The sequence below is a fragment of the Mycobacterium deserti genome, assembly GCF_025345615.1.
Taxonomy (GTDB): Bacteria; Actinomycetota; Actinomycetes; order Mycobacteriales; family Mycobacteriaceae; genus Mycobacterium; species Mycobacterium deserti.
The window spans coordinates 1-226,277 of the sequence record NZ_JAODWD010000001.1; the positions used below are offsets into that span (position 1 = coordinate 1).

The window sequence follows — 226,277 nt, forward strand, 5'->3', positions numbered from 1 at the left end:
GGCAAAAAACAACAACAAACAAAAACCACCAAACACACTATTGAGTTCTCAAACAACACACCCGGTTTTTCGGGCAACCCTGCCAATGTACTCCATGCTGGCAGAGACGTCAAACCCCGTCCTCCAGTCCGATTGGCCTGGGGCCGTGGGCTTCTGGATTTATCGTACGCCCTCCGGTCCCCAATTCCCAAGTCGGCCCGGGCGGCTACACCAGCCGCTCGATCTCGGCGCCCAGACTCACCAGGTTCTCGACGAACAGGGGGTAGCCCCGGTCGATATGGAAGACGTCGTGCACCTCGGTGTCACCGTCGGCGACCAGCCCGGCCAGCACCAGTCCGGCGCCGGCGCGGATGTCCGACGACCACACCGGAGCACTGGACAGCTGCGGGATCCCGCGGATGACCGCGTGGTGACCATCCGTCCGCGCGTCGGCACCCAGACGGATCATCTCCTCGACGAAACGGAACCGGGCTTCGAACACGTTCTCGGTGATCATCGAGGTGCCGTCCGCAATAGACGCAAGGCCGATGGCCATCGGCTGCAGGTCGGTCGGAAAGCCGGGAAACGGCAGTGTCGCGACGTTGACCGCCTTCGGTCGCTCGTACTGGACGATGCGGAACCCGTCATCGGACTGCGTGACCGTGGCGCCGGCGTCGTGCAGCTTGTGCAGCACGAGCTGCAGGTGCGCCGGGTCGACTCCGGTGACCGAGATGTCTCCGCGGGTCATCGCCGCGGCGATGCCCCACGTGGCAGCGACGATGCGATCGCCGATCACCCGGTGTTCGGTGGGGTACAACCGGTCGACCCCGTTGATCACCATGGTCGACGTCCCAGCTCCCGAGATCTGGGCCCCCATCTGGTTGAGCATGGTGCACAGATCGACGACGTCGGGCTCGCGCGCTGCGTTGCGGATTGTCGTCACGCCTTCGGCGAGGACCGCCGCCATCAGGATGTTCTCGCTGGCCCCTACCGACGGGAATTCCAGCTGAATCTCGGCTCCGCGCAGATGATCTGCTTCGGCCACCACGCAACCGTGCTCGATGTTGCATCGCGCTCCGAGCTGGCGCAGACCGGCTTGATGCATGTCGAGTGGCCGCGACCCGATCGCATCTCCGCCGGGCAAAGCGACTTTGGCGCGCTTGCAGCGGCCGACCAGCGGACCGAGGACGCACACCGATGCGCGGAACTGCCGTACCGCAGCGAAATCAGCGTCGTACTTCGGCTCGTCGGGCGAGGTGACCCGCACGACATCGCCGTCGAGTTCCACCGTCGCGCCAAGACCGCGCAGCACCTCGGCCATCAGCGGTACATCGAGAATGTCGGGGCAATTCGTGATCGTGCTGGTGCCCTCCGCCAGGAGCGCAGCCGCCATCAGCTTCAACACGCTGTTTTTGGCTCCCCCGACGGCAACTTCGCCCGATAACCGGTTTCCGCCGGTCACCACGAATCGCTCGCTCACGCGGCTCAGTGTAAACAGCGCCCGACACCTGTGTCAGTTTCATGCACCACTCCGTCCGGTAGCGTTTCGGCCATGGCAGTGCATCTGACCCGCATATATACGCGCACGGGCGATGACGGAACCACGGGTCTCAGCGACTTCAGCCGGGTGTCGAAAAACGACGTCCGGCTAGCCGCCTACGCCGATTGCGACGAGGCCAACGCCGCCATCGGCGTCGCCGTCGCGCTTGGGAACCCAGACGAGCAGATCCTCAACGTGCTCAGGCAGATTCAGAACGACTTGTTCGACGCCGGTGCTGATCTGTCCACTCCCGTGGTCGACAATCCTGAGCATCCTCCGCTGCGCATCACCCAGGGCTACATCGATCGACTGGAATCGTGGTGCGACGAGTTCAACGAATCGCTTCCGGCGTTGAATTCGTTTGTGCTGCCCGGTGGTACGCCGCTTTCGGCGCTGTTGCACGTGGCTCGGACGGTGGCACGGCGTGCGGAGCGTTCCGCGTGGCATGCGGTCGACACGCACGGCGACACCGTCAGCGTGCTCCCGGCGAAGTACCTCAACCGCCTATCGGATCTGCTGTTCATACTGTCCCGGGCCGCCAACCCGGGCGGTGACGTGTTGTGGCAACCCGGGGGTCCCGCGAAGGGTTAGAAGGATCGGCGTCGTGCGCGTGGTGACGGCCGCGATTCGACCCAGGACAAGAAAGCGGTCAACGCGCCACGGTCAAGCGCTATTTCGTAGCCGCGTCGGCGTTCCGGGCTGCTGTCGCGAAGCTCCAGTACGACGATCTCCTCTGTCATGATGTCGAACTCGTCGCCACGAGGCGTCCGCCGCGACACGATCTCCAGCCCGCGACGGCTCAGAGTCCGGTCGGGCCACCACCGAAAGCTCGACAGCCGGTAGAAGCCCGCTTCGCCACCGCGATAACGCATTACGCCGTGCCGCCACCCGTGGCCGCCGATGGCGGGAACGTCGCGAAGGATGGCGGCCGTGCCACCGACCTGCCGCAGTTTCCACAGCCGGTAGCTCAGCGCGACGACAACCGTCAGCAGCACGCCGATCACCGCGACCATGAGGAACATGGACGCGCTCACCGGCGGGCCCGTCAGTCGATCTGGCCCAGGGCGCGGAGCCTCGCTCGGCCCTTCGCGGCGGTTACGTCGTCGTCGGACTCGGAGTCGCGCTTGGCCGCCTCTGCGTCGATCTCCGACTCGAGCTCGGCCGACTCGGCGAGGATGATCACGCTCTCGTCGGTGACCGACATGAAGCCGCCGTCCACGGCGATGCGCAGGTCCTCCTCACCTTCACGCTCGACCCGGACCATGGCGTCATCGACGAGCTGAGCGACCAGCGGAATGTGCCGAGGCAGAATGCCGATCTCACCCGACGTCGTGCGGGTGAAAACGAAGGTGGCCTTGCCAGACCAGATCTCGCGTTCGACGGCGACGATGTCGACGTCCAGTTCGGCCATCGCTATTCGTCCTTGTCGGCGTCGTCGCCCTTGTTGTCGCTCTTCTTGTTGTCGCTCTTCTTGTTGTCGCTCTTCTTGGCGTCGCCCTTGTCGTTGTCGTCGTCGCCGTCTTCGGCATCGTCGCCGTCTTCGGCATCGTCGGCGTCGTCGGACTCATCGCTCTGGGCGGGCGCGCCGTCGCCGGACGTGTCATCCATCTTGGCGCCCATGCTCTCGGCCTTCTTCTGGAGATCCTCGAGGCCGCCGATCAGGAAGAACGCCTGCTCGGGCAGGTGGTCGAAATCGCCCTTCGACAACTTGTCGAACGCCTCGATGGTCTCCTTGAGCGGCACCGTGGAGCCCGGCTGGCCGGTGAACTGCTCGGCGGCCATCATGTTCTGCGACAGGAACCTCTCGATGCGGCGGGCACGCTGCACCAACTGCTTGTCCTCTTCGGCCAGCTCGTCGATACCGAGAATCGCGATGATGTCCTGAAGGTCCTTGTAGCGCTGCAGGATTCGGATGACCTCTTGCGCGACACGGTAGTGCTCGTCGCCGACGACGCTGGGGTCGAGGATCGTCGAGCTCGACGCCAGCGGGTCCACCGCCGGGAAGATGCCCTTGGAGAACACCGACCGAGAAAGCTCGGTCGTGGCATCCAAGTGCGCGAAAGTGGTGGCCGGCGCCGGGTCGGTGTAGTCGTCGGCGGGCACGTACACGGCCTGCATCGAGGTGATGGACCGGCCGCGGGTCGAGGTGATGCGCTCCTGAAGCTCACCCATCTCGTCGGCCAGGGTCGGCTGGTAGCCCACCGCGGACGGCATACGTCCCAGCAGAGTGGACACCTCGGAGCCGGCCTGCGTGAACCGGAAGATGTTGTCGATGAACAGCAGCACGTCCTGCTCCTGCTCATCGCGGAAGTACTCCGCCATGGTCAGCGCCGACAGCGCGACCCGCATACGGGTGCCTGGCGGCTCGTCCATCTGACCGAACACCAGCGCGGTGTCCTTGAGCACGTCGGCGTCGGCCAGCTCGACCCAGAGGTCGTTGCCCTCACGGGTGCGCTCCCCCACGCCGGCGAACACCGACGTGCCACCGAAGTTTCGAGCGATGCGGTTGATCATCTCCTGGATCAACACCGTCTTGCCCACGCCCGCGCCGCCGAACAGGGCGACCTTGCCACCGCGCACGTACGGCGTCAGCAGGTCGACAACCTTGAGGCCCGTCTCGAGCATCTCGGTACGGGGCTCGAGCTCGTCGAACGACGGTGGCTTGCGGTGGATGGACCACTTGTCGAAGTCCTTGCCGTAGCCCGGATCGTCGAGGCAGTCGCCGAGCGCGTTGAACACGTGGCCCTTGACGCCCTCGCCGACCGGCACGGAGATCGAGGCGCCGGTGTCACTCACCTCGACGCCGCGCACCAGACCGTCGGTGGGCTGCATCGAGATGCAGCGCACCAGGTTGTCGCCCAGATGCTGAGCCACTTCAAGCGTCAGCGTCTTCGCGAGGTCCTTGTAGTCGATCTGAGCGTGCAGCGCGTTGAACAACTCCGGCACGGAGCCGCGCGGGAATTCGACGTCGACGACGGGGCCGGTGACGCGGACGACGCGGCCCGCGGTGTCGGAGCCGGTCTTTTGTTCGGTCTTTTCGATAGCAGCAGTCATTCGTCTCTTCTTCGCTTCCTAGGGCTACTTCTTGGCGGCGTCCGCAAGCGCGTTCGCGCCACCGACGATTTCGCTGATTTCCTGGGTGATCTGGGATTGCCGTTCCCGGTTGGCCATCAGGGTCAGATCCTTGATGAGGTCGTCGGCGTTGTCGGTCGCCGACTTCATCGCGCGCCGACGCGACGCCGACTCCGATGCCGCCGCCTCGAGCAGCGCGGCGAAGATACGGGTGGAGACGTAGCGCGGCAGTAGTGCCCCGAACAACGTCTCCGCATCCGGCTCGAATGAGAACAGCGTCTGTGGTCCGGTGTCCTCGTCGCTGTACTCGACCACCATCGGCGCCACCCGGCGGGCGATCGCCGTCTGCGACAGCATTGTCTTGAATTCGGTGAACACGATGTGCAGTTCGTCGACGCCGAGGACGTTGTCCGCTCCCGGGTCGTCACCCTCGTCGTCCATTCCCGCGGTGAACGCGTCGACCAATGTCGACGCGATCTCCTGCGCGTTCTCGTAGTCGGGCCGCTCGGAGAAGCCTGTCCACGATTCCTGGATGTCCCAGTTGCGGAAGCTGTAGTAGCCCAGCGCTTTCCGGCCCACCACGTACAGGACAGGTTCCTTGCCCTCCGACCGCAGGAGTGCGAACAGCTCCTCGGAGCGCCGGAAGATGTTCGCGTTGTATGCGCCCGCGAGCCCGCGGTCCGACGACACCACCAGGACGCCGGCCCTTTTGGGGTTCTCGCGTGCGACCAGCAGCGGGTGGTCCAGCGCGCTGGCGCTGGCCAGTTCGGTGAGCATATTGGTGATCTCGCGGTCGTAGGGCCGAGCCGCCTCGACTCGGGCCTGCGCCTTGGCGATCCGCGAGGTCGCGATCAGCTCCTGGGCCTTGGTGATCTTCTTGATCGACCCCGCGGAGCGGATGCGTCCGCGCAATTCGCGCAGTGTGGCAGCCATTTGGTCTCCAGGCCTTACTTCTTCTTCGGCTTGGGCTTGCGGACCTTCACCGATTCTTTCTCGACGTCACCTTCATCCATGGCGTCGACGTGCTCGTCGGCGACGACCGAGCTGCCGTCGGTGGTGTCGAAGCCCTTCTTGAAGTCGTTGATCACCTTCTCGAGCGTGTCCTCGAGTTCCTCCGAGAGCTTCTTGCTGTCGCGGATCTCCGTCAGGATCTTCTCGTGGGAGCCCTTCACGTGCTCGAGGAACTCCTGCTCGAACTTGTGGACGTCCTCGATGGGCACCGAATCCAGATGGCCCCTGGTGCCGAGGAAGATGGCCACCACCTGTTCCTCGACCGGCATCGGGCTGTTCTGCGGTTGCTTGAGCAACTCGACAAGGCGGGCGCCACGATCCAACTGCTTTTTGGACTGTTCGTCGAGGTCAGAGGCGAACGCCGAGAACGACTCGAGTTCGCGGTACTGCGACAGGTCCAAGCGGAGACTTCCCGCCACCTCTTTCATGGCCTTGATCTGAGCGGCGCCGCCGACGCGGGACACCGAGACGCCGACGTTGATGGCCGGCCGCACGCCCTGGTTGAACAGGTCGGTCTCCAGGAAGCACTGGCCGTCGGTGATCGAGATGACGTTGGTGGGGATGTAGGCCGAGATGTCGTTGGCCTTGGTCTCGATGAGAGGCAGGCCCGTCATCGATCCGCCGCCCAGCTCGTCGGAGAGCTTCGCGCAGCGTTCCAGCAGCCGCGAGTGCAGGTAGAACACATCGCCCGGGAATGCCTCGCGGCCCGGCGGACGCCGTAGCAGCAGCGAGATGGCGCGGTAGGCCTCCGCGTGCTTGGTGAGGTCGTCGAACACGATCAGCACGTGCTTGCCGTCATACATCCAATGCTGGGCGATCGCCGAACCGGTGTAGGGCGCAAGCCATTTGAAGCCGGCAGAGTCCGAGGCCGGGGCCGCGACAATGGTGGTGTAATCCATCGCGCCACCCTCTTCGAGGGTCTGGCGCACGCTGGCGATCGTGGTGCCTTTCTGGCCGATCGCGACGTACACGCAGCGGACCTGCTGGTCCGGATCGCCGGTCTCCCAGTTCTGCCGCTGGTTGAGGATGGTGTCGACGCACAACGCGGTCTTGCCCGTCTTGCGGTCGCCGATGATCAGCTGACGCTGACCGCGACCGATGGGCGTCTGCGAATCGATGGCCTTGATGCCGGTCTGCAGCGGCTCACTCACACCTTGGCGCTGCACCACCGACGGCGCCTGCAGCTCCAGGGCGCGCCGCTCACCGGTCTCGACCTCGCCACGACCGTCGATCGGCTGGCCGAGGGGGTTGACCACGCGTCCGAGGTAACCGTCGCCGACCGGCACCGAGAGCACCTCGCCGGTCCGCTTGACCTGCTGGCCCTCTTCGATCTTTGCGAAGTCACCCAGGATCACCGCGCCAATGCTGTGCTCGTCGAGGTTCAACGCCACGCCGAGCACACCGCCCGGAAACTCCAGCAGCTCCTGCGTCATCACCGACGGCAGGCCCTCGACGTGGGCGATACCGTCACCGGCGTCGATGACAGTTCCGATCTCTTCGCGCTCGGTCTCGGCCTCGAAGCCGGCGACATACTCCTCGATGGCGCCCTGAATGTCGGTTGCCGAGATCGTTAACTCTGCCATGGCGTTTCGTCTTCCTACTTCGTGAATTGGGTCTTGGTGGTATCGGGGTCAGTCGGGCAGCTGGGTCTCGGCCGCCGCCAGCTTGGACGCCAGCGAGCCGTCGATCACCTCGTCGCCGACAGCGATGGTCAAGCCGCCGAGCAGCTCTGAGTCGATCTCCAGCTGGAGCGACACCGGATGGCCGTAGATGCGGCTGAGCAATTCGGTGAGCCGGTTGTTCTGCTCCTCGGTGAGCTCAGCGGCGGCGCGGACGTGCGCGACGACCTCACCGCGCCGTGACACCGCAAGATTCGCGAGGTCGCGCACAGCGTCGTCGGCACGCTCGCCGTGCAGTAGTTCGATCGTCTGACGCAGCAGGTCCGCGGTGTTCTTGCTGGCCCGTCGGGCAAGCACCTTGTTGAGCAAGCCGATTCGCCCGTCGAGCGGTGCGGCGTACTCGCTGAGCAAGGTGATCAGCTGAGGTTGCGAATCGAGGATGCGGCTGAACCTGAACAGCTGGTCCTCGACGTCCTCGATCTGACCTTCCTGCTCTGCGCGGACCAGAATTGCGAGCCTGGCGGTGTGCTGGATGCCGTGGATCAGATCCTGTGTGCTCGACCAGCGATGCGAGGCAGCGGTTTTGAGTACGTCGAGCGCGCTGTCGGACACCTTGCCCGACAGCAGCCGTTCGACCAGCTGCACCCGCAACTCCGAAGTGCTGGAGGGGTCGGCCAGGTGTCGTGCGAGCAACGGCTCCTTGCGCAGCAGCTTGGTCGTCGACGCCAGATCGTTGGCCAAGCTGGTCAACGCGTTGGCATCGAGCCCGCCGACGCTTTCGTCGAATCGCTTGACGACCTCGATGACCGAGTCGCGGCTGGCGGCGCGGAGCTTGGCCGTGACGGCGTCACCGAACACGGTGGTCGAGGGCGCCATCTCGTCGAGTTCGGTGAGGAAGCGGTCGACCGTGGCCGATTGCTCGGCCGGATCGGAGACGAAGTCGCGAACCAGATCGCCTGCCCGGTGCACGGACTCGGCCCCGAGACTCTGCCGCAACTCGCGGATCAGCTGCTGGCGCAACAATTGAACCTGTTGCGCGCCCTGCACTTTGATGCGCTCGAGCTCCACATCGGCTTGCGCGCGCAGCTGCTCAGCGATCTTCTCGGCGTCGTGGCGCGCCTCTTCGATCACCTTCGCGGCTTCGGCCTTCGCCTCTTCCAGTGCTTTGGCGTGGTCGCTGTCGGCCTCGGCGACCTGCTTCTCCGCCGTGGCATGCTCTTCGAGCTGGTTGCGGACGGCTTCCTGCTGGTTCTTCATCATGTTGCGTACCGGCGGCAAGACGAACTTGACCACCAGGAAAACGATGACGATGAAGCCGACGAGCTGTCCTATGAAGGTCGACATCCGACTACCGCCCCTGTCCCGTCGATACCGGCACCGTGCGGGTCGTGACGTCCACGCCGAGCACGCGGCTCGCCAGATTCGCCGCGAGATTCTCGACCGACGTCTGAAGTTCGACGGTCAGCGCGCGGGACTGCTGGCCCAACTCCTCGTTGGCGTGTTGCAGCACCGTGGATACCTCCGCGTTGGCCCGGGCCCGTGCCTCCTCGACGATCTTGCGTCCCTCGGCACGGGCCTCCTCCCGCACGTTGGTCGCCTCGCGACGCGCCTCACCCATCACCCTGCGGTAATCAGCGTCCGCCGCGGCGCGCAGCTTGGCTGCCCGACGGTTGTCTTCGGCGGTCTTGTACACCATGGCTTCGCGCTCGTGCAGCACCTTGCTGATCGGCGGCACAACCCATTTGGCGATGACGCCGAGAACGATCAGGAAGATGAGCAACACGAAGAAGAAGGTGCCGTTGGGCACGAGGAAGTTGCTCTGCCCGCCTTCTGCCGCGAGAACCGTTGTGGTGCTGAGGTCAACCATGAACTCTGCTTTCCGGCTGTTTAGGAGGCACCCGGGGTGGCGAAGACGAACAGCGCCATGAACGCCAGGTTGATGAAGTACGCCGCCTCGACCAGACCGACCGTGATGAAGAACGGCGTGAAGAGTCGGCCCTGAGCCTCGGGCTGGCGAGCGATGCCGGCGATCAACGCGTTACCCGCGATGCCGTCACCGATACCGGCGCCGATGGCGCCGCCTGCCATGATCAGTCCACCGCCGATAAGGGCGCCGGCGACGATAGTGGGATCCATTTCCTATCCTCCTTGATAACTGGTAGCGGTGCTACCAGGTTGTGGGTCCTGCTTGTGCGAATCGCTAGTGATGGTCGTCCTCGAGTTCCATCGACTGGCTGAAGTACAAGATCGTCAGTAGCGCGAAGATGAACGCCTGGATGGCGCCGACGAACAGGTCGAAGCTCTTCCAGATGGCGTTCGGCAGCCACATGATGTACGGCGGGAACAGCGCGATCAGCGCCACCAGGATGCCACCGGCGAAAATGTTGCCGAAGAGTCGCAGCGACAACGAGATCGGCTTGGCCAGCTCCTCGACGATATTGATCGGCGCGAGGATCGCGACATGGCCCTTCAGCACCCGGAACGGGTGGCCGAGCGGGCCGCGGCGCCAGAAGCCCGCAGCGTGGTAGCAGATGAAGACGAACAGCGCGAGCGCCAGCACGAAGTTGATGTCGGACGCCGGCGGCTTGAGCAGTTCGTGGATCGCACCCTTGTCATCGGTGTACTGCCACGGGAACACCGACAACCAGTTGGCGACCAAGATGAACACGAACAACGTCACGGCCAGCGGCAGAACGAACGGGGCGATCTTCATGCCGATCGCGTTCTCGATCTGGGTGCGCGACTGGACGGTGATCGCCTCCCAGAACAGCTGCACCCCACCCGGCACACCGGACGAGGTCACCTTGGCGCGCAGGTAAAAGGCCAACCCGAGAACGATCGCCGCGGCGATCGCAGTCGCCAGCACCGTGTCGGTGTTCACCGTGAGTCCGAACCAGTGCGCCTCGGTGTGGTGTCCGACCTGGATGCCGGATTCTGCGGCGAGGATGTTCTGGGTCATTACTGCGTAGCCTCTCCTTCGAGTCCGCCTGTGCCTTCCGGGCTACCCGCCTTGAGCTTTTTCATCACCGGCAGTGCGGTCGAGACGACCAGGACCACCTGGAACAAGGCCATGCCGAATACGACGCCGAGGCCCTGTGGTCGGAAGATGAACGCGATGGTCAGACCAATCACCGTCATGACGAGGAGTCGGGTGGCCGAGTTGAGCGCCATCTTGCGCTTGAGCGGATGCTCCTCGGCGGTAATCGATTCCACAGAACGCTGGATCAGGATCGCGTTGAGCAAACCGAGTCCGAGCCCCACTCCGAAGAACACGCCGACCATCGGATGGTCGAGCAGCGCGGCCACGGCAGTCACCAGGCCGGCGAAGACCACACAGATTGCGGACAGCCGCACGGGCCGGAATGCAACGGAGGGAAACACCAACGGCGCGTCTTGCGCTGGCGTCGTCACTGCTTCACCTCAATCCCGCGGTCGAAGGACGATGTCCCGATGATCCTGTGAGTGGCGCCACGAGCGTATCGGAGGGCGTCGGGCTCGCTGGAATCACCCAAGGGGCAGCTCCCTTTGTCGGTCGTTGTTCCGGTCCGATCGGCGGCGAACCGAGGGGCCCGGAGGCCGGCAACCCGCGAGGTTTTTCGGGTTCTGACAGCACCCTAACACATGGTGAGAGCCATAAAAGGGGGTCTACTACTTTTTGTCGTACATTTCCTCGGACTCGTCGTCACCGCGCCTCAAAAGGGGGATGACGGTGACGACGATGGCGACCAGAATGGCCGCCAGCATCACCGCACCCGTATAGCGGGGGTCGAAGAAGATGGTGCTTGCTGCACCCAGCGCGATGATGCCGACCCACATGTAGACCAGCAGCACCACCCGTCGGTGGGAATGCCCGATCTGCAGCAGACGGTGATGCAGATGCATCTTGTCCGGGGTGGTGAAGTGCACGCCCGCGCGAGTGCGCCGGATGATGGCCAGCAGGGCGTCGAGCGCGGGCACGAACATCACCGCGACCACCAACAGGAATGGCGACAACAGAGCAAAAACGTCGCGCACCCCGTAAGCGGTTTGCGAGATGGGTCCCGCCGCCGTCGTCGAAGCGGCGGCCAACATCAGCCCGATGAGCATCGACCCGGAGTCACCCATGAAGATCTTGGCGGGGTGGAAGTTGTGCGGGAGGAAGCCGAGGCAAACACCGGCCAGCACAACGGAAATCACGGCGGGCGGGTAGAACAGGACGTCGCCGCCGTGGTCGCGCAGCAAACCGACCGAGAAGATGCAGATGGCCGACGCGGTGATCAGCCCGAGGCCCGCGGCCAGACCGTCGAGCCCGTCGATGAAGTTCATCGCGTTGACGATCGACACCGTCAGCGCCAGCGTGAGCAGGATCGACGCCACCTGGTCGAGCACAATGGTTCCGACGCCGCCGAAGGGGATGTAGAGCACGCTCCAGGCGACGCCCATCGTGACAAGCACACTGGCCGCGGTGATCTGGCCCGCGAACTTGGTCAGCGAGTCCAGTCCCCACCGGTCGTCGATCAGACCGATCGCCATGATGAGCCCACCCGCCACGACGACCGCGGGCATGCCCGAGGAGTAGACGAAGCCGCGGGTCAGGGCCGGCAGTTGCGAGGCCAGCAAGACGGCCGCAACGACGCCGACGTACATCGCCAAGCCGCCCATGCGAGGAATCGGCTCGAGGTGCACGTCGCGTTCCCGCGGATAGGCCACGGCGCCGAGCTTGCGTGCCAGCACCCGGACCCAGCCGGTGGCGAAGTAGGTGATGATGGCCGCGGTCAGTCCGACCAGCGCGAGCTCACGAAGGGGGACGCCCGCGCCGCGTTCATTGAGCGCCAGCAGGTTCTCTGCCGCGTGGAACACCGGTGAACCGTACTGCACGTGACCCCGGATCAATCCGTGAGCGCCGAAGGCTCAACACCGAGGACGTCGGCGATCGCCTCGACGGTCACCGGACCCTGGCGCAGCACGCGCGGGTGCGCGCCGGTGAGGTCGACGATCGTTGACGCGGCCTGCTGCGCCGACGGGCCCGCGTCCAGGTACACCTCCACGAGGTCGCCGAGTTGTTGGCGCGCCTGTTCGGCGGTGACGGCGGCGGGGCGACCGGTGATGTTGGCGCTCGACACCGCCATGGGCCCGACTTCACGCAGGAGTTCGATCGCGACCGGGTGCAGCGGCATCCGCAACATGACCGTGCCGTGGGCGTCGCCGAGATCCCACTGCAGCGACGGTGCCTGGCGCACCACCAGACTCAACGCTCCCGGCCAGAAGGCCGCGATGAGTTCGCGCGCGGTGTGCGGAACGGTGTAGACCAAGCCGTCGATGCTGTGCCACGAGCCGACCAGTACCGGAACGGGCATGTCGCGGCCGCGCCCCTTCGCCGAAAGCAGGGCCGCGACGGCGTCACCGTCGAAGGCGTCGGCGCCGATGCCGTACACGGTGTCTGTGGGCAACACGACCAGCCGGCCGCCCTTGAGCGCGCTGATCGCTGAGGCGATCCCGTTCTCTCGTTGCGCGTCGTCGGAGCAGTCGAAGACCTGCGTCATGACGCCCTCCGCGCGGTCACGAAACGGGGTCGCCCGGCGAGGTCGCGCCGAGCGGCCACGTGATCGAAACAACTTGTCCGATCGAAACTTTGGACGGTCCGCCGCGACGTGGTGTCGTCGTGCTCGACGGCGCAGTATCCGCCGACGCGCAACCAGCGGGCGGCAAGTTCGACGATGGCGTCGATCACGCGCATGCCGTCGGGCCCGCCGAACAGCGCATGGTCCGGATCATGTTCGGCCACTTCGGGCTCCAACTGCGCACCGTCGGGAATGTATGGCGGATTGGCGACGAGGAGGTCAACCTGGCCGTCGAGTTCGGGCAATAGGTCCGGCGCCGTGACGTCGGCGTCGATCAGGTCGACGTTCGTGCCGGACAGATTGCGCTGCGCATAGGTCAACGCGTCGTCGGAGTCGTCCACGGCGATGACGCGAGCGTCCGGCCAGTTCTTCGCCAGCGCCAGCGCCAAGGCACCCGAGCCCGTACACAGATCGACGATCACCGGAGAACCCGGCAGTGGTTGCGCGACAGCCCATTCCAATAGCGACTCGGTTTCCGGCCTGGGTACGAAGACGCCGGGTCCGACAGCCACCTCGACGGGGCCGAACGGCGCGGTGCCCAGGAGGTGCTGCAGGGGCACTCGCTCAACGCGCTGGGCGATCAGCCCGTCGTAGCGGCTGACGAATTCCGGGGTCGTGTCGACGAGCGCGAGGCGTCCGCGGACGGTGCCCGCGGCGTGTGCGGCCAGAAGTTCGGCGTCGACGCGAGGAGATCCGACTCCCGCCTCGGCGAGTGCTTCCGTGGCGGCGTCGATCACCTGGCGCACTGTCATGCCCCAGCCAACCTGGCTTGTTTGTCCGCGGCGGCCAGCGCGTCGAACAATGCGTCGAGGTCGCCGTCGAGCACCTGGTCGAGGTTGTGCGCCTTGAAATTGATCCGGTGATCGGCGATGCGGTTCTCCGGGAAGTTGTAGGTGCGAATCCGCTCGCTACGGTCGACAGTGCGGATCTGGCTGGCTCGGTCCGCCGATGCGTCGGCCTGCGCCTGCTCCTCCGCCAGCGACTGCAACCGGGCCGCAAGCACCTGCATGGCGCGGGCCTTGTTCTGCAACTGCGATCGCTCGTTCTGACAGGTGACCACGATGCCGGTGGGCAGGTGGGTGATGCGCACCGCGGAGTCCGTGGTGTTCACGCCCTGACCGCCCTTGCCCGACGACCGGTAGACGTCGATGCGCAAGTCGGACTCGTCGATCTGGACTTCTTCGATCTCCTCGGGTTCTGGATACACCAGGACGCCTGCGGCCGAGGTATGTACGCGCCCTTGTGATTCCGTGATGGGAACCCGCTGGACGCGGTGCACACCGCCTTCGAACTTCAGCCGCGACCAGACCCCGTCGGCGGTGTCGCCCTTGCTCCTGATCGACAGGGTCGCGTCCTTGTAGCCGCCGAGATCCGACGTCGTCTCGTCGAGCATGGTCACGTTCCAGCCGTGCCGCTCGGCGTACCGGACGTACATGCGCGCGAGGTCCGCAGCGAACAGCGCCGACTCCTCGCCGCCCTCCCCCGACTTGACCTCGAGCACGATGTCGTCGGCGTCGTGCGGATCCCGCGGCGCGAGCAGATCGGTCAGCTGGGTTTCGAGATGTTCGACGGTGCCCTGCAACTCGATGACCTCGGCGGCGAACGACTCGTCGTCGGCGACGAGCTCGCGCGCGGCTTCGAGGTCGCCACAGGCGGCCTCGAGCTTGCGATAGGTCGAAACGATTGGCGACAGCTGAGCGAAGCGTCTGCCCACCTTACGCGCCTGGGCTGCGTCGGCGTGCAGACTCGGGTCCGACAGCTGACGCTCGAGGTCGGCATGCTCGGCCACCAACGCCTCGATGGCTCCCCCCGGCTGAGCCGGGGATCCAGCGCGGGCGGTGTCCGTCACGTCAAACTCCTTGGCCGAAACGCAGACCGACGCCCGGCCTGGCCGCTGAGGCGGCAGATCGGGCGTCGGAAAGGCAGCTACTTGTCGGTGGTGTTCTTCTCAGCAGCCCCGGCTTTCCCCGTCGCCCCGGCGCGCTTGCCGTAGCGCTTCTCGAAGCGTGCGACGCGGCCGCCGCTGTCGAGGATCTTCTGCTTGCCGGTGTAGAACGGGTGGCACTGGGAACAGACCTCGACGGCGATCTGGCCGTTTCCCTTGGTGCTACGCGTGGTGAAGGTGTTGCCGCAACCGCAGTGCACCGTGGTCTCGACATACTCAGGGTGAATACCCGATTTCATGGTTTCCTCTTCCATTGTGGCCCCGGGTCGCCCCTCCGTGAAGTGGAGGTGTGTTGGCGTGAACCGGAACCGAGGGTCAGCGGTCCATTATGCCAGTTCAACCGCCAGCAGCCTAAACGCGTACCCAGGGCTCGCTATTCCTGCGCGGTCGGGCTAGAGCAGCCCGCCACCGCCCAGCAGTCCACCGCCGTCGCCGTCGCCGCCGTCTGGCCGGTCCTCGTTGGGCAACGGCGGGCGCGGTTCGGGTTCGACGCTGAAGGGCGCCCGCGTGATCGGCGACGGTGGCTGTGTCGCCTCGGGCTCCGGGGCAGGCGAGGTCACCTGCGGCGGCGGTGGCGGAGCCTGCGGTTCGACCGTGGCCTGCGAAGGCTGTGTGGCCGACGCGGGCGTCGATGGCGGCGCCGGTACGGGGGCGGGCACCTGTGCCGGCAGGACGGGTGGTGCAGGCGCCGTCGCGCTCGGAGCGGTCGTGGTGTTCGACGGAGCCGCGGGTACGAGCGGCGAGTCGACTGGTTCGGTGCGGTCGGGACGCAGAAACAACATGCCGAGCACCACCGCGGCCGCTACCACCGCCGCCACCAGGATGCCGAGGATCCAGTTGGTTTGCGCGCCGGGCGGCTCTTTGCGGTGCGCGCCACCCTTCGCGGCGGTTGACTCGCCTGCCACGTCGTCGTCGGCCTGCGCGCTGTCCTGCGATTCAAAGAGATAATCGAACCCAGGGCTAGGCCCCTCACCCGCCATGGGTCGATGGTACAGACCGCTAATTGGCGGCGAGGTGAAATTTGCTGCCGTCGCGTCGCCACAGCACCCGCCCGTCGGCTTTCGCGCCACGGGCAACGAGTTCCCTTTTCACGATCTTGTTGGTCGCGGTGCTGGGCAGATCGTCGGCGACCCAGACGTACCGCGGCCAGGCTTTCGGCGACAGATCGCGTTGCGCTGCCAGGAATCGCTCGAATTCCGCCGGGGTCAGCTCCGCGTCGTCCTGCAGCACGACCGCGGCCATCACCTGATCGCCGACGAGCTCGTCAGGCACCGGGTAGACCGCAACGCGGTTGATCGCAGGCAGCCGCAGCAGGATGCGTTCGATCGGCGCAGTGGTCAAGTTCTCGCCGTCGACGCGCATCCAGTCGGCGGTGCGCCCCGCGAGATAGATGAATCCGTCCGCATCGCGGTAGGCCAGATCGCCGGACCAGTACATGCCGTGGCGCATGCGCTCGTCGGTGGCGTCGCGGTCGTTGTAGTAGCCGGAGAAGAAGCCGGTCCCGGCGGTGTTCACCAACTCACCGATTGCCTCGTCGGCATTGACCAGTGCGCCGTCGGCGTCGAACTCCGCGGTCGGGCACTCGGTCACTGTCTCGCTGTTGTAAATGGCCACACCCGGAAACCCCTGGCCGATTGAGCCTTTCGGCGTGTCGGGCGTGCGGGTGATGATCACGGCGTTCTCCGTCGAGCCGAATCCGTCGTCGACCGTCACCTCGAAGCGGCGCCCGAACTCCTCGATGTCCCGGTCGGTCGCCTCGTTGCCGAAGGCCACCCGCAGGGGGTTGTCCCGGTCGTCGGGCTGCTCGGGGGTCGCCAGCACGTACGCGAGCGGCTTGCCGACGTAGTTCATGTACGTCGCGCCATAGCGGCGGATGTCGGCCAGAAAGCCCGACGCGGAGAACTTCGCCGGCGCCATCGTCGCCCCGGACACCAGTGCGGGGGCCCAGCCGCCGACCACGGCATTGGAATGGAACAACGGCATCGACAGATAGCAGACGTCGTCGGAGGTCAGCGAGAACTTGTCGGCCAACGCCGTGCCCGCGAACAGCACCATGGAGTTGGCCACCTGCACGGCCTTGGGGTTACCGCTCGTGCCCGAGGTGAAGATCATCATGAAGGTGTCGTCGGCCCCGACTTCGCGGTGCGGCGTCAGCGCGGGCGCCGACGCCAGCAGCTCTGCCCACTGCGGCGTGGACGTGTCGAACACCGTGATGCCGGGCAGGTTCAGCCCCTCGAGCAGGACGCGGTGTTCGGCGTCGGTGATCAGGAATTGGCAGTCGACCTTCACGATGTCGCGCTCCAGCGCCTCCCCCCTGCGGGTGGTGTTCACACCGCACAGGACGTAGCCGCCGAGACCCGCTGCCGCCAGCGCCGTCAGCATGTCCGGGGTGTTGCCGAGCAGCACGCCCACGTGCAGCGGGCGGCCCGGCTCGGCAGCCGCGATCAGCGCCGCGGCCTGCGCGGACGCCTCGGCGAGGTGCTCGCGCCAGGTCCAAGTGCGGTCGAGGTACTTCACCGCGACGGCGTCCTGCTCGGCGCGCTCGCGAAGCAACTGCTGAAGCGTGTCCGCCATGGCTCACCTCTCGACAGTGAACAGATCTAGGAATGTGTCTACCATGGCACAATGCCCCGACCACGCCCGACGGGGCATGCAGACGACGAGGAGTCCAACGGGTGACGAGCAGCACGGCCACCAACCCGGTCCGCGATCGGCTGATCGACGCTGCGGAAATTTGTCTGCGCGCCAAGGGAATACGATCGACGACCGTATCGGAGGTTGCCGAGGTAGCGGGAGTGTCGCGGGGCTGGCTGTACCGGCATTTTCCGGACAAGGTAGCACTGCTGGGCGCCGCGATAGTGCGACTCAACGACGCATTCTGGTCGGAGGCGCACGCGTTGCTCGAACGCGTCGAGGGACTTGAACACCAGATCGTGGCGGGCATCCTGCACGGCCGAACCGCCTACGACGATCCCGGCGCGCTGCTGATGAAGTTGCGGGTGGAAGAACCAGAGGAGTTCGCGGCGTGTGCAGGCGCCGGAGTTCAAGGACTGGTACCCGACCTCGCCGCCTTCTGGTCACGGTACCTGATCGAGGCGCGCGAGAACGGTGAGATCCACCCCGACACCGATATCGCTGAGGCTTCGGAATGGCTTGCGCGCGTGCTGATCTCGTTGGCCACCGTGCCCGGCGAGCAGCTTGACCCAGGCGACCCTGATGCCGTGCTGACACACCTGCGCCGCTATGTCATGCCGGGCCTTCGGGCTGATCCGGCGGTGTGAACTCGAACTCGCCGCCGTTGATACGGGCGAGCATCTGGGTGGTCCACGCCGCGTTCGAGGCGAATGTCCCGCGCCACAACTCGAGAAGGTGTTGAGCATGCGGCGGCGCGTCGGGATCCGGCCAGTCGGCCTTCATCTGGCGTAACTGGGTCGCGATCGATTCGGTGGTCTCCAGCTGGGCGTGAAGGAGCGCGGCCACGCGTGTGCGAGGCAAGCTGCGCATGAAGGCGATTCCAGCGCCGAACTCCTCGATGTCGGGACTCTGCAACGCGGCTTCGAGCAGTTCGAAGAACGCCCGCTGGCCGGCCGCGGTGATGCGGTACGCCACCCGGGCCGGCCCGCTGGGGCTGTTCTGCGGCTCCGACGCGCTGAGCAGGCCTTCTCGGTGCAACTGCTTGATCGCGTGGTAGATCGACGGCGGCTTGACCCTGGTCCAGGTGTCGACGCGCCAGGACGTCAACTCCCGATGCACCGCATAACCGTGGGCCTCGCCGCTGTTGCGGACGACGCCGAGAACCAGCAGCCGAACCGTCGACATCAGTCGGACAACCAGCGTTGCAGGTCGACGGCTGCACTCAAGTCATCGGCCAACTCGGCGCGGTCCTGCTCCGTCAGCGGAAAATTCCGCAACTCTTCGGCGATCTGTATTGCGCGGTCGCGGTCCCCCAACGCCACCGCGAGTTCAGCCCTGTTCGCCAGCGCTCGGGCGACGTCGCGCGGCGACGCGGTCGCCCGGTGCCGCTTCAGCGCGCTGTCGAGTGCACGCGCGGCGGCCCTGTGGTCGGTCTTGAAGTCGCGCAGAATCCGCGCATTGTCAATGGCTTTGGCCAACCCAGTGAGCTTCTTCGATCCGCCGTACTCCAGCTCGATCGGTTCATCCCGACTGATGAACACGATGTTGTTGCCGGATGGGTCGACGGTGGTGAAACGGGTCTGGCCGGGTCGGTACCGGGTGATTCGCGGCCGTCCCTTCGCCAGCACCTTGCCGTAGCGGGCCCGTAGCGCTTCGGAGAAAGCCCGGTGATAGCCGGCCACATCGTCGGTCATCACCAGGCAGCCGCCGGAGCACTCCTCCGCGGGATCGAGCCCCGCGGGCGGTTTGCCGTAGTGCAGTTCGACGTCGCCGCGGCGCAAGGACAGGTAGAGGTAGGGACGGGTCTGGTTGTAGGTCACCTCGAATCCGAGCGCGGTGAAGAAGTCGAGGGTGTCGCCGGGCGCTACGCAGGGCAGGAGCGGGATCGTGGTGTCCGTCATGCGGACCACGGTACTCAAAGTTGAGTAGCGATCCTACCGAAGCGCGCTGATGCCAGCGGGCCGACCGGCCAGCGTCATCACGATGTCGCGGATCGGCGCCTCGACGCGCCGGCCGTCGCCGACGCGGAAGTCGGCGTCGGTCGCCGCGAGTTCGATCCCGCGCAGGCGGCGGCGCGGGTTGAGCGGGAAGCGCATCCCCCACAATCGGCGAGCCGCCACGACAGCCGCATCGGGCGGCATCGACAATTCGAGGCCGAGGGGTACCGCGATGTCCTGGCCGTGCACAAGAACATCCATCAGCGGGTCGCATTCCGCGGTGCCGGGCGGACGCCGCCGAGATCCCCTCATACCTCGCAGCGCCTCGGTGATCTGGTGTGGAGTTCGGTTGTCCTGCACGGCGACTCGATACACCATTGCGTTGAACCGGAAACCGGACCGCACGGCCTCGAGCGCCATCCTGGGCTTGGCCATGTGAGAGTGTGTCAGGTGCGCCGCCACGTCGCGCACCGTCCACCCCTCGCACAACGACGGCGTGTCCCAGCGGTGCGCCTCGACGGTGTCGAACAGGTCGGCCAGTCGCGCGCGCTGGTCATCGACGTGTCGCCAGATGGTGTCGGAGTCCATGTCGCCCTACCTTCGTTTTAGTCAGGCTTCCTGACGAATATTGTCAGGTATCCGTACTAAAGTCAACGGGTGGCTGACTCGCCGAACACCGCGACACTCATGTTCATCGCCCATCGCGCGATGGAATCGCGCGTCATGGAGGCCTTGGCGGCGGCGGGCGTCGGCGACATCACTGTGGCGCAGTCGCGGTTGATGCAGCGTCTTGATCCGCGCGGCATGCGGCTGACCGACCTCGCGGAGCAGGCGCGCGTCACAAAGCAGACGGCCGGCGAGCTGATCGGCCAACTCGAGCGTGCCGGCTACGTGGTGCGCGCACCCGACCCTTCAGATGCGCGAGCCAGGCTCGTCACCTTGAGCGACAAAGGAGTTGCGCTCTGTCAGATCGCGGGCGCCGAGGTCGCCAGGGTCGAGCGGGAATGGCGAACGTTCCTCGGCGACGACGCGTTCACGCAGCTGCACGAGGCGCTGACCGCGCTGCGCGCGATCACCGACCCCTATCGGTGAGGTCTCAGTCGGAGTCCATCGAGCCTGGCGCGGTCTTGGAAACCTGGACCAGGAACTCGTAGTTGTTCTTGGTCTTGCGCAGCTGGCTCATCAACAGGTCGATCGCCTGGTGCGGGTCGAGACCCGACAGCACCCGGCGCAGCTTGTGTACGACCGAGAACTCATCCGGTGACAACAGCAACTCGTCCTTGCGGGTGCCGGACGGGTTGACGTCGACGGCCGGGAAGACCCGCCGCTCGGCGATCTTGCGGTCCAGCTTGAGCTCGGCGTTACCGGTGCCCTTGAACTCCTCGAAGATCACCGTGTCGCCGGTCGAACCGGTCTCGACCATCGCCGTGGCGATGATCGTCAGCGAGCCACCGTCTTCGATGTTGCGGGCAGCGCCCAGGAACCGCTTCGGGGGGTACAGCGCGGTGGAGTCCACGCCACCGGACAGGATGCGGCCCGACGCGGGCGACGCGTTGTTGTACGCGCGACCGAGGCGGGTGATCGAGTCGAGCAACACGACGACGTCCTTGCCCTGCTCGACCAGGCGCTTGGCCCGCTCGATGGCGAGTTCGGCGGCCTGCGTGTGGTCCGACGGCGGGCGGTCGAAGGTCGAGGCGATGACCTCACCCTTGACCGACCGCTGCATGTCGGTGACCTCTTCAGGCCGCTCGTCGACCAGCACCACCATCAAATGGCACTCGGGGTTGTTCCTCGTGATCGCGTTGGCGATGTCCTGCAGGATCGTGGTCTTACCGGCCTTCGGCGGCGACACGATCAGCGCGCGCTGCCCCTTGCCGATCGGCATGATCAGATCGATCACGCGAGTCGTCAGCTTCTCGCCTGAGGTCTCCAGACGCAGGCGCTGATTCGGGTACAGCGGGGTCAGCTTCGTGAAGTCGGGGCGCTTCTTGGCGTCGTCGACCGCCCCGCCGTTGACGGAGTCCAGCCGCACCAGCGGGTTGAACTTCTGCCGTTGGTTGGTCTGCTCGCCGTCTTTGGCCACCCGCACGGCGCCGGTCACAGCGTCGCCGCGGCGCAGGCCGTTCTTGCGCACCATGTTCATGGACACGTAGACGTCGTTGGGCCCGGCCAGGTAGCCGGAGGTGCGGACGAACGCGTAGTTGTCCAGGACGTCGAGAATGCCCGCGACGGGCTGCACGACGTCGTCCTCGCGCAGTTCGGTATCACCGCGCTCGTTGCCGCCGCCGCCTTCGCCGCCGCGCTCACGGCGTCTGCGGTCGCGGAACCGGCGGCCACGGCGACCCTGGCGACCATCGCCGTCGTCGTCGCCGGCGTTGTCGGCGTTGCCTGCGTTGCCGCCACCGCGGTTCTGACCGCCCTGCCGGTCGTTCTGCTGCTGGTCGCCCTGGCGCTGGTCGCTCTGCCGCTGGTCACTCTGCCGCTGGTCGCTCGGCTGCTGGTCGCCGTCGGACTTCGTGTCGGTCTTGGCGTCGTCGGTCTTGGTGTTCTGACCGGCGTCGGCGTCCTGCTTGGGCTGGTCGTTCTGCTCGGAACCGCTCGGCGAGCCGGTGCCGCGTGAGGCGCCGCGACGCTCGCGGCGGGGCCGGGTCGGCTGGTCGGTCTGCTGCTGGCCGTCGGCGGAGGCCTTATCGTCGGTTGGCTCGGCGGCAGCGGGGGGCGCCGGCGCGTCGTTCGCGGCGGCGTCGGGCGCCTTCGCCTGACGGGCGCGGCCGTTGGAGTCGCCACGGCGCTCCTTGATCGCGGCTACCAGTTCGCTCTTGCGCATGCCGGAGGCGCCTTCGACGCCGATCTCCTTGGCAAGCGCGCGCAGCTCGGGCAGCACCATCGTGGACAGTGAAGCGGGCCGATCGCCCGACGCGACGTCAGCCGTCGGCGCCGTTTCCGCGGTGGACGTCGGCGCCGACGCGTCAGCTTCCGCGGGAGAGTTCGTAGCCACGGTGTTCGGCAGATCGACGCTGTCGTCGCTGCCACCAGCCGTGATGAGGTCCGTATCAGTCACGGATTTCCTTTCTGTCCCCTGCGTTCGAGTCATGCGGGGGGTTTTGGTTGCGTTCAGCAACGGGTTCCGCCGGCAAGCGGCAAACCTTCAGTCCACGAGATGAACACTTAAAAGAAGAGTGTCGTCCTAGTGTCGGCGCAGGCAGAGACGCTGCGATTGCTGGACGAGAGCGAGAATAACCCGCTTCGGGGCCGGAAGCAAGAAACACGCTGGTTCTCGTGTGACTTCTGATGCTCGGACCCGTCAGCCGTGGACTCAACCTCTGACCGCAACACCCGACGTCCACCGCACACCGTCACCGATGGTCATCTCGCGGACGCAGAACCCGTTGGCTGCGCCGTACTCCAGAGCTTCCGCGGGTAATTCTGCTTGCGCGCTGAGTGCGATCACCGCAGGTCCAGCCCCGGACAACGCAGCTGCAACACCACAACGCCGCAGGAGCCGCAGGTATTCCGCAGATGCCGGCATGGCAGCCGCCCGCTGCGGCTGATGCAGGACGTCCTCGGTCGCCTCCATGAGCAGATCGGGTCGTTCGGTCAAAGCCAGCACGAGCAGCGCCGATCGGCTCAAGTTGAACCGTGCGTCGATATGGCTGACCTGCTCGGGAAGCAGCACGCGCGTCTCGGCCGTCGACGAACGGTCTTCGGGCACGGCGGAGAACAGCCGGATGTCGGGATGTAGACGCAGCGGCGCTGCCGAATAGCGCGGCAGCGCGCCATCGTGTTCGGTCCACGACACCACGGCTCCGCCCAGGACGGCGGCCGACGCGTTATCCGGATGCCCCTCGAACTCACTGGCCAGCTGAATGAGTTCGGTCTCGGCGAGCGGCGATGAACCGTCCTGGTTCACAAGGCCGTTGACCACCGCCAGGCCGCCCACAACCGCCGCCGCAGACGAACCAAGTCCCCGCGAATGCGGAATATCGTTGCGGCAGCGGACGTTCAGCCCGGACACTCGTGCGTTCACCGCCTGCAGTCCGTGCTCGATGGCACGTACCACCAGATGCGAAGAGTCCAGCGGAACCTGACCGGCGCCTTCGCCTTCGACGTCAACCTTCAGGCCGGATTCGGTTGTCTCCACCACGATCTCGTCGTACAGACTCAATGCAAGCCCCATACAGTCGAAGCCGGGGCCCAGGTTGGCGCTGGACGCCGCCACGACGGCGGTGGCCGTCAACCCGGCGGGCAGGGTTTGCATCACTAGTTCAAGCCCAGGATCTCGGCCACCGCGACGGGGTCGACCTGCAGGGGCGTGACGGACGGCATGCCCTTCAACGCGGTATCGGGGTCCTTGAGCCCGTTACCCGTCACGGTGCACACGACGGTCGACCCCTTAGCCACCCAGCCGTCCTCGATGGACTTGAGCAGTCCGGCGATGCTCGCGGCGGATGCCGGCTCGACGAATACGGCTTCGGTCCGCGCCACAAGGTGATACGCGGCAAGGATCTCCTCGTCGGTGGCGGCCAGGAAGCGGCCGTTCGACTGCTCCTGGGCTTCGACCGCGGTGGCCCACGACGCCGGTGAGCCGATGCGGATCGCGGTGGCGATGGTCTCGGGATGGCTGACCGGCGCGCCATGCACCAGTGGCGCCGCGCCCGCGGCCTGAGTGCCCAGCATGCGCGGCAGTTGACCGGACACGCCGTCGCGGTGGTACTCGGTGTAACCCTTCCAGTACGCCGTGATGTTGCCCGCGTTGCCGACGGGCAGCGAGTGCACGTCCGGCGCCTCGCCGAGCGCGTCGACGATTTCGAACGCGGCCGTCTTCTGTCCTTCGATGCGGAAAGGGTTGACGGAGTTGACCAACGACACGGTCGGGAAATCGGCGGTGAGCTTGCGGGCCAGTTCGAGGCAGTCATCGAAATTGCCGTCGATCTGAATGATCTTGGCGCCGTGCATGACCGCCTGCGCGAGCTTGCCCATCGCGATCTTTCCCTGCGGCACCAGCACCGCGCAGGTGATTCCGGCGCGGGCCGCGTAGGCGGCGGCCGACGCCGAGGTGTTGCCCGTCGACGCGCACAACACGGCCTGCTGACCGTGGGCGACGGCTTCGGTGACCGCCATCGTCATACCGCGGTCCTTGAACGAGCCTGTCGGGTTGAGCCCCTCGACCTTCAAATGCACTGTGCAGCCGGTGAGTTCCGACAGCCGCGGCGCGGGTAGCAGCGGGGTGCCGCCCTCGCGCAGGGTGATCGGCGTCCAGTCGTCCTTCACCGGGAGGCGGTCGCGGTACGCGGCGATCAACCCCGGCCAGGGCTGGTGAACACCGTTGCGCGGGGCGCTCATTCGCTTATGCCCTCCATCCGCAGCACACTGTTGATGGTCTGCACGACATCGAGGTCGGCCAGCGCCGCGACCGTCTCCGACAGTGCGGCGTCGGTGGCCTCGTGGGTCACGACGACGATGCGAGCACCGCACCGCTGCCCGCCTTGGTCCACCATGCCTTCCTGGCGCACTTCGGCGATGCTGACCTCCCGCTTGGCGAATTCTGCTGCGACAGACGACAACACGCCGGGCCGGTCGGCGACGTTCATGTTTACGTAGTACCGAGTGGGAATGAAACCGATCGGCGAGATCGGCAGTTTGGCGTACTTCGACTCGCGCGGTCCGCGACCACCCTGCACGCGGTTGCGCGCGGCCATGACCAGATCGCCCATCACCGCAGACGCGGTCGGCGCACCCCCGGCGCCCTGCCCGTAGAACATCAAGCGACCCGCAGCCTCGGCTTCCACCACGACGGCGTTGAACGCACCGTTCACCGAGGCCAGCGGATGGTCGAGCGGCACAAGCGCCGGGTACACCCGCGCCGAGACCCGCTGCTGTTCCTCGTCGCTCGTGAGCCGCTCGCAGATGGCCAGCAGCTTGATCGTGCAGCCGAGTGCGCGCGCGGATTCGAAGTCGGCCGGGGTCACCTTGGTGATGCCCTCGCGGTAGACGTCGTCGGCCGTCACCCGGGTGTGGAACGCGATCGACGCGAGGATCGCCGCCTTGGCAGCGGCGTCGAAGCCCTCGACGTCGGCGGTGGGATCGGCCTCGGCGTAGCCAAGCGCTCCGGCGTCGGCGAGGGCAGAGGCGTAGTCGGCACCGGTGCTGTCCATCTCGGACAGGATGTAGTTGGTGGTGCCGTTGACGATTCCGGCGACCCGCAGCACGGAATCGCCCGCCAGCGACTGGGTCAGCGGACGGATGACCGGAATCGCGCCGGCGACGGCGGCTTCGAAGTACAGGTCGACGTGGGCGGCTTCGGCCGCCTGCGCCAGCTCGCCGGTCGACTGGGCCATCAGTGCCTTGTTCGCGGTGACGACCGACTTGCCCTGCTCGAGTGCGGCGAGGATGGCCTTGCGCGCAGGCTCGACTGGCCCCATCAGCTCGACGACCATGTCGACGTCGTCGCGCGAGACCAGCTCCTCGATGTTGTCGGTGAGCAGTTCGACAGGCACTCCGCGATCGGCGGCCACCCGTCGCACGCCGATGCCGCGCAGTTCCAGCGGGGCGCCGATGCGGGCGGTCAGGTCGCCCGCGCTCTGCTCGATGATGCGGACGACCTGGCTGCCGACGTTGCCCAGTCCGAGCACCGCTACGCCGATGGGCTTTTCGCTCATTGGTTACCTCACTTCCAAACTCAGTAGATCGTCGACCGTCTCCCGGCGCAGGATCAGGCGGGCCCGCCCGTCGCGCACGGCCACCACCGCGGGGCGGCCGATCAGGTTGTAGCGACTCGACATCGAATAGCAGTATGCGCCGGTGGCCGCGACGCCCAGCAGGTCCCCAGGCTGGATGTCGTCGGGCACCCACGTGTCGCGGACGACGATATCGCCACTCTCGCAGTGCTTTCCGACGACACGGCCCAGCTTGGGGGTGGTGTCGCTGCTCCGCGAGATCAGCCGGACGTCGTATTCGGCACCGTAGAGCGACGTGCGGATGTTGTCGCTCATGCCGCCGTCGACGCTGACGTAGCGACGGTGGGCGGTGGGGCTGACGGCCACGTCCTTGACGGTGCCCACTTTGTACAGCGTGATCGTCCCCGGTCCGGCGATGGCGCGGCCCGGTTCGACGACGAGGCGGGGCGCGGGCAGGCCGACCGCGGCCGACTCGTCGCGCACGATCGCGCTCAGTTTGGCCGCCAGGTCGGCGACCGGCGGCGGGTCGTCTTGCGGCAGATACGAAATGCCCAGTCCACCACCAAGGTCGACGATCGACATCTGCGAGGTCTTCTCGACACCGAATTCGGCGACCACATCGCGAAGCAGACCGATGACGCGGTGTGCGGCGATCTCGAAGCCTGCGACGTCGAAGATCTGCGAGCCGATGTGGCTGTGCAGGCCGACGAGGCGCAGGTGGTCGGCGGCGAACACCCGGCGCACGGCGTCCATCGCGGCTCCGCTGGCCAGCGACAGTCCGAACTTCTGGTCTTCGTGCGCAGTGGAGATGAACTCGTGGGTGTGCGCCTCCACCCCGACGGTGACCCGCACGAGCACATCTTGGACCACCCCCGCGGCGGACGCGATCTCATCGAGTCGCTCGATCTCGATCGTCGAGTCGACCACGACATGCTCGATACCTGCCTTGACCGCAGCGGTCAGTTCGTCGATCGATTTGTTGTTGCCGTGCAACGCGATCCGCTCCGCAGGGAAGCCCGCGTGCAGCGCGACGGCCATCTCGCCACCGCTCGCCACGTCCAGTGAGAGACCCTCCTCGGCGATCCAACGCGCGACTTCGGTGCACATGAACGCCTTCGCGGCATAGCGCACGTTCTCGCCCCCGCCGAACGCCGCGCTGATTTCACGGCATCGGGCGCGGAAATCGTCCTCGTCGATCACGAAGACCGGTGTGCCGAACTCCGCCGCGATGTCGGTGACGGGCACTCCCCCGATCGACACGACGCCGTCGCTGTCTCGAACGGTGCTGCGCGGCCACACGTTCGGAGCCAGAGTGAGTACTTCTTGGACGGAGCTGGGGCGCGGCGGGGCGCCGCCGTGGTGGACTTCCTCGGCGTGCCGCGGGCCGGCGGGGTGGGCGATCACATCCGCTCCGGAGCGCCGACGCCGAGGATCCCGAGACCATTGGCGATGACCTGTCGGGTGGCCTGACACAGCGCCAAACGTGCGGAGTGCAGGTCGTTGGGCGCTTCGTCGCCCTGCGGCAGCACCCGGCACGAGTCGTAGAACCGGTGGTAGTCGCCGGCAAGGTCCTCGAGGTAGCGCGAGACTCGGTGCGGTTCACGCAGGGCCGCAGCGGTTTTGAGCACCCGCGGGAACTCGCCGATGTTGCGGATCAACGTGCCCTCCTTCTCGTGCGTCAGGAGGCCGAGGTGCGCGGTACCGGCCGTGACGCCGAGGTCCGCCGCGTTGCGAGCCAGCGCCGAGAGGCGGGCATGCGCGTACTGCACGTAGTAGACCGGGTTCTCGGCCGACGCCGACGACCACAGTTGCAGGTCGATGTCGATGGGCGAGTCGACGGAGGACCGGATCAGCGAATAGCGGGCGGCGTCGACACCGATGGCTTCGACCAGATCGTCGAGGGTGATCACGGTGCCTGCCCGCTTACTCATCCGGACGGGCTGGCCGTCGCGGACCAGGTTGACCATCTGTCCGATGAGGACCTCGACCGTCGCGGGATCTTCGCCGAGTGCCGAGGCGATGGCCTTGAGTCGGGCGATGTAGCCGTGATGATCGGCGCCGAGCATGTAGATGCACAGATCGGCGCCGCGTTCCCGCTTGTCCAGGTAGTAGGCGATGTCGGCGGCGACGTACGCGGGTGCACCGTCGCTCTTGATGACCACGCGGTCCTTGTCGTCACCGAAGTCGGTGGTGCGCAACCAGACCGCGCCGTCCTTCTCATAAATCTTGCCGACGTCGCGGAGCCGGGCAATGGCCCGCTCCACCCGACCGGAGGTGTGCATCGAATCTTCGTGGGTGTAGACGTCGAAGTCCGTGCCGAAGTCGTGCAGTGACTGCCTGATGTGGGTGAACATCAGGTCGACGCCGATGGCGCGGAACGTCTCATGCATCTCGTCGTCGGGCAGACCCAACGCGTCGGGCTCCTTCGCGAGCACCTGGGCGGCGATGTCTTTGATGTAGTCGCCCGCGTAGCCGTCCTCCGGTGCGGGCTCGCCTTTCGCGGAGGCAATCAGCGAGTTGGTGAACCGGTCGATCTGGGCACCGTGATCGTTGAAGTAGTACTCGCGCACGACCGCGGCGCCCTGGGTGGCCAGCAGCCGGCCCAGCGCGTCGCCGACGGCGGCCCAGCGGGTGCCGCCGATGTGGATGGGCCCGGTGGGATTGGCGGAGACGAACTCGAGGTTGATGTGGTGGCCCTGCAGCGCGGCGCAGTGGCCGTAATCCGTACCGGCGTCGATGACGTTGCTGACGATGACGGCCTGAGCCGAGGCGTCGATTCGCAGATTGACGAAACCGGGGCCCGCGACATCGGCACCGGCGATGCCGTCCTTCTCGGCGAGCGCGGTGGCCAGCCAGCCGGCCAGGTCACGGGGGTTGGCGCCGACCTTCTTGCCGAGTTGCAGCGCCAGGTTAGAGGCATAGTCGCCGTGCTCCGGATTGCGGGGACGCTCGACGGTGACCGACGTAGGTAGCGCAGCGGTGTCGAGGCCATGCTCGGTTAGCACCGCGGCGGCTGTCGCTTTGAGCAGCTCGGCGAGGTCAGCGGGGGTCACGAGGGTCCATCCTATGGTCTGGGCTGCCCCGGCCCCGAATCGATAAACCCCGACGGTAGTGCGCTAGTCTGGGCACGCCCAACGGCGCAGCATTCTGATGCGCCCCCGTAGCTCAGGGGATAGAGCGTCTGCCTCCGGAGCAGAAGGCCGCAGGTTCGAATCCTGCCGGGGGCACTAGGCCGAAAACCGGCTCTTACCAGCCAGTATAGGCCCAGACAAACCGCCCTGGCGGCAGGTCAACAATCTTCCAACCATCTTCGTTTTCGCTGGCACGCCGGATTCGTTAGCTGTCTTTGTCGCAGCCTCTCCCTAGACTTGCTGCCGTGTGGGGCATACCCAAGCCGCAGCGCCTAGTGAACGGCGTAAGCGAATGGTGGCGCTACCTGGAACCAAAACAGGCGGCGGGATACGTCTGTGCGCTCGCGGGAATTGGTCTGACGGTCGCCACGGCTCTCGTGAACGGGCCTAGTCTAGGCGTGATTGCGGTACTAGCGGTTGTCGCGCAGGGCATCGCCGCCTTTCTCTTCGCCGGTCACGGTAGGGCGCATCCGACTCATGCAAAAAGCGCATTTGCAAGGCTGCTCGTTTTAGCAAAAAGAGTGAGCGCAGCCGAGAAAACTGCGCAAGGGAACTTCGAAGCTAAAGGCATCAGCTCAGGAGAGCGACAAACGCAAATGGGCATTTTGAGCGCCCAGTTAAGTTGGATAGGCGAAGGCATTTACCTTGCAGCGGCAGACTGGATAGCGTTCAACGAGCCTTTGAACGAAATGATTACAGAAGAACAAAGGCAAGCGATCATGATCGCGGCGCAAGAAGCGAAAAAAGCCGCGCAGATTCAATCCGATTCGACAATAGAAAGCGACGAGGAATTTTCCGTGCCGCTCGAAGCAGGAGACAATTCCAATGACCGAACCTAGCCAACCGGACGTAGACGGCACCGGCGAAGATGTTGAGGAAATCAGAGGCGAAGTAGTGGATTTCCTGAGCACCCGGGAAGTCATTATGAGTGTCGGCAAGAAAGACGGAGTCAAGATAGGCATGCGTTTCGTCATTCTGGGACATGTTCCCGTAGAGGTCGGCGAGGGCGACGAGAAAATCACCGAAAACGTAGAAATTCCAAAGTCTGTGGTGAAAGTAGTGCGCCTAAGTGGTGATCGCTTATCAATTGGCCGTACGTTCAGAACGATTAAGGGCAGACCCGCGTATGAAGTTGAGAATCCTATGTACATGTTCCGTCATAGCTCCATGATCACAGGCCCGTACGGTGTGACGGAACCTACCATAAAGTATCCTGCGATTCCTGATCGGATCGAATCCTTCGACGTTGAAAGTAAAGAAACCGTACGCGGGAAAGCTGACATGACGGTGCGAAAAGGCGACGAAGTTCGGTTGACCACCGGAGAGGAATTCCTTTAAGAAAGCGGCACCCTCCCTACCCGCGCTCGACGTACTTCTTCGCGATGTCGTGAACGCCGTAGTGCTTTGGCCGTATCGATCCTTTCAGCATGTCAAAGTCGAGGAACCCTAACGTTACGTGCATCTTTTTCTGACTATCCCAATACTGCACTTTCACGTTGTGTTTTGCCTTGGGCATTCGTTCTGACACCAGGGGCGCGAAGTCTGTACCTGTGGGTGGTCCACCTTGCCAACTCCCGATTATCTCAGCTTGAATATCGCGTTCCTTTTCCCTGCGCTCGACAGCACTATCCCAAAAAGTTCGCCATTCTTGACCTGGTGCGAGAATAGGAATAGACACCGGTATAGGGATTTCATAATTCTTCCCATCGCTAATCATATTCGGCAACGATTGAAGGGGTGGATCGACTATCGGAACAATGTCATAGGCGGGCGTGGTACCGAAATTCTTGATAACGACTTCAAGCAGTTGCCAATCGACTGCGTTCGGCTCCGCGTACATTACGACGTTCGGCTGAGCCTGTTCTTCACGTGTGCGGCGCGCTTCGTCGATTTGCTCTTGGGCCTTCGCCACTTGCTGTTTGGCATAGCGGCCCGCGACCAGCACGGTCACGATTCCGACCGCGACGGCGACCCAGGCCGCAATAGCGGACCAGACTTCGGGCGGCATATAGCGCACCATCCACCGATAGACCGGCCCGAGTGAGCCCGTTATGTCCAACACGGCAAGAGCGGCGAGGATCATCAAGATGCCCACCGGCCACCATTGCGCGACCCGGCGCACCTTTCCCATGGGCCGGATCGTAGGCATCCGCGCCGACCTTTGGAACGAGGACACACCCACCGCCCTGGCGGGTTAGCGCTTCCGGCCCGCCCGCCAACGAAAATCAGTAGACGACGGCTGGGAAGATTGCTTCATGGATGAGGACAGGTCGTTCATCGACTCCGACATGGGCAAGGCGTTTGACGCATGGCTGAGTCTGTCGAATGACTCGCTTGAGCTCACCGCAGTCATCCCCTGGGCGTTCGCCTACGTTGTCGAGTCGACGACCCAACCCGACTGGGAGCACATCAACAGGGTCATGGGGCAGTTCAACGCGTGCAAGGCGTACGACGCCTGTAAGCGGAGCGTCGATTCGCACTACGAGACGTTGTACGTGCTCACACTGCTCGCGTCGTGGGGTGCTTTCGAGGCGTACGTCGAAGATGCTGCGAAGGCCGGGCTGCGCGCACGGCCCGAGTTGTTGTCCAACACTGCCTTCGATAGAGCGAAGCGCAAAGCCGAAGAACTGACCGATGCTGACGAGGCCCAGCGCTTTGAGTACATCATCGACCGGGTCATCGGTTCGATTCGCGACAGACTCGACGCAGACGGAAATGGCAAGTACGAGCAGCAACTCCAGCTTGCCGGCCTCGGCGGAACGGTCCCGTCCGACATCGCGCTGGCGCTGATGGAAGGCCAACAGGTGCGCAATGTTTGGGCACACAACGGTGGCAGGGCTGATGCAAAGCTTCTCGAACAGGCGCCCGCCATCGGTTACGCGATTGGCGACAAGGTAACGATCACCAAGGTGATGCTGGGCAAGTACCTTCTCGCGCTCAACACGTACGCAACCATCGTCGTCAACCGCTACCGAGTGCAGAACGGCTACGCCCCACTCGTCTGCTACGGCGGAGAGCAGAACACATTCAAGGCATCGTTCGACGAACTATTCCCCGGTGCGATCTTGCCGGTGAACCTGGAAGATATTTCGCGGCGACTGTCAGGTGCAAATTGAGCTGACACGACGCTTAGCCGTCAATACGGCGTGGGAATCTTCCGGCCCACCGCGACGCCGACGTAATACTCAGCGCGGCGCTTGCGTGTGCGCAGCTTCGCACCCGCCGAGAATCCGTAATACTCGCGGCCTGGACCAACGCGACCGAGCTTCACTGTGGTCCCCACCGACCCGCGCACGTAGCGGGGACGACGGCGGTTGATCTTCTTCCCGACGCGCTTGGCGCGCGAGCTGCCGGTGGGAGCGAACCGCCCTTTTCGGTCACGCTTGTAAGTGCGTCGTTTCGCCATGCGCTCAATGCTTCCGCTTGCGCCGCGTGCGGCTCGCTGCGGCCTTACCGACCTTGCTCGATCCTTTCGCCCTCGCCTGACGGGCGAATTTCGCTCTTGCGGCCTTTTGGTTTTTCGTAGCCATAGTTGCCTCTCAGTCGGCCAACTTGATCGACGGCCCGTCTGGCTTGCCCACGGTCCCCCGGTTGACTTTGACGCGAGCCTCGCCGGTCGTGAGGGGGTTGTAGTGGCGCGGCTGGCCTGCGTCACCGCTCAACTCGCCGGGACCAACCCGCCGAGGCTCGCCGCGCACCGCCGCGTCAAGGCCGACCGCCAGCGCATCAGGCACGACGGGTCTGGGATCGCGCTCGGCGTCAGCCATCGCTGATTCAACCCAAGGCGGTAGCGCGGTCATCGGTGCGTCACGAACGTGGGGGCGGTGTAGTTGGCGTTCGTGGTGACCTGACACACCGCAGCAGCGCCACGACGACGCACGCCGGTTCCGAATCCGCGCGTGGCGAAGCTTTCAACCAGAGGCACGCCCTGCCAGTTACCCGGCATAAGCCGCAAACCCTGTTGCGAAGCGTCGGGCCACTCACGGAATCCCACGACATTGCGGTCAGAATTCGGCCCGTACGTCGCTACGACGGCGATGTAACCGCTTGGCACATAATCGGATTGAATCACCAGAGCTTCGCCGTAAGAACCGAGTACGGGGATGTCGTAGATCGATCCGGCGACCGGCTCACCGATCAACTCGCCGCCGTCACCACTCAGGTAAGGCGGCTGCGACTCGCTCGGAATGAAATCCCACTTGGCCTTTGGAACATCATCGAGAGTTTCCGCGCCTTCGGGCGGGCGGCTGGGCTGATTGGCCCGCCAGCTCATCACGTGCTCGGCCTCGTCTGGGTTGCACAGCAGAAGCAACGTCGCGCCGGTCTCCTTACTGAAACCTTTGCGCGTCACCAATCGAATCAGGTGCTCGGCGTCGCCTGCATCGACCTGCTCGGTTCCCGAAGTGACGTAGTGGGTTTCTTCTGTGGGGAACTGACGACCCAAATACGGCGGGGGACCCGGCGCAACACCGTCGTAGAGGTCATAGACGGTGAACCCTTCGGGATTCTTTCGGCGAGTCTTGCCGAAGACCGATTTGAGGATTTCGCCGGTGCAAAGCGTGGTGTCGCCGGTCAAAATGTTATCCATGATCGCGCGTACCTGACGCACGTCGGCACTGCGAAGGAACAAACGCGTCAACCGCGTTGAAATATCGTAATCGGTGAACTGGTACCCGAGCATCAACGAATCACCAGGCGCACCAGCAGCTTGCGGGACGCCGATCTCTGTCGCTTGCTCGAATAGCGCAGGGGTGATGTTCTGCGGCACCGCTTCGCCAGCGTTAGTGGTGCGGAACGCCAACAGGTCCGTGAGCTTTTTGCGGTCCCGATTCCAGAAGTCGAGCACTTCGGAGAACTCGGTCCAGACCGCCATGAGGTCGGTGCCGTCGCGCAGCGTGGAAAGAACAGGCGCGATCTCGCCAGTTGTGACAATGCCATATTGGCCGTTCGGTGCCGTCATCGTTCTACCTCAATTCGGTGCAGCCTTGCGCTCGATTCTACGCTCCGTTACGCACGAATCCCGTTGGTGTAGACGGACTGTCGGGCCAATGTCGGCCATGTCGCGCGCATGGCATAGGGCCGCTATTGTGCTATTCTGGAAACCAGCAGCGGAGGTTTCTAAGCACCTCGGGGTCCGGTCGGACTTCATCAGCAGTGTCAATCAACTGATGAAAGGTGCTCCGCATGTCTCGCACATCGCCCACGTTGCCGCGCAGCGATTCGCAACGAGGTCAGGCGGGGTCAACTACCCGGCCTGAGCGTGTTGATCCTGCCGCTGAATTAATCTCCACGAAGCAGGCCGCGAATCGTTTGAAAATCTCTCCGAACACTTTGCGCAAGTATGTTGCGCTCGGATTGATCCCCGCGCACCAGGTCGGGTTGCGATTGCTCAAGTTCAATCCGGCTGACGTTGACAAGCTTGTGCGAAAAATCGACAACCGCACGGCCAGCGCATGACAACGATCCGTGGAGTAAGTGATAGCCAAGCCCGAGCGAGACAGTCGCGCGCTCGTCGTGAGCTTGCGGCGATAGCACGCGAAGACGCCGAACGAATCGAGAGGATTTGCGGTGCGATTCGCGACTTACCCGGCATGAGTGACGAATTCAAAGCTCGGATTGCACACACGATCGTCGACCATCCGGTTCACCTGTTTGGAAGTGAAGCGCCGTGACCGCACGCAGAATGACTTGGGAGCAGTACGTTGCCGAGACGGCGGCAGACCGCGAACGCAACGCGGCAATGCGCAACCGCAAGCGCCCCACGCTCGAGGAAATCGCGGAGCGCCTGACTAACGCGCCGCGTGCAGCTGACTCCGAGGGCAATTCGCTGCCCATTGGCGGCAAACCGAGAACCACTCGGCAGGTGTGGGAGACAGCAGAATCGCTTGAGCGCCTGCTGAATTCACCAGTTGATACGAAACTGCCGCCCGAAACCGAGCGAGCGGTCTCACAAATTCTGGCATCCTGGTCGGCTGCCGAATCCTTGGACGCACCCGAAGGCGAACCATGGGAGCCAATCGTAGCGAAAGCCGTTGCGAGCCACGATTGGTATTTCGGTAGCGCGCCTGATCGCGAGCGTATCGACGTTGGTGAGTTGCTACCGCAAAACGTTGAGGAATACGAACGCCGCTTCGCTGCGCCTGATCGGTGTCGTGGATTCGAGACCGACAATCTGCCGCAGACCCACGACGCTCACAGCCGTTACGGCGAGCTACTTGTCCCTGGCATCGAACTCGATGCGGCTGTGGTGATTTCAACGTCACGCCCAGGACACCGATGGCCGCTGCGCGGTGCGCAAACGCTGCAAGACGTGATCGACGTCGTTGAGGCCGACAAGCACTGCGATTTCGCCTACGGATGCTGCACGCGCACAAACAAGCCAACGATCTTCAACGTCTTTACCTTTCACCACGGCGACCTCATCGTCATCTGTCACGTGTGCCGTGAATGCTGGCAGCAGTGGGTTGACGAGAACATTCCAGAGCCGCCGGCGGAAGTGATTTACGAGACCGACATCGAAAACGAAACCGAAACCTAAATCCTATCGAATGACGAAACCCCGACTCGCGAACGAAGGAAAACGAGTCGGGGCGTAGCCCGCCACAGACGAAAGCAAGCTAGGCATGAGTGTACAGGCCGGTAATGACAAGAATGGCGGCGAAAGCGCGTGGCAGTTCGAGTTCGACGCATTGCCTAACGAGCGCGGTTATCAGGTGCGGTTGGTCTCGTCTGGCCCTGCCGACGCCGCGCTGTCCATTCCCGACGTGACCGGTCTGTCGCCATTGGACGCCGCGCTGGCGTATGCGGCTGGTGGCGGGTACGTGCTGCCGGTGAAGGCCGGTAAGCATCCCGGCTCCATCGTGGGCAAGGGCTGGCCGCACAAGTCGAGCCGCGAACCTGCACAGATTCGGCAATGGTGGACCGAGCATCCCGACGCCGGTATCGCGCTGCACACTGGTCGATCCGGTCTCACCGCGTCCGATCTGGACGTTGACGTGATCCCCGACGAACTGACTTGGCTCAAGGGTGGGCGATTCCAGTCGACACGCGGCGGGCGTGGCGCACGGGGTCATTACGTCTTCGCCAGCGCCGAGACGTTCACCAGCGGCGCACTGCGCACCGCAGACGGCACCCAAGTCGGCGAAATCCGCTCCGGTAACACAGTGATCATGGTGGCTCCGTCACCACACCCGAAAGCCGATGACGGCGGCGAATACCGCTGGATCACAACCGGAACCGTGCCTGAACTGCCCGACGAGGGCCGCGCGGCCTTGACCGCCAAGGCTGGTGGGGTTGGTGAGCCGGTCACTGCCGACGTGGAGGCCGCATGGCGTGCCTCTCACACGACCGAGCGCGAGCCTTGGCGGCGAAAGGTCTTCGGAGAGTCCTACGCCGCGAAGCTGGCGAACGGAGAGCACCACCACCCGGCGATGATGGCGACGGTTGGGTGGGCTGCGCGTGAGGTCGCGCCCGGTTTGGTGTCGTCAACGATCTTCGATGACTTGCAAGACGATTGGCTGACTTCATTCAAGGGCAACGACCGCAGGCCAGTGCCGGGGGAGTTCTGGAAGATGGTTCGCCAAGCCATCGCAGCGGTAGCGCCCGCCGACGCCGATGCGCAAGCGATGGCCGATCTGCTCAACCGAGCACAGCGCGAATTCGGCAACCGCCACGACGACGAGATCAATTCGGCTCCGTCGCTGGACGAAGTGAACGCGCTACTTGTTCGTGACGATAAAACGGTCGACGCCGGTCAGGACACATCGGACGATTCGAGCGGAAACGCCGTGGGATCCGACGGACCAAAGCAACGCCGAAACGCGCCGCTTGATCTGCGGCGGCTGCGCACCGAACCGCCCATGCCGGTGGCGTGGCTGCTGCCCGACGTACTCGCACGAGACAGCTATGTGTCTCTGTCATCGGCAGCGGGCACCGGCAAGTCAATCTTTGCACGCGGCATTTCGGTCGACGCCTCACTAGGCCGTGCGCACACCGAACCGTCCGAGACTTTCGACCCGGCCAAAGTGATCTATCTGGACGCCGAAAACGGCGAAGATTGGTGGCGCGGCGGTCTCGATGCGATGGGCGCACCGCTGGACCTACCGAACTTGTCGGTGGTGTGCTTTCCCGATCTGGCCGGGTTAGACACCCCAAAAGGGTCGCACGAATTCCTTACGCTCATAAACGATTTGGTGCAACGACTCGATGGTGAGCTAGATCTAGTAGTGCTCGACACAGTAAGCCGATTCATCGACGGCGGGGAGAACGACGCCGACACGTGGAGCCAGTTCTATCGGCGGGCGATCCAACCGCTACGTGAGCGCAAGGTGGCGGTGCTGCGGCTCGATCACTTGGGTAAGGACGCCGACAAAGGCCCGCGCGGCAGCTCGCACAAGCTCTCCGACGTAGACGCCGACTATCGCCTCACCGCCGATTCACCCGGCGGCGATAATCTGACGCTGACGCTGGGCAAGCGCCGACGCCAGCACATGGCCGAAACGGTGAGTCTGCGACGACTGGACGGACCGCTGCGGCACGAACCGGCCACCAATGCGCTGTCGCTTGGAGTGACGCTTGCCAGCGGCCAGGTGGTGCCCGCTGATCGCAAGGTGGCCGCGCTCGTAGCCGAGCTGGACCGGTTAGGTATCGACGCCGCGCTGGGTCGACCGAAGTCCCAAGCTGCCGTCACCGCCGCTGGCGGATCGATTCAAGCGTCGAATGCCGTGTGGACGGCAGCACTGAAATTCCGCCGCGACCGTGCCGCCCCCGCCGCACAGAACCGGAGTCAGCAAACATGATCGGCCCCGAAAACTTGTCCAGAAACCCGTCCCGAGAGGAGCGAAAATCAAGGGCCTGTCCCGGACAGCTTGTTTGCGTCCTGACCTGCGGTGATGGGTCGTGGGCCGAGTTTGCTGGGACAGCTCCGGGGACAGCTTTTTCTGTCCCGGACAGCTCAGGACAGACCCGGTGTCGGTGCTGGTCAAGCTGTCCCGGCCCGCCCTGGTGGCTGCCAACGCTGACGAGCCGGTCGACGTCGAGATCGTCTCAGAGAGCGATCAACAAAACGGCGCCCACCCGATGACACCAGAGGATGACGATTGGCAGCCAGACGAAGCCACCGGGCCGGGAATCGACGGCTACGACGATCAACCGAACCCGTTCGGCGAGAGCGACCCACCGCCTGGCGGCTTGCTTCCGCTCGATGAGGCGGTGATCCGTGCCGCTCGCATAAGAAACATGGGCACCGCTGGGCACGCGAGACTGCACCGACCGCAGCGGGCGTTGCCACGTGGTCTCTCCGGTCGGTAACCCGGCAGGGTCAAAACCTGCCGGTAAACTCCAATTTGTGCTGGCCAGGGGGCTATCGGCCAACGATCCAACGATTATCGACGCATCCCGCTGGATCACTCAGTTTGAGATCCATTGTTGCCCAGCTGTTTTCGTAACCGGGCCGCACGCGCACGGTCGATTGGTTTGTGGGACTCTGTGTACCTGACGCGACGGTATTTGGTGCGATGCTCTACCAGACCGCCGCTAGCGTCGCGCGACCAGTTACGGCCGTTGCCATCTGTGAAGGACAGCTCCACAGCAATGTCTCGCTCTTGCAACTGCAGACCGGAATGAAATGGTGCGTGGTAGGAAGCAGTTCGCTTCGGGCCCACGGTGATCGACTCATTTTCGGAGAACACTTCGACGATCACAATGACGGAGGGATCTTGGACCTGTGCCGCATTCGACAAGCTGAGCTTGTCAGAGCGAACCGTTATGCGCGCGTAGGTAATTGGAAGGTCAGAGCCGTTGTACACATCTCCCCGTACCCCGTTCGCATAATCAGTATCGGGATCCAATGTCTTTGTGTAAGTGAAGGTTACAAGCGAGGCTTGCGATCTGCGTTTATCTCGCTGGTCCAATCGCAGAATGTTCGTCGCCAACACTAGCGAGAGTCCGCTCAATAAGGAACCGGCCCACTGGCCGACAGTCCCCCAAATCTCCACTGGAAACACGTTCCCTCCTCGTGACAGGGCATAGGTTCGGCGCTTAACCTTTCACACCGGGTAGAGGTCGGCCCAATCCTCAATAGTCGGTTGTAAGGAATCCGGATACAGGATAGGCCGGTCGGTCTCGGTCTCCCAGCTCTGCGCCTGGGCTTCGAACAACGCCACCGCACACTCAGCCATCGACACAGCGTTGTTGACGCCCTCGACGATCATGCGAGATAGGTCAACCTCACCACTCGGCATGTAGTCAAGCGGCCACTTCAGGCCATGAACAATCGCGGAGCTGACGTTGTAGAACGATTTCGCGACATCTTCGAACCCGAACGGGCGACCATACGGCCCAGCGTCGCCGTCGTGGAGCGGCGGATGGCCGTCGAGCCACTTCGCCGCCGCGATCACCACATCGCCGCTACCTTTCACCTTTGCATTCGGCGTTTCCTGCATGCCCCGCTCCAACATCACGACACGCTCGTCGAATAGCCGCACATGTTCGAGGAACTGTTGATATTCGACCGACCGCTTTCCGAGCGAGCCATGTTCGAAGTACTTACGCGTTGAACTCTGGTATCCCCTCTGCGCGTTGAGTTCTGATGCGGTGAATCGCACGCTGAGTCCGCGTCTCATGTCGCGATCGGTATTCGACAGCAGCCATATTGTCGTGGCGGCGGATTCAGTCGCCATACGGCAGAGCGTCAACAGTGATGATGCGTGACTGTCGCCGGACTTTGTTCGCCCGTCGATCAATTCAGCTATTGCGGTGATGCTGTCGATTGCGTTCATGATCGGGTAAACGGCTGTAGCGCTCACCATGTCGCCCGTGTAATCAGCCATAAACTCGGCGTCGTCGCGGCCAAGACTGCTATTTGCGTCGACCAGGTTGCGGCCCACGCCCATCGCCCATGGCCGCAGATGAGCGCCGCGTTTAGCCTTCGCTTGAGTGCGTCCGATGATCTCCAAGGTCTGTGCTCGATTCATCAGCACGGCAAGAAATTCCATGGGGTCTGGTTGGTTCATCAGGCCGACTCCACACTGGCTGTAGCGAGTGTCTCGGCCCGCAACGCCGAAAGCGCGTCAGCAACGGCGATGTCACGACCACTCACCTGTTGCTGATAAATCAGGCTGGCCTTGTGCGTGGAATGCCTCAGCCGCGCCATCGTTTCGACCAAGTTGCCGACTTGAGCTGTCATCGTGCCTGCGAAGTGCCGCAGATCGTGTACGCGCATATCCACGCGACCAATCGCGGCCAGCGCTGGTTTGAACACATCTTTGGCGAAGACGCGATCATTGACGTGACAGCCGCCGCGCGCCGGTACGAACAGGAGCGAATCCCTCGCTTTGTCAACGTGATTGGCCAAGTGTGCTTTGATGTCGTCGCGAATGTGGGGCGGGATGACAACTTTAGCGGGCTTGTCGTCTTTGGGTGTGTCGATGATGCATTCTCCGCTCCGGTGCGTAACACCGCGTGCGACTGAGACCACGGTGCAGTCGGCGTCGAAGTCTTTTCGGCGCAGCTCGCTCACTTCGCCGTACCGCAGGCCGCACCACGCGCTAATGAGCACCAGGGCGCGGAATCGGGCGTTTCTGGTGTCGCTGCCGAGCTGGTCGGCGATGGCTTCAAGTTCGGGAATGGTCGGCACAACGGCCTGGCGTTTCGTTTTGGGATTCATCGCACGTTCGATCATGCACGGATTGCGTTCGATCAATCCGTCACGCACGGCGGTATTGCAAACAGTGTTGAGCAACCCGTACGCGTGAGCGTTGCGCGTCGGGTGGGCGCTGCCCAGGCCCGAATACCACGACCGAATCAATGGCGGGGTCAGGTCGCGCACGGCGTAGGTTCCGAGCTTGGGCGCGATGTAATTGGCCAGCGATGCCTCTTAGCCGATTCGGGTTCGGGCTTTGAGATTGCGTTCGGCAATGACTGTCTTGGCGTAATCGGCCAGGGTGACGGCTTCGGCCTTGGTCTCAGCGCTGATGACTTCGGGCGGTTTCCACGACGAGAGCCCCTCATCGCTAGCGGCAGCCTTTTCGATGCGCTCGCGTTCCTTCCCTAGCCAGCGTTCGGCGATCATTTTCGATTCGAACGTGACCGGCGCGAAGTGCCGCCGCAGATCGGGACCGACGTAAGACGCTTGGAAGCGCGCCGATTTGGTGGGTTGCTTGCGAATTGATCCCCACTCGCGAGGGTTCTTCTTGCCGGCCATTTCGTACGCAACCCTTCGTGAAATCCCACCGGGTTTGCGGTAGGAATCCTGCGGCCCTCATTGTTAACCAGCGGGTTTGCCAGCTCACAACGATGATCCAACGATGCAGACAATTCTACCCTGTGTAGGCTGCGCGAAGTGAGCGAGCTTTTGGAGATTTAAACTGGTTGTGCTGCAGCGTGATTGCAGGTCACGACACATATCGGCGCGGGGACGGGCGGCACTTTCGAATCCTGCCGGGGGCACCATCTGACCAGGTTCTTTCGTCCGACCACTCTCCCGCTGCAGGCCCTGAAGTGGGCTCAGTGTCACAGGATGTCGCAACTCCGCCCAAAACCTTTCCCGCGCGGTGCGGCAGGTTCATCGGCTGGACGCTGGCCGAGCTGCCTGTGCTGACCCGGTACCGAAAGCTGCGATATAGGCGGGGCGGGGGGATTCTGTGGTTGCAGGATGCGGCCACGCGAGCAACCAGCGTTGGCGTCAATTTACTCAAAACGGCTACCGGCCTTCGACGTTGCTTGGTACGGTCCAATTACCATTTTGAACGGGGGAAATGATGAATCTAAAGATTGCTGGAGTGACTGCTGTGGCAGCTGTGACCGTTATAGGTATGGCGCCATCGGCAAACGCCGATGTGCGACCTGGCTGCGAATCGGTGCCCTGGGGTTTCCTCGGCAGCCAAGTACGCATCATCTGCGACGGGCCAATGATGGCCGACGGCAGTTGGATGCGCTTCCGCGTGGTCGGGGTGCCCGCTCATCAGGTGCCGATACGGACGAGCTGCGGCAGCTACAGCTGCACCACCTCCGGCGGCTACTGGCAGAACGAGCAGATCTTCGAAAAGGTGAAATACCCCGTGCGGCCGGAAACAGTGGTGCAGGGTGAGCCCGGCTGGTTGCCGCCGACCTACACCGATCCAGGCGGCTTTACGCCGCTGAACTTCAACTAGCTACACAAACAACTGCGCCTCATCCCCGGCCTGGTGCTTCCGGGCCAGACGCAGGGATGTCCATGTGGCGATCTCCCGGGCCTCCTCAATGCGCCGGCGTGGCCGACTCCGCTCAGTGAGCGCCTTGCCCCACCGACAGGAAAGTCTCGCCTTCGTTGGCGGGAGTCTGGCTTGCGGGCGATTACCGAGACGCTCGGTGCTCGCGAGCATTGCAGCCATGACAAATCACACCACCAACAACACATTCAAGGTCCGCATCCTCCTCGCCGCCATCGCAGCGGTCGCTATGCCCGTCATCGGGATATTCAGCGCTCAGTCCGCCATGGCCGAACCGAATCAGAGCACGCCCAAGGCGTCCTGCACCTGGAACGGTGCCACGACGAGCGACGGCGGCTTCCACACGGTGACCAGTGGCACTAGCTGGGCGAAGTACAAGTGCGTCAACGGCACGTGGGTGAAGGACTCGTCGTGTGACGGCAACTGCAACCCGCCGCCGCCGAGGACCAACCCGGTCGGCCCGAAAGGTGGGTTGCCCACCCGCGTCCTCGACTCAGCTCAAATCAGCGCCCGGTGAGAGGTCGGGTCTCGACGTAATCCAGCCAACCCCAGGAGCGCTGCAACTCGGTTGCAGCGCTCCTGCCATGTCACCACGATGCCCCACCCCGGATGGCCGCATCGCGCGGTCGACATTTGCTCAAATCGACTAAGCTGGCACTTTGTGGCGCAAGAGCTCACAGATGACCGGCGATCGACCGTTGCCGTGTCTGCCGCATCGCGCGCGATCGACCGTTGGCGGATCGGCAGGGGCTACACCCAGACCAGTGAGTCGCTGGCGATCTACCGCATCCTGTTCGCGCTGACAACCCTGTTCATTCTCGGCCCGGGCCGCCTCGGCGTCGGCGTCACATCGGGCGAGGTCGGCGGTGCACCGGCGGGCATGTTCCACCCACCCCTCGGCCCCGCGATATTGCTCACCACCTGGCCATCGGCGGGCGTGATCCTCGCAGTCGAACTGCTGCTCGTCGCCTCCCTCGGCGCGATCCTCGTCGGGGCCTTCACCCGCACCGCGTCGCTGAGCGCCGCCACCTGCGGGCTGGTCCTGACGTCGCTGCTCTACAGCGAGGGCAAGATCGACCACACGATCCTCTGGACCGTCCTTGTTCCGGCGCTGATGGCGTGGACATCCTGGGGCGACACGTGGTCCGTCGACGCCGGCCGCGAACGCGTTCGACAGCGCGAGGGCTTCCAGTCAGATGCATGCCTGCCCATCGCAGGCATGGCGGTTGCGCTCGGCATCGTGTTCGCCGGCGCCGCCACCGTGAAGGTGCTGACGGGCTGGCTCGATCCCGGCACGTCCGCCTCGCTGGGCTGGGCGTTCGCGCACGGCGTGCAGATCGGTTTCGGAGCAGAACCTCCGCTGCCGCTACCCGCCACCCCCACGGTCGTATGGCTCGTCATCGATTACGCCACTGTGATATTCGAGTTCGGCATGCTGATCGCCGCGATGCGCCGCGATTGGATGGCGCCGTACCTGTTCGGTGCCGCCGCGCTCTTCCATTCGGGCGCCGCGCTCGTCGGATTTCCAGCCTTCTTCGAGATCATCGTGGTGTATCTGCTGTTCGTCCGCTACGACGCGGTGGCGCGCCGGTTCAGTCGACCGCTCGGTGCGTTCGGCCGTCTTGCGGCCCGGCGCCCCGTGCTCGTATGCGCTGTCGCCGCCTCGGTGCTGGCGCTGTATTCCCTTGCCGCACTGAGAGTCGGCGCGCCGTTGACCGTGGTCCTGGTGTTGGCCTTCGTGGGCGTTCCGGCGGTAGCGCTCTGGCCGATGGTCGTCGCAATCAGCGCGGGGGTGTACGCGAAGCGCCTCCTCGAACCGGTCGACCGTTCGGGAAACACTCTGCCCGCGTGGGCATTTCCTACCGCGGCCGCAGTTGTTGCGGCGCATATCTCCGTCATCCTGGCCGTGTCCGAGCCCTACCCGTCGCTGATGGGGCCGTCGTTCATGGGCACCTTTGACGACGGACGGGCCATCAACGTCGCCGAACAGCGCTTCTGGGTCGTGGACAACGGCCGCCGTAGCGAGGTGGCCCCGTCGAGCGTCTTGATTCCTTCGCGCGGCGGCGCCGTGCAGCTCGGCTCCGTTCGCTTTCCCGGTCCGAACCTCGACAGCAGCGGCCGCGTCATCGCCAACCCCAGCCTGCCGGATCGCCTGTCGAACTTTTACCACCACTTCAGCTCAAAGCACCTGCGCGATTACGGTGGTCCGCTGTCGGATGCCGAAAAAGCTTGGATACGGATGAATCTCGCCGCTCACCACGTTCCATGTGATCGCAACTGTTCGCTCGACGTCGAGTGGCGCAGGCTGTCGTTCGATCGCACGACCGGAGAGCGGTTACTCGAAGAGACCGTCGACCGGCGGAGCTACACGCTGCACTGACTAAGGCTTGCGAGACCGCCCGATGTCCGCACGCGCACCTGCGTTCTACGTACATTCTTTCCGTACGCGTTACATAGTCACAAAGTTTGCTGAGAACGCGGCATTCATCGACATAACCTGAGTTATGCCCTCATTTGCCAGCAAAGTCATTTGCTTTACTGAGTGACAGATGAGGCACCTGTGACTCTTGACCACTCATCGAGGTTGATCGGTTAAGAAGTGGTTTGGAGATTAGCTTGATCAGGGGTTATGTTCTTAACGCGAGAGTCAATTACATCGACTTCCTGCGCTCTGCGGGACCGATTGGACAACCAGGGGCTCGTACAGAAGATTACTGAGCAATGGGGGTTTCCAGTGACGCGACACGGTAGCTACATCGGACGCGTGGGCGTGTTGGCGGTTGCGCTGGGCGTGGGGTTCGCGGTCGCGTCCCCGACGGGGGTCGCTTGGGCGGAGACGACCGACGCGACCAGTCCGTCGACGGACGGCACCGCGGACGCCACCAAACCGAACGAGGCGGTAAGCACCGCTCCTGACGGAGATCAGAACTTGGCGGGCCGTACACCAACCGCGTCTACTGAGACCGGCGCCACCGCACCGTCTACCGAGCCTCAACCGAAGTCATCGCCGACGGCACAGACTGTCGAGGTCGCACCCGGAGTGGTCGTGTCGAACTCGGGCGGCGCCACGTCACCTGACGAGGAAAAAGACGAGAAGGAAGACGAGGAAGACGAGGAAGACACCTCCGACGCCGAGGATGACGACGTCGACCCCGACGAGAAGGTGACGATCTCGGACTCCGACCGCGCCGAGACTACGACAACACCGAAGACGCCGACGACGCAGACGAGCGCCCAGACCGTACGGGTCGCCGCGGACACCAACGCTTCCAAGGCCCCCGATGATCTGAACATTGCGGCTCCGAAGGCCCCTGCCATCGTCGGGAGCAGGGGCGCGGTGAGCGTCGCACTCAGCGCACCCTCGCCCCAACGCGTGAGCACGCATCCAATCGCCAGCCCGGTCACCGCTATCGACACAATGCTGCAGACTGTCGTCGCGCCGATCCTGACCAGCATTTTCGGCGTAGTACCGGGCGCTCCTACGAACTCGCCGCTGAGCTGGGTGCTGCTGGCCGCGGCACGACGCGAAGTGGGCGCACCTGCGACCGCGAGGATCACGGCTGAGTCGGCGCCCATGCTGATGAGCCTCAGCACAGCCGACGTCAACCTCCCCCCGACGACCGCCGTTGTCTTGGGTACTCCTGCTTCGGCGACGGGCACTGTCACCGGCCAGGTTGTCGCCACCGACCCCGAGGGCCGCACACTGACCTACTCGGTGGCCACTGCGCCGAGTGGCGGGACACTCGTGTTCGACAACGCCGCAGCGAAATTCACCTACACACCCACGACGGCGCAACGCATAGCGGCCGCCGTCACGGCGACCACGAACGACACCGTCGCGATGACGGTCACCGTGTCCGACGGAATCAACAGTGTGGCGACCGTCGTGAACATCCCGGTCAGCGAAGCACCGCTGACCAAGGTGGGCGAGCTCGGAGGCCTCGGTGATGCGCACGCGGTCGCCGTCGCAGGCACCCGTGCGTACGTCACCAACAAGGCCGCCGGGACCGTCACAGTGATCGACACGGTCACCAATACCGTCATCAAAACCCTTGCGGTGGGCGCGAAGCCGGACGGCATCGTCGTCAAGCCCGACGGGACGCAGATCTATGTGATCAGCTCGGAGAGCAACACCGTCACGGCAGTGAACACTGCCACCGGTGCGGTCGTGAAGACCTTGACGGTCACGAAGCCGAGCGCGGTCGCCATCAGCCCCAGCGGCCAGACTCTCTACGTCACCAGCCTTGACGCGGGCACGCTGGTCAAGATTCCCACGGCGTTCTGGAACATGGTCTCGGTCAAGCTGCCGGCGGGTTCGCGCCCGACCGACATCCTCATGAGCCCCGATGCGGCCAACATTTACGTCGTTAGCGCCAACGCGACCAGCGGCGGCAACATATCGATGATCGGCGCCGCCTCGTACTCCTCCACATTGATCGCGAATTTCCCAGGAGCGCCAACAGCTTTGGCGGTCAGCCCCGACAGCAGTCGACTGTTCGTCACGTCGGCCGACGGCAAGGTCAACGCCATCAATATCGCCACCAAGGCCGTGGTGGGCACGTACAGCGTCGCCGGTGTCCCCGCCGCCGTGACAATCAGCAGGGACGGCAGCACGCTGTTCGTCGCCAGCACCACCGGCGTGGTGTCGGCCCTCAACGCGACGACCGGTGCGCCGCTCGGCTCGGTTGCGACGCGCACAGCCACGACCCCGATGTCGATTCCGCCGTCGATCACCGCAAGCGCCGACGGCAGCCTGCTGTACGTCACTGACGGCGACGCAGGGAAGATGCACATCGTCTCGCTGATCCCGGCTAACAGAACTCCTCAGGCCGGCACGCCGGTTTTCAACCCGCCCAACACGACGACCGGTGCGCTCACCGGAAAAGTCGGGGCCATCGACCCCGACGGGGACGTCCTCAAATACACGTTGGCTGCCGCGCCGAAGAAGGGCACCGTGACCGTGGCCACGGACGGCACGTTCACCTACACACCCACAGCGTCGGCGCGACATGCTGCGGCCAAGATCGGTGCGACGGCTACCGTCACCACCGACATATTCACCGTCACCGCGACCGATCCCCGGGGCGCGGCTGTCGTCGCGTCGGTGACGGTCAACATCCTGCCCGCGAACAAAGTTCCCGTGGCGAGCGTGACGGTGAACGCGCCGAACACCAGCGGCGTCGTCACCGGGTCCGTGACCGCCACCGACGCAGACAACGACGTCCGCGCCTACACGACGGCGACATCGCCCACGAAGGGCTCGGTCGCCGTCAATCCGACCACGGGGGCGTTCACCTACACGCCGACCGCGGTAGCCCGCCACGCCGCTGCCAAACTCGACGCGCCGGCCGCTACGAAGTCGGACACGTTCACCGTCAAAGTCGACGACGGCTACGGCGGCGTCGTGACCGCCACGGTCACCGTCACCATCAGTCCGACCAACGCCGCACCGACCACTCCTACAGTGACCTCGTCGACCAACACGTCCACGGGAGCGGTGACCGGCACCGTCAGATTCGTGGACAGCGACAACGACGCGCTCACCTACGCCGCTACACCCGCCACCAAGGGCGCATTCACGATGGCGCCCAACGGCAACTTCACGTATCAGCCGACGGCCGCTTCGCGCGAGGCCGCCTCGGCGGCGGGCGCCACGGCGGCCACCAAGACGGACACCGTGACGGTGACCGTGGCCGACGGTTACGGCGGCACCGCCACCCTGACGCTGACCATGAACATCGCTCCAGCGCTCGGCGGCTTCCAGGCCGGCAACCCGACGCTGGCCATCGGTACCGTGACCGGCAAAGTGACCGGCGCCGCGACCCAAACCGGCGCGCTGAACTACACCGTCACCACCGGGCCGACCAAGGGTCTGGTGAAGGTCGATGCGACCACGGGAACGTTCGTCTACGTGCCCAACGTCGACGCCCGCTACACCGCGGCGAACACCACCGGCGTGGACATGGACACCTTCACCGTCGCAGTCACCGACAGCGCCGGTGTCCAGGCGTCGGTGACGGTTTCGGTCGAGGTCGCACCCCCGCAGGCCAACATGATGGACCAGCGCTCGACGACGATCGCGGTGACCGCGCAGGAGATGTACTTCTTCACGCAGGCCGAGACCGAGACGACGCTCGATCTGCTGAAGCAGGCCGGTGTCACCGATATCCGGATCCTTGTGCCCTGGATGGGCGTCGAGTACACCGACGACTCGTGGTCATGGGCCAACGTCGACCGCATGGTCAACGCTGCCGCGGCCCGCGACATCGAGGTGCTCGCGGTGCTGAACTCGCCGCCGGTCTGGGCGTCGGTGCCCAACGTTCCGGTGCTCGCCGGCCGGCCGGCCGATCCGCAGGAATTCGCCGAGTACGCCGGCATGGTTGCCACTCGCTACGCCGGCAAGATCTCGGCATACGAGATCTGGAACGAGCCGAATTACTGGGGGTTCTGGGCGCCCGGACCGAACGCGGCGCAATACACCGAGCTTCTGAAGGCCGCGTATCCGGTGATCAAGGCCGCTGACCCGAACGCCGTCGTCGTCGCCGGGTCCGTCGCCTCGGTATTGGACTTCTTCAACATCACGACCAACCCGGTGCGGTTCGTCGAGGAGATGTACGCCGCAGGGGCGGCCGGCTACTTCGACGCGCTGTCAGTCCACCCCTACCTGTACAGCCTGCAGTTCTCCGATGGCACGAATGTGCAGAACTCGCCGATGGATCAGGTGCAGGACATCTACGCATTGATGGTCGCCAACGGCGACGGGAACAAGAAGATCTGGGCCACCGAGTACGGCCAGCCGTCGCACCTGGTCTCTGAGGCGAGTCAGACCGAGTTCATCGGTGACTTCCTGCGGACCTGGCGCACCCTCCCGTACGCCGGACCGGCTTTCATCCAGACCGTCAAGGACAACACCGAAGCGGACGCGAACGCCGCCAACATGGGATTGCTCCGGACGGACTGGACACCGAAGCCGGCGCTGGGCGAGGTCAGCGCGGTCATCGTCGAGAACCAGAATCTGCGCCTCGGCTTGTGAGGCGTTCGGCCGGGCCGGATGACTTCCGAGCCCGGCCGAACACTCAGCAGCGAGCCGCCTTCAGCCGCGTCGCCGTCGCTACTTCAGCCACTTCCAAGGCTTGTCCCAGTGCCCCGGCGGCGGAACGCCCGGCAATTGGGCGATGTGCCCCGGCGGCGGAACGAACGGTAGCTGTCCGATGTGTCCGGGTGACGGGATGAAGTGGCCCGGACCCGGCGGCTCCCACCACCAGTCGTCGGCCTGCGCCTGGCCGGCACCGAGTCCGACCGCCGCGAAACCGAGCGCGCCGGCAATCGCCGCACTGGCTGTCATCTTTTTGATGTTCATCGTGAACTCCTCTATCGACTGGCTGCCTCGCCGCTACCCGGAGGAGGGCTGGCCACCCCTAGGCGCCAACGGCAAGGCACTCACGATCAATTCCCACTTTGTTTATCGTTGACGGCCGCGCGACCGTTAACCGCCCGCGTTGACAAAGCGATTCGCTTCGCGTGCGCGGGCGAGCCCTTGGTTGCGTTGTCACACAAACGTCCTTACTGCGAGGGTCCAGCTTCCTTCTCGCGCAACAAGAAGATCCGCGCCACCGCACAGCTATATTTCCTGACGTTACTTGGGTCCCCATGTAAGCCGACAAACAGCGGCTACGCATAGCGTGTGGTTGCTGGCTATGATGCCAGCAATCACTGTTTGATCCCGAGGGAGCGCCCGATGTCTGCAGGCACAGCGGTCAAGCAACGGCTCGCGCCCGTCGCCAAAGCAGTGGCGCCCGGATGGTTCTGGCGCCGCAAATTCGACATCCTGTCGCGACTGGTCGCCGACCGCGACGACATGCGACTAATCTGCACGCTCTGCGATCCGGCCCGGGTCTCCGTCGACATCGGCGCCGACGTCGGCGAGTTCTCGATCGCCATGGCTTCGGCGTCGAAGTCGGTGATCGCGTTCGAGCCGCGGCGCGCGCAGGCCCGCGATCTCGAGGCCATGTTCAGGGCGGCACAGGCTCCGGTCGACGTGCGTTCCGTAGCGCTGTCCGCGCAGGCCGGCACGATCGCCATGCGGGTGGTTGCCTCCGACCCGGGCCGCAGCACCATCGAAGGCGGCAACCCACTGGCCGACGAATACGACAGCACGGTCGAGACGATCGACGTTCCCGTTCAGCGGCTCGACGATCTGGGCCTGGAGAACGTCGGCTGCATCAAGGTGGACGTCGAGGGACACGAACTCGCGGTGTTGCAAGGCGCCGTCAACACCATTCGCCGCAGCCGTCCGGCGTTGTTGATCGAAGCCGAGGAGCGCCACCATCCCAACGCCGTCGCCGAGATCACGGCGCTGCTCACCGATCTCGGCTACCGCGGCTACTTCATCGACGGCGATGCCCGGCGGCCGATCGCGGAATTCGACGTCCAGCGTCATCAGAATCCGGCGAACATCGGCGGATGGCGCGACGGCTGGTCGACGCAGGGCACCTACGTCAACAACTTCGTTTTCCTGCCCTCGGACTGATGCGTCAGTACGAGTCGGCCAGCCGCATCCACTCGTACGGCGGCTGTTGCGGCCAACCCTGAGGCGAGTCCTCCCACGTCTCCTGACGCCCGTATGGGGTGAGGTCGAGCAGATCGAACACGACCATGAACGGCTCCTCGCCGCGGTCGAACGTCTGCCATGTGTGAAAGACCCGGTCGCCGTCGCGCAGGAACACACTGATCGATTGGCGCTCTTGGCCGTCAGCCGTCGCGTGGAAATCGTCGTTGAACGTCGTGCCCGCCGACGACGCCCACGGCAATTGCCATCCCATCCGCTCACGGAACGCCAGCAACTTGGGCAGTTCGGCGCGCGACACCAACACCAACGACGTGTCCTTGGCGTGCAGATGCGACAGCGGCCCGATGTGGTCGGCCATCAGCGAGCAGCCGTCGCAGCCCTGCTCCCAGTCGGTGCCGAACATGAAGTGCTGCACGATCAGCTGCCGCCGGCCCTCGAACAGATCGAGCAGCGAGGCACGGCCGTTCTCGGTTTCGAACGTGTACGACTCGGTGATCTCGACCATCGGCAGACGCCGGCGCGCGGCGCTGACGGTGTCTTTGAGCCGCATCAATTCCTTTTCCTTGACCAGCAATTCGGCTCGGGCCCCGTCCCATTCGGCGCGTGTCACGATCTGCGGCAACGCTCTGGCGGTCGTCGTCATGAATGCAGCTTGCCACGCGACGGCTGATACGTTCGGGCACGTGCGCACCACGTTCGAGTTCGACTTCGAGACGACGGCGACACCCGAGCAGGTTGTCGAGCTGATGACCGACTTCTCCCCCGACCGACCGCACCGCTGGCCCGCGTCGTCGGTTGAGGCGTTCGAGGTGTATCACCTCGGCGAGACCGAGGCCGACATCCGCGAGGGCCAGGACATGCCGAAGCTGTGGGCCAGATGGCACTACGACTGGTCGACGCCGGGCACCGTCACGCTGACGATCACCGAAAGCACGGCGCTGCGAGCGGGCGGATTCATGCGGCTGACCGCCACGCCGACGCCGCAGGGCGGCAGTTCGGTGCACGCGATCTGGGACCAGACGTCGAAGAACCTCACCGGGTTGATCGCGGTCACCGTGATGCGGTTCATCGGTCCGCGGACGCTGGGGTCCTATTACAAGAAGGTCTACGACGGTTTGGACGCCTAGAAGTCCCTGACGGCGTCCGCGATCCGACGGACCTGGTCGACGTTGGAGCTGGTCGGGATGAGGTGAACCTCGTCGGCGCCGATCGCCTCGAATCGTCGCAACACATCGAGCAATTCGCGCTCCGTGCCCGCCCACCCGGTGCTCGGCGCCATCGCGTCCACGATCTCGGCGGGCACCCAGTTCATATAGCGGCGCAGATGCCGATGCAGCTGGCGGCGCGTCGCGTCGCCGTCGCCGAGGGCGAACCAGAACGACGTCGCAAGGTGCGGCGCGGACCTGCCCACCTGCTCCCAAGCGTCGCGGGCGACGTCGAACAGCCGGGTCTCCTTCTCGACGTCGAGGTCGAGCGTCATTCCGGCCACGCCGTCGGCCCACGCGGCGGCGCTGCGAATGGTCTTGGGCCCCATCGTGCCGACCAGCAGCCGCGGCCCGCCGGTCTGCAGCGGTGGCGGCCCGACCGGGACAACGGACTCGGTGACCTTCTCGCCGGCCCAGATTCGCTTCATCACCGCCACCCGCTCGGCCATCCCGCGCATCGTCTGCGTCGCCGGATCGGCGCCGACGGCGCGGTAGTCCTCATGGCGCCCACCCACGCCGAGGCCGACCGTCAACCGGCCGCCGCTGAGCATGTCGGCCGTGGCCAGGGCCTTGGCCAACATGACCGGGTCGTGCAACTGCGGCACCACCACCGTGGTCACCAGGCGCACTCGATCCGTCCAGGCCGCCAAGGCGCCCAGCAGCGTCAGGCACTCGGGGTTGTCGAACGCGATCCGCTCGCCCCAGCACAGCGACGAGAACGGTCCCTCGTCGATCAGTCGCGCCCACGCCCGCAGCGTGTCGGCGTCTAGGTGGGGCTCCATCACCGGCATCGTCATCCCGATCCGCACGCGGCGATTCTGGCACGCGTCCGGTCGGCCCGAACGGCGACGACTGGTTTCGCGCGCGCCCCATCGAGGGCAGCATGAAGGTATGGCAGCCCGCGTACCGGAGCTCCGTCTGCGTGCGCCGACGGCGGAACTGCTCGCGCTGCCGTGGGAACTGCCGTTGTCCGAGTGGACGGTGCCCGACGTTCCGCTGCGCGACATCGCGGTGGGGCCCAGCAGGCATCTGGTGAAATTCGTCGAAGCGGACAACGCGCTGTGGGCGGTCAAGGACATGCCGCCGCGTATCGCCGACAAGGAATTCACCGTGCTGCGCCGGCTCGAGGACATGGGCCTTCCCGCGGTGCGTCCGGCCGGCCTGGTGCGCCAACCCGAGTACGACACCGCCCTGCTGCTGACCCGCTATCTCGACGGTTCCTGGCAATACCGGCGCCTGTTCAAGCGTCTGCCTGCCGATCAACCCAAGCACCGGGCCAGGCTGTTCGACGCGATGGCCAACCTGATGGTCGAGCTGCACCGCCACGGTGTGTTCTGGGGCGATTGCTCGCTGGCCAACACGCTGTTCACCCGGGACGGCCAGGTGCTGCAGGCGTCGCTGGTCGACGCGGAGACCAGCGAGGTGCATCCGGTGTTGTCCGACGGCCAACGCGAGCACGACATGAGCATTCTCGTAGAGAACGTTGCCGCGGGCATGGTCGACCTCGTCGCGCAGCTGGACCGCTTGGAGCTCGAAGAGATCGTGATCGAGGAAGCGTTCGATATCCGCAACCGCTACGAGCAGCTGTGGGAGATCCTGCACGCCGAACCGGTCTTCGGCATGTCCGACCGCTACCGCGTCGAGAGCACCATCCGGCGGCTCAACGACCTGGGTTTCGCTGTCGACGAGATCGCCCTGCGGCCCGTGGGCGCCGAACCCGACCGGCTGCGGCTGCACGTCGCGGTCGGTGACCGCCGCTACCACGCCCAGCATCTGCGGGAGCTGACCGGCCTCGATGTCGGTGAGGGCCAGGCGCAGATCCTGCTCGGTGATCTGCACACCTACCAGGGACTGCTGTGCCGCGAAGCGGGTTATTACGTCGACGAGTCGACTGCGGCGCGGCTGTGGGTGATGGAGGTCGCGACACCCGAGATGCACCGCGCGCACAATGCGGTCCGCGGAACCGGCACCCCGATCCAAGCGTACTGCGATCTGCTCGAGGTCCGCTGGCTGCTCAGCGAACGCGCAGGTCGCGACGTCGGAACCGAGGCCGCGCTGGCCGCGCTCGCCCGCGACGTCATCCCCACCGACTCAGCGGCGAAGATGGCGGTGGCGGAGATACCGACCGCACCGATGCCGGTGATCGACGCTGACGAGCCGTGAACGCTGGCAGCATGGAACCCATGGCCATCACCACCACATCCATCGGGCACATCCGGCTCACGGTGACCGACATCGACCGGTCACGGCAGTTCTACGAGAGCGTGTTCGATTGGCAGGTGTTGATCGAACTGCCAGAGAAGGCGGACAGCGCCACCCGCGAGGCACTGAGCTTTCTGTTCGGCGGGGTGATCTATGACCTCGGCGGCACGCTGGTAGGCCTTCGCCCGGTGGCCTCAGACCGCTTCGACGAAGACCGCGCAGGACTGGACCACCTCGCGTTCCGGCTCGGCGGCAAATCCGAAATCGACGATGCGGCAGCACATCTCGACAGCCTGGGAATCCCCCACGAGCCTGTCAAGGACATCGGCCCGTCCTACATTCTCGAATTCCGCGATCCGGACAACATCGCGCTGGAGTTGACCGCCCCGAAGTGAGCGATTTCGGTGCGCAAACGTTCGCGCAGCGACTGTTTGCGCACCGAAATCACGAGGAGCGGGGGTTTTCCCCCACCAAGTTCTGGGGAAAACGCTGTGTCGCCCGCGGACCGATGTCCATAGGTTGAAGACATGGTCGCAGTCACCGACACGAGTCCAGACGTCACCCCGACGCCTGCCGACACCGACGAACAGCCCACCCCCACGTCGTCAGTCCGCACTCTAGGGATCGTGCCGACCGCATCGATGGTGACCGGCGCCGCGATCGCCACGGTGTGGATCTGGATCCCGTTGACGATCCTCATCATTGGGATCTCCTCGATCCCGAGCGGCATCGGGTTCGCGGTCGCGGCCGTGCTGTTCGTCTACCTGATGCGCGGCGTCGAGTGGGTAGAGCGGATGCGCAGCGAGGCGGTGTTCGCCATGGGCATCGCCGTCCCGCCGCGGCGGATCTCGCCCAACAGCGGCGTCCAGCGCTGGCTGCACCAGCTGTGGCTCGACATCAGCAGCGCCAAGTTCTGGAAAGCCACGGCGCATCACTACCTACGGATGCTCTATGACCTCCTGGCCGCGGGCATTGCATTCGGTCTGTTGGTGTTCGCCATTCTCGGTCCCGCCGCGGCGATCGCGATCAACCAGAGCGACGACGACGCCGGGCTGGATTTCGTGCCGCCGTGGGTGGCGTTCCTCCTCGCCGCGGTCGCGGTGGTCGCTGCCGTCGCGATCCTGTTCTTCGCCCCTGCGGTCGACGCCGCGATCGACCGGTGGCTTCTGTCGCCGTCGTCGACGGCCGCGCTCGAGCATCAGGTCAGCGCGTTGGCCGACGCTCGTCAGGGCGCGGTGTCGTCGGCGCAAACCGAGCGCCACCGCATCGAGCGCGATCTGCACGACAGCGTGCAGCCGCGGCTGGTGTCACTGGCCATGACCATCGGGTTGGCCCAGACGAAACTCGACACCGATCTGCCCGCGGCCAAGACGCTGATCGCCGAGGCGCACGACGACGCCAAGAGCGCGCTCGTCGAACTGCGCAACGTCGTGCGCGGAATCGCGCCGACGATTCTGTCCGACCGCGGCCTCGATGCTGCGCTGTCGTCGGTGGTGCAGCGGTCTGAAAAGAACGGCGTGCCGACGACACTGAACGTTCACCTTCCGCGCCGGCTGCCCGACGAGGCCGAGTCGGTGGCCTATTTCGTCGTCGCCGAGGCGTTGACCAACGTCGCCAAACACGCCCAGGCGGCACAGGCGGTCGTCACCGTGCGCCTCGACGAGGCGACCGACGAGTTGTACGTGACGGTGTTCGACGACGGCCGCGGCGGCGCGGAGATCACCGACGACGAGAACGCCACCGGACTGCGGGGTCTCGAGGAACGGGTGCGCGCGGCCCGCGGCACCTTCGCCGTGTCCAGCCCCGCGACGGGCCCGACTATCGTCACCGCGGTGTTGCCATGCGGATCGTGATCGCCGAGGATTCCGCCCTGCTGCGCGCGGGAATCGAGCGGATCCTCACCGACGCCGGTCACGAGGTGGTCGCCGGCGTGCCCGATGCGACCAACCTGCTGCGGCTGGTCAACGAGCAGCGACCCGACCTGGCGATCCTCGACGTGCGGATGCCGCCGACATTCACCGACGAGGGCATCCGGGCAGCGGCGCTGCTGCGCAAACAGAACCCGGAGTCGCCGGTGCTGGTGCTCTCGCATTACGTCGAGGAGCGCTATGCGGCCGACCTGATCGCCTCGGACACAAAGGGATTCGGCTACCTGCTCAAGGACCGGGTGGCCGATGTCCCGGCTTTCCTCGACGCGGTCGGGGTCGTCGGCGGTGGCGGCACCGTTCTCGACCCCGAAGTGGTGTCGCAGATACTGGTGCGCTCACACCGCCGCAGCGCGCTTGAAGCCCTCACCCCGCGCGAGAGCGAGGTGCTGCAACTCATGGCCGAGGGCAGGACGAACTCGGCGATCGCGTCGGCGCTGCACGTCTCCGTGGGCTCCGCCGAGAAGCACATCGCCTCGATCTTCACCAAGTTGGACCTTGCTCCCGACGAGAGCGAGAACCGCCGCGTGCTGGCGGTCCTGCGCTACCTCGAGTCCTGAACCTGCGGAAGGAAATTCATCGTGACCACTCTGGCTCCCCCACCACCAGCACCGGCTACCCCGCCTCCTCCCCTCTCCCCTGGCGGGCGCACCGCGGTACGCGTGACGCTCATCGTCGCCGCGGTCGTGCTGGTGGTGGGGTCTCTCGTGTCGCTGGGCGTCATCGCGTTCGGCATCAGCGGTTTTCGGGTGATCACGGATTCCAAGGCGCTGCCTTCGCAGATGCGCGCGCTGGTGGTCGACACCGGCTCCGTTCCGGTGGCGGTGCGGATCACCACCGACCGCAACGCCAGCGAACCCCGCGCCGACCTGCGCATGGTGAATTCGATGCGGGCAGGCGCAAACCCGTTGGGAGTCAGCGTCGATCGTGGCGAGACTCGCATCACCATCAACGGTGAATCGTCGCCGTTCCTGCAGTGGAGCCGGGGCGGGGAGATCTCCGTCGTACTGCCACCGGATCTGGCCCGCAGGTTGACGGTCACCACACGCCAGGACAACGGCGTCGTGCTCGCCCAGGCCGATGTCGATCAGCTCAACGCGAATACCGACAATGGTGCGGTCATTCTCAGCGGATCCGCCCGCAGGATCGAGATCCACACCGATAACGGCGACGTGGTCACCCCCGACCGGATCTCGGTGTCCGAGGCATTCATCGCTACCACCGACAACGGTGCGGTCAAGGTGGACTTCTCCGAAGCCGCGCCGAAGACGATCGACGCCACGAGCGATAACGGTGACGTCGTCATCGCGCTGCCGGCGCGTGGCCCATACGTGGTCAACGCCAGCACCGACAACGGCGACGCCGTCGTGCGGGTGCCGCAGACGCAAGACCGGGAAGCGGCGGCGGCCGTCGTGACCGTCCGCTCGCAGAACGGTGACGTGGTCATCGAGGACCTGCGGTAGTCGCCAGCCGTCAGGTGAGGCGGGAGAAGATCTCGGCGACAGTGCCGGCTCTGGCGTGCCGGAACCCGATACCGGCCCAGACGTTGACGGCGTCGGGCGAGCCTGCGCGCACCGACGCCGCCCGCAGCGGACTGGTCAGGTAGTGCACCTCCGGATAGCCGAACGGCGCGTGGGCCTCGTGCTCGTCGATGAATCGGTTGCGGAGGCCGCGTGCGTAGCGACCGGAAAACGCTTTCGTGACCGCGGTTTCGGTGAACCCGCCATCCTGCAGCGCGGCACGATGCACCGGGCTGCTGCCCGCCTCGTCGGCGAGCAGAAACGCCGTTCCCAGTTGCGCAGCCACCGCGCCCGCGTCGCGGACTCGCGCGATGTCGTCGGCGGTCATCAGTCCCCCCGCGGCCACTACCGGCAGACCCAGCGTCGTCACCGCGGCCAGCAGGTCGTCGAGCGGCTGGGCAGACGGCTCGGCGGTCGTATCGAAGGTGCCTCGGTGCCCGCCCGCAGCCGGGCCCTGTGCGGCCAGTGCGTCGACACCGCATTCGATCGCCGCCTCGGCCTCCGCCAGCGTCGTCACGGTTCCGACTGTGGTGACGCCCGCCTCGCGCAACCGGCGGCACTCGTCGGCGCTGGGCAGCCCGAACGTGAACGACGCCACCTCCGGTCGGACGTCGAGAAGGACGTCGAGCTTGGCGGCCCACGCGTCGTCGTCGAAGCGCGGCTCCCCCAGTTGGGCGCCATAGCGCTCCGCGTCGGCTGCAAGTGCGGCGGTGTATCGCTCGATGGCCTCGGGTCTTGCCGCACTGGGTTGCGGCACAAACAGATTCGCGCCGATCGGGCCCTGCGCCTGTTGGCGGGCCGCGGCGAGCCGTTCCCCGAACGTGTCGGCGCTCAGGTAGCCGCCGGGTACGAAGCCCAGCCCGCCGGCGTTGGTTCCGGCCGCGGCCAGTTCGGGCGTCGACGGCCCTCCCGCCATGGGCGCGACGATCACGGGAACCGACAGCTCCCTCAGGTCGAATCTACTCATCTACCTCACCGCCTTCGCGAACAGCAGGCAGTCCTGCGGTTCATCGCCGATGTTGGGAAGCACTGCATAGCGGACGAGGCGACCCTCGCATGTCAGCCCGCATCGTTCCAGCACCCGAGCCGACGCCGTGTTCTCGACGGAGCAGTACGCCGAGACGCGGAACACCGTGTCGTCGCGATGGGCTTTGTCGAGTATCAGCTGCACCGCCTCCGACATGTAGCCGCGCCCCCACCACGGACGGCCCAGGTAGTAGCCGAAGTCGATGATGTGGCGCTGCGGGCGTCGCCATCCGATCGCGCCGATGAGGTCGCCACTGTCGCGCAGGTCGATCAGCCAGGTCGTCTCGCCACCGACGTTGAACAGTCCGGTGATGACCCGTCGGGTCTCCTCGACGTCGCGGTGCACAGGCCACGACATGTATCGCGAAACCTCCGGGTCGGAAGCGATCCTTTCGAACAGCGGCTCCGCATCATCGAGAGTCGGGATCCGCAACGTGACCCTCGAACCGTTGAGCACCTCGACTTCCGTCACTTCTCCATCGTGCATCGTTGCCGCAACCGAGTTTGTGATGGTTGACTAAAATCACATGGCTATCACCTTCAACCACACCATCGTTGCCGCGCACGACCGCGAAGAGTCCGCGACGTTCTTCACCGAACTGTTCGGGCTGCCGAGCGCCAGGGAGTTCGGGCCGTTCCTCGCCGTGGAGCTCAATCACGGCGTCAGCCTCGACTACGCACAAGTCGCGGTCGGCGAAGAGATCCGCCCGCAGCACTACGCGTTCCTGGTCTCGGAGGACGAGTTCACCGACATCTACGGGCGCATCCGGGAGCGCGGCCTTCAACACTGGGCGGACCCGATGGGCAGTAGGCCCGGCGAGATCAACCGCAACGACGGCGGTCGGGGCGTGTACTTTCAGGACCCGTCCGGGCACTACCTGGAGATCCTCACCCGGCCCTACGGGTCTGGCGCGGACTGATCCTCGACGCGAGCAGCGCGACGCCGTCGCCGTTCAAGTGAGCCAGCCGCAGCGGCCGGCTGCCCAGAACAGACACCAGGTCGACGGCGCGACCCTCGACGACCGGCCCGCGTTCGCCGTGCGCCCAGTCGACGTCGGTCGCCCGCAGCCGCAGGCCCCGGCTGTTGCGGAAGGCGGGCACGAACGGATTCGGCACGGCCACTTGGGTGTCGAGCACCGCAATCACCGCGTCGGGCGGAATCGCCGGTCGGCGGTCGAGGGCGAACAGGATGTCGAGCTCGTGGGTGATGTGATCTCCGAGCAGCAGCCGCGGCGGAAAGACTCGTCCCAGTCCGCGCGGCCGGGTCACCAGAACCGCGAAGTCGTCGAGCAGCTCGCCCGCACCGCGCGACCGTGCAAGTGCGCGCGCCAACGCGGTGTTCGCGCGGTCGAATGACCCGCCGTGGCGCACCATCTCGGTCGTGAGCACGCCCACGCCGGTGCGGTAGCCGATCACGAGATGGGCGAGCACCTCATGGTTGGACCAGGCGTCACACAGGCTGGGACTGGCCCACTCGTCGCGACTCAACGTGGCGGCCATCGCGTTGAATCTGAGGTCGCTGACGCGCAACAGGTCACGGGCGGACACGGAGATGCTCCTGCAGGAACGCGGTCTGGTCGGCGAGCACGCGGCTGACCAACGGTGGATGGTAGATCGCGAAGTGGTCGCAGGCGTAATGCCTTGCGTGGCCGCGGGGGGCGCGTTCGGCGACCAGCGCCGCATAGCGCGGGTCCATCAAGGTTTCGCGGTCACACACGCAGACCAGCAGGGGCGCCTTGACGTCGCGTGCGTGCCGCAGCGCTGACGTCGTCACCATGGCCAGCGCGTCGGCAGCAACAATCCGGTTGTCGAACGTTGCTCCCGGCGGCACGGTGGAGTTCCAGCCTTCTTCGGCGCCCGCGACGGAGACCATCGCACGGCTTCCCGGCGGCCCGACGATCGGCACATAGCGGCGGCCGCGTCGCATGACACGTCGCACGATGTCGCCGGTGACGGCGGGCGCCAGGCGTATCGGGGCCGAAAGGCCGAGCCTTCGGGCTGCTCCCGGACCGTGCACGATCGGGCACTGCACCACGGCGGCGGCGATGTCGTTGCGACCGGCCGCCACCCGAACGACGTTCATGGCGCCAAGGCTGGTCCCCCACAAGCCGATGCGGTCGGGGTCGATGTCCGCGTGCGACGCAAGGTGCTCCAGCGCTGCGACGACGTCGTTGCCCTGCTGTCGCGCGGCAATGTGTTGTCGCGGTTGGCCATCCGATGCGCCCGTATTGCGGTAGTCGAAGGCCAGGGTGGCGATGCCGGCCGCGGCGAAGTGCCGTTCGTACTGCGGCAGCATCATGTCGTGGGTGGCGCCCAGACCGTGTACCAGCACCACCGCCGGATGCGGACCCGTGCTCGAGGGCATCGTCAGCCAGCCTGCGCATCGGACGCCCTGCGAGCGGAAGTCGAAGCGTTCGGTCGGAACCACTGCGGGCATGTGCCCTCCTTCATAAGTACGTTGTACGTGTCGTGACTGTCTCTCACGTACGATGTACTTGTCAAGGCGCGGCCAGCGCCCGCATGAAGGGAACGGAGCCGCATGCGCGCACGGTTCACCGCCGAGGAGATCGCCGCCGCGGCGCTGGCGATCGTTGACGAGAACGGCGTCGGCGCGCTCAGCATGCGCGCGTTGGCGGCCGCACTCGGAACCGGTCCGATGACGGTGTACAACTACGTGTCCGACAAAGAGGGACTGGAGGAACTCGTCGTCGCGGCGGTGGTCGCCGGCGTCAGAGTTCCTGCGCCGACCGAGAATTGGCTCGACGACGTGTACGCGGTCGCCGCGGCGATGTGGCAGGGCATCCGCGCGCATCCGGCTGCGATCCCGCTCGTGCTGACCCGTCGCACCTCGTCGGCAACGGGATTCGCCGCGGCCGACGCGATGATCGCAGCACTCGACCGCGGCGGATTGGCCGACGCCGACCGCTTGGCGGCGTTTCACGCGGTGCTCGCCTTCGTGGTGGGCGCCGCGCAGGCAGAACTCGCGGGTCCGTTGACGCGCGGACGCGACGCGGGCGACGCGGCGAGACGCATCGGCTCGGTGGCCGGCACCGGCTATCCCCACGTCGAGGCACTATCACGGGTCGCAACCCGGACTTCGGTCGACGACGATTTCGACCGTGGCCTGCGAATGCTGCTCGACGGGATCGCCGCCCGAGGCAAACGCCCTCGCTAGCCGAGCGAGTGGCCCCGCTTCTCCTCCTGGCCGCGGTAGTCGTCGGCCAGCTTGCCGACGTGCCGGGGCAGCGACCCCGCGGCCACATCGGCCAGGCTCGTCTCTTCAAGCACCGATCGCATACTCGCGCGCAGCGCACGCCAGACGTCGGTCAGCGCCGTCGTCGGCCCCGAGTACGGCAGGTCGCCGAGGCCGATGTCACGCACACTGGCGAGCGGGCCGTCGATGCAGCGCAACACGTCGGCGATGCTGATGTCGCCCGCAGGCCGGGCCAGTTCATATCCACCTTCGCGGCCCCGCTGACTGCGCACCAACCGATCGGTTCGCAGGGCGGAGAGGATGTCGACCAGAAACTGCGGCGGAATGCCCTGCGCCTTGGCCAGATCGTCGGTCTTGACCAGCACACCGTCATCCGCAGTGGCCAACTGCACCATCGCGCGCACGGCGTACTCAGCTTTGGCCGACATCCGCATGAGGCAAGGTTAGTCAGGGTCAGCCCGCGGTGACCGCGAGCACCGCGTCGGCGAACTCCGGACGGCACACCACGAGATCCGGCAGCAGCGGGTCGGGCCGGTTGTAGACCAGCGGCGAACCGTCGATGCGCGACGTGTGCAGACCGGCCGCCCGGGCCACCGCGACGGGTGCCGCGGAGTCCCACTCGTACTGGCCGCCCGCGTGCACGTAGATATCCGAGATGCCCTGGACAACCGAGGCGACTTTGGCTCCCGCCGAGCCCATTTCGACCAGCGTGCCATCGAGCGCGTCGCGCACGGCCAAAGCGATCGCCGGTGGCCGGGTCCGTGACACCACGATGCGCGGCCGATCGGCCGTCGCGGGTGGCGGGGTGACGGCAGGCGTGGCGAAGGTGCTGCCCTGGGCGGGCAGCGCAACGGCGCCGGCCACGAGTTCACCGGAGTGCCACAGCGCGACATGCACGGCCCAGTCGTCGCGCCCCAGTTCGGAGAACTCCCGGGTGCCGTCCAGTGGGTCGACAATCCACACCCGTTCGGCCGACAGTCGCGCGGGGTTGTCGGCGCCCTCTTCCGACAGCACCACGTCGTCCGGCCGCTCGGTGGCCAGCGATTCCGCCAGGAAGTCGTGGGACCGCTTGTCGCCCGCTGCTTTTCGCTCGCCCTCGCTGGCGTTCGCGAGTTCCCTGCGGACACCGAGCAGCAGCTCGCCTGCGGCTGTCGCCAGCCCTGCGGCGAGGTCGTGGTCGGTCACCGCCGGCTTTCCAACATCTCGATGACCATCTGTGCCAGCTCGTCGGGCGTGCGCTCCGGCGTCAGCTGCAGATCCGGATTCTTCGGCCGTTGATACGGGCTGTCGATCCCGGTGAAGTGCGTGATCTCACCGGCACGCGCCTTGGCGTACAGGCCCTTCGGGTCGCGGCGCTCGCAGTCCTCCAGGGGGGTGTCGCAGAACACCTCGAAGAAGTCCAGACCTGCGTCAGTGGTGACCTTGCGCGCCAACGCCCGATGCTCCTCGAGCGGACTGATGGCAGGCACCAGGACCACCTGGCCGGAGTCGGCGAGGATCGCCGCCACGTGTGCCAGCCTGCGCTGGTTCTCGGCCCGGTCGGCCATCGAGAAGCCGAGGTCGGCGTTGAGGCCGTGGCGCAAGTTGTCGCCGTCGAGAACGTAGGCCGGCACGCCCTTTTCGAGCAGCTTCTGCTCGACCAGCATCGCCACCGACGACTTGCCCGACCCGGACAGCCCCGTGAACCAGACCGTGCGGCCCTTCGACAGCCGGTCCTCGGCGTTGCACAGCGATTCGTGGCGCACGGTGTTGGGGCTCGAGGTGCGCGCCGCGACGTGCGGCAGGATCATGCCCGCCGCGACAGTGCCGTTGGTGTTCGGGTCAATCAGGATGAACGATCCGGTCGCCGAATTGCGGCTGTACTCGTCGAGCAGCAGCGGCACCTGGGTGCGCAGCGAGATACGGCCCAGCTCATTGAGTTTGAGTGCCGTCGCGGACTTGTCCCGATGCAACGTGTTGACGTCGAGCCGGTAGTCCAGGCCGGTGACCTTTGCGCGAGTGGTGCGGGTGGTGTGCTTGATCAGGTAGTCGCGGCCGGGCTCGAGCGCCGAACCGTCGGCCATCCAGCACACCGTAGCGTCGAAATCCTGCGCCACCCGTGGCTGATTGTTGGGCCGCGCGATGAGATCGCCGCGGGAGATGTCGATGTCGTCGGTGAGGCTGATCGACACAGCCATCGGCGGGAACACTTCGTCGATCGGACCGCTCGGGCCCTCGATCGCGGCGATCCGCGACGCCTGGCCGCTGGGCAGTACGACGACGTCATCACCCACCCGCATCACGCCACCGGCCACCGTGCCCGCATAGCTGCGGTGGTCGTGGTGCTCGAGGCTCTGGGGGCGAATCACGTACTGGACGGGGAATCGCACATCGGTGAGGTTGCGGTCGCCCGCGACATAGACCTCTTCGAGATGGGCCAACAGCGGCGGCCCCTCGTACCACGGCGTGTTGTCGGATTTCGTGACGACGTTGTCGCCGTTGAGCGCCGACAACGGAATGGTCGTGACGTCCTGGATGTCCAGCCGCGCGGCGAACTCGTAGAAGTCGTCGCGAATCTTCTCGAACTGCTCTCTGTCCCAGTCGATCAGGTCCATCTTGTTGACCGCGAGAACGACGTGGCGGATGCCGAGCAGCGAGGCGAGGAAGGCGTGCCTGCGCGACTGCTCGAGCAGGCCGTGGCGCGCATCGACCAAGACGATCGCGAGCTGCGCCGTCGACGTGCCGGTCACCATGTTGCGGGTGTACTGGATGTGTCCCGGTGTGTCGGCGATGATGAATTTGCGCTTGGGCGTGGCGAAATAGCGGTACGCGACGTCGATGGTGATGCCCTGCTCGCGCTCGGCGCGCAGGCCGTCGGTCACCAGCGCAAGGTCGGTGTAGTCGTGGCCGCGTTCCTTGGAGGTGCGCTCGACGGCGGCGAGTTGGTCCTCCATCACCGCCTTCGAATCGAAAAGCAGCCGGCCGATCAGCGTCGACTTGCCGTCGTCGACAGAGCCCGCGGTCGCGATGCGAAGCAACGTTGCCATCAGAGTTCCCTTTTCTTCGCGCAAGCGCTCATCAGAAATACCCCTCGCGCTTGCGGTCTTCCATGCCTGCCTCGGAGATCCGGTCGTCGGCGCGGGTGGCGCCGCGTTCGGTCAGCCGTGAGATGGCGGTCTCGGCGATCACCTCGGAGACCGTGGCGGCCGTTGACTCGACACAGCCGGTGCAGGTGACGTCGCCGACGGTGCGGAACCGCACCGACTTCTCGACCACCTCTTCGTCCTTGCGGGGCTGCAGGTATTTGTGCACCGCCAGCAGCATTCCGTCGCGTTCGAACACCTTGCGCTGGTGCGCGTAGTAGATCGACGGCAGCTTGATCTTCTCGGCACCGATGTAGCTCCAGATGTCGAACTCGGTCCAGTTCGACAGCGGGAACACCCGAATGTGCTCGCCTTTGTGGTGGCGGCCGTTGTAGAGGTTCCACAGTTCGGGCCGTTGCCTTTTGGGGTCCCACTGACCGAACTCGTCACGAAAGGAGAACACCCGCTCCTTGGCGCGCGCCTTCTCCTCGTCGCGGCGGGCACCGCCGAATGCGGCATCGAACTTGTTCTCGCGGATGGCACGCAGCAGCGTGACTGTCTGCAGCGGGTTTCGCGACGGGATGGTCTCGACCACTCGCCCCGCGTCGATGTCGTCCTGCACCTTGGCGACGATCAGGCGGACGCCGGCCTCCTCGACGAGTTCGTCGCGTGCCTGCAACACTTCGTCGAAGTTGTGGCCCGTATCGACGTGCATCACCGGGAACGGCAGCCGGCCCGGCCGGAACGCCTTCAGCGCCAGGTGCAGCATGACGATGGAGTCCTTACCGCCGGAGAACAACAGCACCGGCCGCTCGAACTCGGCGGCAACCTCGCGGATGATGTGGATCGCCTCGGCCTCCAGCGAGCGCAGATGGCTGAGCTCGTAGCGGCCCGCCGCGGCCTGCTCGGTGGTGGTCATCATTTCCCCGTAAAGTTGGTAGAAATGGCCAGATTTATCTGCATAACCAGATATGAAACCAGCCGCGACCGGCGATTGTCAACGTTCTGTGGGCCGCCGCTCCGATTCGCGCTGAGTTAGCGGGTGACCTCGTTCAAACGGCCGGTCGCGACGTCGAAGACGAAGCCGCGCAGCGACTCGTGCTTGGTGACGAACGGGCTGGCCTCGATCCGGCGCACTGACTGACGCACGTCCTCTTCGAGGTCATTGAACGCCTCCGCGGCCCACCCGGGCTTGATGCCGGTGTCGTCCTGGATTGCACGCTTGAAGTCGTCATCGGTGAAGGTCAGCATTCCGCAGTCGGTGTGGTGGATCAGGATGATCTCTTTGGTGCCGAGCAGCCGCTGGCTGATGGCCAGCGACCGGATCTCGTCGTCGGTGATCACACCTCCGGCGTTGCGGATCACGTGCGCCTCACCGTCGCCGAGGCCGAGGATCCGGTAGACGTCGAGCCGGGCGTCCATGCACGCCACCACCGCCACCTGCCTGCTCGGAGGCAGCGGCAATGGTCCGGAGAAGGAACCCGCGTACGCCTCGTTGTTCTTCAGGTACTCGTCGGTGACGGACATGAGTCGACGATAGACCCGCGGTTCCGCGGACAGCAGGCGGCGAAGTCGTCGCCCGAACAGGTCGAGGAGGGCTAGTTTGAGCGAGACATGGCCATTTCTGCGCGCAGCCTCGTGGCGCGCAGGGCAATCGCAACGGAGAACGGGCCGAAGAATTTCGCCAATTCCTGGTTCTGGCTCGCCGTCGGGGCGGCGCTGCTTCCGTTCGGTGTATTCCAGACAATCCTGCCGCTTGCGGCGTGGTGCGCACCCGTCTTCCTTCTGAGGTTCTCCCGCACGCAGCGGGCCCGTGTAGCAGTGCCAGTGCTGGCGCTGGTCCACTACCTCGCGAGCATGATCTCGCTGCGCGGCGGACTCATTCCGGAAGACCTGCTGGCTTTCTACGCGTTGGGTGGCGTCCTGGGCGTCCTTCCATTCGTCACCGACACCGTGCTGCGCACGCGGCTACCCGGGTGGGCCCGCACCCTGGTTTTCCCGTCGACTGCTGTCGCGCTGGACTGGGCGTTCGGGTTGAGTTCACTCGGCACTCTGGGCTCGGTCACCTACAGTCAGTTCGGCTTCGCGTCGCTGACGCAACTGGCTTCCGTCACCGGGATCTGGGGCATCACGTTCCTGATCGTGTGGCTCGCACCGGTGACGAATGAGCTCTGGGAGCATGGGTTCGATTGGCGTGCAACATATCCGGCCGTCATACCCTTTGCAGCCGTTCTGCTGCTCACGATATTGCTCGGCGAGCTACGGCTGGCGTTCTTCGAATCTACCGTTCCGACGGTGCGGGTGACCGCGCTCACGCCCGATCGCGAGCTCAGCCTCGGCGTGCGTTCTGCTACCGGGGCCGCGCTGGCGAGCGGCGACGAGGAGGTGCGGGCCGCCGCGCGCGCACAGTATGAGCCGATCACCGCGGACCTCCTGATGCGCACCCGCAGCGAAGCGCGGGCCGGCGCCAAAGTGGTCAGTTGGTCCGAGGCAGCTGCGCTCGTGCTAAAGGAGGACGAAGCGGCGTTAATCGGCCGCGCGCGGACCCTCGCACGCGAGGAGGGTATCTATCTTTCGCTCGGCCTCGTCGTCCAGTCACGCACGGACCGACACCCGTTCGCCGAGAACCGAGCGGTCATGATCGACCCGTCGGGACAGGTCGTTCAGGACTACTTCAAAACCGTTCACCCACTCGGCGAGGCTGAGTACTTCGCACCCGGGCCGGGCGTGATAGCGACAACCGACACGCCATACGGTCGGATCGCCACTGTGATCTGCTTCGACGCGGACTTTCCAGCGCTGGTTCGCCAGGCCGGTCAGGCCCGGGCAGACATACTGCTGGTGCCATCGAACGACTGGCAACCGGTCGACACGATCCACGCTCGCGCCGCGACATATCGAGCCGTCGAAAACGGACTCGCGCTCGTTCGCCCGACCGGCAACGGTATCTCGATCGCGGTGAACCACCTGGGGCAAACCCTGGCGACGGCTGATTACTTCACGACTCCGGCCCTGACAATGGTGGCCGACGTGCCCACGCGTGGCGTTGCGACCGTGTACGCGCGACTCGGCGACACGTTCGCGTATGTCTGTATCGCTCTGCTGGCACTTCTCGGAGCAGCGGCGCTGGCGGCAGGGCGAATCGGCAGACGATAAGGGGACAGCGCCCTGCCGGGCGACGCACGGTTACTTGCTGATTGGTGCGCTCAGGTCGTAGACCGTGGTCCCCCCGACGTCGATCGGCGAGAAGGTCTGCTGCACCCACGCCGTGATGTCACTCGCGTTCTGCGAGCCGTGGCCGGGCGGGCCGCCGCGATGACCGGGAATGAAGTACCGAACCTGACCGTCGGCGACGTAGGCCTGGAACTGCGCCAGCGTCGGCGAGTTGTCCGACCCCGTGAAACCACCGATCGCCATGACCGACGCGCCGGTCTTGAGCTCCAGGTCGCCTGCGAGCATCGAGCCGACCGTGGCCGCCGCCCACCGGGTGTCTGCGCCGCCGACGAGGTGCTCGAGCGCGGGATTTTCCTGTGCGAATCCGCCGGGCCCGCGAGCACCGTCCGGCGATGTCTGATCGCCGCGGCTGGGCCCGGCCATGACCATCGGGCCGCTGTGCGTGTTGGTGACGGTCGCCAGGGTGTAGGCCGCAGGCGCGCCAACTCCGAAAAGCATTGCCCCGACGGCTACGACGGCCGTGACGCGGCCGAGCCGGTGAACGCCGACCACAAGTACCGACGCGGCCATCACCGACCCTGCCAGCACGATCCAGCGCAACGCGGGCCACCAGTCGGGCGTGCGGTCGAGCAGGATGAACGCCCACACGCCAGTGGTCGCCGACATGGCTGCCAGCACCAACCGCGGTCCGAAGAAGGCCCTGCCCCGCCACAGCTCACGCACCGAGATGCCGATCAGCGCCGCGATCGCGGGCGCCAGCGCCACCGTGTAGTACGGGTGGATGGTGCCGTCCATGAAGCTGAACACCGCGCCGGTCACCAGTAACCATCCGCTCCACAGCAGCAGTGCGGCGCGCAGCCGTCCGGTACGGACGGTGTGGCGGGTGAACCACAGACCGGCAACCAGACCGATCAGCGCGGCGGGCAGCAGCCAGGACGCCTCCGTTCCCATCGAGAGGCCGAAAAGTCGCCCGATGCCGGCCTCACCGCCGAAGAAGAGGTTGGCTCCACCTCCGGGCGGACCGCCGGGCCCGCCTTCGCCACCGGCGATGCGTTGAATGCCGTTGTAGCCGAACGCCAGTTGCAGCAGGCTGTTGTCCGTCGATCCGCCGATGAACGGTCGCGAGCCGGCGGGCCACAGGCTCACCAGTGCGATGAACCAGCCGGCCGAGACGATCATGGACGCCGCACCGACGGCCAAGGCGCCGACACGCTTCCACAGGCCAACCGGTGCCGCGACGAGGAACGCGAGCGCGAAGCCGGGCACCACCAGGAAGGCCTGCAGCATCTTCGTCAAGAATGCGAAACCCAGGGCGCAGCCCGCCAGCGCGACCCAGCGCGTGCTCGCCGTCTCGGTAGCCCGCATCATGAAGTAGGCGGCGACGACGAGCAGCAACACCAGCAGTGCGTCGGGATTGTTGAACCGGAACATCAATGCGGCTACCGGCGTCAACGCAAGGGCGGTCCCGGCCATGAGGCCTGCAGCCGGGCCGCTGCAGCGCCGGACCGTGGCGTACAGCACGGCGACAGCGCCCACACCCATCAGCGCCTGCGGCAGCAGCATCGTGAATGCGTTGAAGCCGAGGATCCTGCCGGACAGGGCCATCACCCACAGCGCGGCGGGTGGCTTGTCGACGGTGATCGCGTTGCCGGCGTCCAGTGAGCCGAAAAGCCACGCCTTCCAGTCCTGCGTCCCGGCTTGGACGGCGGCCGCGTAATAGCTGTTGGCCCAGCCCGACGAGCCGAGCGCCCACAGGTACAGCATCGCCGTGCCCGTCAGTAGTGCCAGCAGCGCGGGCCGTACCCAACGGGGCGCCGCGCCGGAGGCGCGATCTGTCTGGGTCGCGACGGGTGGTCGAACGTCTGCCGTGATGGCCATGAGTTGTGGTCCTCTGTGTCGTAGTGGTCAGCGGGCACGCCGGGGGTGAAACACCCAGCCCCGCAACAGAACAAACCGCGCCGCGGTGGATGTCAGATTGGCCGCCACGAGGACGGCCAGTTCGACGAGATGATGGGGTTGGGCCACCAGAAGGTGCAGCACTGCCAGCGTGCCGCTGGTGATGGCCAGTGCGATCGCGAACACGAGTAGGCCCTCGACGTGGTGCCGGGCGACCATGGCGCGACCGCCGACACCGAACGTGAACCGCCGATTGGCGGCGGTGTTGCCGATCGCGGTGAGCAGGAGTGCGACGAGGTTGGCGGCCTGGGCGCCGAGCCAGCCCTGCATGAGCATGAACAGCACCACATATGCGGCGGTCGACACGACGCCGACGGCGCCGAACCGCACCACCTGCCGGATCAACGATCCCGGTGCGGCCGAGTCGCGTGGCGATGCCAGTTGGGCGGCAATGGTGTTCACCGGTATCGAGCCGTTGGCGAAGCCTCGCAACATTCGTCCGATGCCTTTCAGGTCGGCGGTGGCGGTCGCGACGATGTCGACCCGGCTGTCCGGATCGTCGACCCAGTCCACCGGTACTTCGTGAATGCGGAGTCCGCTGCGCTCGGCCAGCACCAGCAGTTCGGTGTCGAAGAACCATCCGGCGTCAGCGACGTGCGGCAGCAGGCGGTGCGCGACGTCGGCGCGAATGGCCTTGAAGCCGCACTGCGCATCGGAGAACCCGGTCGCCAGTGTGGATTTGAGGATGATGTTGTAGCAGCGGGAGATCACTTCGCGCTTCGTGCCGCGCACCACCCGCGAGCCGCGGCCCAGCCGGGTCCCGATCGCGAGGTCCGAGTGGCCGGAGATCAGCGGCGCCACCAGCGGGGCGAGTGCGGCGAGGTCGGTGGACAGGTCCACATCCATGTACGCCAGCACCGGCGCGTCGGACTGCGTCCAGACGGCGTGCAGCGCGCGGCCGCGCCCCTTCTGCTGGAGCCGCATCACCCGTACGTCGCCGAGCTCGGCCGCGAGTTCGGCGGCGACGCACGGTGTTTCGTCGGTGCTCGCATTGTCGGCAATGGTGATGCGTGCCGGGAAGGGGAACTGTTCGCGAAGGTGGCGATGCAACCGGTGTACCGAATCGGACAGGACGGCCTGCTCGTTGTACACCGGGATCACCACATCGAGTACCGGCACGCCCGCGGCGCGGGCCGCTGCGGCGGCGTTCGGTCGCGGTTCGAAGCGGGTGCGCCCGGTGCTGCGGGCCAGGACGATGTCGGTCATGACAGCCATGGTCGGGTAGCGGCTTGTGCTGGCCGTGGGCCGTGGCTGTGCGCCCGCTATGAGTTCCGCGGCGTCTGGGTGAGGTCGTAGAGCACCACGCCCTCGACGGTGACGGGGGTGAATTGCTCCTGCACCCATTCGGCGATCGCTGCGGCCTCCCGGCTGCCGCTCGTGTGCGTTCCCGGACCGGGCATCATCCGTCCGCTGATGAAGTAGTGGATCTGCTTGGCGGCGACGAACGCCTGGAACTGCTGCAACGTCGGGGCCGGATCGGTGCCGTTGAAACCCCCGACCGCCATGACAGGTACGCCACCGGCCAGTTGGTAGCCCGCCGCATTGTTCGACCCGACAGTGGCGGCGGCCCAGGTGTACCGATCGGCGTCGGCCGCCACCGCGTTCGTCACTGCGGCCGCCGGCGTGGGCGCGTTGAGCAGCCCCGCCGGGCCCGCGAACCCGCCGTGCCGGGACGGACCGACCGACGGTACCGCCCCGCTGTGCGGGGTCACGGCAGTGGCGATCGAGTACGCGGCGGGTGCGGCCAGGCATGCCGCCATTGCGAGCGCGGCCACGGCCTGGGCCGCTGTGCGCGTCATCCTGCCCGCGACGAGGAGCAGCGCGGCGGCGCCCACTCCCGCCACCGCGACGATCGCCCGCAACCACGGAATCCACTCGGCGTTGCGGGCGAGCAACACGGCCGCCAGTACCGTCGTGACGAGTACCGCTCCCGACAGCGCCGTCGCAGCGCGGATATCGGAACGGTTGCGCCACAACAGCGTTACTCCGATGCCGACACAGGCGCCGATCGCGGGCGCCAGCGCCACCGTGTAGTACGCGTGGACGATGCCGTTGGCGAAGCTGAACACCACCGCGGTGACGAACAGCCACCCGCCCCACAGCATCAGCGCTGTCCGCGCCGGGTCTGTGCGCGGCGCACGCCGGCTGATGAGCAAACCTGCCGCGGCGCAGATTGCGCCGGCGGGCAGCAGCCAGGCGATGTCCAGCCCCATCCCCGCTCCGAACAGCCGACCCCAGCCGACATCGTGGTTGAGGTTTCCCAGGCCGCCGGGCTCGTCACCGGTCAACCGGCCAAAGCCGTTGTAGCCCAGCGTCAGCTCAACGATGCTGTTGTGCTGAGAGCCGCCGATGTAGGGCCGCGACGACGCCGGCCACAGTTCCACGAGCGCGAGGTACCACCCCGCCGACACCGCGAGGGCCAACGCCGCCAGCAGCAGGTCGCCCAGTCGTCGTCGCAGCCCGCGCTGTCCTGTGGCCAGATAGGCGACGGCGAAGCCGGGGAGCACGAGGAAGGCCTGCAGCATCTTGGCCAGGAAACCGAACCCGACGGCGACGCCTGCGCCGATCAACCACCACCGGCCTGCGTCTTTCTCGCACGCACGCTGCACCCAGTACGCCGCGCCGACCAGGAGCAGCACCAGCAGTGCGTCGGGATTGTTGTAGCGAAAGATCAGCGCCGCAGCGGGCGTCAACGCCATGACCGTTCCGGCCAGTAGCCCCGCACCCGGTCCCGCAACGCGCCCCACCGCCAGGTACAAGAGCCCGACCGCTGCCACGCCCATCAGCGCCTGCGGCGCCAATACGCTCCACGGGTTGAGACCGAAGATCCGCACCGACACGTCGATCACCCACAGCGCGGCAGGGGTCTTGTCCACCGTGATCGCGTTGGCTCCATCGCTTGAGCCGAACAGCATTGCGGTCCAGTCGGTTCCGCCGGCCTGCCCCGCCGCCGAGTAGAAGGCGTTTGCCCACCCACTCGCCGACAGTTTCCACAGGTATAACGCCGCCGTAGCCGCGAGCAGGACGCTCACCCCCACCCGGGGCAAGACAGATGCCCCGCCGTCGCGGTATGTCCGGGCGATATCTGGTTGGTTCGCGCAGAGAACGACGGTCACTGAGGTGAGTCTGACCGGGCGGGCTAGGCGCTGTATTTGGCGCCGCTGTGGGCTTGCTGTGGATCGCCCGGCAATGTCACGACGAACTCGGTGCTGCCCGGCTTGCTGCGCACGTCGATGGTGCCCTGATGTGCTTTGACGACGGCCGCGACGATCGCCAGGCCGAGTCCGGTGCTGCCACCGCGTCGTGAGCGCGACGAGTCGCCGCGGGCGAACCGCTCGAAGATCTCCGGCCGCAGCCATTCCGGAATGCCTGGGCCGTTGTCGGCGACGGTCAGCACCGCGGTGCCGCGGGTATCGACGGTCAGCGACGTGGTGACCGACGTTCCCGGCGGCGTGTGTGTCCGCGCGTTGGCGAGCAGGTTGGCGAGTACCTGGTGGATGCGGGCTTCGTCGCCGATGACGACAACGGGCTCGTCGGGCAGGTCAAGCGACCACTCGTGTTCGGGACCGGCGATGTGGGCGTCGCTGACGGCGTCGACGACAAGCCTCGAGAGGTCCACCGATTCGCGCTGCAGAGGTCGCCCGGTGTCGAGCCGCGCGAGCAACAGCATGTCCTCGACGAGTTGCGTCATCCGTCCGGTTTCGGACTCGACCCGATTCATCGCATGCGCGACGTCGTCGGGTACGTCGGCGCTCTTGCGTTGCGCCAGTTCGGTATAGCCGCGGATCGCGGCGAGCGGCGTGCGAAGTTCATGGCTCGCGTCGGCAACGAACTGGCGCACTCGGGTCTCACTGGCGTGGCGAGCGGACAGGGCCGACGCGATGCGGTCGAGCATTCGGTTCAGCGCGAGTCCCAGCTGGCCGACCTCGGTGTGCGCCGCGGCCGGGTCCACTTTGACGATCGGCGTGGGCAGCCGCACCTCGCCGCGGTCGAGCTCGAGATCGGCGACCTGCCTGGCCGCCGCGGAAACCCTTGCCAGCGGGTCGAGTTGGCGGCGGATGATGATGATGCCCGCCGTCGTCCCCACGATCAGAGCAATGGCTCCCACGACGGCGAAGATCACCACTACGGTCAGCAACGTGTCGTCGACTTCGGAGGTCGGCAGCCCGGTCACGATCGACTGCGCGGGCCCGTGTGCGCGCAGGGCGATGACCCGGTAGTCGCCCAGGCCATCGAGGTCCACCGTGATAGGCCTGTCGAGCGGGACATCGGCCAACTGTCGGGCTGCCTCGTCACTGATTGCGGCCTGGGTTCCGTCGGCGGTGATGACGCCGGCGTCGAGGGCGGTTCCGCGCGACACCACCGCGCCGACGGTGCGCGCGGCCTGTCCCGGTGCGTTCAGGAAGGCCGGACCCGGCCCCAATTGATCGCGGATGATGAGGCGCCGCGGGAATCCGGGCGGCGGCCGGAATACGGGCGACGGGGGTGGACCGAACTCGAAGATGCCTGTGGAGCGCCGACCGGTTTCGGCCAGCCGGTCATCGAGCTGATCGGTCAGAAAGTGCTGCAGCGCCAGCACTGTGCCCACGCCGATGACGGCGCACACCACCGCGAGGAGCACAATCTGGGTGGCGAGCAACCGGGCCCGCAGCGACCATGCGCGCGGCGAGCGGATGCGCCGGTCAGCGCGCAGGCTTGAGGACATACCCGGCACCGCGCAGGGTGTGGATCATCGGCTCGCGGCCGCTGTCGATCTTCTTGCGCAGATACGAGACATACAGTTCGACGATGTTGGACCGCCCGCCGAAGTCGTAGCTCCACACCCGGTCGAGGATCTGCGCTTTACTCAGCACGCGTTTGGAGTTGCGCATCATGAACCGGAGCAGCTCGAATTCCGTGGCGGTCAGCGTGATCAACTCGCCGGCGCGGGTGACCTCGTGACTGTCCTCGTCGAGCACGAGATCGCCGACCACGATCTTGGCGCCGCCGGCTTCACTGGTGACGCCGGTGCGGCGCAACAACGCGCGCAAGCGCAGCACCACCTCTTCGATGCTGAACGGCTTGGTGACGTAGTCGTCGCCACCCGCGGTCAGCCCGGCGATGCGGTCCTCGACCGAATCCTTGGCGGTGAGCAGCAGCAGGGGCAGCCCGGGAATCTGCTCACGCAGCTTGTGCAGCACCTCGAGGCCGCTCATATCCGGCAGCATCACGTCGAGGACGACGACATCGGGCGGCGTCTGGCGCGCTTGCGTGAGCGCGGTCGTCCCGTCCCCCGCGGTCGTGATCTCCCAGCCCTCGTAGCGCAGCGCCATCGACACCAGTTCGGCCAGCACCGGTTCGTCGTCGACGACCAACACATGGATAGGCTTGCCGTCGGCCCGTCGCATGACGACGCGCCCCTGCTCGTTGACGGCATTGGTGGCCACGCTCTCATTATCGGCGGTGCCTATGGGGTAGTGCTGTGCGCTTCCTATGCGCGGGCTGTGAATCCCAGGCACACATCGAGCGTTGAGTTCGCGCACAGCCGCTGCACATGTCCACACCGCACGCTGGTCGCATGGAGACTGACCACTCAACGACCAGCGACCCGGCCTGGGGCACACCTGAACCGACCGCACGACGCTGGGGCCTGAGGGAGAACCTCACCGCAGTCGACGTGGCTGCTGTCATCGCACGTCTGGTTATCAGGTCGCGACCGGCGCTCCGGTCTCGGTGAAGGAGAACGACGAGGTCGTGGTCCGCGCCAAGCGCACTGGCCCGACGTTGACGATCACGCAGCTCGCGACCCAGACACGGCTCAGCCCCGGCGGCCCGGGTGGGCCACCGGGATCCGGCACGCGCAACTGACTGGCTCTACGCCTCGGGGGCGGGCTCCGCGGTGACCTCGGGAACTGCCTTCGTGGTCTCGAGCTCGGTCTGACCGGTCGTCGAGGTCTCGGTCTCGCCGAGGGTCATCTCGGGGGTCTCGCTGACCGCGCCCGCAGCAGCGGGCTCAGGGCTGAACGCCACGCCAAGCCCCGCCATCGAAATCACGGCGCCGGCGCCGATACCCGCCGACACCAGCTTGAACTTCTTGGACATCATCATCGGTTCTCCCATCCGTGCGGGGCTTCGCGTCGGTACGAGACCACCCACGACTTAGCGGGCCACCTCGTCGGAACAGTGCTCAAGGGATCCCCGTCGACCCCTCCGGGGTCTTGGGTAACCCAACTGGGCGGAGGTAAAACGGCTCAGCGGCTCACTTGGCGGCCACCTCGCGGCCAACGCGGCGGTCATCTCATAACCTGTGCGCATGCCGCCCCCGACAGCTTCGCCCGCATGATCCGGTATCTGGCGGGCCGGCTGCTCAATTACCTGGTCCTGCTGGCCTTGGCATCGCTCGCGGTGTTCTTGCTCGCGCGGTACCAGTTCAATCCGCTCGACAGCCTCGAGAGCCGCAACCCGCGCCCGCCCCAGGAAGTGATTGAGGCCAAGCGGGTCGAACTCGGCCTGGACAGGCCCCCGCTCGAGGCATACGCGCATTGGGCGGCGGGCGCCGTTCGCGGTGACTTCGGCACCACCGTGGGCGGGCAGCCGGTGTCGGACGAGTTGTGGCGGCGCGTCGGAGTGAGCTTGCGGCTCCTGATCCTCGGATCGGTACTCGGCACCGTCATCGGCGTGGTCGTCGGCGCGTGGGGGGCGGTCAGGCAGTACCGGCTGAGCGACCGCACCATCACGGTCGTGTCGCTGCTGGTGATCAGCACCCCCACCTTCGTCATGGCCAACCTGCTGATCCTCGCGGCGCTCGGCGTGAACAACTTTCTGGGAGTGCAGCTGTTCGAATACACCGGCGAGACGTCACCCGACGCGGTCGGCGGCGCGTGGAACCAGTTCGTCGACCGACTGCAGCATCTGGTGCTACCCACATGCACGCTCGCGTTGGCGGCCATCGCGATCTACAGCCGCTACCAGCGCAACGCGATGCTCGACGTGCTCGGACAGGACTTCATCCGCACCGCCCGCGCCAAGGGGCTGACCAGGCGGCGCGCCCTGTTCAAGCACGGGCTGCGCACGGCACTGATCCCGATGGCGACGCTGTTCGCCTACAGCGTCGCCGGTCTGGTCACCGGCGCGGTGTTCACCGAGAAGATCTTCGGCTGGCACGGCGTCGGCGAATGGGTGGTGACGGGCATTCTCAGTCAGGACATCAACATCGTCGCGGCGATCACGATGCTCTCCGCGGTGATGATCCTGTTGGCGGGTCTGCTGTCCGACGTGGTGTACGCCGCACTGGACCCGAGAGTGCGTGTGTCATGAGCGAACCGGTGACTCGCTCCGAGTCCTCGACAGCCCAGTCGGGCGTCGATGTCGCCGCCTTCTCGTCGCGGCGCGCGCTGATCCTGCGCCGCTTCCTGCGCAACAAGTCGGCGGTGGTAGCGCTCGTCGTGCTGGCGCTGCTGTTCATCGGCTGCTACGCGCTACCCCCGCTGCTGCCCTACAGCTACCACGATCTCGACTACCTGGCGCTGCAACAGCCGCCGACGGTGGACCACTGGTTCGGCACCAACGCGCTGGGTCAGGACGTACTGGCCCAGACGTTGCGGGGCATGCAGAAGTCCATGCTGATCGGCGTCTGCGTGGCGTTCATCTCCACCGTGATCGCAGCCACCGTCGGGACGATCGCCGGATACTTCGGCGGCACGCGCGACCGGGCTCTGATGTGGATCGTCGACCTGATGCTGGTTGTGCCCAGCTTCCTGCTGATCTCGATTGTCGTGCAGCGCACCAAGGGCGACATCTTCTGGCTCATCGTGCTGCTGTCGGTGTTCAGCTGGATGATCAGTTCGCGCATCGTGCGCGGGATGACGATGAGCCTGCACGATCGCGAATTCGTCGCTGCCGCACGCTATATGGGAGTCAGCAACACCCGCATCATCATCCGTCACATCGTGCCGAACGTCGCGTCGATCATCATCATCGACACCGCCCTCAACGTCGGTGTGGCCATCCTGGCCGAAACCGGGCTCAGCTTCCTCGGTTTCGGGATTCAGCCGCCCGACGTGTCACTGGGCACCCTGATCGCCGACGGCACCAAGTCGGCGACCACGTTTCCGTGGCTGTTCTTGTTCCCTGCCGGTGTACTGGTGCTGATCGTCTTCTGCGCCAATTTCGTCGGCGACGCTCTGCGCGATGCGCTCGACCCCAGCGCCAGGACGCTACGGAGGCGCAAGCGGTGAGCCTTCTCGAAGTTCGCGATCTCACCGTCGGGTTCCCGACGGATGGCGCGTCGGTCAACGCGGTGCGCGGCATGAACTTTTACGTCGACGCGGGCGAAGTCGTTGCGCTGGTCGGCGAATCGGGTGCGGGCAAGTCCGCCAGCGCCATGGCCGTCGTCGGCCTGTTGCCCGAGTACGCCGACGTGACCGGCTCCATCCGGCTGCACGACACCGAGCTGGTCGGCCTTTCGGATCAGCGGATGTCAGCGATTCGCGGCAAGACCATCGGCACGGTGTTCCAGGACCCGATGTCGGCGCTGACGCCGGTGTATTCGATCGGCGATCAGATCGCCGAGGCCATTGGGATCCATAATCGCGCGCTCACCCGGCAGAAAGCCCGCGCGCGGGCAGTGGAGCTGCTCGAGTTGGTCGGCATCGCCCAGCCGGAACGGCGCGCCCGGTCCTTCCCGCATGAGCTTTCCGGCGGCGAACGCCAGCGGGTGGTGATCGCGATTGCGATCGCCAACGACCCGGACCTGCTGATCTGCGACGAGCCGACGACAGCGCTCGACGTGACCGTGCAGGCACAGATCCTCGATGTCCTCAAGACCGCCCGCGACGTCACCGGCGCGGGCGTGCTGATCATCACCCACGACCTCGGGGTGGTGGCCGAGTTCGCCGACCGCGCGCTTGTCATGTACGCAGGTAGGGCGGTCGAGGTGGCGACAGTCGATGATTTGTACCGCGATCGCCGCATGCCCTATACCGCCGGGCTGCTCGGCTCGGTACCTCGACTCGACGCGCCGCAGGGCGCGCGCCTGGTGCCGATACCCGGCGCGCCGCCGGTCATGGCCGCGCTGCCGCCGGGCTGTCCGTTCGCGCCGCGATGCCCGCTGGCCATCGATGACTGCCGCGTCGCCGAACCGGAGCTGCTCGAGGTCGGCGCCGGGCACCGCGCGGCGTGCATCCGCACCGAGCACGTGGCCGGACGCACCGCCGCCGAGATCTACGGCGTCTCCACCGAGCCGCCCGCTGCACCCGAGGACGCCGAAGGTCCGACCGTCATCCGCGTGCGGGGCTTGGTCAAGACCTACAAGCTGACCAAGGGCGTCGTGTTCCGGCGCCAGGTCGGCGAAGTGCGGGCGGTCGACGGCATCAGCTTTGACCTGCCGCAGGGACGCACGCTGGCCATCGTCGGCGAGTCAGGGTCGGGCAAGTCGACGACCCTGCACCAGATCCTGGAGTTGACCGCGCCGCAGTCGGGGTCGATCGAGGTGTTGGGCACCGACGTCGCGACTCTGGACCGGCGGAGTCGGCGGGCGTTGCGCGGGGAGGTGCAGGTCGTGTTCCAGGACCCCGTCGCCTCGCTGGATCCACGGCTGCCGGTATTCGATGTACTCGCAGAACCGTTGCAGGCCAATGGCTTTTCGAAGACCGACATCGACGGGCGGGTGGCGGAGTTGCTCGGCATCGTCGGCCTGCAGCGCGACGACGCCACTCGTTACCCGGCTGAGTTCTCCGGCGGGCAGAAACAACGCATCGGCATCGCGCGAGCATTGGCGTTGCAGCCGAAAATCCTCGCGCTCGACGAACCGGTGTCGGCCCTCGATGTGTCGATCCAGGCGGGCATCATCAACCTGTTGCTGGACCTCCAGCACCGCTTCGGCCTGTCGTACCTTTTCGTCTCCCACGACCTGTCGGTCGTCAAACACCTGGCCCACCGGGTGGCGGTGATGCACAAGGGCAAGATCGTCGAACAGGGTGACGGCGATCAGGTGTTCACCGCACCCGCGCACGAGTACACCCGGCGTTTGCTCGCGGCAGTCCCGCAGCCCGAGCCGAACCGCAGCTAGAGTCGAGCGGCATGACGTTGCGACGCTTCGCTGCAGGTGCCCTGATTGTCGGTTTGGCCTTGGCCGGCTGCTCCAGCAGCAATCGGGAAACCCCGTCAGCCGGCGGGGCCGCAGAGGTCGGCACCACCAACGACATCAACCCACAGGACGTCGCGAACCTGCAGCAGGGCGGCAACCTGCGGCTGGCGATGAACGACTTTCCGCCGAACTTCAACTCGCTGCACATCGACGGCAACACCGCCGACGTCGGGGCGCTGATGCGCTTGACCATGCCGCGGGCGTTCCGGATCGCGGCCGACGGCACCGCGGACGTCAACACCGACTTCTTCACCAACGTCGAGCTGACCAGCACCAGCCCGCAGGTCGTCACCTACACCATCAACCCGAAGGCGGTCTGGAGTGACGGCGCGCCGATCACCTGGGAGGACATCCAGTCGCAGATCAACGCCACCAGCGGCAAGGACAAGGGATTCGCGATCGCGGCCACCAACGGCAGCGATCGGGTCGAGAAGGTCGAACGCGGGGTCGACGACCGCCAGGCGGTGGTCACCTTTGCCAAGCCGTGGGCCGACTGGCGGGGCATGTTCGCGGCCAGCACCGTGCTGCTGCCGAAGAGTTCGACGGCCACGCCGGAAGCCTTCAACAAGGCGCAGCTGGACGGTCCCGGTCCGTCGGCGGGGCCGTTCATCATCTCCAATCTCGACCGCGGCGCCAAGCGAATCACCGTGACGCGCAACCCGAAATGGTGGGGTACGCCGCCGCTGCTCGACAGCGTCACCTACCTGATCCTCGACGACGCCGCCCGGATTCCGGCGTTGCAGAACAACACGATCGACGCGACCGGACTGGCGACCCTCGACGAGATGGAGATCGCCCGCCGCACGCAGGGCGTCACCCTTCGGCGGGCGCCTGGACTGGCCTGGTACCACTTCACGTTCAACGGCGCGCCGGGGTCGATCCTGGAGGATCCCGCGCTGCGGCGCGCGATCGCGAAGGGCATCGACCGGAACACGATCGCTGAAGTCACCCAGCGTGGCCTCGCCGACAACCCGGCCCCGCTGAACAACCACATCTATGTCGCCGGGCAGGAGGGGTATCAGGACAACAGCGGCGGCGTCGCGTTCGACCCCGAGAAGGCCAAGCAGGAACTCGACGCGCTCGGGTGGCGGATGAACGGCCAGTTCCGCGAGAAGAACGGCCGCGAGTTGGTGATCCGCGACGTACTTTTCGACTCGATCGCCACCCGGCAGTTCGGTCAGATCGCGCAGAACAACCTGGCCCAGATCGGCGTGAAGCTCGAACTCGACATCCGCCCTGCCGCGGGCTTCTTCACCGACTTCGTCACGGTCGGAAACTTCGACATCGCTCAGTTCGCGTGGATGGGCGACGCATTCCCGCTGGCGAGCCTGACGCAGATTTACCGGACGAACGCCGAAAGCAACTTCGGCAAGATCAGCAGCCCGGAAATTGATGCCAAGATCGAACAGACCGTGGGTGAGCTGGATCCCGCGAAGGCCCGCACGCTGGCCAATGAGCTCGACAAGATGCTGTTCGACGAGGTGTTCAGCCTTCCATTGACGCAGTCAACCGGAAACGTCGCCGTGCGAAGCAACCTCGCGAATTTCGGCGCCTTCGGTATGGCCGACCCGGACTACACCAAGATCGGCTTCATGAAGCCCTAGCCTTGTGCGGGATGGACGATTCCAGCACCGCCACTGCCGCTATCGCCCAGACCAGTGCGCGGACGCCGAATCCGGCCGGTTTCGCGTCCAGGGTTGCAGCGCGCGCCGGCAGGCTCGCGACGGTGCCCTCGTAGATGGCCTTGACGATGTCCAGTGCCGCCCGCTCACGCAGATCGAGGATGCTGTGGCCGGCGCTCGCCATTCCTACCAGCACCGCGTGGGGGATCAGCGAGGCGACCCTGCGCGAGACCGTGAGCGGAGTGATGAGGTCACGGCCGCCCGAGATCACCACGGTCAGCCAGTCGAACGTGGGCATGTCGGCGACCAGATCGAATGGCTCTTGCTCGAATTGTGTTGTCGCAGCGCCGACGTCGTGATAGGCAACAGCGGGATCGAACGGCTTGCCGTCGGGCACGGCGCCGTAGTTCAGCTCGCGATAGCCGATCCGGCCTACCAGATCCGGCTCGTGTCGGTAGGGCGCCTTGCGCTCGAGCGCGAAGCGAGTTACTCCCGCCATGCCCGACCACAGCCACCGCCGACCGACCAGCAGCAGATCCAGCTGTCGGTGCAGGAGTTCGGGTCCGGCGAAGCCGTAGACCGCCATGGCCAGCTGTGTGGCCGCGGGCGAGAGCACGTCGGCGTCGACGAGTCTTCGCACCTTGGGCGCCAGGGCGGCGGTTTCGGGGTGGTCGCCGTCCCAGAGCAGACTGCGGGTGGCCTCACGAACGGCGTCGATGTCTCTGGCGGACAGCAGCGGCGAGTCGAGCACCATCGCGTGCACCCGATCACGGTGGCGCACACCGAGTCCGGCGGCTATGTACGTGCCGTAGGACGTGCCGTACACGACCGCCTTCTCGACGGCCGCGTCGTCGAGCACCGCCGCCACATCGTCGACCACCTGGTCGACGGTCAACGCCTCGGGCGGGAGGTCGGCACCGTGGTCGTCGTGGCGGGACAAGCCGACACCGCGGTGCTCGACCATGATCACGTCGAGGCCCTCCGCCGCAGCGCGCCGACGTAGGCCCCGATACAACGCGATCGAGGCCGCGCCGGGGCCGCCGGGGATGATCACCAGTGGGTGTGCGGACTTGCGGCCGGTCCGCACGTAGTACAGGTCGAACTGCTCGTCGGAGCCCGGACGTACCGGTCTGCGGACGGGACGCACTCCCGGCAGCGCCGCGAGTCGGTGGTGCGCCCGCCGACGTCTGGCGTTCATGGTCATCACGCTCATTGTGCCCGGGTGAGGGCGCCAGGGCGCGTCCCGTCAGCCGGCGCAGATCAGTTCGGCGGCCTTCTCGCCGATCAGCACACTGGGTGCGTGGGTGTGCCCGCGGATGATCGTCGGCATCACCGACGCGTCTGCGACGCGCAGGTTCTCCACGCCGCGGACCCGCAGTTGCGGATCGACGACGCTGTCGTTGTCGCTGCCCATCCGGCAGGTGCCGACCGGGTGGTAGAGCGTGTGGGAGACATAGGTCAGTGCTCGCTCGAGCGTCTCGTCGTCGAGAGTGGTGGCGTCGAACGGTCGCGCGATCCTGCCGATGATCCCGTCGAGCGCGGGTGACTTCGAGATGGTGGCGCACATCCGCAAGCCGGACATCATCGCGGCGCGGTCGGCGCCGTCGGGATCGCTGAGATAGCGCGGATCGATGATCGGCTTGTCCCGCGGATCCGCCGAACCCAGTTCGATGGTGCCGCTGCTTTTCGGCTTGAGCAGGATGGTGCCGAGCACGACCGCGTGTGTGTCGTACGGGTCGCCGATGCCTTCCTCGAAGAACGGGGCGGGGGCGAAGATCAGTTCGAGATCGGGCAGCCCGAGATCGGGGCGACTGCGGACGAACCCGTATGCCTCACCCACATTCGACGTCAACATGCCTCGGCGCCGCAGGAAATAGTTCAGCAGCTGCAACGGTTTCTCAGCGCCGAAGAGGCTGTCGTTAGGAATGTCGAAGCCCAGCGCGGCGATGAAGTGGTCGAGCAGGTTCTTCCCCACGTCGGGTGCATGGGCGCGAACCTCGATGCCGTGTCCGGCCAGTCGTTCACGGTCGCCGATGCCCGAGAGCATCAGCACCTGCGGGCTGTTGATCGCGCCGCCACACAGGATGACCTCGCGGCGGGCGTTGATGATGTGCCGGGAGCCGTGCTGGTCGATCTCCACCCCGACGGCGCGGCGGCCTTCGAAGACGACCCGGGTCACCAGCGCTTCGGTCGCCAGGGTCAGGTTCGGGCGCTTGAGCGCGGGCTTGAGGTAGGCGTCGGCGGCGCTCCAGCGGGCGCCTCTGCGCTGAGTGACCAGTGTCTCGCAGAATCCTTCCGGTGCAGCTTGATTCGGCTTCTCGATGCGATAGCCGCACTCTTCGGCCGCGGCCAGCCAGGCTGTTGTGGAGCTGCGCGGGCTGCGCTGCGGGCTAATGGACAGCGGTCCGTTCTCGATGCGCCGAAGGTACGGCTCGATGTGTTCGTAATCCCACTGCTCGCCTGCCGCCTGGCCCCACTCGTCATAGTCGGCCGCGAAGCCGCGCACCCACATCATCGCGTTCATCGAGGACGAACCCCCGACGACTTTGCCTCGCGGCCAGTAGATTTCGCGTCCGTCGAGTTCCTTCTGCGGTTTAGTCAGGTAGTTCCAGTCCAGCGGCCCGCGAAACAGCTTCTGGAACCCCGCCGGGATGCGGATGAATTTGTCCTTGTCGGTAGGTCCCGCTTCGACCGCGACAACCTGCACTGAGGAATCCTCGTTGAGGCGGCCAGCCACCACGGATCCGGCCGACCCGGTTCCCACAACGATGTAGTCGGCGTCCATTCGCCGCAGTCTAGGAGTCCCGGCGGAAAGCCGAGACAGGTTCGACGGGATTGCGACTCAGTCGTTCGACCAGTCGAATTCGTAGTAGATCCAGTTGGTGTCGGTGTAGTCGAGATGGATTCCGGCGGCCTCGACCTCGAAGCTTCCCACCCCGCATTCGCCCTTCGTCCAGATGAAGCCGTCGGGCAGCACGATCTGCGCCTGGTGCGGTTCGCCGGTGACGGGGTTCTTCAGGGTGTCGCCGGACGCATTGCCGACGCCCTCGGCCGTCATCGTGGCTTTCACCCCGGTCCCGTCGAACGTGATCGGCGCCTTGACCAAGCCTGCCACGTCGAAGGTGGTGCCCAGGATGGCCCAGGGATCGCCCCCGAGTTGGCCGGTGTAGATCTGCGACAAGCACTCGATCTGCTCGTCGGTGGTTTCGGGCGCGACGATGAAAACCGCCTTACCGTCACCGTCGTGAATGGCGTGCGGCCAGTCGATCACAGCGATGGCCTTGACCCCGGCGAGATCGACTTCGCCGCAAGTGCCTTCGGTGATGTCGTTGCCCACCATCGCCTTGCAGCTGCCGTCCGCGGAGCTCGGAAAGCCCGAGAAGTTGCATGTGCAACCAGGATTGCAGTTGCAGAACTCATAGCCCCTGCCCTTGATGTGCCACCGGGTCCGTTGTTCGGTCGTGGTCATGGCCAGCCTTTCGATCAGATGAGATGGGTTACGAACGCCGGGTGCACCAACAGTGCGACACCCAGCGCCAGCAGCACCGCACCGGCGCCGCGTGCGATTTGTTCACCGAACGGTGCGGCTTTTTCGAGCAGGATCAGCACCGCGAGGATCACCATCGGTGCCAACTGCATCGCACCGAAGGCAACGAGCAGCGCCATCAGCATCCAGCAGCAGCCCACACAGAACAGACCGTGACGCCCGCCGGCGAGCAGCGCGCCCGCCGGACGGTCGAGGTGCTTGCCGTGGCGCAGGAAGAACGACATCGGCGACCGGCAGTGACGCAGGCACACCGACTTGAGGGGCGTGAGCTGGTATACGCCCGCAGCCACCGCCACCACTCCGGCGACGCGGCCGGCCCACGGGGTTCCCTGTGCGAGCGGCTCGTTGAGTCGGCTCCATGCGAAGAACGCGGGAATGCCGAGCGCGCTCCACAACACGATGTACCCACCGACGAAGAAGCTCACAGGTGCGGCGCGCCCCTTGGCGGCGGCCCTGTTGTAGAGGCGCACGACCGGCAGGACCGCCGGAAACATCATCGCCACCATCATCGCCACCCACGCCACGAGAAAGGCGACGAAGGACATGGCCATGTGAGGCTGCACCGCGACTCCGGCATGAGGCTCCATCGCCATGCCGGGAGGGTGCCCGACCGGCATTTCGCCGGCGCCACCCATGTCCGCGCTGACAGCCGACCACCACCACCCCAGGCCCGCCAGCACCAGCAGCCCAGCGGGGACCCAGATCTCACTTCTGCCCGCCGCACGGGTCTCGCGCACGGTCATCTCAGCCACCCCTGAAGCCAACTATGACACCGGCGCGAGACCGGCGCGGCGGATTGACCGGGCTTACGCCGTCAATTCGATGTGGTGCGCGCCGGCCACCGCTGCGTACCGCTGCGGGCTGCAGGTCAACACGATCACTTGGCCGTCGCCACCCACCGCGTTGAACACCGCGCCCATCTTGGTGAGCCGATCGGCGTCGGTGAAGCCCAATGCGTCGTCGATGACGACCGGGACCGTGTCCTCCTTGGCCACCAGCGCCGCGCCGGCTAGCCGCGCGACGATGCCGAGCTGTTCCTTGGCGCCGCCGGAGAGCGAATCGTAGGGCACGGTGCGCCCGGACACGGTGCGGCTGCAGATCCGCAGATCTGTGTCGATCTCGACCTCGAAACTCTCGCCGAACACGATGCGCCCCAACCGTTCCACTTCGTTGCGGAACGGATCGACGTACCGCAGCCGGGTCGCGTCGCGATGGCGTGCGACCACCGAGCGCAGCAGGTGCGCAGCCCTGGCCCGGCGCTGCACTCGCGAATACTCGGCCTCGGCGTGCTCACGTTCGGTTTCGGCCGCGTCGAGTTGACTCTTACGCCCCTCGGTGCCGTACACCTTCAGAGCGCTCGCGACGTCGCGCAACGCCTCTGTGACCTGATCGTGCCGCCGCCCGAGGGCCTCGGCATCATGTGTAGCCTCACTCAGCGCAGCCGCCACGGCTTCTGGCGCAGTGCTGGCGAGTTCAGCGCCCAGTTCGGCGACGAGCGCGGCGGCGCGGTCGGCCTCTTCTACCTGGGCTTGAGCCGTGACGGCCAACTCGTCGTCGGTGGTGACGGCCCGCTGCGCGGCCAGCCGCTCGCGTGCCAGCGTCAGCTCGCCCTGCACGGTGGCCAGCTTCTCGGTCGACACGCTCGCCTGAGTTGTCTTCTGACCCAGCCGCCGTGCCGCTTGCTCGGCGACCAGGCGATGCGTCTCACAGTCGGCGATCGTCTTCTGGTGCGCCGCGACGGCGGCGTCGAGGTCGGCGCGCGCGGTCGCTGCGTCGACTCCGATGTCGAACAGGCTCATGTCGGCCGGCTCGCGGTCCTGCAATTCGGACAGCCGCGCCCGCAGGGCGTCGATGTCCTCCTCGGCGCTCAGCGCCTCCAGCCTGGCGCGGAACCGCTCGCGGGCACCGACCAACTCGCGACGCTGCCCGTCCACGACGCGCGCATGGGCGACATCTCGGACCTGGGCCTTTGCCAGAGCGGTATCCAGAACCCCTTGGGCCGCATCGAGTTTGGCCTGCGTCTGCGATGCCGGAACACCCGGGACCACACGGGCGGTCAGCACGCCCGGAAGTTCGATCTCGGTCGCGGCCGTCGCGCTCGACGTCATGGACGAGCCGGCCGCCAGACGGACCGCTTCACCGCCGACCACGAGATCGACATCGGCCGCCGCAGTCAGTTCGATCCGCGCCGACATCAGCTCGACCTGACCTGCGGCCAGCTCGACCGCAGTGGATGCGTCCTCGATGGTCCGCATCAACGCCTCGGTCAGCGCGATGCCCGCCAGCCCCTTCTCGGTGCGCTCGAGCTCGCGCCGGCACACATCGATCTTGGCCAGCCGGGCCGCGAGCCGCTCAGCTTCGTCGCGGTCGGCGAGCTGGTCGATGGCACGCCGGGCCGCGTCGGCGCGACCCTGGCTGGCCTCCACCGCCGCCCGCGCCTGCGCGGCCACAAACTCGGCGGCCTCCTGCACTTCGACGGCGGTCGCCTGCTCATCGACGGCCGTGGCCACGGCTGCTTCGAGATCGGCGATCACGCTCGCCCGCTCATCGATGTCGGCCCGCAGCCGTCGGCGTTCGGTGACCGCGGCGACGGCGGCAACACGGCCCGCTTCGGCTGCGGCAGCGACGAGTTCGGCCTCCTTGAGCTGACGCGTCACCGCCGCGACGGCATCCGCTGCGGCCTGGGCCGTCGCCAGCCGGGTGGCCACCGCCGCACGTTCACCGGCCAGGCGAGCGAGGTCGTCGGTGAGCGCCGCGTGCCTGCGCACCGCCTCATCGACCTCGGCGACCGCGGCAGCGCAGCGGGCCAACTCCTGGTCGGCGGCTTTCAGCCGGTTGGTCGCCGCCCCCCACTCCCCCGTCGGCCTGCCGGTGCGGGTGAAGTAGCGCAGATACTCGGACTCGATGCGGTCAACCAGCAGCGGCTCGTCACCGCACAGTTGCGCGGACTCGCCCGCGGCGACGTCCAGCGCACGCGACAACGCGTCGCAACCCGACAAGTCGACGGCCGCGGTCGACGAGGACTGCAACACCCGCTGCGCCTGCCAGAGCCCGGTGTCGACGGTCTCGTCGAGCATGGCCCGGGCGCGGTCGTGCGCCTCGTCGCCGGTGAGCTGTTCGCGCTGCGGCGCCAACACCGTCAGGTGTGTCTCCGCGCGCTTGTGGAAGCGCTTCCGATAGACGAATCGATAAGGGCCGGTGGTTATCTCGGCGGTGATCTCGGCGCCGACGTCGGCATGGGTCGGCTTGACCAGCTTGACTTCCTTCTTCGACGACCGGTCCTTGGCCTCCAGTAGCAGGTCGAGCGCCTCGATCATCGAGGTCTTGCCGATCTCGTTGGCGCCGCAGACCACCACCACACCTCGATCGGGGAACTCGATCTCACGATGCGTGATACCGCGGTAGTTGGTCAGGACCATACGGTGCAGTTTCATGCCACACCTCGGTCGGCCAGGCGCAGCAGCAGGGCCAGCGCCGCACGCGCGTCGTCGGCGTCTTCGCCGCCGGAACGCGCGGTGCCGACAAGCTCGTCGACCGCCGAGGCCGCGAAGCCGCCGATGCCGAGGTCGTCGAACTCGCCGTCGGCGGGCATCACTGCGATGTCGGACTGCTTCTCCCACAGAGTCAGCGCCGCGAACAGCCGCGAGTACTTGTCCAGGCACGCGTCGAGCTTCGCCTTGTCCGTCACGGTCAACGACCCGCGCAACCCGATCCGCACAACAGTGCGGTCCTTGTCCGGCATCTGGTCCAGGTTGATGTCGAGGTCGGCCACATCGCGGCTGTCATCCACTGTGCGGCGCAGCGTGACGAACCGCCACCTACCGACCCGCCGCGGCTCCACGCGCACGGGCCTGCGGTCCTCGGTTTCGTCGATGTCGACCAGCAGCACCTGGCCGGGGTCGGGCTCGATGTCGTCGTAATTGGTGACCTCCGGCGAGCCCGAGTACCAGACCCGGCCGGTCGACCCAACCTGCATACGAGAGTGCTTGTCGCCCAACGCCACATAATGCACCGCACCACGGCTGATCGCCGCTTCCAGCGAGGCAAGACGGATCAGCGACGCCCTGTCCTTGTCTGGGACGAGGATGTCAACCGCACCGTGTCCGACGACCACGCGGGTGACGCCGTCCGCCTCAAGGCCGTCGAGCACATCACCGAGCAGATCGGTGGTCGGGGCCTTGGAACGCCATGGCGCGGCGACGATTTCCAGCCCTGGCCGCACCTCGTGGACACCCGCCCGGTCGAGAACCGTGACATTGTCGGGGCACTCGGTGACGAACAGCGCGCTGGTGTACACCGACGCCGCGTCCATCGGATCGTGGTTGCCCGGAAGCAGGTACACCGGAACGCCGATGGCCCGCATCGCTTCCAGCGCCTGGCTCACGTCGCGTGGAGCGAGCTGGTTGTGTTCGAAGACATCGCCGGCCACGACAACGAACTCGGCCCCGGCCTCGGCGGCCAGCGAGCCGAGCCCCGCGACGACGTCACGGCGCGCGGCCGAATACCGCGGCTGCGCCTCACCGTTGAGGAAGTAGCGGGTCATGCCGAGTTGCCAGTCGGCGGTGTGCACGAAACGCATCTGCAGGGCCCCCTTACCTTGTCCGTCGTACTCGGTCCTTTGCCAGGCATCGCGAGTGTAGGACCGGGCGCCGACAAGTCCTGGGAGGTGTGTCGGCATGCCCTACCGTTAGTCGGATGACCGTGACCCGCACGCTCATCCTGTTAAGACACGCCAAGTCGGATTACCCGGCCGGCGTCGCCGACCACGACCGTCCGCTGGCGGCACGCGGCGTGCGCGAAGCCGGACTCGCCGGCGACTGGCTCCGTGCGAAGGCACCGGCGGTGGATGCAGTGCTGTGCTCGACAGCCACCCGCACCCGCGAGACGCTGAAACAGACCCGCATCGACGCACCCGTCGAGTTCGTCGACCGTATCTACGACGCGACACCCGCCACCGTCATCGACGAGATCAACGCCGTGCAGACCCGGTTCGGCTTCGATGTGCACACGCTGCTCGTCATCGGGCACGAGCCGGTGATGTCCTCGCTGGTGCTAGCCCTGGCCGCCCAGAACGGCGGCAACACCGATGCCGCCGAACAGATCTCGGCGAAGTATCCGACCTCGGCCATCGCGGTGCTGCGCACCGGCGATCCGTGGGATCAGCTGACGCTGGGTAGCGCGACGTTGGTCACCTTCCACGTGCCCCGCTAAAAGCTCTCCCCCTGCCCTTCGGGCGGGAGGTGCCCCCACGCGCAAGCGCTCGTCGGCGCTAGGCGCGGGTGGCCAGCGTCAACTCCATCAGCTTCAACGCCATCGCGCACGCGTCGATGCCGGGGGCCTGGGGGTTGACCCACCAGCCGACCACGCCGGCCGCCTCGCTGGCCACCCCGCATGCGCCGTTGGGATCCTCGGGACGCATCACGAACGAATCGATGCCCGCGACGCGCTTGTCCTCGATGCGGTAATTCAGCTTCTCGGCGGTCTGGCGTTCGTTGTCGAGGTCGCCCTGCTCGAACCAGAACCGGGTGATGTCGACAAGCCCGGACGGGTTGGCGGCCTGCCACCGGCACACCGCTCCGACGAACGTGCTCTGGATGTCCAGCGGATCGGCGCCGACGGTCTCGGCCAGGATGTCCTCGGTCAGCACGTCGCACTCCTTGAGCAGGTTCGGGTACTGACGCTCGGAGTCGTTGTTGCGCGGCACGTCGCCGCCGCCCGACTTCGCGGCGGTGCCCTCGACGGTCTGCGTGCAACCCGTCAGCGTCATCAGCACGGCCAGCACGGCACCCGCGCCGGCGGTGAACCGGCGCCCGGAAGCGCTTCTCATTCGGAGTTCACAATCGATTGACGGGTCAGTTCCTTGGCGACGTCACACGGGTCGGGGAAGGGCTCCTGGGCGTAGCTGATCGACCATTCGATGAAGTCGTCGCCGAACTGGATGCCGATCTCGCACAGGTTGTTGCCCAGTGTGGGGTCCTCACCCAGGGCGATGAACCCGTCGTGGCCCTCGATGTTGATGTCCTCGACGCTCGCGCGCGAGAGTTCCTCGGTCTTGCGTTCGCGCCCGATCGGGCTGCCGCGGAACCAGGTGAACGAGAAGTGCGGCCCCAGGATGCTGCCACCGGTCAGCCACTGACAGCCGACTGACGTCTTGGCGGTGTTCACCAGGCCCGGCACCCGGGTCTGCTTGATGATCTCCTCGTCGCTGATGCCGCCGCACTGCGGGAAGAACGGCCCGTGCGAGACGTTCTGCGCGGGTGCCGATGTCTCGGGCACTTGGGGGTTCGTCGGCTCAGGGTCCGAGCACGCGGCAAACACCGGAATGATGGTCGCCGCCGCCACGGCCAGCGCTCTCGCCTTTCGACTGGCCCTGCGACTCGTCCGAGCCGCGCGCGGGGTTGGGGTCACGCCATGCACTGTAGCGGCAGGTCAGAACGTCAACCACTGACATGCCGGTTGACCTGCTTTTTTATCCATTTCTCAGGCGCCGCACCCCGCGAGGCGCCCGGACCGGTGTGCGACAGTAACGAGATGCTGTGGGCGCTGCTGCGACGTTACGCACAGCCCTACCGGTGGTTGCTCGCGATTGTCGCGCTCCTGCAGCTGATCAGCACGCTCGCGTCGTTGTACCTGCCGACGGTCAACGCCGCAATCATCGACGAGGGTGTCGCCAAGGGCGACCTGCGCACCATCGTCGAGTTGGGTGGGGTGATGCTCGGGGTCACCGGGCTGCAGGTGGTGTGTGCGGTCGGCGCGGTGTTCTTCGGATCGCGGGCGGGTATGGGTTTCGGCCGTGACCTGCGCTCGGCGATCTTCCACCACGTGACCGGGTTTTCGGCCGAGGAGACCGCCCGCTTCGGCGCACCGTCGCTGCTGACCCGCACCACCAACGACGTGCAGCAGATCCAGCTGCTGGTGCAGCTGACCTGCACGATGATGATCACCGCTCCGATCATGTCGGTCGGCGGCATCTTCATGGCGATCCACCAGGACGCGGGCCTGTCGTGGCTGCTACTGGTGAGCGTGCCGATCCTGGCGGCGGCCAACTGGTGGATCATGTCGCATCTGCTGCCGATCTTCCGCAAGGTGCAGCGGCTGATCGATGGGATCAACCGCGTGATGCGCGAGCAACTGTCTGGCATCAGGGTCATCCGCGCGTTCGCTCGGGAACCGTTCGAACGCAACCGATTCGCCGAAGCGAACCAGTCGATCTCGGATGTGGTGCTCGATGCCGGGCGCTGGCAGGCGCTGATGCTGCCGGTCACTACGCTGGTCATCAACATCTCCAGCGTCGCGCTGATCTGGTTCGGTGGCCAGCGCATCGACGCGGGCCAGATGCAGGTCGGATCGCTGATCGCGTTCCTGTCGTACTTCATGCAGATCCTGATGGCCGTGCTGATGGCCACTTTTATTCTGGTGCTGATTCCGCGCGCATCGGTATGCGCCGAACGGATCACCGACGTGCTGTCGACCAGCGCCCAGATCGGCAGCCCGTCGAACCCGGTGCGGCCCCCGGCCGTCGAGGGATCCATCCGCCTGCACGGAGCGACCTTCAGCTATCCCGGCGCCGAACAGCCAGTGCTGCACGATGTTTCGTTCGCCGCCGAGCCGGGGACGACGACGGCGATCGTCGGGTCGACGGGCTCAGGGAAGTCGACGCTGGTGGCACTGATCGCTCGCTTGTACGACGTCACCGACGGATCGGTGCACATCGACGGGGTCGATGTGCGCGACTACGACACTGAGCAGCTGTGGTCGGCGCTGGGGTTGGTGCCGCAGCGCGGGTACCTGTTCTCCGGGACGGTGGCCGACAACCTGCGCTATGGCAAGGCGGACGCGACCCCCGACGAGATGTGGGACGCGCTGCGCGTAGCCGCGGCCGACGACTTCGTCCGCGCGCACCCCAACGGCTTGGACATGCGGGTCGCTCAGGGCGGCAACAACTTCTCCGGTGGACAGCGGCAACGGTTGGCGATCGCCAGGGCCGTCATCCGCAAACCGGCCGTCTATCTGTTCGACGATGCGTTCTCGGCGCTCGACGTGCACACCGATGCGCGGGTGCGCTCGGCGCTGCGCGAGACATCGGCCGACGCGACCGTGGTCATCGTCTCGCAGCGGATCTCGACGGTCGCGCAGGCGGGTCAGATCGTCGTCATCGACGACGGCCGTGTCGTCGGGGTCGGCACTCACGAGGCGCTGCTCGCGTCGTGCCCCACGTATGCCGAATTCGCGGATTCGCAGTCGATCACAGTGGGCCGATGATGGTGGCGCGCCCGATTCGCGGGGTCATGCAGGCGCCGACCCAGCGATCCCGCGATTTCACCGGCTCGGCCGTCCGGCTGGTCAAACGGTTGACGCCGCAACGGCGCCTCACGGCCGCAGTGATCCTGCTGGGTGTCGGCGGTATCGCTATCGGCGTGATCGGACCGCGGATTCTCGGTCACGCCACCGACCTGCTGTTCAACGGCGTGATCGGACGTCAACTGCCTGCCGGGCTGACGAAGGAGCAAGCCATCGAGGCCGCTCGGACCCGCGGCGATACCACGTTCGCCGATCTGCTGTCCGGTATGAACGTGGTACCCGGGCGCGGGGTCGACTTCGGGGCGGTCGCACGCACGCTGCTGCTCGCATTGTGCCTGTATCTGGTTGCCGCGCTGCTGATCTGGTTGCAGGCCCGCCTGCTCAACGTCGCGGTGCAGCGCACCATGGTGGCCCTGCGGTCCGATGTCCAGGACAAGGTGCACCGGATGCCGTTGTCCTACTTCGACTCCCGTCAGCGCGGCGAGGTGCTCAGCCGGGTCACCAATGACGTCGACAACATCCAGACCTCGCTGTCGATGACGATCAGCCAGTTGATGACGTCGGTGCTGACCGTTCTGGCGGTGCTGGTGATGATGCTGACCATCTCGCCGCTCCTCACATTGCTGACCGTCGTGACGGTGCCGTTGTCACTGTGGGCGACGCGGGCCATCGCCCGCCGGTCGCAGCGCCTGTTCGTCGCGCAATGGCGAAACACCGGGCGGCTCAACGCACATATCGAAGAGACGTACAGCGGGTTCACCATCGTCAAGACATTCGGGCATCGCGCCCACGCGCAGGACCGCTTCCGTGAGCTCAACGACGAGGTGTACGAGGCCAGCTTCGGCGCGCAGTTTCTCTCGGGGCTCGTCGGGCCCGCCACCACGTTCATCGGCAACCTCAGCTACGTCGCGGTCGCGGTCGTGGGCGGTGTCCAGGTGGCCACCGGCCAGATCACCCTGGGCAGCATTCAGGCGTTCATCCAGTATGTGCGTCAGTTCAATCAGCCGCTGACGCAGGTCGCCGGCATGTACAACACGCTGCAGTCGGGGGTGGCCAGCGCCGAGCGGGTGTTCGACCTGCTCGACGCCGAGGAGGAGCCGCCCGACGCGGCGCGAACGTTCGTTACCGCTCGAGAAAGCGCCGGAGTTTCGAGCGGTACGGAACGTTCGCGCAGGGTGACGGGCCGCGTCGAGTTCCAGCATGTCCACTTCGGCTACGACCCCGAGACGCCGGTCATCGAAGACCTCTCCCTGGTCGCCGAACCCGGCAGCACGGTCGCGATCGTCGGACCGACAGGTGCGGGCAAGACCACGCTGGTCAATCTGCTGATGCGGTTCTACGACGTCGACTCTGGCCGCATCCTCGTCGACGACGTGGACATCTCCACGGTCAGCCGGAAGTCGCTGCGCTCGCGAATCGGGATGGTGCTGCAGGACACCTGGCTGCTGGGCGGCACTATCTACGACAACATCGCCTATGGCCGACCCGACGCCGATGAAGACGACGTGCTCGAAGCGGCCCGGGCCGCCTACGTCGATCGGTTCGTGCACTCGCTGCCCGACGGATACCAGACCCGGGTCAGCGACGACGGCGGCAACATCAGCGCGGGCGAGAAGCAGCTCATCACGATCGCGCGCGCGGTACTGGCCCGCCCGCAACTGCTGATCCTCGATGAGGCCACCAGCTCCGTCGACACCCGCACCGAGCTGCTGATTCAGCAGGCGATGGCCGAATTGCGCCGCGACCGAACGAGTTTCATCATCGCGCACCGACTGTCGACGATTCGCGACGCCGACCTGATCGTGGTCATGGACGCGGGCCGGATCCTCGAGCGCGGTACCCACGCCGAACTGGTGGCTAAGCGTGGCGCTTATTGGGCGATGATTCAGGTCTGACCGACGTACTCTCGAGGTCGATGACTACTTCGACCGCTCGGCAAGTACACACGTTCTGCCGATACTGCCTGGCCTCGTGCGGCATCGAGGTGACGGTGGAGGGCAACCGCGTCGTCAAGATCTCCGCCGACAAGCAGAACCCGCACACCTGGCAGGACTTCTGCGCCAAGGGTCGCACCGCGAACCAACTCGTCGAGCACCCGAAGCGGATTCTCAATCCGATGCGTCGGGTTGGCGACTCGTACGTCGAGGCCACCTGGGACGAGGCGATCTCGGACATCGCCGCGCGGATGAACGCGCTGATCGACGCCGACGGCCCCGATGCGATCGGCGTGTACTACGGCAATCCGTCCGGGTTCTCGTCGACGAACATCATCTTCATGAACGGGTGGCTGGACGCCGTCGGCACCCACAGCCGGTACTTCGTGGGATCGGTCGACCAGAACGCGATGCATGTCGTGGCCACGGCGATGTACGGGTCACTGCTGATGGCGCCGGTGTCCGATATCGACAACTGCGACTACTTCCTGCTCGTCGGCACCAATCCGGCAGTGAGCGCGTGGAATTGGCTGGAGACGGTGCCCGGCGGCTGGCGCCGCGCGCTGGCCCGGCAGAAGCAGGGCGCCACGATCGTCGTCGTGGACCCGCTGCGGACCGAGACGGTCCAGAAGGCCGACGTGCATCTGGCGGTACGGCCGGGACAGGACTGGGCGCTGCTGCTGGCGATGGTGAAGGTCATCCTCGACGAGGGCCTCGAGCATCGCCAGGACTGCGACGAACTCGCCACGGGCGTAGACGATCTGCGCGCGCTCGCCGCCGAGGCCGAACTCGACGACCTCGCCGCGCGGTGCGATGTGCCGCGTGCACAGATCGAGCGGGTCGCCCGGGATTTCGCTGCCGCCCGCGCCGCCATGGCGGTCACCAGGACCGGGGTGTCGATGCACCTTTCGGGCACCATCGCGGAATGGCTGGGCCATGTGCTCAACGTGATCACCGGCCGGATGGACCGACCCGGTGGCCGCCGCTACGAGCCGGGCTACGTCGACGCAATCCGGCTGTCCGGCATGATCAAGACCAAGCCGCACAAGAATCGGCTGTCCGGGCGCGAGATGGTGGCGGGCGCGCATGCGCTGTCCGAACTTCCCGACGAGATAACCACGCCCGGACGCGGTCAGATCAAGGCGATGCTGATCAACTGCGGCAATCCCGTGGTCTCCGGGCCCGACGGCGCCCGGCTCGACGAGGCATTCGCTCAACTCGATCTGCTGGTCGCCATCGACTTCGTGCAGCGCGAGAGTCACCGCCACGCACACTGGCTGCTGCCCGCCGTGCACTGGCTCGAACGCGACGACCTGCTGGCCTTCACCAGCAATATGCACGACGAGCCGTACCTGCACTACGGCGCCAAGGCCGTCGACCCGCCGGCCGGCGCGCGCCAAGAGTGGCGCATCTTCACCGACCTCGCGATCGCGATGGACAAGCCGCTGTTCCGCGCCAAGGGGCTTAACGGATTCGTCAAGGCCACCCGGCGTCTGGCGCGACTCACCGGCAGGCCGGGCCTGGAATTCAATCCGCACTGGATCCACCGGTTGACCGTGGCGACCAGTCGGAAGGTCAACGGCCGCAAGGTCACATGGCGCGACGTCATGGCCCATCCGCACGGTGTGGTGCTGGGGCCGCGGGAATTCGGCCATTTCCGGGAGGCGTTGCGCACGCCGGACAAGAAGGTGCATGCGGCCCCACCGGAGTTCGTCGAGCACACAAGGGAACTGCTCGCTGGGCCGCATCCGCACGCACCGGCCGGATATCCATTTCAGATGGCGAACCGACGCCATCGCCATTCGATGAATTCATGGCTCAACGAGCTTCCGGGACTGCACCCGGCCGGCAAGCACAACGAGGTCGTCATCCACCCCGACGACGCGGCGGCCCTCGGCGTCGGCGAGGGTGACCGGGTCAAGGTGTTCTCGCCCGTCGGGTCGATCGAACTGGCGGCGTCGGTCAGCGACCAGCCGCGACCCGGCGTGGTGATCGTCGACCACGGCTGGGGCTCGAGGATCTTCGATCCGCGTGGCAAATCGGAGCCGGAGTCCTACGGCGTCAACCGCAACCTGCTCGTCGACGGCGGACCGGTCGACCCGCTTTCGCAGACCTCAGCGCTCAATTCGTCGTACGTCGGCGTCGAACGGGTCTAGCCCGCCGGTTCTAGAGCTGCGGGCCCTCGGCGCGCAGATCGTCGACGTTGCGCATCGCCTCGCGCAGCTTGCCCAGCCACTCGTCGGCATGCTCGCCGACCAATCGCACCGACCACGCCAGCGCATCGGAGCGAGAGCGGGCGACGCCCGCGTCGACCAGAGTGTCGAGCACCTGGCGCTCGGGCTGACGCAACCGCGTCATTACGGGTACGGCCAAGTGCGTGAACAGGATCCGCTCCGAACTTTCGTCGCCACTTGCCCCGACCTCGACGCCCCACGCCACCTTGCGGCCGTAATGCGCCTCGGCCTCGTCGGCGATGCGCATGCGCTCGGACCTGGTCTCTTCGCGGAACCGCGCGACTCTGCCCGAGGCGCGTGCCTCGCTTTCACCGCCCTCGGGTTCGGGCAGGCGCCCGATGACCGTGATCTCCTCCCGGTCGACGACGACTGTCGGGTCACCGGCGAACCAGCCGTCGGGCAGTCGACCGGCGAACCAGTCGGCCGCGTCGCTCGCGTCGGGTTTTGCTGCCTGCTGCCAGCCGCCTTGGCGGCGCCTGCCATGGATGTTGTGTCGCATGATTACATGCTTACACCGTTACAGACCAGTGTGAATGCTTTCATCCCAGGGCGAACGACTTGACCTCGACAACCGTTGAGGTCCTACGGTCGGGTCCATGGACCGACCGACTTTGTGTGCCGACGACCGGCCCCTGCAGGACGCCCACGCCGCCGTCGACGCTTTCGTTGCTGAACTGCAGGCAGGCGTCGATACCGGCGACGCCATCGTTTACAACGCGCACGTCGCCGACGACGTGATGTGGGGCAGTCCGTACGGTGCGACCGTCGGCGGCTACGACACCCTGCACGCGATCCACCGGCGGCTGTTCGCCGCAGCGGTCGCAGGCCCGCGTTCCCGTTATGAGAAGGTCGCGGTGAATGCACCCGCGCCCGACGTCGCCGTCGCGCAGGTCCGGCGGACAGCGTTGACCTCTGATGGCACACCGATTCCCATCGAGCAGGACAGCCCGTTCTCCGAGATGGCGCTTTACGTGCTGGTGCGCCGGGATGGGCAGTGGTGGCTCGCGGCCGGGCAGAACACGATCATTCGGCCGACGCCCGCGAACAGGCTGCGCTAGCGCTTGAGCAGCAGGGCGGCGCCGCCTGCGAGCACCAGGGCGACAAGCAGCAGGACGGCCAGCCCCGGGCTGACAAGCCACCAGACCAATCCGACCGCGACGAGCGCCGGCGACACGGCGAACAGCACCAACAGTGGGTGCTGCCTGATGACCGCGAGGGCGCCCTGTGCTCGGACCCGATCGATTTCCTTTGCCATACCCCAAGAATGCCAGCGATTGCCCTAGTTTGGTGGCCATGACAGGAACAGGACCAGGCAGCTGGCAACCCGATCCGGAAGGCCGCTACGAGTACCGGTGGTGGGACGGCCAGCGCTGGACGGATCAGGTGTCCCACCAAGGTCAGGTCGTTCGCGCGCCGATGGGCGGGGCGCCGCAGGCGACCGCGCCGCAGGCACAGACCCAGGCACCACAGGCCGCGGTGATCGGTCAGGCCGGCGGCGACGGGTTCTCAGGTATCAGCGGCGATCTGGTCGATGGGCGGTTCAGCGAAAAGGAGAACAAGCCGATCGCCAACCAGAACGCGAAGCTGCTGCGCGTGCGCCTCGGCGAACCGTTCATGGCCCGGCAAGGCGCGATGGTCGCCTATCAGGGCAACGTCGACTTCGCCTTCGAGGGTGGTGGCGCGTCGAAGTTCATCAAGAAAGCGCTCACCGGCGAGGGCCTGCCGTTGATGCGCTGCCAGGGGCAGGGCGACGTGTTCCTCGCCGAACGGGCTTACGACGTGCATCTGCTGAACCTCAACAACTCCGGCCTGTCGATCAGCGGCAAGAACGTGCTGGCCTTCTCGTCGAGCCTGGACTGGAACATCGAGCGGGTGAAGGGCGGCAGCATGGCGACAGGCGGGCTGTTCAACACGACGCTGCGCGGAACCGGTTGGGTCGCGCTGACCACCGACGGCCCTCCTGTCGTCCTCAACGCCGCGGAGGCTCCGACCTTCGCCGACACCAATGCAGTGGTCGCGTGGTCGGCCAACCTGCAGACACAGCTGAAGACGAGCTTCAAGGCGGGCGCCCTGATCGGACGCGGGTCCGGCGAGGCGGTCCAGGTGTCGTTCTACGGTCAGGGCTTCGTCATCGTGCAGCCGTCGGAAGGCGTGCCTGCGGTCGCGACGCAGTAGGTCACGACTCGAGCAGCACGGTCACCGGACCGTCGTTGATGAGTTCCACCTGCATGTGCGCACCGAACACCCCGGTCGCGACCGTGGCCCCGAGTTCTCTGAGTGCCTGGGCGAAGGACGTGACGACCGGTTCGGCGACGGCCGCGGGCGCGGCGGCGTTCCACGCAGGTCGCCTCCCCTTCGCGGTGTTGGCGTAGAGGGTGAACTGGCTGATGACGAGGATGGGCGCATTCACGTCACTCGCGGACTTCTCCCCGTCGAGAATCCTTAGTTGCCAAGTCTTTTCGGCCAGCCGCTGCGCCTTCGCGGCGTCGTCGTCGTGCGTGACGCCGACGAGTGCCAGCAGCCCTTGACTCTGCGGCCGGATGGCGCCGACGACTTCACCGCCGACCGTCACCGAGGCGGACGTGACCCGTTGCACCAGAACGCGCATGGTCGCCGATCCTGCCACGGGCCCGTGGGACGAAGCGCCCACAGCCATACCCTGCGGGGGTACCGTACGGAGGATGAAGCTCAACACGGTCGAACGCGCGATCATGAACAATCCGGTGCGAGCGGCGCATCAACATCGCCGCGAGGCGGCCTGGTTCCGCCGGATGGCCGGCGGCGACCTCTCGGGCCAGCATGTGCTGGAGGTCGGGTGTGGCCGCGGCGTGGGCGCAGAGGTCATCCTCGATCGCCTCGGCGCTGCCCGTGTCACGGCCTTCGATCTCGACGAATCCATGGTCGAGTTGGCGCGGCGCCGACTTCACGGGCGGCCGGTGTCGCTGTCGGTCGGCGACGTGTGCACAATCGAGCAACAGTCGGCGACGGTCGACACCGTGGTCGACTTCGGGATCATTCACCATGTCCCGGCGTGGCAGGAATCGATCGCCGAGGTCGCGCGCGTGCTCCGGCCGGGCGGCCTACTCCTGTTCGAGGAGGTTCCACGGCGCATGATCCACTCGTGGGCGTTCAAGACGTTCACCGTCCATCCGCTCGAGAACCGTTTCGAGGCCGAGGAGTTCGCCGCCGAACTGGCTCGCCACGGACTGCACGGAACGGCTCGGATCGAGCATCATCTCGCCGGCATGCTGTTCGTCGGCGCCGCCCGCAAGAACTGACGACTTGAATACCCTAGGGGGGTATGGTACCAAGGTGCGTATGACAACCAGCATCACTGTCGCAGGGATGACCTGCGGGCACTGCGCCTCCTCCGTGCGCGAGGAACTCGGCGAGGTGCCCGGCGTCACCGAGGTCGACGTAGACCTCGCCACCGGAACCGTCACCATCCTCAGCGAAGCGCCCGTCGCGGATGCACTCATCCGCACCGCGGTCGAGGACGCCGGTTACCAGCTCGCCGGACAATGACGACTGCGCGGAAGGTCGCGGCGTTCGTCGTCAGCCTGCTGGCGGTGTTCGCGGTCGCCGTCTGGGTCGGCAAGGCGTCGGGCCCGCGCGTCGAGGTCGAGGTCGCGCATGCCGACGGCCACGCGCAGGGTCACGACGCGGCGCCCGTGGCCCCGGAATTGCCCGGCGGTTTGCAGTCCACCCAGGGCGGCTACACCCTGGACTTGACGAAGCCGGTAACCGTGGCCGCGGCGAAGGCGCCGTTGCACTTCCGCATTGTGGACGCGCAGGGCGCGCCGGTGACGCGCTACACCGAGAACCACGAGAAGCTGTTGCATCTCGTCGTGGTTCGCAACGACCTCTCGCGCTTCCAGCACGTGCACCCGATTCTCCATACCGACGGAACATGGAGCGTCTCAACTGATTTGAGCCGTGCCGGCGACTACCGCGTATTCGCCGACTTCATCCCCGCGGGTGGGCCCGCGCTGACGCTGGGCACCAACCTGCACGTCGCAGGCCAGTACAACCCGCAGCCGCTGCCCGCGCAAGCGCCGTCTGCAGAGGTCGACGGATACACCGTCGCACTGCGCGGCACACCGAAGACGGGCGAGTCGTCGCTGCTGACGCTTTCGGTCAGCCGCGACGGCAGGCCGGTCACCGATCTGCAACCGTATCTGGGCGCCTACGGCCATCTGGTGGCGCTGCGCGCGGCCGATCTGGCGTATCTCCATGTGCACCCCGCGGGTGAGCCGGGCGACGGAAAGACGCCGTCGGGTCCCGACATCGGCTTTCACACCACATTTCCCAGCGCGGGTGACTACCGGTTGTATCTGGACTTCCAGCATGGCGACGTCGTGCGCACCGCCGAGTTCACCGTGACGGTCGGCGAGCCGGGGCACGGTCACTGACATGTCGGTCATCGAACTCGCCGTCGACGGCATGACGTGTGCGTCGTGCGCGAACCGAATCGAGCGCAAACTCAACAAGATCGACGGGGTCACGGCGACCGTCAACTACGCGACGGAGAAAGCCCGCGTCGAGTACACCGACGGGGTAACGCCGGACCAACTCCTGGCGACGGTCGAAGACGCGGGCTACACAGCGCATCTACCTGCCTCGCCCGATCAGCCCGGCGCGCCGATCGAGGCGGACCCGACCGCGTCGCTGCGCCAGCGTCTGCTCATCTCGGTGGCCCTGACGGTGCCGGTGATCGCGATGGCGATGATCCCGGCACTGCAGTTCACCAACTGGCAGTGGTTGTCGTTGACGCTCGCGGCGCCGGTCGTCTTCTGGGGGGCATGGCCTTTCCACCGCGCTGCGTGGTCCAACATGCGCCACGGCACCGCGACGATGGACACGTTGGTGTCGATGGGCACCCTTGCCGCGCTGGGTTGGTCGGTCTACGCCCTGTTCTGGGGGACGGCCGGGACACCGGGAATGACACATCCCTTCGAGTTCACGATCGGCCGCACCGACGGCAGCGGCAACATCTACCTGGAGGCCGCCGCCGGAGTCACCGCCTTCATCCTGGCGGGACGGTATTTCGAGGCCCGCTCCAAGCGCCGCGCGGGCCTGGCGCTGCGCGCGCTGGCCGAGCTCGGCGCCAAAGACGTCGCGGTACGCAGGGACGGTGTGGAACAACGCATCCCGGTGGGCCAGTTGTCGCTCGGCGACGAGTTCGTCGTACGACCGGGCGAGAAGATCGCCGCCGACGGCGTGGTGACCGAGGGAACGTCGGCGGTCGACGCCTCGATGCTGACCGGTGAATCGGTGCCGGTGGACGTCGGTCCGGGCGATCGGGTGGCCGGCGCAACCGTCAACGTTGACGGTCGAATCGTGGTGCGCGCGAATCGAATCGGGTCCGACACCCAGCTCGCGCAGATGGCCAGATTGGTGGAGGAGGCGCAGAACGGCAAGGCCGAGGCGCAGCGGCTGGCGGACCGGATCTCGGGTGTGTTCGTGCCGATCGTCATCGCGTTGGCGGTGGCGACGCTGGGTTTCTGGATCGGCACCGGCGGATCGGTCGCGGCGGCCTTCACCGCCGCGGTGGCGGTGCTGATCATCGCCTGCCCATGCGCGTTGGGCCTTGCGACGCCGACGGCACTGATGGTCGGTACTGGCCGGGGAGCGCAGCTGGGCATCCTCATCAGGGGCCCGGAGGTGCTGGAGTCGACGCGTCGCATCGACACCATCGTTGTGGACAAGACGGGCACGGTCACCACCGGAACGATGACGTTGCTCGACGTCATCACCGCCGACGATGCCCAACCGGACGACGTGTTGCGGCTCGCGGGGGCGCTCGAGGATTCGTCGGAGCACCCGATCGCGAAGGCCATCGCGACCGGTGCGCGCGACAAGGTCGGCGACCTGCCTGCGGTCGAGAAGTTCACGAACCGGCAGGGTCTCGGCGTGCAGGGCGTTGTGGAAGGCCGCGCGGTGGTGGTCGGTCGGCCGCGACTCGTCGGCGAACTACCGCGCGACCTCGCCGACGCCATGCACGGGGCCGAGGCGCAGGGCCAGACCGTGGTGGCGGTCGGCTGGGACGGTCAACCGCGCGGCCTGCTCGTGGTCGCGGATTCGGTCAAACCGTCATCGGCCGAGGCCGTCGCCCATCTCCGCCGTCTCGGGTTGACCCCGATCATGGTCACCGGTGACAACGAACCCGCCGCGCGCACCGTCGCGCAGCAGGTCGGTATCGACGAGGTGATCGCCGAAGTGCTGCCCGCGGAGAAGGTCGGCGTCGTCAAGCGTCTGCAGGCCGAGGGCAAGGCGGTCGCGATGGTCGGCGACGGCGTCAACGACGCTGCCGCGCTGGCTCAAGCCGACCTCGGCCTTGCCATGGGCAGCGGCACCGACGTCGCGATCGAAGCCAGCGATCTGACGCTGGTCCGTGACGACCTGCGTGCCGTGCCGGATGCGATTCGGTTGTCCCGCAAGACGTTGGCGACGATCAAGGGCAATCTGTTCTGGGCCTTCGCCTACAACGTCGCCGCGTTGCCGTTGGCCGCCGCCGGTCTGCTCAACCCGATGATCGCCGGAGCCGCGATGGCATTGAGCTCCGTTTTCGTCGTGAGCAACAGCCTGCGGCTGCGGCGGTTCGCACCGTCGCACTGACGCCGGCCGACCTAGTCGTCAGCCCGACGCGCTCGAAAGAGTTTCACTTCGCCCTTCACGCCCTTCAGGTGTCGCGCGCCTGCGAAGGACCAGGAGTACCCGCCCGCGTCGCCGATCAGATCACGCGCCGATTCGGCGACCAGAACCGAAGCCGGGCGAGCCAAACCCGTCACCCGGCTCGCGACGTTGACCGGGCTGCCGAACCAGTCCCCCGCCCGGCTGACCGCCGATCCCGCGGCGAGTCCCACGCGCAGCTGCGGGAACGACTCGTCCTTCTCTGCCGCGACGAGCAGGTCCAGTGCCGCTTCCAACAATGCGACCGGGTCGGTGCTCACGAACATGACCGCGTCGCCGATCGATGCCGGTTTCCTCGCAGATCTGGCGCGCCGAGACGTGCACCCCGTCGTTTCCGACGATCCGACCGGCGGGCAACAGCATCGGCGAAACCTCAGCGCGGATCTGCTCGGGGGTGAAGTTGCGGTTCAGCAGCCACTCGACGAGTTCGGCCCGCTCGGCCCGCGCGCTCCCGTCGAGGCCGTCGAGCAGCCCCGACAGGTCAGCATCGGCGTCGGCCACGCGCTCAACGTATACCGGCCGTGGGGTATATAGCTGTGGTGCGGCGATGGACTATTGCGGTCGCGGTGACTTTGGTGATCCTGCTGGTTGCCGCCGGGGGCTACCAGCTGATGAACGCGCGGTCGTTCCAGCTCGGCGGCCGGCTGATCGACCGGGTGGACACGACCGAGAGGCTGGTGGCGCTGACGCTCGACGACGGTCCGACCGCCGCGACGCCCGAGGTGCTCGAAATCCTGTCCGCAGCCCGGGTGCCCGCGACGTTCTACCTCAACGGCCGCGACCTGGCCGAGCGTCCGGCAGCGGGCGCCGCGATCGCGCGATCGGGCCACGAGATCGGCAACCACACCTACTCGCACCGCAGGATGGTGCTGGTGTCGCCGGCCACGGTGGCCGCCGAGGTGGAGCGGACCGACGAGCAAATCCGCAGGACCGGTTACCGTGGACCGATCACGTTCCGTCCGCCGTACGGCAAGAAGCTGTGGACGTTGCCGAACTATCTGTCCACCCACGATCGGACGACGGTCATGTGGGACGTCGAACCTGATTCGGCGAACGAGCCGACCGCCGAGCAGATCGTCTCCGCGACAATCGATTCCGTTCGTCCCGGCTCGATCATCCTCATGCATGTCATGTTCGACGGGCGAGTCGCCTCACGTGCGGCCATTCGCGCCCTCGTCGATCGCCTGCGCTCCGACGGCTACCGCTTCGTCACCGTCTCGGAACTGATAGCAGCACAGCGATGAGCGCCGTCGAAGGGTTCGCACCGATCATCGACGATGGCGTCCAGACGCTGATCCTCGGTAACGCACCCAGCGTGATGGCACTTGCCGCGCAGCAGTACTACGCGAATCCGCGCAATGCATTCTGGCGAATTACCGGTGAGCTCTTCGGTTTCGAGGCCGACGCACCGTACGAGATGCGCACTGCGGCACTGCTGAGCCACAAGATCGCCGTGTGGGATGTGCTGAAATTCTGCCGACGCGTTGGCAGCCTCGACTCGGCCGTCGAACCGCGCAGCATGGTGCCCAACGATTTTGCGGCCCTGTTCGACGAACACCGGCAGATCACCCGAGTGTTGTTCAACGGCGCTGCCGCGGAGAAGAACTTCGACCGACTCGTCCGAGTCGCGCCGGACCTCAGCTATCGTCGGCTTCCGTCGACCAGTCCCGCGCAAACCATGGGCTACGCCGACAAGCTCGCCGCATGGCGGGACGCCCTGACCGACCGTAGCGACTAGGACACCGGTGGCCGACGGTCCCGCCAGGGACGGGTCCGTTCGAGCTGAGCACTCAACGACAACAACGTCGCCTCGTCGAAGGGTCTGCCCACCAACTGAATCGACGTGGGCACACCGCTGTTGTCCCGGTCCCACGGCACCACGGCAGCAGGCTGACCCGTCACGTTGAACATAGCCTGGAACGGGACCCGACCGGCAACCAATGCCAACGTCGGCACTGCGCCTCTCCTCTGGTAGGCGCCGATGCGCGACGGCCCAGTGGCGGTGCCCGGGGTGAGCACCACGTCGACGTCGTCGAAGATGACATTGACCCGCTCGGCCACAACGCTTTCCGCGGCCCTGATCCGTCTCATCTGCTGCTCGGAGATCAACCCCCCGAGGCGCGCGAAGCTGCGCGAGCGCGCTTCGAGACGCTGCGGGTGCGGCAGTGTCTGCACATCGTCGTAGACGCCGCGAAAGTATCGGGCCAGTGCGTGCGGAATCGCGCTCTGCGGATAGTCCGGATCGCGAATTACGACCTCATGCCCGAGGCCTCGCAGCACGGTGGCGGCCTCATCGACCGCGGCCCGCTGTGCGCGGCCGACTCGTGTCACCACACCGGCGGGGACTCTGGTGCTCAGCGCAATCCGCAGTCGACCCGGTTCGCGCCCGGCAGCCTCGACGAACCCGGACTCGTCGCTCGTCACGTCCAGGAACAACGCCGCGTCCTCCACGGTGCGCGCGATCGGTCCGTTCACCGACAGTCCGTTCCATGCGTCGTCATGCGGGGCCAGCGGAACGCGGTCGCGTTGCGGCTTGAGGCCGAAGACTCCGCACCACGTCGACGGAATCCGGATCGACCCCATGCCGTCGGAACCCAGCGCCATCGGGACCAGCCCAGCGGCCACCGCGGCGCCACTTCCGCCGCTGCTGCCGCCGGGCGTGTAGTCGGTGTTCCACGGATTGCGCGTCGCACCGAATGTCACCGTCTCGGTGAAGGACCACAGCATCATCTCGGGCACCGTCGTCTTGCCGATGATGACCGCGCCCGCGTCGCGCAGCCGCCGCACCACCTCGGCGTCGGTGGCCCGCGCCGGTCCGTGCGCTGCGGTGCCATAGGTCGTCACCTCACCTGCGACGTCGACGTCGTCCTTGATGGCGATCGGCACGCCGAGCAACGGCAGTCGCTCCCCCGCATTCAGCCGGTCCTGCGCGATGCCCGCCTCCTGTCGCGCGGCGTCAACGAGGACCACACGGTAGGACCGCAACGTGGGATCCAACCGACCGATCCGGTCCAGATACAGCTCGAGCAGGTCGGGCGCGGTGATGTCGCCGGCGGCCAGCATGCGCGCGTGCGCGGCGGCTCCGGTGAAGGCGAGGTCGCGGGAGTCCACGGCCGGAGCGTACGACTCAGCCGCCGTGCCTGAGCGCGTATTCTCCCGGAGTCGAACCCAGTAGGGCCCGGAAATCATTGATGAAATGCGCCTGGTCGTACCAGCCGAGTCGAACCGCGAGATCGGCGAAGTCCACCCCGCGGGCGGTCTCGATCTCCAGCGCGGCCTGCTGCAGGCGATATCGGCAGAGCACCCACTTGACCGGTACACCGACGTAGCGACGGAACAGCCGCTGCGTAGTGCGCGCGCTCCACGGCGAATGTGCCATCACCTGCTCCACCCGGGGCAGCCGATCGTCGTCGCGGATCCTGTCGAGCAGCGCGGTCAGCGACACGTAGGTGGGGTCGACGTCTGGCCTGCCGGCGATGAGCTCGTCGAGACGAGTCGACGCCGCGCCGATGTCGTCTTGAGGTAAAGCGCTGCCGAACAAGCCGTCATCGACAGGTTGGACCCGACCGGTGAACGCCGACGCGTCACGATCGAACCGCGCCGCGAAGCCGCCGGGCCGGAACCGGGCGCCCACCACCGCGCCGCGCCGGCTGATCGCGGTGCGGAACACCCTCTCGACGACGCCGTGCACGAGCGTGTTCGGCAACGGGAACCCGTGGCGCGGACCGTCGTCGCCCCACTCGTGGGTGAGGTGCATCGAAGGAAACGTGATGACTGTGCTGTCGAACGACTCCTGCTCGCCCAGGTCCCACTGAACCGACCAGAAGTGTTCGACGAACCGAGCCGCGTCGTCCGAGGGTGCCCAACGGTCGAGGTCGAACTTCGAGGCGCTCGACGCACGCCCGACAACACCGCGCACCGGCGCCGCCGTGGTCGAACTGGTCGCGCGCATTTTCGTCAGTCGATGTGGATGACGTAGGTGCCGTCCTGCGCGCGCTCGACCCAGCGGTCGGCCGCGTTGACCCAGACGGTCGGTTCACTGGGCGTGCCGACGTATGCATCCTGCATCGCACCGCCCGGCTGCAGATACACGCTCCACTCCTCGGCCGGCGAGAAGATGGTCAGCAGTTCTTCGCCGTTGCCGCGGCGAACAGACAGCGTGTGAGCATTCTCGTCCTCGACCGCGGCGTCCTCCTCCTCGATTTCGTCGTCGAGCACATCATCGAGATCCACATCGTCGCGCATGCGGATCAGCGTAGTCAGGCTGGCGACATGGCGTGTTTTTCCAAGCGTGCGGCCGGGCCCCGCGGCGAGAGTGGCTCGCATGAACGTCCCCATTCCGCAGGGCTACACCAGCCTGACCCCCTTTTTGTGCGTCGACGGCGCCGCCGCCGCGATCGACTTCTACACGTCAGTCTTCGGTGCGACCGTCGTCGACCGGATGGACGGACCCGACGGCACCGTCGCACACGCCGAGCTCGACTTCGGCAACGGGCGACTGCAACTCGGCGATCCGGCAGAGGCCTATGAGCTCGCCGCTGTCGAGCCCGGCGCGCCCGCCACACATTCGATCGCGTTCTACTGCGAGGACGTCGACACCGTGGTGGCCAACGCCGAATCGGCCGGCGCGACCGTCCGTGAACCCGCGCAGACCTTCGTCACCGGCGACCGGTTCGCCTCGATCCTCGACCCCTTCGGCCAACGCTGGACCGTGATGACGCGGGTCGAGGACGTCGCGCCGGAGGAGCGCGACCGCCGGATGGCGCAGTGGGCCAAGGAGAACATCGGCTGAGCCGCTAGCGTGGCGGGATGTCCTGCGTGTTCTGCGCCATCGTCGCCGACGAGGCTCCCGCCATCCGGATCTACGAGGACGACGACTACCTGGGCATCCTCGACATCCGGCCGTTCACCCGCGGGCACACCCTGGTCATCCCAAAACGCCACAGCGTCGACCTGACCGACACTCCGCCGGAGACGGTGGCCGCCATGGCGACCATCGGTCAGCGCATCGCGCGGGCCGCCCGCAACTCCGGGTTGCACGCCGACGGCAACAACGTCGTGATCAACGACGGCAAGGCCGCGTTCCAGACCGTCTTCCACATTCATCTGCACGTGTTGCCGAGGAGAAGCGGCGACAAGCTCGCGTTCGCGAAGAACATGCTGCTGCGCCGGGACCCGGACCGCGAGGAGTCCGGCCGGTTACTGCGGGAGGCGCTGGCGCAACTCGACTCCGCTCCGTAAGACTGAAGCCATGAGCATGCCCTGGTGGGAAAAGCACATCGGATACCGCTTGCTGCTGCTGCACGACAAGCTCTACAAAGCGACAAACGGCCGGATCGGGCACACCATCCCCGGCGGCCCGTCCGCGCTCATCCTGCACACCGTCGGTGCGAAAACCGGCCAGCCACGAGCTAATTCGCTGACCTATGCGCGTGACGGCGACGACTATCTGGTCGTCGCGTCGATGGGCGGGGAACCGCGGGCGCCGGGCTGGTATCACAATCTGAAGGCCAATCCCAGCGTCGAGATCAACGTTGGACCGAAGCGGCTCGCAGTGACCGCAAGAGCCGTGATGCCCGACGACCCTGAGTATCCGCGGTTGTGGGAGCTCGTCAACAACATGCGGGGCAACAAAGGCCAGTACATCAAATATCAGAAGCGGACCTCGCGCCCGATACCCGTCGTCGTGCTCACTCCCATCAGCCGGCAGGCCGCCACCCCCTAGAACAACTCTTTCGCCAGCAGTTCCAGCGTCTTGTCGCGGGCCGGCGCCGTCGCCGGATCGGTGCCGCGGTGCGCCGAGGCCACGGGATTGACCATCACCTCGTCGACGCCGAACTCGTCGGCAAGAGCGCGGATCTGGTCGGCGGCTTCCGTCGGCGAACCGACCACGGCTCGGCCGAAGGCGGCTTCGGCGATCCGCTGGGCGTGCGGGCTGAGTTCCTGCTCGGCGGCATCCTCGACGAGGTCCAGCGCGGTGAGCGGCTGCCCCGTCCGCAGGCGCGCCATCATCTGCAGGTTCGGCAACGCCAATGCCGTTGCCTCTTCGCGAGTCTCGGCCACCACGGCGTTGACCGTCAGGAATGTCACGGGTTCGGACGCCACGTCGCTCGGCCGGAACTCGGACCGGTACGTCTCGAGCGCTTCCGCCGTGCCCTGGCCGGAGAAGTGGTGCGCGAAGACGTAGGGCAGGCCCTTGGCCGCCGCGAGGTGGGCCGAGTACATCGACGAGCCGAGCAGCCACAGCTGCGGTTCCGTCGCGGCGGCGGGCGTGGCCTTGAGGATATAGCGCTGATTGGGGATCGGCACCCGAACACCGCGGGCGCTCATCAGCGCGACGACATCGTCGAGGTACTCGGGAAACGCCTCGATGTCGCGATCGTCACGGCCTGCAGCGCCACGCAACGCCATCGAGGTCACCGGGTCGGACCCCGGTGCCCGGCCGATGCCGAGGTCGATGCGCCCAGGATGCGCGGCCTCGAGCAACGCGAACTGCTCGGCGACCGCCAACGGCGCGTGGTTGGGCAGCATGACCCCGCCCGACCCGAACCGCACCTGCTCGGTCAGCGCCGCGAGATGGGCGATCACGACCGGCGGGCTGGTCGCCGCCACCGCGGGCATGTTGTGGTGCTCAGCGATCCAGTAGCGGGTGTAGCCCAGGCGGTCGGCGGTCTGCGCGAGGTGTGTCGTCGCCGCCAGCGCATCCGCGGTGGACTGGTCGGTGCGTACCGGGATGAGATCGAGAACCGAAAGCCGCATGGCAGAGTCAACGCCCCGAGCGCCGCGCTCGTTCCCCGATGCGCGGTTGCTCGGAGAGCAGGCGTTGAATCGGCCGCAGTGCCCGGTCGACGCTCACGCACCGCATGGCCAGCTCACGGGCTGTCGCCAGGACCCTGCTGCGGTGAAACATCAGCCGTGCCAGCTGACGCGAATTGTCGTGGGCGGCCTCCACCCGAGGACGCTGAAGGCGTTCGTACGCGCGCACGGTGTCGGAGAGGCGCGAGGGGCCGGACTCCGACACCATCGCGCTGAGCAGCCACGCCGACTCCATCGCCATGCCCGCGCCGACGCCTGCGGTTGGCAGGAACCCCGCGGCGGCGTCGCCGAGCAGGACGGTTCGGTCCGTCGTCCACGTCCTCGCGCGGCAATCGGTCAGCGACCAGTAGTACGGGGCGGGCTCAGTGGCGATGGCATCCAACACCCGGTCGAGCCGCGGGTGGACCGTCCCGAGCCTGCGCCGCATGCCGCCGACGAACCGCCGCGGGCCGTCTCGGGTGTCGGCATGCGGTCCGCCGACGAACACGCCAAGCCGGTCCTTGACCGGGTAGCTTCCGGCAAAGAAGCCGGCGCCCCACAGTTCCTCGATCAGATCCGTGTCCGGGTCGGCGGAGGTCCACACCACCCAGCCGCCCCATCCGGAGTCGACGACATCGACGTGGTCACCGATCAGGTGTCGTGTCGGCGAACGCATTCCGTCAGCGACGATGACGAGATCGAAATCCAGCCGCCGCCGAGTGCGCGCGGCCGACACCTCGACCTCGGCGGCATCGGGCCCTAGCGCCATCTCGGTGACCGTCGCGCCGAACGTGACCGGGCACCCGTCGCCGGAGAGCACGTCGAGCAGGTCGCCACGGGCGATGCCGCGGTAGTCGCCGAAACGGGAGACGATCGCCGAGGTCGAATCCTCCCTGAGTTTTCGCCCCGTGTGCCCGTAGACCGCGTAGCGCTCGAGCGACACGCTGGCGGAGCGGTATCGGTCGCGCACCCCGAGGTCGTCGATCGCCGCATCGACCATCGGCATCAACGCCAGCATGTAACCGGCGGCGGGCGCGTCCTCAGAACGTTCGATCAGGACCGGGTGACGGCCCGCGCGACGCAGTAGTTGCGCTGTGGTGGTGCCGGCGATTCCACCGCCCACCACGAGAACCTTCAGATCGTCCGCCGCGGCCTGCTCGTACTGCTCTTCCACGCTTGCTGGACTGAACATAATGCCAAACTACCATTGTCTGTACCACCCAGTCCACAGATGTTAGAGTTGGGCGTGCCCGAGGCCCGGTTGAAGCGTATGCCGCCCTATAGAATGCGCCGCCTGGTCGACGTCGCGGCGGCCGAATTCGCCGCATTCGGCTACGAGAATGCCTCGCTGAACCGCATCATCGAGCACTGCGAAATGAGCAAGAGTTCCTTCTATTATGTGCTTTCCTCGAAAGCGGAACTGTTCGATTTCGTGGTTCAACAGTTGACCGAGGAAGTCGCGCGGCATATCAGCATTCCTCCGGCCGAATTTTTCACCGGCCCCCTTTTCTGGCCGAAATTGCACGATTTCTTCGACGAGTTGATCGCGGCGTCTGATCATCAGCCCGCGCTGACCCTGGGTCGCGTCTTCTACAGCGGTCCCGCGCCCGAGACGACGGCTGTGAACGCGACCCTCGCCGCGGCCCACGCCTGGGTGGCCGAGGTGGTTCAGGTGGGCCGCGACGCACGAGCGGTGCGCGACGACCTGCCTGCTGCTCTCCAAGTCACCCTGGTCTTCCGGATGCTGCAGGTTTTCGACGAATGGACGGTGCAGCGCATCGACGAGTTTCGCGCCGAGGATCTCAAGGCCCTCGCCGGCGCTCAGTTCGCCGCTATCCGGCGCCTGCTAGCGCCATAGCAGTATTGAAGACGTCGTCGAGCATCTGCGGGGTGAGCTTGCCCGTGAACGTGTTCTGCTGGCTCGGATGAAAGCAACCCAGCAGTGTGACCCCGCCGAGCGGGACGGTCGCGCCATGACCGAACTTCGGCGCGGGCGTGGGCACCGTGCCACCGCCTGAGCGGATCATCTGCAACGCTGCCCGCCACGCGAACCCGCCCAACGCGATGATTACCCGCACATGCGGCGCCGTCAGCCGCCACTCGGCGTCCAACCACGGGGCGCACGTCGCCCTCTCCGCTGGTGTCGGCGCGTTGCCCGGCGGTGCGCAGCGCACGGCAGCGGCCATGCGAGTGTCGTTGAGCGACAGACCATCTGCTGCGTCGACACACAGCGACTGATTCGCCAGACCCGCGCGATGCAGCGCCGCGAACAGGAAATCGCCGGAGCGGTCGCCCGTGAACACCCGGCCGGTGCGGTTGCCGCCGTGCGCGGCCGGAGCGAGCCCGACGATCAGTATCCGCGGTTGCGGCGACCCCCATCCGGTGATCGGCCGCCCCCAGTACGGCTGGTCGGCAAACGACTTGCGCTTGACGACGGCCACCTCTTCGCGCCACTCGACAAGACGCGGACAGGCCCGGCACACCGAGACCTCGGCGTCGAGTTCGTCGAGGCTCTTGATGGCTTCGGCCATCGACTGGACCTGAGCGCCCGTGGCCGCGACCGCGGTCCTCGCCGTGGCCGGATCACCCGGCCAACCGGTCCCCGGGGGCACCGGCGAGTCGAACCGCGCACCGGTGCGCGGATGGGCCAGTTCCACCGCACCACTGTCGCACCGACCGCAAAATCGAGTGCCCGGTGGGTCGGCCGCTGTTAGATTCTGGCGCGATACCCATGGACACCAGCCGGCGCGGGCCTCTCCTGCTGCTCCTGTTCGCCGCGCTGATGGCTGGTGCCGGCAACGGCATATCACTGGTCGCGTTCCCGTGGTTGGTGTTGCAGCGCAACGGATCTGCGCTCGACGCATCCATCGTGGCGATGGCGGGTACCTTGCCGCTGCTGGCCGCCACCCTGATCGCCGGCGCCGCTGTCGACTATCTCGGCCGCCGGCGGGTGTCGATGATCTCCGATGCCCTCTCGGGGCTTTCGGTCGCCGCCGTCCCGGTGCTGGCGATGACGTTCGGCCTGGACATCATCAACGTCGGGGTGCTGGCGGCGCTGGCCGGCCTCGGCGCATTCTTCGACCCGGCCGGGATGACGGCGCGCGAGACGATGCTGCCGGAGGCCGCAACGCGAGCCGGGTGGACGCTGGACCACGCGAACAGCGTCTACGAGGCGACCTTCAACCTGGCCTACATCGTCGGACCTGGAATCGGCGGCCTGCTGATCGCGACACTGGGCGGCGTCGACACGATGTGGGTGACGGCGGTGGCATTCGGAACCTCGATCGTGGCCGTCGCGGTGCTGCGACTGGAAGGCTCGGGCAAGCCGGACCGCGCGTCGCTGCCGGAGGGTGTGTGGGATGGCATCGTCGAGGGGCTGCGGTTCGTCTGGCACAACAAGGTGCTGCGGACGCTCGCGTTCGTCGATCTGGCCGCCACCGGGCTGTACGTGCCGATGGAGTCGGTCCTGTTTCCCAAGTACTTCACCGACCGGGACGAGCCCGCGCAGCTTGGCTGGGTGTTGATGGCGCTCAGTATCGGCGGGCTGGTCGGGGCGCTCGGCTACGCGGTGCTGTCGAAGCGCATGAGTCGACGTGCCACCATGGTGACCGCGTTGCTGACACTCGGTGTGGCAATGACCGTCATCGCGTTCCTGCCGCCGCTGCCGCTGATCCTGGCACTCAGTGCGGTGGTCGGGTTGGTGTACGGACCGATGGCGCCGATCTACAACTACGTCATGCAAACGCGCGCGCCGCAGCACCTACGCGGTCGCGTAGTCGGGGTGATGGGTTCACTGGCCTACGCCGCCGGCCCGCTCGGGTTGATCGTGGCGGGGCCGCTCGCCGACGCGGCCGGCCTCCACGTGACGTTCCTGGCGCTGTCCGTGCCGATGCTCGTGCTCGGCATCGGCGCGATATTTCTGCCCGCGCTGCGTCAACTCGACGAGCGCTGACCCCGGAGTCCGGCCACCGCTAGCGCGGCGCGTCGGGACCGCGCCGGGCGATCGAGGCCAACTCCTCGCGCGAACTTGCCCCCACCCGCTGGCACGCGCGGTAGATGTGGCCCTCTACGCTGCGCACCGACATCACCAGACGCTTGGCGATCTCCCGGTTGGACAGCCCCACCACGATCAGTTCGACGATCTCGCGCTGACGTCCGGTCAACGGCTGACTCGCCGGCACCCGCAGGGCCGGGGTGCACAGCCCGCCGCAGGCGTCGCTGAGTTCCTTGGCGATCGCGGCGGCCTTGAGCCCGTGTTTGCGTTCCTGCTTACGCGTGTACGCCACTGCGGCTTGGGCGGCGACGTCGGCGGCCGTCGCGCGGTCGCCGATCGCCAGGTACGCATCCGACGCCTCGAGCAGACCGTCGCCATCATGCACAGCCAGCGACTCAGTATGCCGGGCAACGGCTTTGGCGAGCGGCAGATCAATTTGTTGGGCGAGCTCGCGGACTCGCGCCGTTCCGGAGGCATCGCCCCACTGCGCCGCGACTTGATAGCAGAGCAATTCGTGGGTCGGCTGATTACGCCGCCTGGCCAGCACCGCCGCCTCGTCGACGGTGGTGACCGCCTCGCGAAGGCATCCGTTGGCGGCCAGCGCCCAACCGGCGGCGACGCTCTGCGCAGTCTGCATATACAAATAGTCTTCGGGCACGCAGGATTGCGCCGCGGCGCTCGCTTCCTCCGCAGCCTCACCTTCACCGAGTTTGGCGTGCGCCTCGGCCAGCGCGAAACAGGTGGCCGGTCGCAAACCCGTTGTCACGCCGTGTCTTTCAACACCGGCCAACGCCTCGTGCAACAGCTTGACCGATGTCCTGACGTCGCCACGGATCAGCTCGACGAGGCCCATCAGGAAGGCAAGGTTGGCGTAGGCCAGGCTCGGAATCTCACGGGCCGAGCCGGCGAGCCGCGCAACCATGGCCGCGCACTCCTCGATCCGACCCGTCAGACGGCAGGCGCGCGCGTACACGCTGCCGAACCAGAACCGCATGTGCGACGCCTGGAACGACGTGGTGGCCCGGTCGAGCGCGGCCCCGGCCACCGCGGTCAGATCGTCGGTTCGGCCCAGCGCGCCCATCGACATCGTCAGCGCCACCGCGGCCATCATCGCGTGGTAATCGGTCAGTTGTCCGGAATCCAGTGCGGCCCTTGACTTCTGCTCAGCCACCGCGCAGCGGGCGGATGCCGCCTCGAGGCACGCTTCCACAGCGATGCGGGCATACTTCTCGGCAGGCGTCTCCGGACAGGTCTTCAGCTCAGCGAGGACGGCCGAGGCCTCGCTGCAACGGCCGAGCATCCATGTGAGGTTGGCCGCCCGCATGGTCGCCCACTGGTGCGCGCCCTCGGAGCATCCTGCGGCAATCGAGCGCAGCACCGCCTCGGCCTCGCCGCCGCGCCCCAGCAGAAGCAGATTCACCGCGCGGACGGCCAACGCTTCCGGGTCGCCCGCCGCGTGTGCCGCGGTGGCGAACCGGTCGGCCAGCTCGAGGTCGAGCAGCGTCATCGCGTGTTGTGCCGCTTGCAGATACAGCCGCGGATCCGGAGGCAGGTCGGACTCGAGCGTGAGCAGCGCGCGGCGCACGGTGGCCTGTATGTCGTCGTCGGGCTTCTTGGCGAGCCGCTGCGCCAATCGGCCGCGAATCCTCGACAGGTACATCTCCCCCACGCCTGCGCGTCGCAGTTCCCCGAACAGCGGATGCGCCAGTCGGGCCATCAGCTCGCCGCCGCTGCGCTCGACGGTGACCAGTCTCAGTTGCTCAGCCGTCTCGAGATCGGACGGACCGACCAGGTCGCACAGCGCATCGACCGCGAGCGGCTCACACTGCGACAGCGTGTCGACGACGAGGGCCACATCCGCTGTGAGCTCCCGGAGTTGTCGGCCCACCATGTCGCTGATGCTCTGCGACACCGCGACATCGCCGTCCCACATCCAGACCCCGGCCGTCAATCGCATCCGGCCCGCGGCCACCTGGTCCTTGACGAGCTGCTGGGCGAACAGCGCGTTGCCGCCAGTCAGTTCCCAGAACCGCCGGGCGCTTCTGGCGTCGACGGTTCCGCCGAGCATCGTCTCGATCATGTCGCGTGCGGCGTCGGCCGACAGCGGCTCGAGATCGAGGCGGGCGAGCAGTCCGTCCTTCCACAGCGCAGTGATGGCGTCAGGTTCTTCGGCGCCCGATCGCAGGGTGACGACGAGCCGGGCCGTGCGGCTTTGTGCGAGCTGATGAACGACATGCGCGGACAGCCCGTCGAGCAGGTGGGCGTCATCGACGCCGATCAGGATGCGGCCCTTCCGCTGTTGTGCGACAAGCGAATTGATGAGGTACCGCACGTTGGGCAGGGGGTCGGCGAGGGTGTCGCTGATCATCGCTGTGAAGGCGCCGAGCGGAAGTGCACGCGCCGATTCGGTGCCCACGATCCAGTTGGTGCGCTCCCCGACCGACTCTGCGCGCGAGAGTACTTCGCGTGCGAGCCTTGTCTTGCCCACTCCCGCCGATCCAACGATCACCACGCCGGATGTGTTGTTTCCCCCGCCGAGTGCGCGGCGAATTGTCGCCAGTTCGCCGTCGCGACCAGCCAGCGGATCCCCGCCGATCACCGCGCGACTATAACTCGGGTCAATTGTGTTCGCGCGCCTTTCGATCGCCAAAGCTCGAAGCGGGACACCGATCGCGCGTCATAAAATCTCCGCGAAGCGGGTACACCGACACACCAACCACCAGACGACATCGAGGTCGCTCGTGTATCAACAAGTTCTCGATCCGGTTGCTGATTCTCTCGCCTGGAGTTCGCTCGTCGCGGCGATCCCCCTGTTACTCCTGTTCATTCTCCTCGGCGTCATGCGGGTGACCGCATGGGTGGCGTCGCTGATATCCCTGGCTGTTTCGCTCGTCCTCGCCGTTCTGGTGTACGGGATGCCCGTCGGTCAGGCGCTGCTGGCGGGCACCGAAGGTGCGGCCTTCGGGTTCTTCCCGATTTTGTGGATCGTGATCAACGCGATCTGGGTGTACCAGTTGACGGTCGAGACCGGGCACTTCGACGTGCTGCGGCGCTCGTTCGCCAGCGTCAGCGACGACCAACGCATCCAGGCGGTCCTGATCGCGTTCTCGTTCGGCGCGCTGCTGGAGGCGCTAGCCGGTTTCGGCACGCCGGTGGCGGTGACCTCGGTGATGCTGATGGCGCTGGGCTTCAAGCCGATGAAGGCCGCGGTCCTCGCACTGACTGCCAACACCGCGCCGGTGGCATTCGGGGCGATGGCGACGCCCATCATCACGCTCGGCAAGGTGACCGAACTGCCGGTCGACACGCTCGGTGCGATGGTCGGCCGGCAGACACCGATCCTGGCGATCTTCGTCCCGCTCGTGCTCGTCGGGATCGTCGACGGCTGGCGCGGCGTGCGCGAGACGTGGCCCGCAGCCGTCGTGTGCGGGGTCGTGTTCGGGCTCGGCCAGTACGCCACGTCGAACTTCATCTCGGTACCGCTGGCCGACGTCGTCGCCGCGCTGCTGTCAGCGGCCGCGGTGGTCCTGCTGGTCCGCACGTGGCGTCCCAGCCATGCGTACAGCGAACCCGCGGTCGTCGCAGGCGGGGCGGAAGACACCCCGAGTCCCGAATCCGCCGAGCGCGTCGAGCATCACGACTCCCGCGCCGACATCGTCAAGGCGTACGCGCCCTACGCGATCATCATCGCCGTCTTCGTCGTCTGTCAGATCACGGCGGTCAAGGAGCTACTCGACAAGGCGACGGTCAAATCCGCCTGGCCGGGGCTCGACATCGTGAGCCCGAGCGGAAAACCGGTGTCGCTCACCGAGTTCACGCTCAACCTGCTCACCACGCCGGGCACCCAGATGCTGCTGGCGGGCATCATCACGATGATCGCGCTGAAGGTGTCGGTGCCGCGCGCGGTGAAGGCGTACGGCACGACACTGCACCAGCTGCGGTGGGCGATCCTCACGGTGATGACGGTGCTGGCGCTGGCGTTCGTGATGAACCTGTCGGGACAGACGATCACGTTGGGCACCTGGATGGCCGCGGCGGGCGGCGCGTTCGCGTTGCTGTCCCCGATCCTCGGCTGGCTCGGCGTGGCGGTCACCGGCTCGGATACCTCGGCGAACTCTTTGTTCGGCGCGCTTCAGGTCACCGCGGCGAACCAGGCCGGGCTGTCGGACGTGCTGATGGCGGCCAGCAACAGCTCGGGCGGCGTGCTGGGCAAGATGATCTCGCCGCAGAATTTGGCGATCGCGGCCGCGGCCGTCGGCATGGACGGCAAGGAGGGTGACATCTTCCGCCGCGTGATCGTCTGGAGCCTGATCTTCCTGGTCTTCCTGTGCGCACTGTCGGGTCTGCAGGCCTCACCGGTGCTGTCCTGGATGGTGCCGTCGTGAGTGCTCGTAGCATCGACACCGTGAGCGCTCTCGAACGTCTGATCGCCGACCTCCCCGAGGGCGCCGTCGTCACCGACCCCGACATCGTGGCGTCCTACCGCCAGGACCGCGCCTTCGATCCGGGCGCGGGCACGCCGCTGGCCGTCGTGCGCCCGCAGACCACCGAGGACGTGCAGGCCACACTGCGCTGGGCCACCGCGAACAGGATCGCGGTGGTGCCACGTGGCATGGGAACCGGATTATCCGGCGGTGCCACGGCTTTGGACGGTGCGATCGTGCTGACCACCGAGAAGATGCGCCAGATCACCGTCGACCCGGTCACCCGCACCGCGGTGACTCAGCCCGGGCTGCTCAACGCCGAGGTGAAGAAGGCCGTCGCCGAGCACGGGCTCTGGTATCCGCCGGACCCGTCGTCGTACGAGATCTGCAGCATCGGCGGCAACATCGCCACCAACGCAGGTGGTCTGTGCTGCGTGAAGTACGGCGTCACCACCGACTACGTGCTGGGCATGCAGGTGGTGCTGGCCGATGGCACTGCGGTGCGCCTCGGCGGTCCGCGACTCAAGGACGTCGCGGGGCTGTCTCTGACCAAGCTGTTCGTCGGTAGCGAGGGCACGCTCGGCGTGATCACCGAAGTGACGCTGCGCCTTTTGCCGCCGCAGAAGGTCGCGAGCACGGTCGTGGCCACCTTCGACTCGGTGGAGGCGGCCGCGCAGTCCGTCGTCGCGATCACCGGCAGGATGCGGCCGTCGATGCTGGAGTTCATGGACTCGGCGTCGATCAACGCCGTCGAGGACAAACTGCGGATGGGTCTGGACCGCGACGCGGCCGCGATGATGGTCGCGGCCACCGACGACCGCGGACAGAATGGCGTCGAGGACGCCGAGTTCATGGCCGAGGTGTTCACCGAACACGGCGCCAAGGAAGTCTTCTCGACAGCTGACCCGGACGAGGGCGAGGCATTCGTCGCGGCACGGCGATTCTGCATACCCGCCGTGGAGATGAAGGGCTCGCTGCTGCTCGAGGACGTCGGAGTACCGCTGCCCGCGTTGGCCGACCTGGTCGGCGGCGTCGGAAAGATCGCCGCGAACCACGACCTGATGATCTCGGTGATCGCCCACGCCGGCGACGGCAACACCCACCCGCTGATCGTCTTCGATCCCGCCGACCCGGACATGACGCAGCGGGCGCATCTGGCGTTCGGCGAGATCATGGACCTGGCGGTGAGCCTCGGCGGGACCATTACCGGCGAACACGGCGTCGGCCGCATGAAACGGCCCTGGCTGGAAGGCCAGATCGGTCCGGAAGCGATGGAACTCAACCGCCGGATCAAGCACGCGCTGGACCCCGACGGCATCCTCAACCCGGGCGCGGCAATTTAGCGCGAGCAAGATTGGCTATTGACACGTTCCCGGGTTGTGTCGTACCAATGAGACATGACAGCCACTCTGTCTCACAGCTCGCCGGCCCGTTTCCAGCTCGCCGACGCCGACTCGTGGGCCAACCCGTTCGACATGTACCGGGCCCTGCGGGACCACGACCCGGTGCACCATGTGGTGCCCGACGACAAGCCGGACCACGACTACTACGTGATGAGCCGTCACGCCGACATCTGGGCCGCCGCGCGCGACCACGAGACGTTCTCGTCGGCGCAGGGGCTGACGGTCAACTACGGCGAACTGGAATTGATCGGCCTGGCCGACAACCCGCCGATGGTCATGCAGGACCCGCCCGTCCACACCGAATTCCGCAAGCTGGTCTCGCGCGGATTCACACCGCGCCAGGTCGAGGCCGTCGAGCCCAAGGTCCGCGAGTACGTCGTCGAGCGGATCGAGCGGATTCGCAACAACGGGGGCGGCGACATCGTCGCCGAGTTGTTCAAGCCGCTGCCGTCCATGGTCGTCGCGCACTACCTCGGCGTGCCCGAGGCCGACCGTGGCAAGTTCGACAGCTGGACCGACGCGATCGTGGCTGCCAACACCACCGAGGGCGGTATCGGCGGAGCGCTGGACACGTTGGGCGACAAGCTCGGCGAGATGATGGCGTATTTCACGGCACTGATCGAACGCCGCCGCGTCGAGCCGGAGGACGACACGGTCTCGCACCTGGTCGCCGCGGGCGTCGGCGCCGACGGCGACATCGCGGGGGTGCTGTCGATCCTCGCGTTCACGTTCACCATGGTCACCGGCGGCAACGACACCACCACCGGAATGCTCGGCGGCTCGGTGCAGTTGCTGCACCAACGGCCCGACCAGCGCCGGCTGCTGGCCGAAAACCTGGACTTGATACCGGGTTCCGTCGACGAGTTCCTGAGGCTCACCTCCCCGGTTCAGGGACTGGGACGCACCGTCACCCGCGACGTGAAGGTTGCCGACACCACCATTCCGCAGGGCAGGCGGGTGCTGTTCCTCTACGGGTCGGCCAACCGCGACGAGCGCCACTTCGGCGACGACGCCGCCGAACTCGACGTGACACGCAAGCCGCGCAACATATTGACGTTCAGCCACGGTGCGCACCACTGCCTCGGAGCAGCGGCCGCGCGGATGCAGTCCCGGGTCGCGCTCACCGAGTTGCTGACGCGAATCCCGGACTTCGACGTCGACGAGGACGAAATCATCTGGGCCGGCGGCAGTTACGTCCGACGTCCGCTGTCGGTGCCGTTCACGGTGAAAGCCTGATGGCCGGCGACTGGCTGGCCCAGCGACGCACCGAGGTGGCGGCGGACCGCATCCTGGACGCAGCGGGTGAGCTGTTTGCCAAGCAGGAGGCCGCTACCGTCGGCATGCATGAAATCGCCTCGGCGGCAGGCTGTTCGCGTGCGACGCTGTACCGGTATTTCGAAAATCGCGATGCGCTGTACACCGCGTACGTGCATCGCGAGAGTTACCGGTTGTACCGCGAGATGACCGACCACGTCGCATCGCTGACCGATCCGCGCGAACGGCTCATCGAGGGCATGCTCGCTTCGCTGCGCAACGTCCGCGAAAGTCCGGCGCTGGCCTCATGGTTCGCGACCACGCAGCGTCCGATCGGTGCGGAGATGGCCGAGGAGTCCGAGGTGATCAAGGCGCTCACCGAAGCGTTCGTCATCTCGCTGGGACCCGACGAAGCCGAACTGGTGGCGCACCGCGCGCGGTGGCTGGTGCGGGTGATGACCTCGCTGATGCTGTTCCCCGGACACAACGAGGCCGACGAGCGCTCGATGCTCGAGGAGTTCGTCGTGCCGATCGTGCTACCCAGCCGTCAGGCCACCCAGTAGGCCTGAGCCTTGATCGCCTTCTTCGAGATCCTGTAGTCCTCGCGGAACACCTTGGACACCGCTCGCGTGGTGCGGTTGTCGCACGCCACCCAGCCGAAGTGGTCGGAGGCGTCGAATGCCGACGCGCGGACCGTCTCCACCAGCGCCTCGCCGCCGTTCTTGCGGTCGACCCACACCACGTCGGTGCTGCGCGCCACCGGCAGTTGTTTGTCGTCGTCGTGCCCGGCCTCGAGGAACACCCGGGCGGGCGCGCCGCCGATCGCGGACAGCAGCGAGTTGATGGCAGGCAGCGACGCGGTGTCGCCGACGATGACGTATCCGCCCGGTGGCGGTTCGGGCAGCGAAAAGTTGCTGCCGAGAACCGTCACCTCGATGGTGTCGCCGGGCTTGGCGTTGCGCGCCCAGTTGGAGGCGACCCCCTGGTGCAGTGCGAATTCGATGTCGACGGTTCCGGCCTGCGGGTCCGGGTCGACCAGGGTGTAGCCGCGCTGGTGCAGCTTGTCGCCGTCGGCGAACCACATCCGGATCCACATCGTCGGATGCAGCGGCCGGTCGTTGAGCAGGCCGCCCGCCTCGAAGCTCAGGCGCAGATAGTGCGGACTGATCTGCCGGCTGCCGGTCACGGTCAACTGGTAGTCGCCCGCTCGCAGCAGCTTGAGCACCGCCCCCTGGAATCCGCGCGACGGCTTGTGGTCCGGCATACCTCGCCCTTCGTGTCGACTTACTTAGGGGAGCGTAACCTAAGCCCCTCGGAGGCTGCGGGGTTCGTCATTCGGAGCGGACGCGCGTGAACCGGTGCAAAAGCCACGCCAGGGGCACCGTCACGACGAACGTGACGGCGAACAGGTTCACCATCGAACCGGTGTAGATCGGGTACCGGAGGATCTCGACCATCACCAGTTCCATCGTCACCAGATGGATCAGGAAGATCTCGTAGGAGATCTCGCCAAGGAACACCATCGGCCGGCTCGCCAGGAACCTGGAGTACATCCCGCGATCCCCCAGCGCGAGCGGCGCGACCACCAGGGTGGCGATCACCGCGTAGAAGAGCGCCTTCGTCAACGCCTCCCACATCTCGTTGGGTGAGGTGGTGGGCGCGCCTGCGATCGGCGTCGAGACGATGAAGTACGACACCACTGCCAACGGAACACACACCAGCGCGTAGGCCCGCGCCCGCATCGGCTGCAGCACGGCCAGCAGCATGCCGCCGACGAACCATGCCAGATAGGTCGGCAGCCACAGCCGCGCCGCATCGGGCAGGAAATCGGTGGTGTGCACCAACACCAACCACGCGGGCGTGACCAGCGCCAGCAGGCCGAGGCCGGTCAACAACAGCCCCGGCCGCCACTGCCGACGGCACAGCAGCACCAGCAGCAGGTAGGCCAGCAGTGGCAGCGCTACGTAGTACGCCGCTTCGACCGCCAGGCTCCACATCTGCGTGAGGCCTTGGTGCAGAAACGAATACAGGTAGTTGTCGGTATAGATCTGGGTGAGGGTCAGGTTGCGGAACAACCCTTCCCAGGTGTGGCCGGGGTTCGGTCCCGCAGTGCGAAAGTGGTACAGCAGGTACGCCGCGACGACGGTCACCGCGTAGGCGGGCATGATGCGCCGCAGGCGATGCCAGGCGTAACGACGCACCGACGGCGGCGGTCGACTCGTCGCGGCGGCTCTGACCCACGGGCCGAAGAGCAGAAATCCCGAGAGCACGAAGAAGATCGGGACACCGATCTCCGCGCGCGAATACACCAGCCCGACATAGCCGTGGGTGTATTTGCCGGTGGTGTAAGCGGCGTGCGTGAGCATCACCAGAAGCGCTGCGACAGCGCGAATTCCGGTGAGTGACGCGACGCGCTCGGCCTTGCTGACCGACTCGAGCCCGCCCTGCGCGTCCAGATCCTTCACGCCTTTCGGCGTGGTCATTCGTGCTTCCGCTTTGGCTTACCTTGTGACCGCTTCGGCCCGTGATCCGGCTGGAGATTGATCAGGTTGCCCTGGATCCGGGTCTTCTCGAGGGCTTTCAATGTCTGCTTGGACAGCGTCGCGGGCAGTTCGACCAGCGAGTGGTCGGGCCGGATAGTGATGTGGCCGAAGTCGCTGCGGTGCAACCCGCCCTCGTTGGCGATGGCGCCGACGATCGCGCCGGGCATCACCTTGTGCCGCTTGCCGACCGCGATGCGGTAGGTGGCGAAATCGCCCCGCCGTTCGCGCGGCTTGCGCGGGCCGTCATCGCGCGTCGGGCGGTCGGGTCGTTCGCGGCGCTTCTCCGGCGGCGGCTCGGTCATGAGGAACTCTTCGCCGTCGCGGCTCTGCAGTGCCAGCGCGGCGGCGATGTCGGCCATCGGCACGTCGTTATCGCGCTCGTAACCCTCGATCAGCTTGCGGAACACGTCGATTCCCGGCGCGCCGAGTGCCTCGGTGATGGAGTCGAGGAACTTCGCGACGCGTTTTTCGTTGACGTCGTCCACCGAGGGCAATTGAGATTCGACGAGCTTCTGTCTGGTCACCCGCTCGATCGAATTAAGCAGGTGACGCTCGCGCGGCGTCACGAAAAGCAGCGCGGTACCCGATCGGCCCGCCCGCCCCGTGCGCCCGATGCGATGCACGTAGGACTCCGGGTCGTGCGGAATGTCGTAGTTCAGGACGTGCGAAATGCGCTCGACGTCAAGGCCGCGCGCTGCGACATCGGTCGCGACCAGGATGTCGAGGCTGCCGTCCTTGAGCGAGTTGATCGTGCGCTCGCGGACCGCCTGCGGGATGTCGCCGTTGATGGCCGCCGCGGAAAACCCTCGCGCACGCAGCTTTTCGGCCACTTCTTCGGTGGCCTGCTTGGTGCGGACGAACACGATCATCGCGTCGCCCTGCTCGACCTCGAGCAGCCGGGTCAGCGCGTCCATCTTCCGCTGGTGCGAAACCTGGATGTAGCGCTGCGTGATGTTCTCGGCCGTTTGCGTCTTGGATTTGACGGTCACTTCGACCGGGTCGTGCAGGTATTTCTTGGTGATCTTCCGGATGGCCGGCGGCATGGTCGCCGAGAACAACGCGACCTGCTTGTATTCGGGGGTGTCGGAGAGGATGCGCTCGACGTCCTCGGCGAAGCCCATCTGCAGCATCTCGTCGGCTTCGTCGAGCACGATGTAGTCCAGGTGCGAGACGTCCAGGGTGCCCTTCTCCAGGTGGTCGATCACCCGTCCGGGGGTACCGACCACCACGTGCGCCCCGCGCTTGAGCCCCGCGAGCTGCGGCCCATAGGGGGACCCGCCATAGATGGGCAGGACGTTGACGCGCAAGTGGGCGCCGTAGCGGCTGAACGCCTCGGCAACCTGCAGCGCGAGTTCGCGCGTTGGAGCCAGCACCAGCGCCTGGGTGGTGCGGCTGGTGGTGTCGATCTTCGACAGAATCGGAATGGCGAAGGCTGCGGTCTTGCCGGTGCCGGTCTGCGCCAGCCCGACGACATCGGAGCCGGCGAGCATCGCCGGGATCGTCGCGGCCTGGATGGCCGACGGCGATTCGTAGCCGACCTCGTTGACGGCCTGCAGCACCGACGGGTGGATCTGCAGGTCAGCAAAGGTCAGCTCGGCGGTTGTCGAGTCGGACTCGGAGGTTGTCATCGCTGGTTGAGTCTAGTGCGTGTCATCGGCCGACCCGCCGTACGGCTTGACCGGCCACCGGTCGCACTTTCGGTACGGTGCGCAGTTGTGAAGCGGGCGGTGGTGATTGGCAGCTGTGTCGGCAGCATCGCGATCTTGGCCGCCGGCTGCGGATCGAGCGATTCGACCGTCTCGAAGACACCCGGGCCGCCCGTTGCCACCTCAGTCCCGGCCGCCGCCTCGCCGTCTCCGGTGATTCCGTCGGGCCCGGCGGCCACCGCCAGCGCCGAGGCCGATCCATGCGAGGTCGATCTGGCCGCGCCTGCGATCGCCGAGGCCGTCGCCGGGTTGCCCCGCGACCCGCGTAGCAACCAGGGATGGAACCCCGAACCGCTGGCGGGCAATTACAACGAGTGCGCTCAACTGTCGGTGGTGATCGTCAAGGCCAACACCAACGCGCAGAATCCGAACACCCGCGCAGTGATGTTCCACCTCGGCAAATTCATTCCCAGCGGCGTGCCCGACACCTTCGGCTTCAACGGCATCGACGACTCCTCGAGCACCGGAGACACCGTCGCGTTGCGCTACTCCAACGGAGTGCCAGGGCTCGACAGCGTCGTGAAGTTCCGCTGGAACGGCAACGGTGTCGAACTGATCGGCAACACACCCAACTGACCCGTTTCCGGCGCACGAAGAGGCAAAGCAACTAGTACGGCTTCGTTTACCCCGGCCCTCCCCGGGTATGTCGCTCGCGTCAATAAAAGTCGTGACCGGTTACTGGAGGAGGGCAATCGTGGAAGACGCCTTGCGGGACATGTGGCGAACAGTCGCCGTATTGGCCCCGAAAGTGCTTGTGTTCGTTCTGATCTTGATCATCGGCTGGATCTTGGCCAAACTCATCGCCAAGGCCATCGACAAGGTGCTCGAGCGGGTCGGTTTCGACCGGGCGGTCGAGCGCGGCGGCATCCGCAAGGCGCTGCAGAACAGTCGGTATGACGCCTCGGACATCGTCAGCAAGATCGTGTACTACGCATTGCTGTTGTTCGTCCTGCAACTGGCGTTCGGCGTGTTCGGGCCCAATCCGGTCAGCACGTTGCTCTCGGGTGTCATCGCGTTCTTGCCGAAGCTCTTCGTGGCGATCATCATCGTCGTGGTCGCGGCGGCCATCGCGGCCGCGGTGCGCGACATCGTCTCCAACGCGCTCAGCGGTCTGTCGTACGGACGGGTGCTGGCCAACATCGCGAGCATCGCCATTCTCGGTCTCGGTGTCATTGCCGCGCTCAACCAGGTGGGTATCGCGTTGACGGTCACGCTGCCGGTGCTGATCGCGATTCTCGGCACGGTCGGCGGCATCCTCATCGTCGGGGTCGGCGGCGGCTTGATCAAGCCGATGCAGCAGCGCTGGGAGGACTACCTGTCCCGCGCTGAGCGCGAAGGCCGCAACATGCGCGAGCAGATGTCGGCCAACACCGGCGACGTGCCGACCGCGTACCAGCCCACCGCCGATGGACCGCCCGCCGGACAGGTGCCCACCGCTGGATACGGGCCGGGCTCCGGACCCTACCCGCCGGTGCAGCAGACCCCGTCCGCGACGGCGCCCTATCCGCCGCAGTCGCCTCCGCAGGGTGGCCCGCTGACCTGAGTCCGCGTGTCGCGAAATGGAATTCCCGGCTGTCAAGGAAGCGTTTTGACCGCCGGGAATTCCATTTCGGCGCGCGTGGGGTGTCGGCGACGTCACATACAGTGGCATCGTGTTCGTCGCCTCCGTTGGAGCGCAGGCCCGAGTCGTCTACAGCGCCTCCGACCTCGCAGCCGCCGCCCGCTGCGAGTACGCGCTGCTGCGCTCATTCGACGCGAAGCTGGGCCGCGGCCCTAGGGTCACGGTCGAAGACGAACTGCTCGCGAGGACGGCCGACCTCGGCCATGCGCACGAGCAGCGTCACCTCGACGAGCTACGCGAGCGCGCCGACGTCGCGATCATCGGCAGACCGCCGTACACGGTTGACGGGCTGACCGCCGCGGCGGAGCAGACCCGCAGGGCCGTCGAGCGCCGCGTGTCGGTCATCTACCAGGCCGCGATGTTCGACGGCCGGTTCGCCGGGTTCGCCGACTTCCTCGTGCTGGAGGGCGACCGGTACCGCTTGCGGGACACGAAACTCGCCCGTTCGGTGAAGGTCGAGGCGCTGCTGCAACTCGCCGCATACGCCGAGACACTCGCGGAGGCGGGCGTGCCGGTGGCCGACGAAGTCGAGCTGGTGCTCGGCGACGGAGCAACCGCCGCGTACCGCGTCGACGAACTGCTACCCGTATACCGGCCGCGACGCGACGCGCTGCAGCAGCTGCTCGACAACCACTTCGCGGCCGACGCCCCGGTCGACTGGGCCGACGAGGACGTGCGCGCGTGTTTCCGGTGTCCCGAATGCGAGATACAGGTCCGCGCCCACGACGACTTGCTGCTGGTGGCGGGCATGCGGGTCAGCCAGCGTGCCCGCCTGATCAATGCGGGGATCACCACCGTCGCCGAGCTGGCCCGGCACTCGGGACCGGTGCCTGAGTTGGCGGCGCGGACGGTGACGACGCTGACGTCGCAGGCCCGGCTGCAGGTCACACCGAGTACCGACGGCAAGCCGCCTTACGAGGTGGTCGACGCGCAGCCGTTGATGGTGCTGCCCGACGCGAACAAGGGTGATCTGTTCTTCGACTTCGAGGGCGATCCCTTGTGGACCGTCGACGGCCGCGAATGGGGACTCGAATACCTGTGGGGCGTGCTGACCGTCGACGGGGATTTCCACCCCTTCTGGGCGCACGACCGCACCAGCGAGCGCCAAGCCCTGGTCGACTTCCTGGCGATGGTGCGCAAGCGCCTGCGGCGGTACCCCGGCATGCACATCTACCACTACGCCGCCTACGAGAAGAGCACGCTCCTGCGGCTGGCCGGACGTTACGGAGTCGGCGAGAACGATATCGACGACCTGCTGCGCAACGGCGTGCTCGTTGACCTGTATCCGTTGCTGCGCAAGAGCATTCGTGTCGGCGCCGAAAGCTACAGCATCAAGTCGCTCGAACCGCTGTACATGGGCAACGAGTTGCGCAGCGGCGAGGTGACGACCGCCGCAGACTCCATCACGCAGTACGCACGCTACTGCAGCCTCCGCGACGAGGGGCGGACCGACGAGGCAGCGGCCGTGCTGAAGGAGATCGAGGAGTACAACGTCTACGACTGCCGCTCGACCCGTCGGCTGCGCGACTGGCTGATGGCCCGCGCCATCGAATCCGGTGTGCCGCCGCGCGGCCCGCTGCGGGTCCGCGACGACGAGGTCATCGAGCTCGGCGACGACCTCGAACGGGCGCTGCTGAAATTCGCCGGTGACGGCGTGGAACCGCGCACCGCCGAACAGACCGCCGTCGCGATGGTCGCTGCGGCGCGCGGCTTTCACCGGCGCGAGGACAAGCCGTTCTGGTGGAGCCATTTCGACCGCGTGAACAATCCGGTCGACGAGTGGGCCGACAGCAGCGACGTGTTCATCGCCGAGAAGGCCGTGATCGTCAACGACTGGCACCAACCGCCGAAAGCCCGTAAGCCGCAGCGGCATGTGCGCCTGTTCGGCGAACTCGCCAACGGCGAACTGTGCAAGGACATGTTCGCGCTGTACGACCCGCCCGCGCCGGCAGGTCTGGCCGACGACCCCGACCGCCGCGGCTTCGGCACCGTCACCGTGACCGACTGCAACGACCCGGAGGTGCCCACCGAAGTCGTCATCGTAGAAAAGCAACCCAAGGACGGCGACGTGTTCGAGCAGACGCCGTTCGCGCTGACACCGGGCGCACCGATCAACACCAAACCTCTGCAGGAGTCGATCGCGGCGACCGCGGCCAACGTCGCCGCCGGCCTGCCGTCCTTGCCGCGCGACGCCGTGACCGACATTCTCCTGCGCCGCCCGCCGCGGACGGTCAGCGGCGGGCCCCTCCCCCGCAGCGGCGTGATCGCTGACGACATCGCTGCGACGCTGCTCGATCTGGACTCGTCGTACCTCGCGGTGCACGGACCGCCGGGCACCGGTAAGACGTTCACTTCCGCGAGAGTCATTGCGCGACTTGTGAAAGAGCAAGCATGGCGCATCGGCGTGGTGGCGCAGTCGCACGCGGTGGTGGAGAACCTGTTCTGCGATGTGCTCAAGGCAGGAGTCGACGGCACCCACGTGGCCAAGAAGCTGAACACCGTCAACCACGGTTGGACCGAGCTGACCAATCCCGAATTCGCCGGCTACCTCGCCGACCACGCCTCCGACGGAGTCGGCTGCGTCGTCGGCGGCACCGGATGGGACTTCGCCAACGCCAACAAGATTCCGCGGCTCACCCTCGATCTGCTCGTCGTCGAGGAGGCGGGCCAGTACAGCCTGGCCAACACCATCGCGGTGGCGCCGTCGGCCCGCAACGTGATGCTGCTCGGCGATCCGCAGCAGCTGCCGCAGGTCAGCCAGGGCACCCACCCTGAGCCCGTGGATTGTTCGGCGCTGGGCTGGATCGTGGACGGAAGGCACACGCTGCCGAGCGAATTCGGCTATTTCCTCGACCGGTCGTACCGCATGCATCCCGCGGTGTGCGCCGCGGTCTCCCGCTTGTCGTATGACGACCGGCTGCAGTCGGAGCTCGAGGTCACGACCGCGCGATGCCTCGCCGGGTACGAACCGGGCGTGCGGACGATGACCGTCGACCACGACGGCAACTCGACCGACAGCCCCGAGGAAGCCGATGCGATCGTCGCCGAGATCACCGGCCTGCTCGGCACACCGTGGACCGACGATGGGGTCACGGCTCCGCTGGCTCAGCAGGATGTCCTGGTGGTGACGCCGTACAACGCGCAGGTGGTGACGCTGCGACGACGACTGGATGCCGCCGGGTACGGCGGCGTCGAGGTGGGCACCGTCGACAAGTTCCAGGGCCGACAGGCGCCGGTGGTGTTCGTGTCGATGACCGCGTCGTCGGCCGACGACGTGCCGCGCGGAATCTCGTTTCTACTCAACAGAAATCGCCTCAACGTGGCAGTAAGTCGTGCCAAGTACCTCAGCGTGATCGTGCGATCGCCACTGCTGACCGAGTACCTGCCGGGCACGCCGGACCGCCTCATCGAGTTGGGCGCGTTCCTGTGCCTGTCCTCGTGTGATACACCCACGAAATGAGTTTGACCGCCCGACTGGCCGAGATCGTCGGAGACGGCTACGTCAGCACCGACCCCGATGTGCTGCACGGGCGCAGCGTCGACCACACCGGCCGCTACCGCGGACACGCCAGTGTGCTTGTGCGGCCGGGCTCGGCCGACGAAGTGGCCGCCGTGTTGCGCGCATGCCGCGTCGCGGGTGCATACGTCACGGTGCAGGGCGGACGCACGTCGTTGGTCGCCGGGACGGTACCAGAGCACGACGACGTGCTGCTGTCCACCGAGCGCCTGCGCGCGGTAGGTGAGGTGGATGCCGTCGAGCGGAAGGTGTCGGTCGGCGCGGGAGCCACCCTGGCCGAGGTCCAACGGGCCGCCGCCGCGGCCGGCCTTCTGTTCGGCGTCGACCTGGCCGCGCGCGACTCCGCCACCGTCGGCGGTATGGCCTCGACGAACGCGGGCGGACTGCGCACCGTGCGCTACGGGAACATGGGCGAACAGGTCATCGGCTTGGACGTGGCGTTGCCCGACGGCACGGTCCTCCGCAGGCACAGCGACGTGCGGATGGACAACACCGGATATGACCTGGCGTCGCTGTTCGTCGGCGCCGAAGGCACGCTCGGCGTGATCACCGAACTGGATCTGCGGCTGTACCCGCTGCCCTCCCACCGCGTGACGGCGATCTGCGGGTTCGCCGACCTCGACGCACTCATCGATGCGGGCCGGATTTTCCGTGACATGGACGGCATCGCGGCGCTGGAGTTGATCGACGCTCGGGCCAGCGCGCTGACAGCCGAGCATGTCGGGGTGGGGGCGCCCGTCGCCGGAGCCTGGCAGCTGCTGATCGAACTGGCCGGAGACTCCGACCAGACCGAGCGGCTGGCCGACGCGCTCGAGGACGCCGGCTTGACCGGCGAGCCGGCCGTCGGCGTCGACGCCGTCGCCCAGCAGCGTCTCTGGCAGGTGCGCGAAGCCCTCGCCGAGGTGCTCGGGGTCTACGGGCCACCGCTCAAGTTCGATGTGTCCCTGCCACTTTCGGCCATCAGCAGATTTGCCACCGGAGCGACGAACCTCGCCGCCGAGCATTCGCCTGATACCATCCCCGTGTTGTTCGGCCACATCGGCGAGGGCAACCTGCACCTGAACCTGGTGCGGTGCGCGCTCGACGGTGATGCCGAACACGCGCTGTACACCGCGATGATGGAGTTGATCGCACAGTCCGGCGGCAACGTCAGCTCTGAACACGGGGTCGGCACCCGCAAGCGTGACTACGTCGCGATGTCGCGCAGCGAAGCCGACATCGCGGCCATGCGCGCGGTCAAGTCCGCCTTCGATCCCACCGGGTTTCTCAACCCCGCAGTGCTTTTCGGCTAATCCCGCCAGGGCAGGGAATGCCTGCCGGAGCGCGAGGCGTCAGGATCGTCGCGCGAATGCCTGCCGTTGGACTGGAACCAGAACGGCCGCGGCTCCTGCGCCTCGTGCCCCCCGCGACCTCGATGGCGGGAGGGGCCGTCTGGTTCGTCGGCGCCGAACGGGATGTCTGCGCTGTAAGTCTCGGCCTCCGACGATCTCGGCTCGGCCAGCCGGTCGGGATGTCTCACCGGCTGGATCCGGTGCTCGTCGTCGACGTGAAAGCCGTTGTGCGCGAATCCGACCGGCTCGGCCGTCGGCTTGGCCGGTGGCACATCGGCGAGCAACTGGTCGAGGATGCTGCGCCACGACTCGTGGTCGTGTTCTGCGTTCGGCGCTGGCGTGGGCCTTCGCGCGGGCGCGGGTTCGGATTCCGTTGGCGCGTGCGTCGCGGGGCGCGGTTCCCAGCGCCGCGCGTTGCCCGGGGCGTGCGCGAGTTGTTCGTGGCGGGCGCGTAGGGGCTCGGTGTCAGCGTCGTCCTCGACGGCGACCACGGGACGACGCGTGCGGGGTTCTGGCTCGTCCCAGTGCACCGTGTACTCGACGTACGCGTCGTCGTCGATGTCGTCGACCTCCTCGAGGAACGTGTCGTTGTCGTAGGACGCGTTCGGACGCCGCGCATCGAAATCGCCCTCGTCGAGCTCGTCGTCGATGGCCTCGGATCTGCCCCTGTCCGAGGAGCCCACCAGGAACAGCGCGGCGATCACCCCGAACAGCGCGAAGAACGCGGGCAGCAGCAGGGTCTGCGACATCGCTGCGGAGAACGAATCGTGAAGGTAGGCGGGCAGTCTGCCGACGGCGCCTTCGCCGGCGGGCGTATCGGCCAGCACGGGTGGCATCTCAGCGCTGATCCGCCATGTCATGAACGCCGCGAGCGCCGCACTGCCCAGAACCGAGCCGACCTGGCGCGTGCTGTTGTACACGCCCGACCCCGCACCGGCCAGTCGACCGGGCAGGCGACGGGTGGCCGTGGCGGCCAGCGGCGACCAGATGAACGCCATGCCGACACCCGTGGCGGTCAACGGCAGCACGATCCGCCACATCGGCGTCGTCGGCGTCAACTCCACCGACAACCACGTCAACGCGACCGCGAGCACCGCGAACCCGAACCCCACCACCGGACGCGGATGAGAGCGGTCGACGATCCTGCCGACAAACGGCGCCAGCGCACCGGTCGCAATGGCCATCGGCGCGGTCAGCAGCGCCGAACGTGTCGGCGAGAGCCCGCAGACCGCCTGGGCGTAGAACATGACCGGCACGATCATGGCCGTGACCACGAACCCGATGGTCGCGACGCCCAGCGCCGACAGCGAGAAGTCGCGGTCGCGAAAGATGACCAGCGGTACCAGCGGTTCGTTCGTGTTGACCGACTGCCAGATGACGAAGGCTGCCAGGAAGCCGATGCCGCCGGCGGTTGTGCCCCACACCCACGGCGCCCAGTCGTGTGACTGGCCTTCCTGCAGGGCGAACACGACCATGAACATGCCGACGCCGGACAGCACCACGCCCGGCAGATCGAAACCCTTTTTGCTGGTCGGCAACGCGGGAACCAACCGAACGGCGAGCGCGACACCGAGCACACCGATCGGCACGTTGACGAAGAAGATCCACTGCCAGCCGAGTCCGTCGACCAGGAACCCGCCCGCCAGCGGGCCGACCAGTGTCGCGACGCCGGCCGTCGCTCCCCACACACTCATCGCCACGCCCCGGCGCTCGGCCGGGAAGGTGCGGGTGATGGTGGACAGTGTCTGCGGGGTGAGCAGCGCCGCGCCGACGCCCTGTACGACACGGGCGCCGATCAGCATGCCGATGCTGTCAGCCAGCCCACACCACAGTGACGCCGCGGTGAAGACCGTCAACCCGAGCAGATAGAGATTTTTGGGGCCGAATCGGTCCCCGAGACGTCCCGCCACCAGCAGCGGCACGGCGTACGCCAGCAAATAGGCGCTGGTGACCCAGATGACGGTGTCGTATCCGGCGCCCAGCCCCGCCATGAGCGCGGGATTGGCGACGGCCACTATGGTCGCGTCGACCAGGATCATGAAGAAGCCGACCATCATCGCCCACAGCGCATGCCACGGGTTCGCCGCGGGAGCGGCGGCGCGGCGATCGGGGCGGGAAGTCAGGCTCTCGAACATCTCGGGTCGACATCATTTCGGAAGGATTGAGCCGACGCTACGGACGTTGCACTACCGCGACAAGTCGCGGTTGACGATGGCAACGTCCGATCACGCCGGCTCGGGTACGGCCTCCAGCGAGACGTCGTCGGCTTCTGTCGACCGCACACCAGCACCAAGTAGCGCGACCAGGGCGATGACCATGCCGGCGGTCATCACCAGCGCGAGGGCGAGCTCGTTGTTGCCGAGCACACCGACAAGCGGCGCGACAGCGGCACCGAGCCCGAACTGGGCGGCGCCCAACAGCGCGGCCGAGGTGCCCGCCGCCTCGGGATGGCGCGTCAACGCCACGGCCGGCGCATTGGGCAGGACGAGGCCCATGGCGCCCAGGATCGCGAAAACCGAGAGCACGAAGCCGAGGAGGCCGCCGACCTGGGCGACCGACAGGCCGACGAAGATGCCGCCGGCCAGCGTCGCGGCCGCCAACGCCCACATCAGGATGGTCTGCGGCGCGAACCGGCGCAGCAGTACGACGTTCAACTGGGTGGCGGCGATCAGTGCAACGGCGCCGGCGCCGAAGACCAGCGCGAACGCCTGCTGACCCAGGCCGTAGCGGCCCTGCAGCACGAACGACGCGCCCGCGATGTAGGCGAACAGGCCGGACATGCCCAACGAGGCGACGAGCACCAGGACCACGAAGCGGACGTCGCGCAGCAGTTCGAGGTAGGTGGCGGCGATGCCGCGGACCTTGAGCGGACGACGGTGCGCCTTCGGCAGCGTCTCCGGCAGCGCGAGCGCGGCGAGGAGCAGCAGCATGCCTGCGACCACGACCAGTGCGGCGAACACCCAGTGCCAGGACGCGTGCAGCAGGACCGCCGCGCCCAGCGAGGGCGCGAGCACGGGCGCCACACCGAGCACCAGCATCAGCCGGGACATGACGGTGGCTGCGGCCGAGTCGGCGAACAGGTCACCGACCACGGCGATCGCCACCACCATTGCCGCGGCCGCGCCCATGCCCTGCAGGCCGCGGGCCACCCCGAGCACGACGATGTTCGGCGCGACAAGGCACAGCAGCGACGCCAGCATGTGCAGGACGATGCCCGCCATCAGCGGCCGACGGCGGCCCAGGGAGTCCGACAGCGGGCCGACGATCAACTGGCCCAGCGCCAACCCGGCCAGCGTGCCGGTGAGCGTGAGTTGCACGACCGACGAGGAGACCCCGAGTTCGTCGGCGATCTTCGGCAGCGCGGGCAGATACATGTCGATGGTCAGGGGGCCCAGCGCCACCATGAGGCCCAGAACGACGATCATCCGAGTGCGGCTGGGCGCCCGCGATTCCCGTTGCACTGTTAGGGATTCGGCAGTCGTCAGGTCCACGGCCGGTGATGTTGCCATGACGATGGTTAGCGCGCCTTTTCATTTTTTTCTTCCCCGATGTCGCCCAATTCGCCCGGATAGTGACAGCCGTCACGGCGACTGTTCGTCGCTGTGCGTGCGGATCGGGCACTGCCGCACGCCGCCGTTCGTTGCACAGGGGCTAGCCTGAAAGGCCAGCCGTTCTGACAGGGAGGCCGCAGATGAGTGCCCGGTCGAAGGCCAAGAAGCAGCTGCCCGCTACCACGAGCGAGGATCCCAGCGCGGCCGCGAAGGCGCTGACCCGGATCATCGAGCGTGGCTCACGCGTGCAGGCGCCCGCGATCAAGGCGTACGTCGACCGTTTGCGCAGGCAGAGCCCCAACGCGACGCCGGCCGACATTGCGACAAAGCTGGAGAAGCACTATGTCGCGGCCGTGATGGCCAGTGGCGCGGCGGTCGGGTCGGCGGCGGCGTTCCCGGGAATCGGCACGCTCGCGGCGATGTCGGCCGTGGCCGGCGAGACCGTGGTGTTCCTGGAGGCGACGGCGGTGTACGTGCTGGCGCTGGCCGAGGTGCACGGGATTCCCGCCGATCATCGCGAGCGTCGCCGTGCTCTGGTGCTCGCGGTGTTGGTCGGCGAGGACAGCAAGCGTGCGATCGCCGACCTGGTCGGGCCGGGTCGCACCAGCGGCGCCTGGGTTGCCGACGGCGCGGCGACGCTGCCCCTGCCCGCGGTGTCTCAACTGAACTCCCGCCTGCTGAAGTACTTCGTGAAGCGCTACACGCTCAAGCGCGGCGCGATCGCCTTCGGCAAGCTGCTGCCGGTCGGCATCGGCGCCGTCGTCGGTGGTGTGGGTAACCGCCTGATGGGCAAGCGCATCGTCGCCAACGCCCACGCGGCGTTCGGCACGCCGCCGCCGCGTTGGCCGGCGGCACTGCACGTACTACCGCCGCCTCCGCGCGACTAGCGGGCACGTCAGGCGGCTCGGTCAACGACGACCACAACGATCACAAAAGCCATAAGGGCCATAAGGACGTTGTCGTGGTCTGGCCGATGCCGGAGCGATAGCCTTTAGGCGGCGCAATTGCGGGTACCCGCAGATAACCTGGCGAGCGATGTCCCGGGCTCGCATGAGGCGAAGGAATCGAGGCGAGTTTCTGCCGTGAGTTCACCGTCACCATTCGGTCAGAACGAGTGGTTGGTCGAAGAGATGTACCGCAAGTTCCGCGAGGACCCGTCGTCGGTCGATCCCAGTTGGCACGAGTTCCTCGTCGACTACTCCCCCGAGCCGACCGGCGATCAGAGCGCAGGCGGCGGCAACGGACAATCGTCAGCCGCGCCCAAGACGCCACCGGAACCCGCCCCCGCCCCACCGCCCAAGAGTTCCGCGAGCAACGGCGCCGCTGCGCCCGCCAAGGTCTCGACGAAGTCCGAATCGAAGTCCTCGGCCAAGCCCGACAAGTCCGCAGACAAGTCCGCAGACAAGTCCGAGAAGCCCAAGGACAAGCCCGACGAGAAGTCGGCGGACAAGCCCGCTGAGAAGCCGAAGGACAAGCCGAAATCGGCCGCTCCCGCCGAGGACTCCGAGGTACAGGTGCTGCGCGGTGGCGCCGCGGCGGTGGTCAAGAACATGTCGGCGTCGCTGGAGGTGCCGACGGCCACCAGCGTGCGCGCCATTCCGGCCAAGCTGATGATCGACAACCGGATCGTCATCAACAACCACCTCAAGCGCACCCGCGGCGGCAAGATCTCCTTCACCCATCTGCTCGGCTACGCGATCGTGCAGGCGGTCAAGAAGTTCCCGAATATGAACCGGCACTTCTCCGAAGTGGACGGCAAGCCGGCCGCGGTGACCCCGCCGCACACCAACTTGGGCCTCGCCATCGACCTGCAGGGCAAGGACGGGAACCGCCAGTTGGTGGTTGCGGCCATCAAGAAGGCCGACACCATGCCGTTCGGCCAGTTCATCGCGGCCTACGAGGACATCGTGCGACGCGCCCGCGACGGCAAGCTCACCGCCGAAGACTTTAGCGGCGTGACGATTTCGCTGACCAACCCCGGAACCATCGGCACAGTGCACTCGGTGCCGCGGCTGATGCGCGGTCAGGGCGCCATCATCGGCGCCGGCGCGATGGAGTACCCGGCGGAGTTCCAAGGCGCCAGCGAGGAGCGCATCGCCGAGTTCGGCGTCGGCAAATTGATGACGCTGACGTCGACGTACGACCACCGCATCATCCAGGGTGCGGAGTCCGGTGACTTCCTGCGCACCATCCACCAGCTCCTGTTGTCCGACGATTTCTTCGACGAGATCTTCCGCGAGCTGGGCATTCCGTACGAGCCGGTCCGGTGGCGCGTCGACAACCCCGACAAGATCGAGGACAAGAACGCCCGCGTCATCGAACTGATTGCGGCATACCGGAACCGGGGCCACCTGATGGCCGACATCGACCCGCTGCGGCTGGACAAGACCCGGTTCCGCAGCCACCCCGATCTCGACATCGTCAGCCACGGCCTGACCCTGTGGGACCTCGACCGCGAGTTCAACGTCGACGGGTTCGCAGGCGCGGAGAAGAAGAAGCTGCGCGACATCCTCGGGCTGCTGCGCGACTCGTACTGCCGCCACGTGGGCGTCGAGTACACCCACATCCTCGAGCCCGAACAGCAGCAGTGGATTCAGGATCGGGTTGAGGTCAAGCACGAGAAGCCGACCGTCGCCGAACAGAAGTACATTCTGTCCAAGCTCAATGCCGCCGAGGCGTTCGAGACCTTCCTGCAGACCAAATACGTTGGCCAGAAGCGTTTCTCGCTGGAGGGCGCGGAGAATCTGATCCCGGCGATGGACGCGGTGATCGACCAGGCCGCCGAGCACGCGCTCGACGAGGTCGTCATCGGCATGCCACACCGCGGCAGGCTCAACGTGCTGGCCAACATCGTCGGCAAGCCCTATTCGCAGATCTTCAGCGAGTTCGAGGGGAATCTGAACCCCTCGCAGGCCCACGGCTCCGGTGATGTGAAGTATCACCTCGGCGCGGGCGGCACCTACATCCAGATGTTCGGCGACAACGACATCGAGGTGTCGCTGGTGGCCAACCCATCGCACCTGGAAGCCGTCGACCCGGTGCTGGAAGGCATCGTGCGTGCCAAGCAGGACGTCCTCGACAAGGGCAACGGCGACGACGGGTTCACCGTTATGCCGCTGATGCTGCACGGCGACGCAGCATTCGCGGGCCAGGGCGTGGTGGCCGAGACGCTGAACCTGGCGCTGCTGCGCGGCTACCGCACCGGCGGGACGATCCACATCATCGTCAACAACCAGATCGGTTTCACCACTTCGCCTTCCGATGCCAAGTCCTCGGAGTACTGCACCGATGTCGCCAAGATGATCGGCGCGCCGATCTTCCACGTGAACGGCGACGATCCCGAGGCGGCGGCCTGGGTGGCCCGACTGGCGGTGGACTTCCGGCAGAAGTTCAAGAAGGACGTCGTCATCGACATGCTGTGCTACCGCCGGCGCGGGCACAACGAGGGCGACGACCCGTCGATGACCCAGCCGGCCATGTACGACGCGATCGACGTCAAACGCGGTGTGCGCAAGACGTATACCGAGGCGTTGATCGGGCGCGGGGATATCTCGATGAAAGAGGCCGAGGACGCGCTGCGCGACTACCAGGGCCAGCTGGAGCAGGTGTTCAACGAGGTACGCGAACTCGAGAAGCACGAGATCGAACCGAGTTCGTCGGTGGAGGCCGACCAGATGGTGCCGGCCGGGATGGACACCGCCGTAGAGAAGTCGCTGCTGGCGCGCATCGGCGACGCGCACCTGGCGTTCCCAGACGGGTTCAATGTGCATCCGCGCGTGAAGCCGGTGCTGGAGAAGCGCCGCGAGATGGCTTACGAAGGCAAGGTCGACTGGGCGTTCGCCGAGCTGCTGGCGCTGGGATCGCTGCTCAACGAGGGCAAGACGGTGCGGTTGAGCGGACAAGACACCCGCCGCGGCACGTTCACCCAGCGGCACTCGGTGGTCATCGACCGCAAGACCGGCAGAGAGTTCACCCCGCTGGAGCTGCTGACGGCAGACAGCGACGGCAACCCCACCGGCGGCAAGTTCATGGTGTACGACTCCGCGCTGTCGGAGTTCGCGGCGGTGGGCTTCGAGTACGGCTACTCGGTCGGCAACCCGGACGCACTCGTGTTGTGGGAGGCGCAGTTCGGCGACTTCGTCAACGGCGCACAGTCGATCATCGACGAGTTCATCAGCTCGGGTGAGGCCAAGTGGGGTCAGCTCTCCGATGTGGTGCTGCTGCTCCCGCACGGCCACGAGGGCCAGGGCCCCGATCACACGTCCGGCCGGATCGAACGGTTTCTGCTGTTGTGGGCCGAGGGCTCGATGACCATCGCGATGCCATCGACACCGGCCAACTACTTCCACCTGCTGCGGCGCCACGCGCTGGACGGGATCCACCGTCCGCTGATCGTCTTCACGCCGAAGTCGATGCTGCGCAACAAGGCCGCCGTGAGCGATCTGCGCGAGTTCACCGAGATGAAGTTCCGCTCGGTGATCGAGGAGCCGACCTACACCGACGGCACCGGCGACAGGAGCAAGGTCAAGCGCGTGCTGTTGACCAGCGGCAAGATCTACTACGAGCTGGCGGCGCGCAAGAACAAGGAGAAGCGCGACGACGTCGCGATCGTGCGCATCGAGCAGTTGGCGCCACTGCCGCGCCGCCGGCTCGAAGAGACCTTGGAGCAGTACCCCAATGCCGAGGAATACCGCTGGGTGCAGGAGGAGCCGGCCAACCAGGGAGCGTGGCCGATCTTCGGCCTGACCCTGCCCGAGGTGCTGCCGGAGAAGCTGACCGGCATTCGGCGCATCTCGCGGCGGGCGATGTCGGCGCCGTCGTCCGGCTCCTCGAAGGTGCACGCGGTCGAGCAGCAGGAGATCATCGACGAGGCCTTCACCAGGTAGGGGTTCCCCCTCGCAAGCGGGGGGCCTAGTAGGCGGGACCTGCGGTACCGGCTAGCCTCGACGCGAAACCACGGCGCAAGAGAAGAGGTAGTCATGCAGGGCTTCGCCGGAAAGGTCGCCGTAATCACCGGCGCCGGGTCGGGCATCGGACAGGCGTTGGCCATCGAGCTGGGTCGCTCCGGCGCCAGCGTGGCGATCAGCGACGTCAACACCGAGGGCCTCGCCGAGACGGAGGAGCGGCTCAAAGCGATCGGCGCACCGGTCAAGGCCGACCGCCTCGACGTCACCGAACGTGAGGCGTTCGAGCTGTACGCCGACGCGGTCGTCGCGCACTTCGGCAAGGTCAACCAGGTCTACAACAACGCGGGCATCGCCTACGTCGGTGACGTCGAGGTCACCCCGTTCAAAGACTTCGAACGCGTGATGGACGTCGACTACTGGGGTGTCGTCAACGGCACCAAGGTGTTCCTGCCGCATCTGATCGCCTCGGGCGACGGCCACGTCATCAACGTCTCGAGTCTGTTCGGCATCTTCTCGGTGCCCGGCCAGGCGGCGTACAACTCCGCCAAGTTCGCGGTGCGCGGATTCACCGAGGCGCTGCGGCAGGAGATGCTGGCCGCCGGTCATCCGGTCAAGGTCACCACGATTCACCCCGGCGGGATAAAGACCGCGATCATGCGGAACGCCACGGCCGTCGAGGGATTCGATAAGGAAGCACTGACCCGCACCTTCGACAAGAAGCTGACGCGGACCACGCCAGAGCAGGCCGCGAAGATCATCCTCGACGGCGTCCGCAAGAACCGCGCCCGCGTGCTCGTCGGCGCCGACGCGAAGGCCCTCGACTTGATTGTCCGCGTCACCGGCTCGGGCTATCAGCGGTTGTTCCTGACCGTGGTCAAGCGTTTGGTGCCCAACGCTCACTGACGCCCCCGCTAGTCACCAAGGGGGCGCTCGGCGAGGAACGCGTCGGCGACCTGACCGGGGTCGGCGCCGTCGGCCACATCGGCTCGCATCTGCGCCAGCGCCGCGGTGTCCAGCACGCCGGCCACCTCGTTGAGGGCCAGCACCTGACGCTCGTCGAGTTCGTTGCGTCGGTACAGCGGCACCACGTTCTCGGCGCGGATCATCGAGGTGCGGTCGGACAGCATCAGCAGTTGAGTCGGGATGTACGGCGCGGCGGTCGTCGTCCATGCTGCATTGATCTGGCCCGCGCGCAGCGCAGCGAACATCGCTGCGGCGTCCGGGAATTCGAAAACCTTTGACACCTTGCAGGTGCCCAGCGCGCCCGCCCGCGGCGCGTCGGACACGGCGCCGGTCCTGAGCTGATCGCAACGCCGGACGGCAGCCGTGACGTCGCGCGAACCCCACGCGTCGGCGGTCCGTTCGGTGACGGCGAGCGCCGGCTTGTCCTCGGCTGACTCGGTGTAATCGCCCGCGGCGACGCCTTCCGGCAGTGCGGCCACCATCTCGCGGTAGACCTGGGCGGCGGAGCGCGCGGTCGCGCCGGGCACGAGTTGTGCAAGCACCCGGCCGGTGAACTCGGGTACGACGCGGACGTCACCGGAGTCGAGGCCCATCAGCGACTGCTCGGGTTCGACATGTGCGGGGCTGCCGTAGTGCCGCAGCGCCGCGGCGTACAGATGGGCGATCAGTGTCGAGCCGGAGCCGGAGCCCACCGCGACCGACTCTGGGCCGGCGTCGCCGCCGCAGCCGGCGGTGCCCAGCACGACGAGCGCGACGAGCGCCAGCGCCAGCCGGCCCACGGGCCTAGGTGCCTGCCGCGGCGGCAACCGCCTGCGCCACCGCGGGGGCCACCCGAGGGTCCAGCACGCTGGGCACGATGCAGTCGACCGACAGTTCGTCGCCGACGACGGAGAAGATCGCCTCGGCGGCGGCCACCTTCATCTGTTCGGTGATGCGACGCGCGTCGGCGTCCAGCGCACCGCGGAAGACCCCTGGGAAGGCGAGCACGTTGTTGATCTGGTTCGGGAAATCGCTGCGGCCCGTCGCCACCACGGCCGCGTACTTCTTCGCGTCGTCGGGGTGGATCTCGGGGTCGGGGTTGGACAGCGCGAACACGATGGCCTGCGGCGCCATGGTGGCCACGAGGTCGACGGGCACCACACCGGCCGACAGCCCGAGGAACACGTCGGCGCCGTCGAGCGCCTCGGCCAGGCCACCGGTCAGCCCGCGCGGGTTCGTCTGCTCGGCCATCTCGCGCTTGTACACGTTGAGGTCGTCGCGCCCGGCGTGAACGATGCCCTGCGAATCGAGCAGCGTGATGTCACCGACGCCCGCGGCCAGCAGGATCTTGCCGCACGCCACACCTGCGGCGCCCGCGCCGGAGATGACCACGCGCAGTGCGCCCATATCGCGGTCGAGCACCTTCGCCGCGCCGAGCAACGCGGCCAGCACGACGATCGCGGTGCCGTGTTGGTCGTCGTGCATGACCGGGCAGTCCAACGCCTCGATGAGCCGGCGCTCGATCTCGAAACACCGTGGCGCCGAGATGTCTTCGAGGTTGACCGCGCCGAACGTCGGGCGCAGCCGCACCAGGGTCTCGACGATCTCGTCGGGATCCTTGGTGTCGAGCACCAGCGGGATCGAGTCCAGGTCGGCGAACGCCTTGAACAGCGCGCTCTTGCCCTCCATCACCGGCAGCGACGCGGCAGGGCCGATGTCGCCGAGTCCGAGCACTGCGCTGCCGTCGCTGACGACAGCGACCATGCGGTTGGCCCACGTGTATCGCTGCGCGAGCGTGTGATCGGCGGCGATCGCCCTGCTGACCTGAGCCACGCCCGGCGTATAGGCGATCGACAGCGCGCGCTCGGTGTCCAGCGGCGTTCTGAGTTCTACGCCGAGCTTTCCGCCTACGTGCGCAGCGAAGATCTCTTCGTCATTCACGACGATCGGGCCACGCTTGTCGGCTAGGTTCCACACGGCTTGGGACACGGCGTCGAGGGTAACGACGAACTGGTAGGTAACCTAATCGCCTTCGCCGGCCCTCGAACGCCGCCTCAGATGAGGCCGAGATCCGTCACGGCCTTGCGCTCATCGGCCAATTCGGCGGTCGACTTGTCGATACGGCCGCGAGAGAAGTCGTCGATTTCCAGGCCCTGCACGATCGACCAGTTGCCGTCCTTGGTGGTCACCGGGAACGACGAGATGAGCCCCTCCGGCACGCCATAGCTGCCGTCGGAGACGACGGCCATGGAGACCCAGTCACCCTCGGGCGAACCGAGCAGCCAGTCGCGCGCGGCATCGGTGGTGGCCGACGCGGCCGACGCGGCCGAGGAAGCGCCGCGGGCGTCGATGATCGCCGCGCCGCGCTTGGCGACCGTCGGGATGAAGTCGTTTTCGATCCAGTTCTGGTCGCTGACCACCTCGGCCGCATTCTTGCCGCCGACCTCGGCGTGGAAGATGTCGGGGTACTGCGTGGCCGAGTGGTTGCCCCAGATGGTGATCTTCTTGATGTCGGTGACCGCCGCGCCGGTCTTCTTGGCCAGCTGCGAGATCGCGCGGTTGTGGTCCAGGCGGGTCAGCGCCGAGAACCGCTCCTGCGGGATGTCGGGCGCGTTGGTCATCGCGATCAACGCATTGGTGTTCGCCGGGTTACCGGTCACGCCGATCCGGACGTCGTCTGCGGCCACCTCATTGAGCGCCTTGCCCTGTGCGGTGAAGATCGCGCCGTTGGCTTCGAGCAGATCGCCGCGCTCCATGCCCGGGCCGCGGGGACGCGCGCCGACGAGCAGCGCCAGGTTCACGCCGTCGAAGATCTTGTTCGGGTCCGAGCCGATCTCCACACCGGACAGCAGAGGGAACGCGCAGTCGTCGAGCTCCATCACGACACCCTCGAGGGCCTTGAGCGCCGGCTCGATCTCGAGCAGTCGCAGCTCTACCGGACGGTCGGGGCCCAGCAGCGAGCCGCTGGCGAGGCGGAACAGGAGGCTGTAGCCGATCTGGCCGGCGGCACCGGTGACGGCGACCTTGAGGGGAGTTGTGCTCACGTCGAATGCTCCTTGGACTCCGTTAGGTTTCGGGACGAAACTAGCAGGGTGCCGACATGGCCAGCCGCGTAGCATCGACCACGGCCCAGATCTGCGCCCTTTAGTCGTGGGGGGAGTGACCCGATGCCGTCGTTTCGCGCGATATCGCCGTCCCCGCGGCACTCGGTGAAACCGACCGCCGTGGACGCCGCCGCTATTCACGTGCCGGTGGCACGCGCGCTGGTGGACTGCGGCATCTACTGCGATGGCACGCGACTGCCCGGCAAGTACACCCATGCAGCGGCGCTGGACAAGGTGCGTCAACTCGAGAGCGAGGGCAAGGACGCGTTTGTCTGGGTCGGACTGCACGAACCCGACGACCGCCAGATGCAGGCGGTCGCCGAGGTGTTCGACCTTCACGAACTCGCCGTCGAAGATGCCGTCCACGCCCACCAACGGCCCAAGCTCGAGCGCTACGACAACACGCTGTTCCTCGTGCTCAAGACCGTCAACTACATCGAGCACGACTCCATCGCGAAGGCGCGTGAGATCGTCGAGACCGGCGAAATCATGATCTTCGTCGGCAAGGACTTCGTGGTGACCGTCCGCCACGGCGACCACAGCGGGCTGGCCGGGGTGCGTAAGCAGCTGGACGTCTCCCCCGCGCTGCTGCGGCTCGGCCCGTACGCGGTGATGCACGCGATCGCCGACCACATCGTCGACGGCTACCTCGACGTCACCGATCTGATCGAGACGGACATCGACGCGATGGAGGAGAACATCTTCTCTACCGACCGCCAGACCGACATCGAGAACATCTACATGGTCAAGCGTGAGGTCGTCGAGTTACGCCGCGCGGTCAGCCCGCTGGCGCTTGCCATGGAGCGGATCTTCACCGACCACGACGACCTGATCTCGGTCGAGCTGCGCCGGTACATGCAGGACGTCCTTGACCACAACACCCAAGCCGCGGACCGCATCGCCAGTTACGACGACGTTCTCAGTTCTCTGGTGCAGGCCGCGCTCGGCAAGGTGGCCATGCAGCAGAACACCGACATGCGCAAGATCTCGGCGTGGGTGGCGATCGCCGCCGTGCCCACGGCGCTGGCAGGCATCTACGGCATGAATTTCGATCACATGCCCGAATTGCATTGGACGTGGGGCTATCCCGCGGTGCTGCTGTTGATGACGACAGTGTGCACGTTGCTTTACCGCACCTTCCGCCGGAACAACTGGCTCTAGCGCTCAGCTGGGTTTGGCGGCCCTTCGGGACGGGTCCAGCACGTCGACGCTGTCCTGCTGCCATGCTTCGCGCATGGCGTCGGCCCCTTTGAGTCGCACCCACGCGGCCTCGGTCGCGGTGATCGGCGTGGCCTTCAACAACTTCACCGGTGGCAGCGGATCGGTCAAGGTGACGTCGCCGATGGCGCTGTCGCTCAACAGGAACGCGGTGAACGAAGCGCCGTCCCACAGCGGCGTCTCGAGGTCGATCAACGCGTCTGGCTCCAGAATCAGCCCTTCGACCGACGGTGCGGCGGCCAGCACCGCCAGCGACCGGGCGAGCCCCTTGGGCGTCGGTCCGCGCAAGGCGACGACGACCTCCGCCCGCGGGCCGTGCAGCGCATCGGTCACCATTTCAGTCGGTTCGAACATCGGATGACGCGAACAACCAAGCGACACATAGTGGACGACACCGTCACCGTCGGGGCCGAACCGGAGCACCTCAATGGTCTCGGTGCCCAGGAACGTGACGCTGGCCGCGCCGGGGTTCGCGGTGACACCCGCCCGGACGAAATGCTCGCGCAGGTGCTCGCGAACCTTCGCCAGGACGTCGATCACTCGCTCGGCGGCGTCGACTCAGTCGCGCTCTGCGCCGCGGGCTCCGCGTTCTTTCCCTCCGGCGCGAGGCTGAGGTTCCGGCCCGACTCGGCGTCGAAGATCGTCAGCTTCGAGGTGTCGAACGCCAACTCGATGGTGTCGCCCGTTCTGGCCTTCGACTCGGTGGAAACTCTTGCGACGAATTCGTCTCCGCCCGCGCCGGATTCGGCGGCCAGCTCGGCAAGCTGAGCCGACTCCGCACCCGCGCCCTCGGACTTGAAGTGCACGTACTTGTCGGCGCCCAGCGACTCGACCATGTCGACCGTCACTTGGAACGTCAGTGCCCGGATCCGGGCATACCCGTCGAGCAGCGCGGCGTCCTCGAGGTGCTCGGGCCGGATGCCGACGATGACCTTCTCCGGCTTGCCGTGCTGCTCGAGCCGGTCGTGCACTTCCTGAGTGAACGTCACGTCACCGAACGGCAGGCGCACACCGACGTCGGTGAGCGTGCCGGGAAAGAAGTTCATCGCAGGCGATCCGATGAAACCTGCGACGAACAGGTTGGCCGGCTCGTTGTACAACTCTTCCGGCGTGCCTATCTGCTGCGCGACACCGCCCAGCAGGACCACCACCCGGTCGCCCAGCGTCATCGCTTCGGTCTGGTCGTGGGTGACGTAAACGGTCGTGGTGCCCAGCCGGTTCTGCAAACGCGAGATCTCCGAACGCATTTGCACGCGCAGCTTCGCATCGAGGTTCGACAGCGGCTCGTCCATCAGGAACGCCTTGGGATCGCGCACGATCGCCCGTCCCATGGCCACCCGCTGTCGCTGACCGCCGGACAACTGTGCAGGTTTGCGATCCAAGAAGTCAGTCAGGTCAAGGATTTTCGCCGCCTCGTCGACCTTGCGGGTGATCTCGTCCTTCTTGATCTTGGCCAGCGTCAGCGGGAACGCGATGTTCTGCCGGACCGTCATGTGCGGGTAGAGCGCATAGGACTGGAACACCATCGCGATGTCACGGTCCTTGGGCGCCTTCTCGTTGACCCGCTCGCCACCGATACGCAGTTCACCCGACGAGATGTCCTCGAGGCCCGCGATCATGTTGAGCGTGGTCGACTTGCCGCAGCCCGACGGGCCCACCAGGATGATGAACTCGCCATCGGCGATGGTCATCGACAGGTCCTTCACGGCCGTCGCGCCGTTCGGGTAGCTTTTGGTCACCCGGTCCAACACAATATCGGCCATCGCGCTATCCCTTCACCGCACCGGACGTCAAACCCGCGACGATTCGTCGTTGGAAGATGAGTACAAAGATAATGATCGGGATCGTGATGACCATCGCGCCCGCCGCGATCGACCCGGTCGGTTCCTCGAATTGCGAGCTGCCGGTGAAATTCGCGATCGCCACCGGCGCCGTGATCGCCCGCTCGGTGGCCGTCAGCGACAGCGCCAGCAACAGGTCGTTCCACGCGAAGATGAAGACCAGGATAGCGGCGGTGACGATGCCGGGTGCCGCCAGCGGCGCGATGACCCTGCGGAACGCCTGCGCGGGCGTGGCCCCGTCCATCTTGGCCGCCTTCTCCAGATCCCAGGGGATCTCGCGGAAGAACGCCGACAGCGTGTAGATGGCCAGCGGAAGCGCGAAGGTGATGTAGGGGATGATCAGACCCGGCCACGTATCGAACAGCCCGACGGCCCGCTCGAGTTCGAAAATCGGTGTGACGAGCGAGATGTGGGGAAACATCGCGATCAGCAGGGCGACGCCGATCAGCACCTGCTTGCCGGGGAAGTCGAGCCGGGCGACCGCGTAGGCGGCCATGCCTCCGATCACCACCGCGATGACCGTGGTGATCAGGCCGATGCCGATCGAGTTGATCAACGCCGAGGTGAAGACGTTGCCCTGGAAGATGGCCTTGTAGTTCTCGAATGTGATCTGCGCCGGGATCAGCTTGCCGTCCTTGACACTTGACGTCGGCTTCAGCGACAGCGACAGGATCCACAGTACCGGGAACAGCGCGTAGATGATCACCAGCACGTTGATGACGGTCCATCCCGTCGCGCGACCGGCGCCAACCCGATCAGACATTCTCAGCGCCTCTCTTCGTCGGATCCCGGCGCAGCAGCCCCGAAGATCTTGATGTAGATGAACGCGATGAGCGCCACGCACAGGAAGATCAACACGCTGATGGCCGAACCGAGGCCCACGTTGAAGGCCTTGAACAGGTTGTCGTAACCGAGGATCGACACCGATCCGGTGTTGTTGGCGCCGGCGGTGAGGACGTAGATGTTGTCGAAGATGCGAAAGGCATCGAGGGTGCGGAAGAGCAATGCGACCAGGATCGCCGGTTTGATCAGCGGGAGAATCACTTTGACCAGCCGCCGCCATGCCCCGGCACCGTCGACCTGGGCGGCATTGAGCAGATCCTGGGGCACCAGCGCGAGTCCGGCAAGCAGCAGCAGCGCCATGAACGGCGTGGTCTTCCATACCTCTGCGAGCACCACGATCGCCAATGACGGAAGCTGCTGGGTCAGCGGCGCACTGCCTTCCGGAAGCAGGTTCGCCAGATAGCCGGTGCTCGGCGTCCACGCGTAGTACCACGAGTAGGACGCGGCGACGGTGACGATGCCGTACGGAATCAGTACGGCCGTGCGCACCACACCCTTGCCGAAGATCGTCCGGTGCATCACCAGTGCCAGCGCCATGCCGAGCACGAACTCGATGGCCACCGACACGACAGTGATCGCGAGGGTGACGGAGAACGCCGTCCACCAATACGAGTCGGACAGGATGGTGACGTAGTTCTCCAGCCCGATGAACTCGGTGTCCTGCGGTGCGGCCATGTTGTTGCGCTGCAAGCTCAACCACACCGCGTAGCCGATCGGGTACGCCGTCACCACCAGCATCAGAACCACAGCGGGGGCGATCAGAAGGTACGCAAGGCGGCGCTCGGATCTGCGGTCGTCAGTGCCGCCCGCCGCTGCGGGCGCAGCCGCCGGGGTGTCCGCCACGGCCGTCATGGAATCAACCCCTTACCGTCGATGGCTTTCTGCACCTGATCGGTCAGCTCGTCGGCGGTACGCTCCGGGTCGATGTCGGCTATCGGCGCCAGCGTCGCCGAGATCCGCGTCGACACCGCCTGATAGACGGGCGTGGCGGGACGGACCGCGGCATTGGTGAGCTGCTCGCGGATGATCTCGTACTGCGGGTATTTCTTCTGGAACTCGGGGTCGTCGTAGAGCGACGTCCGCACTGCCGGCAAGCCGCCCTCGACCGACGTGTACCGCTGGTTCTCGACGTTGCGTAGGCAGCGGATGGCCTCGAAGGCCTCGGCTTTGTGCTGCGTCGTCTTGGCGACGGCGAGATTCAGCCCGCCGATGGTGACCTTGGCCTGCTCCCCCTGCTGCACACCGGGGTAGTTGGCGAAGCCGAACACCTTCTTGCTGGCGTTGAACGCGGCGTCGAACTGTTCGTCGGTCGGGGAGAAGGTGCCCTCGGCGTTGATGCTGTCGGCGAGCGCGGGGTCGTTGTTCAGCGGCAGGAACGACACGCCACCCTTGACGGCGTTCTCCAGCAGTGAAGGCAACACGTACGGCCAGTTCACTTCGAGTGCGGCGTTGCCCTGCTCGAGCGCCAGCCGAGCCGTGGTCTCGTCGGACTGGGTGACCGACGGGTCCGCGCCAGGCGCGGTGGCAACCGATTTGATGATCTGCAGCGCCTTGACCGTCGCGGCGCGATGCTCGGGCGTGTCGGTCAACGTCACGGTTTCGCCGTCCTCGGAAAGCACCTGCCCGCCCGCGCTTTCCAGCAACGTGTTGAACCACACGACCAAACCTTCGTACTGCTTGCCCTGAACGGCAATCCAACTCGGCTCCCCTGCGGCGTGTAACCGGGTCGCCTCGGAGACCATGGCATCCCACGTCGCCGGCGGCTCAGGCATCAAGTCGGCTCGATACCACAGCAATTGAGTATTGGTGGTGATCGGCGCGGCGTAGAGCTTGTCCTGCCAGGTCGCCGTCTCCAACGGGCCCGGCAGGGTGTTGCTGGTCGCGTCACGCTCGGCCTCACCGGACGGATCGTCGGAAAGCGGCAGAGCCCAACCGGCCTCGGCGAACTCGGCGGTCCACACCACGTCGAGCGCCATCACGTCGAGTGTCTTGTCGTTGCCGGTGAGCCGTCGCGCCAGCTGCAGGCGTTGATCGTCAGCGCCCTTCGGCAAGCTGATCTGCTGAATGGTGAACCGGCCGCCGAGCTGTTCATTACATCGCTTGGCGACGGCGGTGAACGTCTGCGCCTCGTTTGCCGGGGTGTAGTAGTTGATGACCGTTCCGCTGCTGGCGGAACCGCAGGCCGCGACCGCTGACGCCGTCGTCAGCGCAGCCAGCGCCGCAGCACCTAGCCGCCGTGGGCCCACGCGTAAGCCGGGGACGCGCACCGCTCCTCCCGTCCGCCGCCGATGTCACCGCCGGGGCGGCTCCGTGCGGGAACCTCCCGCGCGGAAACCGTATTGCCAGATGCGCGTGATTTGCAACACTCTCGGCGGGCGGGTCGCAATCGTGACCTGCGACGCCGGTGTATGCCGGTCGTCGATCAGATCGTCAAGCGTGCCAGCAGATCCCGGCCGCGTTCGGCGTTCTGCGGGTCGCAGAGCACGTCGTAGCGCCCGGCGACAAGCTGCAGCGTCGAGCTGAAATCCCTTGTGCCGCGCGCCATCGCGTACGGGATCGCCGACGAGATCAAGCCGAAGAACACGCCCGCGACCAGGCCGGTGACCAGCGCCCCCCACGGGCTGGGGCTGAAGAAGCTGAGGATCAGCCCGATGAACAGGCCCAACCACGCGCCGGTCAGCACGCCGCCACCGAGCACCTTGGGCCACGTCAGCCGGCCCGTAACCCGTTCGACCTGCATCAGGTCCACGCCGACGATCGTCACCTGCTGAACGGGAAACTGCTGATCCGACAGGTAGTCCACCGCCCGCTGCGCCTCGGCGTAGGTCGGATAACTACCGATCGGCCACCCCTTCGGCGGGGTGGGCAGCGCGGCCGGACCGCGTCCTTTAGCCGCGCCGCCGGGGGCGCCGCCGGGATTCTGTCCAGGCTGGAAAGGGCTGGTCATCGGTTCTTTGTCTCCTTCGGTGCACGCCCGTCTTCGCGGCTGCTGTCACTCATTTCAACGCCTCGACGGCCGCGATGGTGCCCGGGGTGTGCGCTAGGTTGAACAGCATGACAAATCCGGGCGAGGACGCAGGCCAAACGGCATCATCCGACTCCACCGGTAGCGCCTCGGAACCCTCATCGAGCGGTTACGAGGCCCCGTCGATAGAGGAGACGCCGCCTGAGGCGGCCGGGCAGCAGACGCCGTCGTTCGACCCGCCGGCCTACGAGGCGCCACCCGCCTACACGCCGTCGCCGGAGTATCCGCAGACGCCGGACTACCCGCAGTCGCCGCCGGACTACCAGCAGCCGTCGCCGGGCTACCCGGGCTATCCTCCGCCACCGGCGTATCCCGCGCCGCCCACCCAGCCGGGCTTCGGGCAGCCGCCGCCCTACCCAGGCCCGTCGGGATACGGCATCCCGCCCTATCCGCCGTCGCCGTTCGGCGCGCCACCGCCGGGCTACGTGCCGCCGCCGGCCGGTTACGGGGCACCGCCGACCGGCTATCCCGCGGGCCCCGGCTACCCCGGCGGCTACGGGGCGGCAAGCCAGAAGGTGAATGTGATGGCAATCGCCTCACTGGTGGCCTCCGTCGTCGGCCTGCTCTGCGGAATCGGCGCGGTGGTCGGGATCATCCTCGGCATCGTCTCGTTGAATCAGATCAAGACATCGGGCGAAGGCGGCCGAGCGTTGGCGATCGCGGGCATCGCAGTCGGCGGCCTGACATTCCTGTTCAGCGTCATCGTGACGCTGGCGTTCGTAGGCGCCAGCTGACAATGGGCGGCCCGGCGCAGCCGTCCGGCGGAATGGAGTACCCGTCGCTGGAAAACACCGCCGCACAGCACAACTCGCCGCTCGACTACCCGACCGAAGTCGGACTGCCCCCGCCGGTGTACCCGGCGCCCGGTTATCCGCCCGGCTACTACCCGGGTCCTGGCGGCGTCAGCTACGACCCCTACCGTCCGATGAAGCCGCCGGGCACGAACGGCATGGCGATCGCGGCGTTGGTGGTCGCGCTGGTGTCGCTGTTCTTCTGCGCCGGTTTCGTGTCGATCGTCAGCCTGGTCATCGGGTTCATGGCCATGCGCGAAACCAAGCGCACCGGCCAGGACGGGTGGGGGCTGGCGCTGGCCGGCGTGATCGTCAGCGCGATCCCCATGGTGCTGTGGGCGCTGTACCTGGTGTTCTTCGTCGCGATATTCGCCAGCGGCTGGAGTCTGGTCTAACTCGGCGGGCGGAACGGCTCTGCCGTGCGCTCCATGCCGGCCGCTCGACCCTTGCCCGCGATCACCAGCGCCATCTTGCGGCTGGCCTCGTCGATCATCTCGTCGCCGAGCATCACCGCCCCCCGCGCGCCGCCCGCCTGCGAGGTGTGCCACTCGTAGGCCTCGAGGATCAACTCCGCATGGTCGTAGTCGGCCTGCCTCGGACTGAACACCTCGTTGCCCGCGGCGATCTGATCCGGATGCAGCACCCACTTGCCGTCATAGCCCAACGCGGCCGACCGCCCCGCAACCCTGCGGAACGCCTCGACGTCGCGCACCTTCAGGAACGGCCCGTCGATCGCCAGGACGCCGTGTGCCCGCGCTGCCACCAGGATCCGCATCAACACGTGGTGGTGCGCGTCGCCGACGTCGTAGCCCTCGGGCTGTTCACCGACTTCGAGAGTGCGCATGTTGAGGCTCGCCGCCATGTCGGCTGGTCCAAGCACGAGCGCCTGCACCCGCGGGGCGGTGGCGATCGCGTCGACGTTTGTCAAGCCCTGGGCGTTCTCGATCTGTGCCTCAATACCGATGCGGCCCAGGGGCAATCCGTGCGTCGCCTCAACCTGGCTCAGCAGCATATCGAGCGCGTGGATGTGGGTGGCGTCACTCACCTTGGGCAGTACCACGATGTCTAGCGACGCGCCCGCGGTCGACACCACTTCGATGACGTCGGCGTAGGTCCACGGCGTCGTCCAGTCGTTGACGCGCACACCCAGAAGCTGTCCTGCCCAGCCCGGCTCGGCGAGTGCGGTCGCCACCCGTGTTCGGGCCTCGGCCTTGGCATCCGGGGCGACGGCATCCTCGAGATCGAGGAACACCTCGTCAGCGGGCAGCGCCTTGGCCTTTTCGATCATCTTGGTGCTGCTGCCGGGAACCGAAAGGATCGTTCTGCGGGGTCGATACCGGTTTTCCACAACCACACTCTCTACTCTTGACACTCATGGCGGCGGTGAACCGGGTGTACGCGGCACGACTCGCGGGAATGGTGGTGCTCGGCCCCGACGGCGAGTCGATGGGCCGTGTGCGCGATGTGGTGATCAGCATCAGCATTGTGCGTCAGCAGCCCCGGGTGCTTGGCCTCGTCGTCGAATTGCTGACCCGCCGAAGGATTTTCGTTCCGATTCTGCGGGTGACGGCGATCGAACCGGGCTCGGTGACGTTGGCGACCGGCAGCGTGTCGATGCGTCGCTTCGCGCAACGCCCGGGTGAGGTCCTGGTGCTGGGCCAGGTGATCGAAACGCGGGTCCGTGTCGATGATCCCGATCTGCCGCAGCTGAGCGGAATCGAGGTCATAGTCGCCGATCTCGGCATCGAGCAGACCCGCACCCGCGACTGGATGGTCACCCGCGTCGCGGTGCGTTCGCAGCGCAGGCTCCGGCGCAGCAACGTTCACGTCGTGGAGTGGCAGCATGTGCACGGGCTGACGCCGTCGGGACTGGCGATGCCCGATCAGGGGGTCGCCCAGTTGCTCGACCTGTTCGAGGGCCAGCGCGCCGTCGAGGTGGCCGACGCGATCCGTGAACTGCCGGCCAAGCGCCGCTTCGAAGTCGTCAACGCGCTCGACGACGAGCGGCTGGCCGATGTGCTCCAGGAACTGTCCGAGGACGACCAGTTCGACGTGCTGCAGCAACTGAAGGCCGAACGCGCCGCCGATGTGCTCGAGGCGATGGATCCCGACGACGCGGCCGACCTGCTGGGGTCCATGGCGCCGTCGGACGCCGAGCAGTTCCTGCGCCGAATGGACCCCGAGGACTCCAAGGACGTGCGACGGCTGCTGTCGCACTCGCCCGACACCGCGGGCGGCCTGATGACCTCCGAGCCCGTCGTCCTGGCGCCGGACACCACGGTCGCCGAGGCGCTGGCCAGGGTCCGCGATCCCGACCTGACGCCCGCGCTGGCGTCGCTGGTGTTCGTGGTGCGACCCCCCACCGCGACTCCCACCGGCCAGTACCTGGGTTGCGTTCACCTGCAGCGGCTGCTGCGGGAACCGCCCGCCGAGCTCGTCGGCGGGATCATGGACACCGACCTGCCGAACTTGACGCCGGAGGATTCGCTGGCGGCCGTCACCCGGTACTTCGCCGCCTACAACCTGGTGTGCGGGGCCGTCGTCGACGACGAGAACCACCTGCTGGGCGCGGTCTCGGTCGACGACGTCCTCGACCATCTGCTGCCCGAGGACTGGCGCGAAAGCATGGAGGAGCCGCAACTGTCGACCGCCGAGGGAGCCACATGACCGAGCCGTCGCCCCGCGGGCGGCTGGACACCCCGCTGCCCTCCCGCCGGATCAGCTTCAACTACGACCCCGAGGCCGTCGGCCGGTTCAGTGAGAGGATCGCCCGCTTCCTCGGCACCGGGCGCTATCTGGCGGTCCAGACGATGCTGGTGATCGTCTGGATCGCGCTGAACCTGTTCGCGGTCAGCCTGCGGTGGGACCCGTATCCGTTCATCCTGCTCAACCTGGCGTTCTCCACGCAGGCCGCGTACGCGGCGCCGTTGATCCTGCTGGCGCAGAACCGCCAGGAGAACCGCGACCGGGTGTCGCTCGACGAGGACCGCCGCCGGGCGCTGCAGACCAAGGCCGACACCGAATACCTGGCACGCGAGCTGGCGGCACTGCGTCTGGCCGTCGGCGAAGTAACCACCCGCGACTACCTGCGCAGAGAACTCGAGGAGATCCGCGAGATGCTCGCGGCGCTGCAGGAATCGCGTTCGGAAGCCGATCCCGAGGGCAAAGTCGACATTCCGGAACGCCGGTCCAAGAAATCGGGGTGAAACAGCATGTGGCATTGCTGTAACGCGCGGGTTCCGGAGTATGTATGGTGACTTGGTTCACAGGCCATCGCGAACTTAGGACGGTTGAGTGCACATAGGGGGAGGAGCCGCCCTCGAGGCAGCGCGACGCCAGGTGGGGCGAGCCGTGCGCAAAGCCACCTCGTCGGCTCCTCGTGTCCGAAGTGCCATCTCGGTCCCGAGCAGCCGCGGCGCTTTCGGCGTCGCGGTCATCGTTCCGATCATCCTGGCCGGCGCCGTCGGTGCGTCGGCTCCCGGCGCATCGGTCCACGACGCGGCGGTGACACCGCTGGCTGCTGTCCAGCCGTCACCGGGCAGCCGCGAAGGCGCTTCGGTGGTGGCCGTCACCAAGACGCCGTCGCCGATTCACATCGCGGCCTCCATGGTCTCCTCTCCCGCCCCGGCCGCGATGGTCAATTCGCCTGGCACGCTTCGTATTCCGGGGATGGCACTGTCGGCCTACCGGAACGCCGAGCGCATGATGGCCTCGGCCTACCCCGGGTGCGGCGTGAGCTGGAACCTGCTCGCGGGCATCGGGCGCATCGAGTCGATGCACGCCAACGGCGGCGCCACCGACGCGCGTGGCACTCCGGTGCGGCCGATTTACGGACCCGCGCTGGACGGCACGCTGCCCGGCAACGAGATCATCGTGCAGAACCGCACGGCCGAACGCGTCACCTACGCCAGGGCGATGGGCCCCATGCAGTTCCTGCCCGGCACGTGGTCGCGCTACGCGTCGGACGGCGACGGTGACGGCAAGGCCGACGTGCAGAACCTGTTCGACTCGACTCTTGCCGCGGCCCGGTACCTGTGCAGCGGCAACATGAACCTGCGCGACCAGTCTCATGTGATGGCCGCGATCCTGCGCTACAACAACTCGATGGCCTACGCCCGCAACGTGCTGGGCTGGGCGGCCGCCTACGCCACGGGCGTCGTGCCGATGGACCTGCCACCGATCACCGGATCGGTGCCCACGCTCGACGAGTCCGGCGATGTGCACCTCACCGAGCTCACCCAATACCAGGGCCTCGGCCCCGGGCTGCCGCTGAACGCACTCGGCCTGCCGGCCAACGATCCGTTGGCGATGTTGCCGATGCTCGAGCGCGACTCCGTCGCCAGCCAGATCGGCGTGCCCGGCCAGCGACTCGGACCGCTACCGGGGCCCGCCCCGGGTCCGCAGGCACCGCCGAACACACCGGCCCAGCCGGAGCCGTGGCGTCCGCCGTGGTTGCCCCCGGAGCCGCAACCTCAGTGCGCGGTGTTCTGCATTCAGGATCAGCCCGCGCCGCCGCTGCAACCCGCGTCGGGGGCACCGCCCGTCGCGCAGCCGCTGGCTCCCCAGGCCCCTGGCCCGGCGGCCCCCGGCCTGCCCGGTCCGCCGCCGGCCGCAGCACCCGCGGCCGCACCCGAGCCGGTTCCCGCACCCGGGGCAGCGCCCCCGCCCCCGCCGGCGCCCGGACCGCCGCCGGGGCCCGTCGGTTAAGGACACCCGTTCAGTCGGCTTAGACTCGACGGTGATGTCCTCTCCTGAGCTGGCCGCGGTTCGCGCCGCCCTCGCCAAAGTGATCGACCCCGAGTTGCGCAGGCCGATCACCGAACTCGGCATGGTCAAGAACGTCACCGTTGCCGACGGTGGCGCCGTGCACGTCGAGGTGTACCTGACCACCTCGGTATGCCCGAAGAAGAGCGAGATCTCCGAGAGCGTCAGCCGCGCGGTCGCCGACGTGCCCGGCACCGGCGCCGTCACCGTCGAGCTCGACGTGATGAGCGACGAACAGCGCACCGAGCTGCGCAAGCAGCTGCGGGGTGATTCCCGCGAGCCCGTCATCCCGTTCGCCCAGCCCGGGTCGCTGACCAGGGTGTACGCCGTTGCATCGGGCAAGGGCGGGGTCGGCAAGTCCAGCGTCACGGTCAACCTCGCAGCGGCCATGGCCGCGCGCGGACTGTCCGTCGGCGTGCTCGACGCCGACATCTACGGCCATTCCGTGCCCCGCATGATGGGCACCACCGACCGGCCCACCCAGGTCGAGTCGATGATCGTCCCACCCGTCGCCCACGACGTGCGGGTGATCTCGATCGCGATGTTCACCCAGGGCAACACCCCGGTGGTGTGGCGCGGCCCGATGCTGCACCGCGCGCTGCAGCAGTTCCTGGCCGACGTCTACTGGGGCGATCTGGACGTGCTGCTGCTCGACCTGCCGCCCGGCACCGGAGACATTGCGATATCGGTCGCCCAGCTCATCCCCGGCGCCGACATCCTCGTGGTGACGACACCGCAGCTGGCCGCAGCCGAGGTCGCCGAACGGGCCGGCGCGATCGCCCTGCAGACCAAGCAGCGCATCGCCGGTGTGGTGGAGAACATGTCCGGGCTTCTGCTGCCCGACGGCAGCACCATGCACCTGTTCGGCGAAGGTGGCGGCAAGCAGGTCGCCGCGAGTCTGTCGCGCTCCGTCGGCGCCGATGTGCCGCTGCTGGGCCAGGTTCCGATCGACCCGGCGCTGGTGGCCGCGGGTGATTCCGGGGTTCCCCTGGTGCTGTCCGCGCCGGATTCCGCGGCGGGCAAGGAGTTGCGCAGCATCGCCGACGCGCTGTCGAGCCGCAAGCGCGGGCTGGCAGGCATGTCGCTGGGTCTGGACCCCGCAGGCCGATAACCGTCCGATTACCGAATACGAAGATCCCCCCGCCTTGTCACACGCGACGATAAAGTGCCATTCGTGGGGAAGGCATTGTTAGCCAACGGCCGCGGGCGATGGTTGGCACTTGCCGTCTCGATCTTGGTTTCTGCCGGCCTGTTCTACGCCCAAACCGCCGCACCACCGGTTGCTAGTCCCCCACCTGCTCCGTCCGGCCAACCGGTGGTCCCCGGCCCACCGCCGCCCGGCAGTCCGCCGCCCGCGGCCGCGCTGATGGCGGCGAGCGCCCCCGTTGCCACCACCGCCACGCCGTTCGAGCTGCCGCCCGGTCTGGCGCCGGAGGGCGGCCTACAGGTCAACACGATCCGGGTCGCGCGTGCCATCAGCGTGCTGTTCCCCGAGATCACCACCATCGGGGGCTACCGGCAGGATCCGTTGCGGTGGCACCCCGAAGGCCTGGCGATCGACGTGATGATCCCGAACCACGGCTCGGAAGAGGGCATCGAGCTCGGCAACCAGATCGCCGGGATGGCGTTGGCGAACGCCAAGCGGTGGGGCGTCATCCACGTGATCTGGCGTCAGGGCTTCTATCCCGGTGTCGGCGCACCGAGTTGGACTGCGGACTACGGCAACGAGACCGCCAACCACTTCGACCACATCCACATCGCCACCACCGGCGGCGGCTACCCGACCGGATCTGAGAAGTACTTCATCTGACGACGCGGCGGCAGCATCAGGTGGCGTCGGAGTCGAAAGGCGTTGTGACCGGGGCTTGTTCGGGCTTGACGGGCGTCGGCGGCGGTGCGCTGACCGGCTTGTCGAACTTGCCGGTGAACACCGAGTCGTCGCCGTCGAGCAGATGCTTGGTGAGCGCGGCGCGCGGCGTCATACCCCGCAGCTTGTTCAACTCACTCAACGGCTGCCGCAGATCATCGAACTCCGGGCCGAGATCCTCACGCAGCTGGCTGGTGGCGCCGCTGATGTAGTCGCGCGCCTGCCGCAGCGCGCTCGACGTCCAGCGGATCGCGCCGGGCAGCCGTTCCGGCCCCAGGATCACCAGACCGGCGACCACCAGGATCAGCATCTCGCCCCAGCCGATGTTGGCGAACATCGGCTAGACCGTGTTGTCGGGGCCGGGATTGACGGTCAGCACGACGCGCCTACCGTCGCGCACCACCTCGATCGGCGCGTCCTGGCCGATCTTGAGCTGGCGCACCGCCACCACGAACTCGTCGGCGTCGGCGACGTCGCGGTCACCCACCTTGACGACGACGTCGTTCTCGAGGATGCCCGCCTTCTCCGCCGGGCTGCCCGCCTTCACGTTGGCCACCTGCGCGCCCGAAGCCAGATCGTTGCTCACCGACCGGGCGGTCAGCCCGAGCGTCGGGTGCGCGATCTTGCCGTCCTTGATCAGTGCGTCGACGACCGTTTTCACCTCGTTGACCGGGATCGCGAAGCCGAGACCGCTGGCACTCTCCGAGAGCGACTTGCCCGCGGTGTTGATACCGATGACGTTGCCGTTCATGTCGATCAGCGGGCCGCCGGAGTTGCCATGGTTGATCGACGCGTCGGTCTGCACACCGTCGATCACGGTGTCGGTGTCCGAGCCGTCGCCTGAGAGCGGCACGGGCCGATGCAGTGCGCTGATGATGCCCTGGGTGACGGTGCTGCGCAGGCCCAGCGGTGCGCCCGCGGCGATGACTTCGTCGCCGACGCGCAGCTTGTCGGAATCGCCCATCTTCGCCACCGAGAGGTCTTCGACGTTGTCGACCTTCAGCACCGCGAGGTCGGTCTTGGGGTCGCGGCCGACGAGGTTGGCGGGAACCTCTTCGCCGTCGTTGAACACGACGTGCATCTTGTACTTGCTGGGGTTGATCGCCGCCTCGGAGATCACGTGGTTGTTGGTCACGATGTAGCCGCGCGGGTCGATGACGACGCCGGAGCCCTGCGAACCCTCCTGCTCGCTGGTCGCCTCGATCGTGACGACCGAGTCGGCCACCTCGGCAGCGACCTTTGCGAAGCGGCCCTCGGGCGGAGGTCCGCTGTCCGAGGTATCCAGCGTGACATTCGATGTGGTGAACGCCTCGACGACGTCGGCGGTCTTGCGGCCGACCCAGCCGCCGGCGAATCCGATGACCAGCGCGATGATGCCGAGGACCGCGAGTGCGATGAAGGAGACCTTGCGGCCGAACAGGACGTCGCGCACGCCGACCTTGCCCATGCTGACATTCGCCGGAGCGTGCGCGGGCTCAGACAGCGCGGGAGTGCCGAGGGCCACCGCGGCGCCGGGGTCGCGCCACGGATCGTCGGGTTCGTCGGTGCCGGGCCCGCGGCGTTCGGCCTCCAGGGCGCCTGCGTCGGCCGGGTGGCGCTGCAGCGACTCGCCACCGGTGTAGGGCCTGCCGAACGCCTCGGCCAACACGGGGTCGGACGGTCTGTCCTTTGGCGTGAATTCGGGCTGGTTGCGGTACTTCTCGGCGCCGAGGAAGGACCCGCTGACCCCGTCGGGGCGGCCGAATGTGCGTCGCGCCGCCGGATCTACGGGAGGGCGCGAGACAGGGCGCGGCTCCAGGCGATCCCGCCCGGACTGGTCCAGATTCGTCACCCGACCACCCTACCGACGTTTACGTCGCGATCGCGTGCTGCCGTCAGCTAACTGCGGCGGAGCAGGCTCGTCGGGAACGTCCTGCGGGGAGTGGTGCGGGATCTGCGACAACATGCCGAGCAACGAGCTGGGCACGACGATCGGGCATGAATCCCGCAACGCGGCTCGTGCCTGCCGCTGAGCCTCGACCTCCGTCGCGCACTGCGCGCACAGCGACAAGTGGTGCGCGGCGCGCAGGTGAGCGTTCATCCGCAGCTCGCCGTCGACGAACGCGGCGATCGCCTCGGTGGACAGGTGCTCGGTCGAGCCGAACTGACGCGGACCGACCGGTTCACCACTCTGGGAGGCGAACTGAGCGGGCAGCCAGGAGAATGCGCGACGGAACACATGTCCCGGGTCGACCATCACCCAGCTCCTTCCCGCTTGGCGGCGTCGTGACCGACGCGCTGACTCGAATGTAGCGCGGCACGGCTCGCCGAACACGCGCGATCTGTCAGGCTGACCGAGCTGCGTCACGAACCGACCCGTCGCCGTGGCGTGCCAGGTAGTCCCGCAGGGCCTGTCGGCCGCGGTGGATGCGGCTGCGCACAGTGCCCAGCTTCACGCCCAACGTGGCGCCGATCTCCTCGTAGGACAACCCTTCGATGTCACACAGCACGACGGCGGCGCGGAACTCAGGGGGCAGCGAGTCGAGTGCGGCCTGCAGGTCGGGGCCAAGCCGCGAATCGTGGTAGATCTGCTCGGGGTTCGGGTCCTCGGCGGGCACCCGGTCGTAGTCCTCAGGCAGGGCCTCCATCCGGATGCGGCTGCGCCGACGGACCATGTCGAGGAACAAGTTGGTCGTGATGCGGTGCAACCAACCCTCGAAGGTGCCGGGCTGGTAGTTCTGCACCGAGCGGAAGACGCGGATGAACGTCTCCTGCGTCAGGTCCTCGGCGTCGTGCTGGTTCCCCGACAGGCGATAGGCCAGCCGGTAGACGCGGTCGGCGTGCTGGCGCACCAACTCGTCCCACGACGGCATCGTCGCCACGTCGCCGGTGGCGTCGAACACCGCGGTGCCGATCAGTTCGTCGGACGGCTCAACCCACTCCCCGTCGGTGTACTGCTCGAGATGTGCCATCGAGGCAGGGGCAGTCGGTGCTGCAGGGGCGCTTGAAGTGGTCGTCAGATCCTCCTGGTGACAGCCGTCATGACGGATCGACGGCTCGATATCGGCGGAAACATGAAAATCCGCATGGTTATTCCGCGAGTGCCAGCGTGCGCCGTCGTCCATGCGGATACCGTCTCCGACCGTGGTGTGGTTGGCATATGAGCAAACTGAACATTTCCTGAGAAAGATTGCTACCCATTTTCGACCTGGGATAACCGGCCGCCGCGACGCTCAAATCCGCATGTCACGCCGGGCGTGTCGCGGCGCGGGCATTCTGGCGTAGCTTACGCTGCGGGCATGGCCGGCATCGACGACGTCATCGGGCCCGGGAGCCGCCCCGGCGGCGACAACCATCCGCAGAGCCGCGCCGAATCGATCGTCACGCACGCCGAGCAATCGATCTCCGAGGACGCGATCGTCGCCGCCGCCCGCGAACGCGCCGTCGACATCGGCGCGGGCGCCATCACACCCGCCGTCGGCGCGCTGATCTGCGTGTTCGCCAAGGTGACCGGCGCCAAGGCGGTCGTCGAGGTCGGCACCGGAGCGGGCGTGAGCGGGCTGTGGTTGCTGTCGGGCATGCGGGAGGACGGTGTGCTCACCACCATCGACGTCGAGCCCGAACATCAACGCATCGCCAAGCAGGCGTTCACCGAAGCGGGCATCGGACCGGGTCGCACGCGGCTGATCAGCGGCAGGGCCCAAGACGTGCTCACCCGACTGGCCGATGAGTCCTACGACCTGGTGTTCATCGACGCTGACCCGATCGACCAGCCGCATTTCGTGCTCGAGGGAGTGCGACTGCTGCGTTCCGGCGGCGCGATCGTCGTGCATCGCGCGGCGCTCGGCGGCCGGGCCGGCGACGCCAACGCCAACGACGCCGAAGTCAGCGCCGTGCGCGAGGCGGCCCGGCTGATCGCCGAGGACGAGCGCTTGACCCCGGTGCTCGTTCCGCTCGGCGACGGCCTGCTCGCCGCCGCCCGCGACTAACTCCCCCCTTTTCGCCCCCTTTTGCGCCGAAATGGAATTCCCGGTCATCAAGCACGCGTCTTGAGCGCCCGGAATTCCATTTCGGCGCAACTGGGCACCCGTCGCGGCTCGCTCGCGGCAGCCCTCTTGACTGCCGACTGAACGCGCGTTTAGTGTACTGAACATGCGTTCAACCGCCGACGATCGCACGGCTATCGCCCGCATCCGCGATGCCGCGATTCAGCAGTGGGGCGAGCAGGGCTTCACCGTCGGCCTGCGTGCCATTGCCGACGCCGCCGGGGTGAGCGCCGCGCTGGTGATCCACCACTTCGGCTCCAAGGACGGCCTACGCAAGGCGTGCGACGCTTACATCGCCGAGGAGATTCGCCAGTCGAAGTCCGAGTCGATCACCTCAACCGATCCGGCGGCGTGGTTCGCGCAGATGGCCGAGATCGAGTCCTACGCACCGTTGATGGCGTACCTGGTCCGCAGCATGCAGTCCGGAAGCGAACTGGCACAAGCGTTCTGGCAGAAAATGATCGACAACGTCTACGAGTACATGGAAGAGGGCGTGCGGGCGGGCACCATCAAGCCGAGTCCCGACCCCCGCGCCAGGGCCAAGTATCTGGCGATGTGCAGCGGCGGCGGCTTCCTTCTGTATCTGCAGATGCACGACAACCAAAGCGATCTGCGCGCCGTGCTGCGCGAGTACGGCGAGGAGATGGTGCTGCCCGCCCTCGAAGTCTTCACCGTCGGACTGCTCAGCGACGCCACCATGTACGACGCATTCCGCGCACAGCGCGAGAAAGGCATTCCACTCAGCACATCACACGAAGGAGCGCAACAATGACCACCAGTTCTCAGCTCGCCGTCGAAATCCATGGCCTGACCAAATCTTTCGGGCGAACTAAGGCTCTCGACGGCCTGGACCTCACCGTCGCGCCCGGTGACATCACCGGCTTTCTCGGACCCAACGGGGCCGGCAAGTCAACCACCATCCGCGTGCTGCTCGGATTGTTGCGCGCCGACGGAGGCACCGTCCGCCTACTCGGCGGTGATCCCTGGCATGACGCCGTCGCACTGCACCGCCGCATCGCCTATGTCCCGGGTGATGTCACGCTGTGGCCCAACCTGACCGGCATGCAGGCCATCGACTTCCTCGCTCGGATACGGGGCAACGGCGTCGACACGGCTCGTCGCGACCAGTTGCTCGAGCGCTTCGAACTCGACCCGCACAAGAAGGCCCGCACGTACTCGAAGGGCAACCGACAGAAGGTCGCAATCGTCGCCGCCTTCTCCACCAACGCCGAGCTGTTCATCCTCGACGAACCCACATCGGGGCTGGACCCGTTGATGGAGAAGGCGTTTCAGCAGTGCGTCACCGAAGTCGCCGAGCGCGGCGCTGCGGTGCTGTTGTCCAGCCACATCCTCGCCGAGGTCGAGAAGCTTTGCGACAGCGTGACGATCATCCGGGCCGGCCGAGCCGTGCGGTCGGGCACCCTCGAGGACTTGCGGCACCTGATGCGCACCACCATCACCGTGCGCACCCGCGGCGACGGCACCGCGCTCGCGCAACTGCCGTCCGTGCACGATTTCACAAGCGAGGATCACCAATTCACGTTCTCGGTGGACCGCGCCGATCTGGACGCCATCATGGAGCGCCTCACCGGTCTCGGCATCCAGGAGCTGACGGTGACGCCGGCCTCGCTCGAGGACATGTTCCTGCGCGAGTACCAGGGGGCGCTGCGATGAGCGCCGGAGCAGCTCGGCCGGCTACCGTGGATACAGCGACCAGAGCACCGCGCACCGGACGACACGAGGCCGCAGCCGCAGGGTCTCCGTGGACCGGAATGGGCAGCCTCATCACCCTGGCTCTGCGTCGCGACCGCGTTCGGCTGTCCGTGTGGATCGCGGCCCTCACGCTGACGATGGTGTATGCGCCCAACGCGATCAAGCTGGCCTACCCCGACGAGGCGCAGCGCCAGGCCAGGGTGGAGCTGATGAAGACGCCCGCCGCGATCATCATGGGCGGGCCCATGTTCGGTGGCAACGAGACCGAACTCGGTGCGATGATGGCCAACGAGCTGATGCTGACGCTGGTCGTCGCGACGTCGATCTTGGCCATTCTCACCGTTATTCGGCACACCCGCGCCGAGGAGGAAAGCGGCGCAGCCGAACTCGTGCTGTCCACGGTCGTCGGCCGTTATGCCCGCACCTTCGCGGCGCTGATCGTCGTCGCTGCGGTGAACTTAGTACTTGCCGTCACGATGACCGTGGCCATGGCCTCGACCGGGTTCGGTGTCGTCGACACGGCGGCGATGTGTTTCGGCGTCACGGGCGCGGCGATGGTGTTCGGTGCCGTCGCCGCCGTCACCGCACAGCTGTGGCGTCAGTCGCGCACCGCGACCGGTGCGGCGATGGCCGTGCTCGCGCTGGCCGTCCTCGTGCGTGGCATCGGCGACGTGATCGACAACTCCGGCAGCCCGCTCAGCTGGTTTTCGCCGATCGCGTGGGCACAGCAGATGCGCGCATTCGTCGATCTGCGGTGGTGGCCGTTCCTCCTGCTGGTCGGTCTCGCCGTCGCGATGATGGCGGTGGCCGCGGTCCTGGAAAGCAAGCGGCAGTACGACGACGGCACCATTCCGTCGAGCGGTGAACGTCCGAATGCACGTGCGATCAACAGCGTCATCGCACTGCACGTGACTTTGCAGCGAGGTCAGACGATCGGCTGGACCGTCGGAGTGTTCCTGGGCGGGTTGGCATTCGGCTCGATGACCAAATCCCTTCTGGACGCCGCGCAGAGCAATGAGCTGATACAGCGGGTGCTCGCAGCGCAGGGCAATGACGGCGTCTACACAACCATGACCCAGTTCCTCGCCGCGGCCGCCTCCGCGTACGTCGTCGGCGCCGTGCTGCGGGTGTACCACGACGAGGAGAACGGGCTCGGGGAACCAGTGCTCGCCGGCGCGGTGTCGCGGTGGCACTGGCTGATCGGTGCGGTGGTCTCCGCAGTGGCCGGGTCCGTCGTGCTGATGTTCTTCGCTGGGCTGGGCAACGGGCTGGGCGCCGGGCTCACCCTCGGTGAACCGGCCACCGTCGTGCGGCTGACGCTCGCCGGTCTGGCTTACGTGCCTGCCATGGCCGTGCTGGCCGGAGTCGCCGCAGTCGCGGTTGCACTGAAGCGGCCTTGGTTCGGCTGGCTTGCCGTCACTTTCGTAGTCCTGTCGCTCTATCTCGGTGCGCTGTTGCGGTTGCCGAAGTGGCTGGTCGACCTGTCGCCGGTGGGACGGACCACGGCTCCGTTGGATTACCCGGTGATGTCGCTGACGGTGATGTTCGTCGTCGCCGCGGTGCTGACGCTCGCGGCCGGTGCGCTCTACCGCCGTCGCGACGCGGCCTGAGGAGGAGTCGTGAAAACGGCATTGCAGTCGGTGGCGTCAGGCCTATTCGGGTTTGCCTTCTTCGCAGTGTTGCTGTTCGTGCCCGCTGGCACAGTGAACTATTGGCAGGCGTGGGTTTTCATCTCGGTGTTCTTGGTCGCCGCGATGGGCTCCAGCATCTATCTCCTGGTGAGGAACCCGGCCGCACTGCGCCGTCGCATGCACGCGGGACCGACCGCCGAGACCCGAACGGTGCAGAAGTTCGCCATCACCGGCACGGTCGCGATGGTGGTGGCGGTGCTGATCGTCAGCGCACTGGACCACCGGTTCGGATGGTCGCAGGTGCCGACGCAGGTGGTGATCGTCGGCGACATCCTGGTCGGGGTCGGCCTCGGGATCGCGCAACTGGTCGTCGTGCAGAACAGCTATGCAGCTGCGACGATCACCGTCGAGGCCGAGCAGACGGTGGTCACCACGGGTTTGTACGGGCTTGTGCGACATCCGATGTACTTCGGAACGCTGATCATGATGATCGGCACGCCGCTCGCGCTCGACTCGTACTGGGGGCTGCTCGCTCTGGCTTTCGGCCTGCCGGTGCTCGGAGTGCGCATCTTCGACGAGGAGTCGATGCTCGAACAGGAACTCGACGGCTACCGCGACTACATGGCCAAGGTGCACCATCGGTTGGTGCCGTACGTCTGGTGAGGATGCGCGACTTGTCCGACCAGTGACATAGTATCGAACACATGTTCGAGAGAACGCTTGAAATCGACCTCGCTGCCGACGAGGCGTCGCTGATCGAGCAGCTCAGCGAACTGGAACTGCTCAAGTCCGCCGCCGCGGCGCGTCAGGCCCGACTGACCGCCGCACTCGACGAGAATCGTCGTTGCGCCGAAGCCCATCGCGGGATTCCCGCGGCGAAACGCGGACGCGGCCTGGCGAGCGAGATCGCCCTGGCACGGCGGGATTCCCCCAATCGGGGCGGTCGCCATCTGGGGTTCGCCCGCGCCCTGGTCCACGAAATGCCGCATACTCTGGCGGCGCTGGAGACCGGTGCTCTTTCCGAATGGCGCGCCACTCTGATCGTGCGTGAGTCGGCGTGCCTGGAGATCGAGGATCGGCGGGCGTTGGACGCCGAGATGTGCGCCGACTCATCGAAATTGAATGGTCGGGGGGACAAGCGGATTGAGGCGGACGCGAAAGCCATCGCCTATCGCCTCGACCCCCACGCCGTCGTCGACAGGGCGGTGCGGGCGGAATCCGAACGCACCGTCACCAGTCGACCCGCGCCCGACAACATGGCCTACGTGACGGCCTTTCTGCCCATGGCGCAGGGGGTCGCGGTGTACGCCGCGCTGAGGCGCGCAGGTGACGCTTGCGGTGACGGTCGGGGCCGCGGACAGGTGATGGCGGACACCCTTGTCGAGCGCGTCACCGGCCGACCGGCCGACGTCCCGGTCCCTGTCACAGTCAACCTGGTCGTCACCGACGAAACCCTGCTCGGCGGGGACACCGCGCCAGGGCAGGTGCCCGGCTACGGCCCAATTCCCGCCGCCATCGCCTGCCGCCTGGCGAGCGACGCGATCGCCGACGAGCGCTCCAAGGCGACCCTGCGCCGGCTGTACCGCCACCCCTCGTCGGGCGCGCTGGTTGCCATGGAATCACGGGCCCGACGCTTCCCCGACGCGCTTGCTCGATTCATCGCCTTGCGCGACAACACCTGCCGAACCCCCTACTGCGATGCGCCAATTCGTCATACCGACCACGCCAACGCGCACGCCGCCGGCGGAGCCACCAGCGAATTGAACGGTCTCGGGGCCTGCGAGGCCTGCAACTACGCCAAGGAAGCCCCCGGCTGGCGCGTGACAACTCTGCGGCGGCGCGACGGCGCGCACATTTCCGAAGTCACCACCCCTACCGGTGCTCGACATCAATCCCAAGCGCCGCCTCTACTCCACTTCGACCGGTCCACGCCAAGCCCGGTCGAGGCGCAGCTCGCGCACGTACTCGCCGAGTTCGCTGCCGCCTGATCGGCCTGGTCATACTGATCACGTGGAACTGCTGACCGGCTTCGGGCTGGCTACCGCGGCGGGACTCAACGCCTACATCCCACTAGTCATGCTCGGGTTGCTGTCGCGGTTCACCGACCTGGTCACGCTGCCGCATGGCTGGGCCTGGCTGGAGAACGGCTGGGTGCTGGCGATCGTCGCGGTGCTGCTCATCATCGAGGTCGTCGCTGACAAGATTCCCACTCTCGACAGCGTCAACGATGCGATTCAGACGTTCGTCCGGCCTACCGCGGGCGGCATCGTGTTCGGGTCGGGCACCGCAACGCAGACGTCGGCCGTCGCCGATCCTGGCGCGTTCGCTCAATCGGGTCAGTGGATACCGGTGGTGATCGGTGTGGTTGTCGCGCTGGCGGTGTCGCTGACGAAGTCGGCGGTCCGACCCGCCGCCAACGCCGCCACCGTCGGGATGGCCGCGCCGGTGCTGAGCACGGTCGAGGACGGCGTCAGCGTCGGACTGGTTTTCGTCGCCATCCTGCTGCCGATGTTGGTCGTGCTGGTCTTGGTCGCGATGTTCTGGTCGGCGGGCCGCGTCATGCGGCGACGCCGGGCCGCGGCCGACTAGATCCAGACGCCCTTACCGACGGCGACCACTCCCCCGTTGCTGATCGCAAAACGCTCGCGATCCTTCTCCAAGTCCACGCCCACCATCTCGCCCGGCCCCACCACGACGTTCTTGTCCAGGATCGCGTGGCGCACCACTGCGCCGCGTCCGACGCGCGTGCCGGGCATGATCACGCTGCCTTCGACGATCGCCCCGTCGTCAACGACCACGTTGGACGACAACACCGAATTACGAACGGATGCAGCCGAAATGATACTTCCGGCACCCACAACGGATTCCTGTGCCGAACCGCCGTTGACGAACTTCGCCGGTGCGAGCATCTCGGCCTCGCCGCGGATCGGCCAGCGCTTGTTGTACAGGTTGAACACCGGGTGCACCGAAACCAGGTCCATGTGCGCGTCGTAGAACGCGTCGAGCGTGCCGACGTCTCGCCAATATCCGTGGTCGCGCTCGGTGGCTCCTGGCACCTCGTTGTTCTTGAAGTCGTAGACCGCGGCCATACCGTCACTGACGAGCCGCGGGATGATGTCGCCGCCCATGTCGTGGTCGGAGTGGTCGTCGTCGGCATCGGCACGGATCGCGTCGATCAGCACCTTGGTGGTGAAGATGTAATTGCCCATCGAGACGAACGTCTGCTCGGGATCATCGGGCGTGCCCGGCGGGTCGGCGGGCTTCTCGATGAAGCTGCGGATGCGACCGGACTCGTCGGAGTCGATGCACCCGAAAGCGGTGGCCTCAGCCCGGGGCACCCGGATGCCTGCGACTGTCGCGCCCGCGCCGCTCTCGATGTGGAACTGGACCATCTGCTCGGGATCCATGCGGTACACGTGGTCGGCGCCAAACACGACGATGTAGTCGGGATCCTCGTCGTAGATCAGATTCATCGACTGGTAGATGGCGTCGGCCGAACCGGTGTACCACCGGGGGCCGAGCCGCTGCTGGGCCGGCACCGGGGTGATGTACTCGCCGGCTAGCCCGGACAGCCGCCAGTTCTGCGAGATATGCCGGTCCAGCGAATGCGACTTGTACTGCGTGAGCACACAAATCCGCAGGTATCGCGCATTGACCAGATTCGACAGCACAAAATCGATCAGCCGGTAGGCGCCCCCGAAGGGAACGGCCGGCTTCGCCCGGTCCGCGGTCAATGGGTAAAGCCGTTTGCCTTCGCCGCCGGCCAGGACGATGCCCAGCACGTGTGGCAGTTCCCGCATACCTCCAAACCTATCTGTCGCCGCCAACCGGGGCCAGCCATTCGTCGCGTAGCTCAACGATTTCGGCCTGTCCGGCGGCCGAACACGGCTGCGTTCCCGTGCCTGGGCTACTACCGTCGTCACCATGCGGGTGGCGATGATGACGCGGGAGTACCCACCCGAGGTCTACGGCGGGGCCGGCGTTCACGTCACCGAGCTTGTGGCGCAGCTACGGAACCTCTGTGAGGTCGACGTGCACTGCATGGGCGCGCCCCGCCCAGGCGCGATCGTCGCCCAGCCCGACCCGGCGTTGCTGGGCGCCAATCCCGCGCTGTCGACGCTGTCGACGGACCTGAACATGGTCAACGCGGCGGCGCATGCCACCGTCGTCCACTCCCACACCTGGTACGCCGGACTGGCCGGCCACCTCACCGCGTTGCTGTACGGCGTTCCGCACGTGCTGACCGCGCACTCGCTGGAGCCGATGCGGCCGTGGAAGGCCGAACAGCTCGGCGGTGGCTACCGAGTGTCGTCCTGGGTCGAGAAGACCGCGGTGGAAGCGGCCGACGCCGTGATCGCGGTCAGTTCCGGCATGCGCGACGATGTGTTGCACACGTATCCGGCACTTGATCCCAGCCGGGTCCATGTGGTGCGCAACGGGATCGACACCGAAGTCTGGTATCCCGTCGCGCGCGCCGGCAGCGACTCGGGCGGCGCGCCGGCGAGCGGAGAGTCGGTGCTCGCCGAGCTCGGCGTCGACCTCTCCCGGCCCATCGTCGCGTTCGTCGGCCGGATCACCCGTCAGAAGGGGGTGGCCCACCTCGTCGCGGCAGCGCATCGCTTCGACCCGGAGATCCAGCTGGTGCTGTGCGCGGGCGCACCCGACACCCCCGAGATCGCCGCCGAGGTCACCGAAGCGGTGCAGCAGCTGGCACGCGCACGCACCGGCGTGTTCTGGGTGCGCGAAATGCTGCCCATCGTCAAGATCCGCGAAATTCTCTCGGCGGCAACTGTTTTCGTCTGCCCGTCCGTGTATGAACCGCTGGGGATCGTCAATTTGGAGGCGATGGCGTGCGCGACGGCGGTGGTGGCCTCCGACGTCGGCGGCATCCCGGAGGTGGTGGCCGATCATCACACCGGGTTGCTGGTGCACTATGACGCGACAGATCCGGCGTTCTACGAGTCGCGCCTGGCCGATGCGGTCAATTCGCTGGTGGCCGAGCCCGAGCGGGCCCGGCAGTACGGGCAGGCCGGGCGCGCGCGCTGCATCGCGGAGTTCTCCTGGGCGCACATCGCCGAGCAGACCCTGGAGATCTACCGCAAGGTGTCTTCGTAGTTCAGCTGGTGACGTTCTTGAGTTCGTCCCCGAGGGCGGCTGCCTCATCAGGAGTGAGTTCGACCACGAGGCGTCCGCCGCCTTCAAGTGGTACTCGCATCACGATGCCGCGCCCCTCCTTGGTTGCTTCCAGTGGACCGTCGCCGGTCCGGGGCTTCATCGCCGCCATCGAGTGCTCCCTCCACATGATCCGGCCCGCGAGAGCGGACCCGGTCGGGGCCGAGACTGCCCACTCGTTGACAGCTCCCGGCACTGAACTGCTACTGAACACCCCTATTGTTCCCTATCCGGGAGGTTCGGTGTGCAAAGACCCGGCCAAGGCGGTCGCGACGGCACCCGTTTTTGTCGCTGCGCCGTCGCCCGGTTGTCGTTAGACCGTCGCGGGCACCCAGCAGTCCGCGGTGTGGTCGTCGACCATTCCGGTGGCCTGCATCAGGGCATAGGCCGTCGTCGGTCCGACGAACCGGAAGCCGCGCCGCTTGAGTTCCTTGGCCATGGCCGTCGACTCCGGCGTGACGGCGGGCACCTGCGTGAAGTCGGCGGGCCGGGGCCGTTGCGGCGGCGCGAACGACCACAGCAAATCGGCCAGATCCACCCCGGCTTCCTCGAGATCGACGGCCGCGCGGGCATTGGCGATGGTGGCCTCGATCTTGGCTCGGTTACGCACGATGCCGGCGTCGGCCATCAGCCGTTGGACGTCCAGGTCCGTGTAGCCGGCGACGCGAGCGACGTCGAACTCGTCGAACGCGCGGCGGAAGTTCTCCCGCTTGCGCAGGATGATCAACCAGGACAACCCGCTCTGGAACGCCTCGAGCGTGATCCGTTCGAACAGCGCCTTCGAATCGCGCAGCGGCCGGCCCCACTCGGTGTCGTGGTAGTCGCGATACAGTACGAAATCAGCTGGTGCCAAACGTGATTCGTCGATCCATGCGCAGCGGACACGGCCGTCGGTGCTCACGGGTCGTCCCGATCGGCTACATCGTCGGCGATCAGGGCGTGCGCGCCGTCGATGCGTTGGTCGCGGTCGTCGTCGGGGTCGAACCCGTTCGCGGCGCTCACTGCCGCCAGCTGGCCGCGCAGCAGGTCGAGCTCCTGCCCCAGCCGGTCGAGCACCCAGTCGACCTCGCTGGTCTTGTAGCCGCGCAGTGTCTGGGTGAACTTGACCGCGTCGACGTCGGCGCCGGTGACGCCGGAGGCGGGCAACACGGTGGCGGTGGTGTCGCGCGGCAGCGGCGGCAGCGTCTCGCCCCGCCCGAACAGCGCACTGCCCAGGGCGAACAGCACGACGGCGATCAGAACCAGCACGACCAGATACAGCAGAACCAGGGTCACGCCCTCGATACTGCCTCAGGCCGGTGACATCAGGCGTACGGGCGCAACGTGTTCATCGGCGGCCGGTCCTCGAGCGAGACCGTCGACGACCGCGGCGTGAAGTCGATTCCGTCGGCGAAGAACTGCGTCAGCCCGATCCCGGAGTCCGGCACCCCGCAGCGCGAGAGCAGGGTCGCGATCACCTGCCTGCTCATCGAGGCCAGCTCGGTCAGCGGCCGGTTGCGATGCGTACGCACGCCGAGGTTGACCTGAGCGATCGCGTCAAGTCCGAGGCGGTCGTACGCGTCGACCAGCAGCCCGATCTCCACGCCGTACCCGGGTGCGAACGGGACTGCGGTCAGCAGCTCGCGGGTGCCCGCGTACTCGCCGCCCAGCGGCTGCAGGATGCAGCCCAGTTCGGGGCGCAGCGCCGTCAGCAGTGGCCGGGCGACCAGCTCGGTGACCCGGCCCCCGCCGTTGGCGTCCTCGCTGCCGCTGATCTTCAGCGGTCGCCGGTAGAAGCCCTTGACCAGGTGCACGCCCTCGGTGGTCAGCAGCGGCCCGACGAGTCGCGGCACGAACATCGGGTCGGGGTCGATGAGGTCCGAGTCGACGAACACCACGATGTCGCCGGTCGTGGCGGCCAGCGAACGCCACAGCACCTCACCCTTGCCGGACTGCGGCGCGACCTCGGGCAGTGCCACCTCGCGGCTGATCACCCTGGCGCCCGCGGCCAGCGCGCGGATCTCGGTGTCGTCGGTCGAGCCCGAGTCGAGCACGATGAGCTCGTCGACCAGGCCACCAAGCAGCGGGGTGATCGTCTCGACGACGCTCCCGACGGTCTGTTCCTCGTTGAGGGCGGGCAGCACCACCGAAATCGTGCGCGACCCCTTGGCGGCTTCGAGTTCGGCAACGGTCCACGTCGGCCTGGAGAAGCTGTGGTCGGCGAGCCACCGAGCGGTGACGACGTCCGTGCCGGGTGTATCAGGTGTCAGCTCAGAAAGCACAGTCATGCCAGTCCCCTCACCGTGCGCGTCGGCGGACGCCCGCCCTGGATCGACGCGACCATCTCCAGCACGCGTCGCGTGGGCCCGACTTCATGCACCCGGAACATCGCGGCTCCCTGCGCGGCGGCCAACGCGGTCGCCGCCAGGGTGCCCTCCAGGCGTTCGGTTAAGTCCACACCCAGAGTTTCCCCGACAAAGTCCTTGTTACTCAGCGCCATCAGGACCGGCCATCCAGTTTTTACAAGGTCTTTTACGTGGCGCAACAAACTAAGACCGTGGTAAGTGTTCTTGCCGAAATCGTGGGTCGGATCGATCAGCACCGCGTCGCGGGCGACCCCGGCCGCGACCGCGAGTTCGGCCGCGGCGGTCACCTCGGCGATGACGTCGTCGACGATGCCGCGGGTTGTGGTCCCGTAGTTGACCCGGAACGGGCGGGTCCGCGGTTGTGCACCGCCGGTGTGAGAGCACACCAGGCCGGCGCCGAACTCCGCGGCGACCTCCGGCAGTCCGGGGTCGTGTCCGCCCCACGTGTCGTTGATCAGGTCCGCGCCCGCCGCGCAGGCCTGTTTGGCCACCGATGCGCGCCAGGTGTCGACGCTGATCAGTTGATCTGGATAGGTGGCGCGCAGCCATTCGATGAAGGGGACAACGCGGGCGATCTCCTCGTCGACGTCGACGGAACTGCCCGGGCCGGCCTTGACGCCGCCCACGTCGACCACGTCGGCGCCGTCTTCGATCACCCGGTGCGCGGCCGTTTTCGCGGCGTCGTCGCGAAACGTCGCGCCGCGGTCGTAGAACGAATCCGGCGTCCGGTTGACGATCGCCATGATCAACGCGCGATCGCCGGCCACCGGGCGGCCCAGGAACCTCGACTCCACGCCTCCAGGCTACGGGCGTGCGGATTGGGCGCGCTTTCGCTCGCTGAGCGGGCATTACCGCGCCGAAATCACGGGCGGCCGGTTAGCCTGCTCGCAGGAAATCGCACTCGGTCAAGCAGGAGGCCCGGTGTACCTCGTCGGCCGGAAAGCGGAGCGCCAGGCTCTCGACGACCTGTTGGCCGCGGTGCGCGAAGGCACGAGCAGCACGCTCGTCGTCACCGGCGAGGCAGGCATCGGCAAGACCGCGCTGCTCGATCATGTGGCGGACCAGGCGAGCGGACTGCTGGTGACGCGGGTGGCCGGCATCGACTCCGAGATGGAGTTCGCTTTTGCGGCGCTGCATCAACTGTGCGCGCCGATGGCGGAACGACTGGACCGCATCCCGAAACCGCAACGCGACGCCCTCCGCACGACGTTCGGGGAACGCGAGGGCCCGGCCCCGGACCCGTTCCTGGTCGGGTTGGCGGTGCTCAGCCTGCTGTCCGAGGCCGCGGCGCAGCGCCCGGTGCTCGTACTGGTCGACGACCAGCAGTGGCTGGATCTGGCGTCGGCGCAGGTGCTCACCTTCGTCGCCCGTCGACTCGTTGCGGAGTCCGTCGGGATGGTTTTCGCGACCCGGGTGGTGGGCGGCCTGGCCGGGCTGCCGGAATTGACGGTCTCCCCCTTGCGCGACGAAGAGTCGCACGCGTTGTTGGCCACCGTGCTCGACGGCCCGCTCGATCCGCGCGTCAGGGACCGGATCCTCGCTGAAGCACACGGCAACCCGCTGGCGCTGGTGGAGTTTTCGCGGTCGCTGCGCAGCGAGGAACTGGCGGGCGGATTCGGAGCGCCGGGTGCGCCACTGTCGCACAGCCTGGAAGGGACGTTCCGCAGACAGGTCGAGGCGTTGCCTGCTGCGACCCGCCGGCTGCTGGCCCTGGCCGCGGCCGATCCCGCGGGCGATCCGTCGCTGCTGTGGTCGGCGGCCGAATTGCTCGGCCTCGCGACAGAGGCCGCCGAACCAGCGATCGAGTCCGGGCTGGCCGAGATCGGCACGCGAGTTCGGTTCCGCCACCCGCTGATCCGCGCAACCGCCTACCGGTCGGTGCCGTTGTCGGACCGGCGGCGCATCCACGGGGCACTGGCCGCCGTCACCGACGAGGCCGTCGACCCGGACCGCCGGGCCTGGCATCTGGGCCATGCGGCGGTGGGGCCGGATGACACGGTGGCCGACGAGCTGGAGCGCTCGGCGGGCCGGGTACAGGCCCGCGGCGGGATCACGGCGGCGGCTGCCTTCCTCGAGCGGGCCTCGTCATTGACGCTCGATCGGCACCGTCGATGCGATCTGGCGATCGCCGCCGCGTCGGCCAAGGCGCAGGCCGGAATGCTGGACGGGGCACGGGAAATGCTCGCGGTCGCCGAGGCCGAGCCGTTGAGTGATCGGCAGCGAGCGCAGGCCGACCTGGCGCGCGCCGAACTCGCCTACGTGACCCGCCGCGGCAATGACGCCGCGCCACTGATGCTCAGTGCGGCACGACGTCTCGAAGCGATCGACGGGACGCTGGCGCGCGACACCTATCTGGCCGCGTTGTCGGCCGCGGTGTTCGCCGGTCGGCTCGCCGCGGACGGCGACGTGCTCGAGGTGTCGGAGGCCGCGAGCGCGGCCACCAGGGCGCTCAGCGATCCCCGGCCGGCCGATCTGTTGCTCGACGGGTTGGCGACGCAGCACAGCGCGGGCTTCGACAAGGGCCTGCCCGCGGTCCACGAAGCGCTTCGCATCTACGGGCATCGAATGACCGCAGAGCAGGAACTGCGCTGGATGTGGCTGGCGAATGTCGCGGCCGCCCGCGTCTGGGACATGGATCGACTGACGTCACTGGCCCAACGGCACGTCCAGCTCGCCCGCGAAACCGGTGCGCTGAGTCAGCTTCCGCTCGCGCTCTCCAGCTACATCTCGGTACTGCTGTTCAGGGGACAGATGGCAGAGGCGTCCGCCCAGATCGACGAGCTGCGCTCCCTCGTCGAGGCGATGGGCGAGACGATGACCCCCTACGGCGCCATCAGCCTGGCCGCCATGCGCGGCGACAAGGCCAAGCTGCTGTCACTGACCGACACGACGATCCGCGATGCCACCCGCCGCGGCGAGGGTGTCGGGCTCACCGTGGCCGCATGGGCGAATGCTCTGCTGCACAACGGCTTCGGCGACTATTGGGACGCCATGAACGAGGGTTTGTACGCGACGGCCTATCGCGGCGACTGCACCTCCTCAGGCTGGGCCTTGGTAGAACTCGTCGAGGCCGCGGCGCGTTCGGGCGAAGCAGACGTCGCCGCCGACGCCCTCGAGCGGTTGTCGGAGATGACCGCACCCAGCGCCACCGACTGGGGACTGGGCGTCGAGGCGCGGTCGCGCGCCCTGCTCAGTGACGGCGCCACCGCCGAGCACCTCTACCGTGACGCGATCGAGCGATTCACCCGCGCGGGCATGCGGCCCGACCTCGGCCGGTCCCATCTGCTGTACGGGGAGTGGCTGCGCAGGCAACGTCGTCGCGTCGACGCCCGTTACCACTTGCGGTCGGCACACGAGATCTTCGAAGCGCTGGGAATGGCGGCCTTCGCCGATCGCGCCCGCCGAGAGCTCTCGGCCACCGGCGAGAAGGCCCGCAGTCGTGCGCCCCAGGCCGCGGTGCGCGAGCTGACGGCCCAGGAGGCTCAGGTCGCGAGATTGGCGCGGGCGGGACTGTCGAATCCCGAGATCGGCGCACGCCTGTTCATCAGCGCCCGCACCGTCCAGTACCACCTCGGCAAGGTGTTCACCAAGCTCGGGATCCGCTCCCGCAGCCAGCTCGACTCCGCGCTGTCCGACGCCGACGGGTAATCGCACTGTCGGGTGGCGGATGCGAATGCCCGCGCCGCCGACCGATCATCGCCTCATGAAGATGCGCGCCGCCCGGATGCACGGGTACAAGCAACCCCTTCGACTCGAAGAGATCGACGTGCCCCATGTGGGGCCCGAGGAGGTGCTGGTGAAAGTCGGCGGAGCGGGCATGTGCCGCACCGACTTTCAGCTCGTCGACGGTTACTTCGACACAGGGCTGGACATGGACTTCCCGATCACGCCGGGTCACGAGGTCGCCGGCTGGGTCGACGGGCTGGGCGCGGAGGTGCCTGCATCGGCCGGGTTGGCCGAGGGCGACCAGGTCGTGGTATTCGGCAGCTGGGGCGACGGCGCGTGCAGACAGTGTCACGAGGGCAACGAACAACTCTGCGCGCACGGCGTCTGGGCGGGCTTCGGCCGGCATGGCGGCTATCAGGAGTACATGCCGGTCAATTACCGCTACCTGATCAAGATTCCCGGGCGCGGTGACTTGTCGCCCGACACGCTCGCGCCGCTCACGGACGCCGGCCTCACCCCCTATCGCGGGTTGAAGAAGCTGCGCGACGCCGGCCACCTCCGCCCGGGCCGCACCCTGGCCGTCAGCGGCATCGGCGGGCTGGGCAGCTACGGCGCCCAGTACGCGAAACTGCTCGGCGGCGGTGCTGACGTCGTGGCCTTCGCCCGCAGCGACGAGAAGCTCAAGGTCGCCCTCGACAACGGCGCCGACCACGCGATCAACGTCCGCGACAAGGACACCGACGCCATCCGCGCAGAGCTCGAAAGCCTTACCGGCCGAGACGAACTCGACGCGGTGATCGAGTGTGCCGGATCGGCGGACGCGATCCGGCTGGCGTTCTCGCTGCTGGCGGCCGAGGGCGCGGTGGCGTCGGTCGGGCTGATCGGCAACCGTGTGGACATGCCGCTGTTCCCGCTGGTGGCCCGCGAATACACCTACTACGGCTCGTTCTGGGGCAACTACAACGACCTCACCGAGGTGCTCGCCCTTGCCGAGGCCGGTCAGATCAAGCACACCGTCACTCGCGTGCGCTTCGACGAGGTCAACGAGACGCTCGAGGCGATCGCCCGCGGCGACGTCATCGGGCGCGCCGTCATCGTCTACGACTAGGAGAACCGCCTTGTCTGTGATCAGAGTGCTCGGCCTGACGCTCGCCCTGATGGTGACGTTCCCGCGGCGATGACCTCGGCCGAGTCCTACGACGAGATCGAGACGCGCAACCTCGAGGTGGTGCGGGGCGGCCTCGACGCGTGGCGTAACGGCACCGGCAGCCCATATGACGCACTGGCCGATGACGCGACCTGGGAAATCATCGGCAACTCCGTGGCGGCGCGGGTGTACGCCGACAAAGAGGACTTCCTGGCCAACGTGATCCGGCCGTTCAACGCGCGGATGTCGGCGCCGCTGAAACCGACGGTGCGCAGCCTGTACGCCGACGGCGACACGGTGGTGGCGTTCTTCGACGCCGAGGGCACCGCCCGCGACGGCGTGCCGTACCGCAACACCTACGCGTGGTTCCTGACGTTGCGCGACGGCCGAATAGTGAAGGCGTCGGCGTTCTTCGACGCGATCGCGTTCGACGACCTCTGGCAGCGCGTGAGCCCCTAGCTACTTCGGCTTCTTGCCTTCGGCGACCTCTTTGGGGTACTCGTCGTAGAACTCGACGTAGCCTTCGTCCTTGCCCGACAGCACATAGATCGGATCCTCGATCTTGACGTCGTCATCGTCGCCCTCACCGGTGCTGCCGCCGTAGCCCTCCTTGCGGAGATCCACTTTCTGGCTCTTGAACGTCGACGTGTGGGCCAGTTCTTTGGCCACCCGGACGAACAGCGGCAGCGCGTAACTGGGCAGCTTGTCGTACACCGCCTTCGCCAGCGCCTTGCCGTCGAACTCCTTGCCCTCCTTGAGTTGGATGGCCGCCATGCCCGCCTTGCCACCGGCGCCCTCGACCTCGACGCCGAACACGGTGCACTCCTCCACCTGCGGGTCGGTGGACACCGCCGCCTCGACCTCGGTGGTGGCGACGTTCTCGCCCTTCCAGCGGAACGTGTCGCCGAGTCGGTCGGTGAACGCGGCGTGGCCGAAGCCCTGCGAGCGCATCAGGTCGCCGGTGTTGAACCAGACGTCGCCCTCTTTGAACGCGTCGCGGACGAGTTTCTTCTCGGTGGCTTCCTTGTCGGTGTAACCGTCGAACGGCTGGAAGTTGCTCACCTTCGACAACAGCAGGCCGGGCTCGCCGCCCTTGACCTTCTTGACTCGGCCGTTGTCGTCACGGATCGGGTCGCCCGATTCGGGGTCGTACTCCACGAACGCCACCGGCGTCGGGCAGATGCCTGTCGTCTTGTCGACGTTGAGCACGTTGACGAACGCGGTGTTGCCCTCGCTGGCGGCGTAGAACTCACACACCCGGCCGATGCCGAATCGCTTGGTGAAATCGTCCCAGATCGCCGGGCGCAGACCGTTGCCCGCGATGACGCGTACCTTGTTCTTGCGGTCGGATTCCTTCTCCGGCTGGTTGAGCAGGTAAGCGCAGATCTCGCCGATGTAGACGAATGCCGTTGCGTCGTAACGCATCACGTCGTCCCAGAACTTCGACGCCGAGAACGACTTGCCGATCGCCAAAGTGGCGCCGGAGTTGAGCACCGATGACAGCGCGACCGTCAACGCGTTGTTGTGGTAGAGCGGCAGGCAGCAGTACAGAGTGTCGTTGCTGGTCAGCCGCATTCCGAGGCCGCCGAACCCCGCGAGCGCCCGCAGCCACCGGTAGTGGGTCATGACGCTGGCTTTGGGCATGCCGGTGGTGCCCGAGGTGAAGATGTAGAACGCCTTGTCCTTGGCCAGCACCGCGGACGTGCTCGCCGGGTTGCCGGTCGGCGCGGTGGCGGCCAGCGCCTCCAACTCGTCGAGCGTCATCAACCCGTCGGTGTCGGCGCCGCTTTCCTTGATCGGATCGACGAAGTCGGTCTCGGTGACGATGACCTTCGCCTCGAGCAGACCGAGGCTGTGCGCGAGGACGTCATCGCGCTGGTTGTAGTTGAGCATCCCGGAGATCGCGCCGCATTTGACCGCCGCCAGCATGAGCAGTACCGGTTCGGGCGAGTTGCGCATCATGATGCCGACAACGTCGCCGTGCCCGACGCCGCGGGTCGCCAGTACCGCCGCATAGCGGTTGACGGTCTCGTTGGCGTCGCGGTAGGTGATCTCCCGGTCCTCGAACTTGAGGAACATCTTGTCGGCGTAGCGCGCGGCGCGGTCCTGGAACACCTTGCCGATCGACGTCTTGGCGGACGGCCGTGCCCCGAAGCCGGTGACCACGCCGCGCAGAATCGTCGGCACGTCCATGACTAGGCCCGGCACCTGGGCGGCGATGTCCAGTAACCCGACGCTGCTGCGGGTCCCCGATTTCTGGTCGCTCATGCGCGTTTCGTCCCTCCGCTGTTTGTTTGTGCACACCCTAGTGACAGCGGTCATCGCGTCGGTGCACAAGCTTGCATCGCCGACTCGACATCATCGACGACGACCAACCGGTCCAGCGCGCCCTTGGCGACGTAACCGCTGTCGACCAACTGGTGCAGCCAGGCCAGCAGGCCGTCGTAGTGACCGATGGGGTCGAGCATGACCACTGGCTTGTCATGCATACCCAAATAACCCGCTGTCCAGGCCTCGAAGAATTCTTCCAGCGTGCCGATGCCTCCGGGCAGCGCGATGAACGCGTCGGCGCGGTCCTCCATGATCTGTTTTCGCTCTCGCATCGTGTCGGTGACGACCAGTTCGTCGGCGTCGACGTCGGCGACTTCGCGGTGCACCAGCGCCTTGGGGATGACGCCGACGGTGTGTCCGCCGCGCATCCGGGCCGCCTGGGCCACCGCGCCCATCGCCGACACGTTGCCCCCGCCGGACACCAGGGTCCAGCCGCGCTCGGCGATCGTCTCGCCGACGCGGACAGCCAGGTCCATCAGATCGTCATGGGCGGGACCTGAGGCGCAGTAGACACACACCGCCCACTGGCGGTCGGTTTGCTTCTCGCGTGCGCGGTCGGTTTCGGCGGACACACGCACAACCTAGCCATAGACTCCGGCGGTGCCGATCGACTGGGTGACCTCGCCGTCGGAGCCGGCATTGCGGCTTATCGCAGCCGGTGTGCGGGAGCGGTCCGGCGCGGTGCTGATCGGCCCCGCGGGTGTCGGCAAGACCACGCTGGCGCGAGAAGCCGCGTCCCGCATCGGCTCCCAATTCGACCGCGTCGACTGGGTGATTGCTACGGCGCCGATGGCTACGGTGCCGTTCGCGGCGTTCGCCCATGTGATCGACGTTCCCGACACCGGAAAAACCGCCGAGGTGCTACGCAACGCCCGCCAGTCGCTCGGCGACGGCCGACTGCTGGTGGTGGATGACGCGCACCTCCTGGACAAGTTGTCGGCGGCGTTGGTGTATCAGCTGGCGGTCAGCGGCGCCGCGTCGCTCATCGTGACCGTCTCGCCCAACGGGCCTGCGGCCGACGAGGTCTCGGCGCTGTGGCGTGACGATCTGCTCGAGCGGATCGATCTTCAGCCGCCGGGCCACGACGACCGCCGGCTCGCTACCTCGGTCGAGGAGTTCGTCGCGTCACTGCCGGCCCCGGCGCACCGGGTGCTGGAATACCTGGCCGTCGACGACCCGCTGCCGCTGGCCGAGATCGCCGATCTGGCCGGCGGGCGCGAGGCCGTCGCCGAGGCCGAGCGGTCCGGCGCCGTCGTCGTCGACGGGGAACATGTGCGGCCTGCGCACCCGCTCTTCGTCGACGCGGTCGGCGATGCGTTGGGTGGGCCGGAGATGCGCCGGTTGCGGACGGAGCTGGTCGAACGGCTCGGTGCCGCGCCCCCTCGCGACGTGGTGGCCCTGCTGCGGCTGGCGGTGCTGGCTCTGGACAGCGACCGCCCGCAGCCGACCGCAGAAGTGGCCACGGCCGCCGAGGAGGCGCTGCGCCTCGGGGACCTGGTGTTGTCCGAACGGCTCGCCCGGGCCGCATTGCAACGCGCGCCGAATTTCGCCGCCCGGGTGACGCTGGCCTACGCATTGGCGTGGCAGGGCCGCGGCCGCGACGCCGATTCGGTTCTCGCCGAGGTGGATCCGACCGCGCTGTCGGAATCGGCATTGATGATGTGGGCCCTGCCGCGCGCGGCCAACCAGTTCTGGATGTTGTCCGAACCGGAGCGGGCGACCGCTTTTCTCCTGGCCACGCGCAACAGGGTGTCGTCTCCGGAGGCACGGACCACCCTCGACGCGCTGTCGGCGACGTTCGCGATGAACGCAGGCAATCCCAGCCGCGCCAAGCAGATCGCCGATCGGGTGCTGGCGTCGCCGTCAGCCGACGACACCGCGGTCGGCTGGGCGGGCGCAGCGGCCGCGTTGAGCTCCGCGCGGATGGGCCTTTTCGCCGAGGTCGACACACCTGCGGAACGCGCGATCGCCGCCGGCCAGCCGGGATTGCTCCGGTTCACCAGCGGGTTCGGCCAAACGACCGCCATGGTGTTGACCGGCGAACTGGACGCGGCGCAGACGCTGGCCCGCGGGCTCACCGACTTCACCCAATTGCAGCAGCCGGGCCGCGCGATCGGCGAGGTGCTGATCGCCGACGTACTGATCGCCAAGGGTGAGCTCGAGGCCGCGGTGAAACTGTTGCGCCGAGCGGCCGCCGCGCTGGCGCCGACCGGCTACTCGTGGGGCCCACTGGCGTGGATGCTGTTGGCGCAGGCGCTGGGTCAGCTCGGCGCGACGGCCGAGGCCGGTAAAGCCTTGTCGCGGGCGGAGTCTCGGCACGGGCTGAAGTCGATGCTGTTCGCACCGGAGCTTGCGCTGGCCCGCGCGTGGACGACATCGGCACGCGGCGATCAACACGGTGCGATCGCCGCGGCGCGCGAGGCGGCGCGCAGCGCAGAGCGCGGTGGCCAGGCCGCGGTCGCGCTGCGGGTCCTGCTCGACGCGGCGCGCCTCGGCGATGTTCGGGCCGCCGACCACATCGCGCGACTCAGTGCCCAATGCGACTGCGTCGTCGGTCAACTGGCCCTGTCGCACGCACGGGCGGTCACCGGTCGCGACGCCGACGCCCTCGGCGACGTCGCGCAGCGGTACGCAGCGATCGGCATGTCGCGGGCGGCCGCTGATGCTGCCGCACAGGCGGGTTAGCGCCTGCTATGTGAAATTGGCGTCGAAGAGGTTGCTGGAGCGGTCCTAAACTTGGCCCATGAGCGATCTGTTCGTACAGCCCGGGGGCGTGCGGTCCATCTCGCAGGTACACGACCAGGTGGTATCGGCCCTGTCGAGTCTGACGGCGGGCGGCGGGTCCGAGGCCACAGGAGTGCAGAACACCCACGGGACGATCGCCTCCGCCGTCAGCACCGCCCTGTCCGGCGTGCTCGGCACCCGCACGGGCACGCTCAACACCACGTCGACGTCGGGAGCGACGATCTCGGGACTGCTGCAGGAGGCAGCACGGCTTTACGAGAAGGGCGACCAGCAGGGCGCGGACAAGTTGAAGGCCGCGGCCGCGGCCCTGGAGAGCGCAGGAGGCACGCCCTCGGGTGGCGGAGGCGGCGCGCCGGGCGGCGGCACTCCCGGCGGGTCGACCCCGGGCGGCGCGCAGGGCGCAGCCGCATCCGGCGCAGGTGGCGGCGCGAACATGATGGGCCAGATGGCTCAGCAGGCCGGGCAGGCCGCAGGTCAGATGGCGCAGTCGCTCGGCGGCATGGTGGGCGGCCTCGCCCAACTGCCGGGCCAGGTCATGCAGGGCGTCAGCCAGATCGTCCAGACGGCAACCGGTGCGGCAGGCGGCGCGCCCACCGGGACGGGGGCTTCAGGCGCCGGCGGCGGCGCCCCGAAGGACCAGGGGTCGTCGAATACGCATGCCGACGACCGCAAGCGGGGCGACGACCCGCCGAGTGGGGACGAGCCGCAGGACGCTCGCCCGAAGCCCGCAGAGGGTGCGTCGGCGGGGGCGCCCACCGGGGGGGCGGCACCGGTCGAGCAGGCCCCGGCCCAGCGGCCCGCGCAGACGCGTCCGCAGGTGGACTGACCGCTACAGGTTGCGCGCCGCGTCGTCGGCCGATGGACGCGGCTGCTCGGGCGGCGCCACCGGAACCGGTCCCGCGGCGGGACCACCAAGTTCTGGACCCGCGGCCAGCGTGGATTCGTCGGCACGCTGCAGGGGCTGCCCTTCTTCGCGTCGCGGCTCCTGTTGATCTTCGGAACGGTCTTCGTGCTCGACACGCTGCTCGAGCCGCTCGACGCGCTGTTCGAGCGATCCGTTCGGGGGCTGTTGGCCGCCGCCGCCCGCAGGCCCTGGCGGAGCACCGACCGGTGCGCCGCCCGGCGCGCCTGGTCCCTGCCCGCCGGCCGACTGCCCGCCAGCGCCCTGCGCCGCCTGCATCGCCTGCTGCATCATCGAACCGAACGTGCCCATCTGGCCGCCCACGGCCTGCATCGGCGCACCGGCCTGCTGCGCCATCTGCCCGGCCTGCTGCCCCATCTGGCCGAGCATCCCGACGACTTGGCCGACGGACTGCGAGCCCTGGTCATCGGACGTCTGGTACGCCGCCTCCGCGGCGCCGAGCTTGCCTGCGAAGGTGCCCTCTTTGGCCTGCAGGGTCGCGACGTTGGCGGCGAGCGGAACGGCGAGCGTCGGGAGTACCGCCGCGATGGTCGAACTCAGCGCGTCCTGGCCCGCCTGGATGGTGGGGATCTCAGGCAGCTCGATCGAGGCCGGATTCCAGTTGAGACCTTGGCCCTTTTTCATCGGCGCGGTCATCGGCCTTCTCCTGTGTCGTCACCAGTCGTCATCGTCGTAATCGCCTTCGTCGAGGTCGTGATCGAGCGGTGCGGGCACCGCCAGGCTGGCGCTCGTACCGCCGCCGCCGTCACCGCGCTGACCCATCATCGGCGCCATGCCGCCCATGCCGCCGCCCGCGGCCATCGGCGCGGCCCCGCCGGTCGCGCTGGATCCGGCCATCGCGCCCTCCGCCGGCGCCGTGCTCACGGACTTCGTGCCCACCAGATTCGCCATCTGCGACGTTTGCAGCGGCATGCCGCCGGATCCGGGCAGTGAGGCGGCTTTCACCATGCCCGAGCCGCCACCGGCACCCGATCCACCCGCCAGCGGGTGATTGGAGAACGACGAGAACGGCATGCCCGCGGCGCCCAGCGAGTCGGCCTTGCCGCCTTGGCCGAACATCGACGTCAGCTGTTGCAGCGGCTGGGTCAGCTGCTGCAACTGCTGGCCCATCTGCTGTGGCAGCTGCATCAGCGACTGGCCGATCTGCATCGGCAGTTGCGCCGCCATGGAACCCATCTGGCTCATCATCTGCATCGCCTGTTGGGACCCATCGCTTGCCGCTTTCGAGGTTTCCTCCGCGGCGTCTTTCGCCTCCTTACCGCCGGCGGACACCGGAGCCCCGGGGAACGGGATACTCGGGGGCACGCCAAGCGTGTTGGCCAGTTCGGTGGTGTGGGCCGTCACGTTGGCGATGTTCTGCGAGAGCCCCATTTTGATCCGGCTCTGCACCAGTTCCTGAGCGTTGCTGAACGGCATCGCCGAGAGCGCCTCGCACTCGTGCTGGACTTCTTGGGCGATGGTGTTCGCCAACATCTTCGCCTTGACGACGGTGGCCTCCATGGCGCGCAACTTGCCCGCGATCGCGGCGGCGTGCGCGGCATTGGCCTCGTGGCCGCCGATGATCGTCGTCGCCTCGCCGGTGGCGGCCAACGCCCCGGCTCCTTCCCAGTGATCGTTCATCTTCATCAGCTGGCTCTGCTGCTGGGGCACCACGCTGCCGGTGATCTTCGCGGCGAGTGCTTCGTACTTCGCCGCCGCGGCGGCCAGCATCTCCTCGTCGACGTTCGGCCAGCCTGGCCCCGTCACGGTTTGCGACCCGAACGGGCTCGAATCGGGTGGGATCGCCATGACCGTGAATTTACCGTGCCGCGAGTAGCTGCCGGTCCGCTAATTCGCCGACAGAGTCCGCCGATCAGGACGAATTTGCCGCTATCAGGTGGCCCGCGGATAGCCGAAGCAGGCGTTCGATGCCGATGTCGGCAAGGAAGCGCTCGTCGTGGCTGACGACGATGAACGCGCCCTCATAAGCGTTCAGCGCGGACTGCAGTTGGCCGACGCTGACGAGGTCGAGGTTGTTGGTCGGCTCGTCGAGCAGCAGCAGTTGCGGTGCGGGTTCGGCGTACAGGACGCAGGCCAGTGTCGCGCGCAGCCGCTCGCCGCCGGACAGCGCGTGAACTGGCAAATGGATCCGGTTGCCGCGGAACAGGAATCGCGCAAGCAGATGCATGCGCCGGGTTTCCGACAGGCTCGGCGCGTACGCGGCGAGGCTCTCGACGACGCTGCGCTGCGGGTCCAGGAGGTCGAGTCGCTGCGACAGGTATGCGACGCGACCGTCGGCGCGGTGCACGAGCCCGGAATCCGGCTGCAGCTCACCGGCGATGACGCGCAACAACGTGGACTTGCCCACGCCGTTGGGTCCGGTCAACGCGATACGCTCGGGACCCCGAATGTCGAGGTCGATGCCTGCGAACAGCTGACGCACCAACACGTGCTCGACCGTCAACAGGGTCCGCCCCGCAGGCACATTGGTGTGCGGCAACTCGAGCGCCAGCGTGTCGTCGTCGCGCAGGGTCCGTTCGGCTTGGTCGAGCCGGGTCTTGGCGTCGCTGACCCGCGCGGCGTTGACGCCGTCGATGCGCCCCGCCGACTCCTGCGCGCGCCGCTTCATCGCACCGGCGATGATCTTGGGAATCCCGGCGTCTTTGATGTTGCGTGCCGCGGTCGACGACCGCCGTGCCGCGCGCTCCCTGGCCAGCTGCATGTCGCGCTTCTCACGGCGCAGCTGTTGTTCGGCGTTGCGGATGTTGTTCTCCGCGACACGCTGCGCCTCGTTGACCGCTTTCTGGTACATCGTGAAATTTCCGCCGTAGAGCAACATCTCGCCGCGATGGAGCTCGGCGATGCGGTCCATACGGTCGAGCAGGACGCGGTCGTGGCTGACGAGCAGCAGGCATCCGCTGTAGCCGTCGAGCGCGTCGTAGAGCCGGTGTCGGGCGTCGACGTCGAGGTTGTTGGTCGGTTCGTCGAGCAGCAACACGTCGGGACGCTTGAGCAGTTGACCGGCCAGGCCGAGGGTGACGACTTCACCGCCGGACAGCGAGCCGAGCGGGCGGTCGAGGCCGATGTGGCCGAGGCCGAGCCGGTCGAGTTGCGCGCGGGTGCGCTCCTCGATGTCCCAGTCGTCGCCGATGACCGCGAACACCCCGTCGTCGGCCCGGCCGTCGGCCAGCGCATTGAGCGCGTCGATCACGGCGGCGACGCCCAGCACCTCGGCCACGGTGCGGTCGGCGACGAACGGCAGCGTTTGAGGCAGGTAGCCGAGCGTGCCGTCGACGGTGACCGATCCGGTGGTCGGCGCGCGCTCACCGGCGATCACGGCCAGCAACGTGCTCTTGCCCGCGCCGTTGGGCGCGACGAGACCGGTGCGGCCCTCACCGACGGTGAAGGACAGATCCGAAAACAACGGTGAGTCGTCGGGCCAGGCGAACGACAGGTTCGAACAAACGATGGAAGACATGCGAGAGCCTCGTGAGCAGAAAACGACTGGGGATACCGGAGTCGTTGTCTCACCGCATGGTTCCAGGGTACGAACCGCGTCAACCGGTTAAATACCGCCGCAGCATGTCGGTCGCCGCGGCGATCGCCGCGGTGTCGACACGCTCGTCGGCACGGTGCGCGAGGTTGGGGTCGCCGGGTCCGAAGTTGACAGCCGGGATGCCCAGCGCCGCGAAACGCGCGACGTCGGTCCAGCCGTACTTGGCCCGAACCTGTCCCCCGGCGGCCTCGACGAGCGCCGCCGCGGGGGGAGCCGTCAGACCGGGCAGCGCGCCGGCGGCCGAGTCGGTCAACTGGATGTCGACGTCGAGACCGTCGAACACCTTGTGGACGTGTTGCGTCGCCTCGTCGACACTGCGATCCGGCGCGAACCGGAAATTCACGGTGACCGAGGCCGCGTCGGGGATCACGTTGCCTGCTATTCCGCCGTCGATGCGCACGGCAGAAAGCCCTTCGCGGTACTCGCACCCGTCGATGTCGACGATGCGGGCCTGATACGCCTGGAGCCGATCCAACACGGCGCCGAGCTTGTGGATGGCGTTGTCGCCCAGCCACGATCGAGCGGAGTGCGCACGGGTGCCGGTCGCGGTGATCACGACGCGCAGCGTGCCTTGGCAGCCTGCCTCGATGAAGCCGCCGGACGGTTCGCCGAGTATCGCGACATCTGCCTGCAGCCATTCGGGCAGCTCACGCTCGATGCGGCCGAGGCCGTTGGCGGCGGCCTCGATCTCCTCGCAGTCGTACATCACCAGCGTGATGTCGTGTGCGGGCTCGGCGACGGTGGCGGCCAGGTGCAGGAACACCGCATCGCCCGACTTCATGTCCGACGTGCCGCAGCCGTGCAACTGGCCGTCGGCAAGCCGGCTGGGCAGGTTGCCGGCGGCCGGCACGGTATCGATGTGGCCGGCGAGCATGACCCGCGACGGCAGGCCCCGATCGGTGCGGGCCAGCACGGCGTCGGCGCTGCGCACGATCTCGAAATGCGGCGCCTGCTCGCGCAGGGCCGCCTCGATCTCGTCGGCGATGCGCTTCTCGCTGCGCGACTCGCTGGGGATGTCCACCAGTGCCGCGGTCAGCGCGATCGGGTCGCCGTGCAAGTCCAGGCCCACCCGCCTGACGTTAGTCTTACCGGCGTGACTTCTGCTGCAGGCGTCGGCCTGGCGACCATCGCCGACGACGGAACGGTTCTCGACACCTGGTTCCCCGCTCCCGAACTCGACACCGATGGCCCCGCGGGCACGGTGCGGCTGTCGGTCGCCGAGGTCCCCGAGGAGTTGGCGGCGCTGGCCGGACGCGACGACGACCGCGGTGTAGACGTCGTCGTGGTGCGCACCGCGATCGCGTCGTTGGACGACAAGGCGATCGACGCCTACGACGCCTACCTGCGGCTGCACCTGCTGTCGCACCGGCTGGTGGCGCCGCACGGGCTGAACGCCGACGGGTTCTTCGGCCTGCTGACCAACGTGGTCTGGACGAATCACGGGCCGTGTGCCGTCGAGGGATTCGAGATCGTGCGGGCCAGGCTGCGCAGGCGTGGTTCAGTGACCGTCTACGGCGTGGACAAGTTTCCGCGGATGGTCGACTACGTGCTACCGACGGGGGTGCGCGTCGCTGACGCCGACCGGGTGCGCCTCGGCGCACACCTGGCTTCGGGTACGACCGTGATGCACGAGGGCTTCGTGAACTTCAACGCGGGCACGCTGGGCGCGTCGATGGTCGAGGGCAGGATCTCGGCGGGCGTGGTGGTCGGCGACGGCTCCGACATCGGCGGCGGCGCATCGATCATGGGCACGCTGTCCGGCGGCGGCAAGGAGATCATCTCGATCGGCAAGGGCTGCCTGCTCGGCGCCAACGCCGGTCTCGGCATTCCGCTCGGCGACGACTGCGTGGTCGAGGCAGGCCTGTACGTCACCGCGGGCACAAAAGTGCAGACATCCGACGGCAAGACGGTGAAGGCGCGCGAGCTGTCAGGCGCGAACAACCTGTTGTTCCGGCGCAATTCGTTGTCGGGCGCGGTGGAAGTGGTGACCCGCGACGGCAAGGGCATCACCCTCAACGAGGCCCTTCACCAGAACTAGCAGGCCCACGAGGTGCTCAACCCGCTGCGGCGTTGGGCTTCAGCGGTGGGCAACGGCCCTGCTCGTCGGTCGCCAACTCGAAGTGCCAGATCTCGTTGGCGAAAATCTGACAGAGCCCGAACGCCGCGCCGTTGGCGATCAGCCACTTGTCGGCTTCGACCGGCGCGATGTCCACCGCTTTTCCCTCGACATGCTTCGAGACCGCCGGAGACGCCACGAATTCCCTTGCCGCATCGACGCTTCCGTACGTCTGCACGCCGTCGTCGAACAGGCGCTGCTGGAACCCCTTCGACCGCCAGCCCGACGTCAGCCGGATGTCGACACCCTCCGCCGCGGCGCGACGCGTCGCTTCTTGAACCGCCGCGAGCAAGGACGGATCCAGGTAGCTCACAATCGGATTCGACACGTCGAACGGGCTCAGCGTCTTGCCGTCGGGAAGCCATCCGCCGACGGTGTCGGTGGCCGCCGTGCCGATCGTCAGCCGCTCGGGTTCACCGGCGGGCGCAGGAGGTGGCGGTAGCTGCGCCGGGGACGCGCACGCAGCGAGAACGATCAGGATGGAGATGACGCTCGCGCCGCGGCGAGGCGGGGGAAGGGGGATGGGCAAGCGGCTGCGCTCAATCCTCTGCGGCGAGGATGCAGAATTCGTTGCCCTCGGGATCAGCGAGCACGACCCAGGTCTCGTCGCCCTGACCGATGTCGACGTGCCGGGCGCCCAGCCCGACCACCCGGTCGACTTCGGCCTGCTGATCGTCGGGCCGGAAGTCGAAGTGGATGCGATTCTTGACGACCTTGTCGTCGGGCACGCCGAGGAACAGCCAGTTCGGTCCCGCGCCCGGCGGTGCATGTAGCACGACGTCGCCGTCTGCGTCGACGTCCTGCTGCCAGCCGAGCACCCTGGCCCACCAGCCGCCGAGCGCCGTGGCGTCGTGCGCATCGATGCAGATCTCGTCGAACGTCAATGCCATTGCATCAACTCCTTTTTCAACACTTTTCCCATCGCGTTGCGTGGTAGCGACTCGACCAACCGCACCTCTCGCGGACGTTTGTGCACCGAAAGCTGCTGCGCGACATAGTCGGTCAATGCCTGCGGTTCGGCGTCGCCAACGACGAACGCGACTATGCGTTGGCCGAGATCGTCGTCGGGTAAGCCGACGACGGCAGCCTCGACCACACCCGGATGCCCCAGCAATGCCGTCTCGATCTCGCCTGCACCGATCCGGTAGCCACCGGACTTGATCAGGTCGACGGACTCGCGTCCGACGATGCGGTGCATGCCGTCGGCGTCGATGACCGCCACATCACCGGTGCGGTACCAGCCATCGCTGTCGAGCGCGTCGGCCGTCGCGTCGGGTCGGTTCAGGTAGCCGTCGAACATCGTCGGTCCCCGAACCTGCAGCGCTCCGATGCTTTCCGCATCGTGGGGCACCAGCCCGCCCTGCTCGTCGACCAGTCGTGTCTCGATCCCCCGCAGCGGCAACCCGACCCAGCCCGGGCGGCGCTCCCCGTCGGCGAGGGTGCTGATCGTGATCAGCGTCTCAGTGCTGCCGTACCGTTCGACCGGTGCGTGGCCGGTCAGCTCGGCCAGTCGGTCGAAGACGGGCACCGGTAGCGGCGCGCTGCCCGAGACGAGTAATCGCGCCGATGCCAGCGCCCGCGCAGCGTCGCCGTCGCCGGCGATCCTCGACCACACCGTCGGCACCCCGAAGTAGAGCGAACCACCTGCTTGCGCATACAACTCGGGCTTCGGTCTTCCGGTGTGCACGAACCGATTTCCGATCCTCAGCGAGCCGAGCAAGCCGAGCACCAGCCCGTGCACATGATAGAGCGGCAGCCCGTGCACCAGCGTGTCCGACGGTGTCCACTGCCACGCCTCGGCGAGCGCGTCGATGTCAGCCGCGATCGCGGCGCGGCTCATCACGACGCCCTTGGGCGCCCCGGTGGTCCCGGACGTGTACATGATCAGCGCGGTGGCCTCCGACGGCGGCTCGGCGTAGCGGTGCCAGGAACGCGCGTGCAGCCGCACCGGGATATGCGGCAGCCCCTCGGCTTCTTCTGGCACCTCCCCCAGCCACGCCTGCGCCCCCGAGTCGCCGACGATATGGCGGCGTTCGGTGGCGCCGACGTCGGCGGGCACCGGGACGAACGGCACCCCGGCGATCAGGCAGCCCGCGACGGCCAGCACGGTCGCCGCGCTCGGCGTGGCCAGCACCGCCACCCGGCCTGCACCGGCGACGCGCTCGGCGGCAGCCGTCGCCGCTCCGACCAGATCGCTGCGGCTCAGCACCGTGCCGTCGATGCGCACTGCGTCGGCGATGTCGTCAGAGGCCGGGTTGAGCGAGGCCAGGAGCACGCACGTGAGGATACTGGGCGCGTGGATCCCATCCGGACGGTCGCTTCCCGAGAGATCTACCGCAACAGCTGGATGACGCTTCGTGAGGACGACATCCGGCGACCCGACGGCAGCCCGGGCATCTATTCGGTGGTAGACAAGCCCGACTATGCGCTGGTGATCCCCTGTGACGACGACCGGTTCCATCTCGTCGAGCAGTTCCGGTATCCGCTTGGGCTGCGGCGCTGGGAGTTCCCGCAGGGCACCGCGCCGGGGCGGCAGGTGCTCGAGCCGGCCGAGCTGGCCGCTCGCGAGCTGCGTGAGGAGACCGGCCTGCGGGCGGCGTCGATGACGGTGCTGGGCCAGCTCGACGTGGCGCCCGGTATGAGCAGCCAGCGCGGATGGGTGTTCCTCGCGACCGGCATCGCCGAGGGCGAGCACGAACGCGAGCACGAGGAACAGGACATGCACAGTGAATGGTTCACCCGTGCGCAGGTCGAGCAGATGATGCGGGGCGGCGAGATCACCGATGCGCAGTCGATCGCGGCATGGGCGCTGCTGATGTTGGCACAGCAGTAGCCGATCGCGCCGTGTGAGGCAGGATGGCGCCATGGCGACGTACGTCCGACACACCCGGCCGGTGCAGATCGATGAGCTGCCTGCACATGTCCGCGAGAACCTGTCGGCGCACGCCGAATCCCGCCAGCTCGCCCTGGGCACGGCACGGTTGTGGCTCACCCACAGCGAGAACCCGCCCGCAGGCTCGGCGTTCGGACGACTGGTCGGGCGCCGACTCAACCCGGCCGACCCCGATGCCGAACACATCACGGTGCTGGTCTTGCATCCGACGCACCTTCTGGTCGTCACCGACGGCGCCAAACGCGGCACCGCGGTCCTCTCGCTTCCGTTGATGCAGGCGTCGGTGGCCGCCGGCACCGGCCTCGGACCCGCGTTCGATCGCCTGGCCGATGAGCCGGGCGGTTTCACGATCACCGGATTCGCCGGTGAGCAACCGGGCAGCTACTTCGTCGGAATGGGTCCCGAGCCCGAGGCCGTGGACTGCTTCGAGGAGGTGCGGTCCGCGATCGCCGCGGCGAAGAATCCGACCTAGCCGGTTGCGACCGCGATGACATCTGCACTCGCACGCGGTCCATACCGGTATGAACGCGACATCCACGAACCTCGACGGGTACGGCGCGCCGCCGATCGCCTGGCAGCGGGTCCGCGAGACGCTGGCGGCTGCTTCCACGCAGATTCCCGGCAGCGGCGGGCCTGCTCGTCATACTCCCTGGTTGACCAGCACCAATCTCGACGGCACGGCGCACGTGCGTCCGGTGGGCATCGTCTCGATCGACGGGGTCTGGTATTTCAACTCCGGGCCGGGTTCCCGCAAGTCGCGCAACATCGCCGCCGATCCGCGGTGCGTGTTGAGCATCGCGACGCATGACTTCGATCTGGTGTTGGAAGGTAGCGCGCAGCGGGTCGTCGATTCCGACGAACTACGCTCTGTGGCAACGGCATTCAATGATCAGGACTGGCCGTGCGTGGTCGACGGCGACGGCCTGACTGCCGAGTTCAGCGCGCCGTCGGCTGGCCCGCCGCCTTGGCATGTCTACCGAATGACGCCCGACGTCGTGTATGCGTTCGGGACAGCGGCGCCGTACGGCGCAACGAAGTTCGAGATCGACCGATGAGTTTTGAACCGCTTACCCGTCTACCCCGTTGACAACACAAAGCCGATGAAAGGGGTGACACGATGACTTCCGCATACGCACTGGCCTACGGCATGATTGCGATGACGCCCGTTCTGTTCGCCAGCGCCGGCTACGTCCTCGTGTCCTCGGAGGGCGACAACGAGCGCAGGGGGTGCCGGCCCGATGAATGACGAGAGATCCATCCGCGACCTGATCACTCGATGGGCTGACGCGGTACACACCGGAAATATCGATTCCGTTCTCGCAGAGCATGATTCCGAAATCGTCATGTTCGACGTCCCGCCGCCGTACCGGGGCATTCGCGGCATCGACGAATATCGCGGGTCGTGGCCGCCGTTCTTCGAGTTTCAACGCCAGGGCGCGCTGTTCGAGATCGTCGAACTGGACGTGACGGCCGGCGACGACGTCGCCTTCGCATGGGCGCTTCTGCGGTGCGGCACGCCCGAGGAGTTCGAGAAGAACCCGGACAACCGGTTGCGTCTGACCATCGGCCTATGCAAACGCGACGGCCGCTGGGTCGTCACCCACGAGCACCACTCGTTCTGCTTGACCGACTAGCGTCGGCGCTCGGCAAGTGCGCGCAAAAAGAACGTGAGGTTGGCCGGGCGCTCGGCGAGGCGGCGCACGAAGTAGCCGTACCACTGCGTACCGAACGGCACGTAGACGCGCACGTGATTGCCGGTGTCGGCGAGCCGTCGCTGCTCGGAGTCGCGAATGCCGTACAACATCTGGTATTCGAAATCGTCCACGCTACGCCCGCTCTCGCGCACCATGGCCGGAACCTCGGCGATGATCTGCGGATCGTGTGACGCCACCATCGGGTAACTGCGACCCGCCATCAGGACACGGAGGCAGCGAAGGTAGGAATCCGTGACGTCGTCGCGGTCGCGGAACGCCACGGAGGCCGGTTCGTCGTAGGCGCCCTTGCACAGCCGGATACGGGCACCGGCGGCGGCGAAATCCTCACAGTCGGCCTGCGTGCGTTTCAGGTAGGCCTGCAGAACCGTTCCCAACCAATCGAACTCGGTGCGCAGATCGCGCACGATCGACAGGGTGGAGTCGGTGGTCGTGTGGTCTTCGGCATCCACCGTCACCCACGCCCCTACCTGCTGCGCCCGCTCACAGACCACGTGCGCGTTTTCGAGCGCGATCTTGGCCCCGTCGCGGGGCAGGGCCTGACCCAGCGCCGACAGCTTCAGAGACACCTCAAGCGGACGGACCTTCGCATCGGATTCGTCTCGCTCACCGAACGCGTCGAGCAGCGCGACATATGCCTCGACAGTCGCGTTCGCCGCGTCGGCGTCGGTGACATCCTCACCGAGATAGTCAATGGACACCATGCGTCCCGAATTCCTCAGCGCCGCAACGGCATCGATGGCATCGGTCATCGACTCGCCGGGAACGAAGCGGTGTACCACATCGCGGGTGATCGGCAACCGCTCGGCGGTACGGCGCAGCCGATGCGACCGGCTTGCGGCCAGGATCGCGGGCCGGGCCACGCGATCGAAGACAGCCACCCGCGCACGTGAGGAGCGAGATGTCATGAGGACTCCATGTGCGGGTAGTCGTGGTCGGTGGCCGGCACGAACGTCTCCTTGATCGACCGCGCCGACGTCCACCGCAACAGGTTGAGCGCCGACCCGGCCTTGTCGTTGGTGCCCGAGGCCCGCGACCCGCCGAACGGCTGCTGGCCCACCACTGCACCAGTCGGCTTGTCGTTGACGTAGAAGTTTCCCGCGGAGTGGCGCAACCGCTTCTCGGCCGTCAGTACCGCTGACCGATCGTCGGCGATCACCGCTCCGGTGAGCGCGTACTTCGCGCCCCTGTCGACGACGTCGAGGACCCGGTCGTAGTCCTCGTCGGGATAGACGTGCACGGCCAGGATCGGTCCGAAGTACTCGGTGCCGAACGCCTCGTCGGTCGGATCGTCGGACAACAACACCGTCGGGCGCACGAAATAGCCCTCGCTGTTGTCGTATTCGCCGCCGACCGCGACGGTGACGTTCGCGGCACCCTTGGCCCGCTCGATGGCGTTGACATTCTTGGCGAACGACCGCTCGTCGATCAGTGCGCCGCCGAAGTTCGTCAGATCCGTCACGTCGCCGTAGCGCAGCGCCTCGACGGCGGACAGGAAGTCGTCGCCCATCTGCTGCCACACCGAACGTGGAACGAAGGCTCGCGACGCCGCCGAGCACTTCTGGCCCTGATAGTCGAAGGCACCGCGAATCAATGCGGCGCGCAATACATCCGGACGGGCGCTCGAATGAGCGACCACGAAGTCCTTTCCGCCGGTCTCGCCGACGAGGCGCGGATAGGTGTGGTAGCGATCGATGTTCGCTCCGACTTCGCGCCACAGATGCTGGAAGGTCGCCGTCGAGCCGGTGAAGTGGATGCCGGCCAGTCGCGGGTCTGCTAGCGCCACTTCGGAAACCGCGACCCCGTCGCCGGCCAGCAGGTTGATCACACCCGGCGGCAGACCCGCGGCCTCCAGCAGCTGCATGGTCAGATAGGCCGCGAAGGTCTGGGTGGGTGACGGCTTCCAGATGACGGTGTTGCCCATCAGCGCCGGCGCGCTGGGCAGGTTACCCGCGATCGCGGTGAAGTTGAACGGGGTGATCGCGTAGACGAAGCCCTCGAGCGGCCGGTAATCCGTGCGGTTCCAGACACCGCGGGTGCTGACCGGCTGCTGCGCGAGGATCTGGCGTGCGAACCCGACGTTGAACCGCCAGAAGTCGATCAACTCACACGCGGCGTCGATCTCGGCCTGATAAGCCGACTTGGACTGACCGAGCATGGTCGCCGCGCACAACGTCTCCCGCCAGGGACCGGCCAGCAGGTCGGCGGCGCGCAGGAAGACCGCGGCGCGTTCGTCGAAGGGGGTGGCCTCCCAGTCGGCCTTGGCGGCCATCGCGGCATCGATGGCGGCGACCGCGTCGGCATGTTCGGCGTTGGTGAAGGTGCCCAGGCACGCGCTGTGCTGGTGCGGCTGCACCACATCCGTGCGCGTTCCGCCGCCCATCCGGTGCTCGCCGCCGATGACGTGCGGCAGGTCGATCGGCTCCTGAGCGACGGTGCCCAGGGCTTCGATCAGCCTCGTGCGTTCGGCCGAGCCAGGTGCATAGTCGTGGACCGGCTCGTTGGTCGGCATGGGGACCTCGGTGATGGCGTCCATGCAGCAAGAATCCCCCAAAATGCGACACAGGACACATAGCCGTTCAGACAACAACGTTGCCCGCTTATAGTCGGATCAGACAAAGGAGCACCGATGGCCGCTGCGCAGCCGGGAGTGGGGCTCGGTCAGCTGCTGCTCGCCTTGGACCGCACGATGGTCTCGCTGGTCGAGGCCCCCCGCGGACTCGACATGCCGGTCAACTCGGTGGCCCTCGTCGACGCCGACGATGTGCGCCTCGGCCTCGCGGTCGGCTCCGGTTCCGCGGACCTGTTCTTCCTGCTCGGGGTGTCCGACGCCGACGCGGTGCGCTGGCTCGAGCAGCAGTTCGCCGACACCGGGCGGGCGCCCGCGGCGATCTTTGTCAAAGAACCATCCGCCGAGGCGATCACGCGCGCCGTCGCGCTGGGCACCGCGGTGGTGGCCGTCGAGCCGCGGGCGCGCTGGGAGCTGTTGTACAGGCTCGTCAACCACGCCTTCGACCATCACGGCGACCGCGGGGACCCCCGTCACGACTTCGGCACCGACCTGTTCGGGCTCGCTCAGTCCATCGCCGACCGCACCCGCGGCATGGTCAGCATCGAAGACGACCAGTCGCACATGCTGGCCTACTCGGCCTCCAGCGACGAAGCCGACGAACTTCGCCGGCTGACGATTCTGGGCCGCGCCGGGCCGCCCGAGCACCTGGAGTGGATCGGCCAGTGGGGCATCTTCGACGCGCTGCGCGCCGGCGGCGACGTCGTCCGTGTCGCCGAGCGCCCGGAGTTGGGACTGCGTCCGCGGCTGGCGGTCGGTATTCATCTGCCGTCCGACGGCCGGACGTCGGGTTTCGCCGGGACAATCTGGCTGCAGCAGGGTTCGGCACCGCTGGCCGACGACGTCGAGGAGATCCTGCGCGGCGGGGCAGTCCTGGCGGCCCGCATCATGTCGCGGCTGGCGGCGGTGCCGTCGACGCATACGCGGCGCGTGCGCGAGCTGCTCGGTTTGAGCGGTGATGTCCGCGGCGGCGCCGACATCGACGGCATCGCAGCCGAACTCGGCATCGCCGCCGATGGCCGTGCTGCGCTCATCGGCTTTCGTGGCGTCGGCTCGGCGGCACCGTCCGACGTCATCGCGTTGAGCGCCAGCGCTTTCCGGGCCGACGCGCAAGTAGCGTCGACGGGCGAACGGGTGTATGTGGTGCTGCCGAAAGTCGGCGCACCGCCTGCGGTGCTGTCCTGGGTGCGGGGGACGGTGACGGGGCTGCAGCGCGAACTGGGATTGCGGCTGCAGGCTGTCGTCGCTGCGCCGCTCGTGGGATTGGCAGGTGCGGCGCTGGCGCGCGTCGAGGTGGACCGCGTGTTCGACAGCGCACAGCGCCACCCGGACGCCTTCGGGCCCGTCACGTCGCTGGACGAGGCCCGCACCACCGTCGTGCTCGACGAGATCGTGTCACAGGTGGCCGCTCAGCCGCGCCTGGTCGACCCGCGGGTGCGGCGACTGCGCGAGCAGGACCCGATGCTGGCCGACACGCTGCGGGCTTATCTCGACGGGTTCGGCGACGTCACCGCGGTGGCCGGCCGGTTACACGTTCACCCGAACACCGTGCGCTACCGCGTGCGCAGGATCGAGACGCTGTTGTCGACGTCGCTGGACGACCCCGACGATCGGCTGGTGTTGGCGCTGGCCCTGCGCGCCACCGAAGCGTGACCCTAGTGCGCCAACAGTGATCCGAAATCCTCTCGGGGCACGACGACTTCGAGCGGGCCCTCGGGATGGCCGAGTAGCCATCCCTGGCCGAAGAAGAAGATCACCGCGTGGTCGGTCAGCGCGAACTCCTGGAACGTCGACTCCTCGACCACACCCAGCATGTCATCCAGAACATCGGGCCGCCAACGTTTCTCGAGTTGACGGCGGACGGCGGGAAAGGCGACGGCCATCGGATCGGCACCCGGCACGAACAGCGTCCGCAACGTGATCGGGGTACGGGCGGCCGAGTCGTAGTTGAAAGTCTTGTACCAGGCCATCGGGCGCGGATTCGAGTCTTGAATCAGTTCGAGCACCACGCTGTGTGTTCCCGACGCACCCCCAGAGTGGTAGGTGGTCGGCTCGACAACGAGAGAGTACGGCCGCTGGTGCGCCGGGGACGTCGAGACGAAGTCGACGAAGTCGTCACGCAGCGGCATCACGTAGTCCGTCAACGCTTGCCGGTCGGGATAGTCGGTCGGGAAACTCACGTCGACCGTGTATCCGAGACCTGCGCTATGCGTATGGCATGTCTGGTCGGCGGCGACCGCTGCGCTCAGATCGGCACACGCCGACTGCGCTGCGGCGATCCCGTGGGTCGCCAGGTTCATCACGATGCCCGCGGTGAGAACCGCTACCAGGCGCCGCACCATCAGCCCAGCTCGTAATGGTCGCGGGACACCCGGAAGAAGTGTCCGGTGCCGGTGTCGGTACAGGTGACTCCGGACGCCGCGCTGTCGCATCTGATCGCGCCGAACGACCGCGACTGGCCGTAGTCGAGCCTCGGCCAGGGCCCGACGCCGCCGCCGAGGGCCGCGAAGGAGCACCGGATGAAACCCGGCTGGCCTTGATCGAGCCGGAAATCGTTGCCCGAGCCAGTGCGGTGCGGGCAGGATCCGCCGTTCTCGTCGCGCCCGACTCCCACGGGCACCTCGTACGAGATCTCCTCGATCTGGCAGAGCGCAGTCGGCGTCGGCTCGTCGTAGGCGTCGATGACGCAGTGAATGTTCCCCGACGGAGACGAGAACTTCACGCTCGTCTCGTCGGCCTGCGCCACAGCTGGGGTGAAGCTCCCTACGGTCAGCGCACTGACGGTCACGGCGATCGCCCCCAGCGGCGAAATGGTCCTTTTCATGGCGGCAAGTACATCCCGGGGACGCTGTTACCGATCCCAACTCCGCGGGCGTTACCCCGCGAACGCGCCGTCCATCAGCTCGTCGAACCGCTCGATGGCCTCATCGGTGTCCTCGTCGACACCGCGCAGGGGGCCCCTGTCGGCCAAATACCGTTGCGCGTACAGCCGTGCGACGAGCGCCTTGCGGTCCGTGTCGCGTTCGGCCCGCTCCCACGCGGCCCGCTCGGTCAGCAGGGCACCCGCGTACACGTCGCCCATGAACTGTGTGAGTGGGAACAGCCGGGCCTCGGCCACCGCGCCGTCCAGTTTGGTCCACGCGGTGATCGCGGCATCGAGATCGTCGACGCGCCGGGAGACCAACGCGGTGGTCTGGTCGTCGTCGGACACCGAGACGGCGTCGTGCAGGCGCTGCAGCAGGGGTTCATGCGCTTGGGCACGGTCGATACCGCGTCGCACATCGAGGCACAAGATGTTGTCGGGGCCCTCCCAAATGGTGTTCACCTGCGCATCGCGCAGCAGTCGGGCCACCGGCCACGTCTCGATATAGCCGTTGCCGCCGTGAATTTCGATCGCGTCTGAGGCCATCGTGATGCCGAGCCGGCAGACCTTCATCTTGGTGACAGGCACGGCGATGCGCTGGCGGATCCGTCGCGGCTGCCGATGGTTGGCGGCGCCGGTGCCGTCGAACACCAGGGCTTGCGCGGCTTCGACGTCGACGATCATCTCGGCCAGCTTGCGCCGCATCAGTGGCTTGTCGATCAGCGCTCCGCCAAAGGCGTGCCTGCGCCGCGCATAGGTCAGCGACTCGACCAGCGCGCGACGCGCGTTTCCGAGCGCGAACAAAGCGATGCCCAGCCGCGCCGAATTCGTCAGCTCCATCATCCGGCCAAGGCCCTTGCCGTCCGAGGGACCCGCGTCGTCGTTCGCTTCACCCGAGAGCAGGAACGCCTCGGCGTCGACGAACTCGATCTCGCCCGAAGCGACCGAGCGGGTGCCGAGCTTGTCCTTGAGCCTGCGCACCCGAACGCCGTTGCGCGAGCCGTCGCGGCGGGTACGCAGCACCAGGAAGGTGGCGACGCCGCGACTCGAATCGGGGGCGCCCTCGGGCTTGGCCAGGACGACGAACGCCTCGCCGTTGCAGTTCGACGCGAACCACTTGAATCCGTTGAGCCGCCAGCTGTCTGAACTTCGCGTCGCCGTCGTCTCGAGTACGCCGAGATCCGATCCGCCTGTTCGCTCGGTCAGCAGCTGCGCCGTCTGGCCCTCCCACTCGCCCGACTCGAACTTGGCCAACACGTGGTCGCGCACGTCAGTCGGCGCGTAGGCGGCGACCAGCGCCTTGACCATGTTGCCGCCGGTGCCCAGCGCGCACCCCAAGCCGATGTCGGCCTGGTCGAGCAGATAGTTCGACGCGAACATCGTCAGCGACGAGCTGACTCCGGCCGCTTTGGCGTCGGCGCGCAACGCCTTCTGCGCGTCGAGCACCGCCCGCCGCGACTCCTCGAACGAGACCGGCATGACCACCCTGCTGATGTCGTGACCCCACCGGTCGTAGCGTTCCAGCCGCGGCGGATGGCGATCGGTCTCCTCGGCCCAGCGCGCCACCGGCCCGCCCATCAGCTCGCCGATGCTCGTCAAGTGCGGCTCGGCGACCGCCAGTTCGTCCGGCTCCAGGTAGTACGCCATGGTCGCCTGCAGGGTGGGATCGGTCAGATACCAGTTGAGACCGACGGCGCCCTGGTAGTCCTCGGTGCGGTAGCGGGCGGCCTTTTCGGGTGTGGTGAACGGCAGCCGGTCGACGGACTCGGCGTCGTAATCGGTCATGAGGCGACGGTATCGCCGGACCGCCGACCTTAGGGCTGATACCGCAGATGGGCGCGTTTGTTGATCTCGTCCTCGTCGAGGTAGGTCATCATCGGCACGTCGGGCGCGCACATCATGAACACGACGAAGGTGCTGGCGATGTCGTCGCGCAGGTTGGCGGCTTGGTAGTGCACGATGTCAAACCCAGGCTCCCAGAACGCTTCTCCGGCCTTGATCGCGTACGGCTTCTCACCTTCGAGTTCGAAGAGGATCTCCCCCTGCAGCACGTATCCGAACACCGGCCCCGAGTGGCGGTGCGGTCCGGCGCCGGGGTCGCCCGGCGCAACGGTGACGGTGGCCACCATCGCGCAGGAGTTCGGTGCGATTCGCGGAGTTTCGTGCAGCAGCACGTCCAGTGTGTTGGTCGGTGACGGCCCGATACGCATGCGTCCAACGCTACGGCCGACGGCGATTGTCCGGCGGTCCAATCGAACACCGCGACGGTGGGCCAATCAGGCCGTAAGCCGTTGCACCGCAGCAGAAATCCGCTCGTCTGTAGCGGTCAGCGCAACCCGCACATGCTGCGACCCACCTGGGCCGTAGAACTCACCGGGGGCTACCAGGATGCCCGACTGCGCGAGCCATGCCACGGTGTCGCGGCACGGCTCGCCGCGCGTCGCCCAGAGATAGAGTCCCGCCTCGGAGTGGTCGACGGTCAGGCCGGCCGACTGCAGCGCAGGCAGCAGCACATCGCGTCGTCGTGCATACCGGGCCCGCTGCTGTTGTTCGTGGACGTCGTCGTCGAGCGCGGCCACCATAGCGGCCTGCACCGGCGTCGGCACCATCATGCCCGCGTGTTTGCGCACCGCCAGCAATTCGGCGACGACCTGCGGATCGCCCGCGACGAACCCTGCGCGATAGCCGGCCAGTGATGAGGTCTTCGACAGCGAATGCACCGCGAGCAGCCCGGTGTGGTCTCCGTCGCTGATCGACGGGTGCAGCACCGACACCGGAGCCGCGTCCCACCCGAGGCCGAGATAGCACTCGTCGGAGGCGACAAGCACCCCGCGTTCGCGCGCCCAGCCGACGACTTTGCGCAGATGGTCGACACCCAGCACCTTGCCAGTCGGATTGCTCGGCGAGTTGAGGTACACCAGGGCAGGTGTCCGCGGGCCCAGCTGCGTCAGCGAATCCGCGAGCACCACCTGCGTGCGGGCCAGCTTAGCGCCGACTTCGTAAGTCGGATACGCGAGTTCGGGCACCACGACGATGTCGTCCGGACCAAGGCCCAGCAGCGTCGGCAGCCAGGCGATCAGCTCCTTGGTGCCGATCACCGGCAGCACGGCATCGTCGGCCAGCCCGGTGACGCCGTACCGTCGCCGAAGTGCCGCGGCCGCCGACGCCCGCAAGGCCGGCGTTCCCGCGGTCGTCGGATACCCCGGTGACGAACTCGCCGCAGCGAGCGCGTCGCGGATCACCGGCGCGACGTCGTCCACAGGCGTGCCGACAGACAGGTCGACGATGCCGTCGGCGTGGGAGCGGGCCAGCGCCGTCACGTCGGCCAGGGTGTCCCACGGGAACACCGGCAAAGAGGCCGACACCGGACGTCGGCGGCCCACGTCAGACGTGGTCGTTCTCAGTCCTCGCCCTGGGGTGGCAAATCCTTGACCGCCTGCGGGTCGTTGTCGGTCTGGCCGACCTTCGACGCGCCGCCGGGTGAGCCGAGCTCGGTGAAGAAGTCGGCGTTGATCTGTGTGTACGCGCTCCACTGGTCGGGCACGTCATCTTCGTAGTAGATGGCCTCGACGGGGCACACCGGCTCGCACGCGCCGCAGTCGACGCATTCGTCCGGATGGATGAACAACATGCGTGCGCCCTCGTAAATGCAGTCGACGGGGCATTCTTCGATACACGCCTTGTCTTTGATGTCGACGCAGGGTTCAGCGATCGTGTATGTCACGAAGTCTCCTCGATCTCCTGTCCAGTGGGCTGCTGGTCTTCGGTTGGGGCCCGCCGAAAGCTCCCGCAAGTATGCGAAGTCCATACCTGGACGGTCGTCTCAGTGTGCCCTAACTTCGCGCGCCGCCCGGTTACGGGTGGCGCGCGGTTACTGATACTAAACGTCGCAGATACAACCCGACCAGTCGCCACACCCCTTCGTGTCCAGTCTGCTGGTCGACTGCTCAGCATGAGCGTCTGCGAATGTAACGCTATGGCGTGATTCGGTCCGATTTTCCGCCGTGACGTTACGTTCGCGGTATACCGGCACGATGGCCGACGAGCTGGCGCCCCCGGTCGAGGTACTGCACCTTCGCCAGTCCTACGACGATCCGCAAGACGACGAGCAGTGGGATCGCTGGCGAACCACGCGACAGCTGACGGTCGACGTTGGCGGGCGACACCTCGAGGTGCCCTACGGCTTCGACACCGATCTGGTCAGCGTGCCCGGTGCCTTCGCCTGGTTCATCCCACGCGCCGGGCGATACGCCCGCGCCGCCGTTCTGCACGACCACCTGTGGCAGCAGATAGACGACGGTGACACCGAGTCGGGCGACCGCCGTCAGGCGGACGAGACGTTCCTCCTGGCGATGCAGGCAGCCGGTGTGACACTGCTGAGGCGGCGAATCATGTGGACCGCGGTTCGGGCGAACGCCATCTTCTGTAAGCGCCAGGGCGGTGCGGGTTCTTGGAAAGACCTCTTGCCCATGCTCGTATGGGCTCTCGTCGCGTTGGCCGTCGCGGGCGTGCCCGCCGTCCTGATTCTGGTGTTCAGCGTCGTGCTGTGGCTCGTCGAGTCGGCCATTGCCCTCGCCGTGCCGCACGAGACGCCGCGCGGGCCTCAGTTCAAGACCTAGGCAGCCAACGGCGTGTAGTCGGTCGTGCGCTGGCGTGCCGGACGGCCGATGCCCTCGGCGATGGCGACGAGTTCCTCGGCGGTCTTGGCCGAGCCGTTCTCCGAGCCCGCCATCCGCGAGATGGTCTCCTCCATCAGCGTGCCGCCGAGGTCGTTCGCGCCGCCCTTGAGCATCACCTGTGTGCGCTCGACGCCGAGCTTGACCCAGCTGGTCTGGATGTGCGAGATCCTGCCGTGCAACATGATTCGCGCCAGCGCATGCACAGCGCGGTTGTCGCGATGCGTCGGACCCGGGCGCGCGCCGCCCGCCAGGTAGAGCGGCGAGCTCTGGTGGACGAACGGCAGCGGGACGAACTCGGTGAATCCGCCCGTCCGATCCTGGATCTCACGCAGGACCCGAAGGTGGCCGACCCAATGTCGCGGCTGGTCGACATGCCCGTACATCATGGTCGAGCTCGATCGCAGCCCGACCTCATGCGCGGTGGTGACGACGTCGATCCACATCGACGTCGGCAGCTTCCCTTTGGTCAGCACCCAGCGCACTTCATCGTCGAGGATCTCGGCGGCCGTACCGGGGATGGTGTCCAGACCCGCCTCGCGCAAACTGATCAGCCACTCGCGAATCGACAACCCACTCTTGGTCACACCGTTAGCGATCTCCATCGGCGAGAACGCGTGCACGTGCATCGACGGCACCCTCGCTTTGACCGCCCGGACAAGGTCGGCGTAACCGGTCACCGGCAGCTCAGGGTCGATTCCACCCTGCATGCAGACCTCGGTCGCACCGGCGACGTGTGCCTCCCACGCCCGGTCGGCGACCTCGTCGGTCGAGAGCGAGAACGCATCGGCGTCGCCTTTGCGTTGCGCGAAGGCGCAGAACCGGCAGCCGGTGTAGCAGATGTTGGTGAAATTGATGTTCCGGTTGACGACGAACGTCACGTCATCACCGACGACATCGCGCCGCAGCGAATCGGCAAGTGCGGCAACGGCATCGAGCGCCGGCCCGTCTGCGGTGGCCAACGCCAGATACTCGTCGTCGGACAAGGCCGCCGGATCCCGCTCGGCCGACCGCAGCGCGGCGAGCACATCGGTGTCGACGCGTTCAGGCACCCTGGCCGCCAGTTCGGACACCTTCTCGCGGATCGACTCCCAGTCGCCGAACGCGTCGCCGAGATCGCTGCGGGTTTCGGTGCGCCGGCCCTCGGTGTCGATGGCGGCATGCAGATCGACCCGGCCCAGCGACTCGGTGGCCTCGTCGGGCTCCTGCCACGGCCGGCCGACCGGATTGACGTCGAGCGCGAGTCCGGTCTCGGGGTCGGCCAGCGCGTCGACGTGGCCGCGCACGCGCGGGTCGATCCACGCCGCGCCCGCCTGCACGTACTGCGGTTGCGCGGTCAGGCGCTGCACGAGGTCGTAACCCGCTTCCGCGGTGATGGCGGCCAACTCCTCGAGAGCGGGCCACGGCCGCTCGGGGTTGACGTGGTCGGGGGTCAGCGGAGACACCCCGCCCCAGTCGTCGACGCCGGCGCCGACCAGTGCGAGGCACTCCTCGCGCGAGACCAGGTTCGGCGGCGCCTGGATGCGCATCTTCGGCCCCATCACCAACCGCGTCACCGCGATGGTTGCCACGAAATCGTCGAAACCCGCGTCCGGAGTCGACGCCATCGCTGTGTGGTCCTTGGCGCGGAAGTTCTGCACGATCACTTCCTGGACGTGCCCGAACTCCTTGTGCGAGCGACGGATCGCGTGGACGGTCTCGGCGCGCTCGGTCAGCGTCTCTCCGATGCCGACCAGCAGGCCCGTGGTGAACGGGACCGACAGCCTGCCCGCGTCGGCGAGTGTCCGCAGCCGCACCTGCGGATCTTTGTCGGGGCTGCCGTAGTGTGCGAGGCCCTTGGTCTCGAACAGCCGGCGCGACGTGGTCTCCAGCATCATGCCCATGGAGGGGGCGACGGGCTTGAGCCGCGACAACTCCGACCAGCTCATCACGCCCGGATTGAGGTGCGGGAGCAGACCCGTCTCCTCGAGCACCCGGATCGCCATCGCGCGCACGTAGTCGAGCGTCGAGTCGTAGCCCCGCTCGTCGAGCCATTGCCTGGCCTCGTCCCACCGCGCTTCTGGACGATCGCCGAGAGTGAACAATGCTTCTTTACAACCCATTTCGGCGCCGCGACGGGCTACCTCGAGGATCTCGTCGGGCTCCATGTACATGCCCGCGCCCGTACTGCGCAGCCGACCAGGGACCGTCACGAACGTGCAGTAGTGGCAGGTGTCGCGGCACAGATGGGTGACAGGTATGAACACCTTGCGCGAATAAGTGACCGGCAGGCGCCCGCTGGGTCCGCGGCGCCCGGTGGACTCGAGTCCTGCATCGCGCACCCGCGCCGCACTGGCGCACAGATCGGCAAGATCGTCGCCGCGGGCGGTCATCGCGGTTGCGGCTTCCTCGACATTGAGCGCCACACCGTCGCGGGCGCGTCGGAGCACGCGGCGCATGGCAGCAGGGGTCGGCGCACCGGATTTCGGTGGGACCACCGGGATGGGCAGAGCGGCGCCACGCTGGGGGTTCAGAGCCACTCCCGTGTAACCCCGACGTTGACGAGATTCATCCGCGCGTCCCACATCCTGAAATCACGTGCGCCTGCCATCCGCCTGACATACCGGCCACCCTAGTCCGCCTGTGCGAAGTAGTGGCGGCCCGCCGCCACGCGGCCGCGACGCCACGTCGTTTCGGTGACGGCGCGTCAACGGCAGCGTAGGTTGCTAGCACCGCAGTGTCCTCCAGAGGAGTCGGCATGAAGTTCTTCACCCGCTCACTGGTAGCGGCCGGAGCCGCCCTCATGACCGCCGGGACCGTCGCAATCGCCCAGGCCGAGCCGATCGTCCTGCCCGCCGTTGCGAAGTCCTCGGTTGAGGTGACATCGGCCGAGCGCCCGATGATGCTGCCGCATCAGTCTCTCCAGTTGGCGATCGCGCCGAACCTCGCCAACGCCATCGACAACGCATACCTGGCGGTCGAGCCGTGGGTGCAGTACGGCTTCGAACTGGCAACCGCGGCGGTGGCGTGGATTCCGTATGTTGGCTGGTTCTCCGGCCAGATCATGGTGCTCTACGACTTCGGCGAAAGCATCGTCGCCAGTGGCGTCTTCAACTTCACTGACGTGTTGCGCGGTGACGGCGGCATCATCGCGAACCTGGTCGACTTCGGGATCGACGTCGGGCTGGCGTTCGTCTGGTTGGGCCTCGACGAACTGGCGCAGTTCGTGCCCTTACCACCGTTCTGCTGCTACCCGCCGCGCCCTCCCGTGCAGGGGCCGTTCCTCGCAGCCGAGACGGTGGGAGCCCCGCTCGCCGACACGATGACGGCGACGTCGCTGGAGGAGACGCCATCAGAGATCGTCAAAGAAACTGCAACTCAGGACGAGGACGTCACCGAACAAGAAATCCTCGCCGAAGAAGAGTCCGCCACGGACGACGGTGACCTGGGCGAGGAACCGGGCGAAGAAGATGTCACCACCGAGGACGTCACGCAGACAACGGACACCGCAGGCACCGTGGCGGCGCAGGGTGAAATCCGTGACGGCCTCAATGCCGCTGAAAACGACGAGGTCGACGCCGGCCCGACCGCCGATCCGTCAGAGAACAACCTCGTTACCGACGCCAGGGACACCGACAGCACGGCACCGAAGGCGGACGTTGACGCCGACACCGATTCCGCGTCAGAAGGTCAGCCGTCGCCGTAGCACCGCAGCGGCGGGCACCATGCCGAGCACGATCAACAGCAACGGCCGGAACTGCATCGCACCGGCGCCGCCGAACACGATGTCGTCGCCAGGACCGCCAAGGAAGAACACCGCGACCGTGAGCAGCCAGCACCACACGGGCAGGCCCGCGAGCCCCGGCGACGACGTCCAATGCGTCGCTGCCCACACCAGCGCCGCGTTGACCAGGCCGCTCAGCAACGCGCTGATGGGAAAGGGAACCGTTCCGAGGTAGGCGGGCAGGAAGAACGCGGCCGCGATAGCGCTGAGGACGCCGTCGAGCGCGAGCAGCGTCAGGACGACGACGCGCTGGCGGTCACCGGCAAGTGCCGGCGCGGTCAGGTCGGGATGCTGTCGAACAGACCCGCCACCGAGCCGATCACCCACTGCAGGTTGTCCAGCCGCTCCTGCCAGTGCTGCAGGTTGGGATCGAGGTCCTGGTCCATTGCCGTCCCTTCCACGCGCCGTCGGTTGTCGGGGAGCTTACCCCTCAGCGTGGGCTTATTCGAGGTTCAGGCCGGCCAACAGGTCCGTTTCCCAGCCGCGGGCGTCACGCTCGCCGGCTTCGCCCGACACCAGGACGTAGTGCTCGACCGCGCCGACCGGCAGCGCGATGTTGTTCGACAGTGCGAAGGCCCGCCCGTGCTCGGCGACGGTGATCTGCGTGGCGTGCGCTCGCATGGCCGCCACCTTCGCGGGCAGTTGGTCCGGCACGTCGATGACGGCGCTGATCTCCTCGTCGGGGAAGCCGAACGGCAGTTCATCGACGGACACGCGAATCCATTCGGACGGCACGTCGTCGAGGGCCTCGAGGCCGGACGCGACGGCAGACGTCGAGAACACCGTCCAGTAGAGCTTCGGGACGGCCCATGGTTCGCCGGGATGATCGGCGCCGCCTGATGCCGCAACGGCGGCCATGGTCACCTCGTGGGTGTGGATGTGGTCGGGGTGTCCATATCCCCCGTTGGGGTCGTAGGTGACGACGACGTGCGGGCGCAACTCCCGGATGATGGTGACCAGCGCGCCGACGGCTTCGCCGGGGTCCGCGTCGACGAATCGCTCGCGGTGCCGCGGCGGCGTCCCCTCCATCCCCGAGTCGCGCCAGCGTCCGGCCCCGCCGAGATACCTCGGCCCGTCAACGCCCAGCGCGTTCAGTGCGGCGGTCAGTTCGCCGATGCGATATCCGCCGAGTTGATCGGCTTGGTCGACGGCCAATTGGGCCCAGCGATCGCCGATGACCTCACCCTCTTCACCGAGCGTGCACGTGACGACCTCGACCCGCGCCCCGCGCGCGACGTAATGGGCGATGGTCGCGCCGGTGGTCAGCGTCTCGTCGTCAGGATGGGCGTGCACGAACAGCAATCGCCCGACGGCGGCGCCGTCATTCGCGTTGAGCTCCATTCGCATCAGCGTGCCAGCCAGCGAAACTACTGGCGCGTTTTCGTCCATCGGCCGGCATCGCCGACGATGCCGACCGGCACCGCGCCCGACAGGCTGACGTTCTGCACGCTCGGTCCCGCCGCGACGATCGTGGTGTCCTGCAGGATCGGCAACACGGTGGCCATGTTCCACAGCCGCGGTTCGACCGCCGTGATCACCTCGGCGATGCCTTCGCTGCCGTCCAGCGCCGCGTCGATCTTCGGCTGGATGCTGCGGTCGCACACGCCGGTGATGTTGCTCGGCGCCTGGACGAGCTCATCGGAGTCCTGCGGCGCCGGGCTGGCGGTGGTCGGCGTCGCCGACGGGGTGGGCCGTGGCGACGGGCTCCCGGGTGGGCGCGTCGAGGGGCTGGGCGCCTCAGGTGCGGCGGTCGCTATCGGCGTGGCCTCCAGCGCGCGGCAGCCGTAGCGCGATGCCAACGCGGTCGCGAGATCGCCGCCCGCATGGTGCCAGCCGACGACGGCGTCGACCCGGTTGTTCGTCAGCGCGTCGCCGTAGAGGACGACGGGGTCGAGTGCCGAGACCGATGCGGCGATACCGACGTTGCGCAATTGGTCGGCGGCGGTGTTGGCCACCGCGACCGACGTCGGATCGTTGGCCGCGACGCCGATCACCAACGACAACGGCACACCGTCTTTGGTGATGCGGCCGCGGTCGTTGTCGGGCTGCGGTGTGCCCGGTGTCGGCGGCGCCGGAGTCGTCACCGGCTCGACCACGAAACCCGCGTCGGCGAACAATCCGAGCGCGTCCTCCTTCGACATCGCGGGAGGCGCGGTGGGCACATAACCCGGATCCGACGGCGAGCGCACCTGCGCCTGCGCCAATGTGACGGTGTTGTCGTCACCGGCACCGACGGCGGCAAGCAGGTCGACGTCGAGCAGGCCCAGAATCGCCTTGCGCACCTGGGTATCGGCCAACGCGGGCTGCTGCCCGCGCAGGCTCAACTGCATCACCCGCGGTGTCACGATCCGCGACGTCCGCACGTCCGGGATCGCGGACAGTTGTGCGAACGCGGCCGCCCCGCCGTGCACCTGGGCCACCTGGGTGTCGCCGTTGCGGATGGAGTCGGCCAGCGCGGCCGAGTCGCCGCCGCGGCGGAACAACACCTGGTCCGGTTTCGCGGGCGCACTCCAGTAGCGGTCATTGCGGGCCAGCAGGATCTCATCGCGCTGCGGGTCGATGTTCTCCACCCGGAACTGTCCGCCGGTGACCGGCAGCGCGCGTGCGAGCCCCGAGCCGAAACCGCCGGGGACGTCTTTGACGATGTGCGCGGGCAGGATGTTGTTGAACAGTTCGCGCCATGCCGGGTACGGCTGGGCGAACGTCACCACCGCCACCTTGCCGCCTTCGACCGATTGCACACCTCTGATCAGGTCGTAGCCCGCGGGGTCGACAACGCCGGGGTGGCTGACCATCTGCTGCCAGAGGTACCAGAAGTCGTCGGCGCCGATCGGCGCGTTGTCGGTCCACGACGCCTCCGGCTGGATCGTGTAGGTGACGGTGAACGGGTTCTGGTTGGTCACCTCCGCCGACTCCAGCAGCGTGCTGTCGAGCTCCCACCGCGATCCCGTCGGACTACTCGGATCCGGTATCGGCCGAAACGAGCTCGGCAGCACCAACGAACTGATCGCCGCGTTGACCGGCGATTGATCCGACAGAAGATGCGGATTGAAACCCGGCCCGATCCGGTCGATCGCCATGATGATCTGCGTCGCCTTTTTCGGAGGAGGTGGCGTCGACTCCGTTGTGTCGGTGCTCTGCGGCGCAGGCGGAGGGCTGACCGTGCAGGCGGATACGAGCGTCATCAGCGCAAACAGCGCGGCAACGACGCGTACGGGCCTCGGCACGCCATTCAGGGTATCGGCAGACCGCACGGCCGCCAGGCCGGTGATCTTGAACTTCAGTTGCGCGCCTTGGCGCGAGCCTTCGCCCTGGCGCGCAGGCTCGCGGTCAACTCGACCTTGCGAACTCGGACGACTTCGGGCGTCACCTCGACGCACTCGTCCTCGGCACAGAACTCCATGGCCTGCTCGAGTCCGAGTTCGAGCGGGCGGGCCAGCGTCTCCATGACGTCGGCCGTCGAGCTGCGCATGTTGGTCAGCTTCTTCTCGCGCGTGACGTTCACGTCGAGGTCCTCGGCGCGCGGATTGATGCCCACCACCTGACCTTCGTAGGTGTCCTGGCCCGGTTCGACGAAGAACTGACCACGGTCCGACAGCTGCATCATCGCGAACGGGGTGATCGAGCCGGTGCGGTCCGACACCAGCGAGCCGGTGTGGCGCGCCCGGATCTCGCCCGCCCACGGCCGGTAGCCGTCGAACACGGCGTTGGCGATTCCGGTGCCGCGGGTCAACGTCAGAAAGTCGGTGCGAAACCCGATCAGCCCACGGCTGGGCACGATGAAGTCCATCCGGACCCAGCCCGCGGCGTGGTTGGTCATGTCCTCCATGCGGCCCTTGCGGGCGGCCATCAGCTGCGTGATCGCGCCGACGTACTCCTCGGGGCAGTCGATGGTCATCGCCTCGAACGGCTCATGCAGCTTGCCGTCGATGGTGCGGGTGACCACCTGCGGCTTGCCGACGGTGAGCTCGAAGCCCTCCCGGCGCATCTGCTCGACGAGCACGGCCAGCGCGAGTTCGCCGCGGCCCTGCACCTCCCAGGCGTCCGGGCGGCCGATGTCGACGACCTGGATCGAGACGTTGCCGACCAGTTCGGAGTCCAGCCGGTTCTTGACCATGCGGGCGGTCAGCTTGTGCCCGGGCACCTTGCCCGCCAGCGGAGAGGTGTTGGTGCCGATCGTGACCGAGATGGCCGGTTCGTCGACGGTGATGCGGGGCAGCGCGTGCGCATGGTCGGGGTCGGCGAGCGTATCGCCGATCATGATCTCCGGAATGCCCGCCACCGCGACGATGTCGCCCGCGATGGCCTCGTTCGTCGGGGTCCGTTCGACGCCCTCGGTCACCAGCAGTTCGGTGATCTTCGCGTTGGTGATCACGGGGAGACCGTCCACCTCGCGCATCCAGGCGACCTGCTGGCCCTTGCGGATCCGGCCCTTGTAGATGCGAATCAGGGCCAGCCTGCCCAGGAACGCCGAGGCGTCGAGGTTTGTCACCAGCGCCTGCAGCGGCGCCTCCGGGTCGCCCTGAGGCGGCGGGATGTGCTCGAGCAGGACGTTGAACAGCGGGTCGAGGTTCGTGCCGTCGGGATTCTCACCGTTGGCGGGCTCGGTCGTGCTGGCGATGCCGGCCCGTCCGGATGCGTACAGCGTCGGCAGGCCAAGCGCGTGCTCGGCGGCCTTCTGGGCTGCTTCGTCGAGATCCGACGCGACGTCGAGCAGCAGGTCATGGCTCTCGGAGACGACCTCGGCGATGCGGGCGTCGGGGCGGTCGGTCTTGTTGACGACCAGGATCACCGGGAGGTGTGCGGCCAGCGCCTTGCGCAGGACGAAGCGGGTCTGCGGTAGCGGACCTTCGGACGCGTCGACCAGCAACAGCACGCCGTCGACCATGGACAGTCCGCGCTCGACCTCACCGCCGAAGTCGGCGTGACCGGGAGTGTCGATGACGTTGATGACGGTGACCGAGCCGTCGGGGTGGTGCCGGTGCACCGCGGTGTTCTTGGCAAGGATGGTGATGCCCTTTTCCTTTTCCAAGTCACCGGAGTCCATGATGCGTTCGGTGGTGTCGTCACCACGGTGCGTCAAGGCCCCCGACTGCCGCAGCATGGCGTCGACCAGGGTCGTCTTCCCATGATCGACGTGTGCCACGATGGCGACGTTACGAAAATCCACGCCCGTGATTGTCGCAGTGCGGTCGGCCATTCACGAAAACGAGAGACGCCCGTCACTTGAAACAGAGCAAATTGCTCGACCTCAAACCGAAGAAGAAGTGTTGCCGCAGCAAGCCGCGCTGCAAACGCTGCCCGGTGGTCGTGCACCAAGTCACCAAGGCCGAACGCAACGGGATTCGCGGAAAGGACCTGGAAAAGGTCTTCAAACGCGCACGGCGTACGCGGTAGCCGCCGGCTAGGGGTAGGACAGCAGCACCATCACCCGGCCGTCTGCCGGGGCGTCGCCGAAATCGGTTTCGTCGAACCCGTAGTACTCCTCCTGGACATCGGTGATCTGATCGATCACTTTCCCGTGTGTGTCGATCTCGTCGTTGCGGACGTCCTTCATCACGCCGACGAAGTCGGGCACCGACAGCGACTCGGCCAGTAGCAGCGCCTCGCCGCCGGACGGAAGGTCAACCAGCACACCGGCTCCCGAGTGGTTGTTGCCGCCCCGTCCCGTACCGCGGGGCGCCCAGTAGACCGGATCAGACGCCAATTGCCCTATCACACGCCGATATTGGTCGACAGCATCGATGCTGTCAGCGACGGTCACGACCGGCAGCTTGTCGATGCTGCGCAATTCGGCCCACCACATGTAGGCGATCGGAATCCCGCCGATGGCATAGATCATGACCATCAGCATCAGCAGCGGTTGCCAGGCCATGTTCCATCCGAGCCTGCGCGTGGACATGCCCTGTGCGGCGGCGTGGGTGTCGATCTCGCGGCGGCCGAATCGAAAGACGTACCAACTCAATAATCGAGCAATGGCCATCAGCGCCAGCGTGATCAGCCCGACGATGCCGGCGACGCGCCAGTAGAAGGTGCTGTCGCCGTGGTTGATCGTCATCAGCACCATGACCGCGGGAATCGGCGCGGTGAGAAGCAGGAGCAGCGAGTACGACGGATGGCTTGTCAGATAGTCGTATTCGACCTTCCAGGCGCGGTTACCGCCGAACACGGTGACGTCGCCGACGTCGGCGCTCACCATGGGTGTCCATGAGCCGTGTTTGACGCGGGGAGCGACGAGGCTTCTGACGAAGAAGAACCCGCAGATCAGCGACAGGACGAGTGCGCCCCAGAACACGCCGGGCATCGACTCGCCGGTGCCGGGCACACCGAAGGCTCCGCGGATGTCGATGACCTTCGCGATGAAAAAGCTCAGCGGCAGGGCGAAGAACAGTTCGACGAGCCACGTCTGCAGTAGTTGCGGAATGCGAGACCCTATGCGGTCGAACGCGAGCACGCCTCGCCAGATGAACTGCAGCGTCCGCATGGAGGGTGAGAATAATGTCAGCGAACACTTTCAGCGGCGAAACTTCGCGCCGCAGGCAAGGGCGCAAGGACTAGCCGGCGAGTGCCCGCCTCAACTGGGGCAGCCAAGCGCGGTCGGCCGGTACCCACGCCAACTCGTCGAGTTCGTCGATGCTGATCCAGCGCAGCGCGCGGTGGTCGTTGGGATGCAAGGTGCCACCGGTCTGCGTGACGAGGTAGGCGCGCAGAGCCATCGTCGCGTTGAGGGCGACGTCGTGGCCGATGCGGGCGCCGACCGTCACCTCGATGCCGAGTTCCTCGTGCAGTTCTCGTGCCAGCGCCGCCGAGTCGCTCTCCCCCGGTGAGACCTTGCCGCCGGGCAGCTCCCACAGACCGGCGAGCTCGGGGGGTCTGGCGCGCTGGGCCACAAGCAGCGTCCCGTCGGCGATCAGGGCACCGGCGACGACGATCTGGTCAGGCATCGCGGCTGACGGTATACGGTCGGCCCTATGGCTGTGTTAACGGACGAAGAAGTAGACGCCGCACTGTCCGACCTACCCGGATGGGAGCGCGCCGAAGGCACGCTGCGCCGCTCGATCAAATTTCCCGCGTTCCTCGACGGCATCGACGCGGTTCGTCGCGTCGGTGAGCACGCCGAGGCGAAGGACCATCATCCCGATATCGACATTCGATGGCGCACAGTGACTTTCGCTCTGGTCACGCACTCGGAGAACGGGATCACCGAGAAGGACGTGGAGATGGCCCGCGACATCAACGGGATCGTCGGCCAGTAGCGGCGATCCACGCCAGCGTCGCCAGCGTGGCGACAATGTAGACCAGACCGGCCCACGCGAGGTACCACGGCCGGGGAATCACCCAGATCGTGGGCTGCGCGAAACTCAGGAGCCACGGCACGCCGATGAGCGTCAGCACGAGCCATCCCCAGCCGAGGACGCGTGCGCCGAGACGCGACCGAAGCGGCCCGTGCAGCAGCCAGATCATCAACGGAATCAGCCACACCCAGTGATGCGTCCACGAGATCGGCGACAGCAGCAGGCCGAACAACTGCACGACGACGATCGCCCCCAGCCGATCCGACGCGCCGCCGACGGCCCGCCACGCCAGCGCCGCCATCACGGCCGTCACCGCGATGCCGAGGAGCACCGCCGGCCCGTAGCCCGCGTCGTGACCCAGAATCCGCGAGATGCCACCTCGCCACGACTGGTTGAATGACGTCCCTATCGGGCCCACCCGGTCGGCATCGCCGAGCAATTCCGTGAAATAGTAACGGGTTTCGCCACCGATGATCAACGCCGATATCGCCACAGTGCCGAAGAACACCACGGCCGAGAACACCGCCGCACCCCACCGGCGGGCGCCGAGGAAGTACATTCCCGACACGGCGGGCGTCAGCTTGACTCCCGCGGCCAGGCCCAGCAGCAAGCCCGACAGCCACCATCGCGTGCTGTACACCGCATAGAGCACCGCGAGCACCAGCAGCACGTTGATCTGTCCGTAGTCGAAGGTGCTGCGCAGCGGTTCGATCCAGATGCCCACCGCTGTCCACAGCATCGCGGTGCGCCGGTCCGCATCGCCCGACAGCAGCCGTTGACTGATCCGCACGACGCCATAGAGCGCGGCGATGATGCCGAGTTGCCAGGCGAACGCGATGACCCCGAACGGCAACATCTGCAGCGGGTAGAACACCACAGCCGCGAACGGCGGATACGTGAAAGGCAGTGGAAAGTCGGGGGTCTGCTCGCTGTAGACGTAGTCGTAAAGGGCGTCGGGTTGGCCGAGGGTGCCCGCGCCGCCGACGTAGACGTGCAGGTCAACGAAGTTCGCGCCGTTGGGCACCAGGTATGTCCACGCCAGTCGCGCAGCAATGCTGACAACCAACAGAAGCGGCGCCGCGGCGGCCAGGCGGGCGGGCAGACGCGACGCCGTCGGTGCGGCGGTGGTCGGTGTGTCTATCCGTCCGACTCTAGTGACTGGGTCACAGAAGCCCGTCGCATCCATAACGGTCGAGTAAACGCCACACGTGTCCCTTGAGTCACACCAGTAACACCGTAGCTTCAGGCGCAGGCCGATTCCGACGACTTTGGGAGAACCATGCGCATCACCCGGAAATACCTTGCGACCACCGTGATCGCCGCCGCGGGCGCGGCGACGACTGCCCTGGCGCTCAGCGCCACGGCCGCGGCACAACCCGCGGCACCCGCACCCGCACCGAGCGTGCCGGGTCTGCCGTTCATTCAGCAGCTCGCCTCGAATCCGGCCGCGGCGACGCAGCTGATGCAGGGCTTCACCTCGCTGCTGGGCACTGCACAGGCGCCCGCCGCACCCGCCGCCCCGCCGCAGACGGCGACGGCCTCGATCACGCTGCCGCAGCCGCCGGCCGGACTCCCGGGCGCTCCGGTGAACACACCTGCCGCACCGGCGGCCGCACCCGCCAACCCGTTGTCGTCGATCACATCGCTGATGCCCGCCGGAGTGCCGTTGGCCGGCCTGTTGCCCGCGGCCACGACGGCTGCGGCACCGGCGGCAGCGGCCGCGCCCGCAGCACCTGCGGCAGCCGCGGCTCCTGCGGCACCCGCAGCCGGGGTGGCCCCGCTGCTGATGCCGCTGTCGGCTCTGCCCTGATCGCAGCGGCGACGACGACACCCGACCACCCACGACCGCTCATTTGGGGGAGCCATGTCCATCAGGACGATGTTCGTCACCACCGCCGTAGCCATCGGCTCATCGGTCACGCTGCTGTTCGGCGGCGTGTCCGGTGTAGCAAGTGCACAACCCGCCCCGCCGCTGCCCATCGACGGGCTGCAAGCGCCCGGCCTGCCCGCAGTCCAGGGCATCGGGCCGGCCATTCAGCAGGCCGCCGAGGATCCGACCAACGCCGCGTCGACGTTGATGGCCGCCGCGGCGGTATTCGCGGGCGACGCCGCGGCGCCGTCTGATTCGCGCAACGTCGCGACGGCGGTGAATCAGTTCGTCGCGCACAACCCCGCGCCGGGTGCGATGCCGGGAACGCAGGCGCATCTGCCCGCGGGCGTCAACCCGGCCCACGCCGTCGGCCCCGTGCCGGAAGCAGCGCCGATGCCCGAGCCCGCACCCGCGCCTGCTCCGGCAGCCGAGGCCGTTCCGGCCGCGGCTGCGGTACCCGGTCCGGACGGCGCCCCTGCCCCTGCCCCTGCCCCTGCGCCCGCAGCGGCTCCGGGCTTCGGGCCGGATGCCCCGCCGACGCAGGACTTCATGTATCCGTCGATCAGCAACGGATGCCTGAAGGACGGCGGAAACGTTCTCGCCACAGCGATTTCGGTGGCGGGCCCGGCCAAGATCCCGGCGCCGGGACCGGCGGCGGGACAGACGGCCTACGTGTTCACCGCGATCGGCACGCCGGGACCCGCGGCCGAACAGAGACTGCCGCTGAACGTCACCTGGGTGAACCTGACCACCGGCAAGTCAGGCAGCGCGACGCTGCAGCCGCGGTCGGACATCAACCCCCAGGGTCCGACGACGCTGACCGCGATTGCCGACACGGGATCGGGCAGCATCATCTCGACGATCTTCGGTCAGGTCACCACCACCGAGAAGCAGTGCCAGTTCATGCCGACCATCGGCTCGACGGTGGTGCCGTAATTTCCGAGCTGTCGCGAAGCGCAGTAGGTCAGTAGGCCATGAAGAGGATGGCGTCCCGGTCGTAGTCGCGGCCGGGATGCGCCTCGGAAAGATGGGCTTGGGCCTTCTCGACCAGATCTTCCTCGTCCTTGCCGGTGATCGCCTCGCCGCACGGGCAGTTCAGGTGAGTCTTCATATCTTCACTTTCGCATAGGTGACCATGATGGTGCGCATGGATCTCTACGACGTCATGCGCACAACGTCCGCCGTTCGCGAGTACACCGACGAGCCACTGCCCGACGACGTGCTCGAGCGGATCCTCGACAATGCCCGCTTCTCTCCCAGCGGCGGCAACAGGCAGGGCAATCGCGTGATCGCAGTGCGCGATCCGCAGACCCGCGAGGCCCTCATCGAGCTGACCATTCCGGGCACGCAGCGCTACATCGCTCAGCTGCGCAACGGCGAGAGTCCGTGGAATCCGTTGCGGCCGTGCGGTGTCGACGCGGAGACGATCGCCGCCGTCGAAGTGCCCAACCAGTCCCCGATGCGCACGGCCGCGGTGGTCCTCGTGGTGTGCGTCGACCTCGGTGTTGTCGCCGCATTCGACCAACATCTCGACCGTGTCGGGCTGATCTCCGGAGCGTCGGTGTATCCGTTCGTCTGGAACATCCTGCTGGCCGCCCGCAACGAGGGCTATGGCGGCGTGCTGACCACCAACGTCGTCGCCGCCGAGCCGCGTGCCCGGGAATTGCTCGGCATCCCGGACAACTATGCGATCGCCGCGGTGTTGCCGCTGGGCAAGCCGAAGCATCAGGTGACCAGACTCAAGCGCAAGTCGGTCGCCGAGATCGCGACCAGGGAGCGCTTCGACGGGGATCCGCTCGGCGGAGATGTCGTCGGTGGATAACGGTTCGGCTGTCAGCCGGACTCGACTCACGCGTGTCGCTTCCTCTGGACGCGGTGCCGTGAGACCTTGAGATGGTGACCTGCACGCTGGGTTATGCCACGGTGAGCGCCGTCGAGCCGAACCTCGAGGGCCAGCTGACGGCGCTCAGCGAGGCGGGCGTCGACCCTCGGCGGGTATTCACCGACAAGCTCTCCGAATCGGCCGACCGGATGCGGGCGGGCCTGCACGCGATGTTGAGCTACGCCCGCTCGGGCGACACGATCATCGTCGTCGCCTTGGACCGGCTCGGGCGCTCCGCGGGCGAGGTGACACGGACCATCGCCGACCTGACCGAACGCGGCCTACGGCTGCGAACGCTGCGTGAGGGTCTGGACACCGGCACGGCGACCGGCCGCGTCGTCGCCAGCGTCCTGTCCAATCTGGCTCGGCTCGACGCCGAGACGCTCGACGCCCAGGGCTAAGCCTTGGCGGCTTTCGCGGCCGCCTTGGCCTGCTTCTTGTAAGACCGCACCTTCTCCAGCGAGCCCTGGTCCACCACGTCGGCGACTGACAGAAACGAACCGGCTCTGCCGTAGTCGCCTGCGGCCGCGCGCCAGCCCTTCGGCGTCACCCCGTACTGCTTGCCGAGCAGCGCCAGGAAGATCTTGGCCTTCTGCTCGCCGAACCCGGGCAGGCTCTTGATCCGGCGCAGCACCTCGGGTCCGTCCGGATCGCCCGCAGTCCACAATGCGGCCGCGTCACCGTCGTATTGGTCGACGACGAGCTGCGCCAGCGCCTGGATCCGCTTGGCCATCGATCCCGGAAACCGGTGGACCGCAGGGGTTGTCGAGCACAGCGCCGCGAATTTCTCCGGGTCGTACTCGGCGATCTCGCGCGCGTCGACGCCGCCCATGCGGTCGGCGATCTTCTTCGGCCCGGCGAACGCCGCCTCCATCGGATACTGCTGATCCAGGAGCATCCCGACCAGCAACGCAAACGGGTTGGACTCGAGCAGCGCGTCGGCCGCGGGATCTTGGACTAGCTGCAGGGTGGGCACCCGGCCAGTTTAGGACGACTCGGCGTCCAGTGATCGAGCGAAGCCGACCACCATTTCGGGCCGCCGTGGGGTGCATATCCACCGACGGACACATTCGCTCAGGCACGAATGGGTGAGGTCAATTCGGGGGGTCTGCGTTGCTGGAGTGTGCGATCGTGGATGCGATACCGGTGATACGCCCTTAGGAGGCGGACATGAGACGGGTGATTGCACCTCTTGTCGGGGCGGTACTTACCGCTGTTGCGTTGGCCGGCGCGGCCCAAGCGGTGCCAGATCAGGGCACACCGGCATTCGATGACTACATGCAAGGCTTGCAACGCAATGGCTACCAGCTGAATCCAGAAACCGCGTGGCGCGTTGCCCACCAAGCGTGCGTAGGCGGCATACCGGGATACATCGGTTTGGAACTGGCTGCTCAAGGGGTTATCGGTCCAGGAGCGCAACAGCGGGTGATGGACGTGGCCAGAAAATACGCCTGCCCCGTTCAGTAGCGAAACCACCGGGGATCGCCCCCCTCGCCTGAATCACTAAGCGGCCGCGGGAGCTGAACAAGCTGCAGTCTTTCCGCGTTGCCGGATTAAGGTGGCCCCAATCATGTCGGGCGAGCTCGCGATAGCGCTGGCGGCGGTGCTGATGCTGGCCGCGGTGGCCGCCGCCGTCGTCGTGGTGCGCACCCGCCGTGTGGTGGCCACGCCGACCGAGCGCGCCGTCCACACCGCGCTGCACACCGCGTCGCTGGCCGCTCGGGCGCTGCGCCAAGGCTTGCACACCCACTCCGCACAGACCGCGGCGCCGTTCCTGCGCGGCCTGACCGGCACCGACGGTGTCGCGTTGTTCGACGGCGACGCCCGCCTGCTGGCTCAGGACCCACCCGACGAAACCCTGTGGGCGCCGGACGTGCTCGACGCCTGCGAACGCGCCGCGCGCGCCGCGATACCCGGCCAGCGACGGGTGCTGACCCACGCGACGACGTCGACTGTCGTGGCGCAGCCCCTGCTCGCCGAGGGCGACGTGCTGGGCGTGCTGGTGGTGGTCACGACCCGCTCCCCCGCGCCCGGACTGCTGGGCGCCGTCGGCGAGGTCGCCCGCTACGCGGCGAGCCAGATCGAGCTTGCCGAACTCGATGCGTCGCGCGCCCGCCTCGACCGCGCCGAGGTGCTCGCGCTGCGCGCGCAGATCAGCCCGCACTTCATCTACAACGCGCTGGGCACCATCGCCTCGTTCGTGCGCACCGACCCGGACCGGGCCCGCGAGTTGGTCCTCGAGTTCGCCGACTTCACCCGCTACTCGTTTCGTGCCGCCGGGCAGTACACGACGCTGGCCGACGAACTGCGCAACATCGACCGCTATCTCACCCTTGAGCGCGCCCGATTCGGCGAGGCGCTCACGGTGCGGCTGCAGGTCGCACCCGAGGTACTCAACGTCGTGGTGCCGTTCCTGGCCCTACAACCCCTGGTGGAGAACGCGGTTCGGCACGGCCTTGCCGGCCGCGGCGGCGGCGAGGTCGAGATCGTCGCGCGCGACGAGGGTTCGGACTGCGTCATCACCGTCGAAGACGACGGTGCCGGAATGGATCCCGAGGTGTTGCGCACCGGTCCCGGCGACGCGCTGGCCGAGACCACCGGGCACTCCGCGCATGTCGGCCTGACCAATGTCGACCATCGCCTGCGCGCGGCGTTCGGCAACGACTACGGTCTGGTGGTCGAAACAGCGATCGGCGCCGGAACGAAGGTCGTGATGCGCGTACCGAAGTTCCGGTCCGGCGTACGGGCCGGCGGAGGTGTGTTCGGATGACTTCCCCGCTGACCGTGCTGGCCGTCGACGACGAGGCGCCCGCACTCGACGAGTTGGCCTACCTGCTCGAGCAGCACGCCGATATCGGCACCGTCATTCGCGTCGGCGACGCCACCTCGGCGCTGCGGGAAATCAACGCAGGCGCCGTTCGCTCCTCGCGTCGCCCCATCGACGCGATCTTCCTCGACATCAACATGCCCGGGCTGTCCGGCATCGAACTCGCGGGCGTGCTCGCCAAGTTCTCGCAGCGGCCGCGCGTCGTATTCGTCACCGCGCACGACGACAAGGCCGTCGCCGCGTTCGACGTCGGGGCGCTGGACTACCTGCTCAAGCCGATCCGCCAGGACCGGCTCGACGAGGCGGTGCGACGGGTGCTGGCTGCCAGAAGCGCCGAACCCGCCGAAGCCGGCAGCGCCGACGACGATGTCATCCCCGCCGAACTCGGCGGCGTCACCCACCTGGTGCCGCGACAGACCATCGGCTGGGTCGAAGCCGAAGGCGACTACGCCCGTCTGCACTCGGCGTCAGGCTCGCATCTGGTGCGCATTCCGCTGAGCACACTGGAAAACCGTTGGCGCGACCGCGGATTCCAACGAGTTCACCGGTCGTATTTGGTGGCGCTGCGGATGGTCACTGGCCTGCGCACCGGCGATGGCGGTGTGCTGGTGCGACTGCGGGCCAATGGGGCATCCCCCGCCGTCGAGCTACCCGTAAGCCGACGCCAGGCCCGCGAATTGCGGGACCGCGTGATCCGCGACCCGATGCGCAATCTGAGGCCCGATGACTAGCGGCGAACGGCCGCAACGGGAACGCGTCGTGCTCGCACACCGGCGCGGCGCCCGGATGGTGCGCACCCGTGTAGAGGTCCAGGAGCAGACGCAGGTCGGCGACGCCCTGGTCCGCGGGCTGGTCCGCGCGCAGCTCGGACTGGCACTGCGGCTGGCAGCGGTGGTGGTCTGCACCGTCGTCGCGATCCCGTTGCTGAACGCGGCATTCCCCGACCTGGCGGCGGTCACGGTCTTCGGCATCCGACTGAACTGGCTGGTGCTCGGTGCGCTGGTGTACCCGTTGCTCTACGGCGTCGGGCGGCTTTACATCCGGTTGGCCGAACAAGGCGAACGCGACTTCGTCGGCGTCGTCGACAGCGAACCGTGACAGGCTCGGCGCTGACGGCCGCCGCGTTGCTCGCAGCGGCGGTGGCCACCGTCGCGATCGGCGCTTACGGCGTCCGGTTGTCGCGCACGACGTCGGACTTCCTTGTCGCGTCCCGCAGCATCGGACCGCGCTGGAACGCCGCCGCGATCTCCGGTGAATACCTCTCGGCCGCATCCTTTCTCGGCGTCGCCGGCCTGATCGCCAAGTACGGCGCCGACGCACTGTGGTACCCCGTCGGCTTCACCGCCGGTTATCTGGGGCTGTTGTTGTTCGTCGCCGCACCCCTGCGCCGCTCGGGGGCGTACACGGTTCCCGACTTCGCCGAGTTCCGGCTGGGCTCGGCGAGGCTGCGCCGGGTGGCGATGGTCGTGGTCGTCGTCGTCTGCGTGTACTACATAGTGCCGCAATACCAAGGCGCGGGGTTGGCACTCAAAGCGCTTCTCGGACTTCCGGTGTGGGTCGGACCGCTGGTCGTCGGCGCCATCGTCATCGCCAACGTCGTCGCGGGCGGGATGCGGTCGATCACGTTCGTCCAGGCGTTCCAGTACTGGCTCAAGCTGACGGCGATCGCGATCCCCGCGCTGGCGCTACTCGGGCTGTTCGCCGCCGACCGCGTCGAGCTCGGCGGACCGTTACCGCCGACGGTAGGGGCGCCCACCAGCGTGGCGATCGAGACCGACGTAGTGGTGCAGGTGGCCCGGCCCGCGGGTATCACCGTGACCGGCACGCTCGACGGCACGCCCGTTGACGCACAACCGATTCCGTCCGCAGGCGAGCACACCCTCGGCGCGGGATCGACGCTGACGTTGGCAGCGGGCACCGCGACGCCGGTGGTCGCGGGTACGCCCAGCTCCGGCGCGGACTGGATCGAGTCCGGGGGCGGTCTTGGCGGCGGGCATCCGCTCTATCAGGTGCTGTCGATCATCGTCGCCACGTTCCTCGGCACCATGGGTCTGCCGCATGTGCTGGTGCGCTTCTACACCAATCCCGACGGCCGTGCCGCACGCCGCACCGCGCTTGCCGTCATCGCACTGCTGTCGCTGTTCTATCTGTTCCCGACCCTGCTGGGCGCGTTCGCCCGGCTGTATGTGCCGCGACTGCTGGTCACGGGCGACGCCGACGCCGCGGTGCTGCTCGCGCCGGGATCCGCGTTCGCAGGCGCCGCGGGTCAACTACTCGGGTCGCTTGTCGCGGCGGGCGCCATCGCCGCGTTCCTTGCGACGTCATCGGGACTGTTGGTCAGCATCGCGGGGGCATTGTCGACAGACGTGCTACGCGGTCGGGTGCGCGACTTTCGCGTCGCCGCCGTCGTCGGCGGGCTCATCCCGATCCCGCTGTCGCTGGCGACCACTGGCGGCCTTGAACTGTCGCGCAGCG

The 226,277-nt window shown here is 67.0% G+C and carries 218 protein-coding genes, 1 tRNA gene and 3 pseudogenes (1 of these 222 running past the window's edge); 96 read left to right on the forward strand and 126 right to left on the reverse strand.

Annotated features, from left to right (window positions below):
• Positions 1–205 precede the first annotated feature (205 nt).
• Entirely contained in the window at positions 206–1,459 is a 1,254-nt protein-coding gene (gene murA / locus N4S67_RS00005) for a UDP-N-acetylglucosamine 1-carboxyvinyltransferase (protein ID WP_260990897.1), read from the reverse strand.
• A 72-nt stretch (positions 1,460–1,531) separates the two neighbouring features.
• On the opposite strand from murA, the gene N4S67_RS00010 reads away from it, so the two are divergent.
• A complete protein-coding gene (locus tag N4S67_RS00010; RefSeq protein ID WP_260990898.1) occupies positions 1,532–2,110 on the forward strand; it encodes a cob(I)yrinic acid a,c-diamide adenosyltransferase in 579 nt (192 codons plus the stop codon).
• On the opposite strand, the gene N4S67_RS00015 is transcribed toward N4S67_RS00010, so the two are convergent.
• The 17 genes from N4S67_RS00015 to fadD1 form a co-directional block, all read right to left on the reverse strand.
• A complete protein-coding gene (locus N4S67_RS00015; RefSeq protein ID WP_260990899.1) occupies positions 2,107–2,553 on the reverse strand; it encodes a DUF2550 domain-containing protein in 447 nt (148 codons plus the stop codon). The genes N4S67_RS00010 and N4S67_RS00015 overlap by 4 nt on opposite strands.
• 11 nt (positions 2,554–2,564) lie before the next feature.
• The gene (locus tag N4S67_RS00020) at positions 2,565–2,930 is read right to left on the reverse strand and encodes a F0F1 ATP synthase subunit epsilon (protein ID WP_260990900.1); all 366 of its coding nucleotides are present in this window, start codon (positions 2,928–2,930) and stop codon (positions 2,565–2,567) included.
• 2 nt (positions 2,931–2,932) lie between these two features.
• Positions 2,933–4,573: a F0F1 ATP synthase subunit beta gene (atpD, locus tag N4S67_RS00025; RefSeq protein ID WP_390893158.1), complete on the reverse strand. Its 1,641-nt coding sequence runs from the start codon at positions 4,571–4,573 to the stop codon at positions 2,933–2,935.
• Positions 4,574–4,597: 24 nt separating this feature from the next.
• A complete protein-coding gene (locus tag N4S67_RS00030; protein WP_260990901.1) occupies positions 4,598–5,524 on the reverse strand; it encodes a F0F1 ATP synthase subunit gamma in 927 nt (308 codons plus the stop codon).
• 14 nt (positions 5,525–5,538) lie between these two features.
• Positions 5,539–7,185: a F0F1 ATP synthase subunit alpha gene (atpA, locus tag N4S67_RS00035; RefSeq protein ID WP_260990902.1), complete on the reverse strand. Its 1,647-nt coding sequence runs from the start codon at positions 7,183–7,185 to the stop codon at positions 5,539–5,541.
• A 48-nt stretch (positions 7,186–7,233) separates the two neighbouring features.
• Positions 7,234–8,565 carry a F0F1 ATP synthase subunit B/delta gene (locus tag N4S67_RS00040; protein ID WP_260990903.1) on the reverse strand — a complete coding sequence of 444 codons (1,332 nt, stop codon included), beginning with the start codon at positions 8,563–8,565 and terminating at the stop codon, positions 7,234–7,236.
• A gap of 4 nt (positions 8,566–8,569) precedes the next feature.
• On the reverse strand, positions 8,570–9,088 hold the full coding sequence (locus N4S67_RS00045; protein ID WP_260990904.1) for a F0F1 ATP synthase subunit B: 519 nt from the start codon (positions 9,086–9,088) through the stop codon (positions 8,570–8,572).
• Between the two features lie 20 nt (positions 9,089–9,108).
• Entirely contained in the window at positions 9,109–9,357 is a 249-nt protein-coding gene (locus tag N4S67_RS00050; protein WP_260990905.1) for a F0F1 ATP synthase subunit C, read from the reverse strand.
• 64 nt (positions 9,358–9,421) lie between these two features.
• The gene (gene atpB, locus N4S67_RS00055; protein WP_260990906.1) at positions 9,422–10,180 is read right to left on the reverse strand and encodes a F0F1 ATP synthase subunit A; all 759 of its coding nucleotides are present in this window, start codon (positions 10,178–10,180) and stop codon (positions 9,422–9,424) included.
• A complete protein-coding gene (locus N4S67_RS00060) occupies positions 10,180–10,632 on the reverse strand; it encodes an ATP synthase subunit I (protein WP_260990907.1) in 453 nt (150 codons plus the stop codon). The genes atpB and N4S67_RS00060 overlap by 1 nt, the downstream gene beginning before the upstream one ends.
• 237 nt (positions 10,633–10,869) lie before the next feature.
• Positions 10,870–12,090, reverse strand: coding sequence for a glycosyltransferase family 4 protein (locus N4S67_RS00065; protein WP_260991986.1), 1,221 nt, complete (start codon positions 12,088–12,090; stop codon positions 10,870–10,872).
• Entirely contained in the window at positions 12,090–12,743 is a 654-nt protein-coding gene (locus N4S67_RS00070) for an L-threonylcarbamoyladenylate synthase (RefSeq protein ID WP_260990908.1), read from the reverse strand. The genes N4S67_RS00065 and N4S67_RS00070 overlap by 1 nt, the downstream gene beginning before the upstream one ends.
• A complete protein-coding gene (gene prmC / locus N4S67_RS00075) occupies positions 12,740–13,573 on the reverse strand; it encodes a peptide chain release factor N(5)-glutamine methyltransferase (protein WP_260990909.1) in 834 nt (277 codons plus the stop codon). Before prmC ends, N4S67_RS00070 begins: the two co-directional genes overlap by 4 nt.
• A complete protein-coding gene (gene prfA, locus N4S67_RS00080) occupies positions 13,570–14,622 on the reverse strand; it encodes a peptide chain release factor 1 (RefSeq protein WP_260991987.1) in 1,053 nt (350 codons plus the stop codon). Before prfA ends, prmC begins: the two co-directional genes overlap by 4 nt.
• Positions 14,623–14,747: 125 nt before the next feature.
• Entirely contained in the window at positions 14,748–15,005 is a 258-nt protein-coding gene (gene rpmE, locus N4S67_RS00085) for a 50S ribosomal protein L31 (protein WP_260990910.1), read from the reverse strand.
• 153 nt (positions 15,006–15,158) lie between these two features.
• Positions 15,159–15,746, reverse strand: coding sequence for a hypothetical protein (locus tag N4S67_RS00090; protein ID WP_260990911.1), 588 nt, complete (start codon positions 15,744–15,746; stop codon positions 15,159–15,161).
• A gap of 19 nt (positions 15,747–15,765) precedes the next feature.
• A complete protein-coding gene (gene fadD1, locus N4S67_RS00095) occupies positions 15,766–17,340 on the reverse strand; it encodes a fatty-acid--CoA ligase FadD1 (RefSeq protein WP_260990912.1) in 1,575 nt (524 codons plus the stop codon).
• 101 nt (positions 17,341–17,441) lie between these two features.
• Between fadD1 and N4S67_RS00100 the strand changes: the two genes are divergently transcribed.
• Positions 17,442–18,047: a TetR/AcrR family transcriptional regulator gene (locus N4S67_RS00100; protein WP_260990913.1), complete on the forward strand. Its 606-nt coding sequence runs from the start codon at positions 17,442–17,444 to the stop codon at positions 18,045–18,047.
• Here the strand turns inward: N4S67_RS00100 and N4S67_RS00105 are convergent.
• Genes N4S67_RS00105 through N4S67_RS00115 form a run of 3 tightly spaced genes read right to left on the reverse strand, consistent with a single transcriptional unit; the run spans position 18,013 to position 19,925 of the window.
• Complete coding sequence (locus N4S67_RS00105; RefSeq protein WP_260990914.1) at positions 18,013–18,585, reverse strand: PadR family transcriptional regulator; 573 nt, start codon at positions 18,583–18,585, stop codon at positions 18,013–18,015. The two genes, N4S67_RS00100 and N4S67_RS00105, sit on opposite strands and share 35 nt — an antisense overlap.
• Complete coding sequence (locus tag N4S67_RS00110) at positions 18,585–19,301, reverse strand: glyoxalase (RefSeq protein ID WP_260990915.1); 717 nt, start codon at positions 19,299–19,301, stop codon at positions 18,585–18,587. Before N4S67_RS00110 ends, N4S67_RS00105 begins: the two co-directional genes overlap by 1 nt.
• Positions 19,302–19,334: 33 nt before the next feature.
• Positions 19,335–19,925, reverse strand: a complete 591-nt coding sequence (locus tag N4S67_RS00115) for a maleylpyruvate isomerase family mycothiol-dependent enzyme (RefSeq protein WP_260990916.1) — start codon at positions 19,923–19,925, stop codon at positions 19,335–19,337.
• 69 nt (positions 19,926–19,994) lie between these two features.
• Here N4S67_RS00115 and N4S67_RS00120 point away from each other — a divergent pair, with 69 nt between their 5' ends.
• Positions 19,995–20,429, forward strand: coding sequence for a MarR family winged helix-turn-helix transcriptional regulator (locus N4S67_RS00120; RefSeq protein ID WP_260990917.1), 435 nt, complete (start codon positions 19,995–19,997; stop codon positions 20,427–20,429).
• 4 nt (positions 20,430–20,433) lie between these two features.
• On the opposite strand, the gene rho is transcribed toward N4S67_RS00120, so the two are convergent.
• From rho to argS, 6 genes are all read right to left on the reverse strand, one after another.
• Positions 20,434–22,398, reverse strand: coding sequence for a transcription termination factor Rho (gene rho, locus N4S67_RS00125; RefSeq protein ID WP_260990918.1), 1,965 nt, complete (start codon positions 22,396–22,398; stop codon positions 20,434–20,436).
• Positions 22,399–22,653: 255 nt separating this feature from the next.
• Positions 22,654–23,595 (reverse strand): homoserine kinase, encoded by a 942-nt coding sequence (gene thrB, locus N4S67_RS00130; RefSeq protein ID WP_260991988.1) that lies wholly within the window; start codon positions 23,593–23,595, stop codon positions 22,654–22,656.
• Positions 23,596–23,597: 2 nt separating this feature from the next.
• Positions 23,598–24,680 (reverse strand): threonine synthase, encoded by a 1,083-nt coding sequence (gene thrC, locus N4S67_RS00135; protein ID WP_260990919.1) that lies wholly within the window; start codon positions 24,678–24,680, stop codon positions 23,598–23,600.
• Positions 24,677–25,996, reverse strand: coding sequence for a homoserine dehydrogenase (locus tag N4S67_RS00140; RefSeq protein ID WP_260990920.1), 1,320 nt, complete (start codon positions 25,994–25,996; stop codon positions 24,677–24,679). Before N4S67_RS00140 ends, thrC begins: the two co-directional genes overlap by 4 nt.
• 3 nt (positions 25,997–25,999) lie before the next feature.
• Positions 26,000–27,325 (reverse strand): diaminopimelate decarboxylase, encoded by a 1,326-nt coding sequence (lysA, locus tag N4S67_RS00145; protein ID WP_260991989.1) that lies wholly within the window; start codon positions 27,323–27,325, stop codon positions 26,000–26,002.
• Between the two features lie 89 nt (positions 27,326–27,414).
• The gene (gene argS, locus N4S67_RS00150) at positions 27,415–29,067 is read right to left on the reverse strand and encodes an arginine--tRNA ligase (RefSeq protein WP_260990921.1); all 1,653 of its coding nucleotides are present in this window, start codon (positions 29,065–29,067) and stop codon (positions 27,415–27,417) included.
• Positions 29,068–29,168: 101 nt separating this feature from the next.
• On the opposite strand from argS, the gene N4S67_RS00155 reads away from it, so the two are divergent.
• The 3 genes from N4S67_RS00155 (at position 29,169) to N4S67_RS00165 (ending at position 30,483) form a co-directional block, all read left to right on the forward strand.
• Positions 29,169–29,241, forward strand: a tRNA-Arg gene (locus tag N4S67_RS00155).
• 149 nt (positions 29,242–29,390) lie between these two features.
• Positions 29,391–29,984, forward strand: a complete 594-nt coding sequence (locus N4S67_RS00160) for a hypothetical protein (protein WP_260990922.1) — start codon at positions 29,391–29,393, stop codon at positions 29,982–29,984.
• Entirely contained in the window at positions 29,971–30,483 is a 513-nt protein-coding gene (locus N4S67_RS00165) for a hypothetical protein (protein ID WP_260990923.1), read from the forward strand. Before N4S67_RS00160 ends, N4S67_RS00165 begins: the two co-directional genes overlap by 14 nt.
• Positions 30,484–30,499: 16 nt before the next feature.
• On the opposite strand, the gene N4S67_RS00170 is transcribed toward N4S67_RS00165, so the two are convergent.
• A complete protein-coding gene (locus N4S67_RS00170; RefSeq protein ID WP_260990924.1) occupies positions 30,500–31,276 on the reverse strand; it encodes a hypothetical protein in 777 nt (258 codons plus the stop codon).
• A 157-nt stretch (positions 31,277–31,433) separates the two neighbouring features.
• On the opposite strand from N4S67_RS00170, the gene N4S67_RS00175 reads away from it, so the two are divergent.
• Entirely contained in the window at positions 31,434–32,261 is an 828-nt protein-coding gene (locus N4S67_RS00175; protein ID WP_260990925.1) for a hypothetical protein, read from the forward strand.
• Positions 32,262–32,281: 20 nt separating this feature from the next.
• On the opposite strand, the gene N4S67_RS00180 is transcribed toward N4S67_RS00175, so the two are convergent.
• The 3 genes from N4S67_RS00180 to N4S67_RS00190 form a co-directional block, all read right to left on the reverse strand.
• On the reverse strand, positions 32,282–32,551 hold the full coding sequence (locus tag N4S67_RS00180; RefSeq protein WP_260990926.1) for a hypothetical protein: 270 nt from the start codon (positions 32,549–32,551) through the stop codon (positions 32,282–32,284).
• Positions 32,552–32,684: 133 nt separating this feature from the next.
• Entirely contained in the window at positions 32,685–32,912 is a 228-nt protein-coding gene (locus N4S67_RS00185; RefSeq protein ID WP_260990927.1) for a hypothetical protein, read from the reverse strand.
• A 29-nt stretch (positions 32,913–32,941) separates the two neighbouring features.
• On the reverse strand, positions 32,942–34,105 hold the full coding sequence (locus N4S67_RS00190; protein WP_260990928.1) for a hypothetical protein: 1,164 nt from the start codon (positions 34,103–34,105) through the stop codon (positions 32,942–32,944).
• 224 nt (positions 34,106–34,329) lie between these two features.
• On the opposite strand from N4S67_RS00190, the gene N4S67_RS00195 reads away from it, so the two are divergent.
• From N4S67_RS00195 to N4S67_RS00210, 4 genes are all read left to right on the forward strand, one after another.
• Complete coding sequence (locus N4S67_RS00195; protein ID WP_260990929.1) at positions 34,330–34,602, forward strand: helix-turn-helix domain-containing protein; 273 nt, start codon at positions 34,330–34,332, stop codon at positions 34,600–34,602.
• Between the two features lie 211 nt (positions 34,603–34,813).
• Positions 34,814–35,683: a hypothetical protein gene (locus N4S67_RS00200; protein ID WP_260990930.1), complete on the forward strand. Its 870-nt coding sequence runs from the start codon at positions 34,814–34,816 to the stop codon at positions 35,681–35,683.
• Positions 35,684–35,768: 85 nt separating this feature from the next.
• Complete coding sequence (locus N4S67_RS00205) at positions 35,769–37,943, forward strand: AAA family ATPase (RefSeq protein ID WP_260990931.1); 2,175 nt, start codon at positions 35,769–35,771, stop codon at positions 37,941–37,943.
• A 169-nt stretch (positions 37,944–38,112) separates the two neighbouring features.
• Positions 38,113–38,454, forward strand: a complete 342-nt coding sequence (locus N4S67_RS00210) for a hypothetical protein (RefSeq protein WP_260990932.1) — start codon at positions 38,113–38,115, stop codon at positions 38,452–38,454.
• A 95-nt stretch (positions 38,455–38,549) separates the two neighbouring features.
• Here the strand turns inward: N4S67_RS00210 and N4S67_RS00215 are convergent, their stop codons facing one another.
• From N4S67_RS00215 to N4S67_RS00230, 4 genes are read right to left on the reverse strand one after another with little or no spacing between them, the layout of a single operon-like run.
• Positions 38,550–39,149 carry a hypothetical protein gene (locus tag N4S67_RS00215; RefSeq protein ID WP_260990933.1) on the reverse strand — a complete coding sequence of 200 codons (600 nt, stop codon included), beginning with the start codon at positions 39,147–39,149 and terminating at the stop codon, positions 38,550–38,552.
• 42 nt (positions 39,150–39,191) lie between these two features.
• Positions 39,192–40,157 (reverse strand): hypothetical protein, encoded by a 966-nt coding sequence (locus tag N4S67_RS00220; protein ID WP_260990934.1) that lies wholly within the window; start codon positions 40,155–40,157, stop codon positions 39,192–39,194.
• Positions 40,157–40,972, reverse strand: coding sequence for a tyrosine-type recombinase/integrase (locus tag N4S67_RS00225; protein ID WP_260990935.1), 816 nt, complete (start codon positions 40,970–40,972; stop codon positions 40,157–40,159). Before N4S67_RS00225 ends, N4S67_RS00220 begins: the two co-directional genes overlap by 1 nt.
• 48 nt (positions 40,973–41,020) lie before the next feature.
• Positions 41,021–41,347: a hypothetical protein gene (locus N4S67_RS00230; RefSeq protein WP_260990936.1), complete on the reverse strand. Its 327-nt coding sequence runs from the start codon at positions 41,345–41,347 to the stop codon at positions 41,021–41,023.
• A 610-nt stretch (positions 41,348–41,957) separates the two neighbouring features.
• On the opposite strand from N4S67_RS00230, the gene N4S67_RS00235 reads away from it, so the two are divergent.
• Positions 41,958–42,296, forward strand: coding sequence for a CDGP domain-containing protein (locus tag N4S67_RS00235; protein ID WP_260990937.1), 339 nt, complete (start codon positions 41,958–41,960; stop codon positions 42,294–42,296).
• Between the two features lie 336 nt (positions 42,297–42,632).
• On the opposite strand, the gene N4S67_RS00240 is transcribed toward N4S67_RS00235, so the two are convergent.
• The gene (locus N4S67_RS00240) at positions 42,633–42,833 is read right to left on the reverse strand and encodes a hypothetical protein (protein ID WP_260990938.1); all 201 of its coding nucleotides are present in this window, start codon (positions 42,831–42,833) and stop codon (positions 42,633–42,635) included.
• A gap of 223 nt (positions 42,834–43,056) precedes the next feature.
• Here N4S67_RS00240 and N4S67_RS00245 point away from each other — a divergent pair, with 223 nt between their 5' ends.
• Together N4S67_RS00245 and N4S67_RS00250 are read left to right on the forward strand one after the other, a co-directional pair.
• Positions 43,057–44,733, forward strand: coding sequence for a hypothetical protein (locus tag N4S67_RS00245; protein ID WP_260990939.1), 1,677 nt, complete (start codon positions 43,057–43,059; stop codon positions 44,731–44,733).
• 354 nt (positions 44,734–45,087) lie between these two features.
• The gene (locus N4S67_RS00250; RefSeq protein WP_260990940.1) at positions 45,088–49,386 is read left to right on the forward strand and encodes an Ig-like domain-containing protein; all 4,299 of its coding nucleotides are present in this window, start codon (positions 45,088–45,090) and stop codon (positions 49,384–49,386) included.
• 78 nt (positions 49,387–49,464) lie between these two features.
• On the opposite strand, the gene N4S67_RS00255 is transcribed toward N4S67_RS00250, so the two are convergent.
• Positions 49,465–49,713 carry a hypothetical protein gene (locus N4S67_RS00255; RefSeq protein ID WP_260990941.1) on the reverse strand — a complete coding sequence of 83 codons (249 nt, stop codon included), beginning with the start codon at positions 49,711–49,713 and terminating at the stop codon, positions 49,465–49,467.
• A gap of 378 nt (positions 49,714–50,091) precedes the next feature.
• Between N4S67_RS00255 and N4S67_RS00260 the strand changes: the two genes are divergently transcribed.
• Positions 50,092–50,883, forward strand: coding sequence for an FkbM family methyltransferase (locus tag N4S67_RS00260; RefSeq protein ID WP_260990942.1), 792 nt, complete (start codon positions 50,092–50,094; stop codon positions 50,881–50,883).
• Between the two features lie 4 nt (positions 50,884–50,887).
• Here the strand turns inward: N4S67_RS00260 and N4S67_RS00265 are convergent, their stop codons facing one another.
• Complete coding sequence (locus tag N4S67_RS00265; RefSeq protein WP_260990943.1) at positions 50,888–51,565, reverse strand: DUF899 domain-containing protein; 678 nt, start codon at positions 51,563–51,565, stop codon at positions 50,888–50,890.
• A 40-nt stretch (positions 51,566–51,605) separates the two neighbouring features.
• On the opposite strand from N4S67_RS00265, the gene N4S67_RS00270 reads away from it, so the two are divergent.
• Positions 51,606–52,049: a hypothetical protein gene (locus N4S67_RS00270; RefSeq protein ID WP_260990944.1), complete on the forward strand. Its 444-nt coding sequence runs from the start codon at positions 51,606–51,608 to the stop codon at positions 52,047–52,049.
• On the opposite strand, the gene N4S67_RS00275 is transcribed toward N4S67_RS00270, so the two are convergent.
• Positions 52,046–52,924, reverse strand: a complete 879-nt coding sequence (locus N4S67_RS00275; protein ID WP_260991990.1) for an LLM class flavin-dependent oxidoreductase — start codon at positions 52,922–52,924, stop codon at positions 52,046–52,048. The two genes, N4S67_RS00270 and N4S67_RS00275, sit on opposite strands and share 4 nt — an antisense overlap.
• Before the next feature lie 94 nt (positions 52,925–53,018).
• On the opposite strand from N4S67_RS00275, the gene N4S67_RS00280 reads away from it, so the two are divergent.
• From N4S67_RS00280 to N4S67_RS00300, 5 genes are all read left to right on the forward strand, one after another.
• Positions 53,019–54,290 (forward strand): DUF4032 domain-containing protein, encoded by a 1,272-nt coding sequence (locus N4S67_RS00280; RefSeq protein ID WP_260990945.1) that lies wholly within the window; start codon positions 53,019–53,021, stop codon positions 54,288–54,290.
• 20 nt (positions 54,291–54,310) lie between these two features.
• Positions 54,311–54,724, forward strand: a complete 414-nt coding sequence (locus N4S67_RS00285) for a VOC family protein (protein WP_260990946.1) — start codon at positions 54,311–54,313, stop codon at positions 54,722–54,724.
• Positions 54,725–54,856: 132 nt separating this feature from the next.
• Complete coding sequence (locus tag N4S67_RS00290; protein ID WP_260990947.1) at positions 54,857–56,182, forward strand: sensor histidine kinase; 1,326 nt, start codon at positions 54,857–54,859, stop codon at positions 56,180–56,182.
• Entirely contained in the window at positions 56,170–56,814 is a 645-nt protein-coding gene (locus tag N4S67_RS00295) for a response regulator transcription factor (protein ID WP_260990948.1), read from the forward strand. Before N4S67_RS00290 ends, N4S67_RS00295 begins: the two co-directional genes overlap by 13 nt.
• A gap of 21 nt (positions 56,815–56,835) precedes the next feature.
• The gene (locus tag N4S67_RS00300; protein WP_260990949.1) at positions 56,836–57,717 is read left to right on the forward strand and encodes a DUF4097 family beta strand repeat-containing protein; all 882 of its coding nucleotides are present in this window, start codon (positions 56,836–56,838) and stop codon (positions 57,715–57,717) included.
• 10 nt (positions 57,718–57,727) lie between these two features.
• Here the strand turns inward: N4S67_RS00300 and N4S67_RS00305 are convergent, their stop codons facing one another.
• Both N4S67_RS00305 and N4S67_RS00310 read right to left on the reverse strand, forming a co-directional pair.
• A complete protein-coding gene (locus N4S67_RS00305) occupies positions 57,728–58,741 on the reverse strand; it encodes a nitronate monooxygenase (RefSeq protein ID WP_260990950.1) in 1,014 nt (337 codons plus the stop codon).
• Positions 58,742–59,272, reverse strand: a complete 531-nt coding sequence (locus N4S67_RS00310; RefSeq protein ID WP_260990951.1) for a GNAT family N-acetyltransferase — start codon at positions 59,270–59,272, stop codon at positions 58,742–58,744. It abuts the gene before it with no gap.
• A 55-nt stretch (positions 59,273–59,327) separates the two neighbouring features.
• On the opposite strand from N4S67_RS00310, the gene N4S67_RS00315 reads away from it, so the two are divergent.
• Positions 59,328–59,720, forward strand: a complete 393-nt coding sequence (locus tag N4S67_RS00315) for a VOC family protein (RefSeq protein WP_260990952.1) — start codon at positions 59,328–59,330, stop codon at positions 59,718–59,720.
• Here N4S67_RS00315 and N4S67_RS00320 read toward each other — a convergent pair.
• Entirely contained in the window at positions 59,689–60,348 is a 660-nt protein-coding gene (locus tag N4S67_RS00320; protein ID WP_260990953.1) for a maleylpyruvate isomerase family mycothiol-dependent enzyme, read from the reverse strand. The genes N4S67_RS00315 and N4S67_RS00320 overlap by 32 nt on opposite strands.
• Positions 60,335–61,327: pseudogene (locus N4S67_RS00325) on the reverse strand (alpha/beta hydrolase); the annotation flags it as partial. The pseudogene N4S67_RS00325 and the gene N4S67_RS00320, both read right to left, overlap by 14 nt.
• 12 nt (positions 61,328–61,339) lie before the next feature.
• Between N4S67_RS00325 and N4S67_RS00330 the strand changes: the two are divergent.
• The gene (locus N4S67_RS00330) at positions 61,340–61,975 is read left to right on the forward strand and encodes a TetR/AcrR family transcriptional regulator (protein ID WP_260990954.1); all 636 of its coding nucleotides are present in this window, start codon (positions 61,340–61,342) and stop codon (positions 61,973–61,975) included.
• On the opposite strand, the gene N4S67_RS00335 is transcribed toward N4S67_RS00330, so the two are convergent.
• From N4S67_RS00335 to N4S67_RS00355, 5 genes are all read right to left on the reverse strand, one after another.
• On the reverse strand, positions 61,972–62,448 hold the full coding sequence (locus N4S67_RS00335) for an Rrf2 family transcriptional regulator (protein ID WP_260990955.1): 477 nt from the start codon (positions 62,446–62,448) through the stop codon (positions 61,972–61,974). The two genes, N4S67_RS00330 and N4S67_RS00335, sit on opposite strands and share 4 nt — an antisense overlap.
• 19 nt (positions 62,449–62,467) lie before the next feature.
• Positions 62,468–63,199: a 3'(2'),5'-bisphosphate nucleotidase CysQ gene (locus N4S67_RS00340; protein ID WP_260990956.1), complete on the reverse strand. Its 732-nt coding sequence runs from the start codon at positions 63,197–63,199 to the stop codon at positions 62,468–62,470.
• A complete protein-coding gene (gene cysC, locus N4S67_RS00345; protein WP_260990957.1) occupies positions 63,196–65,040 on the reverse strand; it encodes an adenylyl-sulfate kinase in 1,845 nt (614 codons plus the stop codon). The genes N4S67_RS00340 and cysC overlap by 4 nt, the downstream gene beginning before the upstream one ends.
• A gap of 31 nt (positions 65,041–65,071) precedes the next feature.
• On the reverse strand, positions 65,072–65,998 hold the full coding sequence (cysD, locus tag N4S67_RS00350; protein ID WP_390893160.1) for a sulfate adenylyltransferase subunit CysD: 927 nt from the start codon (positions 65,996–65,998) through the stop codon (positions 65,072–65,074).
• Between the two features lie 113 nt (positions 65,999–66,111).
• Entirely contained in the window at positions 66,112–66,603 is a 492-nt protein-coding gene (locus tag N4S67_RS00355; RefSeq protein WP_260990959.1) for a beta-class carbonic anhydrase, read from the reverse strand.
• 87 nt (positions 66,604–66,690) lie between these two features.
• On the opposite strand from N4S67_RS00355, the gene N4S67_RS00360 reads away from it, so the two are divergent.
• Positions 66,691–68,232: a nitrilase-related carbon-nitrogen hydrolase gene (locus N4S67_RS00360; protein ID WP_260990960.1), complete on the forward strand. Its 1,542-nt coding sequence runs from the start codon at positions 66,691–66,693 to the stop codon at positions 68,230–68,232.
• Positions 68,233–68,262: 30 nt separating this feature from the next.
• On the opposite strand, the gene N4S67_RS00365 is transcribed toward N4S67_RS00360, so the two are convergent.
• From N4S67_RS00365 to N4S67_RS00390, 6 genes are all read right to left on the reverse strand, one after another.
• Positions 68,263–70,128, reverse strand: a complete 1,866-nt coding sequence (locus tag N4S67_RS00365) for an ArnT family glycosyltransferase (protein ID WP_260990961.1) — start codon at positions 70,126–70,128, stop codon at positions 68,263–68,265.
• A 27-nt stretch (positions 70,129–70,155) separates the two neighbouring features.
• Positions 70,156–71,412: a glycosyltransferase gene (locus N4S67_RS00370; RefSeq protein ID WP_390893161.1), complete on the reverse strand. Its 1,257-nt coding sequence runs from the start codon at positions 71,410–71,412 to the stop codon at positions 70,156–70,158.
• Between the two features lie 56 nt (positions 71,413–71,468).
• Positions 71,469–73,289, reverse strand: a complete 1,821-nt coding sequence (locus N4S67_RS00375; RefSeq protein WP_260991991.1) for a glycosyltransferase family 39 protein — start codon at positions 73,287–73,289, stop codon at positions 71,469–71,471.
• Between the two features lie 56 nt (positions 73,290–73,345).
• Positions 73,346–74,911 carry a sensor histidine kinase gene (locus N4S67_RS00380; protein WP_260990963.1) on the reverse strand — a complete coding sequence of 522 codons (1,566 nt, stop codon included), beginning with the start codon at positions 74,909–74,911 and terminating at the stop codon, positions 73,346–73,348.
• On the reverse strand, positions 74,889–75,593 hold the full coding sequence (locus tag N4S67_RS00385) for a response regulator transcription factor (RefSeq protein WP_260991992.1): 705 nt from the start codon (positions 75,591–75,593) through the stop codon (positions 74,889–74,891). The genes N4S67_RS00380 and N4S67_RS00385 overlap by 23 nt, the downstream gene beginning before the upstream one ends.
• Positions 75,594–76,059: 466 nt before the next feature.
• The gene (locus N4S67_RS00390; RefSeq protein WP_260990964.1) at positions 76,060–76,293 is read right to left on the reverse strand and encodes a hypothetical protein; all 234 of its coding nucleotides are present in this window, start codon (positions 76,291–76,293) and stop codon (positions 76,060–76,062) included.
• A 231-nt stretch (positions 76,294–76,524) separates the two neighbouring features.
• Between N4S67_RS00390 and N4S67_RS00395 the strand changes: the two genes are divergently transcribed.
• Genes N4S67_RS00395 through N4S67_RS00410 form a run of 4 tightly spaced genes read left to right on the forward strand, consistent with a single transcriptional unit; the run spans position 76,525 to position 81,936 of the window.
• The gene (locus tag N4S67_RS00395) at positions 76,525–77,502 is read left to right on the forward strand and encodes an ABC transporter permease (RefSeq protein WP_260990965.1); all 978 of its coding nucleotides are present in this window, start codon (positions 76,525–76,527) and stop codon (positions 77,500–77,502) included.
• Positions 77,499–78,422: an ABC transporter permease gene (locus N4S67_RS00400; protein WP_260990966.1), complete on the forward strand. Its 924-nt coding sequence runs from the start codon at positions 77,499–77,501 to the stop codon at positions 78,420–78,422. The genes N4S67_RS00395 and N4S67_RS00400 overlap by 4 nt, the downstream gene beginning before the upstream one ends.
• Complete coding sequence (locus tag N4S67_RS00405; protein WP_260990967.1) at positions 78,419–80,254, forward strand: dipeptide ABC transporter ATP-binding protein; 1,836 nt, start codon at positions 78,419–78,421, stop codon at positions 80,252–80,254. Before N4S67_RS00400 ends, N4S67_RS00405 begins: the two co-directional genes overlap by 4 nt.
• 11 nt (positions 80,255–80,265) lie before the next feature.
• Positions 80,266–81,936, forward strand: coding sequence for an ABC transporter family substrate-binding protein (locus N4S67_RS00410; protein WP_260990968.1), 1,671 nt, complete (start codon positions 80,266–80,268; stop codon positions 81,934–81,936).
• Here the strand turns inward: N4S67_RS00410 and N4S67_RS00415 are convergent.
• From N4S67_RS00415 to N4S67_RS00440, 6 genes are all read right to left on the reverse strand, one after another.
• The gene (locus tag N4S67_RS00415; protein ID WP_260990969.1) at positions 81,923–83,158 is read right to left on the reverse strand and encodes an alpha/beta fold hydrolase; all 1,236 of its coding nucleotides are present in this window, start codon (positions 83,156–83,158) and stop codon (positions 81,923–81,925) included. The genes N4S67_RS00410 and N4S67_RS00415 overlap by 14 nt on opposite strands.
• A 42-nt stretch (positions 83,159–83,200) precedes the next feature.
• Entirely contained in the window at positions 83,201–84,739 is a 1,539-nt protein-coding gene (locus tag N4S67_RS00420) for a GMC family oxidoreductase (RefSeq protein WP_260990970.1), read from the reverse strand.
• A gap of 57 nt (positions 84,740–84,796) precedes the next feature.
• Entirely contained in the window at positions 84,797–85,423 is a 627-nt protein-coding gene (locus N4S67_RS00425; RefSeq protein WP_260990971.1) for a DUF1326 domain-containing protein, read from the reverse strand.
• Positions 85,424–85,437: 14 nt separating this feature from the next.
• Positions 85,438–86,244, reverse strand: coding sequence for a DUF2182 domain-containing protein (locus tag N4S67_RS00430; RefSeq protein ID WP_260991993.1), 807 nt, complete (start codon positions 86,242–86,244; stop codon positions 85,438–85,440).
• A gap of 63 nt (positions 86,245–86,307) precedes the next feature.
• The gene (locus N4S67_RS00435; protein WP_260990972.1) at positions 86,308–88,935 is read right to left on the reverse strand and encodes an AAA family ATPase; all 2,628 of its coding nucleotides are present in this window, start codon (positions 88,933–88,935) and stop codon (positions 86,308–86,310) included.
• Positions 88,932–90,080: a metallophosphoesterase family protein gene (locus N4S67_RS00440; protein WP_260990973.1), complete on the reverse strand. Its 1,149-nt coding sequence runs from the start codon at positions 90,078–90,080 to the stop codon at positions 88,932–88,934. Before N4S67_RS00440 ends, N4S67_RS00435 begins: the two co-directional genes overlap by 4 nt.
• A 116-nt stretch (positions 90,081–90,196) precedes the next feature.
• Here N4S67_RS00440 and N4S67_RS00445 point away from each other — a divergent pair, with 116 nt between their 5' ends.
• The gene (locus N4S67_RS00445) at positions 90,197–90,712 is read left to right on the forward strand and encodes a SixA phosphatase family protein (RefSeq protein ID WP_260990974.1); all 516 of its coding nucleotides are present in this window, start codon (positions 90,197–90,199) and stop codon (positions 90,710–90,712) included.
• Between the two features lie 58 nt (positions 90,713–90,770).
• On the opposite strand, the gene N4S67_RS00450 is transcribed toward N4S67_RS00445, so the two are convergent.
• Positions 90,771–91,328 carry a DUF3558 domain-containing protein gene (locus tag N4S67_RS00450; RefSeq protein ID WP_260990975.1) on the reverse strand — a complete coding sequence of 186 codons (558 nt, stop codon included), beginning with the start codon at positions 91,326–91,328 and terminating at the stop codon, positions 90,771–90,773.
• Positions 91,325–91,918 (reverse strand): DUF3558 domain-containing protein, encoded by a 594-nt coding sequence (locus tag N4S67_RS00455; RefSeq protein ID WP_390893162.1) that lies wholly within the window; start codon positions 91,916–91,918, stop codon positions 91,325–91,327. The genes N4S67_RS00450 and N4S67_RS00455 overlap by 4 nt, the downstream gene beginning before the upstream one ends.
• Positions 91,919–92,032: 114 nt before the next feature.
• Here N4S67_RS00455 and N4S67_RS00460 point away from each other — a divergent pair, with 114 nt between their 5' ends.
• Genes N4S67_RS00460 through N4S67_RS00470 form a run of 3 tightly spaced genes read left to right on the forward strand, consistent with a single transcriptional unit; the run spans position 92,033 to position 97,892 of the window.
• Positions 92,033–93,763 carry an ABC transporter ATP-binding protein gene (locus N4S67_RS00460; RefSeq protein ID WP_260991994.1) on the forward strand — a complete coding sequence of 577 codons (1,731 nt, stop codon included), beginning with the start codon at positions 92,033–92,035 and terminating at the stop codon, positions 93,761–93,763.
• Positions 93,760–95,697 carry an ABC transporter ATP-binding protein gene (locus tag N4S67_RS00465; protein WP_260990977.1) on the forward strand — a complete coding sequence of 646 codons (1,938 nt, stop codon included), beginning with the start codon at positions 93,760–93,762 and terminating at the stop codon, positions 95,695–95,697. Before N4S67_RS00460 ends, N4S67_RS00465 begins: the two co-directional genes overlap by 4 nt.
• 20 nt (positions 95,698–95,717) lie before the next feature.
• Positions 95,718–97,892: a molybdopterin-containing oxidoreductase family protein gene (locus tag N4S67_RS00470; protein ID WP_260990978.1), complete on the forward strand. Its 2,175-nt coding sequence runs from the start codon at positions 95,718–95,720 to the stop codon at positions 97,890–97,892.
• 10 nt (positions 97,893–97,902) lie between these two features.
• Here the strand turns inward: N4S67_RS00470 and N4S67_RS00475 are convergent, their stop codons facing one another.
• Positions 97,903–98,469, reverse strand: a complete 567-nt coding sequence (locus tag N4S67_RS00475; RefSeq protein WP_260990979.1) for a hypothetical protein — start codon at positions 98,467–98,469, stop codon at positions 97,903–97,905.
• A 97-nt stretch (positions 98,470–98,566) separates the two neighbouring features.
• On the opposite strand from N4S67_RS00475, the gene N4S67_RS00480 reads away from it, so the two are divergent.
• Complete coding sequence (locus tag N4S67_RS00480; protein ID WP_260990980.1) at positions 98,567–99,028, forward strand: SgcJ/EcaC family oxidoreductase; 462 nt, start codon at positions 98,567–98,569, stop codon at positions 99,026–99,028.
• Here the strand turns inward: N4S67_RS00480 and N4S67_RS00485 are convergent.
• Positions 99,025–99,225, reverse strand: a complete 201-nt coding sequence (locus tag N4S67_RS00485; RefSeq protein ID WP_260990981.1) for a hypothetical protein — start codon at positions 99,223–99,225, stop codon at positions 99,025–99,027. The genes N4S67_RS00480 and N4S67_RS00485 overlap by 4 nt on opposite strands.
• 38 nt (positions 99,226–99,263) lie before the next feature.
• On the opposite strand from N4S67_RS00485, the gene N4S67_RS00490 reads away from it, so the two are divergent.
• Complete coding sequence (locus N4S67_RS00490; protein WP_260990982.1) at positions 99,264–100,145, forward strand: AIM24 family protein; 882 nt, start codon at positions 99,264–99,266, stop codon at positions 100,143–100,145.
• Position 100,146: 1 nt separating this feature from the next.
• Here the strand turns inward: N4S67_RS00490 and dtd are convergent, their stop codons facing one another.
• A complete protein-coding gene (gene dtd / locus N4S67_RS00495; protein WP_260990983.1) occupies positions 100,147–100,578 on the reverse strand; it encodes a D-aminoacyl-tRNA deacylase in 432 nt (143 codons plus the stop codon).
• 73 nt (positions 100,579–100,651) lie between these two features.
• On the opposite strand from dtd, the gene N4S67_RS00500 reads away from it, so the two are divergent.
• Genes N4S67_RS00500 through N4S67_RS00515 form a run of 4 tightly spaced genes read left to right on the forward strand, consistent with a single transcriptional unit; the run spans position 100,652 to position 104,588 of the window.
• Positions 100,652–101,248 carry a class I SAM-dependent methyltransferase gene (locus N4S67_RS00500; protein ID WP_260990984.1) on the forward strand — a complete coding sequence of 199 codons (597 nt, stop codon included), beginning with the start codon at positions 100,652–100,654 and terminating at the stop codon, positions 101,246–101,248.
• A gap of 40 nt (positions 101,249–101,288) precedes the next feature.
• Positions 101,289–101,495 carry a heavy-metal-associated domain-containing protein gene (locus N4S67_RS00505; RefSeq protein WP_260990985.1) on the forward strand — a complete coding sequence of 69 codons (207 nt, stop codon included), beginning with the start codon at positions 101,289–101,291 and terminating at the stop codon, positions 101,493–101,495.
• Positions 101,492–102,382, forward strand: a complete 891-nt coding sequence (locus N4S67_RS00510; RefSeq protein ID WP_260990986.1) for a hypothetical protein — start codon at positions 101,492–101,494, stop codon at positions 102,380–102,382. Before N4S67_RS00505 ends, N4S67_RS00510 begins: the two co-directional genes overlap by 4 nt.
• A gap of 1 nt (position 102,383) precedes the next feature.
• The gene (locus tag N4S67_RS00515) at positions 102,384–104,588 is read left to right on the forward strand and encodes a heavy metal translocating P-type ATPase (protein ID WP_260990987.1); all 2,205 of its coding nucleotides are present in this window, start codon (positions 102,384–102,386) and stop codon (positions 104,586–104,588) included.
• Positions 104,589–104,599: 11 nt separating this feature from the next.
• Here N4S67_RS00515 and N4S67_RS28005 read toward each other — a convergent pair.
• Together N4S67_RS28005 and N4S67_RS28010 are read right to left on the reverse strand one after the other, a co-directional pair.
• A pseudogene (locus N4S67_RS28005) lies at positions 104,600–104,947 on the reverse strand (adenylate/guanylate cyclase domain-containing protein); the annotation flags it as partial.
• A 55-nt stretch (positions 104,948–105,002) separates the two neighbouring features.
• A pseudogene (locus tag N4S67_RS28010) lies at positions 105,003–105,164 on the reverse strand (adenylate cyclase regulatory domain-containing protein); the annotation flags it as partial.
• A gap of 35 nt (positions 105,165–105,199) precedes the next feature.
• On the opposite strand from N4S67_RS28010, the gene N4S67_RS00525 reads away from it, so the two are divergent.
• Both N4S67_RS00525 and N4S67_RS00530 read left to right on the forward strand, forming a co-directional pair.
• Complete coding sequence (locus tag N4S67_RS00525; RefSeq protein WP_390893235.1) at positions 105,200–105,907, forward strand: polysaccharide deacetylase family protein; 708 nt, start codon at positions 105,200–105,202, stop codon at positions 105,905–105,907.
• Positions 105,904–106,401 carry a DNA-deoxyinosine glycosylase gene (locus N4S67_RS00530; RefSeq protein ID WP_260990989.1) on the forward strand — a complete coding sequence of 166 codons (498 nt, stop codon included), beginning with the start codon at positions 105,904–105,906 and terminating at the stop codon, positions 106,399–106,401. Before N4S67_RS00525 ends, N4S67_RS00530 begins: the two co-directional genes overlap by 4 nt.
• Here the strand turns inward: N4S67_RS00530 and N4S67_RS00535 are convergent.
• The 3 genes from N4S67_RS00535 to N4S67_RS00545 are packed head-to-tail and all read right to left on the reverse strand — an operon-like array spanning position 106,398 to position 108,908.
• Positions 106,398–107,774 carry an amidase gene (locus N4S67_RS00535; RefSeq protein WP_260990990.1) on the reverse strand — a complete coding sequence of 459 codons (1,377 nt, stop codon included), beginning with the start codon at positions 107,772–107,774 and terminating at the stop codon, positions 106,398–106,400. The two genes, N4S67_RS00530 and N4S67_RS00535, sit on opposite strands and share 4 nt — an antisense overlap.
• A 16-nt stretch (positions 107,775–107,790) precedes the next feature.
• Positions 107,791–108,615: an AraC family transcriptional regulator gene (locus N4S67_RS00540; protein WP_260990991.1), complete on the reverse strand. Its 825-nt coding sequence runs from the start codon at positions 108,613–108,615 to the stop codon at positions 107,791–107,793.
• A 5-nt stretch (positions 108,616–108,620) separates the two neighbouring features.
• Entirely contained in the window at positions 108,621–108,908 is a 288-nt protein-coding gene (locus N4S67_RS00545; RefSeq protein ID WP_260990992.1) for a hypothetical protein, read from the reverse strand.
• Between the two features lie 79 nt (positions 108,909–108,987).
• Here N4S67_RS00545 and N4S67_RS00550 point away from each other — a divergent pair, with 79 nt between their 5' ends.
• Genes N4S67_RS00550 through N4S67_RS00560 form a run of 3 tightly spaced genes read left to right on the forward strand, consistent with a single transcriptional unit; the run spans position 108,988 to position 110,388 of the window.
• Complete coding sequence (locus N4S67_RS00550; protein WP_260990993.1) at positions 108,988–109,455, forward strand: VOC family protein; 468 nt, start codon at positions 108,988–108,990, stop codon at positions 109,453–109,455.
• A 17-nt stretch (positions 109,456–109,472) separates the two neighbouring features.
• Positions 109,473–109,904 carry an HIT family protein gene (locus N4S67_RS00555; protein ID WP_260990994.1) on the forward strand — a complete coding sequence of 144 codons (432 nt, stop codon included), beginning with the start codon at positions 109,473–109,475 and terminating at the stop codon, positions 109,902–109,904.
• Between the two features lie 16 nt (positions 109,905–109,920).
• The gene (locus N4S67_RS00560) at positions 109,921–110,388 is read left to right on the forward strand and encodes a nitroreductase family deazaflavin-dependent oxidoreductase (RefSeq protein ID WP_390893236.1); all 468 of its coding nucleotides are present in this window, start codon (positions 109,921–109,923) and stop codon (positions 110,386–110,388) included.
• Here N4S67_RS00560 and N4S67_RS00565 read toward each other — a convergent pair.
• Positions 110,385–111,422 carry an LLM class flavin-dependent oxidoreductase gene (locus N4S67_RS00565; protein WP_260990996.1) on the reverse strand — a complete coding sequence of 346 codons (1,038 nt, stop codon included), beginning with the start codon at positions 111,420–111,422 and terminating at the stop codon, positions 110,385–110,387. The two genes, N4S67_RS00560 and N4S67_RS00565, sit on opposite strands and share 4 nt — an antisense overlap.
• A 7-nt stretch (positions 111,423–111,429) precedes the next feature.
• On the reverse strand, positions 111,430–112,650 hold the full coding sequence (locus N4S67_RS00570) for an FAD-dependent oxidoreductase (RefSeq protein WP_260990997.1): 1,221 nt from the start codon (positions 112,648–112,650) through the stop codon (positions 111,430–111,432).
• 54 nt (positions 112,651–112,704) lie between these two features.
• Here N4S67_RS00570 and N4S67_RS00575 point away from each other — a divergent pair, with 54 nt between their 5' ends.
• Positions 112,705–113,316, forward strand: a complete 612-nt coding sequence (locus tag N4S67_RS00575) for a TetR/AcrR family transcriptional regulator (RefSeq protein ID WP_260990998.1) — start codon at positions 112,705–112,707, stop codon at positions 113,314–113,316.
• Here N4S67_RS00575 and N4S67_RS00580 read toward each other — a convergent pair.
• On the reverse strand, positions 113,291–114,115 hold the full coding sequence (locus N4S67_RS00580; protein ID WP_260990999.1) for a uracil-DNA glycosylase: 825 nt from the start codon (positions 114,113–114,115) through the stop codon (positions 113,291–113,293). The two genes, N4S67_RS00575 and N4S67_RS00580, sit on opposite strands and share 26 nt — an antisense overlap.
• Positions 114,116–114,189: 74 nt before the next feature.
• On the opposite strand from N4S67_RS00580, the gene N4S67_RS00585 reads away from it, so the two are divergent.
• Positions 114,190–115,410, forward strand: a complete 1,221-nt coding sequence (locus tag N4S67_RS00585; protein WP_260991000.1) for an MFS transporter — start codon at positions 114,190–114,192, stop codon at positions 115,408–115,410.
• A 19-nt stretch (positions 115,411–115,429) separates the two neighbouring features.
• Here the strand turns inward: N4S67_RS00585 and N4S67_RS00590 are convergent, their stop codons facing one another.
• Positions 115,430–118,051, reverse strand: a complete 2,622-nt coding sequence (locus N4S67_RS00590; RefSeq protein WP_260991001.1) for a LuxR C-terminal-related transcriptional regulator — start codon at positions 118,049–118,051, stop codon at positions 115,430–115,432.
• A 142-nt stretch (positions 118,052–118,193) separates the two neighbouring features.
• Here N4S67_RS00590 and N4S67_RS00595 point away from each other — a divergent pair, with 142 nt between their 5' ends.
• The 4 genes from N4S67_RS00595 to N4S67_RS00610 are packed head-to-tail and all read left to right on the forward strand — an operon-like array spanning position 118,194 to position 123,096.
• Positions 118,194–119,837 carry an L-lactate permease gene (locus tag N4S67_RS00595; protein ID WP_260991002.1) on the forward strand — a complete coding sequence of 548 codons (1,644 nt, stop codon included), beginning with the start codon at positions 118,194–118,196 and terminating at the stop codon, positions 119,835–119,837.
• A gap of 20 nt (positions 119,838–119,857) precedes the next feature.
• Positions 119,858–121,219, forward strand: coding sequence for an FAD-binding oxidoreductase (locus N4S67_RS00600; protein WP_260991003.1), 1,362 nt, complete (start codon positions 119,858–119,860; stop codon positions 121,217–121,219).
• A 54-nt stretch (positions 121,220–121,273) separates the two neighbouring features.
• On the forward strand, positions 121,274–122,515 hold the full coding sequence (locus N4S67_RS00605) for a cytochrome P450 (protein WP_260991004.1): 1,242 nt from the start codon (positions 121,274–121,276) through the stop codon (positions 122,513–122,515).
• Positions 122,515–123,096 (forward strand): TetR/AcrR family transcriptional regulator, encoded by a 582-nt coding sequence (locus N4S67_RS00610; RefSeq protein ID WP_260991005.1) that lies wholly within the window; start codon positions 122,515–122,517, stop codon positions 123,094–123,096. Before N4S67_RS00605 ends, N4S67_RS00610 begins: the two co-directional genes overlap by 1 nt.
• Here the strand turns inward: N4S67_RS00610 and N4S67_RS00615 are convergent.
• From N4S67_RS00615 to N4S67_RS00625, 3 genes are all read right to left on the reverse strand, one after another.
• Positions 123,081–123,797 carry a siderophore-interacting protein gene (locus N4S67_RS00615; RefSeq protein ID WP_260991006.1) on the reverse strand — a complete coding sequence of 239 codons (717 nt, stop codon included), beginning with the start codon at positions 123,795–123,797 and terminating at the stop codon, positions 123,081–123,083. The genes N4S67_RS00610 and N4S67_RS00615 overlap by 16 nt on opposite strands.
• A 67-nt stretch (positions 123,798–123,864) precedes the next feature.
• Positions 123,865–125,016, reverse strand: coding sequence for an acyltransferase family protein (locus N4S67_RS00620; protein WP_260991007.1), 1,152 nt, complete (start codon positions 125,014–125,016; stop codon positions 123,865–123,867).
• On the reverse strand, positions 125,013–126,704 hold the full coding sequence (locus N4S67_RS00625; RefSeq protein WP_260991008.1) for a DEAD/DEAH box helicase: 1,692 nt from the start codon (positions 126,702–126,704) through the stop codon (positions 125,013–125,015). Before N4S67_RS00625 ends, N4S67_RS00620 begins: the two co-directional genes overlap by 4 nt.
• Positions 126,705–126,791: 87 nt before the next feature.
• Here N4S67_RS00625 and N4S67_RS00630 point away from each other — a divergent pair, with 87 nt between their 5' ends.
• From N4S67_RS00630 to N4S67_RS00645, 4 genes are all read left to right on the forward strand, one after another.
• Positions 126,792–127,358 (forward strand): LppP/LprE family lipoprotein, encoded by a 567-nt coding sequence (locus N4S67_RS00630; protein WP_260991009.1) that lies wholly within the window; start codon positions 126,792–126,794, stop codon positions 127,356–127,358.
• A 118-nt stretch (positions 127,359–127,476) separates the two neighbouring features.
• Complete coding sequence (locus N4S67_RS00635; RefSeq protein ID WP_260991010.1) at positions 127,477–128,325, forward strand: mechanosensitive ion channel family protein; 849 nt, start codon at positions 127,477–127,479, stop codon at positions 128,323–128,325.
• 109 nt (positions 128,326–128,434) lie between these two features.
• On the forward strand, positions 128,435–131,863 hold the full coding sequence (locus N4S67_RS00640) for a TM0106 family RecB-like putative nuclease (protein WP_260991011.1): 3,429 nt from the start codon (positions 128,435–128,437) through the stop codon (positions 131,861–131,863).
• Positions 131,860–133,212 carry an FAD-binding oxidoreductase gene (locus tag N4S67_RS00645; protein ID WP_260991012.1) on the forward strand — a complete coding sequence of 451 codons (1,353 nt, stop codon included), beginning with the start codon at positions 131,860–131,862 and terminating at the stop codon, positions 133,210–133,212. The genes N4S67_RS00640 and N4S67_RS00645 overlap by 4 nt, the downstream gene beginning before the upstream one ends.
• Here N4S67_RS00645 and N4S67_RS00650 read toward each other — a convergent pair.
• Positions 133,209–135,386, reverse strand: coding sequence for an MFS transporter (locus N4S67_RS00650; protein ID WP_260991013.1), 2,178 nt, complete (start codon positions 135,384–135,386; stop codon positions 133,209–133,211). The genes N4S67_RS00645 and N4S67_RS00650 overlap by 4 nt on opposite strands.
• Positions 135,387–135,476: 90 nt before the next feature.
• Positions 135,477–136,760, reverse strand: coding sequence for a multidrug effflux MFS transporter (locus N4S67_RS00655; protein ID WP_260991014.1), 1,284 nt, complete (start codon positions 136,758–136,760; stop codon positions 135,477–135,479).
• Positions 136,761–136,942: 182 nt separating this feature from the next.
• Between N4S67_RS00655 and N4S67_RS00660 the strand changes: the two genes are divergently transcribed.
• The 3 genes from N4S67_RS00660 to N4S67_RS00670 all read left to right on the forward strand — a co-directional run bounded on the left by N4S67_RS00660 (position 136,943) and on the right by N4S67_RS00670 (position 142,612).
• Positions 136,943–137,689 carry a hypothetical protein gene (locus N4S67_RS00660; RefSeq protein WP_260991015.1) on the forward strand — a complete coding sequence of 249 codons (747 nt, stop codon included), beginning with the start codon at positions 136,943–136,945 and terminating at the stop codon, positions 137,687–137,689.
• Between the two features lie 243 nt (positions 137,690–137,932).
• Complete coding sequence (locus tag N4S67_RS00665; RefSeq protein ID WP_390893238.1) at positions 137,933–141,688, forward strand: multifunctional oxoglutarate decarboxylase/oxoglutarate dehydrogenase thiamine pyrophosphate-binding subunit/dihydrolipoyllysine-residue succinyltransferase subunit; 3,756 nt, start codon at positions 137,933–137,935, stop codon at positions 141,686–141,688.
• 93 nt (positions 141,689–141,781) lie between these two features.
• Positions 141,782–142,612, forward strand: a complete 831-nt coding sequence (locus N4S67_RS00670; RefSeq protein ID WP_260991017.1) for an SDR family NAD(P)-dependent oxidoreductase — start codon at positions 141,782–141,784, stop codon at positions 142,610–142,612.
• A gap of 8 nt (positions 142,613–142,620) precedes the next feature.
• Here the strand turns inward: N4S67_RS00670 and N4S67_RS00675 are convergent, their stop codons facing one another.
• From N4S67_RS00675 to N4S67_RS00685, 3 genes are all read right to left on the reverse strand, one after another.
• Positions 142,621–143,451, reverse strand: coding sequence for a glycine betaine ABC transporter substrate-binding protein (locus N4S67_RS00675; RefSeq protein WP_260991018.1), 831 nt, complete (start codon positions 143,449–143,451; stop codon positions 142,621–142,623).
• Positions 143,452–143,455: 4 nt separating this feature from the next.
• Positions 143,456–144,640 carry an NAD(P)-dependent malic enzyme gene (locus N4S67_RS00680; RefSeq protein ID WP_260991019.1) on the reverse strand — a complete coding sequence of 395 codons (1,185 nt, stop codon included), beginning with the start codon at positions 144,638–144,640 and terminating at the stop codon, positions 143,456–143,458.
• A gap of 65 nt (positions 144,641–144,705) precedes the next feature.
• Positions 144,706–145,695 (reverse strand): malate dehydrogenase, encoded by a 990-nt coding sequence (locus N4S67_RS00685; protein ID WP_260991020.1) that lies wholly within the window; start codon positions 145,693–145,695, stop codon positions 144,706–144,708.
• 123 nt (positions 145,696–145,818) lie between these two features.
• Between N4S67_RS00685 and corA the strand changes: the two genes are divergently transcribed.
• Positions 145,819–146,916: a magnesium/cobalt transporter CorA gene (gene corA / locus N4S67_RS00690; protein WP_260991021.1), complete on the forward strand. Its 1,098-nt coding sequence runs from the start codon at positions 145,819–145,821 to the stop codon at positions 146,914–146,916.
• A 3-nt stretch (positions 146,917–146,919) separates the two neighbouring features.
• On the opposite strand, the gene N4S67_RS00695 is transcribed toward corA, so the two are convergent.
• From N4S67_RS00695 to N4S67_RS00720, 6 genes are all read right to left on the reverse strand, one after another.
• The gene (locus tag N4S67_RS00695; protein WP_260991022.1) at positions 146,920–147,513 is read right to left on the reverse strand and encodes a suppressor of fused domain protein; all 594 of its coding nucleotides are present in this window, start codon (positions 147,511–147,513) and stop codon (positions 146,920–146,922) included.
• Positions 147,510–148,736: an ABC transporter ATP-binding protein gene (locus N4S67_RS00700; RefSeq protein WP_260991023.1), complete on the reverse strand. Its 1,227-nt coding sequence runs from the start codon at positions 148,734–148,736 to the stop codon at positions 147,510–147,512. The genes N4S67_RS00695 and N4S67_RS00700 overlap by 4 nt, the downstream gene beginning before the upstream one ends.
• Before the next feature lie 4 nt (positions 148,737–148,740).
• A complete protein-coding gene (locus N4S67_RS00705; protein WP_260991024.1) occupies positions 148,741–149,577 on the reverse strand; it encodes a carbohydrate ABC transporter permease in 837 nt (278 codons plus the stop codon).
• Between the two features lie 2 nt (positions 149,578–149,579).
• Positions 149,580–150,509, reverse strand: a complete 930-nt coding sequence (locus N4S67_RS00710; protein WP_260991025.1) for a carbohydrate ABC transporter permease — start codon at positions 150,507–150,509, stop codon at positions 149,580–149,582.
• Complete coding sequence (locus N4S67_RS00715) at positions 150,506–151,903, reverse strand: ABC transporter substrate-binding protein (protein WP_260991995.1); 1,398 nt, start codon at positions 151,901–151,903, stop codon at positions 150,506–150,508. The genes N4S67_RS00710 and N4S67_RS00715 overlap by 4 nt, the downstream gene beginning before the upstream one ends.
• A gap of 176 nt (positions 151,904–152,079) precedes the next feature.
• Entirely contained in the window at positions 152,080–152,604 is a 525-nt protein-coding gene (locus tag N4S67_RS00720) for a general stress protein (protein WP_260991026.1), read from the reverse strand.
• Between the two features lie 107 nt (positions 152,605–152,711).
• On the opposite strand from N4S67_RS00720, the gene N4S67_RS00725 reads away from it, so the two are divergent.
• Complete coding sequence (locus tag N4S67_RS00725; RefSeq protein ID WP_260991027.1) at positions 152,712–153,416, forward strand: DUF4190 domain-containing protein; 705 nt, start codon at positions 152,712–152,714, stop codon at positions 153,414–153,416.
• A gap of 2 nt (positions 153,417–153,418) precedes the next feature.
• Positions 153,419–153,868 carry a DUF4190 domain-containing protein gene (locus N4S67_RS00730; protein ID WP_260991028.1) on the forward strand — a complete coding sequence of 150 codons (450 nt, stop codon included), beginning with the start codon at positions 153,419–153,421 and terminating at the stop codon, positions 153,866–153,868.
• Here the strand turns inward: N4S67_RS00730 and N4S67_RS00735 are convergent.
• A complete protein-coding gene (locus N4S67_RS00735) occupies positions 153,865–154,821 on the reverse strand; it encodes an HpcH/HpaI aldolase/citrate lyase family protein (protein ID WP_260991996.1) in 957 nt (318 codons plus the stop codon). The genes N4S67_RS00730 and N4S67_RS00735 overlap by 4 nt on opposite strands.
• Positions 154,822–154,847: 26 nt before the next feature.
• Here N4S67_RS00735 and N4S67_RS00740 point away from each other — a divergent pair, with 26 nt between their 5' ends.
• From N4S67_RS00740 to N4S67_RS00760, 5 genes are all read left to right on the forward strand, one after another.
• Positions 154,848–156,140, forward strand: a complete 1,293-nt coding sequence (locus N4S67_RS00740; RefSeq protein ID WP_260991029.1) for a magnesium transporter MgtE N-terminal domain-containing protein — start codon at positions 154,848–154,850, stop codon at positions 156,138–156,140.
• Positions 156,137–156,679, forward strand: coding sequence for a DUF1003 domain-containing protein (locus tag N4S67_RS00745; protein ID WP_260991030.1), 543 nt, complete (start codon positions 156,137–156,139; stop codon positions 156,677–156,679). The genes N4S67_RS00740 and N4S67_RS00745 overlap by 4 nt, the downstream gene beginning before the upstream one ends.
• 88 nt (positions 156,680–156,767) lie before the next feature.
• Positions 156,768–158,180: a lytic transglycosylase domain-containing protein gene (locus tag N4S67_RS00750; RefSeq protein ID WP_260991031.1), complete on the forward strand. Its 1,413-nt coding sequence runs from the start codon at positions 156,768–156,770 to the stop codon at positions 158,178–158,180.
• 34 nt (positions 158,181–158,214) lie between these two features.
• Positions 158,215–159,348 carry an Mrp/NBP35 family ATP-binding protein gene (locus N4S67_RS00755; RefSeq protein WP_260991032.1) on the forward strand — a complete coding sequence of 378 codons (1,134 nt, stop codon included), beginning with the start codon at positions 158,215–158,217 and terminating at the stop codon, positions 159,346–159,348.
• Between the two features lie 54 nt (positions 159,349–159,402).
• Positions 159,403–160,047, forward strand: a complete 645-nt coding sequence (locus N4S67_RS00760) for a glycoside hydrolase (protein WP_260991033.1) — start codon at positions 159,403–159,405, stop codon at positions 160,045–160,047.
• A gap of 16 nt (positions 160,048–160,063) precedes the next feature.
• Here N4S67_RS00760 and tatB read toward each other — a convergent pair whose 3' ends face one another.
• The 4 genes from tatB to sigE all read right to left on the reverse strand — a co-directional run bounded on the left by tatB (position 160,064) and on the right by sigE (position 163,208).
• Positions 160,064–160,441 carry a Sec-independent protein translocase protein TatB gene (tatB, locus tag N4S67_RS00765; protein WP_260991034.1) on the reverse strand — a complete coding sequence of 126 codons (378 nt, stop codon included), beginning with the start codon at positions 160,439–160,441 and terminating at the stop codon, positions 160,064–160,066.
• Between the two features lie 3 nt (positions 160,442–160,444).
• Positions 160,445–161,935, reverse strand: a complete 1,491-nt coding sequence (gene htrA / locus N4S67_RS00770; RefSeq protein ID WP_260991035.1) for a serine protease HtrA — start codon at positions 161,933–161,935, stop codon at positions 160,445–160,447.
• A 9-nt stretch (positions 161,936–161,944) separates the two neighbouring features.
• Positions 161,945–162,340, reverse strand: a complete 396-nt coding sequence (gene rseA, locus N4S67_RS00775; RefSeq protein WP_260991036.1) for an anti-sigma E factor RseA — start codon at positions 162,338–162,340, stop codon at positions 161,945–161,947.
• Positions 162,341–162,428: 88 nt separating this feature from the next.
• Positions 162,429–163,208, reverse strand: a complete 780-nt coding sequence (sigE, locus tag N4S67_RS00780; RefSeq protein WP_260991037.1) for an RNA polymerase sigma factor SigE — start codon at positions 163,206–163,208, stop codon at positions 162,429–162,431.
• A 174-nt stretch (positions 163,209–163,382) separates the two neighbouring features.
• On the opposite strand from sigE, the gene N4S67_RS00785 reads away from it, so the two are divergent.
• The 7 genes from N4S67_RS00785 (at position 163,383) to N4S67_RS00815 (ending at position 170,062) form a co-directional block, all read left to right on the forward strand.
• On the forward strand, positions 163,383–164,072 hold the full coding sequence (locus N4S67_RS00785) for an O-methyltransferase (protein WP_260991038.1): 690 nt from the start codon (positions 163,383–163,385) through the stop codon (positions 164,070–164,072).
• A 163-nt stretch (positions 164,073–164,235) separates the two neighbouring features.
• On the forward strand, positions 164,236–164,901 hold the full coding sequence (locus N4S67_RS00790; RefSeq protein ID WP_260991039.1) for a TetR/AcrR family transcriptional regulator: 666 nt from the start codon (positions 164,236–164,238) through the stop codon (positions 164,899–164,901).
• Positions 164,898–165,803, forward strand: a complete 906-nt coding sequence (locus tag N4S67_RS00795; protein ID WP_260991040.1) for an ABC transporter ATP-binding protein — start codon at positions 164,898–164,900, stop codon at positions 165,801–165,803. The genes N4S67_RS00790 and N4S67_RS00795 overlap by 4 nt, the downstream gene beginning before the upstream one ends.
• Positions 165,804–165,901: 98 nt before the next feature.
• On the forward strand, positions 165,902–167,452 hold the full coding sequence (locus N4S67_RS00800; protein WP_260991997.1) for an ABC transporter permease: 1,551 nt from the start codon (positions 165,902–165,904) through the stop codon (positions 167,450–167,452).
• Positions 167,453–167,461: 9 nt separating this feature from the next.
• The gene (locus N4S67_RS00805; RefSeq protein WP_260991041.1) at positions 167,462–168,136 is read left to right on the forward strand and encodes a methyltransferase family protein; all 675 of its coding nucleotides are present in this window, start codon (positions 167,462–167,464) and stop codon (positions 168,134–168,136) included.
• Between the two features lie 41 nt (positions 168,137–168,177).
• Complete coding sequence (locus tag N4S67_RS00810; protein WP_260991042.1) at positions 168,178–169,461, forward strand: 13E12 repeat family protein; 1,284 nt, start codon at positions 168,178–168,180, stop codon at positions 169,459–169,461.
• 22 nt (positions 169,462–169,483) lie between these two features.
• Complete coding sequence (locus N4S67_RS00815; RefSeq protein WP_260991043.1) at positions 169,484–170,062, forward strand: DUF4126 domain-containing protein; 579 nt, start codon at positions 169,484–169,486, stop codon at positions 170,060–170,062.
• On the opposite strand, the gene glgC is transcribed toward N4S67_RS00815, so the two are convergent.
• Positions 170,059–171,273: a glucose-1-phosphate adenylyltransferase gene (glgC, locus tag N4S67_RS00820; protein WP_260991044.1), complete on the reverse strand. Its 1,215-nt coding sequence runs from the start codon at positions 171,271–171,273 to the stop codon at positions 170,059–170,061. The genes N4S67_RS00815 and glgC overlap by 4 nt on opposite strands.
• A 124-nt stretch (positions 171,274–171,397) precedes the next feature.
• Between glgC and glgA the strand changes: the two genes are divergently transcribed.
• Complete coding sequence (glgA, locus tag N4S67_RS00825) at positions 171,398–172,588, forward strand: glycogen synthase (RefSeq protein WP_260991045.1); 1,191 nt, start codon at positions 171,398–171,400, stop codon at positions 172,586–172,588.
• A 1-nt stretch (position 172,589) separates the two neighbouring features.
• On the opposite strand, the gene N4S67_RS00830 is transcribed toward glgA, so the two are convergent.
• The 5 genes from N4S67_RS00830 to folP form a co-directional block, all read right to left on the reverse strand.
• On the reverse strand, positions 172,590–172,757 hold the full coding sequence (locus N4S67_RS00830; protein ID WP_005059648.1) for a DUF3117 domain-containing protein: 168 nt from the start codon (positions 172,755–172,757) through the stop codon (positions 172,590–172,592).
• Between the two features lie 201 nt (positions 172,758–172,958).
• Positions 172,959–173,546 carry a DNA-3-methyladenine glycosylase I gene (locus tag N4S67_RS00835; RefSeq protein WP_260991046.1) on the reverse strand — a complete coding sequence of 196 codons (588 nt, stop codon included), beginning with the start codon at positions 173,544–173,546 and terminating at the stop codon, positions 172,959–172,961.
• Positions 173,543–173,920 (reverse strand): DivIVA domain-containing protein, encoded by a 378-nt coding sequence (locus tag N4S67_RS00840; RefSeq protein ID WP_260991047.1) that lies wholly within the window; start codon positions 173,918–173,920, stop codon positions 173,543–173,545. Before N4S67_RS00840 ends, N4S67_RS00835 begins: the two co-directional genes overlap by 4 nt.
• 29 nt (positions 173,921–173,949) lie before the next feature.
• Positions 173,950–174,912, reverse strand: a complete 963-nt coding sequence (locus tag N4S67_RS00845; RefSeq protein ID WP_260991048.1) for a glucosyl-3-phosphoglycerate synthase — start codon at positions 174,910–174,912, stop codon at positions 173,950–173,952.
• The gene (folP, locus tag N4S67_RS00850; RefSeq protein ID WP_260991998.1) at positions 174,909–175,733 is read right to left on the reverse strand and encodes a dihydropteroate synthase; all 825 of its coding nucleotides are present in this window, start codon (positions 175,731–175,733) and stop codon (positions 174,909–174,911) included. Before folP ends, N4S67_RS00845 begins: the two co-directional genes overlap by 4 nt.
• Positions 175,734–175,911: 178 nt before the next feature.
• On the opposite strand from folP, the gene N4S67_RS00855 reads away from it, so the two are divergent.
• From N4S67_RS00855 to N4S67_RS00865, 3 genes are all read left to right on the forward strand, one after another.
• On the forward strand, positions 175,912–178,638 hold the full coding sequence (locus N4S67_RS00855; protein WP_260991049.1) for a helix-turn-helix transcriptional regulator: 2,727 nt from the start codon (positions 175,912–175,914) through the stop codon (positions 178,636–178,638).
• A gap of 55 nt (positions 178,639–178,693) precedes the next feature.
• Positions 178,694–179,764: an NAD(P)-dependent alcohol dehydrogenase gene (locus N4S67_RS00860; protein ID WP_260991050.1), complete on the forward strand. Its 1,071-nt coding sequence runs from the start codon at positions 178,694–178,696 to the stop codon at positions 179,762–179,764.
• Between the two features lie 69 nt (positions 179,765–179,833).
• Positions 179,834–180,262, forward strand: a complete 429-nt coding sequence (locus N4S67_RS00865; protein ID WP_260991051.1) for a nuclear transport factor 2 family protein — start codon at positions 179,834–179,836, stop codon at positions 180,260–180,262.
• Here the strand turns inward: N4S67_RS00865 and fadD6 are convergent, their stop codons facing one another.
• Both fadD6 and N4S67_RS00875 read right to left on the reverse strand, forming a co-directional pair.
• Positions 180,263–182,071, reverse strand: a complete 1,809-nt coding sequence (gene fadD6 / locus N4S67_RS00870; RefSeq protein WP_260991052.1) for a long-chain-acyl-CoA synthetase FadD6 — start codon at positions 182,069–182,071, stop codon at positions 180,263–180,265.
• Positions 182,072–182,121: 50 nt separating this feature from the next.
• Positions 182,122–182,706 carry an LOG family protein gene (locus N4S67_RS00875; protein ID WP_260991053.1) on the reverse strand — a complete coding sequence of 195 codons (585 nt, stop codon included), beginning with the start codon at positions 182,704–182,706 and terminating at the stop codon, positions 182,122–182,124.
• Between the two features lie 28 nt (positions 182,707–182,734).
• Here N4S67_RS00875 and N4S67_RS00880 point away from each other — a divergent pair, with 28 nt between their 5' ends.
• Positions 182,735–184,819 (forward strand): AAA family ATPase, encoded by a 2,085-nt coding sequence (locus N4S67_RS00880; protein WP_260991054.1) that lies wholly within the window; start codon positions 182,735–182,737, stop codon positions 184,817–184,819.
• Between the two features lie 58 nt (positions 184,820–184,877).
• A complete protein-coding gene (locus tag N4S67_RS00885; RefSeq protein WP_260991055.1) occupies positions 184,878–185,705 on the forward strand; it encodes an ESX-1 secretion-associated protein in 828 nt (275 codons plus the stop codon).
• Positions 185,706–185,708: 3 nt separating this feature from the next.
• Here N4S67_RS00885 and N4S67_RS00890 read toward each other — a convergent pair whose 3' ends face one another.
• From N4S67_RS00890 to dapE, 4 genes are all read right to left on the reverse strand, one after another.
• Positions 185,709–186,437, reverse strand: a complete 729-nt coding sequence (locus tag N4S67_RS00890; protein ID WP_260991056.1) for a hypothetical protein — start codon at positions 186,435–186,437, stop codon at positions 185,709–185,711.
• An 18-nt stretch (positions 186,438–186,455) separates the two neighbouring features.
• Positions 186,456–187,589 carry a hypothetical protein gene (locus tag N4S67_RS00895; protein ID WP_260991057.1) on the reverse strand — a complete coding sequence of 378 codons (1,134 nt, stop codon included), beginning with the start codon at positions 187,587–187,589 and terminating at the stop codon, positions 186,456–186,458.
• A 64-nt stretch (positions 187,590–187,653) separates the two neighbouring features.
• Positions 187,654–189,258: an ABC-F family ATP-binding cassette domain-containing protein gene (locus tag N4S67_RS00900; RefSeq protein WP_260991058.1), complete on the reverse strand. Its 1,605-nt coding sequence runs from the start codon at positions 189,256–189,258 to the stop codon at positions 187,654–187,656.
• A 79-nt stretch (positions 189,259–189,337) separates the two neighbouring features.
• On the reverse strand, positions 189,338–190,405 hold the full coding sequence (gene dapE, locus N4S67_RS00905) for a succinyl-diaminopimelate desuccinylase (RefSeq protein WP_260991059.1): 1,068 nt from the start codon (positions 190,403–190,405) through the stop codon (positions 189,338–189,340).
• Between dapE and dapD the strand changes: the two genes are divergently transcribed.
• Complete coding sequence (gene dapD, locus N4S67_RS00910; RefSeq protein ID WP_260991060.1) at positions 190,388–191,374, forward strand: 2,3,4,5-tetrahydropyridine-2,6-dicarboxylate N-succinyltransferase; 987 nt, start codon at positions 190,388–190,390, stop codon at positions 191,372–191,374. The genes dapE and dapD overlap by 18 nt on opposite strands.
• Before the next feature lie 16 nt (positions 191,375–191,390).
• Here the strand turns inward: dapD and N4S67_RS00915 are convergent, their stop codons facing one another.
• From N4S67_RS00915 to N4S67_RS00925, 3 genes are read right to left on the reverse strand one after another with little or no spacing between them, the layout of a single operon-like run.
• A complete protein-coding gene (locus N4S67_RS00915) occupies positions 191,391–191,939 on the reverse strand; it encodes a M15 family metallopeptidase (protein ID WP_390893239.1) in 549 nt (182 codons plus the stop codon).
• 52 nt (positions 191,940–191,991) lie between these two features.
• A complete protein-coding gene (locus N4S67_RS00920) occupies positions 191,992–192,342 on the reverse strand; it encodes a VOC family protein (RefSeq protein ID WP_260991061.1) in 351 nt (116 codons plus the stop codon).
• Complete coding sequence (locus N4S67_RS00925; RefSeq protein ID WP_260991062.1) at positions 192,333–193,727, reverse strand: acyl-CoA synthetase; 1,395 nt, start codon at positions 193,725–193,727, stop codon at positions 192,333–192,335. The genes N4S67_RS00920 and N4S67_RS00925 overlap by 10 nt, the downstream gene beginning before the upstream one ends.
• A 21-nt stretch (positions 193,728–193,748) precedes the next feature.
• Here N4S67_RS00925 and N4S67_RS00930 point away from each other — a divergent pair, with 21 nt between their 5' ends.
• The 5 genes from N4S67_RS00930 (at position 193,749) to N4S67_RS00950 (ending at position 195,979) form a co-directional block, all read left to right on the forward strand.
• Positions 193,749–194,285, forward strand: coding sequence for an NUDIX domain-containing protein (locus tag N4S67_RS00930; RefSeq protein ID WP_260991063.1), 537 nt, complete (start codon positions 193,749–193,751; stop codon positions 194,283–194,285).
• Positions 194,286–194,316: 31 nt separating this feature from the next.
• Complete coding sequence (locus tag N4S67_RS00935; protein WP_260991064.1) at positions 194,317–194,817, forward strand: hypothetical protein; 501 nt, start codon at positions 194,317–194,319, stop codon at positions 194,815–194,817.
• Between the two features lie 49 nt (positions 194,818–194,866).
• Positions 194,867–195,400, forward strand: coding sequence for a pyridoxamine 5'-phosphate oxidase family protein (locus tag N4S67_RS00940; protein WP_260991065.1), 534 nt, complete (start codon positions 194,867–194,869; stop codon positions 195,398–195,400).
• Between the two features lie 62 nt (positions 195,401–195,462).
• Positions 195,463–195,591 (forward strand): hypothetical protein, encoded by a 129-nt coding sequence (locus N4S67_RS00945; protein ID WP_260991066.1) that lies wholly within the window; start codon positions 195,463–195,465, stop codon positions 195,589–195,591.
• Positions 195,584–195,979 carry a YybH family protein gene (locus N4S67_RS00950; protein WP_260991067.1) on the forward strand — a complete coding sequence of 132 codons (396 nt, stop codon included), beginning with the start codon at positions 195,584–195,586 and terminating at the stop codon, positions 195,977–195,979. The genes N4S67_RS00945 and N4S67_RS00950 overlap by 8 nt, the downstream gene beginning before the upstream one ends.
• Here N4S67_RS00950 and N4S67_RS00955 read toward each other — a convergent pair.
• Positions 195,976–196,938 (reverse strand): proline dehydrogenase family protein, encoded by a 963-nt coding sequence (locus tag N4S67_RS00955; protein WP_260992000.1) that lies wholly within the window; start codon positions 196,936–196,938, stop codon positions 195,976–195,978. The genes N4S67_RS00950 and N4S67_RS00955 overlap by 4 nt on opposite strands.
• A 23-nt stretch (positions 196,939–196,961) precedes the next feature.
• Entirely contained in the window at positions 196,962–198,593 is a 1,632-nt protein-coding gene (gene pruA / locus N4S67_RS00960; protein ID WP_260991068.1) for an L-glutamate gamma-semialdehyde dehydrogenase, read from the reverse strand.
• A 93-nt stretch (positions 198,594–198,686) separates the two neighbouring features.
• Here pruA and N4S67_RS00965 point away from each other — a divergent pair, with 93 nt between their 5' ends.
• Positions 198,687–200,279, forward strand: a complete 1,593-nt coding sequence (locus N4S67_RS00965) for a PucR family transcriptional regulator (RefSeq protein WP_260991069.1) — start codon at positions 198,687–198,689, stop codon at positions 200,277–200,279.
• Positions 200,280–200,281: 2 nt separating this feature from the next.
• Here the strand turns inward: N4S67_RS00965 and N4S67_RS00970 are convergent, their stop codons facing one another.
• The 6 genes from N4S67_RS00970 to fdxA all read right to left on the reverse strand — a co-directional run bounded on the left by N4S67_RS00970 (position 200,282) and on the right by fdxA (position 205,213).
• Entirely contained in the window at positions 200,282–200,968 is a 687-nt protein-coding gene (locus tag N4S67_RS00970; protein WP_260991070.1) for an esterase, read from the reverse strand.
• Positions 200,968–201,450 (reverse strand): hypothetical protein, encoded by a 483-nt coding sequence (locus N4S67_RS00975; RefSeq protein WP_260991071.1) that lies wholly within the window; start codon positions 201,448–201,450, stop codon positions 200,968–200,970. Before N4S67_RS00975 ends, N4S67_RS00970 begins: the two co-directional genes overlap by 1 nt.
• A gap of 51 nt (positions 201,451–201,501) precedes the next feature.
• Positions 201,502–203,274: an acyl-CoA dehydrogenase family protein gene (locus N4S67_RS00980; protein ID WP_260991072.1), complete on the reverse strand. Its 1,773-nt coding sequence runs from the start codon at positions 203,272–203,274 to the stop codon at positions 201,502–201,504.
• Between the two features lie 29 nt (positions 203,275–203,303).
• Positions 203,304–203,699, reverse strand: coding sequence for a cupin domain-containing protein (locus N4S67_RS00985; RefSeq protein ID WP_260991073.1), 396 nt, complete (start codon positions 203,697–203,699; stop codon positions 203,304–203,306).
• A 66-nt stretch (positions 203,700–203,765) separates the two neighbouring features.
• On the reverse strand, positions 203,766–204,854 hold the full coding sequence (gene dapC, locus N4S67_RS00990) for a succinyldiaminopimelate transaminase (protein WP_260992001.1): 1,089 nt from the start codon (positions 204,852–204,854) through the stop codon (positions 203,766–203,768).
• A gap of 35 nt (positions 204,855–204,889) precedes the next feature.
• Positions 204,890–205,213, reverse strand: coding sequence for a ferredoxin (gene fdxA / locus N4S67_RS00995; RefSeq protein WP_260991074.1), 324 nt, complete (start codon positions 205,211–205,213; stop codon positions 204,890–204,892).
• A 310-nt stretch (positions 205,214–205,523) separates the two neighbouring features.
• Between fdxA and N4S67_RS01000 the strand changes: the two genes are divergently transcribed.
• Positions 205,524–206,108, forward strand: a complete 585-nt coding sequence (locus tag N4S67_RS01000; RefSeq protein WP_260991075.1) for a DUF1353 domain-containing protein — start codon at positions 205,524–205,526, stop codon at positions 206,106–206,108.
• On the opposite strand, the gene N4S67_RS01005 is transcribed toward N4S67_RS01000, so the two are convergent.
• Positions 206,105–208,684, reverse strand: a complete 2,580-nt coding sequence (locus N4S67_RS01005; protein WP_260991076.1) for a bifunctional FO biosynthesis protein CofGH — start codon at positions 208,682–208,684, stop codon at positions 206,105–206,107. The genes N4S67_RS01000 and N4S67_RS01005 overlap by 4 nt on opposite strands.
• Before the next feature lie 218 nt (positions 208,685–208,902).
• Here N4S67_RS01005 and N4S67_RS01010 point away from each other — a divergent pair, with 218 nt between their 5' ends.
• Positions 208,903–209,850 carry a hypothetical protein gene (locus tag N4S67_RS01010; protein WP_260991077.1) on the forward strand — a complete coding sequence of 316 codons (948 nt, stop codon included), beginning with the start codon at positions 208,903–208,905 and terminating at the stop codon, positions 209,848–209,850.
• On the opposite strand, the gene N4S67_RS01015 is transcribed toward N4S67_RS01010, so the two are convergent.
• The 6 genes from N4S67_RS01015 to N4S67_RS01040 all read right to left on the reverse strand — a co-directional run bounded on the left by N4S67_RS01015 (position 209,827) and on the right by N4S67_RS01040 (position 216,872).
• Complete coding sequence (locus N4S67_RS01015; protein ID WP_260991078.1) at positions 209,827–210,255, reverse strand: hypothetical protein; 429 nt, start codon at positions 210,253–210,255, stop codon at positions 209,827–209,829. The two genes, N4S67_RS01010 and N4S67_RS01015, sit on opposite strands and share 24 nt — an antisense overlap.
• 114 nt (positions 210,256–210,369) lie before the next feature.
• Positions 210,370–211,269: an N-acetyl-1-D-myo-inositol-2-amino-2-deoxy-alpha-D-glucopyranoside deacetylase gene (gene mshB / locus N4S67_RS01020; RefSeq protein ID WP_260991079.1), complete on the reverse strand. Its 900-nt coding sequence runs from the start codon at positions 211,267–211,269 to the stop codon at positions 210,370–210,372.
• Positions 211,270–211,295: 26 nt separating this feature from the next.
• Complete coding sequence (locus N4S67_RS01025; RefSeq protein ID WP_260992002.1) at positions 211,296–213,113, reverse strand: ABC transporter family substrate-binding protein; 1,818 nt, start codon at positions 213,111–213,113, stop codon at positions 211,296–211,298.
• 95 nt (positions 213,114–213,208) lie between these two features.
• Positions 213,209–215,098, reverse strand: coding sequence for a translational GTPase TypA (typA, locus tag N4S67_RS01030; protein WP_260991080.1), 1,890 nt, complete (start codon positions 215,096–215,098; stop codon positions 213,209–213,211).
• Between the two features lie 234 nt (positions 215,099–215,332).
• Complete coding sequence (locus N4S67_RS01035) at positions 215,333–216,412, reverse strand: hypothetical protein (RefSeq protein WP_260991081.1); 1,080 nt, start codon at positions 216,410–216,412, stop codon at positions 215,333–215,335.
• A gap of 70 nt (positions 216,413–216,482) precedes the next feature.
• Positions 216,483–216,872, reverse strand: coding sequence for a (deoxy)nucleoside triphosphate pyrophosphohydrolase (locus N4S67_RS01040; RefSeq protein WP_260991082.1), 390 nt, complete (start codon positions 216,870–216,872; stop codon positions 216,483–216,485).
• Positions 216,873–216,899: 27 nt separating this feature from the next.
• On the opposite strand from N4S67_RS01040, the gene N4S67_RS01045 reads away from it, so the two are divergent.
• On the forward strand, positions 216,900–217,184 hold the full coding sequence (locus tag N4S67_RS01045; protein WP_260991083.1) for a 4a-hydroxytetrahydrobiopterin dehydratase: 285 nt from the start codon (positions 216,900–216,902) through the stop codon (positions 217,182–217,184).
• On the opposite strand, the gene N4S67_RS01050 is transcribed toward N4S67_RS01045, so the two are convergent.
• The gene (locus tag N4S67_RS01050; RefSeq protein ID WP_260991084.1) at positions 217,162–218,409 is read right to left on the reverse strand and encodes a mannosyltransferase; all 1,248 of its coding nucleotides are present in this window, start codon (positions 218,407–218,409) and stop codon (positions 217,162–217,164) included. The genes N4S67_RS01045 and N4S67_RS01050 overlap by 23 nt on opposite strands.
• A gap of 93 nt (positions 218,410–218,502) precedes the next feature.
• Here N4S67_RS01050 and N4S67_RS01055 point away from each other — a divergent pair, with 93 nt between their 5' ends.
• Both N4S67_RS01055 and N4S67_RS01060 read left to right on the forward strand, forming a co-directional pair.
• Entirely contained in the window at positions 218,503–219,033 is a 531-nt protein-coding gene (locus N4S67_RS01055; RefSeq protein ID WP_260991085.1) for a hypothetical protein, read from the forward strand.
• Between the two features lie 54 nt (positions 219,034–219,087).
• On the forward strand, positions 219,088–220,029 hold the full coding sequence (locus N4S67_RS01060) for an Rv1157c family protein (RefSeq protein WP_260991086.1): 942 nt from the start codon (positions 219,088–219,090) through the stop codon (positions 220,027–220,029).
• 28 nt (positions 220,030–220,057) lie between these two features.
• On the opposite strand, the gene N4S67_RS01065 is transcribed toward N4S67_RS01060, so the two are convergent.
• Positions 220,058–220,204 (reverse strand): DUF1059 domain-containing protein, encoded by a 147-nt coding sequence (locus tag N4S67_RS01065; protein ID WP_193047648.1) that lies wholly within the window; start codon positions 220,202–220,204, stop codon positions 220,058–220,060.
• A 36-nt stretch (positions 220,205–220,240) separates the two neighbouring features.
• Here N4S67_RS01065 and N4S67_RS01070 point away from each other — a divergent pair, with 36 nt between their 5' ends.
• Entirely contained in the window at positions 220,241–220,915 is a 675-nt protein-coding gene (locus N4S67_RS01070) for a nitroreductase family protein (RefSeq protein ID WP_260992003.1), read from the forward strand.
• A gap of 74 nt (positions 220,916–220,989) precedes the next feature.
• Positions 220,990–221,376: a recombinase family protein gene (locus N4S67_RS01075; protein WP_260991087.1), complete on the forward strand. Its 387-nt coding sequence runs from the start codon at positions 220,990–220,992 to the stop codon at positions 221,374–221,376.
• Here N4S67_RS01075 and N4S67_RS01080 read toward each other — a convergent pair.
• The gene (locus N4S67_RS01080; protein WP_260991088.1) at positions 221,373–221,951 is read right to left on the reverse strand and encodes an HhH-GPD-type base excision DNA repair protein; all 579 of its coding nucleotides are present in this window, start codon (positions 221,949–221,951) and stop codon (positions 221,373–221,375) included. The genes N4S67_RS01075 and N4S67_RS01080 overlap by 4 nt on opposite strands.
• 194 nt (positions 221,952–222,145) lie before the next feature.
• Here N4S67_RS01080 and N4S67_RS01085 point away from each other — a divergent pair, with 194 nt between their 5' ends.
• The 5 genes from N4S67_RS01085 to N4S67_RS01105 all read left to right on the forward strand — a co-directional run.
• A complete protein-coding gene (locus N4S67_RS01085; RefSeq protein ID WP_260991089.1) occupies positions 222,146–222,442 on the forward strand; it encodes a DUF732 domain-containing protein in 297 nt (98 codons plus the stop codon).
• A gap of 103 nt (positions 222,443–222,545) precedes the next feature.
• Positions 222,546–223,745: a sensor histidine kinase gene (locus N4S67_RS01090; RefSeq protein WP_260991090.1), complete on the forward strand. Its 1,200-nt coding sequence runs from the start codon at positions 222,546–222,548 to the stop codon at positions 223,743–223,745.
• The gene (locus N4S67_RS01095; protein WP_260991091.1) at positions 223,742–224,533 is read left to right on the forward strand and encodes a LytR/AlgR family response regulator transcription factor; all 792 of its coding nucleotides are present in this window, start codon (positions 223,742–223,744) and stop codon (positions 224,531–224,533) included. The genes N4S67_RS01090 and N4S67_RS01095 overlap by 4 nt, the downstream gene beginning before the upstream one ends.
• Positions 224,526–224,900: a hypothetical protein gene (locus tag N4S67_RS01100; protein WP_260991092.1), complete on the forward strand. Its 375-nt coding sequence runs from the start codon at positions 224,526–224,528 to the stop codon at positions 224,898–224,900. Before N4S67_RS01095 ends, N4S67_RS01100 begins: the two co-directional genes overlap by 8 nt.
• Positions 224,897–226,277, forward strand: the 5' portion of a protein-coding gene (locus N4S67_RS01105) for a sodium/solute symporter (RefSeq protein WP_260991093.1). 359 nt of this gene lie beyond the right edge of the window; 1,381 of the gene's 1,740 nt are visible here — the first part of the coding sequence; its start codon is at positions 224,897–224,899; the stop codon falls past the right edge of the window. The genes N4S67_RS01100 and N4S67_RS01105 overlap by 4 nt, the downstream gene beginning before the upstream one ends.

Bases quoted from the DNA above. Each gene is read 5' to 3' on its own strand.
- N4S67_RS00010 (WP_260990898.1), top strand. From the start codon at position 1,532: ATGGCAGTGCATCTGACCCGCATATATACGCGCACGGGCGATGACGGA.
- N4S67_RS00020 (WP_260990900.1), bottom strand. From the start codon at position 2,930: ATGGCCGAACTGGACGTCGACATCGTCGCCGTCGAACGCGAGATCTGG.
- atpD (WP_390893158.1), bottom strand. From the start codon at position 4,573: ATGACTGCTGCTATCGAAAAGACCGAACAAAAGACCGGCTCCGACACC.
- N4S67_RS00030 (WP_260990901.1), bottom strand. From the start codon at position 5,524: ATGGCTGCCACACTGCGCGAATTGCGCGGACGCATCCGCTCCGCGGGG.
- atpA (WP_260990902.1), bottom strand. From the start codon at position 7,185: ATGGCAGAGTTAACGATCTCGGCAACCGACATTCAGGGCGCCATCGAG.
- N4S67_RS00040 (WP_260990903.1), bottom strand. From the start codon at position 8,565: ATGTCGACCTTCATAGGACAGCTCGTCGGCTTCATCGTCATCGTTTTC.
- N4S67_RS00045 (WP_260990904.1), bottom strand. From the start codon at position 9,088: ATGGTTGACCTCAGCACCACAACGGTTCTCGCGGCAGAAGGCGGGCAG.
- N4S67_RS00050 (WP_260990905.1), bottom strand. From the start codon at position 9,357: ATGGATCCCACTATCGTCGCCGGCGCCCTTATCGGCGGTGGACTGATC.
- atpB (WP_260990906.1), bottom strand. From the start codon at position 10,180: ATGACCCAGAACATCCTCGCCGCAGAATCCGGCATCCAGGTCGGACAC.
- N4S67_RS00070 (WP_260990908.1), bottom strand. From the start codon at position 12,743: ATGACGCAGGTCTTCGACTGCTCCGACGACGCGCAACGAGAGAACGGG.
- prmC (WP_260990909.1), bottom strand. From the start codon at position 13,573: ATGACAGTGCGCCAGGTGATCGACGCCGCCACGGAAGCACTCGCCGAG.
- rpmE (WP_260990910.1), bottom strand. From the start codon at position 15,005: ATGAAATCGGGTATTCACCCTGAGTATGTCGAGACCACGGTGCACTGC.
- N4S67_RS00090 (WP_260990911.1), bottom strand. From the start codon at position 15,746: ATGGCGGGTGAGGGGCCTAGCCCTGGGTTCGATTATCTCTTTGAATCG.
- fadD1 (WP_260990912.1), bottom strand. From the start codon at position 17,340: ATGGCGGACACGCTTCAGCAGTTGCTTCGCGAGCGCGCCGAGCAGGAC.
- N4S67_RS00105 (WP_260990914.1), bottom strand. From the start codon at position 18,585: ATGTCGACGGTTCGGCTGCTGGTTCTCGGCGTCGTCCGCAACAGCGGC.
- N4S67_RS00110 (WP_260990915.1), bottom strand. From the start codon at position 19,301: ATGACGGACACCACGATCCCGCTCCTGCCCTGCGTAGCGCCCGGCGAC.
- N4S67_RS00115 (WP_260990916.1), bottom strand. From the start codon at position 19,925: ATGGACTCCGACACCATCTGGCGACACGTCGATGACCAGCGCGCGCGA.
- thrB (WP_260991988.1), bottom strand. From the start codon at position 23,595: ATGCAAACCCTGCCCGCCGGGTTGACGGCCACCGCCGTCGTGGCGGCG.
- thrC (WP_260990919.1), bottom strand. From the start codon at position 24,680: ATGAGCGCCCCGCGCAACGGTGTTCACCAGCCCTGGCCGGGGTTGATC.
- N4S67_RS00140 (WP_260990920.1), bottom strand. From the start codon at position 25,996: ATGAGCGAAAAGCCCATCGGCGTAGCGGTGCTCGGACTGGGCAACGTC.
- N4S67_RS00165 (WP_260990923.1), top strand. From the start codon at position 29,971: ATGACCGAACCTAGCCAACCGGACGTAGACGGCACCGGCGAAGATGTT.
- N4S67_RS00170 (WP_260990924.1), bottom strand. From the start codon at position 31,276: ATGGGAAAGGTGCGCCGGGTCGCGCAATGGTGGCCGGTGGGCATCTTG.
- N4S67_RS00175 (WP_260990925.1), top strand. From the start codon at position 31,434: ATGGGCAAGGCGTTTGACGCATGGCTGAGTCTGTCGAATGACTCGCTT.
- N4S67_RS00180 (WP_260990926.1), bottom strand. From the start codon at position 32,551: ATGGCGAAACGACGCACTTACAAGCGTGACCGAAAAGGGCGGTTCGCT.
- N4S67_RS00185 (WP_260990927.1), bottom strand. From the start codon at position 32,912: ATGGCTGACGCCGAGCGCGATCCCAGACCCGTCGTGCCTGATGCGCTG.
- N4S67_RS00190 (WP_260990928.1), bottom strand. From the start codon at position 34,105: ATGACGGCACCGAACGGCCAATATGGCATTGTCACAACTGGCGAGATC.
- N4S67_RS00195 (WP_260990929.1), top strand. From the start codon at position 34,330: ATGTCTCGCACATCGCCCACGTTGCCGCGCAGCGATTCGCAACGAGGT.
- N4S67_RS00205 (WP_260990931.1), top strand. From the start codon at position 35,769: ATGAGTGTACAGGCCGGTAATGACAAGAATGGCGGCGAAAGCGCGTGG.
- N4S67_RS00220 (WP_260990934.1), bottom strand. From the start codon at position 40,157: ATGAACCAACCAGACCCCATGGAATTTCTTGCCGTGCTGATGAATCGA.
- N4S67_RS00230 (WP_260990936.1), bottom strand. From the start codon at position 41,347: ATGGCCGGCAAGAAGAACCCTCGCGAGTGGGGATCAATTCGCAAGCAA.
- N4S67_RS00235 (WP_260990937.1), top strand. From the start codon at position 41,958: ATGGCGCCATCGGCAAACGCCGATGTGCGACCTGGCTGCGAATCGGTG.
- N4S67_RS00255 (WP_260990941.1), bottom strand. From the start codon at position 49,713: ATGAACATCAAAAAGATGACAGCCAGTGCGGCGATTGCCGGCGCGCTC.
- N4S67_RS00260 (WP_260990942.1), top strand. From the start codon at position 50,092: ATGTCTGCAGGCACAGCGGTCAAGCAACGGCTCGCGCCCGTCGCCAAA.
- N4S67_RS00265 (WP_260990943.1), bottom strand. From the start codon at position 51,565: ATGACGACGACCGCCAGAGCGTTGCCGCAGATCGTGACACGCGCCGAA.
- N4S67_RS00275 (WP_260991990.1), bottom strand. From the start codon at position 52,924: ATGACGATGCCGGTGATGGAGCCCCACCTAGACGCCGACACGCTGCGG.
- N4S67_RS00280 (WP_260990945.1), top strand. From the start codon at position 53,019: ATGGCAGCCCGCGTACCGGAGCTCCGTCTGCGTGCGCCGACGGCGGAA.
- N4S67_RS00285 (WP_260990946.1), top strand. From the start codon at position 54,311: ATGGCCATCACCACCACATCCATCGGGCACATCCGGCTCACGGTGACC.
- N4S67_RS00290 (WP_260990947.1), top strand. From the start codon at position 54,857: ATGGTCGCAGTCACCGACACGAGTCCAGACGTCACCCCGACGCCTGCC.
- N4S67_RS00295 (WP_260990948.1), top strand. From the start codon at position 56,170: ATGCGGATCGTGATCGCCGAGGATTCCGCCCTGCTGCGCGCGGGAATC.
- N4S67_RS00305 (WP_260990950.1), bottom strand. From the start codon at position 58,741: ATGAGTAGATTCGACCTGAGGGAGCTGTCGGTTCCCGTGATCGTCGCG.
- N4S67_RS00315 (WP_260990952.1), top strand. From the start codon at position 59,328: ATGGCTATCACCTTCAACCACACCATCGTTGCCGCGCACGACCGCGAA.
- N4S67_RS00330 (WP_260990954.1), top strand. From the start codon at position 61,340: ATGCGCGCACGGTTCACCGCCGAGGAGATCGCCGCCGCGGCGCTGGCG.
- N4S67_RS00335 (WP_260990955.1), bottom strand. From the start codon at position 62,448: ATGCGGATGTCGGCCAAAGCTGAGTACGCCGTGCGCGCGATGGTGCAG.
- cysC (WP_260990957.1), bottom strand. From the start codon at position 65,040: ATGGCAACGTTGCTTCGCATCGCGACCGCGGGCTCTGTCGACGACGGC.
- cysD (WP_390893160.1), bottom strand. From the start codon at position 65,998: ATGATGACCACCACCGAGCAGGCCGCGGCGGGCCGCTACGAGCTCAGC.
- N4S67_RS00355 (WP_260990959.1), bottom strand. From the start codon at position 66,603: ATGTCCGTCACCGACGAGTACCTGAAGAACAACGAGGCGTACGCGGGT.
- N4S67_RS00360 (WP_260990960.1), top strand. From the start codon at position 66,691: ATGGCCATTTCTGCGCGCAGCCTCGTGGCGCGCAGGGCAATCGCAACG.
- N4S67_RS00365 (WP_260990961.1), bottom strand. From the start codon at position 70,128: ATGGCCATCACGGCAGACGTTCGACCACCCGTCGCGACCCAGACAGAT.
- N4S67_RS00370 (WP_390893161.1), bottom strand. From the start codon at position 71,412: ATGACCGACATCGTCCTGGCCCGCAGCACCGGGCGCACCCGCTTCGAA.
- N4S67_RS00380 (WP_260990963.1), bottom strand. From the start codon at position 74,911: ATGTCCTCAAGCCTGCGCGCTGACCGGCGCATCCGCTCGCCGCGCGCA.
- N4S67_RS00385 (WP_260991992.1), bottom strand. From the start codon at position 75,593: ATGCGACGGGCCGACGGCAAGCCTATCCATGTGTTGGTCGTCGACGAC.
- N4S67_RS00390 (WP_260990964.1), bottom strand. From the start codon at position 76,293: ATGATGATGTCCAAGAAGTTCAAGCTGGTGTCGGCGGGTATCGGCGCC.
- N4S67_RS00395 (WP_260990965.1), top strand. From the start codon at position 76,525: ATGATCCGGTATCTGGCGGGCCGGCTGCTCAATTACCTGGTCCTGCTG.
- N4S67_RS00400 (WP_260990966.1), top strand. From the start codon at position 77,499: ATGAGCGAACCGGTGACTCGCTCCGAGTCCTCGACAGCCCAGTCGGGC.
- N4S67_RS00410 (WP_260990968.1), top strand. From the start codon at position 80,266: ATGACGTTGCGACGCTTCGCTGCAGGTGCCCTGATTGTCGGTTTGGCC.
- N4S67_RS00415 (WP_260990969.1), bottom strand. From the start codon at position 83,158: ATGACCATGAACGCCAGACGTCGGCGGGCGCACCACCGACTCGCGGCG.
- N4S67_RS00420 (WP_260990970.1), bottom strand. From the start codon at position 84,739: ATGGACGCCGACTACATCGTTGTGGGAACCGGGTCGGCCGGATCCGTG.
- N4S67_RS00425 (WP_260990971.1), bottom strand. From the start codon at position 85,423: ATGACCACGACCGAACAACGGACCCGGTGGCACATCAAGGGCAGGGGC.
- N4S67_RS00430 (WP_260991993.1), bottom strand. From the start codon at position 86,244: ATGACCGTGCGCGAGACCCGTGCGGCGGGCAGAAGTGAGATCTGGGTC.
- N4S67_RS00435 (WP_260990972.1), bottom strand. From the start codon at position 88,935: ATGAAACTGCACCGTATGGTCCTGACCAACTACCGCGGTATCACGCAT.
- N4S67_RS00440 (WP_260990973.1), bottom strand. From the start codon at position 90,080: ATGCGTTTCGTGCACACCGCCGACTGGCAACTCGGCATGACCCGCTAC.
- N4S67_RS00445 (WP_260990974.1), top strand. From the start codon at position 90,197: ATGACCGTGACCCGCACGCTCATCCTGTTAAGACACGCCAAGTCGGAT.
- N4S67_RS00450 (WP_260990975.1), bottom strand. From the start codon at position 91,328: ATGAGAAGCGCTTCCGGGCGCCGGTTCACCGCCGGCGCGGGTGCCGTG.
- N4S67_RS00460 (WP_260991994.1), top strand. From the start codon at position 92,033: ATGCTGTGGGCGCTGCTGCGACGTTACGCACAGCCCTACCGGTGGTTG.
- N4S67_RS00465 (WP_260990977.1), top strand. From the start codon at position 93,760: ATGATGGTGGCGCGCCCGATTCGCGGGGTCATGCAGGCGCCGACCCAG.
- N4S67_RS00470 (WP_260990978.1), top strand. From the start codon at position 95,718: ATGACTACTTCGACCGCTCGGCAAGTACACACGTTCTGCCGATACTGC.
- N4S67_RS00475 (WP_260990979.1), bottom strand. From the start codon at position 98,469: ATGCGACACAACATCCATGGCAGGCGCCGCCAAGGCGGCTGGCAGCAG.
- N4S67_RS00480 (WP_260990980.1), top strand. From the start codon at position 98,567: ATGGACCGACCGACTTTGTGTGCCGACGACCGGCCCCTGCAGGACGCC.
- N4S67_RS00485 (WP_260990981.1), bottom strand. From the start codon at position 99,225: ATGGCAAAGGAAATCGATCGGGTCCGAGCACAGGGCGCCCTCGCGGTC.
- N4S67_RS00490 (WP_260990982.1), top strand. From the start codon at position 99,264: ATGACAGGAACAGGACCAGGCAGCTGGCAACCCGATCCGGAAGGCCGC.
- dtd (WP_260990983.1), bottom strand. From the start codon at position 100,578: ATGCGCGTTCTGGTGCAACGGGTCACGTCCGCCTCGGTGACGGTCGGC.
- N4S67_RS00500 (WP_260990984.1), top strand. From the start codon at position 100,652: ATGAAGCTCAACACGGTCGAACGCGCGATCATGAACAATCCGGTGCGA.
- N4S67_RS00505 (WP_260990985.1), top strand. From the start codon at position 101,289: ATGACAACCAGCATCACTGTCGCAGGGATGACCTGCGGGCACTGCGCC.
- N4S67_RS00510 (WP_260990986.1), top strand. From the start codon at position 101,492: ATGACGACTGCGCGGAAGGTCGCGGCGTTCGTCGTCAGCCTGCTGGCG.
- N4S67_RS00515 (WP_260990987.1), top strand. From the start codon at position 102,384: ATGTCGGTCATCGAACTCGCCGTCGACGGCATGACGTGTGCGTCGTGC.
- N4S67_RS00530 (WP_260990989.1), top strand. From the start codon at position 105,904: ATGAGCGCCGTCGAAGGGTTCGCACCGATCATCGACGATGGCGTCCAG.
- N4S67_RS00540 (WP_260990991.1), bottom strand. From the start codon at position 108,615: ATGCGCGCGACCAGTTCGACCACGGCGGCGCCGGTGCGCGGTGTTGTC.
- N4S67_RS00545 (WP_260990992.1), bottom strand. From the start codon at position 108,908: ATGCGCGACGATGTGGATCTCGATGATGTGCTCGACGACGAAATCGAG.
- N4S67_RS00550 (WP_260990993.1), top strand. From the start codon at position 108,988: ATGAACGTCCCCATTCCGCAGGGCTACACCAGCCTGACCCCCTTTTTG.
- N4S67_RS00555 (WP_260990994.1), top strand. From the start codon at position 109,473: ATGTCCTGCGTGTTCTGCGCCATCGTCGCCGACGAGGCTCCCGCCATC.
- N4S67_RS00560 (WP_390893236.1), top strand. From the start codon at position 109,921: ATGCCCTGGTGGGAAAAGCACATCGGATACCGCTTGCTGCTGCTGCAC.
- N4S67_RS00565 (WP_260990996.1), bottom strand. From the start codon at position 111,422: ATGCGGCTTTCGGTTCTCGATCTCATCCCGGTACGCACCGACCAGTCC.
- N4S67_RS00570 (WP_260990997.1), bottom strand. From the start codon at position 112,650: ATGTTCAGTCCAGCAAGCGTGGAAGAGCAGTACGAGCAGGCCGCGGCG.
- N4S67_RS00585 (WP_260991000.1), top strand. From the start codon at position 114,190: ATGGACACCAGCCGGCGCGGGCCTCTCCTGCTGCTCCTGTTCGCCGCG.
- N4S67_RS00605 (WP_260991004.1), top strand. From the start codon at position 121,274: ATGACAGCCACTCTGTCTCACAGCTCGCCGGCCCGTTTCCAGCTCGCC.
- N4S67_RS00610 (WP_260991005.1), top strand. From the start codon at position 122,515: ATGGCCGGCGACTGGCTGGCCCAGCGACGCACCGAGGTGGCGGCGGAC.
- N4S67_RS00615 (WP_260991006.1), bottom strand. From the start codon at position 123,797: ATGCCGGACCACAAGCCGTCGCGCGGATTCCAGGGGGCGGTGCTCAAG.
- N4S67_RS00620 (WP_260991007.1), bottom strand. From the start codon at position 125,016: ATGACCACGCCGAAAGGCGTGAAGGATCTGGACGCGCAGGGCGGGCTC.
- N4S67_RS00625 (WP_260991008.1), bottom strand. From the start codon at position 126,704: ATGACAACCTCCGAGTCCGACTCGACAACCGCCGAGCTGACCTTTGCT.
- N4S67_RS00645 (WP_260991012.1), top strand. From the start codon at position 131,860: ATGAGTTTGACCGCCCGACTGGCCGAGATCGTCGGAGACGGCTACGTC.
- N4S67_RS00650 (WP_260991013.1), bottom strand. From the start codon at position 135,386: ATGTTCGAGAGCCTGACTTCCCGCCCCGATCGCCGCGCCGCCGCTCCC.
- N4S67_RS00655 (WP_260991014.1), bottom strand. From the start codon at position 136,760: ATGGCAACATCACCGGCCGTGGACCTGACGACTGCCGAATCCCTAACA.
- N4S67_RS00660 (WP_260991015.1), top strand. From the start codon at position 136,943: ATGAGTGCCCGGTCGAAGGCCAAGAAGCAGCTGCCCGCTACCACGAGC.
- N4S67_RS00665 (WP_390893238.1), top strand. From the start codon at position 137,933: ATGTACCGCAAGTTCCGCGAGGACCCGTCGTCGGTCGATCCCAGTTGG.
- N4S67_RS00670 (WP_260991017.1), top strand. From the start codon at position 141,782: ATGCAGGGCTTCGCCGGAAAGGTCGCCGTAATCACCGGCGCCGGGTCG.
- corA (WP_260991021.1), top strand. From the start codon at position 145,819: ATGCCGTCGTTTCGCGCGATATCGCCGTCCCCGCGGCACTCGGTGAAA.
- N4S67_RS00700 (WP_260991023.1), bottom strand. From the start codon at position 148,736: ATGGCCGATATTGTGTTGGACCGGGTGACCAAAAGCTACCCGAACGGC.
- N4S67_RS00705 (WP_260991024.1), bottom strand. From the start codon at position 149,577: ATGTCTGATCGGGTTGGCGCCGGTCGCGCGACGGGATGGACCGTCATC.
- N4S67_RS00710 (WP_260991025.1), bottom strand. From the start codon at position 150,509: ATGACGGCCGTGGCGGACACCCCGGCGGCTGCGCCCGCAGCGGCGGGC.
- N4S67_RS00720 (WP_260991026.1), bottom strand. From the start codon at position 152,604: ATGACCAGCCCTTTCCAGCCTGGACAGAATCCCGGCGGCGCCCCCGGC.
- N4S67_RS00725 (WP_260991027.1), top strand. From the start codon at position 152,712: ATGACAAATCCGGGCGAGGACGCAGGCCAAACGGCATCATCCGACTCC.
- N4S67_RS00730 (WP_260991028.1), top strand. From the start codon at position 153,419: ATGGGCGGCCCGGCGCAGCCGTCCGGCGGAATGGAGTACCCGTCGCTG.
- N4S67_RS00740 (WP_260991029.1), top strand. From the start codon at position 154,848: ATGGCGGCGGTGAACCGGGTGTACGCGGCACGACTCGCGGGAATGGTG.
- N4S67_RS00745 (WP_260991030.1), top strand. From the start codon at position 156,137: ATGACCGAGCCGTCGCCCCGCGGGCGGCTGGACACCCCGCTGCCCTCC.
- N4S67_RS00755 (WP_260991032.1), top strand. From the start codon at position 158,215: ATGTCCTCTCCTGAGCTGGCCGCGGTTCGCGCCGCCCTCGCCAAAGTG.
- tatB (WP_260991034.1), bottom strand. From the start codon at position 160,441: ATGTTCGCCAACATCGGCTGGGGCGAGATGCTGATCCTGGTGGTCGCC.
- rseA (WP_260991036.1), bottom strand. From the start codon at position 162,340: ATGGTCGACCCGGGACATGTGTTCCGTCGCGCATTCTCCTGGCTGCCC.
- sigE (WP_260991037.1), bottom strand. From the start codon at position 163,208: ATGGACGACGGCGCACGCTGGCACTCGCGGAATAACCATGCGGATTTT.
- N4S67_RS00785 (WP_260991038.1), top strand. From the start codon at position 163,383: ATGGCCGGCATCGACGACGTCATCGGGCCCGGGAGCCGCCCCGGCGGC.
- N4S67_RS00790 (WP_260991039.1), top strand. From the start codon at position 164,236: ATGCGTTCAACCGCCGACGATCGCACGGCTATCGCCCGCATCCGCGAT.
- N4S67_RS00795 (WP_260991040.1), top strand. From the start codon at position 164,898: ATGACCACCAGTTCTCAGCTCGCCGTCGAAATCCATGGCCTGACCAAA.
- N4S67_RS00800 (WP_260991997.1), top strand. From the start codon at position 165,902: ATGGGCAGCCTCATCACCCTGGCTCTGCGTCGCGACCGCGTTCGGCTG.
- N4S67_RS00810 (WP_260991042.1), top strand. From the start codon at position 168,178: ATGTTCGAGAGAACGCTTGAAATCGACCTCGCTGCCGACGAGGCGTCG.
- glgC (WP_260991044.1), bottom strand. From the start codon at position 171,273: ATGCGGGAACTGCCACACGTGCTGGGCATCGTCCTGGCCGGCGGCGAA.
- glgA (WP_260991045.1), top strand. From the start codon at position 171,398: ATGCGGGTGGCGATGATGACGCGGGAGTACCCACCCGAGGTCTACGGC.
- N4S67_RS00830 (WP_005059648.1), bottom strand. From the start codon at position 172,757: ATGGCGGCGATGAAGCCCCGGACCGGCGACGGTCCACTGGAAGCAACC.
- N4S67_RS00845 (WP_260991048.1), bottom strand. From the start codon at position 174,912: ATGACTGTGCTTTCTGAGCTGACACCTGATACACCCGGCACGGACGTC.
- folP (WP_260991998.1), bottom strand. From the start codon at position 175,733: ATGGCGATCGTCAACCGGACGCCGGATTCGTTCTACGACCGCGGCGCG.
- N4S67_RS00860 (WP_260991050.1), top strand. From the start codon at position 178,694: ATGAAGATGCGCGCCGCCCGGATGCACGGGTACAAGCAACCCCTTCGA.
- N4S67_RS00865 (WP_260991051.1), top strand. From the start codon at position 179,834: ATGACCTCGGCCGAGTCCTACGACGAGATCGAGACGCGCAACCTCGAG.
- fadD6 (WP_260991052.1), bottom strand. From the start codon at position 182,071: ATGAGCGACCAGAAATCGGGGACCCGCAGCAGCGTCGGGTTACTGGAC.
- N4S67_RS00885 (WP_260991055.1), top strand. From the start codon at position 184,878: ATGAGCGATCTGTTCGTACAGCCCGGGGGCGTGCGGTCCATCTCGCAG.
- N4S67_RS00890 (WP_260991056.1), bottom strand. From the start codon at position 186,437: ATGACCGCGCCGATGAAAAAGGGCCAAGGTCTCAACTGGAATCCGGCC.
- N4S67_RS00895 (WP_260991057.1), bottom strand. From the start codon at position 187,589: ATGGCGATCCCACCCGATTCGAGCCCGTTCGGGTCGCAAACCGTGACG.
- N4S67_RS00900 (WP_260991058.1), bottom strand. From the start codon at position 189,258: ATGTCTTCCATCGTTTGTTCGAACCTGTCGTTCGCCTGGCCCGACGAC.
- N4S67_RS00920 (WP_260991061.1), bottom strand. From the start codon at position 192,342: ATGGCATTGACGTTCGACGAGATCTGCATCGATGCGCACGACGCCACG.
- N4S67_RS00935 (WP_260991064.1), top strand. From the start codon at position 194,317: ATGGCGACGTACGTCCGACACACCCGGCCGGTGCAGATCGATGAGCTG.
- N4S67_RS00940 (WP_260991065.1), top strand. From the start codon at position 194,867: ATGAACGCGACATCCACGAACCTCGACGGGTACGGCGCGCCGCCGATC.
- N4S67_RS00945 (WP_260991066.1), top strand. From the start codon at position 195,463: ATGACTTCCGCATACGCACTGGCCTACGGCATGATTGCGATGACGCCC.
- N4S67_RS00950 (WP_260991067.1), top strand. From the start codon at position 195,584: ATGAATGACGAGAGATCCATCCGCGACCTGATCACTCGATGGGCTGAC.
- pruA (WP_260991068.1), bottom strand. From the start codon at position 198,593: ATGGACGCCATCACCGAGGTCCCCATGCCGACCAACGAGCCGGTCCAC.
- N4S67_RS00965 (WP_260991069.1), top strand. From the start codon at position 198,687: ATGGCCGCTGCGCAGCCGGGAGTGGGGCTCGGTCAGCTGCTGCTCGCC.
- N4S67_RS00970 (WP_260991070.1), bottom strand. From the start codon at position 200,968: ATGGTGCGGCGCCTGGTAGCGGTTCTCACCGCGGGCATCGTGATGAAC.
- N4S67_RS00975 (WP_260991071.1), bottom strand. From the start codon at position 201,450: ATGAAAAGGACCATTTCGCCGCTGGGGGCGATCGCCGTGACCGTCAGT.
- N4S67_RS00980 (WP_260991072.1), bottom strand. From the start codon at position 203,274: ATGACCGATTACGACGCCGAGTCCGTCGACCGGCTGCCGTTCACCACA.
- N4S67_RS00985 (WP_260991073.1), bottom strand. From the start codon at position 203,699: ATGCGTATCGGGCCGTCACCGACCAACACACTGGACGTGCTGCTGCAC.
- N4S67_RS01000 (WP_260991075.1), top strand. From the start codon at position 205,524: ATGGCCGACGAGCTGGCGCCCCCGGTCGAGGTACTGCACCTTCGCCAG.
- N4S67_RS01010 (WP_260991077.1), top strand. From the start codon at position 208,903: ATGAAGTTCTTCACCCGCTCACTGGTAGCGGCCGGAGCCGCCCTCATG.
- mshB (WP_260991079.1), bottom strand. From the start codon at position 211,269: ATGGAGCTCAACGCGAATGACGGCGCCGCCGTCGGGCGATTGCTGTTC.
- N4S67_RS01025 (WP_260992002.1), bottom strand. From the start codon at position 213,113: ATGACGCTCGTATCCGCCTGCACGGTCAGCCCTCCGCCTGCGCCGCAG.
- N4S67_RS01035 (WP_260991081.1), bottom strand. From the start codon at position 216,412: ATGCGGACGCTGCAGTTCATCTGGCGAGGCGTGCTCGCGTTCGACCGC.
- N4S67_RS01040 (WP_260991082.1), bottom strand. From the start codon at position 216,872: ATGCCTGACCAGATCGTCGTCGCCGGTGCCCTGATCGCCGACGGGACG.
- N4S67_RS01045 (WP_260991083.1), top strand. From the start codon at position 216,900: ATGGCTGTGTTAACGGACGAAGAAGTAGACGCCGCACTGTCCGACCTA.
- N4S67_RS01050 (WP_260991084.1), bottom strand. From the start codon at position 218,409: ATGGATGCGACGGGCTTCTGTGACCCAGTCACTAGAGTCGGACGGATA.
- N4S67_RS01055 (WP_260991085.1), top strand. From the start codon at position 218,503: ATGCGCATCACCCGGAAATACCTTGCGACCACCGTGATCGCCGCCGCG.
- N4S67_RS01060 (WP_260991086.1), top strand. From the start codon at position 219,088: ATGTCCATCAGGACGATGTTCGTCACCACCGCCGTAGCCATCGGCTCA.
- N4S67_RS01065 (WP_193047648.1), bottom strand. From the start codon at position 220,204: ATGAAGACTCACCTGAACTGCCCGTGCGGCGAGGCGATCACCGGCAAG.
- N4S67_RS01070 (WP_260992003.1), top strand. From the start codon at position 220,241: ATGGATCTCTACGACGTCATGCGCACAACGTCCGCCGTTCGCGAGTAC.
- N4S67_RS01085 (WP_260991089.1), top strand. From the start codon at position 222,146: ATGAGACGGGTGATTGCACCTCTTGTCGGGGCGGTACTTACCGCTGTT.
- N4S67_RS01090 (WP_260991090.1), top strand. From the start codon at position 222,546: ATGTCGGGCGAGCTCGCGATAGCGCTGGCGGCGGTGCTGATGCTGGCC.
- N4S67_RS01095 (WP_260991091.1), top strand. From the start codon at position 223,742: ATGACTTCCCCGCTGACCGTGCTGGCCGTCGACGACGAGGCGCCCGCA.
- N4S67_RS01100 (WP_260991092.1), top strand. From the start codon at position 224,526: ATGACTAGCGGCGAACGGCCGCAACGGGAACGCGTCGTGCTCGCACAC.